The sequence below is a fragment of the Haloferax gibbonsii genome (genome assembly GCF_001190965.1).
Taxonomy (GTDB): Archaea; Halobacteriota; Halobacteria; order Halobacteriales; family Haloferacaceae; genus Haloferax; species Haloferax gibbonsii.
Map to the genome: position 1 here is coordinate 326686 of NZ_CP011947.1, position 218979 is coordinate 545664.

Sequence of the window (218979 nt, forward strand, 5' to 3'; positions counted from 1 at the left end):
TCGGTGCGCGCACGCGCCTCCGAGAGGACTTCCGGCGGGAACTTGTCTCGAATCTCGAACTCCTCGAACAGGTCCTCGCGCTTGTTCTGGAGGTGTCGCGCGAGTTCGGCGTCTATCTCCACCGGTCCTTGCCCTTCGGCGGTCCCGGCGTACGCCTGCGCGTCGTCTGACATAGCCCCGACTAGACGGGGCAGGGAGAAATGAGTGTCGGGCACGAGCCGCGACGAGAGGGAAACGACGTCACTCGTGAGCACGCTCGCGCGCGCCCCGGCGGCGGGCCAAGGAAAGCGACCTCAGCGGCCGCGCTCGCCGGGAGATTCGTACCGCTCTTTGACCGCGTCGAAGTAGCGAAGCAGGAACTCCTCGTTGGTGATGCCGTGTTCTTCGATGTCGATGAGGAGGCCTTCGAGCTCCTCGCGGGGCTGGTGACAGAGCCCCCGATAACAGGACTTACAGAGGTGTTCGAACCGCTTGCCGTGCCGTTCCCAGCGGTTCCCCTCTTTGTCGTACTCGCGCGCCGCCGACCGGAGGACCGCGTCACCGCATGCGATGCACACGACACGTTTCCGGTCCCGGTTCGTCCGGGAGCGCCACATATCGTTGGAGTGGACCCAATCGTACTTAGCAGTTTATCCTGTCACAGTCTGACGCGCGTCAGACGCCGACGCGGTTCGGTTCGGGTTGCTTCGGGTTGCTTCGGGTTGGTTTTGGATTGGCTCGGGTCGACTCGCGTTCGACCGGCCCCCGGGGTCGTCGCCGACACTCGATGCGGAGCGGTCGATTTATCGGCCGTGAGCGTCCACGACCCGGTATGAAGGTCAAGTCTCGCCACCACCTCCGAAGCGACGAAATCGACGCCCTGTGTGATTCCATCGAATCGTCCCTCGGCGTCGCCCTCGACGGCGACGCGTTCGAGGCGGTCGAGTTCGCCGACGCCGACTACGAGGTCGTCCTCGTCGACGGCGAGCCGGCGGTCATGTACGTCGACGACCAGCCGTTTCTCACGGTCAAGGGCGCGAACCAGTTCCCGCCGACGACGAACGTCGTCACGGTCGACGCGGGCGCGGTCTCGTTCGTCTCCAGCGGGGCCGACGTGATGCGCCCCGGCATCACCGAGGCGGACGACACCATCGAGGCGGGCGACCTCGTCGTCATCGCCGAGGAGACCCACGGCAAGGTGCTCGCCGTGGGTCGCGCGCTCGAAGACGGGGCGGACCTCGTCGGCGACTCCGGCAAGGTCGTCGAGTCCATCCACCACGTCGGCGACGACCTCTTCGAGTTCTCCGTCTGAGCCGACTGTTTCTTGCCCCGGCGCGCGCGGCTCTCGGCCGCGTCGGCTACTCTTCGGCGTACTTCTCCAGCGCCGCCTCGTACCCCTCTCGCGCCATCGAAAACGTCTCCCGCAGGTCCCGAAGCGGCGTCTCCGTCGCGTCGACCCGGAGGTCGTTGTAGTACGGCTCCATCTCGCGGTCCTCGGTCGTGGTCACGACGACGGCCGCGCTCTGGACGTCGAGGTCGTCGCGCTTGTCGCCGCCCGCGGCGTGTCCCGCGCCGAGCGCGTCGATGAGTCGCTTCGCGAGCGGCTCGTCGCTGTCGCCGTCGACGCTTCGCTCGTAGGCGTCGGCGGCGGCTTCGACGACTGCCGCGCCCGTGAGCAGGTTGCCAGCGACGGTGTAGTCGTCGCCCTCGCGGTGGCCCGCCCAGCCGAGGCAGTCGTCGCCGGTGAAGGCGAACGTCGTCTCGGAGCCGACGCCGTGGAGCTGTCGCTCCGACCGGCCGTCGTCGGCGTTCAACAGCGCCTGTAGGGCGTCGTCGACGGCGAGGCCGTCTTCGAGGTAGTCCATGCCCTTCTCCCCGAGTTCGACGTTGGTCAGCGCCTGTGTCGCGACCGCGCCGTGTTCACTTGCAAACGGACAGAGGGCCCCGACGCCCGGCAGGCGGGTCGTCACGGCGACGCCGAAGCGGTGCTGGTCGTCGCCGCCGTCGTCGACGTACGACTCGCGGACGCAGATGCTGAAGGTCATCGTGTTCGTCTGCTCCCGCGCGCCGCGAGGTAAAAACACCCGGCGAAACGACGCGGATGGCGCACACGTCGGGCGTCCGCCGGCGTCGTCGCCTCCCGCGGCACTACCCTCCTGTGGCCGTACTGCCGTCGATTCGTCCCGTCTCAGCGCCCAGACATGTCTGGTGTGAGACAATCGTCTGACGTAAGAACTAACCCCGTTGTGGCCTCTCTACGTCCTATGGGTATCATGAGTAAGATTCTCGGTGGTGGTGGTTCCCGAACGACCGAGGACTACGTCGAACTCGACCTCGACGACTTCGACACCGCTCGCGGCGACGCCGGCCTCTCGGTTCACATCGCCGAAATCGGCGGCCAGCAGGACGTTATCGCCATCAAAGACGCCGTCTACGACGGCAATCTGGTCATCGCGGACATCACCCGCCACACGACCTCCGACAACACGATGGAACACATCATCGACGACCTCCGGCAGGTCGCGCGCGAGGTGGACGGCGACATCGTCCAGAAGGGCGACGACCAGATCGTCATCACGCCGACGGGCATCTCCATCTCGCGGCAGAAGCTCAACGGCTGACGCCGGCGGACGACACCCCGCTTACGCTCCGATTTCTCCCCGAGTCGCCGACGCGAGCGATGCGGCTCGAACGGCCCGAACCGATGCCTATTCGGTCCTCTCGTTCCTAGAGTCGTCCGAATGAGCAAGGACTACATCGAGGTTCGCGGTGCCGAAGAGCACAACCTCAAGAACCTCGACGTTCGCATCCCCCGCGAGACGTTTACCGTCGTCACCGGCCTGTCGGGGTCAGGCAAGTCCTCCCTCGCGTTCGACACCGTCTACGCGGAGGGTCAGCGGCGGTACATCGAGTCGCTTTCGGCCTACGCGCGGAACTTCCTCGGCCAGATGGACAAGCCGAAAGTCGAGGCCGTCGAGGGCCTCTCGCCCGCCATCTCCATCGACCAGAAGAACGGGGCCAACAACCCCCGGTCGACCGTCGGGACCGTCACCGAACTCCACGACTACCTCCGCCTCTTGTACGCCCGCGTGGGAACCCAGTACGACCCCATCACGGGCGAGGAGGTCGGCGAGCAGTCCGCACAGGACATGGTCGACCAGATTCTCGAACTCCCCGAGGGCACCCGCGCGAAGGTCGTCGCGCCGGTCGTCCGCGACCAGAAAGGCGAGTTCAAGGACCTGTTTTCGGACCTCGTCTCCGAGGGCTACGCCCGCGTCGAAGTCGACGGCGAGGAGTTCGACCTCTCGTTCGAGACGCCCGAGCTCGACAAGAACTACGACCACACCATCGACGTGGTCGTCGACCGCGTGAAGGTCGCGCCCGAGGCGCGCTCGCGCATCGCCGACTCCGTCGAGACCGCCCTCGAAGAGGCCGGCGGCGTCCTCAAACTCATCGTCCCCGACCCGCCCGAGGACCTTCCGTTCGCGTCCAACACCCGTTCGACCGGGTCGCTCGCGGGCGAGGGCGACGACCGCCTCGTCGTCGAGTTCTCCGAGGAACTCGGCAACCCGAACTCGTCGTTCCGCTTTTCGGAAATCGAGACGCGGTCGTTCTCGTTCAACAGCCCCCACGGGGCCTGCCCGGAGTGCGAGGGCCTCGGCAAGGCGAAAGAGGTCGACCCCGACCTCGTCGTCACCGAGCCGTCGAAGCCGCTCAAGCACGTCTTCGAGCCGTGGAGCTACAACCGGACGTACTACCGCCGCCAGCTCGACAACGTCGCCGACCACTTCGGGGTCAGCGTGGACACGCCGTTCGAGGAGCTTTCCGACGAGGTGCAGGACGCCTTCCTGTTCGGCACCACCGAGGACGTGGTGTTCGAGTGGACGACGAAGAACGGCACGCGCCACAAGGAACACCCCTTCGAGGGCGTCGTCGGCAACCTCGAACGCCGCCACGTCGAGACCGACTCCGACCGGACGCGCGACCACATCGAGGAGTTCATGGCCGTCACGACCTGCCCCGACTGCAACGGCTCGCGGCTCAAAGAGCAGTCCCGCCACGTCCGCGTCGGCGGCACGACGCTCCCCGAGGTCAACCGCATGACCATCGCGGGCGCGCTCGAACACTTCGAGGGCCTCGAAGCCGACCTCTCGGAGCGCGACCGAACCATCGCACAGGAGATTCTCAAGGAGATTCGCGCCCGCCTCGGTTTCATGACCGAGGTCGGCCTCGAATACCTCACCCTGGACCGCGAGGCCGCCACGCTCTCGGGCGGCGAGTCCCAGCGCATCCGCCTCGCCACGCAGGTCGGCTCCGGCCTCGTGGGCGTCCTCTACGTCCTCGACGAGCCGTCTATCGGCCTCCACCAGCGCGACAACGACAAACTGCTCAACACGCTCGAAGGCCTCCGCGACCTCGGTAACACGCTCATCGTCGTCGAACACGACGAGGAGACGATGCGCCGGGCCGACGAGATTATCGACATGGGCCCCGGCCCGGGCAAGCGCGGCGGCGAGGTCGTCGCGCAGGGCGACTTCGACGATATCGTCGCGGCCGACGACTCCATCACGGCCGACTACCTCTCGGGCCGCAAGGACATCGACGTGCCCGACGCGCGGCGCGAGGGCGACGGCGAACTCGTCGTCCGCGGCGCGCGCCAGCACAACCTCGACGACCTCGACGTGCCGATTCCCCTCGGGACGTTCACGGCCATCACCGGCGTCTCGGGGTCGGGCAAGTCCACCCTGATGCACGAGATTCTCTACAAGGGACTTGCCCGGCGGATGAACGACAACACCTCCGTCGACCCCGGCGAGCACGACGCCATCGAGGGCTACGACGAAATCGAGACCGTCCGGCTCATCGACCAGTCGCCCATCGGCCGCACCCCGCGGTCGAACCCGGCGACGTACACCGGCGTCTTCGACTACGTCCGCGAACTGTTCGCCGAGACGAAGCTCTCGAAACAGCGCGGCTACGAGAAGGGCCGCTTTTCCTTCAACGTCAAGGGCGGCCGCTGTGAAGCCTGCAAGGGACAGGGCAACGTCAAAATCGAGATGAACTTCCTCTCGGACGTGTACGTGCCCTGCGAGGAGTGTAACGGCGCGCGCTACAACGCCGAGACGCTCGACGTGACGTACAAGGACAAGACCATCGCCGACGTGCTCGACATGGAGGTCGACGAGGCGCTCGACTTCTTCGAGGCGAACTCGCAGATTCGCCGACGCCTCCAACTGCTCCACGACGTGGGCCTCGGCTACATGCAGCTCGGCCAGCCGTCGACCACGCTCTCCGGCGGCGAGGCACAGCGCGTCAAGCTCGCCGAGGAACTCGGCAAGAAGCAGACCGGCGACACGCTCTACCTGCTCGACGAGCCGACGACCGGCCTCCACAAGGAAGACGAGCGGAAGCTCATCGAGGTGCTCCAGCGCCTCGTCGACAACGGCAACACCGTCCTCGTGGTCGAACACGAACTCGACCTCGTGAAGAACGCCGACCACATCGTCGACCTCGGTCCCGAGGGCGGCGCGGGCGGCGGCACGGTCGTCGCCAGCGGCACCCCCGAGGAAATCGCCGAGAACCCCGACTCTCACACGGGTCGGTACCTCCGCGACTACCTCCCCGACGTGGACGAAGAGGGCCCGCGCTCGGACCGTCGCAAGCCCGCGAAAGTGGCGAACGACGACTGAACGCGCGCCGATTTTTCTTCAGCGCCGACGGTGCCCTCAGCGACGCCGATACCACCAGTAGCCGACGCCAGCGAGCGCGAGAACCACGACGAGCGCCGGGAAGAGGGGAAACGTCGTCGCCGGTTCGACCACCTCGACGGCGACCCGCTGGGTGCCCGTCGAGAGCTGTCGGCCGGCGTCGTCCTCGTAGCTCACGTCGACGCCGACGACCTGCGTCTTCGGGACGGCGTCGCCGCTCACTTCGAGGTCGAAGACGACGAGGCGCGTCTCGCCGGCGTCGAGCCGCGGGACGAACGCGACGGCGTCCTCGCTCGAAAGCGGCTCCTCGGCGACGAGTCTGACCGTCACGTCGGTCTGCGGCGTCGCCTCGGTGTTCGTCACCGCGAGAACGAGCCGACCGTTCGAGTCGACTTCGAACGTCGCGTTCCGCGGTTCGACCGCGACGGCGGGGTCGCCGGTGCTCACGGCCGCGAGCACGTCGGTCCGGTCGGCCGCGCGCAGTTCGTCGCCCGGCGGTCGGTACTCGACGACGAACGGGAGTCGGCGCGTCCCCGGCGTCGAACCCGCGGCGAGGCCGATGGCGTACTCGAACTCGGCGGCCTCGCCGGGCGCGAGCGTGCCGACGGTCACGTCGAGGTCGGTCGGCGTCAGCGCCGCGTCCTCGGATTCGAGGCGGAGCACCACGTCTCGGGCCTCGCCCTCGCCGACGTTCTCGACGGTGCCGACGACGCGGCCGACGCCGCCGACTCTGAGCGTGCTCTCTTCGACCGTCACGGCGAACGCCGGGCCGGCTCCCGGGTCGAGACCGGCGACGAGCGACTGGACCTTCCGGTCGCCGCCGGGGTTGCGGAACGAGACGGCCACGTCGAGCGAGTAGGGCCGGTCGAGCGCGTCGTCGGCGACGCGGGCGCGGAAGCTCACGCGCCTCGTCTCGCCGGGTTCCCACGCGCCGACGTAGGCCTCCGCGGCGGGCGCGCCGGCCCCGAACGTCACCTCGGAGTCGGCGGACGCCACGCCGACGGTCGTCGCCGCGGCGGTCGCGTCGCCGACGTTCACGAGTTCGAGCGTCAGCGTACCGGTGTCGCCGACGGCGACCGCGGCGTCCACGTCCGCGAGTTCGAAGTCGGCCCCGCGGGTCGGGCGCACCCCGGCGACGAACGACCGCGAAGTCCGCGTTTGACCGTCCTCGTCTCGGTAGGTCACGGTCAGGTCGACCGAGTAGTTGCGGACGATGGCGTCGTCGGCGACGCGGGCGCGGAACTCGACGCGCTCTGTCGCACCTTCCTCCCACTCGCCGACGAACGTCTCGGCGGAGGCGACGCCGCTTCCGAACGTTATCTCCGGGTCGGTCGAGGTGACGGTCACCGTCGCGTCCGCGGCCCCGACGGGGCCGACGTTCTCGATGTCGACCGCGACGGTCCCGCTGTCGCCGACCGCGAGGGCGGCGTCGACCGTCCGGACCGCGAACGCGGGGCGGCGCTCCACGACGACGTCGAGCGTCCGCGTGATGGTCCGACTCCGGTGGGTCGTCCGGACCGTCTCGCCGTCCACGTACACCGAGGCGGTGTAGTCGTAGGTGAACTCGACGGGGACCTCGTAAGTGTCGGGACGCGCCCCCTCGGCGACCCGGAGGCGGAGCGACGCCGGCCCGGAGACGCCCTCTGGGACGGTCCCGACGGGAATCTCGCCGCTGACGACGGTGATGGGGCCCTTCGACTCGCCGCGGATGGTCAGCGCGCGGGCCGTCTGCACGAGCGCCTCGTACTCCTCGGGGCCGTCGTCGGTGACCGTCCCGCTGTTGACGACGAACACTTCGACCGCGGTCTCGGTGCCGGCGACGAGCCGGTTCTCCGGCGCGATAATCGAGAGGTCGGGACTTCCGGTCACTCGGCTGGCGGCCGCGGCGCTCCCGGTTGCGCCGGCGAGGGCGGACAGGACCAGTAGCGTGGCGAGGAGCGCCGCGCTCGCCCGCCGGGGACGACGAGTCATGGTGAAGGGACGACGTGATCGGCGGGCGAGCCCGCTTCAGTCGCGCTAGATACGCGGTATGTAAGCTTAACAACACGCTCGGCTCTCAGTCGGTGGTAACGTCACGCAAGGGATACGTCCGGAGCGCGCCTACGTGTCGGTATGTCCGTCCCCGCCATCGACATCGACGGCCTCACCAAGTTCTACGGGGACGTTCGCGGGGTCGAGGAGCTCTCGATTTCCGTCTCGGAGGGCGAACTGTTCGGCTTCCTCGGTCCCAACGGCGCGGGGAAGTCCACGACGATTCGCCTGCTTCTCGGCCTGCTCAAACCGACCGACGGCACGGCGAGCATCCTCGGCGTTCCGGTGGACGACCGCGCGGCCTTCCTCGACGTGCTCGGACGCGTCGGCCACATCCCCGGCGATCCGCGGTTCTACGACGACGTGACCGGCCGCAAGACCCTCGACTACTTCGCCGGGCTCTCCGGCGACGACCGCCGCGACGAACTCCTCGACCGCTTTCCGGTGCCGCTCGACCGGCCGGTCCGGGCCTACTCCCGCGGCAACCGGCAGAAACTCGCCATCGTGCAGGCGTTCATGCACGACCCGCGGGTGGTCGTGATGGACGAGCCGACCTCGGGGTTGGACCCCCTCGTCCAACAGGAGTTCTACGAGTTCCTCCGCGAGGAGCGCGACCGCGGGGTGACGGTGTTCTTCTCGACGCACATCCTCGGGGAGGTCCGCGAGGTCTGCGACCGCGTCGCCATCATCCGGAACGGGCGGCTCGTCGCCGTCGAGGACATCGACGACTTGCTCGCCCGGAGCGGGAAGGTCGTCACGGTCCAGTCGCCCGACTCCATCGACCTCGCCGACTTCGATTTTCCGGAGACCATCGACGCCCGCATCGAACCCGACGGCTCCCTCCGACTCGTCACCTCGGGCAACTACGACGCGCTCGTGGACGCGCTCGAGGGCTACCGAATCGACGACCTCGAAGTCCGCGAGACGGCCATCGAGGACGTGTTCATGCACTTCTACGACGAGGGCGACGGAGAAGACGGCGTTGACGCCGGCGACAGCGCCGCCACCGACGACGAGTCGGGCGAGACCGACGACGATGCGGAGCCGTCGCCCGCCGACGCCGAGGAGTCCGCGAATGCGTGAACTCGACATCGCGTCCTTCGAGTTCGCCCGGCGACGGCGCGGCCTCGTCATCGTCTGCGTGCTTCTCGTGGCGACCGCGGGGCTCACCATCGCCGTCTTCCCGTCGTTCGGCGAGTCCGACATCGACTTCGCCGAACTGCTGGAGTCGTACCCCGAGGAGTTCCAGGCGGCCTTCGTCGGGAGCGTCACCGACTTCTCGTCGCTCGAAGGCTACCTCGTCGTCGAACTCTACCAACTCGTCTGGCTCCTCATCGTCGGGAGTTACTTCGCCTACGCCGCGGGGTCGCTCGTCGCCGGCGAGGTCGACCGACAGTCGGTCGAACTCGTCCTCGTCCGGCCCGTCTCGCGCACCCGGTTCGTCGTTGGCAAGTTCCTCGCGATGCTTCCCGCGGTCGCCGTCGTCGACCTCGCGCTCCTCGCGGCCGTCGTCGTCGGCGCGGGCCTCATCGACGAGGAGATTCACCTCACTCGGCTCCTCGCGGTCCACGCCGTCGGCGGCCTCTACCTCGTCGCCTGCGTCGCCGTCGGCCTCCTCGCGTCGGCGTTCTTCGGGCGCGTCCGCCGGGCGCAGGGCGCGGCCATCGGCGTCGTCTTCGGGACGTTCCTCCTCGACTCCCTGACGGTCGACACCGACTACGAGTTCCTCGGGGCCCTGTCGCTCACGCGCTACCTCGACCCCGGCGAACTCCTCGTCGCCGGCGACGTTGACTGGGGCGGCATCGCCGTCCTCGTCGCCGTGACGTGCGTCCTCGTCGTCCTCGCGGCCGAGGTGTTCGAGCGCCGGGACCTGTCGTAGCCGCCGTCTCTCGTCGCCGTCCTCGCCGGTGCGGGCGGGCCACACGCTCACTCTGGTCCACCACCCGCGCGAGTCGCTTTTTCACCGCTGAGCGCCTACGTCTCCTATGCATCTCTACGCCGCCGCCAACGGTGCGATTCTCGCGGTCTCGGGGTCGCTCGACGACTCGACCGCACGACGGCGACTCGGCGAGCACCGAATCGAGTGCGTCGCGGCCGACCCGCGCGCGCCGGACCGGGCGTTCTGCGGGACCTCCGACGCCGGCGTCTTCCGAACGACCGACGGCGGGGCGTCGTGGCACGCGGTCGGCACCGACGCGCTCCCCGAGTCGGTGACGAGCCTCGCCGTCTCGCCGGCCGACCCGGGCGTGGTCTACGCCGGCACCGAGCCCTCGGCCGTCTTCCGCTCTCCCGACGGCGGCGACACGTGGGCCGAACTCGCGCCGCTTTCGGACCTCGATTCGGCGTCGTCGTGGGCGTTTCCACCCCGGCCGCACACCCACCACGTCCGCTGGATAGACGTTGACCCGACCGACCCCGACCGGCTGTTCGTCGCGGTCGAAGCCGGGGCGTTCGTCCGCTCGCTCGACGGCGGGGAGACGTGGCAAGACCGCGTGCCGTCGAGCAAGCGCGACACGCACTCGATGGCGACGCACCCCGACCGACCGGGCCGCGTCTGGGTCGCCGCGGGCGACGGCTACGCCGAGACCGACGACGCGGGCGAGACGTGGACGACGCCGACCGCGGGGCTGGGCCACGGCTACTGCTGGAGCGTCGTCGTCGACCTCGCGGACCCGGACTCGGTGCTCCTGTCGGCCGCCTCCGGGCCGATGCGCGCCCACCGGGTCGAATCGGCGGCGGCGTACCTCTACCGCCGCCGAGACTCGTCGGGGAACGGCGGCAAGTCGTGGGAGCGCCTCGACGAGACCGGACTTCCGACCGGTCCGGGCGCGACGCGGGCGGTTCTGGCGACCGGCTCGTCCGGCGGCGAGTGCTACGCCGTGAACGACCGCGGCCTCTACCGGACGACCGACTTCGGCGACTCGTGGGACCGAATCGAGGTCCCGTGGGACGGGACGCGGCGGACCGCGGCGGGGCTGGCGGTCGTCGCGTAGTCGGGCAGTTTCCGGTCGGTTTGCGCGGCCGCTCCAAGCGAGAAGATTCATGGGTCGGCGCGGCAACGGCCAAGCATGTACGATTTCGCCGTCGTCGGCGTCGGTCCCGCCGGCGCGCGGTTCGCCCGCCGCGCGGCCGACGCGGGCTACGACGTGCTCGCGCTGGAGAAAGGCGAGGTCGGAACGCCCCTCGCGTGCTCCGGACACGTCAGCACCGACATCTGGGAGTACGTCCCCGACGAGGCGCGCGACCGCCTGTTTCAGAACCGCATCTACGGGGCGAACTTCCGCGTCGGCGGCCCGAACTCCAGGGCCTACCCGTTCTACAAGCAAACCGAGGTCTCGAACGTCATCGACCGCGTCGAACTCGACCGTACCCTCGCCGACTGCGCCCGCGACGCCGGTGCGGACGTGCGCGAGGGCCACACCGTGACCGCCGTCGAGGAACTCGACGACCGGGTCCGACTGACCGCCAGCGTGGCCGGCGAGGCCGGCACCGTCCGGTTCGAGGCGAAGATGGTCGCCGGGTGCGACGGCCCGACCTCGCGGGTCCGCCGAGCGCTCGACCTCCCGGAGCCCTCGGAGACGCTTCACGGCGTCCTCGCGTTCGACCCCGACCCGGACGACGGCGACTTCGTGGACGTACACCTCACGGTCCCGCGCTTTTTCGCGTGGCGCATCCCCCGCGGCGACGCCGGCGTCGAGTACGGCCTCGCGGCCCCGCCGGGCGCTGAGGTCAACGAGATGTTCGACGCGCTCACCGACACCTACGACGTGGAGACCGAGCACTTCTGTTCGGGTGCCATCCCCATCGGCCCGCCGGACCGGACGACGACCCGTCGGGCGTTCCTCATCGGGGACGCAGCCGCCCAGACCAAGCCGTTCACCGGCGGTGGCATCCTCTACGGGATGACCGCGGCAGACATCGCCGCGTCGACCATCGACCCCGACGACCCCGAGACGCTGTCGGCCTACGAGGACGCGTGGCGCGACGAACTCTCCCGGGAGATTCGACTGGGCCACCTCGTGCGCCGGTGCTACTCGTTCCCCGAGTGGCTCCAGCGGGTCGGCCTCCGATCGCTGTCGGGCGAAATCGGCGTCCACATGGACAAGCCGAGTTCGTTCTTCTCGCGCGAGCACCTGAAGAAACTGTTCTGAGGACTGACCCCGGACGCCCCGCTCAGTTCTCGCCCGGATACGTCGGAATCCGCGCCGACACCGCGCTCCCCTCGACGAACGGGAGCGACTCGCGGGTCGCGCCGACGCGGTCGCCGTCGACGACGACTTCGAGGGCGTCGGCGTCGAGGCCGTAGTCCACGAGCGCGAAGCCGATGGGCGATTCGAGCATCGGGCTCTCGACGGCACGGGTAACGGTGCCGACCGAATCGCCGTCCGCCGAGACCTCGGCACCCGAGTCGGGGAGGTCGTCGGCGCGGAAGCCGACGAGTCGGCGCGAGGGCCGCCCGCGGTTTTCGATCTTCGAGACGAGTTCCTGACCGACGAAACAGCCCTTGTCGAAGTCGAGCGCGTTGCGGACGCCGACGACGTTCGGGACGTTGCCGCGGAGTTCCGACTCGAAGAGCGGCGTGCCGGCCTCGGCGGTGAGGCTGTCCCACGTCTGATAGCCGACCGGGACCGAGGGGTTGCCGTAGAACAGCAGCGCGTCGAGCACGTCTTCGGCGTCCTTCGCGCGGCAGATGACGTCGTAGCCCTCCTCGCCGGTCGGGTTGTCGGAGGCGACGACCGTGACGCCGAGTTCGCCGCCGATGGAGCCGCGGACGAAGGAGAGCTCCGGTTCGGGCGCGCCCGCCCCCGAGAGGATGCTCGCGACCTTCTCCGTGGACTGCGGGCCGTGGACGCCGAAGACGCCGAACTCGTCGGAGGCGTCGCGCATCTTGACTCGCTGGAGGAACGTCTTCGAGCGCCACTCCTCGACGAGCGGTTCGGCGCGGTCCCGCGGGGTGAAAATCAGCAGTCGCTCGCCCGCGTTGTAGACGTACATCTCCGTCTCGATGCGGCCGTCGGGGTCTAAAAGCAGGGCGTAGGCGCCCTCGCCGTCCTCGTCCGGGACGGTGTTAGTCACCGCGTTGTCGACGTAGTCGACCCGGTCTTCGCCCTCGACGACGACGACGCCGTAGCCGTGTTCGATGACGCCGACGCCGTTTCTGACGGCGCGGTGGGTCCGCTCGGGGCGGCCGTAGTGGCTCACGACCTCGATTCCGCCGCGCGTCTCGAACGTCGCACCGTGTGCCTCGTGGATGTCGGCGACGAGTGTCATTACCCCCCGTTTCGCCTTCGGCGCGTAAAACCCTCCCACTCCCGGACGACTCGCCCGGCTTTCGGTCGGCGGTCCGCCGGCGGCGGCCGCGGGCGGACCGGACAGTCAAAACGAGTCTGTGCTCCGCGTCGCCGCGCTCAGAGTCCGAACCGCTCGCGAAGTTTCTCGAACAACGACGCGTCCTCTTCGACGGCTTCGCTCGGGTCCGGAACGACGCGCTCGTCGGCGTGGATGAGCACCCGCGTGTCGGCTTCCTCGACCACGATGAGGCCCTCGTCTTTCAGCGCCGACAGCGCCTCTTCGATGGTGTCGATGTCGGCGTCCACGGCGGCACGGAGTTCGAACACCGTCATCCCCTCGTCGTGGCGGTCGACGAGCGCGTCGAGCACCGCGACCTCGATGTCGCGGCGGTTCCGGAACTCCCGCCTCGCTCTCATAGCGGGTACATCGTTCGCCTCCTGTTTACTTGTACCGCCCGTCTGACGGACGTCCGACAGGCAGGGGGTACCTTTTTGTTTCCGAACCCCGGAATCCTCGCGTAATGGGACTTACTTGCCGTCTTCTCGGGCACTCCTACGGAGACCCCGAGACGGAACGGGAGCGAGAGGAACGCGGCGACGAGGTGGTCGTCTCGATTCGGGAGATACAGGTCTGTTCGCGGTGCGGACACGAACAGGTAATGAGCGAGAACAAGGAGGTCACGGCCATCCGAACGCCCGAGGAGGTCGGGATGACGGAGGGAGAAGTTGAGACCGCGGCCGCGGGCTTCGAACCGGCGAACCCACAGCCCGGCGTCTCCGACAGCGAGGACGCCGCCATCGAGACGGCTCCGGACGCGGAGACGCGGGCCGAGGTCGACGCTGCGGCCACCGACGCTGCTGCGGACGTCGACGCGGGCGCGAACCCGGACCCGGACCCGGACCCCGCGGCGCAACAGCCGGCCGAGACCGCGAACGCCGCCGACGACCAACCCGCGGACGGGCCGGACACGGCTGACGACGCCGGGAGCGTCGACGCCCCGCCGGTGACCGACGACGGCATCATCCTCGACGACGACGAGGAGCAGTCGGCCACCCGCGACCGGACGCAGTGGCCCGACGAGGTCGACGAGGTCGAGACCGACGACCCGACGCCGCCGGCCGACGGCGACGACGCGGAGTTCATCGACGCGGACGCCGAGGCGGGCGTCGAGGCCGACGCCGAAGCGGAGCCCGAACAGACACAGACCCGCGAACGCGGCGCGTGGCCCGACGCGCCGGGCGACGACGAGGGGTGGAACGCTCAGCCCGACGACGGCGAGCCCGTCTCCGTCTCGTTCGGCGGCGGACTGGCCCCGGAGGGCAACAGTTCGCCGAGCCAGCAGTCGAACGGTCAGTACGTCGAGGCGGAGGAAGACGACTTCGTCCGCGCCGACGAGTCGAACGTCGGAAACGAGGCCCCCGACGACGCCGTCGAGTACTACTGTCCGAACTGCGGTCACGCCCGCGGCGCGTCCTCGTCGTCGATGCGGGCCGGCGACATCTGCCCCGAGTGTAAAAAGGGCTACATCGCCGAGCGGGAATCCTGACCGCGGCACGCCCTCGCAGGCGTCGCAGAGTCGCGAAACAGGTAAACCATCCCCTGTCGAAAAGGCGTCCATGAAGGAGTACAAGATGCGTCGTGGGGAGACGCTCGAAGAGCGAATTCCGGACATGAAAGCGACGGTCGAAGACTACTTCGGCCCCATCACGGACACCGAGGAGTTCAAAGGAAGCGACCTCTACGTCGTCGGCGAGCCCAAGAACCCCGTGTTCACCCGCATCGTCGCTGGCGCGGTCAAATACAGCGGCAAGAAGGACAAGCTCGCGGTCAACTTCGAGGAGGCCGACCCGGCCGACCTCGCTCCCGAGGACCTCGAAGCCGCGGGCGAGGCCGTCAGCGCGAAGAACGACTTCCTCCTCGAGGCGACGGGCCGCGACGCGAAGTCCCGCCGCGACTCGATGAAGCGTGCGGTCGAAGACGACGCGCCCGACGTCTGAGCCGTCCGACGCGGTTCGATTTTCTCGCCAGCCACCCGTCGAGCGGCTGCGACGCCGGCGAAACGTACATAGTGTTAGCACGTGACGCTCCGGCTGACAGCGACTTCGCCAGCCATGGACACGAATTTTTATTTCGATTGTGAGTAAAAATCCCCGGCACGGTTAAGTGATACCGGGACGAACCGGTTGGTATGGCTATCGAAACTATCCTGCTCGCGGTCGGCGCGGGCGACGCCGAGCGCATCGACAGACTCGCCGAGGAGACTATCGACGTGGCCGGGCCGACCGGCGCGACGGTCGTCATCGGACACGTCTTCACGAGAGACGAGTACGACGAGGCGCTCGACAACCTCGACTTCGACATCACGGCCGAGGAGGTTTCGGCGGACGACGTGGCCCGACGACACGCCATCGTCCGCGAACTCACGCGACGCTTCGACGAGGCTGACGTCGAGTACGTCGTCCACGGCCGGGTCGGCCACCACGGTGAGAAACTCGTCACTCTCGCGGAGGAGGTCGACGCCGACCGCCTCGTCGTCGGCGGCCGGAAGCGCTCGCCGGCCGGGAAGGCCGTCTTCGGGAGCGTCGCACAGGAGGTCATGCTCGAATCGCCGTGCCCCGTGACGTTCGTCCGCGCGGACACCAAGTGACGGGCCGCGGGCGGCGCGCCCGCCGGAGCGACGGCCGGGCGACCGGCTTCGCAGGCAACTACATATCTTAGCGTGCCGTCATCTCCCGCATGGACCACTCCATCGATTACCGCCCGTCGTTCGCCCTCCTCACCGTCTCGCTCGACGAGGGCGAGTCGCTCCGGTCGGAGGCCGGCGCGATGGTCAGCTACTCCGACGGCATCGACATCGAGACGAACGCGAAAGGCGGCCTCTTCGGGTCGCTCAAGCGGAGCGTCCTCGGCGGCGAGTCGTTCTTCCAGAACACGTTCAGCGCGCGGCAGGCGGGCGAGGTCTCCTTCGCGCCCCCGCTCCCGGGCGATATCGTCCACCACGGCCTCGAAGACGAGACCCTCTACGTGCAGTCGGGGTCGTACATCGCCTCGGACCCCGCGCTCGACCTCGACACCTCCTTCGGCGGGGCGAAGACCTTCTTCGGGAGCGAGGGGCTGTTCCTGCTCAAACTGACCGGCACCGGCGACAGTTTCCTGTCGAGCTACGGGGCCATCCACGAGGTCGAACTCGGTGAGGGCGAGCGCTACACGGTCGACACCGGCCACATCGTCGCCTTCGACGAGACGACGAGTTTCTCGGTCGAGCGCGTCGGCGGCCTGAAGTCCACCCTGTTCAGCGGCGAGGGGCTCGTCTGTACGTTCACCGGGCCGGGAACCGTCTGGATACAGTCGCGCAGCATGGACTCGTTCCTCTCGTGGCTCATCCCCAAACTCCCGACCAACAACTCCGCGTGACCCCGACCCGGGACTTACATCGCCGCGAGTAAATCTACCGAAAATCCCGCTTAGTTAAGTGGTGGGCGCATCCCTATGGGAACGATGGCGTACTACGTGGGCGTCGACCTGGGGGCGACGAACGTCCGTTCCGTGGTGGGCGACGACGATGGAACGATCCTCGGAGAGGCCCGTGACAGCACTCCGCGCGGCCCGACCGGAATCGCGATCACCGAGGCGGTCCTCGGCGTCGTCCGCGAGGCGTGTGCCGAGGCGGGTATCGACCCGAGCGACGCGGTCGCGGCCGGCATCGGTGCTATCGGCCCGCTCGACTTGGCCGAGGGCGCGGTCGAGAACCCGGCGAACCTGCCGGACACCATCGACCGCATCCCGCTGACCGGCCCCCTCTCGGTGCTCTTGGAGACGGACGAGGTGTACCTGCACAACGACACGAACGCCGGCGTCATCGGCGAGCGGTTCCACTCCGACCGCAACCCCGACGACATGGTGTATCTCACCATCTCCTCGGGTATCGGTGCGGGCGTCTGCGTCGACGGGCACGTCCTCGCCGGGTGGGACGGGAACGCCGGCGAGGTCGGCCACCTGACGCTCGACCCGAACGGCTTCATGACGTGTGGATGCGGCCACAACGGTCACTGGGAGGGCTACTGTTCGGGGAACAACATCCCGAAGTACGCCCGCGAACTCCACGAGGAGGACCCGGTCGACACCGCACTCCCCGTCTCCGACCCCGATTTCTCCGCGGTCGACGTGTTCGAACACGCCGGCGAGGACGAGTTCGCCGACCACATCATCAACCAACTGGGCCACTGGAACGCGATGGGCGTCGCCAACATCGTCCACGCGTACGCGCCGCTTATCATCTACGTCGGCGGCGCGGTCGCGCTCAACAATCCGGACCTCGTGTTAGAGCCCATCCGCGAGCAGATGAGCGAGATGGTCATGTCGAACATCCCCGAGATTCAACTGACGACGCTCGGCGACGAAGTCGTGGTCGAGGGGGCGTTGGCGAGCGCGATGACCGGCGGGACTGGCGACCGCTCGCGGCTGTGATGCCGCGAGGATTCGCCAGTTCCGGCGCAGGTGGCACCGGCGACCGGTCTCGACTGTAACGCGGTGCTTCGCTTCTCCGCCCCGAGTTATCTCGATTGATACTCAGTGGCGCACTCTTATAACCCCGGTCGAGAAACGCGATGACGTGCACCCGACGACGCCGAGTCGCTCGGCGCGCCGGTCGGCGCGTTCCCGTTCTCGTCGAACCGAACGGTGCACGGGCGTTCCACCGGAAGCCTAGAACGGGACTGGTCGACAACCCCCACCACCATCGTCGACCGACCGACGCCGACGGGGTACCCACACCCACCCACCCACCCACCCATCCCCGCCGGCGTCGCTTCAGTTCTCACGCAACCCAGTGCAGACTGAGCGGTCCCCGCTTTCCCCCGGTTCCCGGGCCCTCCCGCTACCCAAGGACCTCCGTCCGATTTTTCTCCTCGGCACTCTCAGACTCACCGTGGACCGCCGCCAGTTCCTCCGCTCCATCGGCGCGAGCGCGGTCGCCGCCACGACCGTCTCCGTCGCCGGTTCCCGCCCCGTCACCGCCCACCCCGGTCCCTTCGAGCCGCTGGGTCGAATCGACATCGACGGCGCGAAAGAGGCCGTGGTCTCCGCCGACGGCCAGACCGTCTTCGTCGCCGCGACCAGCGGCTACGCCGTCGTCGACATCTCCGCGCCCGACCGCCCCGAACTCCTCGCCGAGCGCCGCGACCCGCTTTCCGACCGCGAGGACGGTCCCTTCCGCGGCATCTACGACGTGAAGCTCGACGGGGACACGCTCCTCGTCGTCGGCCCGGCCAACCCGATACCGGGCGCGCCGGCGGGCGTCCTCGTCGTCGACGTGTCCGACCCCGCGACCCCCGAGGAAATCGCCTTCCACGAGACGGAGTTCCCCATTCACAACTGCTTCGCCGCCGACGGGCGGGCGTACCTCACCGCCAACGACGGCGACCGGAACCCGCTGGTCGTTCTCGACACCGACACCGGCGACGAACTCGGCCGCTGGTCGGTCGTCTCCGCGGACGACCGCTGGGCCGACGTACCCGCCTCGGTCCGGTCCGTCCACGACGTGTGGGTCCGCGAGGGAGTCGCGCACGTCGCCCTCTGGGACGCCGGGACGTGGCTCGTCGACCTCTCGGACCCCGCGTCGCCGTCGGTCCTCGGGTCGGTCTCGCCCGGCGACCCCGAGGAGCTGTCGGGGTTGGGTGCCCGCGACCGCCGCCGCGAGGGGCGGACGCCGCCCGGCAACCACCACTACGTCGCCACCGACGACTCGGGCGACCTCCTCGGAGTCGGCATCGAGTCGTGGGCCGTCGAAGTCGAGCGCGACGACGGGACGACCGACCTCGTCGGCGGGCCGAGCGGCGTCGAACTCTGGGACGTGTCGGACCCCGCGAATCCGACGATACTCTCGACCATCGAGCCGCCGACCAGTCCGGACCCGACGGTCGGCGGCGTCTGGACCACGGCGCACAACTTCGACTTCCGCGACGACAGGCTCTACACCTCGTGGTACCGCGGCGGCGTCAAGCGCCACGACGTGTCGGACCCGACCGACCCCGTCGAACTCGCGTGGTGGCGCGACCCCGAGCGCGCGAGTTTCTGGACCGCGCAGTACGCCTATCCCTTCGCCGACGAGGGCGTGTTCGTCGCGTCGAGTTGGGGCGTCGGCGACGCGTCGCCCGCGCTCTACACGTTCCCCGACCACGCCGGCGACCAGCGCGACCCGCCGACGCTCGGTCCCGAGACGACCACCGAATCGCTCGTCAACACGCCGACACCGACCGCGAACGAGGCGACCGCGCCCGAACCCGGAGACGAGTCGTCGGAATCGACATCGACGACCGACGCGCCGGGGTTCGGACTCGGTGTCGGCGCGGCGGCCCTCGGTGTCGCCGGCTGGCTGGCCCGTCGTCACCGGCGGCGCGACTGAGGGCGGCGCGACTGCGGGCGACCGGCTCCGACGCCCGACGCGCCGGTTTCCCGGCTTCCGTGGTTCCCCCGCCGAATCTATCACGAACGACCGAGACAGCCTTTCTCTCGCCGGCCGGCGCGTTGGGAGAACCGTTTCATTCTAATCCGTGGGGTTCGAAGCGTCGGGGTATGAGCGACGAGTCGGAGAGCCTCAAAGAGCGCGTCGAGACGTGGATGGTCGGCCAGATGCCCATCATCCAGATGCACGGCGGCAACAGCGTCGTGCGCAAGGCCGATGCGGAATCGGGGGAAGTCGTCGTCGAACTCGGGGGCGCGTGCGCCGGGTGCGGCATCTCGAACATCACCGCCCAGAACATCCAGTCGGACCTCATCATGACGTTCGACGAGATTACCGACGTGCAGGTCAAGGTCCCCAGTTCCGGCGACCACGGCAGCAGCACCGTCGAGGGCGGCCGCGGCGGCGAACTGCAGTACGGCGACGAGGGACCGGGTCACTTCTAACCCCCACCTTTTTTGACGGGGTCCTCGGCAACTTCGTTGCCTCGAACCCCCGCCAAAAAATCTGGACCAAAAAAGGCGGCTACTCTCTTCGGTCGTAGCCGTGGTTTCCTCCAACACTAGCACCCTGTCCCGCGATTCTCGATACGTATCCAGCCGTGTCGGCCGTGTGAATAGATTGGTCGTCCTCGCGCTCGCTCACCTCGTTGCCCTCGCGGGGTGTTCGTCTGCCAGTCCAGTTATCGACCTATCGACGACTCCCGCCACCACGACGACTGAGTCCTCCCCGGCAACGACGACTGACCGTCTTCCGAAGTTGCTACGCCTCCCCCGACAGCGCCGACTCCAGACTCGACGCCACCGACCGCGCTTTTTCGGCCAACTCCTCGGAGATGTGGCCGGCCTCGACGGCTTCGTCGAGTTCGTCGTCGTCGACCCGTTCGACCGTCCCGTCGGCGTGTTTCACCACGTCAACGTGGAGGTCGATATATCGAATCTGGTCGGGGAAGCACTCGACGGGCGTGCAGATGTTGACGTAGGTGCCCTTGACACCGCCGTCGGAGTCGCGGTACACCGTCGGGTACCACCAGCGCCCCTCGCGGAACTTCGTGACCGCCACGTCGCCGGACTCGCGGTCGACGCCGAGGGCGTCGTAGGTGCCGCCGCCGGTCATGCCGCGCCGGAGTTCCACCGTTCCCTCGGGGTCGCGGTCCGTCACCTCGCCGGAGCCGAGCGTGATGAGCCGACCGTCCGGCTTCCCGTGACCGATTTCCACGTCGTCGCCTTCCAGCGGGCCGAACTGCGCGGTCACCACGTCGAAGGGGAACTCGCCGTCGCCGACCGACTCGCAGAGCGACTCCGCGAGGTCGACGCCGGCGGAGGCCTTCGGCGAGGCGGCCTTCGTCCGGTGGTGGCCGGGCATCGTCGTCTCGACGGCCCGGCGCTGGGCGTCGAGTTCGAACCGGGTCTCGCGGCCGAACCAGACCCACGTCGTCGCGGTGGGAGCCGCGACCGCCCGCGGGGCGTCGACGGGTTCGGAGAGCGCGTCGTCGAGTTCCGCGGCCACCTCGGCCGCCCGGTCGAGCGCGTCGTTCAGGGCGCTCATGTCGGCGTCGACGGCGTCGCGGTGCCAGCGGATTCCCCAGCCCTCGGGCGGGTCGCCGCCGAGGAGGTCCGTCATTCCCGCCAGTTCGCGGGCTGCGGCCTCGTCGCGGGTGTCGACGCGGACGCCCTCCGAATCGGGGTCGAGCGTCGCCAGCCCCGCGACGGCGCGGACGTCGCCGGTCAGTTCGGCGCGGCGGGAGTCCCACGGCGGGGCCGACTCGGCGACCTGCACGCGGACCTCGTCGCCGACTTCCACGTGCCCGTCGAAGTCGCCGTACGAGAGGTAGCCCTCGGCCTCGCCGAGGTCGCAGACCGCGCCGCCGCCGAGGGTGTCGGTCACGCGGGCGTCGAACACCGCGCCGGTCGGTGCGGGGTCGTCCCACGCGAAGGTGTCGATGCCGAGCTCGGTGAGTCGCTCTGTGGCCGTCGCGACCGCCTCGGGCGCGCCGGTCGCGCCGACGCCCTGTCGGTTCCGCGTCGTCTCGACCGACACGTCGTGGTCCGACGAGTCGAACTCGGCGTCGAAGCGCTCCCGAATCGGGCCGGACGCCTGCACCACGTCGTGGCCGTCGTCGAGGAAGACGCCCGTGAGCGCGGTGGCGTAGATGCCGCGGACGCGGACCCTCATAGCTCGTCGGGGTCGCGGGCGAAGGTGACGCGAGCGTCGACCGTCGGGCCGAGCGTCAGTTCGACTTTCTCCTCGCTGAGCACGCGGCCGCCCTCGATGGGGACGCCCCACGAGTCGAACTTGAGGTAGCCGCGGAGGTCCGCGCCGTGGGTGTAGAGGTCGACGTGGTCGACGGCGTGTTCCTGCACGTCACTCGCGCTGTGGGCCATCTCCATGTCCGAGTAGACCGCCCCGCCGTCGCCGAAGAACGCGGCGATGGCGTCTGCGTCCGATTCGACTGCGTCGCTCACGAGGTCCGACGCGGCCCGGAGGTCGTCGGTGTCGAGGCCGACCTCGCGGAGCGCCGCCTGTTCGCGGGGGTCGAAGTGCATACCCGCCCTTCGGAGCGGAGGCATTAACGTCGTACGGTCGGCAGTCGGTCGCTGGGCCGGACGAACGGTCGCCGGCCACCCGACTATTGACCGTTCAGCCGGTCGGCCGCGGGGTGCCGTGGCCGAAGCTATTACCAGATGCGATACCCTTTATGCCACGTGATGGACCAGCAGGACCCAGTCGAGCAGGCGTCCGACGGCTCGGACGACCTCTACGACATCGCCACGTGGGAGGAACGAACCTCGGTTGACGGGCTCGCGGTCGCGCTCTACCGGGTGCTGGTCGCGTCGACCCGCGCGGTGGTCGTCCTCGCCGCGTTGCTCATCCTCGTCGGTATCGGCGGCCTCTCGGCGCTCACCGACCCGCAGGTCGGCGCGCTCACCCTGCTTTCGGCGCTTCCGGCGCTCGCGCTCGCGGGCTACGTCTACTACTCCGACGTGACCCAAAACGAGCCGCTGTCGATGCTCGTGGTGACGTTCCTCCTCGGCGTCCTCACGGCCACGTTCGCCGCGATTCTCAACTCGCTTCTGAGCAACGTCGGTCAGACTATCGCGGCCGAGTTCCAGCTGTCTATCGGCTTCCTCGGCAGTATCGTGTTCTACTTCCTCGTGGTCGGTCCGGTCGAAGAGACCGTCAAGCTCCTCGCGGTCAGGCTGTACGCCTACTCCCACGACAGTTTCAACGCCGTCATCGACGGCGCGGTCTACGGCGCGATGGCCGGTCTCGGCTTCGCCACCATCGAAAACGCCCTGTACATCACTCGGAACCTCACCTCGTCGGGACTCGACGTCGGGTCCGGCGGCGTCGGCATCATCGCCGCCGGCGGGACGATTACCGCGGTCCGAGCGCTCGCCGGTCCGGGCCACGTCATCTACTCGGCCATCGCCGGCTACTACCTCGGCCTCGCCAAGTTCAACAAGGAGAACGCCGGGCCCATCGTCATCAAGGGCCTCATCCTCGCGGCGCTCGTCCACGCGACGTACAACTCGACGGTCGGCCTCGGCTCGTCCGTCATCGCGGGGATAACCGGCATCGGCGGTCTCGCGGCCTTCCTCGTCTACGTCATCATCTACGACGGCATCTTCGGGCTCTACCTCATCGGGAAGCTCCGCAGCTACAGTCAGGCCTACCACAGCGCTCACGCGCCCGGGCCGAGCGCGGCGTCGTTCGCGTCGGAGCAGACGGAGTTCGAGGACTGAGCCGGCGACGGCGCGGGAACGTACGAAACGAAAGAACCGGTCGCCCTACTCGGCGACCAACCGCTCGGCGTAACCGTCGAGCATCGACTCGACGTACTTCGCCACCACGTCGACCTCGACGTGAATCGGGTCGCCGACCTCCTTTTCCGAGAGCGTCGTCAGGTCGTAGGTCGTCGGGATGATGGCCACGGCGAAGGAGCCCTCGCGGCGGTCGGCCACGGTGAGGCTGATGCCGTCGAGACACACCGAGCCCTTCTGGACGACGTACTTCGCCAGCGACTCTGGGAGGTCGAACTCGAAGAACCAGTCGTCGCCGACGCGCTCGACGTTCGCGACCGTCGTCGTGCCGTCGACGTGGCCCTGGACGATGTGGCCGTCGAAGCGGTCGTCGGCCGCGAGGGCGCGTTCGAGGTTGACGCGGTCGCCCTCGACCGCGTCGCCGAGGTAGGTCTTCTCGACGGTCTCCGCCGCGAGGAACACCTCGAACCAGTCGTCGCCGAACGCCTCGACGGTCAGACAGACGCCCGAGACCGCGATTGACTGGCCGTGGTGGAGGTCGTCGAACGCGAGGTCGGTGCGGATGCGGAGGCGGCGACCGCCGTCGGTGTCGGCCACGTCGACGATTTCGCCCGGCCCCTCCACGATTCCCGTGAACATACCCGCGGCTTCGGACGGGTGAAGTTAATGCCTATCGTTTCCGTTCTCTATCACGTTTCTGTGACACTCTCGCCCATACAATTTTACGCCCGTCGTCCGGAGAGTCGGTATGGACGTTCTGGCCCGACTGCGGAGCAGTTTCGTCACCGGTCTCATTCTCGTCACCCCGCTGGCCGTGACCGTGTTCGTCCTCCAGTTCGCGTTCAATCGAATCACTGCCGCGCTCCGTCCGGTCGTCCGTCAGGTGTCGCCATTCCTCGCCGAGGTGCTCAACTACTCCGGCGACATCGTCTTCATCTCGCAGGTGCTGTCGGCGCTCATCATCGCGGTGGCCGTCTCGCTTCTCGGCTACCTCGCGTCGATGAGCCTCGGCCAGCGGCTCTTCGGGAGCTTCGAGCGCGGCGTTCGGCTCCTCCCGCTCGTCCGCACCATCTACTTCGGCGTCCGGCAGGTCTCCGAATCGCTCACGGAACCGACCGCCGGCTACGACCGCGTGGTGTTGGTCGAGTACCCGCGCGAGGGGCTGTTCTCCATCGGCTTCGTCACCAACGAGGCTCCCCCGTCGGTCTCGGCGGTGTCCGACGACGAACTCTTCACCGTGTTCGTCCCGCACAGCCCGAACCCGACCGCCGGGGCGCTCATCATGGTCTCGCCCGACGAGATTCGCGAACTCGACATGCCGGTCCGCCGGGGTCTCAGACTGCTCGTCACCACGGGCCTGAGCGTCGACGACCCCGAGACGCTCCCCTCGGGACCGGCGGCCTACGACCCGTCGAACGGCGACGGCGTCCGCGACGGTGTCCGGCCGGAGTCTGAGCAGCGACGGAACGCGGGCGAGACCCAAAAGCGAGCCGAGTGAGTCGCCGCGGCGGCCTCACAGTCCCCAGATGAGGACGATTCCGGCAGTCGTGACGACCGTGAGTAACAGTTGGAGCGGCGCGCCGACGCGGAGGTAGTCGGTAAAGCGGTAGCCGCCGGGACCGTACACCATCAGGTTCGTCTGGTAGCCGATAGGCGTCATGAACGCCGTGCTCCCGCCGAAGGTGACCGCGATGGCGAAGCCGAAGGGGTCGGCACCGAGGCCGAACGCGGTGTCGATGGCGACCGGCAACAGGAGGACGACGCTGGCGACCGGCGTGATGACGTTCGCCAACAGCCCCGTGAGCAGGTAGAACGCGGCGACCACGACGACGACGGGCAGGTAGGTCGCGGCGACGCCGACGAACTCCGAGAGCAGCGCGACGCCGCCGGTCAGTTGGAGCGCCCGACCGAGCGGGATGACGCCCGCGAGCAGGAAGATGACGTTCCAGCTCACCGCGTCGTAGGCGTCGCTCGCCGACAGACAGCCGAGCGAGACCATCGCGGCGACCCCGCCGAGCGCGGCGATGGCGATGGGGACGACGCCGAGGGCGGCCAGTCCGATGACCGCCGCGATGACGGCGAACGCGCGGAGCGCCGTGGGCGACAGCTCGCCGTTGTCCTCGATGAACTCGTCGGCGACCTCGCTCGTCACGACGAAATCGCCGCTGTCGCGGAGGTACCGCGCCGTCTCGTTCGTCGTCTGGAGGAGCAGCGAGTCGCCGACCTGGAGGTCCACGTCTCGGAAGTGCTCGCGGATGAGGTCGCCGCCGCGCCGCCGGACCGCGAGCACGGTCGCGTCGTACCGCTCGCGGAGTCGCGCCCCGCCGATGGTCTCGCCGACGAGTCCTGACTCGCGGGGGACGACGAGTTCGACGAGCGCCACGCGGTCGGGAAGGTCGAGTTCGGCGTCGGTGACCGACGCGCGCGGGAGGAACCGCAGGTCCGCGAGGTCGCAGAAGCGCCGAATCGTCGCCGGGTCGCCCCGGATGGTCAGGATGTCCCGCGACTCGACCTCGCGGTCGGAGTCGGCGGCGATGAAGTGCTCGCCGCCGCGGAGCACGTCGAGGATGTCGACGTTGAGGTCGCGGTAGGTGTCGTCGGAAACCTCGCCCGCCGGGATGCCGACGAGCGGCGACCGCGCGGGGACGAGCACGCGGGCGAGAAACGGCTCGACGCCGTAGTTGCCGGTTCGGTTCCCGGGCTCGATTCGCTCGGGCAGGAGCCGCGGCGCGACCGTCAGCAGGTAGCCCGCGCCGACGACGAACACCACCGCGCCGAGGGGGGTGAACGTGAACATCGAAAACGGCGGCAACCCGGTCGCCTCGGCGTAGGCCTCGCTGGCGACGAGGTTCGTCGCCGTCCCGACGAGCGTGAGCGTGCCGCCGAGCATCGAGGCGTAGGAAAGCGGGATGAGGAGCTTCGACGGCGAGACGTTCGCCTGGTCGGCGAGGTCCGAAACCATCGGGATGAACACCGCCACGACCGGCGTGTTGTTCACGACGCCCGCGATGGGGCCGGTGAGGCCGACGACCGCGCCGAGCAGTCGGTTCTCGCTTCCGTTCGTAAAGGACGCGACCGCGTCGCCGAGGACGCGAATCGCGCCGGTCTGTCGAATCCCCTCGCTGAGGGCGTACATCGAGAGGATGGTGATGGTCGCGGCGCTCGAAAACCCCGACAGCCCCGTCTGGAGGTCGACCCCGGTCCACGGTTCGAGCACGACGAGCGCGACGATGACGCCGATTGCCGTCACGTCCGGCGGGGCCGCCTCCGTCACGAAAAGCGCCATCGTGACGACGACGAGACCGAAGACGACGAGCATCCCGGACGTGATGGCGACCATGCGGGCAGTCGATTCGGAGGCGGCTTAATCCTACCCCGCGAGACTGTCGGCCGCGGCGACGGGTCGTTCGGTTCTCCACGAGCGAGAACGCCCCCGTTCATCGCCGGTCGCGACGCTTTTAGTCGCCCGCGGAGTACCCTCGGGCGATGCGACTCGGAATCTTGGAGATGGTCGGTCTCGCGGCGACTCTCATCTTCGCCATCCCCGTCGGCGGCTTCGGACTCACGCTCCTCGCCGACGGCCAGACCGTCTTCGGCGGCGCGATGCTCCTTCTCGCGGTGCTGATGGTCGCGCTCCCGAAGTTCCTCACCATGCCGCAGGACATCCCCTCGCTCGCGGCCGAGAAAGTCATCGGCGGCGTGGCGAAAGAGCCGGACGAAGAGGAGTAACTACCAGCGACTCGGGTCGAGACCGGTCGGCGCGTCGCCGAGCAGTCGCGGCCCGTCTTCGCCGACGACCAGCACGTCGGTCAGCTCGACTCGCCCGTGGTCCGGGTGCGTGACCGCGGACCGGACCCGAAGGACGTTGCCGGCGACGAGTTCTCTATCGCCGTCGAGCGGCGGGTCCTCGCGGGCCGCGAGGCCGATGCCGCCGCCCACGTCTCTCGTCACCTCGTCGGCCATCGAGAAGCCGAACGCGGCGGTCTCCGCGCGGAGTTCGCTCCCGAGGAAGCCGGCGTCGTCGCCGGGGTCGGCCTCGACCAGACTGACCTTTCTGGCGGCGTCGCAGGCGACGTGCGCCCGGCGCTCCCACCCGCCGTCGGGGTCGACGACGAACGTGCGGGCCAGCGCGCCGCGGTAGCCCGTCGGCCCGCGCGGGCCGACCGAGACGACTACCGGTTCGCCCGGCCGGAGTTCGACCGGTTCGTTCCCGTCGCCTCGGGTTCCCGCGCGGACCGTCGTCGCGCCCGCGGAACCGACGCCCTCGGCCGCGAGCGTCGCGTTCACCTGTCGGCGGAGTCGCTCGGTCGACAGCGGCGCGCCGTCCCAAGAGAGGACGGCTTCGCCGTCGTCGTCGCGGTCGTCACCCACGCGGCCGCCGTCGCGGTCGTCGGCCGCTTCGACCGTCGCCGCCGACAGTATCGCGGCCGCGCGACCGACGCCGCGGGTCGCCGCGCGCTGGGCGGCCTCGATGGCGTCGCGCTCGTCGTCGTCTTTCACCGCGCGGGCGTCTTCGACCGCCGCGGTCGACGCGAGGTCGTAGCCCGCCGATTCGAGGTGGAGCGCGGCGTCGTGCGGAATCGTCTGCGGCGCGAGGACGGTCCCTTCGGAAGCGGCGTGTTCCGCGAGGACGGCCGCGGCGGCCTTCCCCGGCGGTCTGTCGTCGACGCGGACCGAGGCGACCGGGAGGGACGGCGGTTCGACGGTCGAGGGCACTCGAAGATGCGTCTCGCCGGCGACGCGGACGAACACGAGGTCGGCGTCGAAGTCACGACCCGTGAGGTAGCGACTCGTCGGGTCGGGGCCGCGGGGGACGGCGACGAAGCCGACGGCGTCTCGCTCGTCGACGGCGGCGTCGATGGCGTCGCCGCCGCGAGGTCTCCCTCGCACGGGACGTTACGCCTCGGGCTCGGGCGCGGGCGGTTCCTGCGCGTCGTCGACGAGCTCCTGTGCGGGGTCCTCGCGAATCTCGTTGTGGAGGAGGACGCTGATGGGGAGCGTCGGCGCGCCGGTGACGAGGTTTTCGAGGACGATGAGGCGCTCTCTGGCGCGGGACATCCCGACGTAGAAGACGCGGCGCTCGTTGTCGGTGATGAGCGGGACGGGGCTCGTCGTCGCGGTGAACTCCTCGATGCCGCGGGCTTCGAGCTCCTCGTCGGAGACGGAGGCGGCCATCTGCTCGACGACCTTCTCGGTCAGGTCGGTCGCCATGAACACGTGGTCGGCCTCGCGACCCTTCGCGGAGTGGATGGTGCCGACGCGGACGCGGCTGGGGTCCATCCCCTCGTAGTCGCCGCCGAAGTACGCGTTGACGGACTTGCGCTGGAAGCTCGTCACCTTGCGCACCATGTCGCTTGCGGACGCGCTGTCGGGGGCGAAGGGCGCGAAGTTCTTGATCTCCTTCGGCGTGAACTCGATGTTCGTGATGTCGTCGACGCCGGCTTCCTCCTGTCTGTCGTCGATGGCGTCGAAGAGGTCGTCGCGGTCGTTCGTGCCGAACGCGGAGTCCTGAAGCATGTCGGCGAGCCGGCGGGCCTCCAGCCCGTCGACGGGCGCTTCGGCCTCCAGCGCCTCGACCGCGCGGACGTACTGCGTGAGCCGGTCGGTCCACATGCGCTGGTCGGTCAGCGTCGAGAAGGGGATGCCCGACGGCAGGAACTCATCGATGAACTGGAACATCTGGTAGCGCGCGCGGAACAGCACCATCACGGTGCCCTCGTCTTTCTCGACGGTGTAGCGGACGTTCCGGGCGAGTTCGAGCATCGACGGGCTCTCGACGGCCTCGACCGCGCCGCCTTCCTTGCGGGGCTTGAGGTCCTTCTCCTGTCGCTTGTCGATGTGGCGAATCTCCCGGTTGACGACGTTGAGGACGTTCGACGGGAGTCGGTAGGAGTTCGGGAGAATCTCGTCGTTGTCGCGTTCGGCGTCGAGGAGGAGGTTCGGGTCCGCGCCCTGCCACGCGTAGACGACCTGGTCGTCGTCGCCGGCGATGAGGACGCCTCGCATGTGGGGCTTCCACTCCTCGTACACGTCGTACTGGAGGGTCGTGATGTCCTGGAACTCGTCGATGACGAGGTAGTCGACGTTGGGGACGAGCGCGCGCTGCTTGACGCGTTCGAGCATATCAGCGAATCCGACCAACCCGTGTTCGCCCTTGTAGGCGCGCCACGCGCGGATGGCCTCGGGGATGTCGATGCGGTCGTCGTCGGAGGGCCACGTCGGCGTGTACTTGTTTCCTTCTTGCGCGTTCGGGTCGACCTCAGGCGGGAGGCGGACCTCCTCGACGTTCCACTGGAACGGCACGTCGTACCAGTCGGAGACGTCGCGGCGGGTGCGCTGGAGCCACTGGCTCGTGGCGATGACCTTGTTCCCGATGGTGGTCGAGCGGGCGGTCCGACGGCCCGCGCCGCCGTACTCGTCTTCGAACTCGATGCCGTAGTCCTCGCAGAACTCCTGTTTGTCGTTCTCGCCGACCACGTCGTTCCGCGAGAGGCTCAGCAGTTCGTACGCCTTCGCGTGCATCGTCGAGACGTTCCCCTTCAGCGACCGCGGGTTGATGTCGAGACGCTCCGCGAGCCGGTCGCGGACCTCGGCCGCCGCGGCTCGAGTGTAAGAGACAACGAGAATGTCGCGGATGGTGACGCCGTCTTGTTCGAGAATCTCCTCGACCTTGTCGAGCAAGGCCGTGGTCTTCCCGCTTCCCGGGCCGCCGAACAGCCGGGTGACGGTCACGTCGGATTCGCTCATTGTGCACGTTCACGGCCTTATCGGTGATAAGCGACGTGCTTCGGACGAGGGCGAACGCGCCCGGAGTAGTGTAACTCGCCGGGCGTTCGCGGACGGCTCACCGAACGGGTGAGAAACCGTCGAGAACAGGTGCTTGTGGCTTGGTCAGTTCGGACGCGTCAGGCCTCCGGCACCCACCCGCAGACGGAGCAGGTCGCCGCGCCCATGTCGTGCAGGGCCCCGCAGTCGGGACACTGCAGCTTGTTATAGGATCGGTCCCAGCGTACCGGTTCTGTCTCGTGACCGCGGTCGGTCAAGAACTGGTCGAACAAGTCGTCACTGGGTGCTGAGGCCATACGTGGTATGATATGGCATACCCCTATTTAGTTCCTGCGACGACTCCGAAGCGTCGAAAATCGGGGGACTGCGGCGGACTGTCAGTCTCGCCTACAGGTCGTACAGCGACCCGTACTTCGACTCGACGTAGCCGAGGAAGTCGTCGGCGGCGAAGTCCTCGCCGGTGGCCCGCTTCACGAGGTCGTTGGTCTCGTAGCGCCGGCCGTGCTGGTGGACGTTCTCGCGGAGCCACTCGCGGAGGTCGCCGAACTCGCCGTCGGCCAGTTTCCCGTCGAGGTCGTCGATGTCCTCCTCGGCGGCCGAAAACAGTTGGGCGGCCATGATGGAGCCGAGCGAGTACGTCGGGAAGTAGCCGAAGTTCCCGTACGCCCAGTGGATGTCCTGTAGGCAGCCCTCGGAGTCGGTGTCCGGGCGGATGCCGAGGTACTCCTCGTACTTGTCGTTCCACGCCTCCGGCACGTCCTCGACGGCGAGGTCGCCGGCGATGAGTTCGCGTTCGAGTTCGAACCGGATGACGATGTGCAGGTGGTAGGTCAGCTCGTCCGCCTCGACGCGGATGAGGTTGTCGTCGTACACCTGATTGGCGGCCTCGTAGGCCTCCTCGACCGTCGCGTCGACCTCGGGGAACCGGTCTTCGAGCGTGGGCAGGAAGTGCCGCCAGAAGGCCCGCGAGCGCCCGACGTGGTTCTCCCAGAGCCGCGACTGCGACTCGTGGACCGAGAGGTTGCGGTTCTCGCCGAGCGGCGTCGCGTAGTGCTCGTCGGGCAGGCCGAGCGTGTACAGCGCGTGGCCGAACTCGTGGACGGTCGAGAACAGCGACCCGAGCACGTCGGACTCGTCGTAGCGGGTCGTCACGCGGGCGTCGAACTGCGTCCCCGACGAGAACGGGTGCGGGGCGGTGTCGAGGCGGCCGCGTTCCCACGGGTAGCCGAGCGTCGAGAGCGCGTCGCGGACGAGCGCCTCCTGGTCGTCCTCGGGGAACTCGCCCTCGAAGGCGTCCACCGCGAGGTCGACGTCGGACTCGCGGATGTCATCTATCATCGGGACGAGCACCTCGCGCACCTCGGCGAGAATCTCCTCGGCCTGTTCGAGGGGGAGACACGGCTCGTAGTCCTCGAACAGCACCTCGTAGGGGTCGCGGTCGGGGTCGATGTGCTCGGCGTACTGCCGCTTCAGTTCGACGTGCTTCTCCAGATGCGGCGCGAACGTCTCGAAGTCGTCTTCGGCCTTCGCCTGCTTCCACGCCGGGATGGCCTCCGACGACGCCGCGGAAATCTTCTCGACGAGGTCGTTCGGCACGCGGGCCGCCCGCTCGTAGTCGCGGCGGAGTTCGCGCAGCACGTCGGCCTGCTCGTCGGTCGGGTCGTCGGCCTCGGCCGCGTCGAGCAGGTCGCCGAACTCGTCGTCGGTCAGGAGTTCGTGGCTCAGCGCCGACAGCGCCGACATCTGCTGGGAGCGCGCAGGCGTCCCCTCGTCGGGCATCATGACCTGCTGGTCCCACGAGAGGATGCCGCCGGCGTTCTCGACGTTGGCGATTCGCTTGTACTTCTGGAGAAGTTGTTCGTACGCCGACTCCGAGTCGGACTCTGCGGAGGATTGCGCCATGGTACGAATGGTGGTCTCGGAGGCGTATTAAATCGCAGGAGCCGGTTATCCGTGGTGGGCTTTTGATACGCGGTTGTCGCTTGTCGCTCCGTCCTCGGGGATACCGCAATCGCCCCCGCCGTAACGGCCGCGGTCGATACCACCGCGAAAGCCCCCGCGAGCGACGACTCCCGCGGCGACGCGCGCTCCTCGGCCTCCGGCCTGCAGTGCTCACGCCGCCGGGGTTCGCCCTCGCTCGCGGCCCCTTTCAGTCCCGCCCGGTGGTTTGTCGGGAGTCGTCGCGAGTGGTGTGTTTAGGTATCGTCGCGGGTGGGGTGTTCAGGCGTCGTCGCCGGCGGATTTGACCGCTCTCACCAGTCTTCAACGAGGTCACGGTATGTCTCGTAACACCGCGCCAGCACGTCGAGCGACACGCTCTCGTCTTTCGTGTGCGCCTCGCCGGGTTCCGAGGGGCCGTAGACGACGCAGGTCGTCCCGGCCTGCGCCAGCCACCCGGCGTCGGTCGCGTGGGGCTTCGTCGTCTGCTCCGGCTCTGCGTCGCCGCGGGCCTCGTGGACCGACCGGGCGGCGTCGAGGACGCGCTCGGCGAAGTCGGCGTCGTCGCACGCCATCGGCGGGAGGTCCTGTTCGACGACCCACTCGACGCCCTCGATTGCCTCCGTCCGCGCGAGGTCGGCGAAGCCGCCGGGGACGGTCCGCTCGTCGATGGTCACCTCGCAGCGGTCCGGGATGACGTTCCACGCGCTCCCGCCGTCGATTTCGGTAACGGCGATGCTCCCCGAGACGGGGTGGCCGAGGACCTCGGCGTCCGGCACCGAGAGGTCGCGGACCACGTCCACGGCGTCGGTCGCGCGGTAGACGGCGTTCTCGCCGCGCTCGGGTTCGCTGGCGTGGCAGGCGGTCCCCGACGCGACGAGGGTGCTCGCCCGGCGGCCGCGGTGGGCGACGACCACGTCGGTCCGGTCGGGGCCGGTGTAGTTCGTCGACCCCTCGGCGACGACGGCGTAGTCGAGTTCGAAGCCGTCGTCGAGGGCGGCGCGGACGCCTTCCCCGCCGATTTCCTCGCCGACGAACGAGGCGAAGACGACCTCTGAATCGGCCTCGGCGGCGGCGTCGCGGAAGGCGAGCATCGAGGCCGCGACGGCCCCTTTCATGTCCGCCGAGCCGCGGCCGTAGAGTCGGCCGTCGCGGGTCTCGACCACGTAGTCGCCGTCGTCTGCCGTCTGTCGGTCGGCCGGCGGGACCACGTCGTGGTGGCCGACGAGCGCGAGCGACTCGCCGACGCCGGGGTTGACGCGGGCGACGACGTTCCCCGCGTCGTCTCTGGTCACGTCGGCGTCGGTCTCCTCGCGGAGCCACGATTCGATGCGGTCGCCGACGGCGGTCTCGTCCTCGTGACTCGGCACCGACACGAGGGCCGCCGTGAGGTCGCGGAGTTCGTCCATGCCGGCCCCTCGGGGGGTCGCTTCAAAAGCGTGTGGCGTCCGGCAGTTCGCGCGCGGCCCGCCGCGCCGGAGGACGACTGCTGTCGCGCCGCTCGGCACCCCCGCGTTATCAAAATACGAGAATGCACGGGCCGGCTTATTGTGCGTTCCCCGCACGTCCGAGTATGCGACTCGTCTCGACGTACGAACGGTTGCTCTGGGGAAGCATGGACGCGCTCGGAATCTCGGATTCGGTCGAGAGAAAGGTCGTCGCAGCCGTCGCCATCCAGTTCGCGGTCTCGCTCGCACAGGCCGCGCTCCCGTGGGTCGCGACCGGCGCGCTCCGACTCGAACTCTCGGCGCTCTTCCTGTTCGGTGCCGGCCTCGCGTTCGTCAACACGATTATCATCACGCGAAAAGACATCGTCTCGCCCATCGAGTCCATCTCGTCGGCGGCCGCGGGCGTCGCGGCGGGCGACCTCTCGGCCCGGCCCCCGAGCGTGCCCGGGAACGACGAGGTGGCCCGCCTTGCCGACGACTTCGGCGCGATGCACGACCACCTCTGTATCGTCGCCTCGCAGGCGGGCGCGCTCGCCGACCAGCGGTTCGACGACCCGGCGCTCGACGAGGACCTGCCGGGCGAGTTCGGCGACGCGCTCGACCGGATGCAGCGCGACCTCGCCGACTACACGCGCAACCTCCAGCACCTCGTGGAAGCGTTCGCCGAGGCGACCTCGCGGGCGCAGGCGGGCGACCTCACCGCCACCATCGACACCGACGACTGGGGTGTCGACGACGAGCGATACGAGGAGGTCGCGGCGACCTACAACGACCTCGTCCGCACCCTCTCGTCGACCATCGGCGAGGTGCAGTCGTTCGCGCAGGCGGTGTCGGAGATGAGTTCGACCGCCCGCGAGCACGTCCGCCGGGCCGACGCCGCCAGCGAGGAAGTCGCCGCCTCGGTCACCGAAATCTCCGACGGCGCGGGGGCGCAGACCGAGCACCTCCAGACCGTCTCCGACGAACTCAACACGCTCTCGGCGACCGTCGAGGAGATAGCCGCCTCCGCGGACGAGGTCGCCACCACCGCCGAGACCGCCTCCGAGCGCGGCGAGGTCGGCCGGGACGCGGCGACCGAGGCGATGCGGGAGTTGGACACCGTGGAGGCCCGAATCGACCGCACCGCCGACGCGGTCGCCGAACTCACCGAGAGCATCGAGGAGATAGACGAAATCGCGGCGTTCATCGACCACGTCGGCTCTCAGACCGACCTGCTCGCCATCAACGCGGCCATCGAGGCCGCCCACGCGGGCGAGGCCGGCGACGGCTTCGGCGTCGTCGCCCAGGAGGTCAAGTCGCTCGCCGAGGAGACCCGCGACTCGGCCGACGAGGTGTCCGGCCTCATCGCCGACATCACCGACCACTCCGAGGAGACGCTCGCCGACGTGCGGGAGATGAACCGGCAGGTCGCCGACAGTTTGGAGACCGTCACCGAGGCCATCGGCGAGTTCGAGAGCATCGTGGACATGGTGACGGACATCGACGCCAGCGTGGCCGAGGTGAGCGCCGCGACCGACCAGCAGGCAACGTCGGCGGCGGACATCGCCGCCCGCGTCGACGACGTGGCCAACATCTCCGAGGAGACCGCCGGCCAGTCGCGGACCGTCGTCGAGACGGCACGGGAGCAGTCCGCGTCCATCGGCGACCTCGCGGACCAGACCGAGGTGCTGTCGTCGCGGGCGGCCGACCTCGACGGCCTCGTCGGGTCGTTCGAAGTCATCGGCGGGAGGCGAGCGGTCGCGCCCGGCGACGACTGAATCGAAGTCGAGAGCCGCGGTACCACCCGCCGCCCCGTCGGCGGTGTCACCGCTTTTATCTACAACCTTATCCGTCACCCGCCCAAACCCACGCGCATGAAGATAGTGCCGGACACGAGCGCGGTCATCGACGGTCGCGTGTCCGAGCGAGTCGACGACGGCACCTACGAGGGTGCCGACGTACTCGTCCCCGAGGCGGTCGTCAGCGAACTCGAATCGCAGGCCAACGACGGCCGTGACACGGGCTGGGAGGGCCTTTCGGAGCTCCAGCGTCTCGCGGAATTCGCCGACGACGGCGTCATCGACCTCAAGTACGTCGGTCGCCGCCCGAGCTCCGGCGAGACGAAGGGTGCCGGCGAGGGCGACATCGACGCGCTCATCCGCGACATCGCCACCGAGCGGTCGGCGACGCTCCTGACGAGCGACGTGGTGCAGGCCGAAGTGGCGAAGGCGAAGGGCGTCTCGGTCGAGTACGTCGAGGCCGCGGTCCGCGGCTCCGGCGGGCTCATCATCGAGCGCTTCTTCGACGACCAGACCATGTCGGTCCACCTCAAGACCGACACCCGCCCGAAGGCCAAACGCGGCGCGGTCGGCGAGATGCACTACCAGCCAATCGCCGACGAGCCGACCGACGAGGCGACGATGAAGGAGTGGGCCGACGACATCATCAACTCCGCCCGCGCCGCCACCGACGGCTTCGTCGAACTCTCCGAGCCGGGCATGGACATCGTCCAGTTCCGCGACTACCGCATCGCGGTCGCCCGCCCGCCGTTCGCCGACGGCATCGAAATCACCGCCGTCCGGCCCATCGTCAAGACCGAGCTCGACGACTACGAGTTCGCCGACGAACTCCGCGACCGACTCGCCGAGCGCCAGCGCGGCGTCCTCATCGCCGGGTCGCCCGGTGCCGGGAAGTCCACGTTCGCGCAGGCGGTCGCCGAGTTCCTCAACGACAGCGACTACGCGGTCAAGACGATGGAAAAGCCCCGCGACCTGCAGGTCGGCCCCGACATCACCCAGTACACCGCCCTCGGCGGCGACATGGCGAAGACGGCCGACTCCCTGCTCCTCGTGCGCCCGGACTACACCATCTACGACGAGGTCAGAAAGACCGAGGACTTCTCGGTGTTCTCCGACATGCGCCTCGCGGGCGTCGGCATGGTCGGCGTCGTCCACGCCACCCGCGCCATCGACGCGCTCCAGCGCCTCGTCGGCCGGGTCGAACTCGGCATGATTCCGCAGGTCGTCGACACCGTCGTCTACATCGAGGACGGCGAGGTCCACACGGTGTACGACGTGAGCACCGAGGTCAAGGTGCCCGAGGGCCTCTTCGCGGAGGACCTCGCCCGCCCGGTCATCCAGATTCGGGACTTCGAGACCGGCACGCCGGAGTACGAGATTTACACGTTCAACCGGCAGGTCGTCACCGTCCCGCTCGGCGAGGGCGGAGAAGAGAAAGAAAGCGGCGTCTCCCGGCTGGCGAAACAGGAGATCGAACGCGAGATTCGCTCCATCGCCCGCGGCCACGTCGACGTCGACCTGAAGGGACAGAACCGCGCGGTCGTCTACGTCGAGGAAGACGACATCTCCTACGTCATCGGGAAGGGAGGCGGCCGCATCTCGGACGTCGAAGACCGCCTCGGCATCGACATCGACGTGCGGACCCACGACGAAAAGCCCTCGTCGTCGGGCCAGCACGCGGGCGCGAACGCCGGGGGTCAGTCCGGCGCGTCCGGTTCCGGCGGCGGGGCCGGCGGGGCCGGCGAGGGCGTCGTCGTGACGCCCGAGGTCACCTCGCGGCACGTCATCGTCCGGATGGACGGCCACGTCGGCGAGACCGTCGAGGTCCGCGCGGACGACGAATACCTGTTCACGGCGACGGTCGGCCGCGGCGGGGACATTCAGGTCTCGCGCGGCAGCGCCATCGCCGAAGAACTGGAGAACGCTATCGATAGAAAACAGCAGATTACGGTCGTTCCGGCCTAGGAGAACGGCCGAATCGTCGTTTTCGTCGTCTGTCGGTCGTTTTCGACCGGGGCGACGCGTCGCAACTGGTCTCTTCCGACACCGACTGCGAAGCGTGCGGTGGTTCCGCGGCGGTTCTAGTTACTCGGCGCAGCAGGCCTTTTCCTTGCCGCCGTCGGCTTTGGCCTGCGCCTGCTGCGGCGCGAGATCGGTCAACTGATAGAGGTTCTGTCGGGCGTCGGCGAAGTAGACGTCCTCGTCGACGATACCGATTCCCTCGAGTCGTTCGAGCGCGTAGCGAACGGTTCGCGCCGAGAGCATCGACTCTTCGACGATGCCTTTCTGGGTGAGCGGACCGTTGTATTCGAGCACTTTGAAAACGAGCTTCGCACTCGGTGGGAGGTCGTCGAGACTCTCCTCTTCTGTTCCAGCCATCGTTACGAATCGAAACGCGCTACCAGCATAAACCTTGTTGGCCCGCGACCGGCCGACAACGCTTTATCCGCGCGGCGGCGGCAGGAACGAACGCCTTTTGACGCCGGATATCGCAGAGGAACACATGGCCACGGAAACGCAGACCGGTCTCTCCAGTCATATTCGAGGAGTGACGGTCACGACACTCTCCTGCCTCGCCGGCATCGCCGCCGCGGTGCTCTCCGGGGCTGTGGTGGGGACGAGTCCCGAGGCCGCGACCAATCAGTTGGCCGTGGGTATCCTCGGGGCGTTCGTCCTCGTCCAGTTCCCGGTGCTTCGCGTCGTCGGCGTCGACGTCAACGGGTTCGGCGCGAAGGACTACCTCTACGTGGTGTTCATGACCTTCGCGCTCTGGTTCATCACGTTCGCCATCCTCCTGACTTCGGGTGTTCAGATCTAACGATGGCCGACGATAGTATCGCCGTCGTCGACTTAGACCGGTGTTCCCCCGACCGCTGTAGCTACGAGTGCTCGAACTTCTGTCCGCCGAACCGGACGGGCAAAGAGTGCATCACGCTCCGCGGCGAGGACGCCGAGCAGGGCGGTCCCGACCAGGTGCGCATCTCCGAGGAAATCTGCCTCGGCGAGACCTGCGGCATCTGCGTCGAGAAGTGCCCCTTCGATGCAATCGAAATCATCAACCTCCCCTCGGAGCTCGACGAGGAGCCGACCCACCGCTACGGCGAGAACGCTTTCTCGCTGTACGGCCTTCCGGTCCCCGAGTCCGGCTCGGTCACGGGTATCCTCGGACCGAACGGCATCGGGAAGACCACGGCCGTCCGCGCCCTCGCAGGCGAGATGGTCCCCAACCTCGGCAACTACGACGACGAGCCGACGTGGGAGGCCGTCCTCGACCGCTTCCGCGGGACCGAACTCCAGAACTACGTCGAGCAGGTCCGCGACGGCGAGGTCTCCATCGCGCGCAAGCCGCAGTACGTCGACCAGATTCCCAAGCAGTTCGACGGCTCGGCCCGCGACCTCTTGGAGGCGACCGACGAGCGCGGCGCGCTCGACTCCTACATCGACCGCCTCGACATCGGCCCCGTCGTCGACAACGACATCGAGACGCTCTCCGGCGGCGAGCTTCAGCGGGTCGCCCTCGCGGCGACGCTCGCCCGCGACCGCGACTTCTACTTCCTCGACGAGATTTCGCCGTACCTCGACATCGGCCAGCGCGTCACCGCCGCGCGGCTCATCCGCGAACTCGCGGAGGAAGAAGACCGCGCGGTGCTCGTGGTCGAACACGACCTCGCCATCCTCGACCTGCTCGCCGACACGCTCCACGTCGCCTACGGTGAGCCCGGCGCGTACGGTGTCATCACCGACCCCAAGTCGGTCAGAAACGGCATCAACGAGTACCTGAAGGGGTATCTCTCGAACGAGAACATGCGCATCCGCCCGGAGGCAATCACCTTCGAGGAGCACGCGCCGCGCGAGACGACGAAGGCCGAACCCCTCGTCGAGTACCCCGAACTCGCCAAGTCCTACGGCGACGGCGAGTTCTCCCTCGACGTCGAGGCCGGCACCATCTACAACGGCGAAGTGCTCGGCATCGTCGGCCCCAACGGCATCGGGAAGTCCACGCTCGCACAGCTCTTTACGGGCGACCTGACGCCCGATATGGGCGAACTCGACTTCGCGCTCGACATCTCGTACAAGCCGCAGTACATCGAAATCGACCAGCCGATGCGGGTCGACGCGTTCCTCTCGTCTATCACCGACCAGTTCGGTTCGTCGTACTGGAACACCGAAATCGCGAACCCGCTCCAGCTCAACCGCATCATGGAGCGCAACCTCACCGACCTCTCCGGCGGCGAGCGCCAGCGCGTCGCCATCGCGGCGTGCCTCTCGCAGGACGCCGACCTCTACCTGCTCGACGAGCCGTCGGCCCACCTCGACGTGGAACAGCGCGTGCAGGCCACCTCGGCCATCCGCCGCTACGCCGAGAACCACGACGCGACGGTCATGGTCATCGACCACGACATCTACATGATGGACCTGCTCGCGGACCGCCTGATGGTGTTCGACGGCGAGCCGTCCATCGAGGGCCACGCCTCGAAGCCCCAGGAGATGCGCGACGGCATGAACGACTTCCTGTCGGACCTCGACATCACGTTCCGCCGCGACGAGCGCACCCAGCGCCCGCGCATCAACAAGCCCGACTCGCAACTCGACCGCGAGCAGAAGCGCGCCGGCGAGTACTACTACGCCGAATAGCGACTCGGTACCCGTTCGCTCGCGTTTCCACCCCTCCGTTCTTCGCTCCCTCACCCTCGGTTACGCCTCGCGCCGCGAGTGACTCCGATGTTACTACGGGCGTTTTCACGGTCACGCTCGAAGACGTGGGTATGACGAACGCTTCCCCCTCGGATGGCTCGCTCACGGACGACACCCACCTCGGCCGGGTCGCGCTTCGCGTCGGCTCGCTCGACCGCGTCGTCCCGTTCTACCGCGACGTGGTCGGTCTCGAAGCCGAGCGCGAGCGCGACGGTTCGCGGGCGGTCCTCTCGGCTGGCGAGACTCCCGTCGTCGTCCTCGACGAGGACCCCGACGCCCCGGAGCGCGGTCGCCGGGAGGCCGGGCTGTTCCACCTCGCGGTTCGCGTGCCCGACCGGGGCGCGCTCGGCGACGTGCTCTCCCGCGCCAGAACCCGCGCAACCGACGCCGGCGCGACCCTCTCCGGCGCGTCCGACCACCTCGTCAGCGAGGCGCTGTACTTCCGCGACCCGGAGGGAAACGGCGTCGAGGTCTACTACGACCGGCCCCGCGAGGAGTGGCCGTGGACCGACGACCGCCGGGTGTCGATGGACACGCTCGCGCTCGACCTCGGGTCGCTCGCCGACGACGCCGCCGGCGGGGACCGCGCGCCCGACGGCACCGACCTCGGCCACGTCCACCTCGAAGTCACGAACGTCCCCCGTTCGCGGGACTTCTACGTCGACGCGCTCGGCATGCGCGTCCGCGACGAGGGTTACCCCAGCGCGTCGTTCGTCGCCGCCGGCGAGTACCACCACCACGTCGGCCTGAACAGTTGGAACACCCGAAGCGCCCCCGCCGGCGAGGGCCGCGGCATCGAGTGGTTCGAAGTCGTCGTCCCCGACGCCGCGACGCTCGACGCGGTCCGGGAGTCGCTGGTCGACGGCGGCCACGAGTTCGACGAGGGCGGGTTCGGCGGGGACGAACCCGGCGACGGCGACGCGGCCGGCGCGGCCGGCGCGACCGACTCGCTCGTCATCTCCGACCCTGATGGAATCGAAATCCGCGTCGTTCACGGCCGCTGACGGGTCGATTCGGCCGAACGAATCGTTTTGTCGTTGGTCGCCCAACGGGCGGGTAATGATATCGAGTGATTCGAGCGAGCGCCGCCGCGGGCTCACCCTCCGAAGCCCGGCGTTCGACGACGGAAGCCCGATACCCCGCACCCACGGCTACGCGACCGAAAACGAGAGCCCGCCGCTCCGAATCGGCGGCGTTCCCCCCGGGACCGCCTCGCTCGCGCTCGTGATGGACGACCCCGACGCGGTGAAACCCGCGGGCAAGGTGTGGGACCACTGGCTGGTCTGGAACATCGACCCCGGCACCGACGCCATCGAGGCGGGCGAGACGCCGCCGGACGCGGTCGAGGGAACTAACAGCTACGGCGAGACGGGCTACGGCGGCCCGAACCCGCCGGACGGCGAGCACACCTATCGGTTCCTGTTGTACGCGCTCGACACCTCCCTCGACCTCGACGCCGGCGCGACGAAAGCCGACCTGAAACGCGCCATCGCGGGACACGTCACCGCCGAGACGCAACTGACCGGAAAATACGCGCCCTGAGGCTGCCGAAGCCGGAGTTTCGGGTCAGCGGCCGCCGTCTGACTCGACGACCGCGCCGGTCCTCGCCTCCGTCTCCGCCCCCGGACCTGCGCCAGCGCCCGCCCCCGCGCCGCGGTCCCCGTCTTCGCCCGCCCGGAGCGTCACGTCGTAGCCGAAGGCACGAATCACGTCGAGGTTCGTCCGCACGTGGTCCGTGACGGCGGGAATCCGCACGCAACCCCCGGCGAGCGCGACCCAGACGAGCAGTTGGTCGGCCATGTGGCGGTCAACCGGCGCGTCGCCGCCGAGCCAGTCGAGAAGCGAGTCGGCCGCCCGCGACCCGACCGTCTCGGCCGGCGTGCCGCGCTCGCCGTAGGCGTCGAAGCCGGCGACGAGCGACGCGGAACCGTCGCCTGCTCTCTCGTCTTCTCCGCCCCGAGCGACGACGACCACGGCCGAACCGGGCGAGTCGCTCTCGGCCGACGAGACCGACGACCGAATCGGGAGGTCGACGCCCGCCTCGGCGAGCGCGTCGCGGACGCCCTCGACCTGTCGCTCGGCCACCGCGGCGTCCGCGAGCGACTCGCTCGCGACCGAGTAGACCCGGAGTTCGTCGGGCTCCGCGCGGCGGGTCAGTTCGGTCGGTGTCGGCTCGGCCGGCGCGATGCGGAGCGAAAGCGTGCCGCCGCCGGCCGGGTAGAAGCCGCGACGAGGCACCGAGATGCCGAACTCGACGCCGAACGTCGAACACAGCGGGCGCTTCGCGTACCGGAGGTAGTCCGTCGGCGGCGACCACCGAACGTCGGTGCCGCCGGTGACGGTGAGGGAAAGCGGGTCGTCGAGAGCGACGGCCGCGGGGAGCAGCGTCTCGCAAACGAGCGTCGCGCTCCCGGCGGTGCCGACGGCCGCCTCAACCGGGTCGGCTCGGACCTCGCGGGGCGAAAAGCGGAGCGTCGACGACCCGACCTCGTCGCCGGCGACGTCGGCGTTCGAGACGGCGGCCGCGACCGAGACGCAGGCGACGTGCTGGGCCTTCAGCCCGGGCGTCGAGCGATTTCCGCGGACGTTCGCCATCTCGAACGGCTCGCCGGTCACGACCGAGAGCGCGAGGGCGGTCCTGAGGGGCTGTCCGCCGCCGTCGCGCCCGTCGAGTCGGCGCATTCAGCGGACGACGGTGACGGGGCAGGACGCCCGCTCGACCAGTTCCTTGGCGACGCTGCCGACCAGCCCCTCGTAGCGCTTCGAGAGGCCGCGGTGGCCGACGAAGATGCCGTCCGCGTCCGCCTCGTCGGCGTAGGTCGGAATCGCCTCCACGGGGTCGCCGTAGAGGAGTTCCGTGGTCGCTTCGACGCCCGCGTCGGCGGCGCGCTCGGCGGCCGCTTGCAGGACGCGTTCGGCGCGCGATTCCGCGTCTTCGAGGCTCTCGGCGACGATTCGGTCGCCGGTTCTGGCGACGCCCGCGACGGGTTCCTCGCCGCCTTCGACGAGGACCTGCGGTTCGACCGCGTGGACGATGGTGACCGTCGCACCCAGCGGTTCGAGCATCGTGAGCGCGTGGTCGAGCGCTCTGTCGGCGGCCGCAGAGCCGTCTACTGCAACGACGAAGTTCATGGTTGTACACACGTGCCGCGACGAGAAAAAGGGTGAGACGAGACGGGGCGAGCCGAGCCGAGACAAACCGAGCCCAGACGAACCGAGACCGGTTCCCGAGCGCTAGTGGACGAGCCGACTGCAGGTGCCGCAGAGGTTCTCTTCTTTCACGTCCACCTCGCGGACCGTCGGCGAGAAGGACATGACGCACTTGTTGTTGTCGCAGTGTTCGAGGCCGAGGGTGTGGCCGATCTCGTGGACGACCTCCTTTCGCACGCGGTCGGACAGCACCTCGTCGGCGGGTTTGTTCGTGATGCCGCCGTCGGTGGAGGTCTGGAGGCGGTACGTGGAGATGACGGAGCCGTTGCCGTTGAGGTACGCGAGGCCGAAGACGTAGTTTCGGCGGCGGTAGTAGAGGTCCTTTTCGGTGATGCCGATGTTCTTCTCGCCGCGACCGATGCGGCTCGCCAGCTCGATGAACTGCTCGGCCCGGTACTGGTTTCGGCTCCGGTCGAACGCGCCCTCGGGTATCGCCTGATTCGAGTGCACGGTCACGTCGCAGTCGTAGACGGAGCGGAGTCCGGCGGATGCCTCCCGCTTGACGGCCGCAGAAATATCCCCGATAGGCACGATATCGACGAGCATGCGAGGGATTAAGCGGGGACGCTTCATAAATATCCCGACGTGAAAAAATCGCTGCGCGACGCGCTCGTCGGACGGTTGTCGGGGTACGACCGCGCGGTCGAACTCGGGGTCGGTCGGGAGCCGTCGGTGGCGGCCGCCCTCGCCGACCGCGGGGTCGACGTGGTCGCCGTCGACGTGCACGAGTTCCCCGTCCCCGAGGACGTCTCGCTCGTCCGCGACGACGTGTTCGCCCGCGCTGACGCCTCCGACCTCGGCCCCTACGCCGACGCCGATGTCGTCTACGCCCTGAACGTCCCCGTCGAACTCCACGGACCCGCGGTCGAGGTCGCCCGCCGCGCCGACGCCGACTTCCTGTTCACCACGCTCGGCTACGACGAACCCTCGATTCCGGTCGCCCGCGAGACGCTTCCGGGCGACACGCTGTACGTCGCCGAGCACGGGCAGCGGGGCCAGCGCGCCCGGCGGGACTAGCCCGCTCGGGCCCAAGAGTAAGGCACTTGCCCGCTCGCCGCGCGCTTCCGGTATGCACGCGGACGCTGTCGTCCTCGATATCGACGGAGTGCTCGTCGACGTCGCCGACTCCTACCGGCGCGCCATCGTCGAATCCGTGGACCGACACTACGGCACGACCATCTCCCGCGACGAGGTCCAACTGTTCAAGGACGCCGGCGGCTTCAACAACGACTGGGAACTGACGTACGCGGCGGCGCTGTACGTCCTCGCCGCCCGCGAGACCGACCTGTCGGTCGCCGAGTTCACCGACGAAATCGAGGCCCGCGGCGGCGGCCTCGACGCCGCCGAGGCGACCGTCGAAGCCCTGTTTTCCGACCCGAGCGTCGTCTTCGACGAGTGGGACCCCGAGGCGCTCCGGGAGACGTTTCAGGCGCTCTATCTCGGAAGCGACCTTTACGGCGACCTCGAAGGCGGCGAGCCGCCGTTCGAGGCCGCCGGCTACATCCACGACGAACCCGTGCTCCTCCGCCCGGAGACGCTCGACGCGCTCGGCGACCGCGAACTCGGCGTCGTCACCGGCCGGCCCAGCGCCGAGGCCGACATCGCGCTCGTCCGCGTCGCCCTCGACGTGGCCGACGACCACCGGTTCACGATGGACGACTGGGAGGAGGGAAAGCCCCACCCGGCCGCGCTCGTGACGGTCGCGGAGCGCCTCGGAGCCGAGTCGGTCGTCTTCGTCGGCGACACCCTCGACGACGTGAAGACGGCGCTGAACGCCGACGCCGCGGACCCCGACCGCGTCTACTACGGCGTCGGCGTCCTCTCGGGCGGCCTGACCGGCGACGACGGCCGACGGAAGTTCTCCGAAATCGGCGCGGCCGCCGTCGTCGAGGACGTGAACGAGGTTCCGGACCTCCTCGACTGATGGCACCGACTCCGACTCTCGTTTCGCCGCCGGAGGGCCGCTGATGGGACACCTCCGCGCCTTCGTCGTCACGCTGCTCGCGCTCGACGCGCTCGTGGTCGTCGTCGGGACGTACCTCCTCCCGCCGGACCCGTTCACGCAGTTGTTCCTCGTCGGGCCGCTGTTGCTGTTGGCCCCGGTGGTCGCGTGGTGGCTCGTCTACCGCGACGGCTTCGAGCGGGTGCAGGCGCTCGTCGAATCCGACGACGACAGTCGATAGTTCCCCCCGGTCGCGGACACAGGCAGAACCGACCGGTCGCACAACCCTTTAGGTCGGCTCGGTCCGGAGGTGTGAGTATGCGAATCGCACTCCTCGGTGGGACCGGCGACATCGGCGAGGGCCTCGCCCTCCGCTGGGCCTACCACACCGACCACGAGGTCATCATCGGGTCGCGCGACCCCGACAAGGCCCGCGAGAAGGCCGACGAGTACGAGACCGAACTCTCCAGCCGCGGCCGCGACGTGAAGGTAAACGGCTTCACGAACGAGATGGCCGCCGACCGCGCCTCCGTGGTCGTCCTCGCCGTGCCGCCGTACCACGTCTCCGACACCGTCGAGGCCGTCGCCGACTCCCTGTCCGAGGGCGACGTGCTCGTCACGCCCGCCGCGGGCATCAAGCGCGACGACGACGGCTTCCACTACCACCCGCCGAAAGCGGGGAGCGTGACGGCGCTCGTCGCCGACGCGGCCCCCGACGACGTGCCGGTGGTCGGCGCGTTCCACAACCTCGCGGCCGGTCGACTGGCCGACCTCGACGCCGACCTCGGCATCGACACGCTCCTCGTCGCCGACGACGAGGACGCAAAGGAGACCGTGCGCCTGCTCGCCGAGGGCATCGACGGCCTCCGCGCCCTCGACGGCGGCGGCCTCGCCAACGCCGCCGAAATCGAGGCGGTGACGCCGCTTCTCATCAACGTCGCACAGAACAACGACGGGATGCACGACCTCGGCATCGAGTTCAAGTAACGGCGTTCGACCCGCGCCTGACGCGATTTCTCACGACGGTTCCGACCGCGGCACCGTCGCCGCCTCCCCGTAGAGCGTCCGCGCCACGAGCAGTCCGACGACGGCGACGAGCGCGACGCAGGCGAGGTACTCGACGCGGAAGCCGACCACCTCGGCCATCGGAACGGCCACGAGCGGGCCGAGGGTCGACCCCGAGTCGCCGAAGACGTTGTAGACGCCGCCGAGTTTGCCCACGTCGTCGGCCGGGCTGAGGTCGCCGAGATAGGCTAACAGCGGCGGGTTCGACCCGCCGACGCCGACGCCGATGAGCGCCACGCCCGCGAGCGTCGACGGGAGCGTCGGCACGAGCGCCAGCAGGGTGAATCCGGACGCGAGGACGCCGAGCGCGGGCAGCGTCAGCGCCGCGCGGTTCGACAGGCGGTCGGAGTACCGCCCGACGACGAGCGTCGTGACGCTCGACGCGACGACGCCGACGGCCATCACGACGCCGCTGACGCCCGCCCCCGAGAGGCCGCCGAGCGAGATGTCGTTCGCCGTCGCGTACAGCACGGCCGTCGAGAGGAGGACGCCCGCAAACAGAAAGCGGACGGCGAAGTTCACGGTGCCGACGGTGAAGATGCGGATGTCCGACCGCACCAGCCGCGGCACGTCGCGGAGCGAACTCGCCGCCGTCACGTCGGTCTGCACGTCCGGGAGGACGGAGATGGCGACGAGGGCGGCGAACAGGCCCGCACAGCCCGCGACGGCGAACGCGGTGGCGTAGCCGAACGCGTCGGTGACGAGACCGCCGACGACGAGGCCCGCGGGGAACCCGAGGCTCTGGCCGCCGCGCATGTAGCCGACCCACTTCCCGCGGTTTTCGCCCGAGGTGACGTGCGTGATGGTGCTGAACGCGCCGACGAAGACGAACGCCGAGCCGACGCCCCAGCAGGCCCGCGACAGGAGGAAGATAGTCGCGCTGTCGAGCGGAATCGGGCCGGGGTTCAGCCCGAGGACGTAGCCGAACGGCGACAGCCCCTGCACGACGAACCCGGCTATCATCGGTCGGCGCGTCCCCATCCGGTCGAGTATCTGCCCGGCGGGCGTGTTCACGACCAGCCGAGTGAACCGGTTCGCCGAGAGGATGAGGCCGACCACGAACGGCGTGATGCCGATGATGGGACCGAGCGTCGGCAGCGTCGGGAAGGCGACGCCCGCGCCGACGCCGCCGAAGAAGACGCCCGCGATGAGGCTCCCGGCGACGAACTCGACTGACGGCTCGTCGCCGCCGAACAGCCGACTCACGCGGCCGACCCTCGGGTGACGGGCGCGGCGCGGTGGGTCGTGGAGGGCGCGGGAGCGAACTGGCGGACGCGGCTTCGGGAGGCGTGCATCGAGAGAGTGCGCTATCGTGGGTGCACGCCCTTGGTGCTTTGCAATCGGGCCGTCTCGTCCGGGAACTGCGGGCGGCGAGCGGCGGCGGTCGAACGTTGCGGTCGCGGGAGCCGCCGCGGCCGTCTCAGAAGCGGGCTTTCAGCTCTTCGCGCAGGTCGTCGAGCGAGGCGTCCTTCATCGACAGCAGGACGAGCAGGTGGTAGACGAGGTCGGCGCTCTCGTAGAGCAGTTCCTCGCGGTCGTCGTCCTTGGCCGCGAGGATGGCCTCGGTCGTCTCCTCGCCGAGCTTTTCGAGGACGTAGTTCTCGCCTTTCTCGTGGGTGAAAAGCGTCGTCGTGTAGGAGTCCTCGGGGAGTTCCGCCTTGCGCGACTCGATGGTCGCAAAGAGCTCGTCTAGGACCTCGTCGGTCGGGGTGTCGGCGTCCATGGTCGCACGACGGGCGGGCGCGGAAAAAGACCCTCTGGTTCCGGTGACCGGCGGCACCCCCGTCGGGGAGTCCGCGCCGCCGGTCGAGCGCTCCGCTCAGGCGTCGACTTCGACCGCCAGTTCGTCGAAGAACGCGAGGTCGTGGATGCGGCTGTCGGGCGTCAGTTCGGGGTGGAAGGAGGTGCCGACGACGGGGCCGTCGCGGACGGCGACCGGGTTGCCGTCCCACTCGGCGAGCACCTCCACGCCGTCGCCGACCTCGTCGATGAGGGGCGCGCGGATGAACACCGCGGGGAACGGCGAGTCGAGGCCGGCCACGTCCAGCGGGGCCTCGAAGCTGTCGACCTGCCGGCCGAAGGCGTTGCGGTCGACCGTCACGTCGAGGAGGTCGAGCGTGGTCACGCGGTCGTCCTTGGCGTCGCGGGAGGCGACGATGAGGCCGGCGCAGGTGGCGAGGACGGGTTTCCCGGCGTCGACGTGGGCGCGAATCTCGTCGTCGATGCCCTCGCGTTCGAGGAGTCGGGAGATGGTCGTGGACTCGCCGCCCGGCATGAGTAACACGTCGCAGTCGGGGACGAGGCCGTCGCTTCGAATCTCGACGATTTCGGCGTCGACGCCGTGGGCCGCGGCGGCCCGCTCGACGGCGTCGGCGTGCTCGGACACGTCGCCCTGCACGGCGACGACGCCGGCGCGTAGCGTGGTCATGGAGGGGTCTCGGGAAGCCGCGGACAAAAAGCGTCCGTTCGGCGGTCGGCGCGGTTCAGAGCGCGAGCGCGTTCAGCACCAGAATGCCGATGCCGAACAGCGCTCCCGTGGCGACGACGGTCTTGGGGTCGACTCGAATCGCGTTGCGGTCCTCCGCGTCGAAGTAGCGGACGAGGCCCGCGCTCGACATCAGACCGCCGCTGTTCTGGCCCTTGCTCATGTTCCACCGTCCGTGCGTCCGCCGCGTAAACGTTTCGGCTCGCGCTCGGAACGCGCCCCGCCGCGGCCGGAAAACCTCGCTCATCGGACGGGCCCGCTCGCGGCCGTCTCGGGGGTCGACGGGTCGGAACCCGTTTTGAATGGCCGGAAGCACAACCGGAGAGGTGCGGGCCCATGAGTAATCCTTATGCGCGGGGGCAGGCAAGTTGCGTCGGGATACGATGACTGTTCGACTCTTGGACTTCTACGCGGACTGGTGCGGCCCTTGTAAGACGCAGGACCCGATTCTCGACGACCTCGAGGGCGACTACGAGAACGTCGAGTTCGTCAAGGTCGACGTCGACGAGGAACAGGACGTTGCCAACCAGTATCAGGTTCGCTCGCTCCCGACGCTCATCGTCGAGAACGACGACGGCATCGTCGACCGCTTCGTGGGCGTCACCCAGCGCGACGACATCGAATCGGCGCTGAGCCAGGCCGGCGCGTAGGCGCGCCGCGGACCGCCGCGTTTTCCGACCCATCCAGATGGCCGCCGAGAGCGCCGCGAGCGCCGGCGGTGTGTCTCGCAAGCGTTATACGACCGGCGGGGGGACTCGTATGCATGGCTAGTGACGCTGCGACGAAGCGGACGCTCGAGAAGCAGATCTGCATGCGGTGCAACGCGCGCAACCCCCAGAAGGCAAAGCAGTGCCGCAAGTGCGGCTACAAGCACCTTCGACCCAAGTCGAAGGAACGCCGCGCCGCGTAAGCCCGCACGCTTCTCTCTCAGGCGTCTCGCCGATACAGTTCGACCAGCACCGCGAGCAGCGCGAGCTGGACGAGTTTGTCCACGATGCCGCCGATTCCGAAGATATTCGGCCAGTTCAGCGCGACGTAGAGGACCACCTGTCCGACGGTGAAGGGGATGCCGAGCAACACCACCCGCGAGCGGAGGCGCTCGTCGCCGCGCAGGACGCCGACGATGCCGGCGGCGAAGCCCGCCGCGGCCCCGATGAACGCGATGCCGAGCGGGTCGGCGAGGTTCGCGGCCAGCGCGCCCGCCCCGAGGACGAGGTGAATCACGCCGGTCACGGCCGCGAGGCCGACGCCGACGTAGTGCAGTCGCGTCAGGTCGCCGCCCGCGCCCCCGGTCGTGTCGGTCGCCATCTCAGGCCTCCGGGTACTTCGGTTCGCGGCGCTCCGCGCGTTCGAGCGCGCGTTCGAGCGCGTCGCGGACGGTGTCGCCCCCGACCTCGTTCTCGAAGGGGTCGCCGTGGCCGGCGTACAGCGCCTCGACGGTCGACGGGAGGCGGTCGAGGAGCGTGTGCAGGCTGCTGATGAGGCGTTCGCGGGACTGTCCCGGCATGTCGGTACGACCGAAACTGCCGTCGTCGAACGCGCCGTCGTTGTAGACGAACACGTCGCCGGAAAACAGCGACCGCCCGCTCACGAGCGAGACGTGGTCGTCGGCGTGACCCGGCGTGTAGATGACCTCGAACGATTCGTCGCCCATCTCGACGCGGTCGCCGTCTTCGAGTTCGTGCGTTCGAAGCGGGTGGTCGGCGTAGGCGTACACATCCGGGGCGAACCGCTCGACCACCGCGTCGAGTTCGCCCACGTGGTCCGAGTGCTGATGGGTGACGACCACCGCGTCGAGGTCGTCGGTGTGCTCGGCGACGACCTCCTCGACGCCGGGCATCGTTCCGGCGTCGACGAGGACGGTTCGCGCGCCGAGGACGAGGTAGGCGTTGCAGGTGAAGCTCTCGGCGTCGGCGGTGACTGGGATGACTTCCATACCTCCGCGTACGCGCCCGAACGGAAAAAGTCGGACGGGCGAGACGTTCCCCGCGACACCGCAACTCGCCCCCAAACGTCGAACTCGCGCGACAAATCCTTTTTGGGGCTCGGTCGTGTACGTATGACTGTATGGGATTTGGGAGCTACGACGAGTCCGAACAAGGAGACCAGAACGTCGACTTCGACGAGGAAGACGGCGTCACGACGAGCGAGGAGAAACACGAGGGCGAGGTCGATTTCGAAATCGGCGCGTCCAACGACGAACTCCTCGACCGGCTCCAGGAGATTAAAGACGAGTGAAGCCGGGGTCTCGCGCCCTCGGGGTCGCGGAATCTTCCCCCGGGGCGGCGCGCGCACCCACAGACGACGCTGACGACGCTCATTTTTCGACAGACCCGTCTCCGGAGAGCGTCCTCTGCGGCGCGGTCGTCCGCGCCGACCGGGTCGTCGACGGCCTCGCCTTCGAGACGTGCACCGTCGGCGGCGACGACGCGACCGACGCCATCGCCTCGCTGTACGCCTCGCTCGACCGCGAGGACGTGCGCTACCTGCTCGTCTCCGGCATCGCCCCGGCGTGGTTCAACCTCGTCGACGTCGAGCACCTCGCCGCGGACCTCGACCGCCCGGTGCTCTCGGTCTCCTTCGAGGAGAGCGATGGGCTCGAACCCGCGCTCTCGGCTCACTTCTCGGGCGCGGCGCTCGACCGGCGACTCGCCACGTACCGCGCGGCCCCGCCCCGTCGACGGCTCGATGTGAACGGCGAGACGGTGTTCGTCCGGGCCGCCGGCTGCGACGACGACGAGGCCGCGCGGGTCGTCCGCGGGTTCACCCCGGTCGGCGGTCGTCCCGAACCGATTCGCGTGGCCCGGATGGCCGCCCGCGCCGCGCGACGCTTCGCCGGGGATTAAGCCGTCCCCGCCCTCGAACCGAGTATGGAACACATGGAGGGCCTCTGCGTGACGGGCTGCGAGCAGTGCCCCGAACTCGTCGACTCGCGGAGTCGCATCGTCAACGGGGTCGGCCCCGACGACGCCGACCTGCTCTTCCTCGGCGAAGCGCCGGGCGCGAAGGAAGACGAGGGCGGCGAGCCGTTCGTGGGTCGCTCCGGCTCCGTGCTTGACGACGCGCTCCGCGAGGCCGGCCTCGCCCGCGCCGACGTTCGCATCACCAACTGCGTGCGCTGCCGCCCGCCGGACAACCGCGACCCGACGAGCGAGGAACTGTCGAACTGCCGGGGCTACCTCGCCCGCGAACTCGAACTCGTCGACCCCGAGCTAATCGTCACCCTCGGGAAAGTGCCCTCGCAGCACCTGCTCGACCGCGGCGTCGCCATCACGAACGAGTCAGGGTCGGTCGTGGACGCCCGCGTCGGCGACGCCTCCTACCGCGTCCTCCTCTCGGTTCACCCCGCGGCGACGCTCTACGACCGGAGCCAGCGCGAGGGCTTCTTCGAGACCATCGCGCGCGCCGCCGACCTCTCGGGACTCGCCGACTCCTCGGACGGACAGGCCAGCCTCGGCGACTTCTGAAGGCGGCGAGCGGGAGCGAGTTCAGGCCGATGCGTCGCTGACTTCGATTCGCTCGCCGACCGGTTCTTCGGGTCGGTTCGCCCGCTTTTTCGCCCGGGCGTGCTCTCTGAGGTGCGCGCCCGCGTCGAGCGCGGTCTTGACGACGACCATGACGACGAGCGCCGCGGCGGGCGCGCCCGAGGCGGCGACGAGGAACGCGCCGAGGATGATGGTCAGGTGGAGGACGATGACCCGCCGGTAGGGTTCGGACATCTGTTTGCCGGGCGAGACGCTCCGGTACTCCTCGCGGCCGACGAAGTTGGCGGCGAACGACCCGCCGTGGCTGAGGACCGTCGCGCCCGCCGCGAGGAGGACCGCGCCGAGCGGGACGCCGCCGACCGCGCCGGCCGCCCCGCCCGCGAAGGCGTCGAACGACCAGACGAACACGCCGTGGACGACCCAGAAAATCCCGTAGTGCATGGCGAAAAAGCCCGCGATGGGGACGTTCGAGGGGTAGAAGTGAAAGCCGTCGCGGGGCGATTCGGGCGGCGAGAGGTCCACCCGCCGACCGTTGATGGTGGCGTTGATGCTCGACCCGCCGTCGCCGCGGCCGCTGGCGGCGAGAATCTTCGGGACGTTCAGCAGGCCGACGACGCCGCTTTCGAGCCAGTAGGCGACGAGCAGCGCCTTCAAGCTCCAGTCGAACCAGACGACGCCGACGAGGGGGACGAGGTTCGCGACCACGAGCGCGGGGAGGGCGACGGGCGAGGCGGCGAGACCAGACCCCGAGGAGGCGGCGTGCGACGGCGAAGGAGTGGAACGCGGCGACGACGGCATGGCTACGCTGTGAGACGCGACGGACCGATAAAAACCGTACCGCGAGGGAACCGCCGAGTCGGGTCGCCGGAGTTACTCCCAGATGGAGCGGGCCATCCGCTGGGGGAACTCGATGACGAGTTTGAGGACGCTCATGCCCTCTTCTTCCTCGCCGCGGATGTACGAGCGAACGCGCTGGCTCACGAACTCGACGGAGACGACGAGCACGAAGATGACGAGAATCGTCGCCATCATGTTCGTGTACTTGAACAGGCTCCGCTGGGTCTGCAGGACGTAGCCGATGCCACCGCCGCCGATGAGCCCCATCGTGACGGCGATGCGCGTGTTGATTTCGAGGATGTACATTGTCCACGCGATGAAGGGCGTAAAGACCTGCGAGAGCATCCCGAAGACGACCGTCTGCCGGCGGTTCGCGCCGGTCGACTCGATGGCCTCTATCGGTCCGTCTTCGACCTCTTCGAGCGCGTCGGTAAACAGGCGGCCGAGGTTGCCCATCGTGTCGGTCCCGATGGCGAGCGTCGCCGTGAACGGCGAGACGCCGCCGAGCGGGATGTAGATGAGCGCCCAGACGAGCGCCGGGATGGCGCGGATGACGCTCATCGTGCCGCGGAAGATGAAGTTGAAGGGGTAGGGAGTCACCCGCTCGGAGCCGAGGACGCCGAGGAGGAGCGCGCCGGGGATGCCGAGGACGGTTCCGGCGAAGCCCATCGCCAGCGTGACGATGGCCGCGCCGAACAGGTCCCGCTCCTGGATGAACTGCCAGTAGGAGCCGAAATCGACGAACGGGAGGCCGAACAGCGTCGTCCGCGGGAAGAAGTCCCCGAGCGCCTCCTGGAACTCGGGCCAGTAGTAGAGGATTTCGGCGACCGAGAAGCCGACCTCCGAGAGCGCCTCGAAGAAGAAGAAACCGAAGACGACCGAGATGGCGAACGCCATCCCCCACTTGATTCGCTTCGTGAGGGTGATGTCTCGGAGCGCGCGGTCGAGCGTCCCCGTCTGGGACTCGGTGCCGCCGTCGGCTCGCGCGTCGCGGGGTCGGTCCTCGCCGTTTCGCGGGCCGCCGCCGGAGGTTGGGTCGCCGCCGCTCATGCGCTCACCTCTGTCCCCTCGCGGATGTCCGCGGTCTGCACGTCGCCGTAGATGCGGTCGATGACGTCGACGGTCAGGTCCTCGCGGTAGCCGTCGAAGACGAGTTCTCCGTCGCGGAGCGCGAGGAACCGCTCGCCGAACTCGCGGGCGAGGTTCACCTGGTGGAGGCTCGCGAGCGTCGAGAGGTCGCGCTCCGCGGCCGCGCTCCGGATGTACCCCATCACCGTCTCGGCGCTGGCGGGGTCGAGGCTGGCGACGGGTTCGTCGGCCAAAAGCAGGCTCGGCCCCTGAACGAGCGCGCGGGCGATACCGACGCGCTGTTGCTGGCCGCCGCTCATGCTCCGGGTCCGCTGGTTCGCCTGGTCGAGCAGTCCGACCGTCTCCAGCGCGCGGAGCGCCTCGAACTTGTCTTCTTCCGCGTGCCAGCCGACGAGACTACGGAAGAACGAGGTGCGGTTGAGCGCGCCGGTCAGCGCGTTGCCGTAGGCGCTGAGCTGACCCAGCACGTAGTGTTGCTGGAAAATCATGGCCACGTCGTCGCGCGGGCCTTTAACCGGCTCGCCGTCGATTCGAATCTCGCCGGACGTCGGGTTTGTCAGGCCGTTCAGACAGCGGAGGAGCGTGGATTTCCCCGCCCCCGACTGCCCGAGGAGCACGGCGAACTCGCCGTCCTCGATGGTGAAAGAGACGTCGTCCAACGCCCGGACGTCGCCGAACGCTTTCGTGAGGTTACGTACTTCGATGGTACTCATAGTGTGTGGGCGGACTTCCCGCGTCTACGGTTCGTGGGCGCGGCACCGCCAAAATGATACTGCAATGGAATTGTTTGTGAGTTGATTACTGTCCGAGAGAGATTCCGAGCGTGTCGATGACGTTCTGAATCGGCTGGTAGTCCTCGACGGTACCCGGCTCGACGCCGGTGAACCAGAGCTGTTGGTCGTCGGAGAGGTCCTCGTTGATGAGGTCGTCCTGCGTGACGCTCGTGAGTGCGTCCGTCATCGACGACTTCATCTCCGATTCCAGTTCGGAACGGACGATTATCGGCGCGCGGGGGATGGGGTCAGAGACCGCGAGCAGTTGGAGTTCGGGGTCCGCGGTTCCGAGGTCGCCGTCGTTCTCGGCGGAGGTGTCGAGGAACTGCTGGGGGAACTGGTCTTTCGGGACGTGCGGTGCGGTCGAGAACGCGCCCGTGCCGGCGGCGACGACCTCGTCGCGGTTGACGAGCGTCTCGCGGGCGGTCGCGTGGTCGGACCACTGGCCGGTGAAGTCGACGGGCTCGCCGTCGGGGGCGTTGCCCGTGTCGAGGCCGGCCTGATTCAGCATGAAAAGCGGGAACAGCGACCCGCTCGTCGAGAGGCGGTCGGCGAACGCGACGGTCTCGCCTTCGAGGTCGGCGAGTTCCTCGATACCGCTGTCGGGCGTCGTCGTCATGATGGAGAAGTACTTCGCCGCGCCGTAGGCCACGCGGATACCCATGACCTCGGTCACGCCCTCGTTGCCGCCCTGAATGGCGATGGTCGGCGAGGAGTCGGCGAGGTCGGCCTGCCCGGATTTGAACGCCTGGTACACCGCGGCGTAGTCCGCGGCGACCGACGACTCGACGGTCACGCCCGTCTCGGATTCGAGGTACTCGAACAGCGGTTGATACTGCTGTTGGATATCGACGTCCGATTCGGACGGCGTGAGGAGGAAGTTGACCGAATCCGACCCACCCGTGACGCTGCCGATACACCCGCTCAACCCCGAAACGCCGAGCGCGCCGAGCGCGCCGGTCTTCTTGAGGAAACTCCGTCGGGAAGACATGTGATTCGTCAGAACACTCAGACACACTGAGGTTAAATCTTCCTATTCTTTCTCCGTATAGATACATAGATATAAAGTCATATTGCGTACTCTGTGAGTAAACATAGAACAGTCGGGCGATTTTGTGATACCGCGTCGGTCCCGCGGTCATCGGGCGACCGTCGCCGCGACGGAAACTCACTTGCCTCCCGGTCTCGCACGTGTACGCATGAGCACGACACAGTCGCCCGAAGAGACCCTCGCCGACGTGGTGATGGTCGACTACGGGCTCGGAAACCTCCGGAGCGCCATGCGAGGGCTCGAACGCGCGGGGGCGAACGTCGTCGTCTCCGACGACCCGGCCGACTTCGACGACGCCGACGGCATCGTTCTCCCCGGCGTCGGCGCGTTCTCCGAGGGGATGGAGAACGCCGGCCCCTTCCGCGAACCGCTCGCCGAGGCCGCCGCCGACGGGACGCCCATCTTCGGTATCTGTCTCGGGATGCAGATGCTGCTGACCTCCTCCGAGGAGGCCGACCACGCGGGCGAGGGCGAGGTCGAGGGGCTCGACTTCATCCCCGGCCGCAACGTCCGCTTCGACGAGGGACAGAAGGTCCCGCACATGGGCTGGAACGAACTCAACGTCCGGCGCGACCACCCGCTCGTCGAGGGCGTCGACGGCGAGTACGCCTACTTCGTCCACTCGTACTACGCCGACCCCGACGACGAGGACGCGGTCGTCGCGTCGACCGACTACGGCGTGGAGTTCCCCGCGGTCGTCGCCAACGAGGAGGGAACCGTCTTCGGCACGCAGTTCCACCCCGAGAAGTCCGGCGAGACCGGGCTGACCATCCTCCGCAACTTCGTCGAGTTCTGCGCGGAGCGATAGGCCGAATCTGCCTGCCCCGACGGTCTTTTGTCGCCGCTTCGTGAAGGGGTGTCCATGCAGGCAGTCACGCTCGGCCCGGCGGGCACGTACTCCCATCGCGCCGCCCGCGCGGTCGCCGACGACGTCGCCTTCCGAGAATCGGTCACCTCCATCGTCCAAGCGGTCGCCGACGGGTCGTTCGAGCGCGGCGTCGTTCCCATCGAAAACAGCATCGAAGGGAGCGTCACCGAGAGCCTCGACGCCGTGGCGAACTCGGACGTGAGCGTCGTCCAGGAAATCGTCACGCCCATCCGCCACGCGCTGTTGGCCCAGAGCGCGAACTTCGACGTCGTCGCCAGCCACTCGCAGGCGCTCGCGCAGTGTCGGTCCTACCTCGAAGAGAACTACCCCGACGCGAAGCTCGAAGCCGTCGCCAGCACGGCCCGCGGCGTCGAACGCGCCCGCGCGGACCCGTCGGTCGCGGGCATCGGTCACCCCGACAACGTTGGCGACGACCTCGAAATCATCGCCGAGGACATCCAGGACCAGTCGTCGAACGCGACGCGGTTCCTCGTCATCGCGCCCGAGTCCGCCCGCTCGGACGCCGGCGGCAAGAGTTCGCTCGTCGTCTACCCCAACGCCAACTACCCCGGACTCCTCTTGGAACTGCTCGAAGCGTTCGCCGAACGCGACATCAACCTCTCGCGCATCGAGTCGCGCCCGAGCGGCAACCGCCTCGGCGACTACCTGTTCCACATCGACGCCGACGCCGGCCTCTACGAAGAGCGGATGCAGGAGGCGCTCGAAGAGGTCGAGGGCATCGCCCGCAACGGCTGGGTTCGCGTCCTCGGGTCGTACGACACGCGGCACGTCCTGTACTGAGCATCCGCGGCCCCCGTTCCGCGGTCCGGCCGGGCGCTCTCGATATGTGGGTCTGAGCACATCTTTCTTTGCCGTCGGCGACGTACTCGGACGCGTATGCAGCGAAACCCGTTCGACGAGATAGAAGACCTGTTCGACCGGATGGGCCGGTCGTTCGAGGAGTCCGGTATCGGTCGGTTCCAAGACATCTCCCTCGACGTCGTCGACGACGACGAGGTCATCGAGGTCGTCGCCGACCTCCCCGGCTTCGAGAAGGACGACCTCGACGTGAGCGTCAGCGGGCGGCGACTCACCATCGCGGCCGACCACGAGGAGTCGTCGGAGGTCGACGACGACCGGTACGTCCGCCGCGAGCGGAGCCAGCGGTCCGTCTCCCGGACGATTACGCTCCCCGCCGAGGTCGTCCGCGACGAGGTGACGGCGTCGTACAAAAACGGCGTCCTGACCGTGACGCTCCCGAAGGCCGAACCCGCGGGCGACGACTCCACGCAAATCGACATCGAGTGACGCGGCTCATCTTTTGAATACCGGTGCCTCCAGTCCTGTAGCGTGCGAATTGCTATCTACGTTCCGGAAACGATTATCTCCTCAGACGGCGTCCATATGCCTCGGTGAAAAAACACATGATGCGACGTACCAACCCCTTCGACGACTTCGAGGAACTGTTCGAGCGAATGTCCCGCCAGTTCGACGAGATGGGACGGCAGTTCGACCGTTCGGGCGTGATGGCGCAGGTCCGCCACGAGATGGCAATCGACGTCACCGACCACGACGGCGAAATCGTCGTCACCATCGACCTCCCGGGCTACGAGAAGGAGGACATCTCCCTGTCGGTCGCCAACCGCACGCTGACGGTCGACGCGACGCGCGAACTCGACGAGGAACGCGCCGACGGCGAATACCTCCGCCGCGAGCGCCGCCACGAGTCCGCCCGCCGCACGATTCGCCTCCCCGAGTCGGTCGACGAGGACGGCGCGTCCGCCGGCTACCACAACGGCGTCCTGACGGTCACCCTCCCCAAGCGCGACGTCGAACCCGACGACTCCCGCCGCATCGACATCGACTGAGCCGGCGTCGCCGCCCCGATACCCGCTGGCGCGTCGCCCGCGACAGGCTCTCTCTTGGTGGGTCGCTCGCTGCTTTCGTTCCCGTTTTCGTTTCCATTTTCGTTTCTTTGCCCGCACGGCGGCGCGTCACGGTCGCGATTTGCGCCGTCAGTTCTGTACCGGTCTCGATTCTGGCGAAACGAGGATTCGACGCCGTTTCGCGGCCAGTCTCTCCCGTTTGTCTCGTGCCACCGTGTGGCAATATCTGCCGCAATCAGACAGCCACACAAGTCGAGTATAGGAGTTATTTTAGGCCGGGGTACCACTACCACGGATATGGACTACGACCCGCAGGAACTCGAAGCGCGTTGGCGGGAGCGCTGGTCCGAGACCGGCCGATACGAGGCCGACCCGGACGCAGACGCCGACGACGCGACGTTCGTGACGGTGCCCTATCCGTACCCCAGCGGCGGGATGCACATCGGGCACGCGCGGACGTACACCGTTCCCGACGTGTACGCTCGCTACCGACGACAGCAGGGCGACAACGTCCTGTTTCCCATCGCGTGGCACGTCACCGGAACGCCCATCATCGGCGCGGTCGAGCGCCTGAAAAACCGCGAGGAGAAACAGCTCTCGGTTCTGACCGACACCTACAACGTCCCCGAGGACACGCTTTCGGACCTCGAATCGCCCATGGGCTGGGCGCGGTACTTCATCGAGGAACACTACAAGAAGGGGATGCAGTCGCTCGGTCTGTCGGTGGACTGGCGGCGCGAGTTCACCACGAACAACGAGCGCTACTCGAAGTTCGTCGAGTGGCAGTACCGGACGCTCCGCGAGCGCGGGCGACTGGAGAAGGGCCTCCACCCCGTCAAGTTCTGTACGAACGAGGAACAGCCGGTCACGACCCACGACCTGCTCGAAGGCGAGAACGCCGAGTTCCAAGAGTACACGCTGGTCCGCTTCGGCTGGGAGCGAGACGGCGGCGACGTGGTCGTCCCGATGGCGACCCTGCGCCCCGAGACGGTCCGCGGCGTGACCAACGCCTACATCGACCCCGAGGCGACCTACGTGGTCGCCGAGGTCGACGGTGAGACGTGGTTCGTCTCCGAGTACGCGGCCGACAAACTCGAATATCAGGCCCGCGACGTGGAGGTTCTCGAAACCGTCGAGGGTGCCGAACTCGTCGGCCAGACGGTCGAGAACCCCGTCACCGGCGACGACGTGCTCGTCCTGCCGGCCGACTTCGTCGACGCCGACAACGCGACGGGCGTCGTCATGTCCGTCCCGGCCCACAGCCCCGACGACTACGTGGCGCTGCAGGAGGCCAAGGCCGACGCCGACTACCTCGAATCGTTCGGCATCGACCCCGCCGACGTGGCGGCCATCGAACCGATTCCGATTCTCGACATCGACTCCGAGGACGACGCGTACGGCGAGATTCCCGCGAAGTCGGCCGTCGAGAACCGCGGAATCGAGTCCTCCGACGACCCCGCCCTCGAAAAGGCCACGAAGGACCTCTACAACAAGGAGTTCCACGCGGGCCGCCTCAAAGAGTTCTACGGCGACTACGCCGGCGGCCTCGTCGAGGAGGTCCGCGACGACTACAAGGCCGACGGCATCGAGGCCGGCCAGTTCGACGTGATGCAGGAGTTCTCCGAGGAGGTCGTCTGCCGCTGCGGCGGCGACGTCGTCGTCGCCGAACAGGACACGTGGTTCCTCTCGTACGACGACGAGGACTGGAAGCGACTCGCCCACGACGTGGCCGACGGGCTGGACGCCATCCCCGAGAACACCCGCGACGAGTACCACCACACCATCGACTGGCTCAACGGGTGGCCGTGTATCCGCAACTACGGCCTCGGAACCCGCCTGCCGTGGGACGACCAGTTCGTCATTGAGCCCCTCTCGGACTCGACCATCTACATGGCGTACTACACCATCGCCCACCGCCTGCAGGAGATTCCGACCGAGGAACTCACCCAGGAGTTCTTCGACGCGCTGTTCTACGGGGCCGACGCGGTCGACGACGCCCCCGAGAAAGCGCTCGAACTGCGCGAGGAGTGGGACTACTGGTACCCCGTCGACTACCGGTTCTCCGGGAACGACCTCATCACGAACCACCTGACGTTCTACCAGTTCCACCACGGCGAACTGTTCGACGAGCCGCAGTGGCCCCAGGGCATCGTCATCATGGGCATGGGCCTGCTCGAAGGCCAGAAGATGTCGTCCTCGAAGGGTCACGTCGTCCTCCCCGGCGAGGCCATCGGCGAGTACGGCGCGGACACCGTCCGCTTCTTCCTGCTCAACTCCGCGGAGCCGTGGCAGGACTACGACTGGCGCGACGACCTCGTCGGCTCGGTCCACGACCAGCTCGAACGGTTCTGGAACCGCGCGCAGGAGATTATCGCCGACCCCGGACCGGACGAGCGGCCCGAACTGGAGACGGTCGACCGCTGGCTCCTGTCGAAGCTGCAGGACACCGTCCGCGACGTGACGACCGCGATGGACGAGTCCGAGACGCGCTCGGCCAGTCAGGCGGCGTTCTACAACTTCGAGGAGTCGCTGCGGTGGTACCGCCGCCGGACCGACCTCGACCGCCCGGCCGCGAAGTGGACGCTCCGGACGGTCCTCGAAACCCGTCTGCGCCTGCTCGCGCCGTTCATCCCGTTCATGACGAACGAGCTGCACGAGCAGTTGACCGGCACGCCCGCCGAGGACGCGCCGTGGCCCGAACCGGACGCCGAGTTCGAAGACGAGTCGGTCGAACTCGAAGAGCGACAGGTCGAGCGCCTGACCGAGGACGTGCGCGACATCATCGACGTGACCGACTCCGACCCCGACACCATCCGGGTCTACGTCGCCGCCGACTGGAAGCGCGACGTGTTCGAGACGGTCGTCGACAACGGCGACAACGTCGGCGCAATCATGGGTCAGGTCATGCAGGACCCCGACCTCCGCGAGAAGGGCAACGACGTGAACGACCTCGTGCAGGACCTCGTCGACCAGACCCGCGGGCGCGACGAATCGACGCTCCGCGCGCAGCTCGAACTGGACGAGGCCGGCACCTACGAGCGCGCAGCCGACTTCCTCGCCCGCGAGTTCGACGCCGAGGTCGAGGTGTTCGCCGAGGACGACCCCGACATCGTCGACCCCGCCGACCGCGCCTCGAAGGCGATTCCGTTCCGCCCCGCGGTCCACCTCGAATAGCCGGGCGCGCCGCGACACGACCGGGTTCTATTTTTCAGCGCTGATACGCAGCCGCGAGCACTGCTAAAAACGCCAACTGAGCCGACTATCCGGGCGCTCCCCTAGATTTACGGTATCACATACGATAATTAATACATGCTGTGCGAGGCATGCGAAGTCGAGATGTATCGCGTGGACGACGAAAAGCGGACCGACCTCGAAGACAGGCGGACCTACGAGTGCCCCGACTGCGGCGCGACCGAAGAGCGGGCGAAGTACCGACATTGGTGAGGTCGGCCCCGCGGTCCGGCGTTCGGTTTATCGTCTCGCCGAACTAACACTATTTCATGAGCGAAGACGACTCGCTGAGCCTCGCACAGAAGGCTTACCACACCGTTACGCCGGGGACCCGACCGCGGACGAACAGCGAGATGGACTCCATCGGGTGGACGATGTTTCTCATCCTCGTCGTCCTGATGGTTCCGTTCTTGCCCTTCATCGCCATCGTCTACGTGCTCTCGAAGGTGTTCGGCTACCTCAACGCACAGCGGGGGCCGAGCCCGTAGCTCGGGGGTCGGACCACAAAAGAGAACGGTGAATGCCAGCAGCGTCGGGTCGGTCGACCTTACTCGGCGAGACCGAGGAGGTCGAACGCGTAGCCGTTGTCGTTCTCGAACGCGTGCTCGTAGGCGACGTGGGCCGCCGCGACGTCCTGAATCGCGAGTCCCGTGGAGTCGAAGACGCTGATGCCGTCGGCGTCGGTGCGGCCGTCGAGGTTCCCGAGGACGATGTCGCCGATTGCGCCGTAGATGTCGTCGTCGGTGAGGACGCCCTGATTGTACGGGACGTTGATTTCGCCGGAGTGGGTGGTCTGGGCGTGGTCGTCGATGACGAGCTTGGCGTCCAAGAGCACCTCGTCTGCGAGTTCGTGTTTGCCCTCGGCGTCGGCACCCATCGCGTTGATGTGGGTGTGGTCGCCGACCGCGTCGCGCGGGACGATGGGCGACTCGACGGGCGTCACCGTCGACAGCACGTCACAGCTTGCGGCCTCCTCGATGGAGCCGGCGCGGATGTCGAACTCGTCTTCGAAGGCGTCGATGAAGTCGGCGACGCGCTCCTCGTCGAGGTCGGAGATGACGACTTCCTCGATGTCGCGGACCTCGCTGATGGCGCGAAGCTGCGTGTACGACTGGACGCCCGCGCCGACGATACCCATCGAGGAGGCGTCCTCGACGGCGAGGTAGTCGGTGGCGACGGCCGCGGCCGCGCCGGTGCGGAGCATCGTGAGCTCCGTCCCGTCGAGGAGCGCCAGCGGGAAGGCGTTCTCGGGGTCGGAGTAAATCATCGTGCCCATGACGGTGGGCAGGTCGTACTTGTCGCCGTTGTCGGGGTGGACGTTGACCCACTTGATGCCCGCGGCGTCCCAGTCGCCCGCGTCTAAGTAGGCGGGCATCGACCGGAAGTCGCCGTTGTACTGCGGCAGGTCGATGTAGGACTTCGGCGGCATCTGGGCGTCGCCGGACTCGTAGGCGGCGAAGGCGTCCTCGATGGCCGAGATGAGCTCCGGCATCTGGACGTTCTCGTGAACGTCGTCCTTGTTCAACAGCAGCGTCTTGCGCATAGAGACACGTTGCCGTACCTGCTACTTAGTTCGTTCCATTTCTGAACACAACTGCAAGTGTATCTGAGAAAGTGAGATAATTATCCAACTTCTCTGACATCGGTGAATCAGCGTGGGGCTCTCGTCCGATCGTCGCGAGAGTCGGAATCGACGCCCATCGGTTGCTTCTCCCCCGCGTACCGTCGTTCGGAGGCGCAGCCGCGGCTCTTCGGATGCTCGGCAGCCGTTTTGCGCCAAAAAGTGAGTGATTCGTCGCGCGGTGCAGGCGTCGGGGGATGGGTGAAAGGCGTTAGCCGATTTTCACATCGCGCCGCCCATACCGCCCATGCCGCCCATGCCACCCATGCCGCCGGGTGCGCCGCCCTCGTCGTCGTCGTCGCCGCCGGTGGAGAGGTCACCGGCCGCGATGATGTCGTCTATCTTGAGGACGAGGTTCGCGGCTTCGGAGGCGGAGGCGACGGCCTGCTCCTTCGCGTGAGCCGTCTCGACGACGCCCGCTTCGAACGCGTCTTCGACCTCGCCGGTGAAGACGTTCAGCCCGGCGCGGACCTGACCCTCTTCGTGGGCCGCGCGGAGGTCGACGAGCGTGTCGATGGAGTCGAGACCGGCGTTCTCCGCGAGGACGCGCGGGACGAGTTCGAGCGCGTCGGCGAACGCCTCGACCGCGAGCTGCTCGCGGCCGGAGACGGAGTCGGCGTAGTTGCGGAGGCGCGAGGCGAGTTCGACCTCGATAGCGCCGCCGCCGGCGAGCACTCGACCGTCGGCGACCGTCGACGCGACGACGTCGAGGGCGTCCTGGACGCCGCGTTCGAGTTCGTCGACGACGTGGTCGGTGGAGCCGCGGAGCAGGAGCGTGACGCCGTGGACGTCGTCGCCGATGCCCTCGACGTAGAACAGCTCGTCGGCCTCGTCGCGGCGGATGGAGGCGCGACCGAGGTCGCCGGCCTCGATGGAGTCGAGGTCGGAGACGACCGCCGCACCGGTGATGTTCTTGAGGAAGCGGATGTCGGACTTCTTCGTCCGGCGGACCGCGAGGATACCCTGCTTCGCGAGGTAGTGCTGGGCGAGGTCGTCGATGCCCTTCTGGCAGAAGACCACGTCAGCGCCGGAGTCGACGATCTGGTCGACCTTCGCCTTCAGCTGGGCCTCCTCCTGGTCGAGGAACTTCTGGAGCTGGTCGGGGCTCTCGATGGAGACGTTCGTGTCGATGTCGGTCTCCTCGACCTCGACGGGCTCGTTGAGCAGCAGCACGTCGGCCTCGTCGAACTGGACCGGCATGTCGTCGTGGACGGGGTCCTTGTCGATGACGGCACCGGTGAGGAGCTCGGACTCGGACGCCGAGCGACCGGTCTGCGTCTCGATGGAGATGTTCTCGAGGTCGACGACGTGGGAGCCATCGTTGGCTTCGACGGTGACCTGTCGGACGGCGCGGACGATGAGGTCCGCGAGCAGCTCCTTGTTGAGCTCGGAGCTCTTGCCCGTCATGGAGGTCTCGGCGACCTTCTTCAGGAGTTCCTCGTCGTCGGGGTCGACGCGCTCCGCGATGTTGTCGATTTCCTCGCGCGCCTTCTCGGAGGCGAGGTTGAAGCCGCGGATGATGGCCGTCGGGTGGATGTCCTGTTCGAGGAGGTCCTCGGCGTTCTTGAGGAGTTCACCCGCGATGGCGACCGCCGTCGTCGTTCCGTCGCCGGCTTCGTCCTCCTGCGTCTCGGCGACCTCGACGATCATCTCGGCCGTCGGGTTGTCGATGTCCATCTCCTTGAGGATGGTGACGCCGTCGTTCGTGATGGTGACGTCGCCCATCGAGTCGACGAGCATCTTGTCCATCCCCTTCGGGCCGAGTGTGGAACGTACCGCCTCGGCGACTGCTCGTGCGGCGCGGATGTTGTACGCCTGCGCGTCGCGGTCCTTGACGCGCTGTGCATCCTCGCCCATGATGATCATCGGCTGACCCTGCTGCATTCGCTGGCTCATAGACAGGCCTTGATTGTTTGTGATTCTATAAAAAAGCTTCGCCGGCGAATCGAGCACTGAACTCCGCGCGTTCGCCGCGTTATCCCGGTAACCGCGCGACAGATGCCTTCTCTCGGGCGTTCGGGGAGTTACTGTGGTACGTCATTTCACACCACAATTCTGTCCCGGCCGGGGCGCTTTATACGCTACTCTTCGACCGGCTCTTTCCAGTGGACCGTCACCGTTCCGACGGCGAACGCGTCGTCGCCGTCGTCGTCGCGGACGACTCGGATGGTGTTCGAGCCCTCGACGAGGCTCGCGCCGGTCACGGTGTCGACCCAGTACTGCCAGCCGTCGCCCGGCGGGATGTCGAACCCCGAAAGCGAGTCGCCGTTGATTCGAATCTCGTGGCCGTACTCGCCCACGTCGAACGCCTGGATACCGAGGTACGGCTCTCGCGGGTCGTCGGTCGGGACGTCGAACTCGAACGTCGCCGTCTCGTTTCCGGCGTCGTCCGCCCAGTCGAGGTCCAGCGTCTCTCCTTCGGGGTGGAGGTGCGACCCGATAAACACGGTCGCGTAGTTCGCGCGGTGGTGCACGCTCACACGTTCTGTTGCGCCCGATAAAAATTCGCGTGGTCGGCGGTCGCGCCGTCAGTCGTCGTCGGGGAGTTCGTCCGCGAGGAACTCGCCGTCGGTCTCGTCTCTCGCGGCGTCGAGCGGGGGCTCGTCGTCGTCTTCGTCTAACACCGATAACTCTCGTTCGTACAGCCGCTCGGTGAGCTGGGTCCGCTTGTTGAGGCCCTTCTTCTCGCGGCCGGTCTTGGTGTCAGGCATTGTCAATCGTGGTATCGTATCCCATGGGGATGAATGTTTTGTCCGAACAGTTGATACGGTCGCTTCTGTGGCGGTACCGTAGGTTGGGTCTGTGGTAGTGCCTCGGGTCGCGTCGAACTGGGGGTGCCCTGCCAGTTTCGACGTAAGTGGTCCTTGGCGTGCGGGGCGATAGACTCCGGCGACGGTTCTCGCCGGCCGGCGATTGCGGGAGAAGCTATGTGCACCGGATGCGAAGGTGAGGGATTTGAGCCTCAGTCGCTCACGACTCGCGGCTCCGCCGTTCGTCTCACTGCGACACTTCGTGTCGCACATTGCTCACTCTGTTCGCTTCGCTCCTTGGTTCAAATCCTCCGGCGGCGTTCTCCCGAACTCGCCGCCCGCAGCGCGACGAGACGCGCTGCTACGTGGGTTGCGTTCGGAAGAAGCGCCAGGAGAGGGATTTGAACCCCCGATCCCAGAGGGAACACGCTTTCCAGGCGTGCGCCTTACCGCTCGGCCATCCTGGCTTACAACGCAACGTTCCCGCCTGGATAATTTAAGCCCTTCCTTTCCGTTCGAGTCGGGGTTCGATGACGTATGTCACGGACCCGACGGCGACGCCGGACGCGACCGCCACCGCGGCGACCGCCCCGAACGACACGTCGATGCCGAGTCCGAGGAGGACCGCGCCCTGCGCGAGAACGCCCACGAGGAGGAGGCTCGCTGCGCCCCACGCGAGCGCAGACCGGACGCGGCGGGCCACGTTACTCCTCGTCGACGACGGCGACGGCCTCGATTTCGACGCCGACGCCCTTCGGCAGGTTGCCGACCTCGACCGCCGAGCGGGCCGGCGGCTCCTCGTCGAAGTAGGTCGCGTACGTCTCGTTCATCTCCTCGAAGTCGTCGATGTCGGCGAGGAACACGGTCGTCTTCAGCACGTCGCTCGCGTCCGCGCCGGCCTCCGCGAGGATGGCCATCACGTTGTCGAGCGACTGCGTCGTCTGCGTCGTGATGTCCTCGTCGTCGAGGAGCTCGCCGTCCGGCGTCAGCGGAATCTGCCCCGCCGTGTAGAGCAGCGAGCCGTTGGTCGTCGCCTGACTGTACGCACCGACCGCGGCCGGCGCTTCGTCGGTCTCGATGACGCGCTTCATACGCGGTGGATTTCGCCACGACGTGATAAAATAGGGTGGAACGACCGGGTCCGCGGCGGAGCGAGCCGGTCGCAGCCCGTCAGTTAGATCGACTTCCCGGAGAGGCTGATGCCGGTCGTGAGGACGCCCGAGGCGAACAACAGCCCCATCCCGAGGGCGGTGACGACGTCGCCGTCTCGGAGCGCGAACCCCGCGACGGCGACGCTGACGGCGACCAGTCCGAGGCCGAGGAGGGTCAGCGGTTTCGTGAGCGATTCGGCGGTGGGGGTTGTGTTGGGGAGCGTAGCCATGGGTGGATTGGTTGTGGGGGAAGGGTCGATTGCAGTCGGTCAGGAGTACGATTCGCCGGTCTCGATTGGCCCGCTGAACGTCGAGTAGAGGATGCCGAAGTAGGCGAACACGAGCGGCAGGAGGAGCGCCGACGCGACGCTCATGATGTTCAGCGGGAGCACCGAGACGATGGCGTCCGCGACGGTCAGTCCGGTCGCGGGGTCGGCCAAGGGGAACATGAGCGTCGCCACGAGCGCGACGAACGCGAACACGAGAATCGGCACGGTCGCGAACGCGAGCGTGTAGCGCCCGTCGCGGAGCGCGAGCAGGTAGCCCGCGGCGGCGGCGAGACTGACGACGACGAGCGCCAGCGGAATCGGCGCGAGGACGCCGAGGTCGGGCCGGACGGCGACGAGATAACCCAGCGTGACGACGACGAGCGCGAGGTAGGCCGCCATCGCACGGGGGCCGTAGTCGGCCACGTCGCGCTGGAGGCTCCCGCGGGTCTTCATGGCGAGGAAGCCGACGCCGGCGACGACGGTGAGCGCGACGACGGCGAGGCCGACGACGACGCCGGGCAGCGACAGAAGTGACTCGACGCCGAGGAGCCAGTGGGCGGCGAACACGCCGAGCAAAAAGGGCGTGCTCACGCTGCCGACGACGAACGCCCGGCCCCACCACGTCTGCCACGCCTCGTCGTGGCGCTGTTCGTACATCTCGGGGGCGAGCCCGCGGAGGATGAGCGCCCCGAGGATGGCGAACATGAGCAGGTAGTGGCGGCTGAAGAGGTTCGCGTACACCGCCGGGAACGCGGCGAACAGCGCGCCGCCGAACACGACGAGCCACACCTCGTTGCCGTCCCAGAAGGGGCCGATGGCGGCGAGCAGCGTCTCGCGCTCCTCGTCGTCGTCGCGGGTCGCGAAGATGGCCCCGACGCCGAAGTCGAAGCCGTCGAGGAACAGGAACATCCCGAGGATGAAGAAGACGAGCCCGAACCACAGCTCCTGCAGCGGCAGGCCGAAGAGCGGGCCGGTGGCGAACGCGCCGTAGTCAGTCATCGCCGCTCACCCCCGCGGGGGAAGCGGTCTCCGCGCCCGCCGCCGTCTCGTCGACGCTCGGCGGCCCCTCGCGGATGATGCGGCGAATCACGTAGGTGTAGAGCGCGAGCAGGCCGGAGTACACGACCGCGAATCCGACGAGCGTGAGCGTCGCCTCGAAGCCGGTGAGCCCGGGTGAGACGCCGTCACTCGTCTTGAGGACGCCCTGGATGACCCACGGCTGTCGGCCCACCTCGGTGACTATCCAGCCGACCTCGACGGCGAAGATGCCGAGGAGCGACGACCCGACGAACGCCTTGTGCAACAGGTCGTCGTCGTACAGGTCGTCGGTCCACCAGCGGTAGGCCGCCCAGAAGGCCAACAGGATGAACCAGAAGCCGGCGGCGACCATGAGCCGGAACGACCAGAAGACGATTGCGACCGGCGGGGCCTCCGTGTCGAACTCGTTCAGGCCGGTGATTTCGGCTTGGGGGTCACCCCCGCTCGCCAGCCACGACGCCCCGCCGGGAATCCCGATGCCGAGCAGTTCCTTGGCGCGCGGGTCGGTGATGTGTTCGAGGCTCGTCGGGATGGCGAAGATGTACTCCGGGACGTAGCTGTCGGTCTCCCAGACTGCCTCCATGGCGGCGAACTTCTGCGGCTGGGTCTCGTAGACGTGGCGGCCGTAGGCGTCGCCGTGAATCGCCTGAAACGGCGCGGTCACGAGCAGGACGACGAGCGCGATTTTGAGCGTCTTCCGCCAGAAGCGCGCGGCCTCGCGGTCGTCGTCGGCGTCGATGCCGCGCTGCCAGACGTGGTACGCCGCGACGCCGGCCATGAACAGCGCGACCGACAGCACCGCGGCGTTCTGCATGTGGACGAACATCCACGGGAACCGCGGGTTGGCGTACGCCGCGATGGGGTCGACGAGCGAGACGACGAGTTGGCCGCTCTCGCTGGCGAGTTCGTACCCTCGCGGCGTCTGCATCCACGAGTTGGCGACGAGAATCCACACCGCCGAGAGCCACGTACCGAGGCCGACGGCGACGGCCGAAACCATGTACAGGGCGTCCGAGACCTTCTCGCGGCCGAAGACGAACACCCCGAGGAACGTCGCTTCGAGCATGAACGCCATCATCCCCTCGGTGGCGAGCGGGCCGCCGAACAGCTCGCCGGCCGCCGTCGAGAACGCCGCGAAGTTCGTCCCGAACTCGAACTCGAGGACGATGCCGGTCACGGTGCCGACGACGAACGAGACGGCGAAAATCTTCGTCCAGAACCGCCTGAGCTGTTCGTACACGGGGTCGTCGGTTCGGATATCCTTCCACGTGAAGTAGATGAGGAAGGGCGCGAGGCCCATGCTCATCACCGGGAAGATGATGTGGACGATGGTCGTGAGCGCGAACTGCAGCCGACTGGCGATGACTGGGTCGAGCATGGTTGGGTGCGGGGTCGCTGGCGCCGAGGCGAACCGGGAAGCGGGGACTTCCTTCTTAAAGGCCTTCGTATTGGGGGAGAGTCAATCCCCGCATGCTTCCCACGAACTGAAAATCATCGTAGGCGGGGTCTTCCGCCCGAATTCGACATAATCGTCCGGGTAAAAAAGGCGGCGTTCGTCGGATACCGCGAACCGACGAAGATATGTCCGAACAGTTCGGATTTAGAACATGAACTTCCTGTGGCAGGCCGGGTACGCCGGAGCCGTGGTTCTCGGCGTCGCGTACCTCGTTTTCCCCGCGCGAATCCACGCGTTCGGGTTCGAGTTCCTCCGCCGCTCGCCCGCGGAGGAGTCCCGCGAGTCCGACGCCCCCGTCTGGCTCTACCGCGGCATCGGCGCGCTCCTCGTGTTTATCGGCGTCACTGGACTCGTCTGAGCGGCCGACCTCGAACCCGGTTCCCGACCGCCCCCGGCGACGCGGTCAGTCGAGGACTTCCACGTCGTAGCCCGCGTCGCGGAGCTCTCCGAGGAGCGAGTCGACGTGGTCGGGCCCGCGCATTTCGAGGTCGATTTCGACTTCCGTCGCGTTCAGCGCGATTTTCCGGGAGGTGCGGTCGTGCCTGACGGCGTAGATGTTCGCCTTCTCCGCGGCGATTATCTCGATGAGCTGTTCGAGCGAGCCGGGGCGGTCCTTCAGCTCGGTCCGAATCTTGAGGTACCGGCCGGTCTCGACGAGCCCGCGCATCACCACGGTCGTCAGCGTGTTCATGTCGATGTTGCCGCCGCACAGCGCGGGGACGACGACCTCGCCCTCCTCGTAGTCGAACTTCTGGAAGACCAGCGCCGCGAGCGCGACGGCCCCCGCGCCCTCGACCAGCGTCTTCGAGCGTTCGAGCAGGTAGGTCAGCGCCACGGCGATTTCCTCGTCGGAGACGGTGACGACCTCGTCGACGCGCTCGCGGATGACCTCGAAGGGTTTGTCGCCGATTCTGCGGACGGCGATGCCGTCGGCGATGGTGTCCACCTCGTCGATGGTCTGAATCGACCCCTTGTTCAACGAGTCCGCGGCGCTGGAGGCCTGTTCCGCCTGCACGCCGATGACGCGGGCGTCGGGGAACTGCGCTTTGATCGCCGTCGAGATGCCGGAGATGAGGCCGCCGCCGCCGATGGGGACGACCACGGTGTCGAGGTCGGGGCAGTCCTCCGCGATTTCGAGACCGATAGTTCCCTGTCCGGCCATGACGTACTCGTCGTCGAAGGCGTGGACGTAGGTCCGGCCCTCGTCCGCCTCGATTTCGTGGGCCTTGGCCTGCGCCTCGTCGTAGTCGTTGCCGTAGAGGACCACGTCGCCCCCGTAGCGCTCGGTGGCTTTCACCTTCGAAATCGGCGCGTACTCCGGCATGACGATTTTCGAGTTCACGCCCGCTCGCGACGCCGCGAGCGCGACGCCCTGCGCGTGGTTGCCGGCGCTCGCGGTCACGACGCCGGCGTCTTTCTCCTCGTCGGAGAGCGTGGTGATGCGGTTCGTCGCCCCGCGAATCTTGAACGACCCCGTGCGCTGGGAGTTCTCCAGTTTCAGGTACACCTCTGCACCCGTCATCTCCGAGAAGGTGTGCGAGTACTCCAGTGGTGTCCATCGGGCGACCGCTTCGACGCGCTCGCGGGCGGCGCGTACGTCGTCAAGCGTGAGCATGGTCAGAAATCGCCCGTGTCTGTGTTTAATCGTTCGGGAACTCGTCCGTATCAGGGCCGTGATGTCAACCCTCATGGTCGTCGGTTGAGGACTCGGATTCGGCTCCGTCGACGCGCGCCGTCGCCGTCGCTCGCCGGTCGGGAAAGGGGAAAGGGGGAATGCACGCGTGTGACGTGCAACTGTCTTTCTGGTCCCCGTGCATATAAACGTCCCCCACCCGGAGTGAAAGTGAAACCGCACGACAGCGGAGACCCATCGCTCGCGTATGACACCCGTCATTCGCGCGTCGCATCGAGAGTGCCAGACGGGACCGCCGCTTCCGATACCGTCAACTGCGCGAGGTCCGTGGCCTCGGCATGAACCTCGGCCGCCTCCGGCGGGTCTGGAAGCGTATCTTCTCGCTCGCCTGGCCGGTGATGGCCGAGCAGACCGCCCAGACGGCGATGCGGACCGTGGACGTGGCCGTCACCGCCGCGCTCTCTCCCGCCGCGGTCGTCGCTATCGGCCTCGCCGACCTCTACGCCCGGTTTCCCCTCCGAATCGGTCTCGGACTCGGCGGCGGCGCAATCGCCCTCTCCAGTCAGGACACGGGGAGCGGCGCGGACGCCAACCGGAGCGAGGCAATCTCGACGGCGCTCCTCCTCGCGTTCCTCGCGGGCGTCCCGTTCCTGATTTTCGGGTTCACGCTGGGCGAGGCGGCCATCGGCGCGTTTCCCGCGAGCGACAGGGCGGTCGCCTTGGGCACGACGTATCTCGCGGTCATCTTCGCCACCTCGCCCGCCCGGTTGGTCTCGCTCGTCGGCTCGCGGTCGCTTCAGGGCGTCGGCGACACCCGGACGCCGATGCTGGTCAACGTCTTCGCCAACGTCGTCAACATCGGGCTGTCGGTCGGTCTCGGCTTCGGCCTCGTCGGCCTGCCCGCGCTCGGCGTGCTGGGTGTCGGACTCGCGACCTCGACCGCCAACGTCCTCTCGGCGGGACTGCTCCTCGCCGCGCTCGCCCGACCCGCGTCGCCGACCTCGCTGGTTCGGCCCCGCGACCGGACGGTCGCCAGCCAACTCGTGCGTATCGCCACCCCGCGGGTCGGCGAGGGCCTCGCCGCCGAACTCGCCGAGTTCCCGTTCAACGCCCTGCTCCTCGGCTTCGGCGACGCCGTCAACGCCGGCTTCCAAATCGGCCGCCGGGTCTACCAGCAGGTCGCCAGCCCGCTGGCACGCGGCTACAACGTCGCCGCCAGCGTCCTCGTCGGGCAGGCGCTCGGAGCGGGCGACAGCGAGACCGCGCGGTATCAAGGCGGGGCGGTGGCGCTCCTGTCGGTCGCCACGGTCGGCGGTATCGGGCTCTTCCTCGCGGCGTTCACCGAGCCCATCGTCGGCCTCGTCGGCTCCGGCGGCGGCGCGGACCTCGAATGGGCCGTGAAGTTCGCCGTCGCCTACGGCCTCGCCGCGCCGGGTCTGGCGCTCTTCGTCGGTCTCTCCGGGTCGCTGCAGGGCGCGGGCGCGACACGAATCCCCTTCGTCGCCCGGCTGACCGGGGTGTTCGGCTTCTTCGTCGGCGCGTCCTACCTGCTCGTCGAGGTGTTCGGCTACGGCCCGCTCGGCGCGCGAATCGGCATCGTCCTGTCGTTCACGTGGATGGGGCTGTTCGCGCTCGTGGCGTTCTACCACGCCGACTGGGCGGGCCACGCCGACTCGCTCATGGTCGAACGCGGGAGCGTCGGCGTCGACGACGCGGGCGAAGACGACTGACCGCGAGACGGAACCGGCGACGCGGAACGGCGCGGAGAACGCGGAAGCGGGAACGGGAGCGACCGCGGGGGACGACGCGTCGCTCCGGGAGACGGGGAACGGGAAAAAGTCGCGTGCGATTCGTCGACTCGCTGCCTATCGCTCGTCGACCGACGGGAAGTCGAGACCCTTCTCGCCGGTGTAGCGGGCGCGGGGGCGGATGAGGCGGTTGTCCTCGTACTGCTCGAGGACGTGCGCTATCCAGCCGCCGACGCGCGAGACGGCGAAGATGGGGGTGTAGAGGTCGATGGGGATGCCCATCTGGTAGTACGTCGACGCGGAGTAGAAGTCCACGTTCGGCGCGAGGCCCTTCTCCTCGCCGATGTACTCCTCGATGGCGACCGACATCTCGTACCACTTCATGTCGCCGGCGGCCTCGCCGAGCGCCTCGGACTTCGCGCCGAGAATCTTCGCGCGGGGGTCCTTGACGTTGTAGACGCGGTGGCCGAACCCGGCGACGCGCTCGCCGCGGTCGAGGGCGTCTTTGACCCACTCGGTCGGGTCCATGTCGCTGTCGTCGACGTCCTTCAGCATCCGCATGACGTTCGCGTTCGCGCCGCCGTGGAGCGACCCCGAGAGCGTGCCGATGGCGGACGTGACCGCGCTGTAGAGGTCAGAGAGCGTCGAGGACGTGACCATCGCGGAGAACGTCGAGGCGTTCAGGCCGTGGTCGGCGTGGAGCACGAGCGCCATGTCGAACGTCTCGGCGAGCACCTCGTTCGGCTCCTCGCCGTTGAGCATGTAGAGGAAGTTCGCCGCGTGATTCAGGCTCTCGTCGGGTTCGACGTAGTCGTCGCCGCGACGGAAGCGGGCGTAGGCCGCGAGCACCGACGGCATCTTCGCCGTGATGCGCTTTGCCTTCTCGAGGTTGACCTCGCGGTCGGTCACGTCCTCGAAGTCGGCGTTTTCGTCGTACGCCGACATCGAAGAGACGAGCGTTCGGAGCGCCGCCATCGGCGACTCGTCCTGCTCTGCGAGCTCGCGCGTCACGTCGAGAATCCCGTCGTCGAGGCCCCGGTGGGCCGCCAGCTCGTCGGAGAACGCGTCCAGTTCCTCGCGCGTCGGCAGCTCTCCGTGCCACAGGAGGTAGAGTACCTCCTCGTAACTTGCGTCCCGTGCGAGGTCTTCGATGTCGTAACCGCAGTAAACGAGTTGTCCCGCGTCGCCGTCGATGAAGCTGAGTTTCGATTCGGTGACCAGCACACCTTCCAGCCCCCGCTTCAGTTCGCCTGACATACCCAGAACGTTGCCTACCATATCAAAAAAGCGTTATCGTTTTCACTCATATGTTATCGACCGCCATACACATACAACGGCAGCCCCGTCTGCCGATTTCGTGGGCAGTCGGTGTCTAAAATAGTGTTCGACGATTGTCGTTGTTTTCGGTGCCCTTATACGGGGTTCACCGAGGGAGCCGCGCGCGGTTCGGGCGACCCGCGGAGTCATATGCGCCCGCGACGTAGTTCTCTCGAACCACGGTGGCACCACTATTCCTGGCAAGTCTTTTGCCGTCCCGTCGTGAAGGCGGGCGCATGAATCCGGAGGACATCGAGTACGAGCCTGTCAGCGTCAAGGCCGTCCTCGCCGAGATGAAAGACACCGCGGAGTTACTCATCGACCTCTCGTACTCCGCCGTCCTCCACGCGAACGACGACCTCGCGGCCGAGGTCCTCGACCTCGAAGAGCGGATGGACATCCTCCAACTGCAGGCGCGAATGAGCCTGATGATGGCGGCCCGGAGCCCCGAGGACGCGGAGGAACTCGCGCCCGTCCTCGGCGTCGTCGGCGCGGCCGAGAAGATTTCGGACGCAGCGGGCGACATCGCCAAGGTCGTCATCGAGGACATCGGCCTCCCGGACGCCATCCGCGCGGCGCTTCCGGAGGCGGTCGAGACGACGATTCGGTGCGAACTCACCGACGAGTCGCCGTACGCGGGTCGCACGCTCGGCGACATCAACATGGAGACCGAGACGGGCGTCCGCGTCGTCGCCATCCACCGCGCCGGCGAGTGGGTGACGAACCCCGACCACGAGACGGCGCTCCGCGCCGGCGACGTGCTCCTCCTCCGCGGCCGCGACGACGGCCTCCAGACCGTCCACGAGGCCGCCACGGGCCTCCGATACGACCCGCCGGACGTGCCGGAGCCGACCATCGAGGACCTCGAACGCGCCGTCGACTCCATCGTCCTGATGAAGGACATGAGCGAACTCGCGGTCGACCTCGCCTACGGCGCGGTGCTGTTCGACAGCGAGGGCGTCGCCGAGGAGGTCGAGGAGCTCGAAGCCGAGGTGGACGCGCTCAAGTCCCGGTTCGAGGCGTGGACGCTCCGCGCGGCGAGTCGGGTCGAAGACCCCGTCTCGCTCCGCGGACTGGTCCAACTCGCGAGCGCGACCGAGATGATTTCCGACGCCGCGCTCGAAATCGCCGAGGGCGTCCTCCGCGGCATCGACGCCCACCCGGTCGTCGCCGCCGCGGTCAAGGAGTCCGACGAGGTCATCATCCGCCTGCGGGTCGCCCCGAAAAGCGACCTCGCGGAGGCGACCCTCGGCGACCGGCGCGTCAAGTCCGAGACGGGGATGCGCGTCATCGCCGTCCGCCGGGCCGGCGGCCGCGAGTGGGTCGTCTCGCCGGGGTCGGAAACGCGGCTCCACGGCGGCGACCTCATCATCGCGAAGGGGACCAGAGCCGGCGCGGAGCGACTGGGCGAACTCGTCGGCGACGAGCGCGAGTTCGACGAGTAGGCCGGGGACCGAGCCGGTCCAAGCCGACCCGACTCAGCCAGACTCGACCGACCCGACCGATTCGACGGCTCAGAGCGTTTTACTCAGTCGATACGCCGAGACGAGCGTGAGCACTGTCGCGACGAGCAGCGCCGTCGCTGAGGCGAGGACGAACGCGAGGATGAGGAACCAGCCCTCGGGGCCGAGTATCGGGTACTCGCGGGTGCCGGCGAACGGGCCGAACAGTTCGAGGACCCGAAAGAGGTAGGCGACGACGGCCAACGCGAGGCCGACGGCCGCCCCGATAGCGGCGTTTCGTGGCACGTCAAGCGCCTGTACCAGTCCCCCCGTCGGCGGCCGTTCGGGAACGTCGTCTGTCACGGTCGCCGGTAGCGGCCGCGAGACCATAGCGGCAACGCTTTCCTCGGGGGCTCAGCGGACCGAACCCCTAAAGGGAGGCCGGTCCGAGGTTGGCGATATGATTACCTTGGGAACGGCGAGTGCGGCCCCCGGGGAGATGGACGTGGGCCGTCTCGAAGTCGGCGAGTCCCGCGACGGCGGGAGCGTCGGCCTACCCGTCGCCGTCATCAACGGCGCGTCGTCGGGCAAGACGCTCTACATGCAGGCGGCCTCGGACGGAGACGAACTCAACGGCGTCGGCGTCATCCAGCGGGTCGTCCCGCAGCTCGACCCCGCGGAGATTTCCGGCGCGATTCTCGTCGTCGGCATCGTCAACTACCACGCCTTTCAGGTCGCACAGCACCGCAACCCGATAGACGACACGAAGATGAACCGGGCGTACCCCGGCGACGAGCGCGGCACCTCCTCGGAGCGCATCGCGGCCGCGACGTTCGCCGCCGCCCGCGACGCCGACCTCATCGTCGACCTCCATCAGGGCTCGACGAGCCAGATGATAGACGAGGTCCGCGTCCGCTGCGGCCGCCACCACCGGATGCACGCGAAATGCCTCCGGCTCGCCAAGACGTTCGGCTGCGGCTACGTCCTCGACCAGAAGGGCCCGGACGGCCAGCTCGCCCGCGCCGGCCCGGACGCCGGCATCCCGACTATCGACCCCGAACTCGGCGGGTGCGTCGGCTGGGACGAAGAGAGCATCGAGAAGGGCGTCCGCGGCGTCTACAACGTCCTCCGCGGCTACGACTTCCTCGACGGCGACGTGGAGCTCGAAGCCCAGACCCGCGCCCGCGGCTTCGACCAGTACGGTTCGCCGGTCGGCGGCCTCGTCCGGTTCAAGCGTGACCTCGGCGAGCGCGTCTCCGCCGGCGACGTGGTCTTCGAGGTGACGGACGTGTTCGGGAAGCTCAAAGCCCGCGTCACCGCCGACCACGACGGCATCTTCTGGCGGGCGCGCCGCCTCCCGCAGGTCGCCTCCGGCGAGTACGTCTGCTCGGTCGGCATCGACCTCGACACGTACTGACTGCTGGCTCACTTCACCCGTACCACCTCACCCCACACCCACCTCACTTCCCATGACGACATCACACGACCTCCCCGCTCGGCTCCGACTCGCGTGCGACGCCTGCGGCGAGACGTACGACGCGTGGCGCTGGCGCTGCACCTGCGGCGAGCCGCTGGACTTCGCGGCCGACCCGACGCCGTCGGCGGCCGCCCCCGGCGACGCCGACCTCGACTACCGCGACGGGCTCTGGGCGTTCGACGAGTTCCTTCCGACCGAGCCGCGCGCGACCCTCGGCGAGGGGATGACGCCCCTCGTCGACGCCGCCGAGTGGGAGGCCTCGTTCAAACTGGAGTACGTCTTCCCCTCCGGCTCGTTCAAGGACCGCGGCGCGACGACGATGCTCTCTCTCGCCGCCGAACTCGGCGTCGAGCGCGTCGTCGAGGACTCGTCGGGCAACGCGGGGGCCGCCGTCGCGACCTACGCCGCGCGCGCCGGCATCGACGCCGAAATCTACGTGCCCGCGTCGGTCAAGCCCTCGAAACTCCGCGCCATCGAGCGCGCCGGGGCCAAACCGGTCCGCATCGAAGGCACCCGGCAGGACGTGACCGACGCCTGCGTCGAGGCCGTCGAGGCCGACGACGCGTGGTACGCGAGCCACGCGTGGAACCCCGCCTTCTTCGCGGGGACGGCCACCGTCGCCTACGAAATCGCCGCCCAGCGCGACTGGTCTGTCCCCGACGCGGTCGTCACGCCGCTCGGCCACGGGACGCTCTTCCTCGGCGCGTACCGCGGCTTCCGCGCGCTCTACGAGGCGGGCTGGACCGACCGGATGCCCGATCTGTACGGCGCGCAGGCCGCCGGCTACTCGCCCATCGCCGACGCCCGCCACCACACGCCCGACGAGACCAACGACGTGGCCGACGGCATCCAGATTCTCGAACCCGTCCGCGAGGCACAGATTCACGAGGCGCTCGACGACACCGGCGGCGACGCCATCGCGCTCTCGTCCGACGCGGTCGAAGACGAACTCGACAGGCTCCACCGTCACGGCTTCTACACGGAGCCGACCTGCGCCGTCGCGCCCGCGGCGCTCCGCGAACTGCGGCTCTCGGGCGTCCTCGACCGCGACGCCGACGTGGTCGTGCCGCTCACCGGAAGCGGACTCAAGTCGTGAATCAGCTCAGAACACGGCTAACGTAGCGTCGCTCGCGACCGAAGCCAGTCGAACAGCGACCACCTGCGCCCCGCTTTTTCGTCTCTCTCTCCGGCCCCGCCGCCGCGTCCCCGGGCTTCGAGGTCGCGTCGTCGCTCGCGCTCCGCGTCGAGTTCGTCGCGGAGTCGCTGGTTCTCGTCGACAGCCTCGTCGAGCCGCGCCCGGAGCTCGCTGAAGCGGTCGAACGCGTCGCGCTCGCCGACCGGCGACGCGGTGGTCGGCGGCGGTCCTCGTGGCTCACTCCCCGGGTCGTCGGACCGCCCGTCGAGCGCGCTGTCGGACCGGCCGTCCCCCCGTCGGTCCTCGTCCGTGGGCGTCGCCGCGGGCCGAACCGCGCTCGACCAGCCGGACGGGTCGTAGAACTCGCTCGTCTCTCGAATCGCGCGGTGGACCGTCTTCGCGCCGTAGGTCGACCCGTCCGCGTGCGCCACCTCGTCCCACTTCGGCCGAAAGAGCCCGCAGTCCCGAAACAGGCGGCACATCTGGCGCGCGTCGCCGGCCGTCCAGAACGCGAGAATCGAACACAGCGCCGCGTCAGCCTCGTCGCGGTCGTCGTAGCCGCTCGTGTCCCCCCGCCACAGATGGGTGAACTTCACGCCGTTCACGGCGGTCGACGCGCGGTCGATAACCTCGTCGTCCGCGAGGTCGTTGCCCGGGCCGCTCACCTCGTCGAGACGTGCGTCGACGGGCGCTCGGTCCGAATCCGGCGCGACCGACTCGACCGCCGGGGTCGGCGACGGCTCCGGGTCGGATTCGAAGTACGCGCCGTGAATCGCTGCGAGCACGTCGCTCCGCTCGGCAATCGCCGCGGACGTGCCCTCGAGTCGGTCGCCGGTCACGGGGAAAAAGCCCGCGTCGTCCGAGAGTTCGAGGCTTCCGGCTCGGTCACTCCCCGACGGGAGCGTCCCGCGGACGAGGACGTGATACCCCGTCCCCGAGGGATTTACCTCCGTGCGGGAGTCGAGGCGGTCGACGAGTTCCCACGCCCAGCGCTCGGTCGCGCCGGTCTCGCTGTCCCGGCACTCGCCGATGTCGACGACGACGAACGGGTCGTCGTCGGTGAAGACGTACCCCACCCCGTCGGCGGGGCCGTCCCGCGCGGACGCGAGCGCCTCGTCGAACGTCGTCCACGTCGACGGGTCGGTCACCGACGCGGGCCCGCCGGTCGCGTCCTTCAGAACCGTCGTTTCCGCACCACCGCGCGTCTGTGTCCGCCACCCGACCCAGTTGGCCCGTTCGAGGAGGTCGTCCGGGAGCTGTTCCCGCGTCGGGAGTGGTGGCGTCATCGCTACTCCTGGTCTCGGGAGGGGCGAGAAAGGTGTTTCCCGCGAGCTATCTGTTTTGATAATTCGGGCTGGCTGCGAGGCGTCCGCTTGCGCGGCTCACACATCGGAACACGGGCCGATGCCCGCATCTCACTCGAAAATGATTATTGCGCGCGGGGCTTGCCCGCGGATTCGGTCTCGGTCGTCTTCGCGCCCTCGTAGGTGTTGAAGCCCAGCAGGGCGTTCAGCGGGCACTTCTGGGTGACCGCCGTGGCCGCGAGGACCGCTCCGACGAGGAGCGCCGCAACCGCGATGACGAGTCCGAGGGTTCCGGCCGCGATGGTCAGGAAGCCCGCGAGGCTCGCCGCCCCGACGACGATGAGCACCGGTCCGAGGACGGCGCGCGCGATGCGGTCGTAGCCGCCGACGTTCTTCTCCATGGTTGATTCACCGGCTCTAACTACGCGCTCCGCGGCTAAATCGTACATTGGTGGTTCCCGCGCCCGGAGAAGCGTGACTGTCGGGCCGGCCGACACGTCGGCAAACACTAACTCCCTCGGCCGCGTCTCCCCGCGTATGTCCCGGCTCGCGTTCCTCCTCCCCGGCGAAGACGACACAATCGGTCGGTTTCTGACGCTCACGCTCGTGATTTACGCCCTCATCAGCGGCTTCGAAATTCTCGGCGTCCTCTGGGCGATGTGTCTCGCGATGGCCGTCTGGACGCTCGCCACCGCGATTCAGGGGCTCCGGTACGGCTACCTCGAAGGCGCGACGTAGCCGTCGGCCTGCCGCGCCCGTCCCGACCCGCCAGCGTCGTTCCGTCTCCTATCCGCGACCGCCCCAGTCTATCCAGTCTTGTTCCCAGCCGTGGCCGGCGTGCCAGCCCCGGCCCTCGTACTCGGGGTCCTCGCGTCGCGTCCGGTTTCTGACGATGCTCCCCGTCTGCTCGCCGTCAACGAGCAGCGGTTTGAACGACAGCGGGCCGAACGATTCGGCCACCTCGCCGTCCTCGACGGCGACGAGCGTCTGCTCGCCGACGCCTTTCGGCATGACGAGTCGGCCGTCGTCGGCGAGTTGCGCGAGGAGTCGCGCGGGCGGGCGGACCGCCGAGGCCTCGACGAGGATGCGGTCGAAAGGCGCGTAGTCGGCCAGCCCCTCCGCGCCGTCGCGGCAGTCCACGAGGACGCCGCCGTAGCCGGCGCGCTGGAGGTTCTCGCGCGCCTCGTACACCAGAGAGCGCGTGATGTCGACCGCGTGGACGTGAGCGTCGCCGACGATTTCGGCGAGGACCGCGGCGGTGTAGCCGACGCCCGCGCCGACGACGAGCACCTCGTCGTCCGGCTGGGGGTCGAGCGCGGAGAGGAGGCGCGCGACCGTCGTCGGCGCGAGGATGGTCGTGTTCGTGTCGCGGTGCTCGGTCGGGCGGTTCTGATACGGCGAGTCGGTGACGAACTCGTGTCGCGGGACGCTGCGCATGGCGATGGAGACGGCCTCCGGGAGCGACTCCAGCGAGTGCTCCAGGCCGTCGACCATGTCGTCGCGCAGCACCGAGTTGTCCATAGCCGAACTCGGAGGTCGGTCCTAATCAACCGCACGCTCGCCGACGACCGCCTGCAGGTCGGTTCCCGGCACGTCTCGGACCGTACAGCCGCCGAATCCGGCCGATTCGACCCACGAGCGAACCGTCGGCTCGTCGTGGAGGTCGCCGCGGCCCGTGGCGAGCGCGTCCACCGCCCGCCCCGCGGTCGCCTCGGTCGAGCAGCGCCCGTGGAGACTATCGACGAACACCGCCGCACCGCCGGGTTCGAGGGCGTCGTGCGCGCCCGAGACGAGCGCCCGCGCGCCCTCGGGGTCGCGCCCGGCGAAGGCGTCGCCGGCGAAGACGAGGCCGAATCCCGTCGCCGGCGGGTCGGTCGGGTCGCCCGCGACGAGGTCAACGCCGGCGCGCGAGAGGAGCGGCCGGACGACTTCGACGGTGTCCGCGTCGTCGACGAGCGTCACGTCGCGGCCGCGGGCGACGAACTCGCGGGCGAAGACGCCCGACGCGCCGCCGAGGTCGAGGACGCGCGTCGCGTCGGGGGCCTCGCGGACCGCGGCGGTCACGCAGGCGCGGACGACCGACTCCCCGGCGGCGTCGTGCGCGCCGAGTCGGTTCCGAAGCCAGTCGTCCGGAAACGCAGGCGACTCGCCGGTCGCCATCGTCTCCGGGAGGTCGGCGTAGAGCGAAAAGCGGTCGAGCGCGTGCGGGAGGCGACCGATGGAGCGCACGTCGCGCTTGGCGAGGAAGCCGAGCGCGCGGTTGGTTATCTCGTACTCGTCGCCGACGCGCTTGATGAAGCCCATCGCGGCCAGCGCCTCGACGGTGATGCGGGCGGCTCGGGGGTCGATACCGGCGGTCTCGGCCACGGCCTCGGCGGTGCCGGCGCTCGTCGTGAGCGCGTCGATGACGCCGCTCTCGCGGGCGGCCCACAGGAGCGCGAGCGATTCGACCGACGACTGCGACCGGTCGCGGGTAGGCATGGTCGCACCGACGGGTCGGGAAACAAAAGGTCGTGCGTTGGGCGAGCGGAACAGCTCGTCGGCGGGTCGGCGGGTCGGAGTGGCTCGGTTCCGTCTTACCAGGCCGACCACGCCGCCGAGCTCTGGTCGCGGGCGTAGACGCGTTTCGCGTCCTTCGCGTACACCATGTCGCCGGGGTGGTCGAGCTTGCCGTGGCGGTACTCCGGGGCGTCCGAGCGGACGACGAGGCCTTCGATTTCGACCTCCTCGTCGCCGAACGACTCGGTCTCGCCGACGACGAACTCGTAGTCGCCGGGGACGTTGACGGTGACGCTGCGGGTGTCCTCGCGCTTGCCGTCCTTCGGGTGGATGGTGACGTTGACCGCGACGTTGTCGACGACGCGGGTCCAGACGGTCTTCACGTCTCCGACCGCGGCCTCGTCGGCGCGCTGTTCGGGGCCGACTTCGATGCCCGTGATGCGCACGAGCTGAATCGCCTCGGGCGTGTCGACGATGAACTCGTCGCCGACCTCGACGGTCGCGCCGACCGGCGCGGGCACCCCGGTCGAGACGGAGTCGCCGTCCTGCGAGACGACGACGTTCATCTCGATTTCGTCGGGAATCTCGACGTTCTCCTTGTGGACGTGGCCGCATTCGGTACACCGGACGGTCGAGTGACCGCCGGGCTTCAGCACCTCGTGGACGGTGGGTTCGTCGGGCGAACACGTCGGGCAGGAGAGGGGGACGCGCTCGCCGGCGTCGGGTAGGCTCATACGGGTCGCTAGCCCATCAGGCCGTAAAAAGCCGCCTTTCTCCGTTTCGGCGTGGGAGTCGGTGGCAGGTGTCCCGTCGGACGCACGGACGAACCGGCCGCGGTCGCGGCGCGAACCCGCTCAGGGCTGCGGCAGGTCGACTTCCTCGCCGTCGGCGTACACCGTCGGCTCGCGGATGATGCCGTCGAGGTGAAGCGGCGCGTCGGTGTCGCCGCCGATGCCGGCGTCGTCGCCGATGGCGATGTGGACCGTGCCCGCGGCCTTCTCGTCGAGCAGGACGGAGCCGACGAGGTCGGTCACGCCGACGTTGGTGCCGATGCCGATCTCGGCGAGGTTGTAGGCGTCGTCGCCGACCTCCTCGGCCGCGGCCTCGACCTGCTCGCGGATGTCGTCGTCGGAAATCTCCGTGACGTAGCCGTCTTCGACCTCGAAGCGGAGTTCCCGTCCCTCGTCGAGGAGGCCGTGGGGCATCATCGTCCCGTCGACGACGTAGGTGCCCGTCGCGGACGCGGGGCTGAGGAAGATTTCGCCCGCGGGGAGGTTCGAGAACGAACCGGCCGCTGCGATTGCGCCGGTGTCGGCGAGCCACTCGCGGTCGCCGCGGACGAACGTGATGTCCGTGCCCTTCTCGGTCGTGACGCGGAGTTCGTCGGCGTCGCCGACGGCGTCGAGCATCGCCGCGCTGTGGTCGTAGATGGCGTCGTAGTCGGCGTCGAGGCCGGTGACGAACACCTCCTCGGTGATCCCCGGAAGCGTCGCGCCGCGAGCGCCGGCGTCGCAGGCGTCGCCGCGGGCGCGGGTGTGGCTCAGGCTCTTCGTCGTCGGCGCGAGGAAGGCGTCGCAGGACTTCATCGCGGCGGCGACCGGCGCGGGCGGCTCCTCGCCGTGTTGGTTGCCCGGCGGGTAGCGGACGATTGTGGCGTCGTCGGTCACCTCGCCGGCGACCTCGTAGAGCGCCTCGCCGATGCGCTCGCGCTTGTCGTCGGTGACGACGACGAGCGACTCGTCGGGCTGGAGTTCGAGACACTGGCGGACCGCCGTCTCGCTGGCGGCGCGGAGGTCTGCGTCGGATTCGGGCATGGGAGAACCTGCGCCGCCGGCGCTGTTAGGCGTTCCCATCTGCCCCCTCGCGCTCGGTTTCCGCCCCGTCGCCCCGAACCGTCGGTTTCACTCGCCTCGGAGGTAATCGAGGGACTCACTCGCCCGAGAGTTAATTTCTAAGTATTAACCATCGAAATAACTATGGTCGGGCCCGGTCGTTTGTCACCCATGATACGAGTGGGTGTCAACGGCTACGGCACAATCGGAAAGCGCGTCGCCGACGCGATCAACGCGCAGCCCGACATGGAACTCATCGGCGTGGCCAAGACCCAGCCCAACTTCGAAGCGCACACCGCGGGCGAACGCGGCTACCCGATGTACGCCGCGATTCCCGAACGTTCACCGCTGTTCTCCGAGGCCGGCGTCGACCTCGCCGGCGAGGTGGACGAACTGGTCGCCAAGGCGGACGTCATCGTCGACTGCACGCCGTCGGGCATCGGCGCGGAGAACCGCGAACTGTACGAGACGCACCACACGCCCGCCATCTTCCAGGGCGGCGAGGACGCCGACGTGGCCGACGTGAGCTTCAACGCGCGGGCCAACTTCGACGCCGCCCGCGACGCCGACTACGTCCGCGTCGTCTCGTGTAACACGACCGGTCTCTCGCGCATCATCGCGCCGCTCGAAGCCGAGTACGGCGTCGAGAAGGTCCGGGCGACGCTCGTCCGCCGCGGCGGCGACCCCGGTCAGAACTCCCGCGGGCCGATAAACGACATTCTCCCGAACCCCATCAAGATTCCCTCGCACCACGGCCCCGACGTGAAGACCATCTTCCCGGACCTCGAAATCGACACGCTCGGACTGAAGGTCCCGGCGACGCTGATGCACGTCCACGCGCTCAACGTCACGCTCGAAGACGACGTGACCGGCGCGCACGTCCGGCAACTGCTCGAAGGCGAGAACCGCGTCTACGTCATCCCGGAGGGGATGGGCATCGATGGCGCGGGCAAGCTCATGGACTTCGCGCTCGACGCGGGCCGCCCGCGCGGCGACATGTGGGAGAACTGCGTGTGGGGCGAGTCCATCGGCGTCAACGGCCGGGACCTCTACCTGTTCCAGGCCATCCACCAGCAGTCCGACGTGATTCCCGAGAACGTCGACGCCATCCGCGCGATGTTCGACGTCGAAGACCAGCAGACGAGCATGGAACTCACGGACCAGACGCTCGGTATCGGTATCTCCGGTAGTCCGTCCGGATTCGCTGAGCAGGCGCGCGCGGAGTTCGCCGACGACTAATCGGCGAATCGCCCGCTCAGTTCGGTGCAGTCGCGGCTTTTTCACCCATTCGGCTGTTCGAATCCGCAGCAGACGGTGTCGTCTGACGCTGTGCGGTTAGTACAGAGAAACCACATCTCAATTAGTCCAGCGCGTGGGGTGTCGGATTCATCGGTATCAGGTTAGAATAAATATATGACGGCAGTAGCGTCTGTTACTGATATGAGCCCTCCTCTTCCCCGCCGCCGATTTCTCGCACTCGCCGGTGCAATCGGAACGGCGGCCCTGTCTGGGTGCCTCAATACTATTACGCGACGTGACCAGAACGTCTGTTCTTCGGGTTATCGAGACGTTGGGGACGTGTTTACCAATCGACCGATAGTGGACTACCTTCGATATGCGTCTCTGACAGTGCCACAATCTATCTCGCCAGGTGAGCAATTCGTCGCGACGCTCACAAACGAGTCTACTGACTCCCTCACCACACTCGGGAAACCACGATACATGATTCAGCGCTTGGTCGATAAGGGGACGTGGCGAAACACAATCGGTGTGCGAGACGAGTACGAGTGGTCATCCTCTGAACAAATACTGGCCCCTGGCGACGAGCTCCGATGGGAGATGGAACTCAGTGCGAACGACTTCTGGGGGCCATTTCAACGGTGTACGATACATACGGCAGGAACGTACCGATTCATCTACTGGGGATTCTCCGATAACGATACGGGAATCGCACTCGCCGCACCATTCGAGATCGTCGAATAAGAGTCGGAACGTTCGTACGCACTACCGAGCAGCTGTTTCACACGACAAACAGCTGACTGGGAAAACCAAACGGGCCTCCCACTCGCTTCGCTCCCTCAGAGCGACCGCGACGCCACGTTCCCGGTATCGAGGTCCACGACCGCGACGTGGAACGCGTCGTCAGCGCCGGGAATCGGCAGGCCGCCGGGGTTGATGTGCGTCGTCTTCCCGCGGTGTTCGACCACCCGCTCGTGGGTGTGGCCGCGCAGGACGAAGTCGTACGTCCCGGACTCGACGAGCGCGTCGACCAGGCCGGCCTCGGTGCCGTGGTAGACCGCTATCTCTTGGCCGTCGAGCGTCAGGTGCGCGAAGTCGTCGTGGTAGGTGCCGAACGAGTCCACCGTCTCGCGGAGCGCCCACTCGCCGTCGTTGTTGCCGCGGACGGCGTGGAAGTCGAAGTCCGCGTCGAACGGCGCGGCCGAGAAGGGCGCGACGATATCGCCGCAGTGGACGACCGCGTCCACGCCCTCGGATTCGAAGTGCGAGACCGCGGCTTCGACGTAGTCGAGGTTGTCATGCGTGTCGGAGACGACGCCGAGTTTCATGCGCGTCGGTTCGGCGGCGTCGGCTATCAACGTTGGGTGACACTTATGTCCCGCGCGGTCCCCGTTCGGGGCGTGTCAGAACGAGACGGCACCGACGGCGACGCGAGCGAGACGGACGGCTCCGACGAGACCGCCGCCGACGACGCCGGGGAAGTCGGGTCGCCGGCGCTCAGCGTGACGCTCGGCGGCGGCACGAACGTCGTCATCGGCGCGGCGATGGCGGGCTACGCGGCGTTCAGCGCCGGGTGGACGCTGGCGGTTCGCGCCTCGGGAAATTTCCCCGACGACAACGCCGTCGGCGGACTCCTCACGTTGTTGGTCTTCGCGGGCGGCGTCGCGATTCTCGTCGATGGCGCGGCCGGCGTGTTCGCCGAGAAGAGAGACGGGTGACGCTGCGCGGATTCAGTCCTGCTGCAGCGCCTCGACGCCGGCGAGCGGCGCGCCGGTCAGCGCGCGGATGTACGCGCCGCCGGCGATGGAGACGTGGCCGAAGTCGCCTTCGTCCATGCCGTACATCTCGATGGCGCGGGAGGTGTCGCCGCCGCCGACGACGGAGAAGCAGTCGGTCTCGGCGATGGCGCGGAGGACGCCGGTCGTGCCGACCGCGAAGCGCTCGTCTTCGAACAGACCGAGCGCGCCCTTCACGAACACGGCCTCGGAGTCGCGGATGATGGGGTCGTACTCGTCGACCGTCATCGAGCCGACGTCGAGGTACGCGCGGTCCTTCTCCGTGATGTTGGCGACCGCGATTTCGCCGCGGTCGTCGGTCTCGTCCTCGTAGGCGAGGTCGACGGCGAGCTTAATCTGGTCGCCGCGCTCGTCGAGGAGCGACTCGATAGTCTCGCGGTTCGCCTCCCACTGGTCGTCGAAGAAGTCCATGCCCTCGAGGTCGAAGCCCACGTCGTTGCCGGCGGCGCGGAGGAACAGTTCGCCGGCGATGCCGCCCAAGAGGAACTGGTCGACCTTGTCGCCGAGGTTGTTCATCACGTCGATGACGTCGGTGGCCTTCGTCCCGCCGACGACCATCGTCACCTGCCCGTCGAACTCGCGGGTGGCGATAGATGAGTTGGCCTCGTACTCCGTCTGCATCACGCGCCCCGCGTAGGCGGGGAGCACGAGCGGGAAGCCGACCAGCGAGGCGTGCGAGCGGTGGGCCGCCGAGTAGGCGTCGTTGACGTAGGCGTCGACGTGCTCGGCGAGGGTCCGGACGAACTCGGTGTCGGCCTTGACCTCGGGGTCCTCCTCGGGAAGCTCCTCGTCGCACATCCGCGTGTTTTCGAGGAGGAGCACCTCGCCGGCTTCGAGCGCGTCGATGGCGGCGATGGCCTCGTCGCCGTAGGTGTCGGCGACGAATCCCACGTCGCGGCCGATGTGGCTCGCGAGGATGTCGGCGTGCTGTTCGAGCGAGACGAAGTCGTCGTCGCCGGGACGGCCCTGATGGGCCATGAGGACGACGCGGTGGCCGGCCTCGGCGAGTTCGCGGACGGTCTCCGCGTGGCGGTCGAACCGTCGGTTGTCTTGGACCTCGCCGTCTTCGACCGGCGAATTGAGGTCGAGTCGGACGAGTACGCGCTGCTCCGGGTCGAGGTCATCGAGGGTCTTGAACATCGGGTGGAAGGACGTAGAGGAATTACTTAGTGGTGGGTAGGTCGCGCTGAAAGGGCGGGCGGTTCGTGGGGGCGTCTACTGGTGGGTGACGAAGTGGGCGACGTCGAGCATCCGGTTGGAGAAGCCGTACTCGTTGTCGTACCACGTCAGAATCTTGTAGAGGCCGCCGTCGTTGACCTGGTTCGTCGTGTTGAGGTCGACGGTGCTGGAGAACGGCAGGCCGAGGATGTCACGCGAGGTGACTTCGTCGTCCGTGTAGCCGAGGACGCCCGCGAGCGGGCCGGAGTCGGCCGCGGCGCGGAAGGCGTCGTTGATCTCCTCGACGGAGGGCTTGTCTTCGAGGCGGACGACGAGCTCGGTGAGCGAGCCGTTCGGCACGGGGACGCGAATCGCCATGCCGTCGAGCTTGCCGTCGAGCTGGGGCAGAATCTCGGTGGCCGCCTGCGCCGCGCCGGTCGTCGTCGGGACGATGTTCTCGGCGGCGGCGCGCCCGCGGCGCTGCTTCGCGTGGGGGCTGTCGATGAGGTTCTGGCTGCCCGTGTAGGCGTGGACGGTCGTCAGGAGACCGTTCTCGATGCCGAACTCCTCGTCGAGCACCTTCGCGACCGGCGTGACGGAGTTGGTCGTACAGGAGGCGTTCGAGACGATGTCCTCGCCGTCGTACTCGTCGTGGTTGACGCCGTAGACGATCTGCTTGACCGGCTCGTCGCCCTTCGGCGGCGCGGAGATGACGACCTTGTCCGCGCCCGCTTCGAGGTGTGCGGAGGCGTCTTCCTTCGTGCGGAAGATGCCCGTACATTCGAGCGCCACGTCCACGTCGAGTTCGCCCCACGGAAGCTCCGCGGGGGACTGGACGTTGTAGAGGCTCACCGAGGTGCCGCCGATGGACAGCGAATCGCCGTCGCGCTCGACGCCGTCGAGTCGGCCCATGACGGAGTCGTACTTCGCGAGGTACGCCATGTCGTCGAAGTCCATGACGTCGTTGATGGCGACCAGTTCGACCTTCGGGTTGTCGAGGACGGCACGGAAGATGTTTCGGCCGATGCGGCCGAAGCCGTTGAGTGCCACCCGCACCACGTCCGATTCATCCACGTTCTCGCCCGCGCTGAGGTAGGATTTTTCACTCATGTTCGAGTAGTATCCGTATTGATATGCCGGGCGCAAGAGTATATCTGTTTCGGTAAATCCGACTGAATCGAACGTTACCTTTCATCAGCAATCAATATTGACACAGAAACAAACACAACCAATCAGACACGGACGAGAATTGACACGCCCGCACGGGGACGCGCCGTCCGTCCGTAGACGGTCGCTCGCGGTCGAATACTGGCGGTTCGCTGCCAGGTGACTGTCACAGGCAGAAACGTTTTATCCTCCGATTTCATAGCGGCCCCCATGGTCAGAGACGACCGCGACGACCCGTTCGACAACATCTTCGACGAAATCGAACGGATGATGAACGACATGACCGGAGGCGACGCCGGATTCGCCTCCGAGACCCACATCGACGTGTACGATGAGGGCTCTACACTCCGACTCGTCGCGGACCTCCCGGGCGTCGACAAAGACGCCATCGACCTCAAGTGCGACGGTGAGACGCTGACTATCAGCGCCGCCGGTGACCGCCGCGAGTACGACGAACGCATCCGCCTCCCGGCCCGCGTCGACGAGCACTCCGCATCGGCCACCTTCAACAACGGCGTCCTGCAGGTCACGTTCGACCGCGCCGAGGACTCCGCCGCAATCGACGTCGAGTAGCGACTCGACTTCGCGCGGCCCGCTCAGGACTTCTTTGCGACCCGCTCGACGAGCGCCGCCAGTCGGTCGAAAAAGCCGTCGTCGTACTTCGCGTCGTCGTCGATGGTCGGCCGGGCGTTCGTCTCCGAGACGACGACCCGCCCGTCGGATTCCAGCAGGTCAACCCCGAGATAGCGGATGCCCAACTCGTCGGCGACCGCTTCGGCGAGGTCGCGGTGTCGCTTCGGGAGGTCCGTCCCGACCGCCTCCGCGCCCCGGTGGACGTTGTGCTTCCAGCGCCCGCCGTCGCGCGCGCGCTCCGTCAGTCGGCGCTCCACCGCGCCGACGACCTCGCCGTCGAGCACCATCGCGCGGTAGTCGCGGGCGTCCGGCAGCCACTCCTGAATCAGGAACGACTTGTCGCCGGTCGCGCGGAAGTCGTGGACGAGGCTCAGCACGTCCGCGTGCCCCGAAAGCGAGTCCGGGTCGTGGGCCTTGGCGATGCCGACGCCCCGCGTCGTGGAGTTCGGCTTGACGACGACCGGATAGTCGAGACCCGCCGACTCGACGGCGTCGAGCAGGTCGGACTCGTCGGCCGGGTTGGAGACGTAGACGCTCCGCGGAACCGGCAGCCCGGCGCGTTCGAGCGTCGCGATGACGCCCGCCTTGTTCCGCGAGGTGAGCACGTCTTCGCGCGTGTTCACCCACGGGATGTCGTGTCTGGCGGTGACGACGCCGCCTTCCATCGGACGCGAGGGGTAGACGAAGCCGGCGTCGAACGACTCGGCCGGCGGCGTCGAGAGGTCGAGCGCGAACCCCTCGGCGGGGAGGTGTCCCACGTCGATGCCGCGGTCGCCGAGCGGGCCGCGCATTCGCTCGAACGTCTCGCTGGAGGTGGTGACCGCCAACCGAAGCATACGCTACGAGGTGAGGTCCCGGGGGAAAAATGATGGGTTCGAGGCGAGGCGCGTTCCGACCACGCGCCGGCGCGAGGTCGCGAACTTACGCGACGAGCAACTCTTCGCCGCGCTCGACGACGATGCGGCACGGCGGCGACATCTTGTTGTACGCGCGGCGGAAGGCGTCCTTCGCCGTCTCCGCGTCCTCGACGTCGCAGTAGATGGTGAACACGGTCTCGCCCTTGGGGATGCGAGCGGCGGTCCCGACGACCTTCCCGAACGACTGGCGCATCCCGTCGGAGACACGGTCCGCACCCGCGCCGGTCGCCTGCTTGTTCTCGCGGATGACGTGGTGCGGGAACTTGCGCAGAATCATCTTGTACTGCTTTTCGCCCGCGTGCTTGAGCATGAGACGGTTGGCAGACAGACGCGCGGATTCGAGCGAACCGTGGCGAATCTGCACTTCCTCTTCGACCTTCAGGCTGATCTGGACGGGGTAGTCCTCGGGGTCAGCTTTCAGGTCGCCCATGTTGTGCTGTGCGATCTTCGAACCGGGGATACCCGTGATGTACTCGCGTCGGGTGTACGCCGGGTTCGTAATCTCCCGGTACATAGAGGCGGGTTTGTCTGACATGGTTACTTGTGAAACCGAAGGGTCAGGCGGGCTAAAAACGCTTCGAAGCTTCATTCGCCCGCCGCGGTCGTGTCAGGGGCTCGCACGTCGGTTCGCCGCGATGGGCCACCGAACCGTATCGAGTCCCGCCGGTCCCCGGCGGCGGACGAGTCGACCCCGCGACCGGGAGACACGCTTATGCGCCGCCGTCGCTACGGTTCGGACCATGTTGCTCGTCTGCGACTGCATGCCTGCGGACGGCCCCGCGTACTTCACCGACGCGCTCGCCGACCTCGCCCTCGACGGCCGCGAGGGGACCGTTCACTCGCTCCCCGACGACGGCCTCCCGACGCTCTCGAACGTCGACGCCGTCGTGCTCACCGGGAGCACCGCGGGCGTCTACGAGGCCGACGAGCGCCCGTGGCTCGCCGACGCGCGCCTGCTCGCTCGCGACCTCGTCGCCCGCGAACTGCCCACGCTCGGCGTCTGTTTCGGCCACCAGCTCGTCAACGACGCGCTCGGTGGCACCGTCGAAGCCGGCGACCAGCGCCGCGGCATCGCCGACGTCGACCTCGGCGACGACCCCCTGTTCGATGGCGTCTCCGGACGCATCCCGATGGTCCACGGCGACTACGTCGTCGCCCCCGGCGACCGCATGGAGACCGTCGCCGCCGCGGACTACTACGACCACCTCGCGACGCGCCACGAGGACGCGCCCGTCTGGACGGTCCAGTACCACCCCGAGTTCACGGCCGACCTCCTCGACCGCATCGCCGACGACTTCGGCTGGCCCGACGGCGACGCCGACCGCGACTTCGACGACGTGACGGCCGCTCGGACCGTCGAGAACTTCGTCGCCGCCGCCGGTCTGGACTGATTAGTCGCCGTCGTCGCCGCCGTCGCCGTCTTCTTCCGCTCCGTCCCTCTCCCCGTTCCCGTCCGACCCGTCGGTTTCGCCGTCGTCCTCCTCGACCGGCGGTGCGCCCGTCTCGGGGTCGAGCGCGACGAACTCCAGTCCCTCGCGGTCGAGCATGTCCGCCGCTCGCTCGGTCACCGAGGGAGCGACGAGGACGCCGCGAACCGGCTCGTCGTCGCCGAACTCGCGGTGGAGCGCGTCCACGTACCGTCGGAGCTGACTCGCCGCCGAGGGGCCGACGCGCCGGCGCTTCAACTCCACGACGACCGGGACGCCGTCGGCGTCCTCGCCGAAGATGTCGATTGCGCCCGCGTCGCTCTGCCGCTCGGTCTCGAGCGGCTCGAAGCCCGGTTCGAGGATGTCGGGGTCCGAGAGGATGTGCTGCCGCAGGTCCTCCTCGCTGCCGACCAGTTCGAGGTCGCTGCGGTCGTTCACGGCGTAGGCCGAACACTGCTCGACGCGCTCGAAGTGCACGTCGAGTCGCTCGTCGGGGCTCGTGCGTGTGCTCCGGACTCGAAGCCGGCCGTCGCGGACGCTCGCGGAGTGGGTACACCCCGGCGGCTGCCAGTTGACGGGCGTCCGCTTCTCGTCGGTGTGGACCAGAATCGAGCCGTCCGGCTTCAGGACGACGAGCCGGTCGCCGGGGCCGAGTTCGCTCGTCGCGCGGCCGTCGTAGTCGACCGTGCACCGGCCGAACACGGTCACCATGTCGCCGCGTTCGAAGGCGGCTTCGAGGTGGACGAGGGCGTCGCGGTGCGTCGGCCGGTGGAGTGTGTTCACCGTCATCCGGGTGTCGTCCCGCGGTTCGTCGCCGCCGGGGATAAGCCCCGCGTCGCGCGTCGGGGCCGAGCGAGCGAGCGCGCCGAGGCCGCCCGTCGGTCGCTGGTCGCCGGTCTCCGGGTCGCTGGCAGGCTTATGCCATCTCCGTGCGTATATTTCCCATGGCCCCTGACTTCGCCGAACACAACCGAATCGAGATGCCGTCGGAGGAGATAGACCGCCTGCTCCGCGAGGAGGGCGTCGGCGTTCTCTCGCTCGCCGACGACGGCGTCGCCTACGGGATTCCCCTCTCGTTCGGCTACGACGCCGACCGGGGACGACTCTACTTCGTCTTCCTCCGTCCCGGCGAGTCCTCGAAGAAGACCGAGTTCGCCGAGCGGACCGCCCGCGCGAGCTTCGCCGTCTGGAACGCTCCCTCGCGGGACGAGTGGGAGAGCGTCGTCGTCGACGGCGAACTCCGCCGGGTCGACGACGGCGATTGGGACCGCGTCCACGACGTGCTCGAAGACAACGCTTGGTATCCGACCCTCTTTTCGGAGACGGAGCCGATGCAGGACATCCTCGGGTGGGAGCTTCGCATCGACTCCCGGTCCGGTCTCCAGCGCCGGGCGTGAGCGTCCCACCCGCGGATTCTCGGTCGCGAGCGCGTGCGCGCCGGTATCGTTATCGAAGGCGGGACCGTCTGGACGGCCAACCCATGCGACGGACGACGTTCGAGGAGGGACGAAAGCTCGCGGCCGCGGTGCGGACGCCGAACCCGTCGCTCGCCGGCGTCGCCCGCGACGCGACCGAGGAGGTTCTCGAACTCGTCGACGCGCCGTTCCGGGACGTGGCCGACGCCCACGAGCGGCTGTCGGCGCTCGAATCGCTCCTGTACGAGCGCGGCGACCGCCGCGCCGCCTTCCTGACCATCTACGTCCGCGTGACCGCCGAGGTCGACCGCGGACTCGGCGGCGGCGAGTTCACCGACCCCGAGTGGGTCGCCGACTACCTCGTCACCTTCGCGGACCACTACCGCCGGGCGTTCCGCGCCTTCGAGCGCGGCGACCACGACGACGTGCCCGACCCGTGGCAACTCTCCTTCGAGACGGCACTCGCCGGGGAGTCGCTCGTGGTGCAGGACGTGTTGCTCGGCGTCAACGCGCACGTGAACTACGACCTCGCGCTGGCGCTCCACGAGGTCGGCATCGACCCCGACCGACCCGCGAAGTACGACGACCACCGCCGGATAAATCGGGTCCTCCGCCGCCTCGTCGACGAGGAACAGGACCTCATCGCCGAGCGGTACGCCGACGGCGTCGCCGACATCGACGAGTCGCTGGGTCGGTTCGACGAGGCGCTGTCGTTTTTCACGCTCCGCGAGGGACGGCGGAACGCGTGGCGCGGCGCGGTCGCGCTGACCGACGGCCGGTTCCGCCCGGTCGAGCGCGCGGTCTACTGGTACCTGCGGAGTCTCACGATGGGTGCGGGCCACTTCATCCTCGCGCCGAGTTCGAACCCCGCGGTGCGCCGCAGACTGGCCCAACTCGAAGCCGGAGACGGGTCGAGTACTTAAACCACCCCGGATAGCGCGGGCGGAGATACCTCCCGTTGTCCGTCGTCTATCGAAGTATGAACTCCTCTTCCGCTTTCGCCGCACGTGGTGCATCGACGCTCGACCTGACCCGACCCCAGCAGGTCGCCGCGGAGCCGTCGGCCGTCCTCTCTGCGCTCAGCGACGGCGACAGCCGGCGAATCCTCGCCGCCTGCGACGGGGCCCCGCGGACCGCGCAGGAGTGCGCCGAACTCTGCGACGTGCCGCTGTCGACGGTCTACCGGAAGCTCGACCTGCTCACCGAGGCGTCGCTCCTCGACGAGCGACTGCGGATTCAGACCGCGACGCACCACCCGCGGGAGTTCGCGACCACCTTCGACACGCTCTCGTTTTCGTTCGACGACGCCGGCGTGTCGCTCGCGTTCCGGCAGGTCGCCACGGACGGCGGCGAAGACGGCGAAGAGGGGCGGTCGCGATGACGGCGACGCTCGCACCGCCGGAGGTGGACTGATGAGCGCCACGTCGCCGACGGACGACTACGAGTTCACGTGCCCGCAGTGCGGCGAGGGGTTCGCCGTCAACGACGGGATGCGCGCGGCGGTCCTCGAACGCGGCTGTCCCATCTGCGGGAGTCCGACCTCGACCGAGGCGTTCGCTCCGTGTTCCGCGTGAGGTTCCATTCTTCTCCGTGCCCGGTTGGGGCGTTCGCTCCACCGCGCCCTCGGCGTTCGAAAAACAGTAGGCTACATATACGTGTGCCACGCGTACTACGAACCACATGAGCGACAGCGCGGACTACACATTCGTCTGCCCGGAGTGTGCGGAGTCCATGCTGGTCAACGACTCCATGCGCGACGCCCTCCTCGAAAACGGCTGTGTCATCTGTAGCGCCGCGCTCACGACCGACGCCTTCTCGACCACCTGATTTTCGACCGCCTGAGCGAGTCGCGCCTGTGACCGACCCCGCCGATATCGCCCGATTGGGGTCTCTCGGACACCGCCGAGAAGTAACAGTAATTACGTCGGCCGCGAGTCTGGTGGTACGAACCGATGTCTCTGGACCAACAGACCGAACTCTCGCCCGACGAGATACGCGAGGTCCTGTCCCGTCACGAGACGGGCGTCCTCTCGCTCGCGAAGGCGGACGAACCATACGCGATTCCAATCTCCTACGGCTACGACGGCGAGAGCGGTCGCTTCTATCTCCGTCTCGTCTCCACGCCCGAAAGCGAAAAGCGGCAGTTCCTCACGTCGTCCCCGCGGGCCCGACTCGTCGTCCACGAGTCGAACGACGGGAGCTACCGGAGCATCATCGCCGAGGGGACGCTCGAACGCGTCGACCCCGACGAGCTGACCGTCGAACGCATCGTTCAGTACGGCAAGGCCAAGCGCCCGCTGTTCGAAATCTGGGGCGAGACGAAGCGCGACCTCGACATCCAGCTGTTCGAACTCGACCCCGAGACGCTCGGCGGCCGGGCCGTCGAACTGGACGCCGCGGAGTCCGACAAGTAATGTCCGCGGTCGTCGCGTCCCGCGGCGAGCACCGGCGCGCCCGCGCGTAACACATGCCCGCCGGTATCCGCGCCACGGTCGAATTCGACTCGCTGTCGGTCTGCCCCGTCGCCTCGGTCGCTCACTCGACGGACTCCGTCGTCGACTCCGTCTCGACCAGCGTCGTCTCCACACCGGGCGACGTCAGCGTCTCCGAGTTCGTCCTCGAGGCCGACGACCCGCCGGAGGCGTCCGCGCTCGACCCCATCTTCTCCTACGGCTCGAAGCACCTCTACCGCTACACCCACGACGGGAGCGCCGGCTGTCCGTGCGAGTGCCTCGGCGAGTTCGGCTGTCCGGTCGACCGCTACTTCGCCCAGCGCGGCAGTCTGACGCTCGTCTTCCACGCCGCCGACTACGAACAGCTGCAGGCCGTCATCGGCGAGCTTCGCGACCGCTTTCCCGGACTCGACATCAAACGCCTCGTGCGCTCGCCCACCGGCGACGCCCCCGGCGACAGCGTCTTCGTCGACCGCGGGAAGCTCACCGCCCGTCAGCTCGAAGTCCTCCAGACGGCCTACGACATGGGCTACTTCGAGCGCCCGCGCGGAGCCAACGCGACCGAGGTCGCGGCCGAACTCGAAATCAACCAGTCGACCTTTTCGGAACACCTCGCGGCCGCCCTGACGAAGCTGCTCGGCGACGTCCTCGAAGAGGGGTAGCGGTCGAGACGGCCGCGCCCGCGTCCGCCCGAGTATATAAACGTCCCACGCTATCGTGGTTATCCGTTGGTCCCCGTCCGTCGAGTCTACAGAAGTATGAGTCAGGCCTCGTTTCCCTTCGCCATCCGCTCCCCGACCGCCTCGTCCGAACCCCGCGTCGTCGACGACCACGCCGCGGTCGACGCGCTCTTTTCGCTTCTCGAAGACGACGACTGCCGATGCATTCTCGACGCGACAGACGGCGTCGCCCGGTCCGCGAGCGAACTCTCGGAGGCGTGCGACCTCCCGCTCTCGACGACGTACCGAAAACTCGACCCGCTCGTGGACGCCGGCCTCCTCTCGAAGCGCCTGCGCGTTTCCCGGTCCGGCAGCCACACCGCCGAGTACGAACGCACCGTCGACGACGTGACCGTCTCCGTCACCCCGTCGGGCGTCGAGGTCCGCGTCTCGCACCGCGACGTGACGAGGTCGGCGTCGGTGACGGTCTGAACGTTCCGCTCACCTCTTCACTCGTGAGTTTCCCCGCCGGCCGCGCCGAACCGACGCGATTTGCGGTGCCTACTTAAGATTCTACTCGTCGTATGGTTGTCGTGTATTCCAACCGTATCCCCGTCCTGATTGTCGCGGTTCTCGTGCTCCTCGCCGGCTGTACCGGCGGCGCGGACGTCGCGCCGGCCGCCCCAACCGACGACATCGACGACCCCGATGGAGGCGGCGACAGCGCGGATTCCGACGCGAGCGGAACCGACGACTTCGAACTGAGCGACCCCGAGCGTCTCCTCCGCGACGCCGGGAGCTTCTCCGTCAGTTGGTCGTACACCGGCGTCGACGCGAACGGCGTCGAGACCGAAGTCACCCGCGAGTTCTACGCCGACCTCGAAGCCGAGCGGTCGTACAGTCGAACGACCTCGGCGACCGACGGCCAACCCGACGCGGGAGGCGTCGAGCAGTACGTCGCCGACGGCGTGACGTACGTCTGGATTGGCGACGGCGACGAGGCCACGTACACCTCTTACGAGGGGTCGATGGAGGTTCTCGCCACCGCCATCGCGCTCTCGCAGGCCCGCGCGTACGGCGCTGACGACGACCTGACGTTCGCCGGCACCGAGACGTTCGACGGCGTGTCCGTCGAGCGCTACGAACTTTCGTCCGCGAGCGAGGCGCTGATTCTCGCCGGGTCGGCCGCGGCGCAGGGCGAGCCCGGGAACCTGGAGGTTACGAACTTCGAGTACGCCGTCCTCGTCGACGAAGACGGCCTCTCGCGTCACGAATCGTGGGCGTTCTCGGGGCGGATGGACGACGGCACCGAGGTCCGCGGGTCGTGGGAGTACTCGCTTACGGGCGTCGGTTCGACGACCGTCGACGAACCCGCGTGGCTCGACGAGGCGCGGGCCTAAGCGGGGTGTCGGTTTCGTTTTTCTCCCGGATTTGAACTCAGTCTGAGAAGGGTCGCCTCCCGGATTTGGACCTCACTCGCAAATCTTCGATTTGCTCGCTGGTTCAAATCAGTCCGGCGTCGTTTCTTCGATTCTTCGCTCCGCTCAGAATCTCAGAATATGCCGCCTCCCGGATTTGAACCGGGGACAGCTCGATCTTCAGTCGAGTGCTCTCCCAGTCTGAGCTAAGGCGGCGCGGTTCGACAGACGCGCAGGAGCGAAAAAACCATTTCGAATTGCGACGCTACGAGTCGCCGTACTCCGACTGCTCCCATCCCGTGACGTCGCTCGGGATGAGTTCGCCGTTGACGTGCCACTCGCGCGGGCGGAACGAGATGCCGAGCAGGGTCGCGTAGAACCCGGCGACGAGGGCGACGACGATGTTTCCGGGGACGCCGCCGACGCCGGCGCTCCCGACGAGCGTCGTCCCGTCCGTGTACGCCGTGAGCTGGATGACCCACGCGACGAGCATCACGATGAACAGCGGCAGGTACACCCGGCGGAGCCGGTGGGCAAGCGCCTCCTCGAAGGGTATCTTCATGTTCGGCGTGCGGTAGTCCTCCCCGAGTTTCTCCCGCCAGTCCTCGTCGAGGACGCCGCCGTCAGGGTCGAGCGCGTACGCCCAGACGTTCTGCTGAATCATCCGGACCCGAGAGCGCCAGATGTCGTACGCGCGGAAGCGCCGCGCCTCGATACAGAGGAAGATGCTCAGCGTCACTACCCCGAGGAGGATGATGTAGTGCGGGTGCGTTTGTGCGGAAAACGACCACGTCAGAATCCCGGCCATCAGCGTAATCGCCCAGTTGCTGGTCCGGTCGAGTCGCTCGCGCCACGACTTCATCCGGTGTATCTCACCCCGGTATAGGTGCGCAAACGACGAGCCAGGACCCATCGTCTCGTCGAAGACGCCCGCGCCGATGTGGGAGTCGTCTATTCCCGCGGGAGGTTCCAGCTCCCCGTCGTCGGACATTGTTGTTCGTTTGATGCACAACTACGAGAGGATAAGAGCCTTCTGGGTTCGACAGGTTCGTGACGCTCGGTCGGGTCTGCGTCTACTCGCGGCGGGGGTCCTACAGCACAGCCTCACGGCTCAGGGGTGCGTAAAAAAACTCTCAGAAATCGATTCGTCTGTTACTGAATTCGGAAACCGAATTACAGGCGCGTGACGTTCGTCGCGCGCGGGCCCTTGGGGGCCTGTTCGATGTCGAACTCCACTTCCTGACCCTCTTCGAGGTCCGGACCGCCAACATCTTCCATGTGGAAGAACACGTCGTCGTCCGCGTCGTCAGTAGAGATGAAACCGTAGCCGCCAGTGTCGTTGAAGAAGTCGACCTTACCTTTCGCCATTGCGACTGTACAACGACCCTGCGGACGGATAACCCTTCCGCATGTCTGTGACTCACTCACCCGGTCGCCGAAACGCCGTCGCTCGCGGTCGTGAAAAACGGAGGAAAGTTCGTCAGTTTGTGAATGTACTGCGGTGAACGGAAGCCTGCTTAGAGGCGGGTGACGTTCGTCGCGCGCGGGCCCTTGGGGGCCTGCTCGATGTCGAATTCGATTTCCTGACCCTCTTCGAGGTCCGGACCGCCAACATCTTCCATGTGGAAGAACACGTCGTCGTCCGCGTCGTCAGTAGAGATGAAACCGTAGCCGCCAGTGTCGTTGAAGAAGTCGACCTTACCTTTCGCCATTGCCTTTGAATCCAGCGACCTCACGCGGATAAGTCTTCTGAAGAACGCCGCAGGTCCCTGTGCTGCTGTGTGTTCGAGTCTACGGGTCTGAGCCGCCGGACTCGGGCGTTGTTCCGATTGGTCGTCGAGGACTCGACTGCCGCCTCCCGGATTTGAACCTCGCTCGCAAATCTTCGATTTGCTCGCTGATTCAGAATCCGGTCGGGTCGCATTTTCACTGCTCACGACTCAGTCGCGACGCTCCCTCGGTAGTTCGCAGGAAAATGCCGCCTCCCGGATTTGAACCGGGGACAGCTCGATCTTCAGTCGAGTGCTCTCCCAGTCTGAGCTAAGGCGGCTCGCACTCTTCCGAAGCCGGACCGCATCAAAAAGACTTTCGAATCGCCCGTCGGCGCTGGGTCAGCGGTGCCGACCGCCCGTCGCGCTCGCCCGCGCCCGCTCCGCCCGCGACCGAATCCCCTTGAGCATCTTTCGTTCCATGGCGAACTGGACCGGCTCGACGACCAAGCGGTTCATCGCGCGCCCGCGGAGCGTCTCCGACCGGCCGCGGTATCTGATGATCAACCGCGTCGCGCCGGGTGCCACCTCGTGCAACGCGAACGTCCACACCGCCGGGCTCTCGCCGGTCTCCCAGCCCGGCGCACTCAACACGAGCGTCCGCTCGGGGTCGACCAAGGCGACGCGGAACGACGGCGCGCCCGAGCCCGGCGGGCCGAGTCGTATCTCGTCGCCCACGTCGAGCCGCTGGTGTTGCGGGAGGATTTGGTCCGCGTCGTGAATCTGCAGGCCGAACAGGTTCTCCAATCGCTCGTAGCTGTAGAAGCCGCCGCGGTCCTGCCCTAACTGGACGAGCCACGGCCAGACAGCCCGCGCGGGGGCCGCAATCGTAATCGCCCGCGTCGAGGTGACGTCCGCGTCGCCGACGAAATCATCGCCGGGGAGCCAGCCCGTCGCCTCGTCGTCGGTGGTCCCCCAGCGCCTGTGCCACGGTCGAACCGCGAGGAGGTACGTCCCGACGACGCCGATTCCCGCGAGACCGAATGCCCGGATGAGTCGTCTCGTGCCCATTGCCTTCACCGTTCGTTCGCCCTTCGTGAGGGGGTGAGATAACCCTACCTCCGGGGTTCCGCGACCCACGCGACCGCGACCCAGAGCGCCCCGCCCACGACCGCACCGAGGAGGTTCGCCCCCGCATCGGCGACGCCGAACGACCGGTACGGCAGCACCGCCTGCACGAGTTCGATACCCGCCCCGAACGCGGCGGCGACGACGACGGCTCCAACGACCTCTTTGCGTCCCCTGGCGCGCACCGCGGACGCGAAGGCGAACCCGAGACCCGCGTACCCGGCCGCGTGGACCCACTTATCGAGGCCGACGAGTCCGAGCGGACCCATCGGTGTGAGGCTCCCCGGCGGCGTCGGAACGATCGACGCCACGAGGACGACGAGCGCGTAGCCGAGCGCGACGGCCGCCCGCCGAGGGGTCTCACGGAGTCGTGCGACTGTGTTCACTACTCGGTGGTGGGTTCGTGTCGGGCTAAAAGGGTTCGCGTCCTCGTGGCTCTGAGCGCGACCACACAGAACTAAATGGTCTGTGGGGCAACACTTCCGAGACGACTGTGTCACAGATGCTCCCCCGCTGGTTCACCTCCAAACCGTTCGCAGTACAGCTCATCATCCTCGCGTTGGTCTTCGACCCGCTCGGGTTCGTCGGCGGCTACCTCCTCGCCCCGTCGCTGGGTGTCGAACCGCTCCTCGGCGGCGCGTACGGTCTCGTCGCCGCCAACGTCCCGATGTCGCTTTTGGTGATGCAACGGAGTGTGTGAGTCGGCTCAGACGACACAGACTCCTCGCTATGCTCACGGCTCTGCCGTTCGCTACGCTCGTCGTGGCGTGTCGTCAGAAGTGGGCTCGGGCGGATTCGAACCACTCCGTCAACCTCGCTACGCTCGGTTGCCGCAAGGTTCTCCCGCCCTCACGGAACAGATTTGTGACTCACCGTTCGGTTCGTCACAAAATTTGATGGGCTCGGGCGGATTCGAACCACCGACCTCAGCCTTGTAAAGGCCGCGTCATAACCAACTAGACCACGAGCCCTGCATCTCAATCGAACCGGTTCGCGCTCATAACGGTTTTCGTTTCGACCGGTCCCCCGGAACCCTTAGACCCGCGGCGACCGTCACGTCCGGCAATGACCTCTCGCGCGCGAACCGCGCTGCTCGTCGTCGCCGTCGTCGTCGCGGTCGCGAGCGTCGCGTACCTCTCCAACCCCGCGGTCGTCCCCGGCTCGACCGACGACTACGAACGGACCACGCTCACCGTCGTTGACGACGAGACCGGCGAGACGCTGGCGACCGTGGACGCCCGCGTCGCCGACACCCGCGCCAAGCGCTTTACCGGCCTGAGCGACACCGAGTCGCTCGCCGAAAACGAAGGGATGTGGTTCGTCCACGACTCGTCTGGCACCTACGCCTACGTGATGCGCGACATGGACTTCCCGCTGGACATCGTCTTCGTCGCCGAAAACGGCACCATCACGCGCATCCACCACGCCGAACTCGACCCCGAGGGAACGAGCGAGTCCGACCTCACCCGCTACCGCGGAACCGGGAAGTACGTTCTCGAACTCCCGTACGGGTACACGAACGAGACCGGCATCGACGCGGGAGACCGTGTCGAAGTCGAGTAGATGCGAAACACCCGAAGGGCCGGCGACCGTTGACCCCACTATGACAGCACACGTCGCGGCGCTCTCGGAACTCGAAGGGTGGCGCGCCGAGGGGTTCGCCGCGCGGGTCCACTACCGCGGGGCGGACGACGCCTACAGCATCGAGTACTACGAACCGTCGGACTGCGTCCTCTACTGGAAGGTGAAAGGCGACGGCGAGGTCGCGGTCCCCGTCAGTCGCGACACGGTCCCAGACCCGTTGCGCGAGCGCGTCCGACAGGACCTCGTCGAGGCGGGTATCGACCCAGAAGTGGAAAAACGAGTCGTCTGAGCGCCGGGTCCGAACCCCACTCGACCCCGCCGGTCGGAATGACAGTACGTCACGAATTCTGATACGTAATTGGTATGCATCTCACAATATCTGTATTTGTGCCGACGTGTTGTAGTTGAGAAAGTGTCATGTCGACTCGACTCACGAGGAGAAGAGCGCTTCGGGGGCTGGGCCTCGCCGCAGTTCCGGCGCTCATGCCGGGCGTACTGCAATCGGGGTCCGACGGAACGGTACTCTCGGGATGCGCGAGCATCACCGAACCGGGGCGGTACGTCCTCGACGGCAACCTCGACTGTCTGGAGGTTCTCGCCGACAACGTTCGCATCGACGGCCGGGGGTACGCCGTCGTCGGCGAGACGACGGTTTCGGGCAGTCGCGTCTCGATAACCGACATCGTGCTGACGAAGGGCGGCCGAATCACCGATTCGAGCCGGGTGTCGATAGCGGACTCGCGCGTCGTCGGCCATCCGGGTGACCAGTATGACCCGCTCTCGCAGTTCGTCCTCGCGGACTCGACGCGGTGTGAGGTGAGGAATACGAGCTTTTTCACCTGGGAGCAAGGTGTCGCTCTCAGACGCACCACTCGGACTCGGTTCGAGTCGTGTACGCTCATCAGTCCCGTCGTGCTCACGCTCGCAGACTCACACCGAAACGAGTTCGTCGACTGCGAGTTCCTCACCGAGGACTTCCCGGTGAGACTCGTCCGAAGCAATCGAAACCTGTTCCGACAGAACCTCGCCGACGGCGGTGGTCCCGGCTTCCAACTCCGCGACAGCCACCGGAACCGCTTCGTCGAGAACGAGGTCGATATTCTCATCGCCGGCTTCGAACTCGCGGGAAGCGACCGAAACGCGATTCACAAGAACGTCGTCACGACGGGACTCTTGGCTCACGGCGTCACGCTGGACGACTCCCACGACAACCGACTCATCCAGAACGACCTCTGTGGCGTCAGCCAACAGCAGGTCGTCGAATCCGGTGGCTCTAGCGGTAATACGGTTCGGAACGCCCGGTGCTAATCTACCGGCGGACCCCTCCCGCACCCGAGTACTTTACTTCGAGCGCCCCCTGAACCGTTGTCGTGCCCCCTGATATCGACGACGACGACCCGTTCGAGGACCAACGAGCGCGGGTCGACAACCCGATGCGGCGGCTGTTCGCCGAGTACGGCCGCGAGAACACCTTCGAGTTCGTCGTGGGCGTCCTCGCGAGCGTCGCCGCCCGCGTGCTCGACCTCATGCCGCCGGTCATCCTCGGCCTCGCCATCGACGCCATCATCCGGCAGGACAAGTCCTTCGCGGCCGGGTTTCCCGTCCTCCCCGAGGCGTGGATAGCGCCGTACGTCCCCGCGACCAGAGACGGTCAGTTCTTCTTTGCCGTCGGCATCATCGTGTTCAGTTTCACCGCCGGCGCGCTGTTCCACTGGCTCCGAAACTGGGGCTGGAACGCCTACGCCCAGCAGATTCAACACGACGTCCGGACCGACACCTACGACCGGATGCAACTGCTCAACATGGACTTCTTCGCCGACAAGCAGACCGGCGAGATGATGTCCATCCTCTCGAACGACGTGAACCGGCTCGAACGGTTCCTCAACGACGGGATGAACTCGTTTTTCCGCCTCTCCGTGATGGTCGTCGCCATCGCGGTGGTCCTCATGTCGTACAACTGGCAACTCGCGCTCGTCGCCCTGTTGCCGGTCCCGCTCATCGCGCTGTTCACGTGGAAGTTCGTCGACATCATCCAGCCGAAGTACGCCGACGTGCGCTCGTCGGTCGGCAAACTCAACTCCCGGTTGGAGAACAACCTCGGTGGCATCCAGGTCATCAAGACGTTCAACGCCGAACCCCACGAGTCCGACCGCGTCGACGGCGTCTCGATGGACTACTTCGACGCCAACTGGGACGCCATCAACACCCGAATCAAGTTCTTCCCCGCGCTCCGAATCCTCGCGGGCATCGGCTTCACCCTCACCTTCGTCGTCGGCGGCCTGTGGGTCATCAACGGGGAGGGCCCCGGTCCCTTCACCGGCGACCTCGCGGTCGGCGAGTTCGTCACCTTCATCCTGCTCACCCAGCAGTTCGTCTGGCCGCTCGCCCAGTTCGGGCAGATTATCAACATGTACCAGCGCGCCCACGCCTCCAGCGCCCGCATCTTCGGCCTGATGGACGAGCCCGCGCGGCTGGCCGAACAGCCCGACGCGCCCGACCTCGCCGTCTCCGAGGGCCGCGTCGAGTACGACGACGTGACCTTCGGCTACGGCGACGGCGAGACCATCGTCGAGGACATCTCCTTCGAGGTCGACGGCGGCGAGACGCTCGCGCTCGTCGGCCCCACGGGCGCGGGGAAATCGACGATTCTCAAGCTCCTGATGCGCATGTACGACCCCGACGAGGGGCACGTCAACATCGACGGCCAAGACGTGCGCGACGTGACCATCTCCAGCCTCCGGGAGTCCATCGCCTACGTCAGCCAGGAGACGTTCCTGTTCTACGGGACCGTCCGCGACAACATCACCTACGGGACGTTCGACGCCGACGACGAGGCGGTCGTCGCGGCCGCGAAAGCCGCCGAGGCTCACGAGTTCATCTCGAACCTCCCCGAGGGCTACGACACCAAGGTCGGCGAGCGCGGCGTGAAGCTCTCGGGCGGCCAGCGCCAGCGCGTCTCCATCGCCCGCGCCATCCTGAAGGACCCGGACATCCTCGTCCTCGACGAGGCGACCTCGGACGTGGACACCGAGACGGAGATGCTCATCCAGCGCTCGCTGGACGAACTCACGGCCGACCGGACGACGTTCAGCATCGCCCACCGCCTGTCGACTATCAAGGACGCGGAGCAAATCGTCGTCCTCGAAGACGGGCGCATCGTCGAGCGCGGGGCGCACGACGACCTCCTGTCCGAGGACGGTCTCTACGCCCATCTGTGGGGGGTTCAAGCCGGCGAAATCGACCAACTCCCCGACGAGTTCGTCGAGCGCGCGGCCCGCCGGCAGGCCGAGGTCGACGCCGGCGACGACTGAGGCTTCGCGTACCACTAAGAGGGGGCAAACACTTCTTTGCGCATGCGACTCTCCGAAGCCACTTGGACCGAGGTCGCTGCCCTCGACGGCGACCTCGCGCTCCTCCCGGTCGGAAGCACGGAACAGCACGGCCCGCACGCGCCGCTCGGAACCGACGCGCTCAACGCCGAATCGGTCGCCGAGGCGGGTGCCGACGCGTTCGACGGCGAGGTCGTCGTCGGCCCGACCATCCCGGTCGGCGTCGCCGAGGAACACCGCGCGTTCGACGGCACGCTCTGGGTCTCGCCGGACACCTTTCGCGCGTACGTCCGCGAGACTATCGAATCGCTCGCCCACCACGGCTTCGACCGCGTCGTCGTCGTCAACGGCCACGGCGGCAACATCGACGCGCTCGCGGAGCTCTGCCGGCGCGTCTCGCGGACGGGCGACGTCTACGCGGTCGCCTTCACGTGGTTCGACGCCGTCGGCGACCACTCCTCGGACATGGGCCACGGCGGTCCGCTAGAAACCGCCTTACTCCGTCACACGCACCCCGAACTGGTCCGCGAGGACCGAATCGACGAGGCCCGCGATGGGGGTGCCGACCGCTGGGGCGAGTGGGTCTCGGGCGTCAACCTCGCCCACGACTCCGACGAGTTCACCGACAACGGCGTCGTCGGCGACCCCGCCGAGGGGGACGCCGACCGCGGCGCGGAGCTGGAATCGCTCGCGGCCGAGGCGCTCGCGTCGCTCCTCGACGCGGTCGAGCGCCGGCAACTCGACTGAACGGCTCGCAAGTCGGCGCGCCGGCTCACCGGCGGGCCGGTCGGCGGGTTACTCCTCTTCCTCTTCTTCTTCGTCGCCGGCCGCTTCCGCCGCCTCCGCGGCGTCGGTGAGCGCGCCGCGGAGCTGGGGCATCGTGTTGGTGAGTTCCCCGACGAGTTCGTGGGCCTCCTCGACCATCTCGATGAGCTCCTGGAGCTCTTCGATGGCTTCTTCGAGGTCCTCGGGGTCGTCGAACGCCTCGGCGCGCTGGCCGATGACGTACCACTTCTTGGCCTGTCGGACGTGTTCGGCCGCGCCCTCGACGTCGAGCGAGGAGCGGAGACCGTTGAGGACGCCGAGGACGTTGTCGGCCTCCGCGTCCCACACGTCGTCCGGGTCGGGCAGCGCCGACCGGGCCTCGTCGAGGTGCTCCTCGACGTCGGCGCGCATCTCCGCCGCCGCCTCTCCGAACAGGTCGTCGTCGCCGAGCGTGCTTTGACTCATGCTCACACGTTCGGCACGCGGGGGTTTAAAAACGACCCCGAAAGTGAAAGTGAAATCGAACGACTCCGCGCTCGTCGCGGGTGGATTCTCAGTCCACGTCGCCGAGGTAGACCGCGTCGCGTCCGTCGCCCATCTCGTCGGGGTCGCCGTCCCGAAGTCGGTCGCCGAGCGGGCCGGGGAAGAATCGGACCTCGCCGAGTTCGTCGAGGGGGAGCCACCGCACGCCCACCTGAACCGAATCGCGCTCTGTCGGGTCGTCCGGATCCTCGCTCACTCGCTCGCACCAGAAGAAGTGGTCCACTTGGTGGCCGTCGTCGCCTCTGTCGTCGTAGTGCGTCGAGGGGACGAAGTCCCTGACGAACGCGAGCGACCCGACGGCGACCTCGTAGCCGGTCTCCTCGTACACTTCCCGGCGGACCGTCTCCGCGAGCGACTCGCCGCGCTGTTGGCCGCCGCCGGGCGCGACGTACCAGTCCTCGCCGTCGGTGCGGTACCGAATCGTGAGGAGTTCGCCGTCGCGGACGACGAGCCCGCGGGCGGCGCTTCGCGGCCGGGTCATTCGACCGACACGAGTTTCATCAGCGGGTAGCCGTCTTCCATCTCCATGCGCGTCCGGACGCGCACGCCCTCGTAGTCGATTTCCATCTCGACTTCCATGAACCGGCCCGTGAGTTCCGTGTAGTCGGCGGTCGACTCGGCGAGTTCGGCTGCCAGCGCGTCGTCGAGGATGTGCACGGAGACGGACTCGCAGTACGGTTGGTTCTCGATGGCCTCGGCCATGGCCCGTTCGAGGCTCCGGGCGCTGTCGGGCGAGACCGGCGTCCCGGCGAACTGGTGGTAGAGCGTTCCGAACTTGATGCCCGCCTCGAAGCAGGCCGTCTGCGGGTCTGTGACCATGCCCGGAACTCCGTCGCCCTCGGGTAAAGTTCGGCGGTTTGAGGGGTCGCGCGAGCGCGAACCGGTCCTTACTTAGCCTCTCTTGTTAGAACTTACACCGAATGGACCAGCCGGTTTTGCTGACGGGGGCTGGCGGGCGCGTCGGCCAGGCGATACTAGGGCACATCGGCGACGCCTACGACTGGCGGCTGCTGGACCGCGAGCCACTCTCCGACGAGAAGATACCCGACTCGGTCGACCCCACGGAGGTGTACGTCGCCGACGTCACCGACGAGACCGCCGTGCGAAACGCCATGGACGGCGTCGAGGCCGTCATCCACCTCGCGGGTGACCCGCGTCCCGAAGCGCCGTGGGACAGCGTCCTGCGGAACAACATCGACGGCACCCAGCAGATGTTCGACGTCGCCGTCGATGCGGGCGTCGAGAAGTTCGCGTTCGCCTCCTCGAACCACGCCGTCGGCGCGTACGAGACGATGGACCGGACCCCGGACATGTACCGTCCGCACCACGAGTTCCGACTCGACGGGACGGAACTCCCGCGCCCGAGTAACCTCTACGGCGTGAGCAAGGCCGCCGGCGAGACGCTCGGCCGGTACTACCACGACCACCACGACATCTCGGTCGTGAACGTCCGCATCGGGAACCTCACCCAGCACCACCCGCCGAAGGAGTACGAGCGCGGCCAGGCGATGTGGCTGTCGTACCGCGACTGCGCGCACCTCTTCGAGTGCTGTATCGAGGCCGACTACGACTACGAAATCGTCTACGGCATCTCCGACAACGACCGCAAGTACTACTCCATCGACCGCGCCCGCGCGGTGCTCGGCTACGACCCCCAGGACAACTCCGCCGAGTTCACCTTCGAAGGCGAACCGCTGGACGAAGCCTGATTGCGGCGTCGGAACCTCGGTTTTTGGGCCTCTTGAACGCCCGTTCTCCAGCTAGGTCGTCGTGTGAAACAGCCGGTCTGGAGGCGTACGAACGGAACGGGAGAGATTTTATAGAAATTCGACACGAACGAGAGCGTAATGTCGTTACTTGGTTCCAATGCGGAGGACTCGGGAGTCTCGCTCCGCACCGCGGTTTTGCTCGCCTGCTCCCTGTTCGTCTTTCACCTCGGGAGAGGATGGGCGCGGGGACTCGTCGAAGGGGACTATCTGATCGGCATCGTCGGCTTGCTCATCGCCCTCGCCCCGGTCGTCTGGCTACTGCTCGTAATTAGGAAGGCGTATCTCTGAAACGATATCGTCACCAACGACGTTCGACAGACCTCTCTTTTTCTCACTCGAACAGGCCGCTCACGTCGTCTTCGCGCCGCCGCCGACGGCGGATGTGCTCACTCAATCGCTGAAACACCAGCCCGCGCTGGGCCTCGTTGCGCACGAAGTCGAACACCATCGCCGTGAACTGCGTCTGCGTCCCGTCGGCGACCTCCTTGCGGGCGTACCCGACCGCGTCGGCGACGATAGCCTCGTCGTAGCCGTCGAGTTCCTCCGCGAGCGTCTCGGCCGCGACGGCGACCGCGTCGAAATCGAGGTCGTCGTAGGTGACGACTCGCCCGGCGAGTCGGAGCGCGAGCGGGTCGTCGGCGACGGCGGGGTCGGCTTCGAGTCGTGCGAGAAACGCCCGAACGCCGGCGAGGTCGACGCCGCGGTAGTCGTCGCCGAGGCCATCGAGGTACTCCCGCGCACTCCGGGCGAGGCCGACCGCGCCCGAGTCGTTGCCGTCGCGGGCGTGGTGGACCGCCGCGGTGAACTGGATGAGGCCGTGGAGGAACCGCTCGTCGTCGCTCCCGCGGTCGAGCGAGAGCCACGTCGCCTCCCACGCGCCGTGGGCCGCCCGGTACGCGCCCGCGTTGTAGATGGCGACGCCTGCGCGAAGCGAATCGTCCATGCGAACCGTTCGCCGTCTACGAGTAAAGATTCCGCGAAAAACGGGGGCACCCGCTGTAGGCCTTGCATACTTATGCCTCTCGGGAACATATGTGGTATGATAGCATATGAATGCCCTCGAAACCCTCGTCCGAGGTGTCGTACGATGACCCAGTCCCCGGTTTGTATCCGCTGCGGTGAGCAGTACCTGTTCACGCGGGCGTACAAAGGCAACTACTGTCGGGACTGCCACGGGTCGTGGGCCGCGAAGCCCCGGTCCGAGGAGGCGCCTCGTCCCCGCCCACAGCGGTCTCGCACGACCGCGTCGGTCCGTCGCCGCGACGACGACGGGTCGCGCGACCTCGAACCGCCCTACGACGAGGCGTAAGCTCGTTTTTTCCGGCCAGACTGCCGAGTGCGCTCGGGAGTCCGCGTTCGGTTTCGTCAACCGCCACGTTCGTACCCGCGACGGGTAGGCACCCGTTAGCGACGGTTAGGGGACGCGTTCGCCCCGCGGATTGACCCGACCGGTGACTCTATACGCCGCCCGGACGAGCGCTATCGAAATGTCGTCCGAGTCGATTACCGTCCATCTCGTCGGGGACTCCACCATGGCCGATAAGGATGCCAACGAGCGTCCCGAAACCGGCTGGGGAATGCCCTTCGCCGACCGCTTCGACGACGCCGTCGCGGTGGCGAATCACGCCCGAAACGGCCGGAGCACCCGCACGTTTCTGGAGGAGGGCCGCTGGCGTCCCGTCGTCCGGCAGTTGACCGAGACCGACTACGTGTTCGTCCAGTTCGGCCACAACGACGAGGTGCCCTCGAAGGAACAGCACACGACCGAGGAGGCGTTCGTCGACAACCTCCGGACGTTCGTCGGCGAGACGCGCGAGCAGGGGGCGACGCCCGTGTTGCTCACCTCCATCGCGCGTCGTCACTTCGACGACGACGGCGTCCCGAAGGACACCCACCGCGAGTACGCCGACCTGACGAGAGCCGTCGCGCGCGACCGCGACGTGCCGTTTATCGACATGGACGAGCGAACGCGTTCGCTCTTGGAAGAACTCGGTCCCGCGGACTCGACGGCGCTCTACAACCATCTGGAGCCGGGCGAACATCCGAACTACCCCGATGGAATCGCCGACGACACGCACTTCAGCGAGCACGGAGCGCGCCGCATGGCCGACCTAGTGCTCGACGGGGTCGAAGAACTGGACCTCGGACTGGCCGCCCACGCCGAGTCCTGACGCGCGCTGAACTCGCTCGCGGCGATATCGCTCGCCGTTCAGATTCCGTACGGAGACTGTAGACCGACCCGGGAGAACAGAAGGCTCTCGGAGAATAGTGTTCTAAAGGAAAGCGTCCTGACGGAGATTTGAACTCCGGTCCCTGGCTCCGCAAGCCAGGAGGATAGTCCACTACCCTATCAGGACTGTCTTGCTGCATTCTTCGGTACTCGACGGTTACTTAAGACGGTTACGATGTGAACTCCCAGTGAACCGCGGGACCACGGCACGAGGCGGGCGTCGAACTCCGGGCACGGAACCCGGTCTCCGGCGTGAACGACGACCGCTTCTCACGCCGTCTCCGGCGCGTTTCCGTCCGCCGCGGCGACCGTGCGTACCGCACGCAAAGGACTTTTTCGCCGGCGAGCCTAGTCTCGTGTGTGAATCGACGCGCGCTCCTCCTCGGAACCCTCGGGCTGTGCACCTCGCTCGCGGGGTGCGCGAGCGGCGGCGACGACGCCGCCGAGCGGTCGACGGCGAGCACCGAGACCGAGGCTGCGTCGACGACGGAGACGCCCCGCCGTCCGCGACTCGTCGGGCGCTCGTTCACGCCCGTCCGCGCCGACGCCTGTCCGGCCGACGGGGCGCTCGCGACCGAGACCGAGACCGGGTTCTCGGTCGTCGGCTGTGTCTCGGGGGCGACCGAGTGCACCATCGCCCGACTCGCGCGGGCCGACTACGACGCCGACGCGGACACGGCCACGCTCGTCGTCGAGGCCGTCGAGCGGACCGACGTGAAGAACTGCGCCGAATCGCCGGTCGCCCGCGGCTACGAGGCGACGCTCCGGTTCGAAAGCGGCCTCCCCGGCCGGGCGGTCGTCGTCCACGACGACGCCGACGGTCGCCGTGAGGTCGCCCGCGTCGACGCGGACGCCTGACGGTCCGAAGGTTCAAATCCGAGGCCGCGGCCACCCCCGCTATGTCGCTCGATTCGCGCGGCCGGTTCGGCGGTCCAATCCGGAGGAAAACAACGCTTAAGCGCGGCCCTTCCCTGTTCGTCCATAGTATGAGTACGACGTTTGGTCTGCCGCGACGCGCGCGCTTCGTTCCGGGAGGTGACGCCTGATGGGCGTCATTCGGGAGGTCTACGACGACCTCGACACCGATGTCGAGTTCGAGAAGTTCGAGGCGGCGGTCAACGATAAGGTCGAACAGATGGGCGGCCTCGCCGACGAGGAGACGGCGGCGATGCTCATCGCCCACGAACTACGCGACGAGGAGGTCAACGGCATCGCCGACATCGAACCGGGCATGGAGGACGTGAAGTTCCTCGCCAAGGTCGTCAGCATCGGCGAGGTCCGGACGTTCGAACGCGACGGCGAGGACGAAGACGGGCGGGTCGTCAACATTGAGGTCGCCGACGAGACCGGTCGCATCCGCGTCTCGCTGTGGGACGAGATGGCCGCCGGCGCGAAGGAGAACCTCGAAGTCGGTACCGTCCTCCGCATCGGCGGTCGCCCGAAAGACGGCTACAACGGCGTCGAGGTCAGCGCGAGCAAGGTCGAAGAGGACCTCGACGCCGAGGTCGACGTGCAGGTGCTCGACACCTACCGCGTCGAAGACCTCGCGCTCGGCCTCTCGGACGTGAACCTCGAAGGCAAGATTCTCGACACCGGAACCGTCCGAACGTTCGACCGCGACGACGGCACCGAGGGTCGCGTCTCGAACCTCTCCGTCGGCGACCCGACCGGTCGCGTCCGCGTCACGCTCTGGGACGAGCGAGCGGACCTCGCCGAGGAGCTCGAAACCGGCCAGTCGGTCGAGGTCGTCGACGGCTACGTCCGCGAGCGCGACGGCTCGCTCGAACTCCACGTCGGCTCCCGCGGCGCGGTCGAAGTCATCGACGAGGACATCGAGTACGTCCCCGAGACGACCGACATCGGCACGCTCGAACTCGGCCAGACGGTCGACATCGCCGGCGGCGTCATCGAGGCGGACGGCAAGCGCACCTTCGACCGCGACGACGGTTCCGAGGGACAGGTCCGCAACATCCGCGTCAAGGACGGCACCGGCGACATCCGGGTCGCCCTCTGGGGCGAGAAGGCCGACGCCGACGTCGACCTCGCGGACTACGTCGTCATCACCGACGTGGAGATAAAAGACGGCTGGCAGGAGGACCTCGAAGCCTCCGCCGGCTGGCGGTCGTCCGTCACCGTGATGGACGAGGCCCCCGAGGGCGCGGCCGGGACCGATGCCGGCGATTCGGGACCGACGCCGCCGAGCGACCAGGGCCTCGGCGCGTTCTCAGGCGGCGGTTCGTCCGAGTCGTCTGGTGACGCGTCCGCCGCGAACGGCGGGTCCTCGTCGGACGCGACCGCGACGGAGTCCGCCGGCGAGTCGGTCGAGTTCACCGGGACGGTCGTGCAGGCCGGGACGCCGGTCATCCTCGACGACGGCACGCAGACCAAGACCGTCGACACCGAAGCCGACCTCGGCCTCGGCGACGAGGTGACGGTCTCCGGCACGGAGACCGACGGCCGCATCAGCGCCGAGACGGTCGAGGTCCACACCGGCGCACAGCGGTAACGACGAGGGCGCGACGAAACGACGGCGCTGCGAAGCGCCGAGGCGACGGCCGGTCGCCCATCGTCCCGCCGTCGGCGGGCCATCGAATCCCACTCATCGTTCGTCCGGTTTTGCGGGTTCTCACAGCGAAATCCCATCGCTCGGGAGCGCTGCGTGCGATAAAATACAGAAGGGGCCGCGACGGAAAGGATTATACGCCGCACGGACCCGATATGTGGGTATGAGTGTCGAGCTACCGTTCGCCCCGGTAGACGCGATTATCCGGCAGAACGCAGGTGAGTTGCGAGTGAGCGCCGGCGCCGCCGAGGCGCTCGCCCGCCGGATTCAGGACCGCGGCGCGGAACTCGCGATAGACGCCGCCGACCGGGCGACGGCGGACGGTCGCAAGACGTTGATGGCCGAGGACTTCGGCGTCCAGCAGGTCGTCGACCGCGACGAACTCCTCCTCCCTATCGCCCCCATCGACCGTATCGCCCGCCTCCGAATCGACGACCGCTACCGCGTCGCGATGGACGCTCGAATCGCCCTGGCCGATATCCTCGAAGACTACGCCGTCAACGTGGCGGGCGCCGCCGTCAAACTCGCCCACCACGCCGACCGGCGGACGGTCCAATCCGAGGACATCGAGACCTACTTCTCCCTCTTCGAATAATGCAATTCGGCTACAGCGAAACGTGTCTCGACCACGACACCGGGCCGCGACACCCCGAGACGGCCGACCGACTCCGAGCGATACGACGCGGGCTGGCGAAGCGCCACGGCGTCGAGTACGTCGACGCGCCCCCCGCCGAGAAATCGACCGTCGCGGCCGTCCACGAAGACGGCTACGTCGACGAGTTCCACGACTTCTGTCGCGACGGCGGCGGTAACTGGGACCCCGACACCGTCGCCGTCGAGGCGTCGTGGGACGCCGCGCTCACCTCCGCCGGCCTCGCCGAGTGGGCCGCCCGGGCCGCCCTCGACGGCGACGACGGCCGCGACACGCCGTTCTCGCTCGGCCGCCCCCCGGGCCACCACGCCGTCGAGGACGACGCCATGGGCTTTTGTTTCTTCAACAACGCCGCCGTCGCCGCGCAGGCGGTCATCGACGACGGCCTCGCCGAGCGCGTCGCCATCTTCGACTGGGACGTCCACCACGGCAACGGCACGCAGGACATCTTCTACGACCGCGGCGACGTGTTCTACACGTCCATCCACGAGGACGGCCTCTACCCCGGCACGGGCGAGGTCGAAGAGACCGGCGAGGGCGACGGCGAGGGGACGACTCTCAACGTGCCGCTCCACGCCGGCGCGGGCGACGCCGACTACGTCTACTCGTTCGACGAGGCGGTCGCCCCCGCCGTCGAGCAGTTCGACCCCGACCTGTTCATCGTGAGCGCCGGCTTCGACGCCCACCGCCACGACCCCATCTCGCGGATGCGCGTCTCGACCGAGGGGTACGCGATGCTCACCGAGTGCGTCCAGGACCTCTGTGAGGCGACCAACGCCGCCATCGCTTTCGTCCTCGAAGGCGGCTACGGCCTCGACACCCTCTCCGAGGGCGTCGCGACCGTCCACGAGACGTTCGACGGCCGCATCGCCATGGACCCCGACGAAGACCCCGACGAGAAGAACGTCGAACTAGTTGACGACGTACGCGCTGCTCACGGTCTCGGCACGAAGTAACGACCCAAGTCGGCGCCGAACGACTCGGCGAGCGCGGCCACGTCGTCGCCGACGAGCACGTCGTAGCCGTCCTCCCTGAGCGTCGATTTCACGTGTTTTCCGAGCGCCACGTCGAACAGCGCGTCGCTTTCGAGGAAGTCGGTCGCCGAGGTGAACTCCCGCTCCCGCTCGACCACGTAGCGGTCGCCGTCGAGGAACGGTCCGTAGTGGTCGTTGCCGTCCTCGTACGCGCCGTAAAACCCCTCGGCGTGGCGTCGGACGTGGACCGGCGGCCCCTCGTGGCGCTCGACCGCGGGACGCTCGGCAACCGAGAGTTCCGCGAAGAGGACGGCCTCTGCTTCGTCGCCGGCGTCGTCGGCGGCGAACGTCGCGCGCCGGAACACGTCGAAGCCGCGCCTGTCGAGGCCGTCGGTGACGCCGGTCAGCGACTTTCTCAGCTGCGGGTAGAGCTGGTCGTCCACGAGGTCCGGGCAGTCGAAGACGACGGCGACGGCCGTGGTCCCGCGGCGGTCGAGGTGGCTCCGAACGCCGTCGGCGTCGAGCGCCGGCGGGCCGGGCCGGAAAAACAGCGATTCGCGCGGCTCAGCGAGCAGGTCGCGGGCGTAGTGCTGGAGTCGGGCGACGTTCTCAGCCGAGCAGACCGCGGCGACGTTCCGCTCGGGGTCGGTCGGGTCGATGACGACGAGCGGGTCCGAGAAACGCCGCGTTCCGTGGTCCTCCGGGTCGAAATCGACCTGCGGGCTCCAGTCGGCGGCCGCCCGAAGCAGCGGCTCGAAGCCGCCGTGTTCGACCACGAGGAGTTCGGCGAGATAGCCGGAGAAGCCCTCGGTGCGGAGGTCGCTCCCGTAGGCTCCGATACCCTTCAGGAACCGCTTGAAGACGCGCACGTCGGCCGCGAGGTCGTCGTCGAGGCGCTCGGTCAGGTAGGCGTTGTGAAAGGGCGTCCGGTCGACCGCCGAGCGGATGTCGGAGGCGGTTGGCACGTCGTAACAGGGGACGAGGTCCACGTCGAAGCCGTCGTAGTCGCCTTTCACGTAGGGATGTTCGGCGTACTCCTCGTGGCCGTCGGGGAGGACCGCGTGGCCGACTTCGAGGCCGTACGTTTCGAGCTCCTCGCGGTCGAGGTCGGCCGGGAAGCGCACGAACAGGTCGATGTCGCGGTCGCCCGAGAGCCACGTGCCGCGGGCGGTGCTGCCGACTTGGAGCGCGTCGGCGTCCACCGGCAGGTCCGCGAGGGCGTCGCGGACGCGGGATTCGAGGGCCGACGCGGCCTCCGCGAGCGCCCGACGCTCCGCCTCGTCGGGGTCGATGCGCTCGCGGACCGCGGCGACGACCGCGTCGAGGTCCGAGTTCGTCATGCCCGCTGGTTTCCCGCGGGCGGGCGAAAGCGTGACGGTGCTCCCCCGACCGCGTCAGGCGGTGGCATCCGCCAGCCGTCGGGTAAAAACGAAAGCCCTATCAAGAAACATCGAATACGAGAGAGTGCAGACGAAAGCCGCCGTAGCTCAGTTGGTAGAGCACCTCGCTGTTAACGAGGTTGTCCCAGGTTCGAGTCCTGGCGGTGGCGCTTCTCCGTTTCTCACGCCGATGAGCGGTACGTCTCCGATTCGCCGGCGGCGGCTTCTGATAAGACATAAGAGGGACGACGGGAAAGAATCGACCGAGGGCCCTTAGCTCAGTCTGGTCAGAGCGCTCGGCTCATAACCGGGTGGTCATGGGTTCGAACCCCATAGGGCCCATACGTTCTCCACACGGAATCGAGCCCACAGCGCATCGGCCGATTCTGTACGATACCGCCCCTGCTCCGGCCGTTCGAAACACGAGCGGTCCGCTCGGCGGACGTGATTCGAACGGATTTCTTGACGGACCCCGTCGCCGTCCCGCGGTCTATAGAGCCGACGGCGACAGCCCGGCGACTGCTTGCGAGCCACTCTGGCGTCGTTCCCTCGCCGTCCGTCTTCGAGCGGCGCGACGACCCGGTTGAAACGCGCGAATCGGCCCCACGAGACGCCGCGCCACCCACTCGAAAATTCATAATGAATGTGATATATTGTGCGTGCCTATCACGGACAGGTGTATTCACCGGCCCAGGCCGTGTGCCCATCTCACACACGTCATTCGTCGTTTTAGAAGCAATCAGACGGTTCCGGCAAACGATGTTTTAGGCCACACGAAAAATTGTTTGTTCTCGGATAAGTATTAAGTGGCCTCGGTCCCAACTACTGATTGTAATGAGCACGCAGAAGTCAGTCCTCAAGGAAGCAGGCAGCGTCGGCGACAACCCCGTTCGGCTCGACACCGAGAAGGCCGAACAGATAATCGAAGCGCTGAACACCGACCTCGCGGACGCCTACGTCCTCTACCACCAGCTCCACAAGCACCACTGGAACGTCGAGGGTGCCGAGCACCTCCGCATCCACGAGTTCCTCCAAGAGGCCTACGAGGAAGTCGAGGAGGCCGCGGACGAAATCGCAGAGCGCCTCCAGTCCATCGGCGGCGTCCCCCACGCCAGCATGCCGGCGCTGAGCGAGGCGGCGACCGTCGAGCCCGAGGACGAGGACGTCTACGACATCCGCACGTCGCTCTCGAACGACCTCGAGATGTACGGCGACATCATCGAGAGCTACCGCGAGCACATCGAACTCGCCGCGGGTCTCGGCGACCACGCGACGGCGCACATGCTCCGCGAGCAGCTCATCGAAATCGAAGAACACGCCCACGTCATCGACCACTACCTCGAAGACGACACGCTCGTCCAGTAAGCACCGCCGCCGACGCGTCGGAGGACGACGCCCCCGTTCCGACGTTTCCGACGTTCGACGCTTTTTGTCGCGATAGCTGCCAGCGCTGTTCAGCCACTGCGCTCGTCAGGTCCGCACTCCGCGCAACCCGGTTCGAACGGAGTTACCGCGTCACGTCGACGGTCACGTCGCTCGAAATCCAGCCGTCGCTGTTGCCCGACTCCATGAACACCGACTTCCCCGGCCCGCCCTTGCAGACGGATATCTCGGGGGAGTCGGGTCGGTCCGGTTCCGACGCGGATTCAGCGTTCGACTGCGTACCAGCGGCCATTACGAGGGTTTAGGGAAACCTAAAACAAAAAGGGTGCGGTTCTGCGGCGGTATTTGCGTGCTATTTGTTGACAACCATCAGTACCGGAGGCGACTTTACCGCGACGTGTTCAGCTCGCGGGGCTGTCGGGGGAGGGTTGCGACGCCGATTCGGCCGATTCGGCCGCCCCGTTCGCCTCGGTCGCTTCGCCGCGGTTGTCGCCCCCGCGGAGCAGCGTCGCCGCGAGCCGTTCGGCAACCGTCGGACTGACGTTCCCGACCAGTTGCATCGCCTCCTCTTCGTGGTCGTCGACGCCGAGCACGTCCCGACAGAACCGCGAGAGGATTCGGTAGGTGTCGTAGAGCTCTCCGGCGGCGTCGCGGCCCTCGTCGGTGAGCGTCGCGCCCTCGTAGGGCTCGTAGCGAACGAGCCCCTTCGCGTCGAGGTTCTGGAGGCGCTCGGTCGCCGCGGGCGGCGAGCGGTCGAGCGCGTCGGCGACGTAGCCCGGCGAAATCGGCGTCTCCTCGTCGTCCTCCCGCTCGGCGATGTACAGCGTGAGGAGGTACTGCGGCGCGCCGATCATACGCGGCGGACGAGGTGGTCGCGAACGGCCCGCTGGCAATCCGCGCAGACGCCCGCCGCGCGGGTCGCGGCCGTCAAGACCGGGTAGTCGGTCGCGCGGTCCTCGTAGAGATACTCGGCGAGAAACCGGTGGTCGATTTCGACCGCCGCGGCGTGGCGGGTCGCCCCGTCGAGATGCCGCTGTCGCTCGCGGACGAGTCGGTCGCACGCTTCTCGGTGGTCGGCCAGCGTCTCGTGGCGCTGCCGGAGCCCCTCGAACCCCAGTTCCGAAAGCGGCGTCGCGTCCGCCCGGCCCAGCCAGTTCTCGCACTCGTCCAGCACGGCGAGCGCCGCTCGAAGCGACCGTTCCTCGGCGTCGAGCGCCCGGCGCATCCCGTCGAGGCCCCGTTGCCGGTCCGTCGCCGCCGACACGACCGCCTCCTTGACCGCCGGTGTGAACCGCCCCCCAGCGTCGGGGGAGAGCGCCGTCGCGACCTCCGGACCGAACTCCTCGCGAATCGTCACCGCGAGCGGTTCGGACCCGTTCACGTCGGAGACGCTGTGCGGGCGTATCGTCTCCGCGAATAGCTCGCGGACCCGCCGTCGCCCCGGGCCGGCGTCTCGTCGCGTCGCCGCGGGTATCGATGTGGTCCCGCAGGCGGTCGCTCGGACGGTCCCGCTCGGTGGGCGCTCCGGCCGTGCGGCGAGCTTTCGAACGCGCCGCTCGAACCGCCTGACGGCCCGCCGCTTCGCCAGCACCTGTTCGCGCTCGCGTTCGACGCGGTCCAGCGCGTCCCTGACGCCCGCGGTGCGCTCAGCGTTCATCTCAATCTCCCTGCGAGGACGCCGTCGACGCGGTTGCCTCGGAATCCGCTCTGGTCATACCATTTAGGGCAACCTAAAACAACATAGTGTCTTCGGTTTTTAGGCCGTCCTAAATACGAGTGGCACGGAAGCGCCCGCGCGTCGAGCGTCAGGCGGTCACTCGTCGGTCGGGTCCGGTCGTTTACCCTCCGGGACGCCCCAGCCGAGTTCGGTGAGCGACGCCACGCAGACCGCCGCGACCACGACGTGCATCAGCATCAACACGAGAACGCCCGGGACCGTCGCTCCGGGGTCGACGTACAGGAGTCCGAGGTCGGGTGCGAAGGACACTACGAGCACCGCCACGGCGACCCTGAGGAACGTCCGGTCCGCGTCCGCGACGCGGCCCGCGAGCAGTCCGTAGACGAGCGTCGCCGCGACCGCGCCGGCGGCCGAGAGAAACACGACCGGTGGGTACGAAAGCGGTCCGAAGACCTCGACGAGGCCCGTTTCGAGGACGAGCGTCAACAGGAGCGCGTTCGCGACGGTCGCGACCGCCGCGGTCGCCGCTCCGCGACGCATGAGGTCCGTCCACGTCGGACGGACCGCGGGTGTCACGGTTGCCATGGCACAACATAGCACGTCACGGCTGATGAATCTACGCGTCTTCGGCGGTTCGTGATTCTCGGTGAGTCCGACGCGTGGGTCGGAGGCGGCCGGTCGCCGCTCCGACTCAGTTCCCCAACTCAGTTCCCCGGCGCAGCGTCCTGATTCAGTTCTCGGTCAGGAGCCGACGGAGCACGTAGTGGAGGATACCGCCGTTTTCGACGTACGTCACCGCGGCGGGCGTGCCGATCTGCGCGGTCACGTCGAACTCGATTTTGCTTCCGTCGTCCTTCGTGGCGACCACGGTCAGTTCGTCGTTGACTTCGAGGCCGTCGTCGAGGCCGCGGATGTCGAACTGCTCGGAGCCGTCGAGGCCGAGCGACTCCCACGAGTCGCCGTCTTCGAACTGGAGCGGGAGGACGCCCATGCCGACGAGGTTGTCGCGGTAGATGCGCTCGTAGCTCTCGGCGATGGTCGCGCGGACGCCGAGGAGGTCAGTCCCCTTGGCCGCCCAGTCGCGGCTGGAACCGGTCCCGAACTCGACGCCCGAGAGGACGACGAGCGGGGTTCCCTCCTCGCGGTAGCGCTGGCTGGCCTCGAAGACGGTCGTCTCCTCACCCGTCGGGTGGTGAACCGTGTAGCCGCCCTCGACGTCGTCGAGCATCTGGTTCTCGATGCGGACGTTGGCGAACGTCCCGCGCATCATCACCTCGTGGTTCCCGCGGCGGGAGCCGTAGGTGTTGAAGTCCACGGGGTCGACGCCGTGGTCCATGAGCCACTGGCCGGCCGGGAGCTTCGACCCGAACGGCCCGGCGGGGCTGATGTGGTCGGTCGTCACCGTGTCGCCGAGCGTCAGGAGACAGCGGGCGTCCTCGATGTCGGAGACGCCGGGTTTCTCCAGCGGGAAGTCCGTGAAGAACGGCGGCTCGCGGATGTAGGTCGACTCGTCGTCCCAGTCGTACACGTCGCCGGTCGGCGCTTCGAGCGCCTCCCAGCGCTCGTCGCCCTCGAACACCTCGGCGTACTTCTCGCGGAACATCGACGGGTCGACGCTGTCGTGGATGGTCGCTCGAATCTCGTCGGCGTCCGGCCAGATGTCGGCGAGGTAGACGGCGTTGCCCTCGTCGTCGGTGCCGAGCGGGTCGGTCTCGAGGTCGATGTCCATCCGGCCGGCGAGGCCGTAGGCGACGACGAGCGGCGGGCTGGCGAGGTAGTTCGCGCGAATCTTCGGGTGGATGCGCGCCTCGAAGTTGCGGTTGCCGCTGAGGACGCTCGTCGTCCACAGCCCGTGTTCGTCGATGGCGTTCTCGATGGGTTCCGGAAGCGGGCCGGCGTTGCCGATGCAGGTCGTACAGCCGTAGCCGACCACGTCGTAGCCGAGCGCTTCGAGGTGCGGGAGCAGGTCGGCCTTCTTCAGGTACTCCGTGACGACGCGGCTCCCCGGCGCGAGGCTCGTCTTGACGTACTCGGGCACGTCGAGACCCCGCTCCAGCGCGTTGCGCGCGAGGAGGCCCGCGGCGACCATGACCGACGGGTTCGACGTGTTCGTACAGGACGTAATGGCGCTGACGACGACGCTCCCGTGGCCGATTTCGACCGTCTCGCCGCCGAGGTCGACTTCGACGCGTTTGGTCAGTTCGCCGAGGTCGGGTTCTTCGGGGGCCGTCTCGGGCGTCTCGGTCAGCGTCCCGCCGTCGCCCGCGAGTTCGCCGTCGCCGCCGTCGCCTCCCTCGCCGAGCCAGCGGGCGATGGCCTCCTCGTCGACGTCGTCGACGACCTCCTCGAACTCGCCGTGGAGCAGTTTTCGGAAGTGCGTCTTCATGTCGCCCATGGCGACGCGGTCCTGCGGGCGCTTCGGCCCGGCGAGACTCGGCTCGACGGCGGAGAGGTCGACTTCGACCGTCTCCGTGTACTCGGGGTGTTGCTCGCCGAAGAGCCCCTGCGCGTCGAGGTACTCGCGGACGAGTTCGATGTGTTCGGGCTCGCGGCCCGTGAGTTCGAGGTAGTCCAGCGTCGCCTCGTCGACCGGGAAGACGCTGATGGTCGACCCCTGTTCGGGGGCCATGTTGGAGATGGTCGCCCGGTCGGGGACCGAGAGGTTCCCCACGCCGGGGCCGAAGAACTCGACGAACCGGTCGACGACGCCGACCTCGCGGAGCTGTTCGGTGACGTGCAACACGAGGTCGGTCGCGGTCGCCCCCTCCGGCAGTTCGCCGTCGAGTCTGACGCCGACGACCTCGGGGAGCTTCATCGTGATGGGCTGGCCGAGCATTGCCGCCTCGGCCTCGATGCCGCCGACGCCCCAGCCGACGACGCCGATGCCGCCTATCATCGGCGTGTGGCTGTCGGTGCCGACGAGCGTGTCGGGGAGGAGCCAGCGGTCGCCGCGCCACTCGCGGTCGTGGACGACGCGCCCGAGGTGTTCGAGGTTCACCTGGTGGACGATGCCCGTCCCCGGCGGGACGACGCTGAAGTTGTCGAAGGCGTTCTGCGCCCACTTGAGCGCCTTGTAGCGCTCGGCGTTGCGCTCGTACTCCAGTTCGACGTTCTTCTCGTAGGCGTCGGGCGAGCCGAAGAAGTCCACCTGCACGCTGTGGTCGATGACGAGGTCACAGGGGACCTCGGGTTCGACGAGTTTCGGGTCCTTCCCGGCGCGGTCGGCGGCCGACCGGAGCGCCGCGAGGTCGACCACCGCGGGCACGCCCGTCAGGTCCTGTAGCACCACGCGAGACGGCGTGAACGGGACTTCGACGTTCGGCACGTCCGGCTCCCACGAGGCGGCGTTCCGCACGTCCTCCTCGGTGACGATGTCGCCGTCGACGTTTCGCAGCACGGATTCAAGCAGGATGCGGATGCTCACCGGCAGTCGGTCGAGTTCGCAGAGCCCCTGTTCTTCCAGAACGGTCAGGTCCGCCATCTTGTACGTGGTTCCGTCGTGTTCGAACTCACGGACGGCGTCCAGCGTATCTGCGTCGCTCATAGTCGACTGTTAGGGTCTCCGCGGGCTTGAATGCGGGACTCGTTCTCACGGCGTCGGAATCGAGGCGAACGGAGCTCCAGAGCGGCGATATGGGATCTCTGGCGGCCTGCCGCCGGCTCACGGGGGTCTGGGGCGGGACTTCCCCAGTTCGCCGGCGACGATGACGCCGCCGTGTTCGAGAAGCGAGTACGAACAGTCCCAACAGCAGTACCGAAGGTCGTGGCCGCGGGCGACGACCACGTCGGCGCGCTCGCCGCAGCGATAACAGGGCCGGTGGTCCGCCGGGTGGATGACGCGCATCGGCCTCGGATTACTCCTCGGGGACGCCGGCGACCCCGACGAACTCGTTGACCTCGTCTTGGACGTACCGGCGGACGCGCTCGCAGTAGTCCCACAGGAGGTCGTTGAACTGCTCGCGCTCCGGTTCGGTCAGGCTCTCCCCGCCCCGCGACCACGACGAGGGAATCTCCGAGTGACGGGTGCAGACGACCGAAATCGGGTGATTCTTCGGGTGTCCCATGACGACCGCGTACTCGTCCGTCCCCCAGAGTCCGTCGCCGCCGTCGCCGGCGAGCTCCGCGTCCACCTCGTCGAGAAGCTGCCGCTCCTCGGCGGTGACGGCGGCGTCGTCGCCGGCGAACAGCTCGCGGTAGGCCCGGTCGCGGGCCGTGTAGGTCCACCCGTCGAGTCGCTCGCGCGCCTGTCGGAGGAGTCGTCTGTCAGCTTCCATGAGTATCCAAAGGGGCGCCGAGGCCATAGTCGTACGCCCGCCCCGTCCGAGCGACCGGAGCGCGAACCGTACGGCTCGCCCACGTCGCTGAACCCGTGGCCGTCGGTCGCTGCTGCTGACGAAACACCTATTGAACTCACGGCTCTCGAACGAGTATGTCCACCCCCGACGACACCACCGGGAACGGCGGTGACGACCCCATCTCCGTCCTCTACGTCGGCCGGGACCCGGAGTTCGTCGCCCTCGTCGCGACGGCGCTCGAACGCGAGTCCGACCGGCTCGACGTCCGGGGCGAGACCGCCGTCATCGACGGTATCTCCGTCGTCGAGGACGACGGCGTCGACTGCGTCGTCTCGGAGTACCACCTCCGGGACGGCGACGGCCTCGACCTCCTCACCGCCGTTCGCGCCCGCTCGTCCGACCTGCCGTTCATCCTCTACACCGCCCACGGCGACGAGGCGGTGGCGAGCCGCGCGATTTCGCTCGGCGTCAGCGACTACGTCCGGCGGACCGCCGGCGACGAGGACTTCCACCTCCTCGCGAGCCGCGTGTTCAACGCGGTGTCGCAGTACCGCGTCCAGGAGCGACTCACCGAGTCCGACGCGCACCTCGCGACCGTCTACGGCCGCGTCACCGACGGCATCTTCGCGTTAGACGACGACTGGGCCGTCAGCTACTGGAACGACGCGATGGCCGAGCGAACCGGCGTTCCGGCCGCGGAGGCACTCAACCGCGACTTCCGCGAGCTGTTCCCCGAGGTCGGCTCCGAGATTCACGGGGCGCTCGAAGCCGCGATGGCGTCGGGAGCCACGACGCGACTCGACACCCGAATCGACGCCTTCGACGTTCGCGTCTCGGCGCGAATCTACCCCGACGACAGCGGGGTAAGCGTCTTCATCCGAGAGGTCGCCTCCGATGCCACAGCCGCGGCGGACAGAGCCGGTACCGACGATACGAGCCTCGACGCCGGGGAAATCGCGGACCAGTGCGACTCCGGAGCCGGAGTGAACGCGGGGACGCGTCTCCCGGGGAGAGACGCCGCCGAGCGCGAGCGCCTCGAACGGGCGCTTCGCGACCTGCAGTCGGTCGCCCGCGAACTCCTCCGCGTCGAGACGAGCGAGGCGGTCGCGGCCGTCGCCGTCGAGGCCGTCCGCGACGTGGTCGGCTGGCCCATCTCGGGCGTGTGGTTCTACGACCCCGACGACGACGCGCTCGTCCCGGTCGCGCAGTCCGACGCCGCCCGGCAGGTGTTCGGCGAGTCGCCCACCCTCCACCGGGACGGCGAGGAGACGCTCATCTGGGAGGCGTTCGACGCCAACGAGGTGCGGGTGTACGAACGAACCGTCGGCGGGTCGGAGGTGCAGCACCCCGACTCGTCCATCGAGTCTGAGGTCCACGTCCCGCTCGGCGAGTACGGCGTCCTCCTCACCGGCGACACCCGTCAGGGGGCGTTCACCGACGTCGACGTCGAACTCCTCCAACTGCTCGCGTCCACCGTCTCGTCGGCCGTCGAGCGGGCGAAGCGCGAACAGACGCTCCGCGACCGCGAGGCCGAACTCGCGGCGGCGAACGAGCGCCTCGACGAGTTCGTCTCCGTGGTCGCACACGACCTCCGAAACCCGCTTTCGGTCGCCAAGGGCTACCTCGAAATCGCGGCCGACACCGGCGACCCGGAGCACTTCGAAAAGATAGAGACGGCGCTCGAACGGATGAACGCCCTCATCAGCGACCTGCTCACGCTCGCCCGACAGGGCTCGCCGGTCACGGAGTTCGAGGCGGTCGACCTCCGGTCGAAGGTCACCCACGCGTGGAGCTTCGTCGCCACCGAGGACGCCCGTCTCGAACCGCTCGACCTCGGCGTGGTCCGCGCCGACACGGGCAGGCTCCTCCAACTGTTCGAGAACCTGTTTCGCAACGCTGTAGAACATGGTTCTACAGGCAGTCGGACTCCATCCGACGACGCTGTGGAACACGGTTCCACAGGCAACCAGACTACGTCTGGTGACGCTGTCGAGCACGGCGGCGCGGCCGCGACCGTGACCGTCGGTCGACTCGACGACGACGCGGGCTTCTACGTCGAAGACGACGGCGACGGCATCCCCGAGTCGCTCCGCGAGCGGGTGTTCGAACACGGGTACACGACCGACCGAACCGGGACGGGCTTCGGGTTGGCTATCGTCGAAAACATCGCCGAGGCCCACGGCTGGTCGGTCACGCTCACCGACGGCACCGACGGCGGCGCGCGCTTCGAGTTCCGCGGCGTCGAGTGGGTCGACATCGACGACGCCGAGTGACGGCGCTCACTCCCGCGCCGCGGTCAGTTTCTCCCTGAGCCGGTCGTCGTCGACGCGGAACTTGAACGCCGGTCGGCCGTCCACGTAGACGTACGGCACTCGCTCCCCGTACTTCTCGCTGAGTTCGTCGTCGGTATCGACGTTCACGAGCTCGATATCGACCGGGACGTCCGTCTCGCCTGCGACCTCGCGGACGGTCGCCTCCGCCTCGTCGCAGAGGTGACACTCCGTGCGCGTGTAGATGATGACGGGGACGGGGTCGCTCATCGCCCGATGTCGTCGCCGCGGCCTGTTGAGTCTTCTCGTCGGGCTCGTCGGGCTCGTTCCGCCGGACGCCCCTTCGCTGGCGAACGGGCCGAGCGGTTCCTGACAGTCCGCAGGCGCGGGGCCGTTGGCGACGACCGCATCGTAACCCCCGGTGATGCGTGCGAGGAATTCGTGTCACCGGGCCACTACGTTTCGGGTCGCGTCGGGCGCAGAACGTGTCATTAATGTATCTTTTGGCCGATTGGCAGTCGAAATAGAGCCGCAATTCGGGCGTTAGAGTGAAATAAGGGCCTTGGTTTCTGCCGATACTCGTTATTCCGGACGGCGATTCCGGAGGCGAACTGTTAATATAGAAGAAGCGACCAGTCACAAATCGATCGAATCCTCGTATGGCGACAACATCCGAACCCGGACTCTCCGAGACGCGAATTCACGAGGTACTGAGTAACGACCGCCGTCGGATGGCCATCGAGTTCCTCCAAGACGGCGACCTGACCCTCCGCGAACTCTCGGAGCGCATCGCGGAAGCGGAGACCGGGGAGTCGCCGCCGCCGCGGAACATCCGCCAGAGCGCCTACGTCTCGCTGCAACAGACCCACATCCCCAAACTCGCCGAACTGGACATCGTGAACTACGACGACGAGTCGAAGGTCGTCTCGCTGGCCGAGGCGGGCGACGTGACGGTCTACATGGAGGTCGTCCCCGAGGGCGAACTCTCGTGGAGCGAGTACTACGCCGCGCTCGCCGCGCTCGGCATCGTCCTCATGATCGCCGCTGCTGTCGGCGTCCCGGTCATCTCCGGCGTCGGCGCGCCCGGTCTCGGTTCGCTCGTCTTCGCCGTTCTCGGCGGCTCCGCGGTCTACCAGCGCTGGACCCAAGAGAACTAACGCTTCGTCGCCCCGCTTTTCTGTCGAGTCTGTCAGTTCAGTCGAACTCGTCGCCGGCCGCACCCCGCCCGCTCGCCGGCCGCTCGCCGCCCGGACACGACGGCGTCGGCGACGACTGGCGACGGTGGCATTTAGTCCTCTCCGCCACGACTCGGCGTATGCGCGACCCGTCCGACCCGAACGGACCGCCGACGGTCTGCGACGAGTGCGGCGCGAGACACTCGTTTCGGCGGCGGTTCGTCACCGGCGGCGGCTGGCGGGCCGTCTATCGGTGTTCTGAGTGCGGTTCCCGTGCGCCGAGCGACGCCGAGTGACCGAGTGCGCCTCGGGAGTGACCGGCGACGACCCGCGGCGCGTCAGCAGTAGGTGTCGCGCATCGTCCGCGCGAACAGTCCGTCTCGGTCGAGCGCGATGGCGACGAGGACGAACTCCTCGTCGAGGGGGCGCAAGACGAACACCTCGCGGGGCGCGTCGGGGACGTCGGCCTCGTCGTCGAGGCGGTCTAAAAGCGGGTCCACGGGGACGACGCCGTCGCCGAACTCGTCGAACAGGTCGCGCGCGCCGGGCTGTTTCGCGAAGACGTAGAGCACGGCGTTCGGGTCGCCGTCGGTGCCGTAGGTGACGCGCGAGCCGATGGCCTCGCCGTCGCCGGTCGCCTGCCACGTCTCGCGGGCGGCCTCGAACAGCCCCGTCGCGGCACCGACGAACCGAAAGCGGGTCCGGTCGCGGACCGACACGTCCGCAAACTGCGGGTCGCCGTCGTCCCACGTCAACGTCGCCTCGATTTCGTTTCCGGGTTCGAGCGCCGAGACGCGCTCTGCGAGGTCGCCGTCGTAGCCGGTCTGTGGCACGTAGGTCGGTGAGTAGGCGTCGTCGGCGTCGGTCTCGACGGCCGGGTCGGTCCAGTCGACGCGCTCCTCGGGGAGTTCGAGCAAGAGGAGTTCGTCTCCGTCGCGCGGACTGCGATAGACCCGGAACCGGCCGGTCGTCGTGACCTCCATGTCGGCGGCTACTGGACGGACGGAAATACGCCTGCCGGTCGCCGCCGGTCGCCGGGCGACCCTACCGCGAGATGCCGTCGCCCTCGTCGGCGACGACGCGCTCGACGTCCTCGGGGTTGACGACCGCGATGTCGCCGTCGACGGTCCGCTTGAGCGACGCCGTCGCCGACGCCCACTGCAGCGACTCGGCCACGCTCCCGCCGTCGAGGTGCTTGGCGAGGTAGCCGCCGACGAAGGCGTCGCCGGTCCCGATGGCGTCGCGGGTCTCCGCCTCGTAGACGCCCTGTTCGGACACCGCTACGCCGGAGACGGCGAGCGACCCCTCCTCGCCGCGGGTGACGACGACGGTCTCGATACCGTAGTCCTCGGCGAGCCCGCGGGCGACCGACTCGGCGTCGCCGTCGCGCCCGAGGACGGTCGCCGCGTCGCGTTCGGCGGCGAACAGCAGGTCGACGGAGCCGAGCAGGGCTCGGTAGCCCTCGGCCGCCTCCTCGGGCGACCAGAGCTTCGTCCGGTAGTTCAGGTCGAAGGCGGTCGTCGTCCCGGCGTCCTGCGCCGCATCGAGCACGTCGGCCGTGGTCTCGCGGAGCGTCTCGGAGAGCGCGGGGGTGATGCCGCTCGTGTAGCACACCTCGGCGTCGCGGACGGCGTCGAGGTCGGTTTCGCCCGTCTCCAGCGTCGTCACGGCCGCGTCGGCGCGGTCGTAGACGACGTTCGTCGGGCGCGGCGACGCCCCGTGTTCGAGGTAGTAGACGCCCTGTCGGGCGTCGTCGGTCCAGACGACGCCGTCGGTGTCGACGCCGTGGCTCCGGAGTTCGCCGACGATTCGCCGGCCGAGCGGCGAGTCCGGGAGCTTCGAGAACCACGCTGCGTCCCCTCCGAGTCGGGTGGCGGCGACGGCGACGTTCGACTCCGCGCCGCCCGCCTGCACTTCGAGTTCGCGGGCGGTCTCGAGTCGCTCGCCACGCGGCGGCGACAGCCGAAGCATCGTCTCGCCGAAGGTCACGAGTGCTGTCATGGAAGGCCGTTCGCGGGCGCGATATAAACCTCCGGCGTTGCCGTCGAATGACACGCCTGCGGTCGATTCGCTCGCCCCCCGCGCCGGCTCACGCGGCTGTCAATCGCCGGACCAGGTAGATGAACGCGATTGGGATGCTCAGAAACGGAATCGCCACGAGGTAGTACACGGGCGAGGGAACCCAGTCGCTCTCGCGGGCGAGGTCCAGCCGGTCGGCGTGGAGCGCCAGCGGGCCGACGACCACGGCGGCCGCCGTCCCGTAGAGCCGAATCGCCTGCCCGGCCGCGTCGGCCCACGGCGGCACGCTCGGTCCGGTCGCCGCCGTGAAGAGATACGAGACGACGAGCGCCAGCGGCCCGAAGCAGATGCCCAGAAAGACCAGCGGGTTCATCGCCTCCACCGTCTCGGTGCCTCGACTTGAATCCTCGCCGATGCTATCGGTTCCGAGAATCGGAGGCCGGGTCGTGGATAGCGGCGGCAACGCGACCGACCCGCGCCGGCTACTCCTCGCGTCGCCGCCCGCCGTGGCCGGGGTAGTCGCGCTCGAAGCGCGAGGCGATTTCGTCGCGGTCGAACTCGATGATGACCGGGCGACCGTGGGGGCAGGCGTAGGGGTTCTCGCAGTCGTCGAGCGCGGCGAGCAGGTCGAGCACGGAGCCCTCCCGGAGCGACGTGTTGCCCGTAATCGAGGGGTAACACGCGAGGTCCGACAGCAGTTCGTCGGCGACGGCGTCGACGGTCTTCCGGCCGCCGTCGGCCTCCTCGCGGACGAACGCCGTCAGCGCGTCGCGGAGCAGTCCGGGGTCGAGCGCGGCGTCGAACACCGCCGGGACGGTCCGCACGGAGACGGTCCGCTCGCCGGTCCGCCCGGCGTGGAAGCCCACCTGCGCCAGCGCCTCGCGGTACTCCTCGAACAGCGCCGCCTCGCGCGCCGTGAGTTCGAGTTCGACCGGTTCGGCCAGCGCCTGCGTCGGCGTGTCGCCTTCGACCTCGCCCTTCAGGCGCTCGTAGTTCACGCGCTCGTCGGCGGCGTGCTGGTCGACGAGGACCAACCCCTCGCCGGTCTCGGCGACGATGTAGGTGTCCGCGAGTTGGCCGATGATTCGCATCGACGGGAGCGAATCGAACTCGGGCGAGAGGTCCGCCTCCTCCCCGGAGAGGTCGCGCTGGGTCGTCGGCGCGGTAATGCGCGAGGGACGACGTGGCGGGGTTTCGCTGTCCGACTCGGTCTCCGATTCGGGGTCGTCGGACGGCCTCGGTGCCTGCGCCGCCTCCGGTTCAGTCTCGTCGTCGGTCGAAAGCGACGACTGCTCGGTCGTCTCCGGTCCCGGCGCGAGGTCGTACTCGCGGGGCGGCGTCGGCGGCGCGGACGCCGGCGTCGAGGGCGAAGTCGAACCGGACGAACCCCCCGAACCCTCGGGCGTCTCGGCGGACGCATCGGCGTCGCCGTCAGCCGGATTGTCGGTGCCGACTCCCGCCCCACGTTCAGTTGCAGTCGTGGTGTCTGGTCCGGCGTCGTCGGCCGCGACCGCGTCCGGGTCCGGATTCGACCGCGCGTCCGACTCGCGGGCCTCCCGCGCCGACTGCACGTCCCGCGCGGACAGGGAGTCCGCGTCGTCTGTTTCGCCGGCCGATTCCGCTTCCCGGACCTCGTGGGGGTCCATCGACGCCGCGTCGTCGTCGTCCGGCGAACCGGGTTCGATGGCCGCCTCGTCGGCTTTCGACCGGCCCCGCGGGGCCGACGACCGGACGAGGCCGTGATTCAGCAGGGCGTCTTCGACCGCGTCGGTCACGTCGCGCTTGACGCCGGCCTCGTCGTCCCAGCGGACCTCCATCTTCCGCGGGTGGACGTTCACGTCCACGGCGTCGGCCGCGACCTCGACGAACAGCACCGCGAAGGGGTAGCGGTCGGCGTCGAGTTGGCCGCCGTAGGCGTCGAGGACGGCCTCGCGGAGCACGCGGTCGGTGACGTAGCGGTCGTTGACGAACGTCGAGAGATAGTCGCGGGTGCTTCGGGTCGTCTCGGGGTGGCTCACGAGCCCCGAGACGGAGACGCCGGGGGCGTCGCGGTCGACCGGAACCATCGACTCCGCGACCTCGCGGCCGTACACCGAGAGCACGGTCGACTGGAGGTCGCCGCGACCCTCGGTGGCGAACACCTCGCGGTCGTCGTGTTCGAGCGAGACGGCCACGTCGGGGTTGGCGAGGGCGTAGTGGGTGACGACCGCGTTGACGTGGTCGAACTCGGTCGCCGTCGTCTTGAGGAACTTCCGGCGCGCGGGCGTGTTGTAAAACAGGTCGTCGACCTCGACGACCGTCCCCTCGGGACAGCCGGCGGGCCGAATCGACTCGACCTCGCCGCCCTCGTAGTTCAGCTCCGTCCCCACGTCGCCGCCGCGGGGCTTCGACCGGATGGTCAGCCGCGAGACCGCGCCGATGGTGTGCAGCGCCTCGCCGCGGAAGCCGAGGGTGCCGACGCCGGCTTCGAGGTCCTCGATGTCGCCGATTTTGCTCGTCGTGTGCTCGCGGACGGCGAGTTCGAGGTCCTCCTCGCTCATGCCGACGCCGTCGTCGCGGATGCGGACGCCCTCCACGCCGCCGGCGTCGACGGCCACGGAGATGCGCGTCGCGTCCGCGTCGAGGCTGTTTTCGAACAGCTCCTTGACGACCGAGGCGGGTCGTTCGACCACCTCGCCGGCGGCGATGCGCTGGATGGTCTTCTCGTCGAGCTGTTTGATGTCGCTCATGCGCCGTCACCGCCGTCCAGTTTCGACTGCCAGGCCTGCACCTTCGCCATCAGGTCCAGCGGCGACGTGTCGTTCACGTCGGTCGCCCGGAGTTCGTCGAGGACGGCTTCGGCCTCCGGGTCCACCGCGGCCCCGGACTCGGTCTCTGTCTCGGCGTCGGCCGCCTCGGTGCTCGCCCCGGCGAGCGCCCCGGCCGACCCGTTGCCCGTCGCGCCGTTCGCGGGCGCGCCGGAGCCCGCCGAATCGCCGGCGGCGTCGCCGCCCTCCGCGACGTTCATCTGTCCGCTCCCCACGTCGAAGACGGCCTGTACGGGCTCCGAGGTTCCGGACCCCTTCGCCTCGATGGCCTTCTCCTCGCGGAGCCGGTCGAGCACGTCGGCGGCGCGGTCGACGACCGGGCGCGGAACCCCCGCCAAATCGGCGACGTGAATCCCGTAACTCCGGTCGGTCGGGCCGTCGACGACGGTCCTGAGGAAGGTCACGTCCCCGTCGCGCTCGTCGGCGGCGACGTGGACGTTGGCGACGCGGTCGAGGTGGTCCGCGAGGGTCGTCAGCTCGTGGTAGTGCGTGGCGAAGAGCGTCTTGGCCCGTATCTCGTTATGCAGGTATTCGGTGGCCGCCCACGCGATGGAGATGCCGTCGTAGGTGGCGGTTCCGCGGCCCACCTCGTCGAGGATGACGAGCGAGTCCTCGGTGGCCGAGTGGAGGATGTTCGAGAGTTCCTGCATCTCGACCATGAACGTCGAGCGACCCTGCGCGAGTTCGTCCAGCGCGCCGACGCGGGTGTAGATGCCGTCGACGACGCCGACGGTCGCCGAGCGCGCGGGGACGAAACTGCCGACCTGCGCGAGGAGCGTGATGAGCGCCGCCTGCCGCATGTACGTCGATTTGCCGGACATGTTCGGCCCGGTGACGATGAGGAAGCCGCGCTCGTCGTCCATGCGGAGGTCGTTCGGGACGAAGTCGGTCGTCGTCTCCACGACCGGGTGGCGACCGGCCTCGATGTCGAGCGCCCCGGCGTCCGTGAGTTCGGGGCGCGTCCAGCCGTTGCCGGCGGCGTGGGTCGCGAGCGACGCCAGCGCGTCCACCTCGGCGATGGTCCGGCCCACGTCCTGTAAGAGTTCGGCGCGCCGGGCCACGCGCTCGCGGAGGTCCTCGAACAGTTCGTATTCGAGGTCGCCGCGGGCCTCTTCGAGCCGGAGCACCTCGCGTTCCTTCTCCTCTAACTCCTCGGTGACGAAGCGCTTTGAGTTCTTGAGCGTCTTTATCTGCCGGTAGTGTTCGGGCACCTGGTCGGCGACCGACTTGCCGACCTGGATGTAGTAGCCGTCGGTCTTGTTGCGGTCGACGGTGACGTGCGAGAGGCCGTGGTCCCGCTTTTCGCGGTCGGCGAGCGTGTCGAGCCACGACTTCGCCGACTCGTGGCGCTCGATGAGGGCGTCGAGTTCGTCGTCGTAGCCCTTCTGGAACAGCCCGCCCTGCGTGACCGTCTTCGGCGGGTCCTCGGCGAGCGCGTCGGCGAGGTCGGCGCGGAGGTCGGCCGCGGCGTCCCGGTCCGGCCGCGAGACGACTTCCGCGAGCGGAGAGTCCGCGAGTTCGGTCCCCTCGATGGCGTCGGCGAGCGCGGGAAGCACGGAGAGGGTGTCCCGGACCGACAGCAGGTCGGACGCGCCGGCGCTCTCGGACGCCGACCGGGAGGCGAGCCGTTCGAGGTCGTACGCCCCGTCGAGCACCTCGCGAACGCGCTCGCGGGCGAGGGCGGCCGCGGCGAGCGACTGCACGGCGTCGAGTCGGCGGGCGAGTTCGTCGCGGTCGCGCCGCGGTCGGGTCAACCACTCCCGGAGGAGGCGGCCGCCGGGAGAGGTGACGGTGTGGTCTATCGTGTCGAACAGCGACCCCGAGCGGTCGCCGTGCATCGTCTCGATGAGTTCGAGGTTGCGCTGGGTGGTCGCGTCGAGTTCGAGCAGGTCCGAGGGGTGGTAGACCTGCAGGCGGGTCATCGACCGGAGGACGCCCGCGCCCGTCTCCTCGACGTAGGCGAGGACGCCGCCGGCGGCGCGGGTCGCGAGGTCGGAGTCAAGACCGACGCTGTCGACCGTGGACGCGCCGAACTGCTCGCGGACGGCGTGGCGGGCGCGACCCGGCGCGAACGCCTCGGTGGAGAAAAGCGAGAAGGAGGCGTCCGTGGCCTCGCGCAGCCGAGAGAGGGTCTCGTCGTCGCCGCGCAGTTCCGGGCCGGGGAGGACTTCGACGGGGGCGAAGCGGTAGAGTTCGGCCGCGGCGTCGTCGACGGTCGCGGCCTCGGTGACGAGGAACTGGCCGGTGGTGATGTCGGCGAACGCGAGGCCGACCCCGTCGCCGTCGGTCACGACGGCCGCGAGGAACTGCGCGTCGGCGCGCGACGTTTCGAGGAGCGTCCCCGGCGTGACGACGCGCTTGATTTCGCGGCGAAGGTCGCCGGACTCGGTCTCGTACTGGTCGGCGACGGCGACCCGGTAGCCGCGCTCGACGAGCGCCTTGAGGTAGGGCGTCAGGTCGTTCAGCGGCACGCCCGCCATCGGATACGACGACCCGTGCGAGGACTTCTGGGAGACCTTGAGGTCGAGTTCGCGGCCGACGGTCTCGGCGTCGTCGGCGAAGAACTCGTAGAAGTCGCCGCACTGCATGGCGAGCAGGTCGGCGTCGGTCTCCTCTTTCAGCGAGAGGAACTGTCCGACGATTCCCTGAGTAGTCATGTCCGCACGTGGGCGGGCCGGCGGATAAAACGCTACGATGCCCCAGTCGTGAGGGAGTGCGAGCGCCCCGAAACTGACCCCTCGGCGCGACGACTCGCTCGGCTGTTGCGTGGTAGCACATCCATATCTCGTGTTCGATGTTGGACAATCGTCCCAAAAATACAGCGTATGATAATCGGCGGCCCAAAATTATATACGGGAGTTGTCTCGGGAAATCTGTGACAGCAAGGTACGACAGACGAACGTTTCTCCGCACCGCCGCCGGCGCGGTGGGGCTCGGCTCGCTGTCCGGGTGCGTGGGGACGTTCGGAACGGAGTCCGGGGAGCCCGTTCGATTCGGGGCGATGTTGCCCGTCAGCGGGTCGCTGGAGCAGGTGGGAGTGCACGGCAAACGCGCCGCCGAGCAGGCGGTCGAAGACATCAACCGCGCGGGCGGCGTGCTCGGGCGGCCGGTCGAACTGACCACCGTGGACACGGAGGGGTCCGCGTCGGTCGCGACGGACGGCTACGCCTCGCTGGCCGACGCGGGCGTCGTCGGCTTCGTCGGCGGCCTCGTCAGCGACGTGTCGCTCGCGCTCGCCCCCGAGGCGGCCGACGACGCCGTCATGGAGATGAGTCCGGCGAGCACGAACCCGCGGCTCTCGGAGGCCGGGCGCGCCGACGGTCGGAAGTTCTTCGGCCGCACCGTCCCGAGCGACAGCCTGCAGGCGACCGCGATGGCGAAGATTCTCGACGCGCCGCAGTACGCCGACGCCGACCGGGTCGCCGTGCTCACCGTCGACGGGGCCTTCGGCTCCGACCTCGGCACCGCACTCGGCGACCAACTCGACGCGGAGGTCGTCACCGAGGTCAGCTACGACCCGGCCGCGGACGACTTCGGCGGCGTCGTCGACGAGGTGTTCGCCGACTCGCCCGACGCGGTCGGCTTCGTCAGCGTCCCCGGACAGGAGGGGGGCGTCCTCGACGCCTACGGCGCGTCCGACTACGAGGCCCCGTGGGTCTTCTCGGCCGGCCTGTTCGACGGCGAGATTCCGCCCTACTACGAGGGCTTCTACAGCGCCTCGCTGTCGTCGGTTCGGACTGACGGCTACTTCCACCTCTCCCAGCGGCTCTCCGACATCGCGCCGCTGCAACCCTACGCGGCGAACGCCTACGACGCCCTGTTCCTCATGGCGACCGCGGCGGAGTACGCGGGCGAGGCGTCGGGTCCGGCCATCGCAGACGCCCTGCAGACCGTCTCGGGCGGAACCGGACACACCGTCTCTGTCGGCGAGTTCGACCGGGTTCGAACGCTCGTCGACGCCGGCCGCGAACTGAACTACCAGGGCGCGTCGAGCGGGGTCGACCTCACCGAGGCGCTCGAACCGCTGAGTTCGTACCTCGTCGAGCGGGTCCACAACGGCTCGGTCGAGCAGGTCGAACTCCTCCAGCGCCAGTTCTTCGAGTCCGGAGGTGACCAATGAACCCGTTTTCGCGGCTGACGAGCCTCCTCGAACGGGCGCTTCCGAACGTGATTCGCCGCCGCTACGCGGCGAAATTCGGGGTCGTGCTCCTCCTCATCGCGCTCGTCATGGGCGGCGCGGGCGCGTACATCCACTTCGACACCAAGTCGGTCGTCGAGTCGCAGACCGAGTCGCAGATTCGCGGCGCGGCGGCGACGGAGGCCAAGTCGGTCGCCGACTGGGTGACCTCGAAGGAGTCCACCGTCTCGTTCCTCGCCGAGTCGCTCGCGGACCAACCGGCCGGGACTCCGCCCGCCGACCACCAGCGGTGGCTCGAAGGGAAGCTCATCCAACTCTCCGGCGACGTCCGCTCGCTCCACTACGTCGACGCCGACACCGGCGCGGTCGTCGCGAGCACGACCGACAGCGCGACCGGGCAGTCGCTCGACTCGCTGTCCGCGCCGTGGGCCGACGACGCCGCGTCGCTGGCGTCGGGCCAGTCCGTGACCGTCACCGAGCCGTACGAGTCCGGCGGCGAGCCGGTCGTCGCGTTCGCCGCGCCCGTCTCCGGGGCCAACGGCGCAATCGTCCTGACGGCGTCGCTCGCAGCGGGCTCCCACCAGTTCGAATCGCCCTACGCGACCGGCGACACCAAGGTCGTCTCCGAGTCGGGAACCATCCTCTTCGACAACCGGAAGGCGTCCATCCTCGACCAGTACGCGGCCGCCGACGGCTCGTCCATCGAGGCCATCGACGCGGCGCTGTCCGGACAGACCGGCTACGAGGTCGTCTCCGCCCGCACGGGCATGGCGTCCGGCGAGTACGCGATGGCGTACGCGCCCATCACCGGCACCGACTGGGTGCTCACCTACCACGTCCCGGCCGACCGGGCGTTCGCGCTCCAGTCGCAGGTGACGACGAACGTGATGCTCCTCGTCGCGTTCGGCGTCGGCGCGCTGTTCCTCGTCGGCGCGACCATGGGCCGCGGCACCGCGCGGTCCCTCTCGGTCGTCGCCCGCAACGCCGACGACATCGCCAACGGCGAGGTCGACGGCGACCTCCCGAACACCGCCCGCATCGACGAGATGGGCCGGCTGTACGACTCCTTCGAGTCGATGCAGTCGTACCTGACGACCGTCGCCGGGCAGGCCGAGGCGCTCGCGGACAAGCGCTTCGACGACCCCGTCCTCGACGAGGACATCCCGGGGTCGTTCGGCGAGTCGATGGGCCAGACGCACACGGAACTCGAAGCGCTCATCACCGAACTCGAAGCGACGGCCGCCGAGTTCAGTGAGACGATGGCGGACGCCGCCGACGGCGACCTCACGCGCCGGATGTCGGAGGACGCCGACAACGACGCGATGAACGAGATGGCGCGGTCGTTCAACGACATGGCCGACGAGCTCGAAGCGACCGTCGCGGAGGTCGTCGAGTTCGCCGAGACCGTCGCCGCGGCCAGCCAAGAGGTCACCGCGAGCTCCCAGGAGATAGAGCGCGCGAGCCGACAGGTCAGCGAGTCCACGCAGGTCATGGCCGAGGGCGCGCACGAACAGCGCGAGAACCTCCGGCAGACGACGAGCGAGACGAGCAACCTCTCTGCGACCATCGAGGAGGTCGCCTCCTCGGCGAGCGAGCTCGAACGGACCGCCCAGCACACTCTCGAAGCGAGCGAGGACGGCCACGAGGCGGCCGCCAACGCCATCGACACCATCGAGACCGTCGAGACGCAGACCCGCCGGACGGTCGACCGCATCGAGGACCTCGAAGGCGACATGGCCGAAATCGGCGACATCGTCGAACTCATCACCGACATCGCGGAGCAGACGAACATCCTCGCGCTCAACGCGAACATCGAGGCCGCCCGCGCCGGCGAGGCCGGCGAGGGCTTCTCGGTCGTCGCGAACGAGGTCAAGGAACTCGCCGGCGAGACCAAGGCCTCCGCCGAGGAAATCGAGGCGACCATCGAGGAGGTCCAAGCGAAGTCCGCGGCGTCCGTCTCCGAGATGCGCGAGACGCGCGACGCCGTCGACTCCGGCGTCGACGCGGTCCAGACCGCCCGCGACTCGCTCGACACCATCGTCGAGAACGTCCGCGAGACGACCGACGGCGTCGACGAAATCAGCCGGACCACGGACGAACAGGCCGCCTCGACCGAGGAGGTCGCGTCGATGATGGACCGCGTCTCCGATATCAGCGACGAGACCGCCGAGCGCGCCGAGTCGGTCGCGGCCGCGGCCGAAGAACAGACCGCCTCGCTCAGCGAGGTCTCCGACGGCGCGGACCGTCTCGCTACCCAGTCCGAGCGGCTGATGTCGCTCGTCTCCGAGTTCACCGTCGACCACGACGCCGCCGACCGCGACGCCGCGTTCGCCGACGCAGACGCCGCGTCGACCGCCGAACTCGACGCTCCGGCGACCGACGGCGGTCTCGACGCGGACGGCCGTTCCGACCGCACCGACGACGGCCGTTCCGACAGACTCGACTGACGCCGCACCCGTCGCAGGGCACCCTGCGACCCTCCGAACGACTCGTCCCCCATTCGGCCCTCCGGTCCTTCACCCGGCCCTCTCCGGTCCCTCACTCGGCCTTCCCCGGTCCCCATTCGGCTCTCCCGCCCGACGACCGCGTTTCTCGACCGTTCGTTCTCCGTCCCCGTTCGCCAGAAAATATCACTTTCATATCACCCAATATCAAATATGATATCTCGGAGCGTAGCGTTATACCGGCAATCCGCGTGAGGTGGACGTATGGACCTGCTTTCGCGACTCGCGGCGCTGGTCCCGGGGGTCGGGGCTCGGACGCGGACCGACGGTGGCGCACAGGCTGACGAACGAGGGACGGTCGCGCTGGCGGCGGAGCGACTGGACACCGGTAGCCTGCTCGACGGCGTGGGAATGCCGGTGTTCGTCCTCGACGCCGACGGCCGGGTCATCACGTGGAACGGCCCGATTACGAAACTCACGGGCGTTCCCGCGGCGGAGGCGCTCGGGTCGGAACACGTGAGCGAACTGTTCTACCCGGACGGCCGGCGGGCGAAGACGCTCGCCGACAAGGTGCTCGACGACCCGCGGACCGCCGACGAGGTCCACGGGCTCGACGTGGTCGACGAGGGGAGCCGGCTCTACCGCGACACCAGTACCATGACCGACCGACACGGCGCGGACCGCCACATCGCTTTCACCGCCCAACCGCTGTTCGAGGGCGACGAACTGGTCGGCGTCGTCGAGGCGGTCCACGACCGGACCGACGCCGTGGAGAAACAGCGGGCGTCGGAGGCGCTCGTCGACGAGGTCTCGACCACCATCGGGAGCCTCACGGCCGGCGACCTCTCGGCCCGCGCGTCGTTCACGGACGACCGCGGCGTCCTCAACGACGAGACGCTGGCGGTCGTCTCGGACCTCAACGAGATGGCGACCCGGTTCGACCGCCTCGCCAGCGAGGTCGACGCCACGACGGCCGACCTCGGCGGCGCGATTCAGCGGGCCGCGACCGCCGCGACCGACATCGAGTCGCAGGTCACGGAGCAGGCGGACCTCCTCTCGACGGGCGCAGAGGAGATGCAGGACCTCTCGGCCAGCATGGAGGAGATAGCGGCCACCTCCGACGAGGTCGCCTCGGCGGCGAATCAGGCCCGCGCGGCCGCCGAAAACGGGCAGGAGGCCGGCCAGAGCATCCGGTCCGCGACCGACCAGGTCATCGACATCTCCGACGAACTGCTCGACAGCGTGACCGAACTCCAACAGCGCATGGTCGTCATCGAGGAGGTCGTCGAGGTCATCGCGGAGGTCGCAGACCGGACGAACCTGCTCGCGCTCAACGCGAACATCGAGGCCGCCCGCGCCGGCGAGGCCGGCGAGGGCTTCTCGGTCGTCGCCGACGAGGTCAAACAGCTCGCGAACCAGACCCACGAGCACACGGAGGAAATCGCCGACAGCATCGCCGAGATTCAAGAGCAGGCCGACGAGACGGTGCTGGCCTCCGAGCAGTCCCACGAGCAGATTCAGGTCGCCTCCGGCGAAATCGAGGACGTGCTCGCCTCGCTCTCCGAAATCGCGGACGCCGCGGACTCCGCGGCCAACGGCGTCACCGAGGTCGCCCGCGCGACCGACTCGCAGGCGACCAACATCGAGGAGGTCACGACCACGATTCAGGTGGCCCAGGAACACGCGACCGCGGCCGAGGCGTCGACGACCGACATCACCGACGCGACGGCCGACCAGACGGTCGCGCTCGACGCGCTCGCCGACCGGGTGGACGCCCTCGTCGGCGGCGACGCGGCGGCGGTCGAGGAACTGGACGCGATGGACTTCGACGAGGTGGTCGACGGCGCGGACGCCGACTCGGTCCGCGCGGCGACCGACGGCGGCTCTGCGGACGAGTTCGGCGGGTTCCAGTTCGACCGGTAGCGCGACCGACTCGGGGCGTTCGACGACGCCGCGTTGGAGTTCTCTTCTCAGTCGAGACTGATTGCGCAGCTCTCGACGTAGTCGATGTCCTCGATGGAGTCGACGCCGCCCTCGCCGCAGACGGGGCAGTCCGGGTTCTTCCGGTACGGGACCGTCTCGAACGTCATGTCCATGGCGTCGTAAAACAGGAGCCGGCCGTCGAGCACCTCGCCCTCGTCGAGGAGGAGCTTCATCGCTTCCGTCGCCTGAATACAGCCGACCGTTCCGGGGAGGACGCCGAGGACGCCGGTCGTCGCGCAGTCGGGGACGGTCCCCGGTTCGGGCGCTTCGGCGAACAGACACCGGTAGCACGGCCCCTCGGGGACGAGCGTCGTCGCCTGCCCCTCGAACTTGTATATCGCGCCGTGGACCAGCGGGATTCCCTCGAAGCGACAGACGTCGTTGAGGAGGTAGCGCGTCGGGAAGTTGTCCGAGGCGTCGACCACCACGTCCGCGCCCGCGAGAATCTCGTGGACGTTCGACTTGTCCACGCGGGCTTCGACCGGCTCGACCGACACGTCGGGGTTGAGCCCGCGGACGAACGCGGCGGCGCTCTCGGCTTTGGCCACGCCCACGTCGTCGTCGCGGTGGATGACCTGCCGCTGGAGGTTGCTCCGCTCGACCACGTCGTCGTCGACGACGACGAGTTCGCCGACGCCGACCGCCGCGAGGTACTCGATGGCCGGCGCGCCCAACCCGCCCGCGCCGACGACGACGACCCGCGCCGAGAGCAGTCGCTCTTGGCCCTCCGGGCCGACCTCGTCCATGATGATGTGCCGCGAGTAGCGGTCCAACTGGGTGGCGTCGAGTGAGAGCGTCATATCCCGAGGTTGGCGTCGCCCCCGAATAAAGCCGCGGCACGGGCGGACCGGTTCCCGTGGCCCGGGTCGCGGACCGCCGTCGCCGCCGACGACATCGCCGGAAGCGACGCGCCTTTGACGCTCCGCCCGTCACGTCGGGTATGGTCGCCGAGACGACGCCCGACGAACTACGCGAGAGACTGGCCGACGACGAAGACATCGCCGTCGTCGACATTCGAGACCCCTCGTCGTACGCGTCCGGACACATCCCCGATTCGGAGAACCTCCCGGCGGCGACGCTCGGCCCCGAGGTGTTCGACCGCGAGTGGCCCGCCGAGGTCGTCGTCTCGTGTTACGTCGGCAAGAGTTCGAAGCAGGTCGCCTCGGTGCTGGACAGCAACGTCGACGCCGACGTGTCCAGCCTCCGCGGCGGCTTCGACGCGTGGGACGGCGCGGTCGAAGACGGGTCCGAGGGCGAGGCGGACCTCGGACCCACGTCGCCGTTCTGAGTCGCCGACGGGGTTTCACGACTGCTCTTCTCGACTCGCAGAGCGACGCCCGAACCTACGCCCCGGGAACCGCGACGGGCGACCCCCGCCGCCGGTTCCGGTTTCGGAGGTAGAAGACGAAGACGGCGAGGCCGCCGAGCACCGGCAGGAGGACGAACGCGACGAAGAACCCGACCGCCCACATGTCCGCCGTGTCCATCGCGCGGCGCTTCGCGTCCCGGTATATCCACGCCGCCCCGAGGACCGCGGCGGCGAGGAGCAGCGGTCCGCTGATTTCGATACTGACCATGCAGTCGTGTCAGTAGTCCGGAGCGGCCGGAATAAGCGTACGGGCCGTCGATTCCGACGGCGACGAAGCCGCGGCTCGGCGGTCGATAAAGAGAGGAGATTGGCGCGGTGCGCGGGGCGTTACTTGCCGCGGCCGTTGCCGGCGCGGATGGACGGACGGATGTGCTCCGTGCCCTTGCCGCGGTTCTGGAGACCGCGGTTCTTCTTGCCCGCGTTGGTGAGACCGCGGAAGGCGCGGCCCTCGTGGGTGTCGTCGCAGATCCAGTTGAGGTCGTCGTCGTTCTGGATGGCCGGGTGCTCGGGGTCGACGAGGATGACTTCCTGCCACTTCTGGGAGCCGTCCTGTCCGACGCCGTAGGAGTTCAGCACGCGCAGGTTGGGGTGCTTGCGAGAGGCGCGCTCCTCCGCGATGCGCGGGATGGACTTGCGGCGGCCGATGCGGTTGACGCCCTGGCGCTTCGTGCGGCGACCGGCCTTGTGGCGCTGTTTGCGCGCGCCGCCCTTGCGGACGGAGACGCGGACCACGACGATGCCCTGCTTGGCCTTGTAGCCGAGCTCACGGGCCTTGTCGAGGCGGGTGGGGCGCTCGATGCGCTCGATAGCGCCCTGGTTGCGCCACTCCTGTTTTCGCTGCCACTGGAGTTCGGCCAGCTTGCCTTCCTTCGGGGTCTTCCACGCTTCCTTGATGTGGGAATAGAAGCTTCGTGCCATTGTATATCACCGCGGGCGCTTGCGATTCAGTCCGTCGGGGAACTCCCCTGAGACCACATTTCGTCCCGTTCGTGACGGGTGCCCTCTGGCGTGCCCGCATTGCCAGCGAGTTGGCGGAACTACCAACAGGGGAGGGTTAAGGACTTCGGATTGGAAACAGCATGCGGTAGTGACACACGCGGTTCTCGTGGCTGTTGAAGGGGAATCAGCTGTTGCCTTTCCATACCGTCGAGGTGTCGTGGTGACCCTCACAGGAACACATATGCTACCACACATCAATATTCACGGTGGAGAGGGGTCATGGCCGACGCAGATACGCGGAAGATGGAGACGATAGACGCGGGACCGATGCTCCCCGGCGGGAGTGCCACCGAGTTCGCGGACGCATACGTCGAACTGTGGAACACCCGGAACTACGCCGCAATTCCGCGGCTGGTCTCGGAGTCGTTCGTGATGTACGACCCGGCCGCCCCGGCGGAGAGAATTCCCGGACCGAAGCGCGAGGTCCACGGGCGCGACGGTCTCCGACAGTTCGTCGAGGGAGTGACGACCGGCTATCCAGATTTCGAGATTACGGTCCTCGAACTGCTCGCCGGCGACGGTGTCGTGATGTACGAAGCCCGGTTGACGGGAACGCACGACGGCCCCCTCGACGGTCTCCCGCCGACCGGCCGGACGATTGATATTCGGGTCGTCTCGGTGCTCCGTCTCGACGGGGACTACATCGGCGAACACCGCGCGTACTTCGACATGCGAGAAGTGGCGGAACAACTCGGACTGACGTTCCCCACGGTGATTCGACAGGCACCGAGGCTCGTCGCCGGAAAGCTCCGCGGCGGGCTGTGAGACCGGTCGCTCTCACGGCGCGTTGGTACCAGCCGAATCGACGACCGGTGAAAAAGAATCCGAGCGAGTCGCCGCGTTTAGCCTTCCATCCCGCCGAACGACAGGCCACCTTCGATGTAGCGCTGTGCGAACAGGTAGATGAGCATGATGGGCGCGGCGAACGTCAGCGCGAACGCCGAGAACCGGGCCCACGGGATGGAGTACCGGCCGACGAGCGAGTACAGCCCGACGGGGAGGGTGTAGTTGTCCGTCGAAAGCAGCGTCTGGGCGACGACGAACTCGGTCCACCCGGTGAGGAAGGTGAAGATGAACACCGTCGCCAGCCCCGCCTTCGACAGGGGGAGGATGATTTCGGTGACGATCTTCCACGACGGCGCGCCGTCCATCATCGCGGCCTCCTCGTAGGAGACGGGAATCCCGTCCATGTACGTCTTCAGGAGCCACGTGTTGAACGGGACCGCGGTGGCGGCGTAGTACGCCGACAGCGCGAGCTTGCTGTCGTTGAAGCCGAACTGGACGAACAGGGCGTACAGCGCGATGAGGAGCGCGACGCCGAGGCCGCCGCCGATTTGCGTGAACAGCACGTAGCCGTACAGCACCTTCGAGCGCCCGATGAACTGCCGGCGCGACAGCGCGTAGGCGCTGGGGACGATGAGACACATCGCCAGTATCACCGTCGGAATCGCCACGGTGAGGCTGTTCGCGAAGAACCGCTTGAACTCGGAGGTCTCCGTGACCCCGTACTGCGACACGTCGAGGAACGTCAGTTCGGGCGTCTGCAGGAACACCTCGTAGCCGCCGAGGCCGAGGCTGATGCGGTAGCTCGGGACGATGAGGTCGCCGATGACCCACAGGAACGGCTCGATGGTCGGGTCGGCCGGCCACAGGCGAATCCCGCTCGACGAGTACAGCGACGCGCCGGTGCCCGAGAAGGCCCCGACGGCGACCCAGTACAGCGGGAACAACAGGAGCGCGACGACGACCGCGGCACCGAGGGTGATGCCGGCGGTCTTCAGCACCGTCGCGGGGCTGACGCGCCCCTCGCGGATGCCTTCGAGGGTGTACTTGGCGTCCTTGACCGACTCGACGGGGGCCATCGCGGCGGTCCGCGCGTCGTCGGCGAGCTCGGCCGCGATGTCGGAGATGGCGCTCATGCGTCGTCCACCCCCTCGGCGAGCTGTCCCTTCTTGACGTTCAGCATCATGAAGACGCCGATGACGGCCACGGCGACCAGCATGATGGCCGCGCCCTCACCGTACTTCTGGAAGCGGAACGCCTCGCGGTAGCCGTAGACGATGAGCAGTTCGTTCGTCCGCGACGGCCCGCCCTGATTGAACACGTACGGGATGAGGAACTGCTGGAACGACGCCGCGGCCGTGAGAATCGAGGCGAACAGCACGGGGCGCTTGATAGAGGGAAGCGTCACGTGCAGGAAGCGGGCGAAGAACCCCGCGCCGTCTATCATCGCCGCCTCGTGGAGCTCCTCGGAGACGTCCTGCAGGGCGCTCACGGTGATGATGACCATGAACGGGTACGCCAGCCACGCCTCGGTGACGTTGTAGGCGAGAAAGGCCATCCAGCGCTCGGAGAGCCAGGCGATGGAGTCGAGGCCGGCCATCCGGAGGAACTGGTTGGCGAGGCCGAACTCGGCGGAGCTGAAGATGCCGCGCCAGATGGTGATGGTGAAGATTCCCGGCAGGCCCAGCGGGATGATGATGAGCGCCCGCATGAACCGCTTGCCGCGGACGCGGTTGCCCGTCACCACGAGCCCGATGCCGAGGCCGACGAGCACCTTGAGCGCGACCGACGTGGCGACGAACAGCCACGTCACGCCCATCGAGTTCCAGAACTGGCCGTCCGAGAGGACCGTCGCGTAGTTGGCGAGGCCGACCCATTGCTCTTTGCCCTGGAACAGCGTGGCCGGCTCCGCGTTGGTGAACGAGAGATACACCAGGTACAGGACGGGAAAGAGCATGAACGCGAGGAAGACGAACAGCCCCGGCAGTACCAACAGCAAGGGCAGGTCGTCCTTGCTCACGACCGGGCTGTCCGCGACGCGCTCGACGGCGCTGTCGACGACGCTCATCGTCCTTACTCCCAGTTAGACCGGATGTTTTCTTCGGCCTTCGTGAACGCGGGTTCGAGCTCCGCGTCGCCGTTTTTCACGCTGTTGAAGGCGTCTTCGAGCGGCCCCCACACGTCGCCCATGTTCGGGTGCGTCGGGATGGGCGTGCCGAGCGAGACGGACTCCGAGAAGCCCTTGACGGCCTCGGGGAGGTCGCTGCTCGAAGCGAGTTCCTTGTGGACCGGGATGTAGCCGAACTCCTCGGCGTTCGCCGAGAGCACGTCGGTGTTCGTGGTGTACCACTCGGCGAACGCGCGGGACGCGGCCGCCGTCGCCTCGTCGCCCTCCAGCGTCGACGTGAAGTAGAGCTGCTTGACCGTCGTGTACGGCTTGGGCTCGGCGTCGCCCTCGGGCGAGGGGAGCCGGGCGATGCCGGCGTCGATGTCGTTGGAGCGAACGTCGCCGAGGAACCACGGCCCGTTGATGGCGAAGGGCGCGTTGCCTTCGAGGAAGACGGCCGCCTGCGGGTCGTAGCCCGTGTCCTTGGGCTGGTACGGGACGAAGTTGTCGAGGATGAACTGGAACCCGTCGAGGGTCGCCTCGTTCGACAGGCCGAGTTCGACGTTCGACTCGTCGAAGTAGTAGCCGCCGAAGGCGTGTGCCCACGCGCTCATGAAGTAGGCGTTCAGCGGGTAGCTGAGGCCGTACATCCCGTTTTCGGGATCGTGGTACTCCTCCATGATGGCCGTCATGTCGGCGATGGTCTCGGGCGCTTCGTCCACCATCTCCTTGTTGTAGATGAGGCCGACGGTCTCGGCCGCGTAGGGGAGCGCAACGGTCGCGCCGTCGAACTGGACCGCCTCCTGCGCGGGGCGGGTGTAGACCGAGAGGTCCACGTCCAGCTGGTCGCTCTGGTCCGAGAGGAAGCCGTTCTGGTAGTACTCGCCGGTCCAGTCGTGGGCCCAGTCGAACATGCCCGCGCCCTGTCCGGCCGGGATGGCGGAGGTCGTCTTCTTCCGGAGGTCGGCGATTTCGGCGGGGTTGGCCGTGTGGTCCGTCTCCGAGGTGAACGTCTCGGCGTTGGCTTCGAGCGCCTTCTTCTCGGCTTCCGCGCGCTGATGCCAGAGCGTGAACGTCCCGCTCGGGCCCGCGGACTCGGTCTCCGCTCCCGCGGTGGTCTCTTCGCCACCGTCGTCGCCCTCCGCACCGCTCTGTTCGGGCGTCTGCGTCGAATCGGTCTCCGACACGCCCACGCACCCTGCGAGTGCGCCGACGGCCGTCGTGCCTGCCAGTTGCTTCAGGATTGTGCGGCGGTTCATTGGCATAACGAATCTATGATGAACTATGTGTTCATATATTTAATAGTTCGGAATGACGGCCGCATTCGCGGAGAAAATTGCCACTCCGATGGTCGGGTTCGATTCGCGATATGTGGTGTAGAGGCTTTCAGTAAGCCGAAAACAAGCGATAAAATATAATACGAACTATTGCATCACAAATTCAGAAAATAGGAAAACGATTATGGACGATGGGGCTAGACAGGGAGTAATGGCACGTCTCACGCTCGAAGCGCTTCGCAAGGAGTACGACCGGGGTCGCGTCGTCGCCGTCGAGGACCTCTCGCTCGACGTCGAGGACGGCGAGTTCATCACCGTCGTCGGCCCCTCGGGTTGCGGGAAGTCGACGACGCTCCGCATGGTCGCGGGGCTGGAATCGCCCTCCGGCGGCACGATTCGAATCGGCGACGAGGACGTCACGGACCAGCACGCCCGCAAGCGCGACGTGGCGATGGTGTTCCAGAACTACGCGCTGTACCCGCACAAGACCGTCATGCAGAACATGGCGTTCGGCCTGCGGATGAGCACCGACCTCTCGAAGGACGAGCGCCGCGAGCGCGTCCGCGAGACGGCGTCGATGATGGGCATCGAGGACCTCCTCGACGACAAGCCCGACGAGCTTTCCGGCGGGCAGAAACAGCGCGTCGCGCTCGGCCGCGCCATCGTCCGCGAACCCGACGTGTTCCTGTTCGACGAGCCGCTTTCGAACCTCGACGCGAAGCTCCGCACCACGATGCGGACCGAGATTCAGCGCCTCCAGAACGAGCTCGGCATCACCTCGCTGTACGTCACCCACGACCAGGAGGAGGCGATGACGATGGGCGACAAAATCGTCATCCTCAACGACGGGAAACTCCAGCAGGTCGGCCGCCCGAAGGACGTGTACGAGAACCCCGCCAACGAGTTCGTCGGCGGCTTCGTCGGCTCGCCCTCGATGAACTTCCTCGACGTGTCGGTCGAACGCGAGGGCGACCGTCTCGTCCTCGTCGGCGACGGGGCGTTCTCCTACCGCCTGTCCGAATCGTTCTCGGCGACGCTCCGCGAGGCCACCGACGCGACCGACCTCCGAGTCGGCGTCCGCCCGGAGGACGTGGTGACGGCCTCGTCCGGCGAGAACGTCGTCGACTCGACGGTCGGCGTCGTCGAGCCCATCGGCTCGGACAACTACCTCCACCTCGACATCGGCCCCGACTTCATCGCCCGCGTCGACTCGGACGTCGAACCCGAGACGGGCGAGACGGTCGGCGTCACCTTCGACGAGTCGGACCTCCACGTCTTCCACCCGCGGACCGGCGAGTCGCTCCTCTACCGCGAGTCCAAGCGGCGCGCGGCCCCGACGCAGCAGGCGTGAAGAAGTAGTTCGCTGTTTTCTCGCGGCGGTCCCTCGCTGTTCGACAGCCGCGTCGCCGCCGACTCACTCCCCGTCGAAGGCGTCGTCGGCGTCGAGCGTCGCCAGCGTCGCCAGCCGGAGCGCGTGCGGCCAGCCGAGCGGCGTCGCGCTGTCGGGCGTGCCGTCGTCGAAGAACTGCTCCGCGAGGTAGCCCTCGTCGGTGCACAGCGGGCCGTCGGGGAGGACGAGGTCAAGGAGCGCCCGGCCCTCGTCGGCGAACTCCCCGGCCCGGTCGTCGCCGTGTTCGGCCAGCAGGGCGGCGAGCTCGACGCCGGCGTTCGCGCCCCACGCGGTCGAGACGGTCCAAATCTTCTCGGAGGACTGCTCGCGCATCCGCCAGTCGTCGCCCTCGAAGCGGACGAGTCCCTTCACGTCGCTGTCGTCGGGGTCGTGCCAGAGGCCGTCGAAGACGGACTCGACGTGGCGGACGAGCCGGTCCAGCCGGTCGTCGTCGACGCCGTCGAGTCGGTCGTAGGTCCGGTGGGCCGACGCGAGCGCGAGCGCGGCGGAGTCGTAGCGGTCGTCGAGTTCGCCGTCGGCGACGCGGAGGGCGTAACAGCCGCGGCCCTCGCTCCAGAGGTGGTCGATGCCCTCGTACACCTCGCGGGCGCGCTCTGCGGCCCGGTCGGTCAGCGCCGAGTCGAGGTCAGACAGCGCGAGTTCGGCGTAGGCCTCGAGGAACGTCGCCGCGGTGTGGCTGAACCGGCCGGTCATGTTCTCCCACGCGTTCTGGCAGTCGACGGGGAGGCCGTCGTCGCCGAGGGTGTCGTCGAGGCTGTCGAGCGCGCTCGCCAGCGTCTCTTCGATGTCGGCGCGGAGGTCGTCGTCGGCACAGCGGTCGTGGTAGGCCGCGAGGAAGGCGATGACGCTCCCGGTCTGGTCGGCCTGATAGTCCGCGTCGTCGCCGGATTCGAGGCGGGCGTTCGCCCAGCCGGGCGCGAGCGAGCCGTCGAAGGGCCAGACGCGGTGGGGCCACGAGCCGTCCTCGCGCTGGGTTCGGCAGTAGGCGCGGGCGCTCCGCTCGTGCCACGCGTCGAGGCCGAGATCGAGCCGCTCGTCGGACTCGAAGAGGAACGTCGAGATTTCGGCGTCGTCACGGAACCACGTGTAGCCGTAGCCGCCGGAGTAGGCGTAGTAGGGGTCGAAGTCGGGGCCGGCGATGCGGAGGCCGAGCGCCCCGGACAGAAGCGAGAGCACGCGGATGTCAGCGCGCATCGCGGCCGATTCGCGGTGGTCGGGAACCGCGCCTTCGACCTGTCCCGCGGTGCGCTCGCGGAGGTCGTCGAGGTCGCGGGCGACGAGGTCGCGAACGCGGTCCAGCGCGTCCTCCCGGCTCGTCTCGGTGTCGTCGGTGAGCAGGTGGCCGACGGCGGCCGCGCCCGCCTCGAACGGGACGGTCCCGACGACCGCGCCGCTCAGTTGGCCCTCCTCGTAGCAGTCGTCGGTGCGGGGGCGCGGCAGTTCGACCTCGCCCTCCGAGAGCAGTTCGTCGAAGCCCTCGGGCACGCGCCCCTCGACGTGTTCGAACGCCGGCGACGACGCGAGGAAGTCGTGTTCCTCGGCGTGGTAGGCCTCGACGGCGTCGCCGTGGGTCAGTTGCCCGACGAGCGTGTCGCGGCCGTCCGGCTGGAAGTGGACGAAGGCGACGAGTTCCACGTCGGCGTCGGTCTCGAACCGGCTGACGTGGCCGTCGCCGACCGCGAGGTCGTACTGCGTCACGCCGCCGTGGGGCGTCTCGTGTTCGGTGACGACGAGCGCGCCGTCGCCCGCGTACGACTGGCTCGCGCCCTCGTCGAACCAGTGGACGCCGGATTCGTCGCCGACGGGGCGGACGCCGAACCGGGAGCGCTCGACCCCCCAGAGCCCGGACAACGGGTAGCCGAAGTCGCGGAGCGAGCCGTCGGTCTCGACGTGGACTAACCGGCTTCCGAGGCCCGAAAACAGGCCGCTCGTCGTCCGTCGCTCGCCCGGGAACCGAGTCGGGTGGTCTGCGTGCCGCTTGTAGTCGGCCAGCGCGTCGCGTAGTTGCATTGCTGAGTCGTGGGACCCCCGCAGATAATAATCTTGGTGTAATGTTCCTTCAAACTTTCATGCCGTTTCGAAACGGTAAGGGCCCCCCTCCCCGGAGAGGTGGTATGCATCACCCCGGTCCGCCGCGAGTCACGACGGTCGGCCGCCCCGTCGAACTCGCCCCGAGAGCCCCGGAACGAGACGCAACGTACCGCTGGCGCGTGCTCGACGCGCCCGAAGAGAGCGCCGTCGCGGTCGGCTCCGGGCCGGTCGCCCACCTCGCCCCCGACGTTCCCGGCACGTACCGTCTCGAACTCGACGCGCCCGACGGCCGCCACGAACAGACCGTTCGCGCCTTCCCCGACGACCGCCGCCCGGCGACGATGGCGGTCCCCGCGGCCGACCTCGAACCCGCGTCGCCCGACGAGGTGTCCGTCATCGGGCCGTTCAACGACCGCCTCGTCGGCCGCGACCGCCCGCGCCGCGTCGGCGACGACTACGCCCTCGACGTGGATCTCCCGCCGGGCACGCACCCGTTCGGGTTCGCCCCGCACGACGACCTCGCGGAGCAGGTCCGCGGCGAAGTCGAGGTTCCCGGACCGGGCCGCCCGCGGGTTCGACTCGACGCGCGGGCCGAACAGGGAGACTGCGACGAACTGGTCGTCGTCGCGGACGCGGAATCCGCGCCCGACGCCGAGGAGGCGACTCTCTCGGTCGAGTTCCTGTTCGACGGCCGCGACGCGCTCGAACCGGGCGACTGCGAGGTCGATGGCGACAGCCTGCGCGTCCCGGTCGAAACGCTCCGCGAGTTCGACTCGTCGGAGCCGGTCCGCGTCCACGCCGTCGCGGTCCAGACGACGACCGAGTCGGGCGAGTCGTCCGTCCGGCACTCGGTTCTCGACACGCTGGTCGTGGAGTCCGGAGGTGCGGGTGACGAAACCGGTTCCGGCCTCGCCGGCCTCGCCGTCTCGCGTCCCGGCGACGCGCCCGAGTGGGCGCATCACGCGACCGTCTACGAGGTGTTCGTCCGGTCGTTCGTCGGCGAGACGCCCGACCCGACGTTCGACGAACTCGCCCGGCGGGTTCCCTACCTCGAATCGCTCGGCGTCGACTGCCTGTGGCTCACGCCGATACTGGAGAGCCACACGACCCACGGCTACCACGTCACCGACTACTTCGAGACCGCCTCGGACCTCGGCACGCGCGGCGACTTCGAGGCGCTCGTCGACCGCTGTCACGACGCCGGCATCCGCGTCGTCTTCGACCTCGTCATCAACCACACGTCGCGGGACCACCCGGCCTTCCAGTTCCACTCGACCGGCGTCCCCGGCTACGAGGACCACTACGCCCGCGTCCCCGAGCGCGAGGACCCCTCCGAGGTCGACTGGGGCGGCCCCGGCGCGGCGGAACACTACTTCAACTGGACGCGCATCCCGAACCTCAACTACGACTCGCCCGCGGTCCGGTCGTGGATGCTCGACGTGGTCTCCGAGTGGGCGGCGGTCGTCGACGGCTTCCGCTGCGACGTCGCGTGGGGCGTCCCCCACGGCTTCTGGAAGGAGGTCCGCGAGCGGGTGAAGGCCGACGACCCCGACTTCCTGCTCCTCGACGAGACCATCCCGCGGGACCCCGCGTACCACGAGACCGAGTTCGACGCCCACTACGACACGACGCTGTACGGGTCGCTCCGCGACGTCGGCGCGGGCGAGAAACCGGCGACGGCCGTCCTCGACGCGGTCGCAGACGCCCGCTGGCACGGCTTCCCCGACGACGCCGTGCAACTCCGGTACATCGAGAACCACGACGAGGAGCGCTACCGGAGCGAAGTCGGTGAGGACGCGCTCCGGGCGGCCGCGGCCGCGACGTTCACGCTCCCCGGCGCGCCGATGATTTACTACGGCCAAGAGACCGGCGTCGAAGCCCAGCGCGGGACGATGCGCTGGTACGACGCCGACACCGACCTCGTGGAGTTCCACCGGCGGCTCTCCCGTCTCCGCGACGCCCACGAAGTCCTCCGCGTCGGCGACGTCGAACCCGTCCCCGCCAGCGTCGCTCCCGCCGGAAACGGCGGCGTCGAGTCCGACCGCGTGGTCGCGTTCGCCCGCGACGACGGCACCGACCGGCTCGTCGTCGTCCTGAACTTCGACGGGGAGCCGACGACCGTCGAACTCGGCGCGGAAGTCGAGGGGACCGACCTCCTGACGGGCGAGCGAGTCGACGCTGGCGGCGCGGCCGGGGGCGACGGGCGCGCTCGCGTCACCGTCGCCGACGCGGCCGTGCTCCGAGCCGCCGGCGATTCGAGCCATTAAGTATCATGGTCGATGACAGTCCGACCATGGACGACCGGGAACTCGCCGACCTCCTCGAGCAGTTCGGGCTCTCAGAGAAGGTCGTCGACACGTACCTGACGCTGCTCGAACTCGGGGAGGCGAAGGCGAGCCAGATTGCCGACGCGGCGGGCGTCTCCAAGCGCTACGTCTACAGCGTGAGCAAGGAACTGGAATCGCGCGGGTTCGTGGAGGTCAACGACCACGTCGTGCCGACGACGATTCGGCCCCTCCCGCCGATGGAGGTCATCGAGTCGCTCTCCGAGAGCGTCGAGTCCATGCGCCCCGCGCTGGAGGAACGCTACACGGCCACCGCCCGCGACCAAGAGCGCTTCGAGGTCATCAAGTCCCGCGTGACGGTGCTCAAGCGCATCGCCGAACTCGTCGGCCGCGCCGAGTCCGAAATCACGCTGTCGCTTCCCTACGACGTGCTCGACGAGGTCGAAGACGAGCTTCGGGCGGCCCGCGAGCGCGGCGTGCTCGTCTCGCTCGTCGTCAGCGGCGTCGAACCGCACGACGACCTCGCGCTCGACGGCGTGGCCTCGCTGGTGCGCGTCTGGCACGAACTCATGCCCACGATGCTCACCGTCGACTCGCGAACGGGGCTCATCTCCCCCGGCGAGATGGTCGCCCGGTCGAACTCCGAGTCGCAGGCCATCGTCTTCGCCCAACCGCACCTCGGCCCGGTCATCGTCGGCTCCTTCTTCGGGAACTACTGGCCGATGGCCGCCGAGGCGTACACGACAGACCCCGACCCGCTCCCGGCGACGTACCACAACTTCCGCCACGCCGTCCTGCAGGCGGCGCTCTGCGAGCGCGCGGGCATCGACCTCGACGTGACCGTCACCGGGCGGATGGTCCACACCGACGGCCCGACCGAACTCCACGGCCGCGTGGTCGACATCCGGCAGGGGCTCCTCGAACCCGCGAACAACTCCTTCCCGGTCGAGAACGCCTTCGTCGTCGAGACGGACGAGGGGACCTACAGCATCGGCGGACAGGGCGCGTTCGTCGAGGACTTCGAGGCCGACGCGGTCGAGTTCACCGCGACCGAGTAGCCTGCCTGACCCCGTTCCTGTTCCTTCGAGACCGCCCGCATCGCCGCCCGCGTGGTACGTTCGCGGACCCGCCACCGAATTATTACGTGGGCCTCGCGTTGGACGCTCATGGACCGCGACGGAGCCCGCCGCCTCGCCGCGCGGACGCTCGCCGTCATCCGCGAGAAGAACGTCACGGTGACGGCCGCGAGTCTCGCGTACTACGCGTTCAACTCGCTCGTCCCGCTGACGCTCCTGCTTTTCGTCCTCGTCACGACGTACGGCCGCGTCGAAGCCTTGCTCCCCACGTTCGAACTGCTCGTCGGCGTCGACCTCTCGCAGTTCGAACCGACGCTCAGAGCGGTGAGCGGGAACTCGGCCGGGCGAGTACGCGCCGCGGCGCTCGCCCTCGGTATCTTTCTCTGGAGTTCGCTCCGGCTGTTTCGCGGGATGGACAGCGTCTTCAGCGAGGTGTACGGCACGCGGAAAGAGGTCTCGGCGCTCAGGCGATTCCTCAACAGCGTCCTCGTCATGGCGACGGTCGCGGTCGGCGTCGGCGTCATCGCCGCCGCCGGTCTCGTCGTCTCCTTCCGCGTGACACAACTGCTGTGGTCGGTCGTCGCGCCGGTTCTCCTGTGGGCGCTGCTCACCGTGCTTTTCGTTCCGATGTACGCGCTGTTTCCGGGCGTCGACGTCTCTCCACTGGAACCGGTCCCGGGGGCGGCGCTCGCGGCGCTCGGGTGGACGGCGTCGCTCCAGGCGCTCCGCCTCTACTTCGGCGTCTCTCAGAGCATCGAACTCTACGGTGCCGCGGGCGGGGTCTTGCTCATCCTGACGTGGCTGTACGTCGGCTCGCTGGCCCTGCTCGTCGGCGTCGTCGTCAACGCGGTGCTGGCGAACCGGGTCGATGCCGACGCCGACTGGTACCCCGGCGACGAGGCGGCGGGTGACGAGACGACGGGTGACGAGCGAGGCTGACGGTGGCGCGTCGCCGCGAAAAAGCGTTCAGCGTCCCCTACCTGAATCGAGGAGAGAGTCCCGCCGTTCACGGCGGGCGTGAATCCGACAACAGGGACACAACCGCCGACAATGCTCAGTCCGGGGTATCCAAATCCTTCGCCGCGTGGAGCAACTTGTCCGTGACCTCATCGAAAGGTTGCACGGCGAAGGCGTTTCGACGGTGTACGTCGGGGCGTTGACGGACGTACTCGATACGCACTGGTCGGTGGAGACGAACGCCAAGACGCACAACGTCTGGGCGTTCCGCGCGTTCATCAACCGCCTCGCCTGTACCGCCGAGGAGTATGGTATCTCGGTGGAGGTTCGTTCGGAAGCATGGACCTCTCAAGAGTGTCCGAACTGCGTTCAACAGATCGGACGACACGCCACCGCGACACGCTGACGTGCCCGTGCGGTTTCGAGGGCCACGCAGACCTCACAGCGTCCGAAACGTTCCTGAGACGTCATCAGAACTCAGAACGTTCTGATTGGCGAACGAGACACGGTGTGTCTCGTCAACGGCAGACCGACGTAGCACGGCCGATGGCACGGCCCGTGTGCCTCAAGTGGAACGACCACGACTGGTCAGAGTCACCACGCTCTTGTTCCAACGAGGAGCGCACGAACCCGCAAGTTGCCTCCGTGGGTTGGTAAGCGATACCCCCAGCGAGAGGAAACCCCGGCGTTCGCGCCGGGGAGGATGTCATAGGAGGAACGTGACGACGGCCAGCACGAGGAAGATGACGACGAGGATGCGCGCGACTTTCATCGAGAGCCCCGCGATTCCACGGAAGCCGGCGAGCCCGGCGACGAGGGCCAAGACGAGGAACACGACGGCGTAGTAGAGGAACCCGCCGCCGCCCTGCAGCGGCGTGAGCGCGGCGACTCCGAGCGCCGAGAGCGTCATCGTCCGGCGGTGGGCCGCGTGCCCCCGCGTTTCACCTCCCGCACGTGTGCGACGGGTTTCGGCGGCTTCGGAGCGCGAGCGTCCCCGGTCTCATCGGCGTGAACTGTGTGTCTCATCGCGTTCGTGATTGCCACCCGCACACAATGAGGTCGGCCCCTGCATTGGCAAGGTTCGGTCCGTCGCGGGGGCCTGATTCGCCGACGCCGACCCCCGAGTTAGCGACGGTTCAACGCTTCGGCGGCGAGTTGCGCCGCGAATCCGGCGCTACTCCACCGGAGCGAGAGCGCTCCGGCAGCCAGAAACAGCACTCCCTGTTTGGTTCGGCCCTTCGCCAGCGCCCTGAACCCCGCGACGGCCGAGGTCAACACGCTCAGCGTTCTCGTCCACTTCGAATCCAGCAGTTGGCGTCCAATCACGTTCTGAACGAGCATCCGAAGCAGTGTAACCGGCGGGCCTGCGTGTGCCCCGGGCCGCCCGCAGACAAATGTACCACGCTCGCCTATCCACCGCCATGGCAACTATCGTACGGGGCGCGATTCCGTCCGAAGAATTCGCGTTAGGTCACACGCTCTCCGCGCTTCCGGGCGTCGAAATCGAGTGCGAGCGTATCATCGAGAGCGGCGAACAAACCGTGATGCCTTTGGTGTGGATTCGTCACGCCGACCGCTCGGACATCGACGACGCCCTGCGAGAAGACCCGTCGGTCGACGAAGTCACCTGTCTCTCGGAGTTCGACGACGAATATCTCTACCGGATGGCGTGGGTCGACCACGTTCACCTGCTCCTGCAGATGATAACGAACTCTCACGCGACGATTCTCGACGCGTACGGTTGGGGCGACGAGTGGCAGTTCCGCGTACTCTACCCGGCTCGCGACGACTTCGCGCGGACGCACGACTTCGCGGAGGAACACGGACTGCGATTCGAAATCGAGTCGATTCGAGAGATGGACGCCGAACCGGCCGGACGGTACGGTCTCACCGAAAGCCAGTTCGAGGCGCTCGTGACGGCGGCCCGAGAGGGCTACTTCGAAGTGCCCCGGCGAATCTCGCTCTCCGAACTGGCCGACAAGATGGGCGTCTCTCACCAGTCGCTCTCCGAGCGAATCAGGCGGGGAACGGATGCGCTCGTCGAAGACTCCTTGCTCATCGGGTCGGTCCCGGACGACTTCCGGGACTGAGACGCCGGATTCGGGATTTCATATCGCGGTATGTGATTTATCCTCTCGTCGAGCGGCCCCTCGGCGAGCGAGAGCGGTAGCTGACGCTCGCAACGGGTGACACGCGGAGTCGCCGAGCGAAAGGCCGTCAGGCGTGGGTGGTGACGCTCTCGAACTCGTTTTCGGCGATGGCGGCCGACAGCGCGTCGATATCCACGTCGTCGGGCATCTCGGCGGGGTACTTGCGGCGGAAGTAGCCGACGATGTTCTTCGCGTCGCGCGCGAGGAGTTCGCGGGCGTTGTCGTGGTCGGTCGGGACGGCCTGCGGCCAGTCGAAGACCGTGATGCCGCGCTCGCCGACCGCGACGTTGTACTCGGACATGTCGGCGTGGACGTAGCCGGCCTCGTAGGCCTCGGCCATCTCGGAGAGAATCAGGTCGAGGACGCCCGTCACCTGCTCGGATTCGAGCTTCGCCTTGGCGAGTTCGACGCCGTCGAGTTTCGCCATGATGATCGCGTGGCGGTTGTGGTCGACGGGGCGCGGGACCGACACCTGCGGAAAGAGGGTTTCGAGCGCCTCGTACTCGCGTTCGGCCGCCTTGCGGGCGGTGTAGAGCCACGAGACGTGGTGGTTCTCGGAGGTGTAGTCGCGCTCGCGGCGCACCTCGCGGAAGTTGGTGTACCCCTCGCGGTGGAACTTGAGCGCGAGCGGCTTGAACGACTGCACCTCGAACACGTCGCTTTCCTTGCCGACGCCGAGGGGCGCGCCGAACCCCTGAATGGTGTCTCGTTGGGCGAACGTCCGGAGGGCGAGCGCGTCGTACCCCTCGACCGTGAGCTTGTACCCCTCGTACTGGATGGTCTTGCGCTCGATGAGCTCGCGGGTCATACAGCGGTCGATGCGGTAGTCGACCTCTTCGGCGGTCAGCCCCGAGTTCTTCGGGAGCTTCTCCCGGTTGACCCACTCGCTGAAGCGCATGCCCTGCTCGACGCCCGAGAGGAGGTAGAAGTCCTCGGGCTCGAGTTCGGCCATGACGCCGGCGACGTTCCGTACCATGCACGTCCGTCCGTCGGCGAGGCGTAAAAGGCCCGCGAGTCGGCGAATGTCGCCCGTGATAAATTGCATGTGACGATACGAAATCGGGCGTGCCGACTCACGCAGTTTCGGAGGATGGTGTGGGGGTCGGCGTCCCCGTCAGAGCTGACCGAAAGAGTTGCTACGCACAGTGCCTACCTACCGTTCGTACCGGAGTCGCCCCGTGGAACTGCCGTTACAGAGATACCTGCTCACCGTCTTCGGGGACGAGGACGTTCTCGGTCTCCGCTCGCAGTTCCTCACGGGAGAGCAGACAGTGGTTGATGGCTTCCATATGGACAACTGCCACGGTCGCATCCGTGGCCTCCCGGACGGCCGCGATGTCTTCGACGCCCATCGTGATTGGTTCACCCTGGTCGAACTGTGCTTCCCCACCGTTGAGGACGACCATCTCAGGTTCGAACCGGTCGAGCGTTTCCGCTACTGGGTCGTACCAGATGGTGTCCCCGGCGATGTACAGCGACTTCTCGCCCTCAAAGACGAACCCGGAGACAGGGCCCATCCCCTCGGCGAGTTCGCCGTGGCCGTGCTGTCCCGGCGTCCGGTAGATCGTCACCCCGTCGAACGACGTCTCGTCCTCGACGGGTCGCACGTCGGTGAAGCCCTCGTCGCTGAACGCGTCTGCGTCCTCGAGTTGGCAGAACAGCGGCACGTCCGCATCGAGTTTCTCTCTGGCTGCCTCGTCCCAGTGGTCGGGGTGGCGATGCGTGACGACCACGGCGTCGTAGTCGAGTTCGACGTCCGGGAGCGGCACCAACGGATTTCGCTTCTGGTTCGCCGTCGTGAGGAACTCGGGCACCGCCGGATTGTCCGTCACCGTCGGCATCTCGCCCTGCGGCGTGAACATGGGGTCAACGAGGAACGTGGTGTCATCGACCGTCGCAATCACCGTCGCGTTTCGCACGAGTCGTACGCGAATCTCGGAGTCGTTTGTCATACGTACCTCGCTTGGGGAGTTGACCGGTTACGATTTGTTCTGAAATATTCCAACTCCCTCGACTCGGGCGTGGTGGCAACTACTCGATGAACTCAACGTCCCCGAGGTCGAGGGACGTGTCGATATCGACGGTCATCGAGTCGGCGGCGAACTGTTCGGCAAGCCACGCCTCGGCTCGGTTGAGTCGGTACTGGAGCGTGGAGCTCGGCACGTCGATCTCCTCGGCGATCTCGCTAACCGAGGCCTTCCGAGGTTCTTCGTAGTAGCCGCGAGTGAGCGCGGCTTCCAGTGCTGTCTTTTGCGCTGTCGTAAGGTCGTGCTGTGTCCGTCCATCTTCGAGCAGACAGGGGGGTTCGCCGAGTCGTTCGACCGTCAGCGAAAGTCCGTCGCGGAGATTCGCTCGAACGTCGTCGTGTAAGGTTCCGAGCGAGCCGTCGACGAGGAGGTGCCAGCGGAACTGGTCGCCGTGGCGTTCCGACCGCATTATCACTCCCTCACCGAGGTGGTTCGCGGCGGCGATCGGCAGTGACCGCGGGCCGTCACCTTCCCGCTGGAGCGAGTAGATTTTCCGCGATTCCGGGTTCGACGAGAGCATCTCGCACCTGTACTCGGTGACCGGTGCGCCGCACATCCCGACCAAACTCGACTCTTGGGCGACCCGTTCGAGGCGCTCGTCGTACTCGTCGAGGACGGACGGTGTGCCGATGAGCTTCTCGATGCCCCATACCGCCTCGCTGGTCGCTTGCACCTGCATCGACCGCGCGTACAAATCGGGAGACTCGATGAAGACGTCCATCAGTGGGTCGACCCCTCGCTCGTACTCGATGGTAAACACGACCTCGCGCATTATTGGATAATTCCGCTCGGTGGGTATAACCGCTCGGCTCCTATCCCAGAAACGCGCTCCTGATTGGGTGTCCGTCTCCGAGCGCCCGGTTCAATCGGCGAAACCGCGCGAAAATCACTATCTCCCCGCCTCTGAGGCTGTGGACTCAGGCCGCGTCGAGGTGGAACTCGACGACCGCACCCTCGCCCTCTTCGGTCGGCGGGAGTCGGAGTTCGCCGCCGTAGGCCTCCACGATCCACTTCGAGAGCCAGAGGCCCAGCCCGTTGCCGTGGGCGAGGTCGCTCTCTTCGACGTTCTGCTCGATGAGTTCGCGCTGGTGGTCGGGGATGCCCGGTCCGTCGTCGGTCACGCGCACGACGACCTCGCTTCCGACGCGCTCGTACGCGAGTTCGACCGTCGGAGTCGGGCCGGCGTGTTCGAGCGCGTTCTCGACGACCTCGCGGAAGGCGATTTTCAGCTTCTTCCCGCCGACGACTGTCGCGGGGCCGTCGCCGCTGACGGTGATGGTCGCCTCCGGGGTGGCCGCCGAGCGGTCGTCGACGAGCGATTCGAGGAGCGCGCTGAGGTCGACCGTCTCGCCTTCGGGTTCGCTGTCGACGAGTTGGGTGACGGTCTTGACCTGGTCGCTCATCGTGCCGAGGTCGTCGCCGGTCGCTTTCAGGCGCTCGCCGATGCGGACGGTCTCGTCGTCGCCGCCGTCGGTGGCGAGTTGGTCGCCCCAGCCGAGGAGCAACTGCGCGGTGTGCCGGAGGTTGTGGCGGACGAGTCGGTTGATGACCGCCGACCGCCTGTACTGTTCGGACAGCTCGCGGGTTCGAATCCGGCGCACGTCGTTGAGGCCGATGAGGACGTGCGCGACGGCGCTCACGCCGACGACCACGGCGGCGCTGAAAAGCGGTTCGCTGACCGTCCCGCCCGCGGCCCGCTGGTAGCTCCCGATGAGCGCGAGGACGAACACGGTGACGACGACGCCGAGGAGATTCCAGCCGGCGACGCGGGCGACATGGACGGTTTTGAGGTCGCTTCGGTAGACGACGGGGCCGACGGCGACGAAGAGCACCGCGATGAGGAGGCCGAAGCCCGCGGCGACGAGCCCCGCGAGGTCGGATGCGACCGAGGCGACGCTGTTCGAGACGATGGCGAACAGGGCCAGCCCGGTGAGGCTGAGCGACCCCGCGCCGACGAGACGAGAGACGTTCACGGTTCGTTGACTCTCGTGAGTGTAATAACGCTTCTCTGAAACGAGTTGTCACTCGACGTTGACGCGGTACGGAAGTCCCTCGGGGTCGAAGACGCCGTCGGCGTCGCACTGCGCAGAGACCGGGCCAACCGTCGCCTCGCTGTCGGTCGGGTACCACGCGCGGCCGACCGGCGAGACGACGAAGCGGGCGTCTCGGTCGCCGACGAACACGAGGTCGCCGCCCTCGAACGACTCCAGCGGCTCGATGCCGAGGGCCTCGGTCATCGACGCCACGAACTCCTCGACGTTCGGGACCGCCATCCCGACCTCGGTCGCGCCGCGGAGGTCGGTCGCCGGGTCGAACTCGCCCGTGGCGTCGCCGTCGTAGCAGACGTACTCGATGACGTTGCCCTCGGGGTCCTCGAAGTAGACGGAGTCGCAGCCGAGGAAGTCGAACCGGACGCTCGGCCCCCCGTCGGTGTCGAGCACGTCAACGCCCGCGCGCTCGTCTAACCACGCGACAACGGAGTCGACCGCGGCCGAGACGGTGAAGGCGAGGTGGCCGGGGTCGGCGTCGCCGAGTTCGAACCACAGGGTCGTCTCTCCGGCGGTCGCAGAGCGTTGTGACCCGGTGACCGGCGCGAACCCGAGCGTCTCGACGTAGAACTCACACAGCGAGATGGGGTCGGTCGCGGCGAGGGCGACGCGGTTGAACTTCATGGTTCCACGTCACCGCGGTGCGGTTTAATCGAATCGCTCGCGTCGGCCGCGCCGGCCGCGTCGACTGCGCCGCCGGTCGGCCGCCCGACCGGTGACCGTCGCGACGAGGCCGGACGGCTCGCGGCCGAGCGTCGAAATCGCTTTCTCCTGGATGGACGAAGCCGACGTATGAACGACTCGCAGGGGTCGATTGCCGACCGCGAGTGGCGCGTGATTCGCGAGGAGGTCCGACCGGGGCCGATGCAGATGGCGCTCGACGAGGTCGCGGGCGAGACGGCCGCCGCGGGCGGCCCCCGGACCGTCCGCGTCTACTCGTGGGAGCCGAGTTGCCTCTCGCTCGGCTACGGACAGGACCCCGAGACCGTCGATTGGGACTACTGCGAACGCGAGGGAATCGACGTGACCCGCCGACAGACGGGAGGCGGCGGCATCTACCACGACCGCCACGGCGACGTGGCCTACTCCATCGCCGCGCCGAAATCGGAGCTGCCGGGCGACCTCATGGACTGCTATCACCTCCTGTGCGAGCCGATTCTCGACGCGATTCGCGCGGTCGGCGTGGACGTGGACTTCGTCGACGACGACGTGCCCGTCATCTGGCATCCCGCCTGCTACCTGCGGGCGCTCCACCCCGCCCACGACATGGTCGCCGCGGGCCGGAAGGTCGCGGGCAACGCCCAGTACCGCCGCCGCGACGCCGTCGTCCAGCACGGCTCGCTCACCTACTCGGTGGACGCCGAGACCCACCTCGACGTGTTCGACGGCCACGACGTGACGCCCGAGGCGTTCCGCGAGCGCGTCGTCGGCATCGACGAACTCGTCGACGCCTCCCGCGAGGAGTTCGTCGCGGCGCTCACCGAGTCGCTCTCGGGGTTCGTCGACGCCGACGAGGGGTCGTGGACCGACGACGAACTCGACCGGGCGCGCGCGAAGGTCGACGAGAAGTACCGCGCTGACGACTGGGTACGCCGGCGTCCGGGGTCGCGGTCCGACTGACCGGCCGCCACCGCTCCCGTCGCCGTCGCCGCCGACTCCGAAGTCCCTTTGTTCGGGTACGCCGTCGGACTCTGCATGCACGTCGGCGCACACGTCTCGATGTCCAGTTCGAAGGTCTCCTCCGACGACGAGACCCCACCGCACGGTAACGTCGCCAACGCCGTCTTCCGGCAGGTCGCCTTCGGCGGCAACTGCGGGCAGATTTTCACCACCTCGCCGCAGGTGTGGCGCGACCCCGACATCTCCGACGAGGAGGCCGAACTGTTCCGCGAGGAGACCGCCGACGAACTGTCGGGGCCGTGGGTCATCCACTCGTCGTACCTCGTCAATCTCTGTACGCCCAAAGACGGCCTCCGACAGAAGTCGCTGGACTCGATGCAGACGGAGGTCGATATGGCCGACAAACTCGGCATCGAGTACGTGAACGTCCACCTCGGTGCCCACACCGGCGCGGGCGAACAGCAGGGCCTCGACAACGCCGTCTCCGTCCTCGACGACCTCGACATCCCCGACGGCGTCACCGTTCTCATCGAGTCCGACGCGGGGTCGGGGACGAAGATGGGCGACGACTTCGCCCACCTCGGCTACGTCCTCGAGGAGTCCGAACAGGACCTCGACGTCTGTCTCGACACGGCCCACGCGTTCGCCGCGGGCTACGACCTCTCGACGGCGGCGGGCGTCGACGAGACGTTCGAGGAACTCGACGCCGAGGTCGGTCTGGAGCACCTCAAGTGCGTCCACCTCAACGACTCGAAACACGAGTGCGGGACGAACAAGGACGAACACGCCCTCATCGGCGAGGGGCTCATCGGCGAGGCGGGCATGCGCGCGTTCATCAACCACGACGCCATCGTCGACAACGACGTGCCGCTCGTCCTGGAGACGCCCACCGAGGACGGCAAGGGCTTCGCGTGGAACATCGAGCGCGTCCGCGAACTCCGCGCCGACGCGGAGTAAGACACCGGACGGGGAGTCACTGACCCGTCGCATCGACTGTTTTTTGGGTCGCCGCGCCCGACACCGCGTGTGCGACGTTTCTCGGAATCGTACCTCCGGCGGACGCGAGCGGGCATGTGGGACGACTCCCGCGCGGCCCTCGCCGACCTCGACCTCGACGGCCGGGCTCGCATCCTCGACGTGGGCTGCGGGACCGGCGAGTTCACGCGCGTCCTCGCGGAGGCCTCGGACGCCCGCGTCGTCGGCGTCGACGCCGACACCGACCTGCTTTCTGTCGCCAGCGACCGCGCCGGAATCGAGGCGGTCGCCGGCGACGCGACCCGACTTCCCTTCGCCGCCGACAGCTTCGATTTGGTCGTCTGTCAGGCGCTCCTCGTGAACCTCCCCGACCCGACCGCCGCGCTCTCCGAGTTCGCCCGCGTCTCGTCGGACCTCGTGGCGACGGTCGAACCCGACAACGCCGCCGTCGGCGTCGACTCGACCGTCGAGGCCGAGGCCGCGCTCGACCGCCGCGTCAGAGACGCGTTCCGCGACGGCGTGGCGACCGACGTGGCGCTCGGCGACCGCGTCCGCGGGCTGTTCGCCGACGCCGGCCTCTCGGTCGTCGGAACCCGCCGGTACCACCACCGGAAGCTGACCGAGCCGCCGTACGACGACCACGACGTGCGGAGCGCGGCCAAGAAGGCGACCGGCGAGGGGCTCGACCGCCACGAGGCCGACCTCCGCCGCGGCCTCGACGACGACTCCTACGAGTCCGTCCGCCGCGAGTGGCGGGAGATGGGGCGCGAAGTCGTCCAGCAGATTCGTGACGGGGAGTACCGCCGGGCCGAGGTCGTCCCGTTCGACGTGACGACGGGGCGAGTGTAGTCGGGTCACCGCCGGACCGATTCAACGCGACCCGACTCGACGGCCGAAAAAAGCTATCTGTTCAGTAGCCGACCGCGAGCTGTTCGTGGACTGCGTCGCCGCTCTCCAGTTCGTCCGCGAACGCGATTGCGAAGTCCTCCATGGAGATGCGGCTCTCGCCGTCCTCGTCGGCGACGAGTTCGCCGAGCGCGGTCCGGAACTCGCCGGTCCGCTCGCCGGGTTCGATGAACGCCGCGGGCGCGACGTAGGTCCACCGCAGGTCGTCGGCGTCTTCGAGCAGGCCGTACGCCTCGATGGCGGCGCTGGCGACCGGCTTCCACTCGTCGGGGAACTCCGGCGAGTCGATGAGCCGCGTGTCGGGGGCGACGTTCAGGATGCCCGCGCCGCCGGTCCAGACGAGGCGGTCGACCGAGGCGCGGCGCATCCCGTCGACGACGGCGTCGAGCATCTCGACGAGGACCTCCGGCGACTCGTCGTCGCCCGGGCCGAGCGCGGAGGCGACCGCGTCGTGCCCCGCGGCGAGTCGCGCGATTTGGTCGGCGTCGGTCGCGTCGCCGGCGACCGCCGAGAAGTCGGGGTCGTCGACGCCGTCGACGTCGCCGCTTCGGGAGACGCCGGTCACCGCGTGGCCGCGGTTCAGGAGTTCGTTCGCGATTCGCGTGCCGATTCGGCCGCTCGCACCGAGGAGGAGTACGTTCATGGTGGGTGTGTTGTGTGTCGTGAGTGTGTTCGCCGCTCGGTTCGCCGCGACGATGCGGTCACATCGTCATACTTGGTCAACGAGGGTGAGTTTATTATATCTAAGCGAACCTCGGTATGAGTAGGTCACGCCGATGTCACCGCACCAGAACCTCGAAACGAAGTACGAACAGTGTCCGGTCATCAAGACGCTCGAAGAAATCGGCTCGCGGTGGCGGATGACGGTCATCCACGTGCTGCGTGAGGGCGACCTCCGGTTCAACGAACTCAAGCGCGCGAGCGGCGCGAACTCCCAGACGCTCTCGCGCGTGCTGGACGACCTCCAAGAACTGGGGTACGTCGAGCGGGAGGTCGAAGACGGCAGTCCAATCGCGGTGTACTACTCGCTCACGCAGAAGGGCGAAGAGCTGCTACCGGCGTTCGACGACATCTCGGAGTGGGGCGAAAAATGGATGTCCGAGGACGGCGGCGCGGAATCGTAACCGGCGCAGCGTGGTCGCTCAGCCGAGGAACAGGTCGACGAAGTTCCCGCTCGACTGCCCGCGGTAGAGTTCCGAGTAGCCGCAGTTCGCACACGAGACGACGGTGAACTGGCGGTTCTGAATGTCGAACATCTTGGAGAGACCGGTCCCCGAGGTCGCGATGGAGTCGATTTCGGTCTCGGAGTGGCCGCACTTCGGACAGCCGTCGCGGTCGGCACTTGGTGGAGGGCTCATGTTGGGTAGTTGAACTACTCCAGTGAAAAAACCACCTCCAAAACGATTTCTTGCCTCCCGCCCGCGAGTACGCACATGCCCGCCGGTGGTCTCGTGTTCTTCCTCTTCGTCCTCCTCAGCATCGGTGCCGCAATCGCCCTTTACGCCGCGATTCAAGCCGAGACGAGCGACTTACCGACGATGAGTCGCGAGGAGGCGGAACGCCGCGCCCGAGACGAGGGGATGCGGTACAACGAAAAACACGGTCGCGGAACCGACCGCCGCCCGGACGAGAACGACCGAGGTGACGGCTCTGGCTGGGGCTCCGAGCGCATCGACGACCGCGACCGCGGCCGCGACGACGCCCGCGACTGGTAGCCGGTCGGCCCGGCTCGGTTCCGCCCTCAGACCACGTCGCCGCGGACCGACGTGCCGGTCTGCTCGGCCCGGTAGGCTCGCATCGCCTCGACGGCCGTCTCGGCCTCGTCGCCTTCCAGCCCGAGCATCTCCAGCGCGCCCGAGAGCGTCGGGAAGGCGAACTCGCTGTTCCGGAGTTTCGACATCGCGTCGGGCGAGCGCTGGCCGTCGGCGTAGAGGCAGACGCCGCGGGGGTCGAGAATCTGTTCGTAGGCCTCGCGGGCGACCGCGCCCTTCAGCCGCTGGGTGACGTTGTCCTCGAACGAGGCGTTGCACACTTCGAGGTGGACCGGTTCGTCGTCGTCGGGGAGCAGGTGAGCGGCGAGGCATTTCTCGGGGGCCGCGTAGCCGTTCGCGTTGGCTCGCAGCAGGTCGGGATGCTCGCGCGCCCACTCGGCGCGGACGCTCTTGCCGACGCCCTTCACGCCGTGGGACCGCTCGAACGCCTCGGCCGCGTCGGGGTCGCCGCGGAGGAGGATGTCTTTCGTCACGTACACGTCGAGTCGGTCGAGGGGGTCGAGGCCGAGCGCCACGTCGCCGTAGACCCACACCTCGCGGACCGGAACGGGGAGCGTCTCGGACTCGACGGCGTCGACGACGGCGTCGACTCGGTCGAGGGCGGCGTCTCTGTCCATCGACTGTCCGTGGGGTTCGGAGGGTCAAACCGGTTGCGACCGAGCGTGATGGGTGTGACCGAGCGCGGTGGGTTCGTCGGTCGAGCGAGCGACGCCCGCCCCGAGGCGAAACCCGTATCCCTCCCGCCGGGCAAGCGACCGGCAATGGAGTGCGACAAGTGCGGCCGCGACGCGGTGATGCACGCGGCCTACTCCGGGGCCCACCTCTGCGAAGACCACTTTTGCGCCTCGGTCGAGAAACGCGTGCGCCGCCGCATCCGCGAGGACAACATGCTGCCCCGCGACGCCAGCCCGGAGAACCCTCAGACGTGGGTTATCGGACTCTCCGGCGGCAAGGACAGCGTCGTCCTCACACACATCCTCGACGACACGTTCGGTCGAGACCCCCGAATCGAACTCGTCGCCCTCACCATCCACGAGGGCATCGAGGGCTACCGCGACAAGTCCGTCGACGCCTGCGTCGAACTCGCGGAAGACCTCGACATCCACCACGAACTGGTCACCTACGAAGACGAGTTCGGCGTCCAGATGGACGACGTGGTCGAAAAGGACCCCGAGGACATGGCCGCCTGCGCCTACTGCGGCGTGTTCCGCCGCGACCTGCTCGAACGCTTCGCCGACGAGCTCGGGGCGGACAAACTGCTCACGGGCCACAACCTCGACGACGAGGCGCAGACGGCGCTCATGAACTTCTTCGAGGGCGACCTCAAGCAGGTCGCAAAGCACTTCGACGCCAGCATCGGCGACTTCGAAAAGCGCCGCGACGCCGGGGAGTTCATCCCGCGGGCCAAGCCGCTGCGCGACGTGCCCGAAAAGGAAGTCGCGCTCTACGCCCACCTGAAGGACCTCCCGGCGCACATCACCGAGTGCCCCCACTCCTCGGAGGCCTACCGCGGCGAGATTCAGCAGTTGCTGTTGAAACTCGAAGAGAACCACCCCGGCACCCGCCACTCCATCATGGCCGGCTACGAGGAGTTAGCCGAACTGACCGCCCGCGAGTACCGCGGCGAGGGCCGCGTCGACCTCAACGACTGCGAGCGCTGCGGGTCGAAGACCGCCGGCGACGTCTGTCGGAAGTGCCGGCTCATCGAGTCGATAGAAGCGGTCTGAGCGGTACGGAACGCCGATTTCTCGCCGTGTCTTACGAGTCGGACAGTCAGACAGCGACGGGTGAGGTCACACCGACCGAGCTGTCGTCGACGCTCACGGTCGGAGAACCGCGTCAGCGAAAAAGAACCCACGAGTGTACCCGACGGGCTCGGCGGCGTCCGCGCGGGTCAGACAGGGCGTTACCGGATGACGTCGAGACCGTTGTTCTTCTCGACCTCGTCGCGGCCGCCGTCGGACCACGTGCCGCTCTGCGCCGTCTGGGCTCGTTCCGAGCTATCGAACTCCGAGCTTGAACCCGAGTGCTGTTGTTGCTGCGACTCGCGCGACTGGATGCTCTGACGCGACTTGTCGGCCTGCTTCTGCGTCGTCGGGCCGAGGACCTGCGCGGACTGGACGCCCGTCATGATGGCCATGACGCGGACTTTCCCCTTGTACTCGTCCTGAATGCGAGCGCCCCAGATGACGTTCGCGGCGGCTTCCAGCCGTTCGGTGATGTTGCTCGCGATTCCCTCGGCCTCCTTCAGCGTGAGGTCGGGGCCGCCCGTGATGTGGACGAGACCGCCGGACGCACCGCGGTAGTCCACGTCCAAAAGCGGGTGGTTCATCGCGTCGTTGACCACCTCTTGGGTCTTGTTCTTGTCTTGCGTCTCGCCAACGAGCATCACCGCGACGCCGCCCTGATTCATGATTGTCGACATGTCGGCGTAGTCGAGGTTGATGAGCGACGGTTGGGTAATCGTCTCCGAGATGCCCTTGACGGTCTCGGCGATAATCTGGTCCATGACCGAGAACGCCTTGCCGATGGGCAGGTTCGGGACGTAATCGAGGAGGCGGTTGTTGTCCAGCACGATGATGGAGTCGGCCTCGTTGCGGAGGTTTTCGAGTCCCTCCTCGGCCTTGACCGTGCGGGCGCGCTCGACGTTGAACGGGGTCGAGACCATGCCCACGACGATTGCGCCCTGCTCCTTTGCGATCTTCGCGACGACGGGGGCCGCACCGGTACCGGTGCCACCACCCATCCCCGCGGTGACGAACACGAGGTCGGCGTCGCCGAGCACGTCTTTGATCGTGCCCTGTGCCATCTCGGTCGCACGCTCACCCATCGACGGGTCACCACCGGCGCCGAGACCCTGCGTCAGGGACTTCCCGACGAGGATTTTCGTGTCCGCTTCGATCATCTTCAGGTGCTGCTTGTCGGTGTTGATGGCGACCGTGTCGGCCCCCTCGACACCGATGTTGTACAGGCGGTTGATGGTGTTGTTGCCAGCACCACCGGCGCCGACGATGACGATTCGCGGGTCACCGAACTGGTCGTCGCTGTCGTCGAGCGACGACTGCGTCTTGCGCTCGGCCTCGTCCCGTTCCATCGCCTCGCGAACGATATCCTGCATAGTTACACCTTTGCCCAGCCGCGCTTGCTGGTAGATTCGCGCTGTCGCTTGTCAGTAGTCTGTTCGTTGAGCATATCGCGAACGGCTGAACGGATGGCTTCGGATCGGTTCGGGAACTCTCCCGTCTCGACCATCCGCTCGACCTCCTCGATTTGCTGCTTCGGAATTCGTAGTGTCACACGCTCCATGTTTACATTCCCCCGGTAAGACGGCGCGCCGCACTCGTGTGCGAGTGTCTTACACCCGAAAACCGACGGACGACGCCGGGATGCGGGCCGCCGTCGGGTGGCTGTAAGACAACCGTCTTACGCGATAATCACCACAGAGGGATAGAATATAAATGTAACGGCGATTGTAAGACGGGGCTGAATATCCCGTATAGGACGCTTTAATCGCCGGTTATGCTCATTCCAGAACGTCGGCTGCGGGCGTCCGGCGACCGCAGTCGGGGCAGAACGCCCAGTCGGAGCGGAGTTCGTCGCCGCACTCGCAGAACACGCGATGGGAGGTTTTCTCGCCGCAGTTCGGGCAGTACACGTGGTCCTTCCCCACGGATTCGCCACATTGGCCACAGCTCATCTCGCGGTCGTCAGCCTTTGACGACTGCAGTTCGTCCCGTGTCTTACGAACCGTATTCGGGTTTTCTTCCCGGGCTACACCCGCGTTTACGCGTGATTCGCCGTTCGAACCATCGACGTTGATGTTGACGTTCAGGTCCGAGGGCGTCGGACGCTCGGACTCGCGGGCCGCCGCCGCTTCCTCGACGAGCGTCGGGAGTCGTTCGTCGAGTCGCTCGTCGACGAGTTCCTCGACCCGCGCCGAGAGCGCGCCGTCGAGGCCGTCGGTGTCGGACGCGTCGTCGTCCGCGGCGTCGTCACGTTCCAGGTCGTCGAGGTACCGGCGGAGCGCCTCGCGCATCACCTCGCTTTTCGAGGTGTCGAGGCGGTCCAAGCGCTCGACGAGGGCGTCGTCGGCGCGGAACGTGATTTTACTCATTACTCCGGGATTATCTCGGCGGCATATCAATGTTCGCACCTGTCTGACACACGGCACACATGCACGGTGCACGCGGCGGCGAGAATGATAATGGTTAAACGCATCGACCGGATAGCAATCGGTGACCGCTCTTAGCTCAGCCTGGCAGAGCAGCCGACTGTAGATCGGCTTGTCCCCCGTTCAAATCGGGGAGAGCGGATTTTGCTTGCAAAACCCGGTCGAGCCGGTTTGAGCAGGTCAGTCGCAGCGCGTGAACGAAGTGAACGCGTCGTCTGACTGGGTTCAAATCGGGGAGAGCGGACTGAACTTCAACACCCGCGAGCGCAGCGAGCGATGTTGCATGTGACGGACTTCTCGACCCGATTTGAGCAGCGAGCGACGCGAAGCGTTGCGAGTGAGTTCAAATCGGGGAGAGCGGTCAGATTCTACCCCGCTAGAATCCTCACGAACAATCGGCGTATATCTCGCCGCGACCCCGTCATTTACCCCCGTCTGTTCGAAATCGGACGCCATGGATTCTCGACCGCTCGGTACGACTGGATTCGACGTCTCTGAGGTCGCGCTGGGAACGTGGCAACTCGGCGGTAGCTGGGGCCCGGTGACCGACGAGGAAGCGTACGACGCCATCGAAGCCGCACTCGACGCGGGCATCAACTTCCTCGACACCGCGGACGTGTACGGCGACGGCGACAGCGAACGCCGAATCGGCGACGTGCTCGACGACCGCGACGACGACGTCACCGTCGCCACCAAGGCGGGGCGACGACTCGACCCGCACGAGGCGGACGGCTACAACCGCGAGAACCTCGAACGGTTCGTGGACCGAAGCCGGGACAACCTCGGTGTCGACTCGCTCGACCTCGTCCAACTCCACTGCCCGCCGCGGGACGTGTACTACCAGCCGGAGGTGTTCGACGCGCTCTCTGACCTCCGCGACGGCGGGAAGATAGACCACTACGGCGTGAGCGTCGAGAAGGCCGAAGACGGCCTCAAAGCCATCGAGTACGACGGTGTCGAGACGGTGCAGATAATCTTCAACCCGCTCCGACAGCGGCCGGCCGAACTGTTCTTCCGGGAGGCACAGCGCCGGAACGTCGGCGTCATCGTCCGCGTCCCGCTGGCGTCGGGGCTGCTCACCGGTGCGCTCTCCGAAGACGCCGAGTTCGGCGAGGACGACCACCGGAACTACAACCGAAACGGCGAGGCGTTCGACGTGGGCGAGACGTTCGCCGGAATCCCGTTCGAAGACGGTCTCGCCGCCGCGGACTCGATAGCAGAGGTCGTCCCCGAGGGAGTGTCGCTCGCGCAGTTCACGCTCCGCTGGATTCTCTCGTTCGACGCCGTGAGCACCATCATCCCCGGGTCGACGTCGCCGGAACACATCCGCGACAACGTCGCCGCGGCGTCGCTCCCGCCGCTGTCGGCGGAGCAGTTCCAGCACGTCGAAGAAGCGTATGACGCGTACGCGCGCGAGCACGTTCACCATCGCTGGTGAGGTGTCCCAGTAGCGGCTACCGAGGTGCGACAGCCGGTTAGCTCTCGAAGACGTCCTCGTATTCGTTGCGGATGAAGTACCGGACCCAATTTCCGTAGGTCCGGTCGGCCGGGTGGTCGGCGACCTGTTCGTACTGGACGACACCGCCCTCGTCGACGACGTAGGTGCCGGCGATGCCGGTCACGCCGTGGCTGGTCTCTTCAGTCCCGCTGTACCGCGCAGCGACCTCGCCTTCCGGGTCGGCGGCCAGTTGGAAGTCGAAGTCGAACCGGTCGCGCATCTCGACCGCGTCGCCGAGGTCGCTCGTGACAACCGGGACCACGTCGACGCCGTCGTTGAACCAGAGGTCGTAGGCGACCTGGTCGAACGTCTGCAGTTGTTCGGCGCAGAACGAACACCACGTCCCGCGGTTGATGAGGACGACGGTCGGCCCGGTCTCCAGCGTCTCCGAGAGGGTGACGTCGTCGCCGGCGGTGCGTTCGAGCGTGAAGTCGGGTGCTTCGGTTCCCTGTAGACTCACGGCTCGAAGCGACGAACTGGTCGTAGCTATATGTGCGGTGGTTGGACGACTAGGGCACACCACCACCCGGAAGTGAAACCGGGGGTCTTGTCGGACTCCGCAAGCGGTGATAGCCCGGCTGAATCTGCAGCTCGGTAATGCCCGAGTCTCTGCCACCCATCCACAGAAGATACTTATCCGCCAACACGTTCGAACCCAGTAGTGCCCTCCCGCAAGACGCTCCTCCTCGCAGTCGCTGTTGGGGTCGCGCTCATCGGCGGGTCCGTTGCGCTCGACGCGACGACCCCCGACAGGACGTACACCTACGAGGTGAGAGAGCTGTCTGCCTCCTCCGAGGGCGCCGCAGCGGTGGTCGTAGACGACACCACGGTCGACCTGGCGGGGCCGTCGGCGGCGTTCATCGCCAGCGACGGTCCCGGTGACCGACCGGAACGGACGGCGCTCCGCGAGGCGGCAAACGGGTCTCGGACGAAAGCGGCGCTCCCCGGGTCGCTCGTCGACCACCGGTATGCCGTCGTCGGGACTAGCGGCACCACCTCAGACGTGAGTGAGGTCTACCGCCTCCACGAATACGAGGAAGACGGGACGGTACGAGTCACCACCGAGCGAGTCACACTCCGCGCGTTCTACGACGACCTCGCGGTTTCCGCCGCCACCCCTCGACTACGCGAACTCGTTCGAACGGGGGAACTCACCACACACGAACGCCTGACCGCCGTTCTCGTCGCACACGACGGGCGGTACTACCACGTGACTCAACCACCGCTGTCAACCCGATACGCGGGGGTGAGCACTGACCTCCACGACGTGGGGTACCTGCTCGGGAGTGGGATCGCGCTCCTCGCGGGGGGATGGTACGTCCTCGAACGGTGGGGGCGACGCGCTCGAGGGGACGGTCCCGAGGTTCGTCGCTGACGACCAGCGAGACACTCGATGGGGCCGCCACAGCCGAACCCCCCGCTTCGCTATATTCAAGTACAGTTTCGCCAATGAAATTCTAGTGGCAGTCACGTTCGACCTCTTCGGTACGCTCGTCGACGCCGAGTACCCCTCAGACCCCGGCGCGGCGGTCGCAGACGCGCTCCGCGAGTACGGCGTCGCCGTCCCCGACGACTGGGACGACGCCTACCGCGAGGTCCACATCGACGCGCCCGAGGGCGCGGAAGTCCCGCTTCCGGCCCACGTCGCCGCGGCGCTCCGCTCTCGGGGCGTCGCCTCGCCGGACAACGCCGCTCGGCGGGCGGTCATCACGGCGTTCGACCCCGAGGTGACCACCCGTCCCGGCGCGGTCGAAGCGGTCGCGGCTGCCCGCGAGGCCGGCCCGGTCGGCCTCCTCTCGAACTGCTCGGTCCCCGAACTCGTCGCGCGGACGCTCATCCGGTCGGACCTCGACAGACGCGGTTTCGACGCCATCACGACGAGCGTCGCCTGCGGCTGGCGGAAACCCCACCCGCAAGCGTTCGAGGCGGCCGCTCGCGGCCTCGGCGTCGAGGCGACCGAGTTAGTCCACGTCGGCGACGACCCGGACTCCGACGGCGGCGTCGAGGGCGTCGGCGGCCGGTTCGTGAACCTCCGGGAGACGACGCTCGAATCGGTCGCGGCGAGGCTACGCGCCGGGGAGGACCCGTGCCCGTGACCGCCGCGGCCGCCGTCGTCGCCGCCGCGGCGCTGGACCGAGGGTTCGCCGAACCGCCGGCGCGAATCCACCCGGTCGCGCTGTTCGGACGACTCGTCTCCCCCGTCGACCGCGAGTGGGCCCGTCCGACGCTCGTCGGCGGGGTCGCGGCCGTCGCGCTCCCGGCGCTCGCCGCGGGCGTCGCCGCGGGCGCGACGTGGGGTGCGACGCTCGTCTCGCCGTGGCTCGGCGCGGCCGTCGCCGCGCTCGCGCTGTTTTCGACCACGAGCCTTCGCATGTTGCTCGACGCGGCGGAGACGGTCGTCTCGGCCACGGCGGACGAGTCCGACCTCGACGCCGCCCGGGACGAACTCCGGGCGCTGGCCGGGCGCGACCCGTCGTCGCTCTCGGCGGCCGACATCCGGAGCGCCGCCGTCGAGAGCGCCGCGGAGAACCTCGCCGACGGCCTCGTCGCCCCGCTGCTCGCGTTTACGCTCCTCGCGCCCGTTTCGCTCCCGCTCGCGGTCGGCGCGGCCGCGTGGGTGAAAGGCGTCAACACGCTCGATTCGATGCTCGGCTACCGACACAAGCCGGTCGGTCGCGTTCCGGCCCGCCTCGACGACGCGGTGATGTGGCTCCCGGCGCGCGTCTCGGCCGTCTTGTTGGCCGTCGTCGCCGGCGCGCCGGCCACGGTGACGCGGGTCGGCGAGCTGGCGCGTCGCCCGTCGTCGCCCAACTCGGGGTGGCCGATGGCGACCCTCGCGGTCCTGCTGGAAACGCGACTCGAAAAGCCCGGTCACTACCTGCTCGACGGGGGACCCGAGGCCCCCGACGCGGCGACCGCCGCGCGGGGCGTCCGACTCGTCTCGCGGGCGGGGCTCGCCGCGTTCGCCGTCGCGGGGGTGGTCGCGTGGTTCTGACCGCGCTCCGCGGCGCGCTCGGCTTCCTCACCCGTCTCCCCGTCGGCGGCGACGAGTCGAACTGGGACGCCTTCAGACGCACGCCCGTGGCGTTTCCGCTCGTCGGCTACGTCGTCGGCGCGCTCGCCGCGCTCCCGCTGGTGCTCCCGCTCCCGATTCCGACCGCGGCCGCGCTGTACCTCGTGACGCTGTACCTCGTGACCGGCGTCACCCACGCCGACGGCCTCGCAGACCTCGGCGACGCCGCGGTCGTCCACGGCGACGCCGACCGGCGGCTGTCGGTCCTGAAGGACTCCCAGACGGGGGTCGGCGGCCTGCTCGCGTTCGGCCTGACGCTCGTCGTCCTCGCGCTCGGCGCGTTCGGCCTCGCGGGCGCGGGTGGCCGTATCGGCCTCACGGCCGCCGTCGCAATCGCGCTCGCCGCCGAGGTCGGCGCGAAAGCCGGCATGGCGACGCTGGTCTGTCTCGGCGCGCCCGCCCACGAAGGGCTCGGCTCGGCGCTCGTCGGCGAGAACAGCCCCTCGGGGCTGCTCGCTGTCGCCGTGGCCTGTCTCCCGGTCGTCGCGCTCGCGCCGGTCACGGGCGGTCCCGCCGTCGTCGCGGCGCTCTGCTGCGGGCCGGTCGTCGCGCTCCTCGTCCGCTCGTGGGGTCGCGCCCGGCTCGGCGGCGTCTCGGGCGACCTGCTCGGCGCGACGAACGAGCTAGCCCGCGCCGCGGCCGTCCACGTGGGGGTGGTGGTATGGACGCTCTCGTGATGTGCGGCGGCCGCGGCACCCGCCTCGACGCGCCGGTCGAAAAGCCGCTCGTGGACATCTGCGGGCGACCCATGCTCGACCGAGTCGCCGCGGCGCTCCGCGATTCGAGCGTCGAGAGCGTCCGCGCGGTCACCTCGCCGCACACGCCGAACACCCGCGACCGCGCCGCCGACCTCGGCCTCGACCCCATCGAGGCCCCCGGCGACGGCTACGTCTCCGACCTCGGATTCGCGCTGGCCCGCGTCTCCCGACCGGCCGTCACCGTCGTCTCCGACCTGCCGCTCGTGGCACCCGAACACGTCGACGCCGTCGTCGCGGCCGCCGATGGCGGGGCCGCCACCGCGTGCGTCCCCGTCGAACTGAAGCGAGAACTCGGCGCCAGCGTCGACGACGCGCTCGTCTTCGACCACGAGAGGACCGCCGTCTGCCCGACCGGACTGGGCGTCGTCGGTCCCGCGGACGCAGATGGCGAGACCGACGCCGAGACGAACACGGACACCAACACTGACGCCGACACCAACACCGATTCGACCATGTACCTCTCCACAGACACCAGACTCGCACTCAACGTGAACCGCCCGACAGACATCGCGCTCGCGGAGGACCGATGCGAGTAGTCCTCGTCGCCGGCACGACCGAGACGGCGAAGATTCCCGGTATCAGCGCCGCCGGCGCGGACCCCTCGCTCGTCGGCCACACGCCGAGCGCCGACGCCGAAATCATCGAGTACGGCGAGCCCGTCCGCTCGCCGGTGACGCCGGTCAGCCCGACGGGCTGTCCGACGCCCGCGGCCGTCACCCGCGCCGTCAAGCAACTCACCGGATTCGACGTGCTCACCGTCGACGCCGGCCTCGCCAAGCCGAGCGCCGCGCCGACCATCGACGTGGGCGCGCGACCCGGCCGCGACATCCGCGAGAGCGAACCGGTCCCGACCGCGCCCGGCGCGTTCGAGGCGGCCCGGCGGATGGGCCTCGCGCTCCCCGAAGACGAACTCGTCATCGGCGAGACCGTCCCCGGCGGGACGACCACCGCGCTCGCGGTGTTCCGCGCGCTCGGCGAGGAGTTCCCCGTCTCGTCGTCGCTCCCGGACAACCCGACGAGCCTGAAAGAGGAGGTCGTCGCCGAGGCGTTCGAAGCCAGCGACGTCGAACCCGGCTTCGCGGCCCACAAGCCCCGGCGCGCCGCCCGCTACCTCGGCGACCCGGTGCTTCCGGTCGTGGCCGGACTCACCGTCGGCGCGCTCGAAAACGGTATCGACGTGACGCTCGGCGGCGGGACGCAACTGCTCGCGGCCGCCGCGCTCGCCCGCCACGCCGGCGCGAACGGCGACCTGACCCTCGCCACCACTTCGTACCTCGCCGACGACGTGCCCGAGTTGGCCGACGCCGCCGAGGCGCTCGACCTCGAGTTGACCGTCACCGACCCCGGCTTCGAGACGCACCCGCTGGACCGCTACGCCGCGGGCGAGGCCAAGGAGGGCGCGGGCATGGGCGGCGCGCTCATGCTCGCCGACCGGATGGGCGTCCTTGACGACGTGGAGGCGGCCACGCTCGACGTGCTCTCGACGCTGGACCCCGAGGCCGTCGAGACCGCGGCGGTCGACACCGACGGGGCCGACGCCGACATCGACGATGGACCCTGAATCCGTCCGGGCGGGGAGCCGCGTCCCCCACGGCGGGACCACCGACCCGACCGTCGTCGACTTCAGCGCGAACACCAATCCCGAGCGGCCCGCGGGCGTCGAGGCGGTGTACCGCGAGGCGTTCGACGCCTCGACCCGCTACCCCGACGACGACTACGCCGACTTCCGGGCGGCCGCCGGGGACTACGTCGGCTGTGTACCCGAAGCGGTCGTGCCGACCGCCGGCGGCCTCGAAGCCCTGCGGCTCGCGTTCGAGGTGACGCTGTCGCCCGGCGACACCGCGCTCGTCCCCGAGCCGAGCTTCGGGGAGTACGACCGCGAGATTCGCCTGCAGGGCGCGGAGCCGGTTCCCGTCGCCCACGACGAACTCCTCGACGCCGACCCCGTGGGCCACGCGGTCGCGGTCGTCTGCACGCCGAACAACCCGACGGGCGAACTCGCGCCCGCCGGCGACCTCCGGGCGTTCGCGGCGCGCTGCCGCGAGGCCGACACGGTCCTCGTCGTCGACGAGGCGTTCCTCGATTTCACCGACGAGCCGAGCCTCGCGGGCGAACCCGGCGTCGTCGTCGCCCGGTCGCTGACGAAGATGTTCGGCCTGCCGGGCGTCCGCGCCGGGTTCGCCGTCGCCACCGACGACCTCGGCGACCGACTCGCCGTGGCCCGACGAGCGTGGTCGCTCTCGACGCCCGCGGCCGCCGTCGGCACGTACTGCATGGACGACGCCGAGTTCGTCTCGCGCACGCGAGAGCGCGTCGCGGACGAGCGCGAACGGCTCCGCGAGACGCTCTCCGAGGCCTTCGACGTGTACCCGTCGGACGCGCCGTTTCTCCTCCTCGACGTCGGCGACCGCGACGTCGACACGGTGGTCGAGACCGCCCGCGACCGCGGCGTCGCCGTCCGGGACGCGACGACGTTTCCGACGCTCGACTCGCACGTCCGCGTCGCGGTGAAACGCCCCGACGAGAACGACGAACTGCTCCGGGCGCTCGCTGCCGTCGCCGACGATGTTTGAGGCGACGCGCCGCGCCGGCGTCTGTCGGCTGAGCCGTCCGGACACGCGCTGGCTCTCGACGGGCTACGCCGGCGGCGAGTCGCGAGCCGACGCCGCGTTCAACGTCACCGTCCCAGAGGGCTGGCCCGAGACGGACCTCGACGCGTACGTCGAACGTCGGCTCTCGTCGGCCGGCTTCGACGAGCGCGGGCCGACGCTCCTGACGGGCGTGGGGCAGGAACACGCCCGGCGCGCCCGGTTCGGCCCGGTCGAGGTCGTCGCCACCGCGGGCGTGTCGAACCCGGCGGAACTCCCGATAGACGGCGACCCGAGCGAGCGGGCCGACGAGTCGGGCGAATGGGACGACGAGTCCGACACCGCTGACCCGACAGGCACGGTCAACGTCTTCGTCGGGACGACGCGGTCGCTGGAGCCGGGTGCGCTCGCGAACCTCGTCGCCGTGGCCGCCGAGGCGAAGGCGGCGACGCTCCTCGCTCGCTGCGGCGCGCCGGGGACGACGACCGACGCCGTGGTCGCCGCGTGCGACCCCGCGGGCGACCCGGTGACGTTCTCGGGAAGCGCGACCGAGGTCGGCAACGCCGCGCGGGTCTGCGTCCGCGACGTGGTGCTCGCGAGCCTCGATTCGCGGTACGCCGACGACCCGATTCCGCGGGGCGTCGACGAGGCGAGTTACGGCGTCGTCGCCGACGACCGCGCGACCGTCTCTTCGATTTGAGAACTACCGAGAAAACGGCCCGTAGGGTGTGGAATCAACGGTGGTACCTAAATGGTTCCCGTAGAAGCCTTGATTATAGTCGGTGGCTAGCACGTTGGTATGGATCCCGGTTCCGTTCCCGATGTCGACCACGTTACCCACGGCGGGACCGCCGACCACTCCCTCGTCGATTTCAGCACCGGGTCGAACCCGGAGCGGCCGGCGGGCATCGCCGGCGTCTACGAGTCGGCGCTCTCCACCTCGCGGCGATACTCGCTGGACGACTACTCTCGGTTTCGCGTCGCGGCCGCGGAGTTCGTGGGCTGTCACCCCGAGGAGGTCGTCCCCGCGGCGGGCGTCATCGAGGCGATGCGGCTCGCCGTCGGCGTGACCGTCTCGCCGGGCGACAGCGTGGCGCTCCCGGCACCCTGTTGCGGCGAGTACGCCCGCGAAATCCGGCTCCAGGGCGGCGAGCCGGTCCACGTTCCCCACGACCGACTGCTCGAAACCGTCGACCCCGGCGAGCACGCGGCGGTGATTCTCAGCTACCCCGCGAACCCCGTCGGGACGGCGTACCCGAGAGACGAGCTTCGGGCGTTCATCGACGCCTGCCGCCGGGTCGGCACGCCCGTCATCGTCGACGAGTCGTACCTCGGCTTCACCCGCCTCCCGAGCACGGCCGGCCTCGACGGCGTCATCGCGCTCCACTCGGTGACGAATATCTTCGGCGTCCCCTCGCTTCGAGCGGGGTTCGCGGCCGCGACGGGCGACCTCGGCGACCGGCTCTCGCGGGCGCGGTGTACGTGGGTGTTGTCGGCCCCCGCGGTCGAGGTCGCGACGTTCTGTCTCAAACAGGACGCCTTCCTCGAAGCCACGCGGGACCGGGTCGAACGGGAGCGCCCGCGGGTGGTCGCGGGCTTGGACCGACTCGGCTACGAACCGCACCCGGCCGACAGCACGCTCGTCTTGTTCCGCGCCGACGACGTCGACCGCGTCCTTCACGAGACCCGGCGTCGCGGCTTCGCCGTCCGCGACGCCCGCGACTACCAGCGGCTCGACTCGCACGTCAGAATCAACGTCCGCCGCCCGGACGAGAACGACCGCCTGCTCGACGCGCTCGCCGAGGCGGCCTGAGTCGCCGCGGTCGCGTCTCGCTGACGCCGAGTCACCGATTCAGATAGACGATGAACGCGATGGTGAGGAGGGTCGCGTACACCGCGAACGTCGAGTCGTCGACGACGAAAGCGAACGATTGGATTACAATTCGGAACATCAGTGGCCGTTTCGCACCATGATGTGCTCAATATTAATGGTTGTTACCGTTTGACACAGTATTCGTCGGCGCGCGTCCACAGCCGTTCCGAACACTTATGCGAAATCACCGGGCACGTGGGGGCATGGTCGAGGCGTTCGCCGTCGCCAGCGGGAAGGGCGGCACGGGGAAGACGACGAGTACGCTCGCGCTGGGGATGGCGCTCGCCGAGGACTACGACGTGACCGTCATCGACGCGGACACGGGCATGGCGAACCTGCTGTTCCACGCCGGGTTGGACGACGCCGACGTGACGCTCCACGACTTACTCGTCGACGAGCGCGACGCCGCGGTGTCCGACGCGGTCTACGAGCGGTTCGGCATGTCGGTCGTCCCCTGCGGGACGAGTCTCGCGGCGTTCGAGGCCGCGGACCCCGGTCGCCTCCGGGACGTGGTCGCCGAGCTCGCCGCCGACACGGACGTGCTGCTTCTCGATTCGCCCGCCGCGCTCGGTTCGAAGAGTGCGGTGCTTCCGGTCGTCCTCGCGGACCGCATCGTCGTCGTCCTCCAGCCCACCGTGCCGTCGTTGTCCGACGGGCTGAAAGTCCAGGAGTACGCTCACTCCTACGGCACCGACACGGCGGGCGTGGTGTTCAACCGCGTGCGACCCGACGAGAACGTCGACAAAATCGCCGAGCAGGCCGGCCGCTACTTCGGAGGGCAGACGCTCGCCTCGGTTCCCGAGAGCGACGCGGTCCGGGCGGCCCGCCGCGAGGGGAAACCCCTCCTCGCGCACGCCCCCGAGGACCCGGCCGCGGACGCCTTCCGCGAGGCGGCCGCCCGACTCGACGTGCGCGACGGCGACGGCCGCGACGTGGCAGAGCGGTTCAAGAGCGCCGTCGTCCCCGAGCGGATATGAGAATCCCGCGGGGCGAACTCCGCCGGTCGCGCGTCGTCGACGACGCCGCGGCGGTCCTGCGGGCGGTGCTCGACGAGGAACTGACCGGCTACGTCGTCTTCGAGCCGCAGGACGCGCTCCTCCTCGGCGAGACCACCAGCGGCGTCGTCACGTTCGAAGACGGGATTCCCGTCCTCGCCTACGACACGGAGCGCGAGGTCGGCGGCCGCGACGGCCTGGAGGGGTTCGCCGTCACCGGCCCGACCCGCGCCGCGGTCCACGCCGTCGACGCCGCGGCCCTCGCGGACGCCCACGAGGTCGAGGCGTTCCGCATCCCGCCGGGCGAGCCGGCCCGCGTCCTCGCCGGCGACGAGCGGTTGGCCGAACGGACCGTCGACGCCGCCCCCGCCGCCCGCCGCGAAGAGGGCCGCGACCAGAGCGCGGTCGAGGCGTTCCTCGCCGACGCCGACGCGATCGAGGAGATCCGGTCCGAGGCCCGCGAGGAGGCTCGCGCGAGGGCGTCGGAGTGGGGACTGGACGACGTGCTGGCGGACGACGCGCGCGACTCGGCCGCGATAGAACCCGGGACAGACAGCCGCTAACACGCTTCCCGAGGGCTGAGAACCGCCGACTGGTGTTATCGGCCGCGTGCGCGTCTGTACGGCTATGTCCGCAGAGAAACCCCAACAACTCACCTTCGACGTCAGCGCCCGCGCGGAATCCCCGACCGAGACCCGCGTCTCCACCCGCGGCTTCGAGTTCGTCGTCGACGAGCCCGAATCGCTCGGTGGAGCGAACGCCGGGCCGAACCCCGTCGAGTACGTCCTCGGGGCGCTCGCCGGCTGTCTGAACGTCACGGGGCACGTGGTCGCCCGCGAGATGGACCTCGACGTACGAGACCTCGAAATCTCCATCGAGGGCGACCTGAACCCCGCGAAGTTCATGGGCAAGCGCGACGACGGCCGCGCCGGCTACGAGGAGATTCGCGTCGCGGTCACCGCCGACGTGGACGCCGACGAGGCGACCATCGACGCGTGGCTCGCCGCCGTGGAATCGCGCTGCCCGGTCAGCGACAACCTGACCAACGCGACGCCGCTCGCGCTCTCGTTCGACCGACGGTAGGTGTCGTCCTCGCCTCGCCCACGCGGGGATAGAGCCAAACCGCCGTCGTCCGTAGTTCTCCTGTGACCGTTCTGCGCCTCCTTCGACTCCGCCGGCCCGCCGACTTCGCGGACTGGTACCGAATCGGTGCCGAGTACGTCCACGACGTGGCCGCGGGCATGGGACTCCGCGTCGGCGATTTCGAGTCGCGGGTGGTCCGCGCGACGGACGCCATGCGGGCGGGGCGGACCGACCTCCCACCGGACCTCGCCCGCTCCGTCGCCGCCGACCTGCTGGCCGACGCGGTGTTCTGCGACCCGTTCTGTCAGTGGATGCCGCTGTGGTACGAACTCGGCCTCGCGGCCCCCTGTGCCTACGCCGACTTCCGGCTTCGGCGGGTCGCCGAGCGCTACGCCGACGACCTCCCGCACCTGTCGGTGCCGCGGTTTTCCCGCCCGGACGACGTGTACGTCGACGGTCGCCCCGCGACGGCGTACGTCGACGGCTTCGCCGAGCGGTTCGTCCTCGCCGACGCGGTTCTCCATCTGGAGTGGTTCACCTACGTCGCCCGCGAGTCGGGCATCTTCGTCCCGCCGCTGTTGGTCGAGCGGACCCGCGAGCAGACCGTCGCCTACTACGCCGGCCGCCGGACCGAACTCGACCCCGACGTGCGGACCTTCCAACGACTACTGTTTTCGGACGACGAGTGGGTCCGTCGCATCGCCGACGTGTACGACCTCGACAGCGTCCTGTTCGACTACTGGGAGCGAATCCTCGCACAGGAACGCCGCCGGCTCTCGACGTTCGGTGACTGACTCGCCGCCCGCCGACATATGGTGGCTGTCCACACATCGCATATGACACTTGAAAAATGTTTTAACCCAGGACGTGTAAGCGTCTACTGCAGGTAGATACCTGCACTTGGGTTGCGTATACAGGGGAGGTTTTCCCCAGTGTCCGTGGAGCGCGGGCGGGTGCCCGGTCGCCCGTGCTTCCTTCTCAGTTGCCGAGCGGCGCGTCCGTCGCACAAAAAGTATCGGTCTCTGTTCAGGTCACGCCTCAGGTAGTTCGACAGCGCCGAGTTGCGTGAGCATGCCGAGCATGTCCGGTTGGACCCACCGCTCGACTATCATGTCGTCTTCGATACGGCTGAACACCATGTTGCCGACCTCGACCGTCTTCCCGGTGGGTTCGATGCCCATGAACGCGCCGTCGTGCGTCCCGCGGAGCGTGACGCGCATGGCGACCATGTCGCCCTCCGTAATCGCGTCTTCGACCGTGGCCGAGAAATCCGAAAAGGACTCTCGGAGTCCCGAAATCTGCGCTTTGAGTTCGTCGCGCCCGTGAACCTCCCCGAGCGGGCTGTGGTCGAGGATGTCCTCGGCGCAAATCTCGTCGATGAGGCCGATGTTCCCCTCGCTCGCGACTTCCTCCGGGAAGCGTCGGGCGATTCGCTCGTTCCCCGTCGGCGTCGGTGTCGGTGTGCTTGCTGATGCCATTCTGAGTTTCCCCTCTCTCGTACCCGTCCGCGAGCGGCCGCGTTCTCGCTCGCCGCCGCGGTGGATACAGTTGTCTCTACGCTGTGTGGGATGTTAACAATTGTTTGTTTAGAATCGTGTAGTTCGGGTGGATAGTTATGTGGAGTTAATGCACGAAAGATGACGTGGCGAATCTGAGAACTAATCCAGACGAATATACTCAGAAACTATATTCTGAAATTTTCCGGAAGATATTGGCAATTCAATAAATGTATGCTACTATGTGTTGTTTAACAAATATCGATTCAGAAGTCGCTCGTAGCCAGTGATCTCTCGTCAAAGAGTATTGTGTAAAATTAGTTTTTCTTCTCGCTCCAAATCGCCGCCTCGGCGCGGTAATCTTTGTAGCGAACCTGAGTACATTTCGGGCCGACGCGCGTACGGCGAACCCTCAGTGATGACTCTCTCACAGCAGGCGGGACGACGGCCGCGTCCGCGGTCGGCGTCCGAGCCGTTCGAACGCAATACGTATATGGGTGTGCTCGCTCGACTCCCGACAATGAACGACACGTTGGTACGGTGTTGTATGGATGAGTGAGGTGCACAACGACGTCCAAGCGTACACGCTCCGGCTCGAACTCGTCGACGAACCCGGTGAACTCCTGCGCTCGCTGCAGCCCATCGCCGAGCACGGGGGGAACCTCCTCTCGATTTTCCACGAGCGCGGCAACGTCACCCCGCGCGGCTACATCCCGGTGGAAGTCGATATTGAGGCGACTCCCGACCGCTTCGACAACATCGTCGAGGGCCTGAGCGACGCCGGCATCAACGTCATTCAGGCCGGAACCGAGCGCTACAGCGAGCGCCTGACCATCATCCTCTCGGGACACCTCATCGAGACGGACCTCTCCGACACGCTGACGCAGATCGAGGCGACGCGGAACGCGACGGTCACCGACATCTCGCTGTCCGCGCCCGCCGGCTCCATCGACGTCTCCAGCGCCCGCTTCCAGTTGGCCGCCGCGTCGGGGGCGACTGAAGAAGTCCTCGCCGCGATGCGAGAAATCGCCGACGAGAAGGACCTGCAACTCGTCGAGCCGCTGACCGTGGGAGGTCGCGCGTGAGGCTCTGTGTCCTCGGCGCCGGTGCGGTCGGGAGTGCCGTCGTCGAACTGGCCGCGGAGCACGGCCACGCCGTGACCGCGTTCGCGGACTCCGAGAGCGCCGCCGTCGACGCCGACGGCCTCGACGCCGACGCGGTGCTCTCGAAGAAACGAGACGACGGCGTGGTCGGCGAGGCGGCCCCCGAGGCGGTGTTCGACGCCGACTACGACGTGTTGGTGGAGGCGACGCCGACGACGCTCGGCGACGCCGAACCCGGCTTTTCGCACGTCGAGCGCGCGCTGGCGGACGACCGCCACGTCGTGCTCGCGAACAAGGGTCCGGTCGCGGAACGCTACGCCGACCTGCGCGCGCTCGAAGCCGAAAGCGAGGGGACCGTCCGATTCGGCGCGACCGTCGGCGGCGCGCTTCCCATCCTCTCGACTATCGAGGACGTGGGTCCGTCGCGGGTGTCGGCGGTTTACGGCGTCCTGAACGGGACGGCGAACTTCGTCCTCTCGCGGATGGCCGCCGAGGGCCTCGACTACGAGCACGTGCTCGCGGAGGCCCAGGACCTCGGCGTCGCCGAGGCGGACCCGACGTTCGACGTCGACGGCACGGACACGGCCCTCAAGGGTGTCATCGTCGCCAACGTCCTCTCCGACGGCGAGACGGAGTTCACGCTCGACGACGCCGACGTCGAGGGGATTCAGGAGCTCTCGGGGAGCATGCTCGACCTGGCACAGGAAGACGGCCAGACGATTCGTCTCATCGTCGAGGTCGCGGACGGCGGGGTCCGCGTCGGCCCGCGACTGGTACCTGAAAACGGGGCTGTCGCCCCGTCAGGGACGGAAAACGCCGTTCAAATCGAAGCCGACTACTGCGGTCGACTGGGTATCACCGGCCGAGGGGCCGGCGGTCCCGAGACGGCGAGCGCGGTGCTGACGGACGTCGAGCGACTCGCCGACTGACGTCGAGCGACGAGTTCGCGGCGAAAAGAGATGAAACGAGTCTGTTGACGGCGGACGGCCGTCGGGTTTTCCGGCGTCAGTCCGAGAGCGTCAGTTCCTTCGGCACCGACACTTCGCTCCGGAGCGTGTCGATGACCTGTCCGTCGACGCGCTCGTTTTTCGTGAGTTCGATGAGCGAAGCGAGCTTTTCGAGCGGAATCTGCCCCGGCGCGTAGTCGTTGTCGTCCGCGAGCAGGGGCGCGTATCCGAGCTTCGACCCGTAGAGGTGGCCGATGACCCGCGTGTGGCTCCCGATTTCGCCCATGGAGATGCCGGCCACGTCGATGCCGCGGTTGGTCGCGTCGTTGACGGCCTCGAGGAGGGTGAGCGTGTCACCTTGGTTCCGCGGGAAGACCGCCACCTTCGCGATGTCGCCGAACTCCGCGCACTGTTCGATGATGGCGTCGAGGACCTCGCGGTCGGGCGTCTCGTCGAAGTCGTGGTGCGAGATGATGAGCTGGACGTCGTTCTCGCGGAACTCGTGGGCCAACCACTCCTTGGCGCGAACGGTCTCGAGTTCGATGTCGACGAACTCCACGGCGTCGAATCGAGATGCGGAAAAGAGGTCGTCCAGCCGCCCGGCGTCGCTGGCCTTTCCTCCGAACCAGCGAGCGCGGTTGGTCGCGATTATCGGGAGTTCGCCGTCGTACGCGGCGAGTTGTTCGAGCGGGTCGTCCGCCTTGTCCATTCGGAATTCGATGAGGTCTGCCACCCCTCGTGCGTCGACCTCTCGTGTGAGGTCGTTTGTTGTTGCCGCCAGCGCAGACTCGTCGAGTTTCATGTGAACGCCTATCACTCCGCTGCGTATAAATGTTAGCTGTCGGTGCAAGAGTTCTCACCTCCTCGTAGGCGGTGAGAGACGCCGTCTTCGGCGGATTCTCCGGAATGTTCATCTAGAATAATCGGCGTGAGCCGACGCTCTGTCGGCGCGGTTTTGAATGCTTCCGAGACATCGTCGGTGTACGTCGCTCATCGTCGGCCATTCGCTGTTAACCCGAGTTGGGACCGGCGGAGGTGGTCGTCGGTGCTGGGTACATCGAGAGCGTGCGTGCGCTCGGGACTGCCCGCTCAGTTGCGCGGAGCCAGACGATAGCTGGACGACGCGCGGTCGAGAGAGCGAGTTATTCCAAACCTATCGGAAAATATTGAATACTGTAATTATGATACAAATCTCTCTTCTTCCGGCCCGTCGTCTTCGAAGCGCTCGTCCTGCGGTCCCGGATGTCGCGGACTGTCTCCCGGGCAGGCCGGTCGCTTCGGTGGGTACCCGTGTCCACGTGTTCGACACCGGCAGTACGGCCTCAGCGCGCGGAAGCGACCCAATCGAGCAGGTTCGACAGTTTTCTGAGGTCGATGTCGTTCGGGCCGCGCTCGTCGCTGACGACGGGCGCGTAGGCGATGGACGCACCGTAAAAGACGCCGATAACGCGAGTGTGCCGGCCGATATCCCCCAACGCGTATCCGGTGACTCGCACTCCCCTCTCGGAGGCGGCGTTGAACGACTGCAACAGCGAGAGCGAGTCCGTCTTCTCCTCGGCGAACACGACGAGCTTCGCCACGTCCCCGTACGTATTACACTCTGATATGATTCTATTTAGCTCTGATTTCTGAGGTGTCTCGCGGCGGTCGTAGTGAGAGACGATCAGTTCGACGTCGTGTCCGCGCAGTTCGTCCCGAAGCCACTCGCACTCGCGAATCGTCCGCAGTTCCACGTCGACCATCTCGACGGCGTCGAACGCGGCGGCGGCCGCGAGCGTCTCCAGTCGCTCGGACTCACCGGCGGTGCCGCCGGCCCACTCCGGCCGGTTGGAGACGACGAGCGGGAGCGCTCCCTCGTACTCGCCGAGCGCGTCGAGCGGGCGGTCCGCCCCGTCCATCCGGAACTCGACGAAGTCCGCGATGCCCTCCGCGGCCGTCGCTTCGGTCAGCGTGTCGGTCACTCCGGCTAACGCGTATGCGTCCGCACCCATGAGATTTGATACCAAGCACTCGTATAAAAGTAGTTCCCTCGAGAGCGCTCCGCGGCGATTCCTGTCGTCCCCGTGAAACTCCAGTCGCAGTCGCTGACACCGTCGTTTCTACAATGTTGTAACGACGCGAGAGCCGCGAAATCTCGGGAGACGACGCCGTTTCCCCGCGATGGATTACAATCCTAAATCTGTAATTATCATGGTCTTACAGACCGAATTTGTTTCAACGATGTCGAAATCCGGACGGTCAGCGCGTCGCTCGTTCGACCGGGCTGAACTTACCGACGCCACCAAGATTTAAATCGGGGAGTTCCGTATCCCTCAGTAACGATGGTTACGCAGCAAGTCCTAGTCACGGGTCCGTTCGGTGAGGCGGGCGAAGCGATTCTCAACCACCTCGCGGAACGAGACGAGTACGAGTTCACGTATCTCGACCGGACCGAACATCCGGAGTACGAGACGTTCGTCGCCGACATCGCGGACTACGAGGCGATTCGCCCGGCGTTCGACGGGCAGGACGCCGTCATCCACCTCGCCGCGCAGTCCGACGCGGGCGCGTCCTTCGAGGACATCATCGAGCCGAACATCACGGGCACGTACAACGTCCTCAAGGCGATGGAGGACGCCGGCGTCGAGAAGCTCATCTACGCCTCCTCCCAGCGCGTGATGGGCCTGTACGAAGAGGACCTCGCGCCCGACCTCTACGAGGAAGACTACCCCAGCAGGTACGACCCCTTCCGGCTCACCCACGAGACGCTCCCGAAGCCGGACGGCTACTACGGGGCCTCGAAGGTGTTCGGCGAGCACATCTGCCGGACGCACGCCCGCCGCGACGGCGCGCCGAGCCAGGTCTACTCGATTCGCATCTCGAGCGTCCGGACCGAGCGGTACGACCATCCCTACGGCGACGCGGAGCGCGGCGTCGACCGCGGCGACGAGCACAAAGTCGAGGAGGGCGAGGTGTGGGACCAGTCCCAGACCGGTTCGTGGGAGCGCGGCAGCCCCGAGTACGAGGAGATGGTCAAGCGGCTCAAAGCGACGTGGACCTCCCAGCGGGACTTCGCGCACCTGCTCGAATGCTGTCTCGAAGACGAGTCGGTCACCTACGACACGTTCTACGCGGTGAGCGGCAACAAGGCCCGCTGGTTCGATATCGACCACGCGAAGGCGGTCCTCGACTACGAACCGGCCGACGACGGCTCCGAGTGGGACAGCCCGCCCGAGTGAGCCGACGAGAGACCGACGCCGAGAGCGACGGCCACGACCGACGGCGGTGAGGCCGCCGGCTCAGTACTGCTTTATTTTCAGCTCGATGATGTTCTTCTTGTTCAGAAGCGACGGGGCGAGTTCCTCCTCGATGCGCTCGGGCTCCATGCGGCTCATCGGACCGCTGATGCTTATCGCGCCGACGGCGTCGTCCGGCTCGGAGACGATGGCGGTCCCGACGGCGCAGACCCCGGGGTAGTGCTCGCCGCGGTTGATGGAGTACCCCCGGTCGCGAATCGCCGCGAGTTCCTCGTGGAGCGCCCCGCGGTCGGTGATGGTGTCGTCGGTCAAGGCGGGGAGACCGCGGCGGTCGACGATTCGGTCGACCTCGTCCCGCGAGCGCTCCGCGAGCATCGCCTTCCCCGTCGCCGTCGAGTGGAGGTAGAGGTGGTCGCCGAGCGGCGCGTCGTCGTCGATGGACTCCGGGCTCTGAGCCTTGTAGAGCTGAACGGCGAACCCGTTTTGCTCGACCGTCACGTTGGTGTGCTCGCCGGTCTGTTCTTTCAGTTCGTCGAGTTCCGGCTTGGCGACCCGGTACAGCGCCATCCCGTCGCGCATCGCCCCGCCCATCTCGAGAAAGCGGAGGCTACAGCGGTACTCGCTTCCGACCTTGACGACGTAGTCGGTGTCCACGAGTGTCGCCAGGTGGATGTGCGCCGTGCTGACCGGCATCTCCATGTCCTCGGCGGTCTCCGACAGCGTCGCGCCGTCGACCTCGCGGAGGTACCGGATGATGTCGAACGCCTGTTCGACGCTCTGTATCCGCCGCGAGCCCGACCCGGTGGAGTTCGTCATGATTCGACAATTGACCACCGCGTCCCTAATAGCACCGATTCGTTTCAACGATGTTGGATTTCGAGGGGCGAACGCTTCGGCCACCGGCGTCACGGGTCGAGGCGTCGCTCGCTACGGGTCGGGTGCTCGCAAAAAAACGCGGGTCGCCGGGTGGCATGCCAGTCGAGATGCGGACTTCGCGGGTCAGTCGCGGTCGCTGTCCGCCGCGGCTTCGGTGACGTTACTGAATCGAGTCTTCGGGACCGACGATGGTCAGGTTCTCGAACAGTTCGTCGTAGCCGTTGAGTTCGTAGAGGTACTCGCCGTCCAGTACTTCCTCGCGGACGGAGTCCTCGGCGCTGAGCTTCTCGTGGGCGCGTTCGAGGACTTCTTCGGCCCCCTCGCGGGGGATGACCGCCAGTCCGTCGTCGTCGCCGATGACGATGTCGCCGGGGTCGACGCTCACGCCGCCGACGGAGACGGTGACGTTGATGGACCCGGGGTCCTGCTTGAGCGGTCCCTGCGGGTTGACGCCGCGGCCGTACACCGGGAACTCCATCTCGGCGATTTCCCGGCTGTCGCGGTACGCGCCGTCGATGACCAGCCCGGCGAGGCCGTTCGCCTGACAGGAGGTGCACATCAGTTCGCCGACGTGGCCGGTGTCGGTGTAGCCGTCGCAGTCGATGATGAGCACGTCGCCGGGCTCGGTCAGCGTGATTGCCTTGTGGATGATGAGGTTGTCGCCCGGGGCGGCCTTCACCGTGACCGCGGTGCCCGCCATCTCGACGCCCTCGTAGGCGGGCCGGAGGCCGGCGTCCATGGTCAGTCCGATGTTACCGGTCACGTCGGAGACGATGGTGCTCGGAATCTCTTCGAACGCCTCGACGAGTTCGCGGTCCGGTCGCTCTACGTCGGGCTCTATCGTGTGCATACCCGACCTGATGCGGACGATTCACGTTAAACTATCGGTCGGTCGAACGCGTGCGGTTCGCGGCGCGCGTCGCGGGTCCGGTCCGGTCGGTACGGCCGTCGCTCGCGGTGACGCGGGTCCGAAAGGGAGAAGGGCGCAGGTACGTGTCGCGTGGGGAGTCAGTCGGTCGCGGGGCTCGGAATTCGACTGCGGCGTTACTGCTTTTCGATGCCGAGTTCGTCGACGAGGTTGCCGTAGAACTCGTACTGCTGGTCGAGGAAGTCAGCGAGCTCGTCGGGGCCGCGTTCGACGCGAATGAAGTCGTTGTTCTCCATGAACTCCACGAACGAGTCGTCCTCGTAGACGGCGCTGTACACGTCGGCGAGCTCCTGCTTCAGCTCGTCGTCGATGCCGGCGGGCGCGAAGTGCGCGAGCCACGAGCCGATGGAGATGTCGAGGCCCTGGTTGGCGAGCGTCGGCGTGTTCGGGAGCGCGTCGACCTGCTGGTCGAACGCCACGCCGAGGGCGGTCAGTCCGCCGTCTTGGACCTGCGGGGCGACTTCCGCCGCGCCGACCGCGGTACAGTCCACCTCGCCGTTCACGACGGCCGTCATGGCCGGCGCGGCACCCTCGTAGGAGATGTGTTCGACGTTGACGCCGGCCTCGCTGGCGATACCCGCCGCGGCCATGTGCCACGACGAGCCGAAGCCGGAGTTCGCCATCTGCAGGGTGTTGTCCTTCCCGTAGTTGATCCACTCGTCGAGCGTGGAGAACTCGGCGTCCTCGCTGACGACGAGCGCCGCGGGGAACTCGGTGTACTGCATGATGGGCGTGATGTCGTCGGGGCTGAGGTCGGCGATACCGAGGTGCTCGAACAGCGCGATTTCGGGGGCCGTACAGCCGATGGTGTGCCCGTCGGGCTCGGCGTTGGCCGCCGCGTTCATCCCGACCGAGCCGGAGCCGCCGGTCTGGTTGCTGACGTTCCACGAGACCTCGGTGTGGTTCTCGGCCGCGTCGGCGACCGCGCGGCTGGTCCGGTCGGCCCCGCCTCCGGCCGACCAGGGGGAGATGACTTCGACCGGCCGAGAGGGCCACTCCTGCTGTCCGGAGAGACTGCCGAGACAACCGGCAGACAGCGCCACGCCGCCGACGCCGGCTGCCTTGATGAAGTTCCGTCTGTTCAGCGTGCTGCGTCCACTCCGATTGCTAATGGTATCGTCTCCCATTGTACCCGAATGTTTGAACAATCCATACAATAAGCATTGCGGTCCCTCTGAATATGACGCGAGGCCAGCGGAGTCGGCGCAGTGCTTCGCTTCTGTGCGCCCGCGAGGTCCGCGAGCGCCGAGGCGAGCGGGCGCGTGGCGGGACGCTCGCGCACGTCTGGCCGGCTTCCGCCCGCAAGCTTCTCCCCCAAGAGCGTAGATTTATACCCCGGCGGTATTCAAGGAGATGTATGCGCGGGTTAGCCAAAACGAGCCGAGAGCCCGGAGCTATGGAACTCGTCGACGTCGAGACACCCGAGCCGGCGTCGGACGAGGTCCTCATCGAAATCGACTACGCCGGGCTCTGCGGGAGCGACGCGGGAATCTACAAGTTCAAGTCCGCCTTCGAGCGGATGACCATGCCGACCATCATCGGTCACGAGTACACCGGTCGCGTGGTCGAGCGCGGCGACGACGCAACCCGGTTTTCCGTCGGTGAGCGCGTGGTCGAGCGACCGATTCGCGGCTGCGGCGAGTGTTTCCAGTGCCAAATCGGTGAGGAGAGCATCTGTCAGGACGCGGAACTGACCGGTATCGACCACGACGGCGCGTACGCCGAGTACATCGCCGTTCCCGAGTCGGCGCTCCAGTCCGTACCCTCGAACGTCGACCCGAAGCACGCGGCGCTCGTCGAGCCGACGGCGATTTGCACGCGCGCGGTCCTCCGGAACTCCCGCGTCGAGGCGGGCGACCGAGTGCTCGTCGCCGGCCCCGGCCCCATCGGGTTGCTCTGCGCGCAGGTGGCCGCCTCGCAGGGCGCGGAGGTCGTCGTCGCGGGCGTCGGTCGAGACACGAACTACCGACTGCCGCTCGCGGAGGAACTCGGCTACCCCGCGGTCAACATCGAGGAAGACGACCTGACCGCCACCCAGCGCGACCTGACCGGCGGCGTCGGCTTCGACGTGGTGTTCGACACGACGGGCCACCCGTCGGGACTGCCGATGGCCGTCGAGCAGGTCCGCAAGGGCGGCCAAATCGTCCTCGTCGGCCAGACCGGCGAGACCACGATGGAGTTCACGCCGCTCGTCCGCGCCGAGGTCGACCTCCAGTGTACCTACGGTGCGACCTTCGAGGACTTCGAGCGGGCGTTCCGACTCATCGGCTCGGGCGACGTTGACCACGCCACGTTCCTCGACGACCGCTTCCGGCTCACCGAGTCCGAAGACGCCTTCGAGGCGTTCCTCGCCGGCGAGACCTGCAAGCCGGTGTTCGACGTTTCGGTCCTTCGAGACTGACGCGACCAGTTCCGTCTCGTTCGCAGCCGACTCTCCTCAGCGATTCATCTCTCGACCGCGGTTTTTCTCAGACGCAGGTCACTCACCACCTCGCTCGTCTGTCACGTCACTCGTTCGTGTCTCGGTCGGACGCCGTTTACGGCGCGGCCGCTCGGGGTCGACGGTCGGAAAAGCATGCCGCGGAGTCGGCTATCGAGGATGTGACGCCGTCAACGCCGCTCGGTTCGGCGGGTCGGGGTCACTCCGGACGGGGGTCCCACTCGCGCTCGACGAGGAAGTCGTCGAGTTTGCCCTTCGGGTCCTCGAAGACGTGCGACCCGTGGAAGACGAGCAGCGTCTCGAAGTCGTACTGGAGCAGGTCGTAGAGGTTGATTTCGGCGGCCTCGTGGTCGTCGTTGAACAGCGCCGGCGGCGGGAGGAGGTAGCCCGCCGGGAGGCCCGCGCGGTCGGCCCCGTCGAGGGCGTCCCCGGAGATGAGGATGCCGCGGTCTTCGAGCAGGAGCGCCGAGGTCGCCTTCGTGTGCCCCGGCACCTCGATGACGCGGATGTTTCCGTCGAGCACGTCGCCGTCGGTGAACGTCACGTCCGGCTCGTAGTCGATGGCCTCGTGGAGCTTCGACTCGTTGGCCGACGCGAGGAGTTCGGGGTCGAACGCCTCCATCACCGACGGGAGGCCGCCGTGGTGGCCGTGGTCGCCGTGGGTGATGATGACGCGGTCGACGCCGCCGTACTCCCGTTCCAGAAGCTCGACGAGTTCGTCGCCGTCCTCGTCGAAGCCGGTGTCCACGAGCGTCGTCTTCCCCGTCGGCGTGTCCTTCAACACGAGCACCCGGACGTGTTCGAACTGAATCTGGTCGATACCCTCGGTGACGTTGCTAACACTCATTCCGGTGGAACGGTAGTTCGCAGCGCTGGTTAATTCTATCGATGGCCGCGAAACGCGGCGTTGTCGCCCGTAGACATGTCGAACGCGTGAATGTACCGGCCGGCCGTTGCAACCGCTCTCGTTGTGCAGTCGTCCACTCTCGACGGCCAACCCGAGGCGCGACTGGACAATCGACTCGGCCGCCTGCGGCTTTCGTGTCGAAATCGTGACTTTCAGCCCCGAACGGGCTCGTAAAGACCAATATGTTTATTACGAACGATTGCTTGGTATCATACCACGAGGCAGAAAAAATAATGGTGATTCAGAAAGTCGGGGCCGTCCTTGATAGAATCGGCTTGGAGAGTGTTCGTTCAAGTCCGCTGTCAGTCCTCTTTATCCTGTTTTCGGTCGTCGTCATCTTCTTTGCGAGCCAGTTCCCGTCGGGTGACGGCGTCGGGCCGTCGTTCTTCCCGATTGCGGTGTCGGTCGGCATCATCTTCTTCGCCGCTATCGACGTGCTGACGGGCTCCGACACGGAACTCGAAATGTCGGAGTTCGACTTCGGACCCGCCGCCGTCGTCGCGGCCTTCCTCGTCGGGTACGTCCTGTTGATGCCGCTTTTAGGGTTCCTCGTGTCGACCATGCTGTTCATGCCGGTCGTCCTCTACTACTCGGACATCCGCTCGAAGCTCCTCGTCGTGGCGCTGTCGATCGGGTTCCCGGTCGCGCTATTCTACATCTTCGGCCGGATTTTCCTCGTGCGCCTGCCTGAGGGCGTCATCCCGGTGTCGCGGCTGCTGCCGCAGCTCCCGCTGGTGGTGACCTTCTGATGGTGGTTGAGTACATCTCGCAGGCGCTCGTCAACCTCGCCGACCCGTTCGTCCTCCTGCTGATGATCGGGGGTATCTTCCTCGGCATCCTCATGGGGTCGATTCCGGGGATGACCGCGACGATGACCATCGCGGTCCTGCTGTCGTTCACCTTCACGATGGAGCCGAGTCAGGGGATGATTCTCCTGTTGGGCATCTACGGCGGCGCGGTCTACGCGGGGTCGATTCCGGCGATTCTCATCCGCACGCCGGGCACCCCGTCGGCGGCGGCGACCATCTTCGACGGTTATCCGCTCTCCCAGAAGGGCGAGGCGGGCCGCGCGATTCGCGTGAGCACCATCGCGTCGTTCGTCGGCGGCGTCATCAGCGTCTTCGCGCTGATGTTCTTCTCGCCGGTCATCGCCGACGCCGCCCTCCGGTTCCGGTCGCCGGAGTTCTTCGCGCTCGCCTTCTTCGGGTTGACAATCATCGCCAGCGTGAGCGGCGACTCGCTCACGAAGGGGATGGTCTCGGGCCTGCTCGGGATGCTCGTCGCGACGGTCGGTATCGACCCCGTGACCGGCTTCCACCGCTTCACGTTCGACATCCCCGAACTGCTCACGGGCGTCGAGTTCATCGCCGTCATGATTGGCCTCTTCGGCATCGCCGAGGGACTCCGCAAGTACTCGCAGGGCATCAACAGCGGGAACGACCGCGTCGACCAGGAGATATCCGGCGTGTTCCCCTCGCTTTCTGACCTGCGGTCCATCGCACCGGTCAGCGTCGGTTCGGGCGTTCTCGGGTCGTTCATCGGCGCGATTCCCGGCGCTGGCGGCGACATCGCCGCGTTCATCACGTACAACGAGGCCACCCGCTGGCTCAAAGACAGCATCCCGTCGTTCGGCGAGGGGAACGTCCGCGGCGTCGCGGCCGCCGAGTCCGGGAACAACGCGAGCACCGGCGGCGCGCTGATTCCGACGCTGACGCTCGGGATTCCGGGCGACTCCGTCTCCGCCATCCTCATCGGCGCGCTGTTGGTCCACGACGTGAACCCCGGGCCGGGCCTGTACCAAGAAGAGCCGGTGTTGCTGTACACCATCTTCGTCGGGTTCCTCCTCATCTACGTGTTCATCCTCATCTTCGGCCTGCTCGGCGCGAACTACTGGGCGCGCCTCATCAACATCCCGAAGTCCCACATCTGGCCCGTCATCCTCGTGCTGTGTGTCATCGGAGCCATCGCCCTCCGTGGCAACGTCTTCGACGCGTGGATTATGCTCGGCGCGGGCGTGTTGGGGTACGCGATGCGGCTCCGGGGGTACCCGTTGGCACCCATGGTGCTCGGGCTCATCCTCGCCCCCATCGCGGAGGAGAACCTCCGCCGGTCGCTCGTCCTCTCGGGCGGCTCGCCGAGCATCTTCCTCACGAGCCCCATCGCCCTCGTCATCATCCTGCTCGGCCTGGGCGCGATTGCGCTGCCCGCCGTCCGCTCGATTCGCGCGTAGCACCGCGTTCAGACCTCGTCCGATTTTCTTTTCTCGCGGCACGCGCGTTCCGTCGAGCGCCGTCTCGCGTCGCCGACTGTCCACGAACCGCGCTGCGCTCCCGTCGCCTCGCTGAGCCCCTGCCGCGGCTGGCAGGGTTTCGGCCCGCTCGCTTCCGCATCTCTCTGTCGTACCTTCGTCGAGAGCGGAGCGTACCGCTCGACTCGCCCTCAGTTTTGAGGATGTTGAAATACAGGGGTATTTTTCTCCCGTCTGGCATCGGAATTACAACAGTACAACTGTAACGAAACTCGCCGATTCCGACCCGTATTACGACATCGTTGAACTCAGATACTGCTCGCCGGGCGAACCCGTGGGCGGAGGACGACCGTCGGGACCGCGAGCCGCGTCGACGCGGTTGCTCCGAACGAGATTCGGCGAAACGATATTATATCTCTCCGTGGTACACGCTGGTATGGTCGTTGTTGCAGCAGTCGACCGGTCAGGTCGCTCATCACACGTTGTCGCGGAAGCCGCATCGCTAGCGGCGGCGTTCGACGAACCGGTCCACGTCGTCCACGCGTTGACTCGCTCGGAGTTCGTCGACCTCGGGCTGACGAGCGCGCAGGCCGAGAAGCCGAAGGACATGGCGGAGATTCGGTCCGCCGCCGCCGAGATGGCCGAAGACGCCGTGTCGGGACTGTCCGTCCCGTACGAGACGGTGGGACTCGTCGGCGACCCGGCCGACGAGGTCACCGAGTACGCCGACGAACAGGACGCGAGCTACATCGTGGTGAGCCCGCGACGCCGCTCGCGCACGGGGAAGATGCTGTTCGGAAGCGTCGCTCAGTCGATTCTCCTGAACGCGTCGTGTCCGGTCGTCTCGACGCTCGTCGCGCAGGAATAGCCGTTTTCCGGGACGTTCGCTCCGCGGGCCGTCGACGCTCGGGGCCGTTTCCCGTCCACCCGTTACACGCCCCTGAGAACGCGCGTCCCCCTTTTTACCGCAACTCCCCGTAGCCTCGACCGTACATGACGGTAACAGCAGTCGCAGATGGAGTGTACACGGTACAGTTCGACCACGTCCGCGTGTTCGTCCTCGAAGACCGACCGTCCGGAACGACCACGCTGGTCGACGCGGCGTTTCCGGACGACGGCGACGAGTTGGTGTCCGTGCTGGACTCGGCGTTCGGCGGCGTCGACCGGCTCGTCATCACCCACGGCGACGAGGGACACTTCGGCGGGACGCCCGCCGTGGTAGACGCGTTCGACCCCGAACTCCTCGTCCCCGGCGGCGCGAAGGGCTTTTACGACGCGCTCGACGTCGAGGCCGACCGGCACTTCCGCCACGACGACGTGCTCGACGGCGGGATTCGAATCGTACAGGTCCCGGGGCACACGGTCGCGAACAGCGGGCTGCTCTTGGAAGACGAGGGCGTCTTCATCGCCGGTGACGTCTTGGAGGGGTCGGACCGTCGCGGGCTCCCGCCGGGGTTCCTCGTCCCGCCCGCGGCGCAGTTCAACGACCTGAGCCACGAGGAAGCCGAGCGAAACCTCGTCAAACTGTTCGACTACGACATCGAACGGGTCCTCGTGAGTCACGGCACGCACGTCGACGAGGACCCGCTCGGAAAGCTCGACGCCTGGCTCATCGACCGCGAGTGGACGCTGTCGTACTGAGTCGGTTGAATCGACCAGTGGCGTCGTTCGGCGCACGTTCGAACACACAGTGCCACATGCGTTCGCACCCATTCTAACAGAATACTTTTATGTACTGAAAATAGATAGATCTGAGTCACCAAGACAGCGTTTTCTGAATTTTCACCTGATAGGTGCACGCCTCCTATTGGGGTCAGGATGTTCAATACCGCGCTCTACGCCAATTTTCTCTTTCTCTGACATTGGATTCGAATACATCGACCACTATAGATAGTATCTAGTCGTATTCTCCAGCTATGGGCGTTCTTGCCGTGTTTTCTCGTGGCCGCGCCGATATTCGACTTCAGTGCTGAGAAATACTCAAAATAATATATTTAACTAAAAGTATCAAAATGTATATTATTCGGCGCCTACTGCGCGACTACTGACCCATGTTCTGATGGAGCCGAATCCGCTTCGGCTCGTTTCGCCCCGAGAAGGCGCGGATTCGCACGAGGTGGTCGTTGGACTGGCGGCGGACCTCGCGGCCGTCGTCCGTGATGGTCCACTCGTCCGGCCCCTCGCCTTCGGTCACGCCGACGATGAACGAGGTGTTTCGGGTGTTCCGCCAGACCTTCCGGACGAACCGCTTGTCCGCGCCGCTCTGGAGCGGTCGCCCGCTCACCGGGTGGGAGTGCGCGCCGCCGGCCAGGCGGTGGTCGATGTCCCTGTGGAGGCTGGCCAGTCGCCGGAGGTGCGAGAAGAACTCCGAGGTGAACGAGATGGAGTCCGTGCGACTCCGGAGGAAGTCCGGGTGGTCGATGGCGTGGTGGTGGCGAATCAGACCGTGCTCGTCGGCGTACACCGTCGAGTAGACTTCACGGCCCGGCGTCGCGGTGGCCTGAAACGTCAGTTCGTTCAGCACGTGCTCCGTCACGTCGACGACCGAGGGGTCGCTCGACGCGGGCGCGTCGCCGAACGGAACGATTCCCGCGCCGGCGTCGATATCGTCCGCGGGCGTCTCCGGCGTCGACGACGGCGACGCTGACGACCCCTCGGGCCGGGTCGGCGTCGCTTCCGACGACGGCGACTCCGAGCCGTCACCGCTCGGCGGACTGCCCGCGCCGTCGTCCGGGGTCGTCCCCGCCGGGACCGGAAACTCTGCCGGGAGCGTCGTCTCGGGCTCCGGTGTCGTCTGCGACTCCCCGCCACCGGACGGCCCCCGACCGCTCGGCGCTCCGTCCGACGAGGAGCGATTCGGTCCGCTCTCAGGGGCGGCCGGCCGGCTCTCGGGCGTCGCTTCCGCGGAGCCCGACGCAGGGGGCGATTCGTCCGACGCCGCGCTTTCGCTCGATGACGCGTCGTCTCCCGCGTCGGGAGCGCCGCCAGCGCCGCCAGCACCGTCGCCGCCGCCGGCTTCGCCTCCACGAGTGTCTCCCTCGCCCTCCGCGTCGGACTGGTCGTCGTCGGAATCAGTCCCCGAACTCCCAGCGCCCGGACTCGAATCGTCTTTTGCCGGGGTCGAATCGGACCCGCGATTCGTCCGGTTCGATCCGTCTTGGTCGGGCTCCGGCCCGGTCGTCGAGTCATCTGGTTCCGAACCAGTCTCCGGTGCCTCCTCCTCGGGCGCATCCCCTCCAGTTTGCGGCGGCGACTGCGACGAACGGGGCAGGGTGGACCCGCCCGACGCGCGGCCGCCGTCCGGTGTGGTCTGCGGGGTCGTCCCGTCGCGGGGCACCGCCTTCTCGTCCGTCTCGGGCGACTGCGGAGGGCCCTCACCCGACGACTCGGGCGAAGCGTCGGTACTCGGCGGCCCGTCGGAATCGGGCGGCGAGGTGGGCGTCGACTCGCCAGCGGGGACCGAACGTCTCGTCGGTGTCGACCCGCCGCTCCCGGTCGGCGGCCCGTCGGCGTCGGACGACGACGAGTCACCGGACGGCGCGTGCCCCGGAGAGTCGTCGCCCGACGCGGTCACGTGGTCGGGGAGGTCGACCGCCGACGCGAACACGAACCCCGCGACGTGAATCGCGGGGCGGTCCCACTCGACGACCTCGATGACCGGCGCGTAGTCGGACAGCACCGACCGGACGGGGCCGGTCCACTCGGACGGTGCCGACGCGGTGATGAAGTCCGGTTCGGTCCGGGCCATCGGGTGCCGAGGCTCCCCTTTGTGTCCGCGGAGTGCCTTCAGCGTCCCCTGACTCTCGCGTTCGGTTCCGGGTCGCTCCGCCGCCGGGAGCGTCACGGTGCGGACGGAACCGACGCCGGAAATCCCGTCAGTCCGAATCAGCGCCGGGAGGTACCGGAGCACGTCCGAGAGGACGGCCTCGTGGTCCGGGGTGACCACGAGCAGTAGCTCGTACGTCCGGCCGAGTCGCTCGACGGTCGTCTCGTTGTTCGCGGTCCCGACGAGAACGGGACTCACGTCCCGACAGTGAACGCCGAGTTCGCGGGGGATGCCTTCGAGCGTCGACGCCAGCGGGCGCTTGATGGGCGAGACGACGCCGAACGCGTCCGGGAGCGGCCGCGAGTCCGACGCGCGCATGAGGTGGTCGACGATGACGGACACGTCCCGCTCGTCGGAGAGGCGGCTCACCGAAATCGACGGCGGGTCGCTCGCGCCACGAGCGTCGTCCGCGTCCGAGAGGTCCGAGCCGTCCGGGCTCGTCTCGCCGTCTGGGTCGTTCGCATCGTCCGCGTCGTCCGCGTCGTCCACCCCACCGAGCGAAGGCGCACCCTCGGGCTGGCGGTCCGGTGGTTCGCCTCGGGTCGTCCTGAACGGGACCACCCTCAGAACGGTCCGTCGGAGCGCCCACAAGCGCGGGCGGAGTGCGGGCATCAGCCCCAAGAGACCGAGGTTCGTCGTGATGACCGCCTCGACCGATTCCGGAGCGACGACCGCGACCACGCCCAGTCCGAGGAGCACGGCGGCCGTCACGCCGAGCGCGACCCAAAGGAGGCGGCGGCGTCGGCTGGAGCTGGAGTCGTTGTCGCTCGGTTCGTCGGCTCGCTCGTGGTCGTCGTCGGTCGGCTCGATGACTGCGCTCAGTTCTACGAGTTGGATATCGTCTGTCATGGTCGGTGAAAACGCGCGTTCGTGGGTCGTCTGCGGGCGGTGCGGCTTACTGCTCCGGGAGCGCCGGCTCGATGTGGTCGGCGAAGAAGCGCTCCCACCGGTCGACGGGGTCGCTCACGCCGAACTTCGCCGTGTGCGCCTCCCACACCTGCCGGAGCGGCGACGACTCGTCGTGGACCTCCGCGTCGACGTACGCCGCGCCGGCCCGGCGGACGTGAGTGTGTATCCACGCCGCGTCGAGCGGCCAGAAGCCGACGACGTGGGCGTTGGCCACGTCCGCGTGAATCGTCCGGAGGTTGTGGTGCTGGCCGAGGGTGACGCCGTGGGGGAGGACGACCATCAGGTCCGGTTCGGCCAGCGTCGGGACCGTCGCGTCGGGTTCGATGTCTCCGTTTTCGATGGCCCACGGGGCCCACTGCTCGGCCGACAGCCACGGCGTGAGGCTGTTTGCCGCCCGCTGAACCGCGGGGTTGAGGTCCATCTCGGCGCGGCCGCCGATGGGGACCGTCGTCATCGCGGCGCTCCAGTAGCCGTACGACCGGTTCGCCACGTCGGTGTGGGTCGTCGCCGCGAGGAACTTCGCCAGTTCCGGTGGCACGTCGTCCATCCCGACCGCCTGCGCCCGGTGGTCGATGAGTATCGCCGGCGCGTCCATGACCGCGACGCCGAGGCCGGCCAACAGCGCGTTCTGCGGGTTCTTGTACAGCCCGTCAGCGGTCTTGTGGGAGGGAACGACCACGTCGACCGTCTCCTCGAAGACGAGGCCGACGTCGACGAACTTGTAGGCCGGAAAGCCGGTTCCGAGCGACGACGGGACCAGCGCGTGATCGGCGTCGTACGACAGCCTGAGCAGTTCGCGCTCGACTTCCGGGGCGAGCATCGGCGTGACGTCCTCGATGCGAAGCGGGTTGCGACCGAGCTGCACGTCCTGGACGAACCGCGTCGGAATCGACGTTCCGAGCATCTCCTCGGCCCGGGAAATCCACTCGCGCCGCACCACGTCCGCGAGCGTGTTCGGCGGGAAGAACACGCCCACGCTGTTCTCGTCGTGGTCGTCACCGTCGGCGCTCGGTCGGTCCGCCGCCGCGTTCGCCTCGACCGCCCCGCCGCCCGCACCGTCGGTGATGACCGCGTCGTCGTTCGACTCGTCGGTGCCGCTCCACGGAACCGCGTTGCGTACGTATTTGGATATGTTCATGGATGTCTCCGTGAGTGGTTATCTGAGGCCGGACCCCTCGACCTCGGGTTCGGTACCGGTGTCTTCGGTCTCCGGTTCGGACTGTCCGCGACGGCCAAGGGCGAATCCGACGACGCTCGTCACCGCACCGAGGGCGACGACAACCCCGCCAGCGACCCACATCGGCGACAGCCAGTTCGCCAGTCGGACCGCGTTCATCGAGGGAAGCGACGACTCGACGTCGCTGTTCAGCTGCCGCGCCGCTCGGTAGCGCTTCCGGTGGTCCGAGAGCGTCTCCGGGGTCTGGGCGCGCAGCCCGGCGGCGCGCTCCGTGAACTCGGCGGTGTCAGCCGTCGCGTAGCCCTTCTCTTCGCGCTTTTCGATGAAGCCGACCGTCGCGTTGAGGTTCCGCGCGGTCCCCTCGGCGTAGGCGCGGGCGAGGGCCGCGGTCGCCTGCTTCTCCGCGACCGACCAGTGTTCGGCCGCGGTGTCGTAGTTCGCCCGCGTGTAGCTCAGGTTCCCCGTCTCGATGCGGTTCTGGACCGTCTGGAGCGTGCTCGCCTCGACCGAGACCATCGGTCGGTCGTCGAGGCGGCGGAGTTCCGCGAGTCTGTCTTTCGCCGCCTCGCGGGCGTCGAGCGCCTCGTCCGCGCTCACCGAAGCGGTCGGGGGTCCGGACAGCGCCGCCGACCCCGCGTCGGCCGTGACGACCGGAACGGCGACCGCGAACAGCGAAAGCACGACGAGCGCCGCGAGGGTGGCGCGGACGACCACCGTCGTCACGGACGGCCGCCGCTCCGTCTCTTCGGACGCCGGGCGGGTACACCCGTGTCCGAACCGCGAGTTCATGTCTATATTCGGAGTGTTCGAATCCGATTCCGTCGATTTGCTGGGATGGGTTGAATCGTTGGTCATCGTAATCTGTTGTGTATCGGGTTTGTGGGGGTTCTCGTGACGTTCTCGTTTTCGTCTTCGCGTCACACAAACAGATTGTATGACTGTAAACAAATATCTTGCGTGTGACATAATCGGCTGTATTTTGTACCCTCGTATACAGTTTATATGCGTATACAGTAGTGCAGAATCGTATGACATACGCGATGACAAGAACTATCTCACCGTTTGACATACCGGCGGTCATGACGAAAGACGAGATACTCCAGGCCCGCGTCTCGAAGCGGGTCAAGAGACAGGTGGACGAGATCGCCCAGCAGAAGAACAAGAAAACGTCCGAATACGTCCGGTCGGTCATCAAGGCGAATCTCACGGACGACAGCGCGTCGGTCAACATCCCGAAGCTGTTCGAAGACGACCTCCGTTCGATTGCGCGCGACACGGGCGAGCGGACGGGCGTGTACGAGGCCATCGAAGCGCAGGTCTGGGAGACGATTGCCGACGACGCCTTCCGACAGGAGGTTCGGCGGCCGGTGTTCGACGCCGACGGCACCGTCACAATCGCCGGGCAGGGGTCCTCAACGTCGGTCGGCTACTGGCTCGCCGACCGCCTCCGCGACCGCGGCATCCGGTCGCAGGTCCGCAGCGGCGTCGAAGCCACCGGGATGCACTCGTCGGCCGACGACACGATTCTCGCCATCTCGCGGAGCGGGAAGACTGATTCTATACTCGACCTCTGTTCGAATCAACAGGCGACCGTCGTCGCCGTAACGGACCCGGACAGCCCGCTCGCGGAGCGCGCCGACCACGTCGTCCCGCTTCCGGGCGTCGAAGAGCGAATCGAAATCTACGCGACGAAAAGTGTCGTCGCCCAACTCGCCGTCCTGCAGGTCGTCTTCCTCGACGACTACGTCGACCTCCAGCGGTTTCAGGCGCGGTTCAGGGCCCTCGACGAGTTCGTCGAAGGCCAGTTCAAACAGGGCGACGACGCCGCCGGCCTCTCCGGCCAAAGCGATATTCTCGCGGCCATCGAAGAGCTCCAGCGACACAACGACCTCCAGAGCGACCCCATCTTCGGGGCCCTCGCGTCGCAGCGCGGGCTCGGAAACGAGGCGCAACTCAAGCTCACGGAGTTCCTCCACGTCCACGGCGAGGCGACGAACCTCCAGAACATCGTCCACCGCCTAGTCAACGTCCTCCACGGCGGTTCGAGCTACCTCGTGACGGCGATTCCGCAACAGGGCTCCGCGACGTACCGCGAGTGGAACGACGTGCTGTTCGGCGACGAAACCTCCGTCTGGAACGTCCTCCAGTCCGCGGACTTCGACCAGAAGGTCCCGCTCATCGCGTTCACGCTGAACGGTGGACCCGCAGAGCAGGCCGTCCGCGAGCGCTCGCTGTACGGTCGGGACGGGCTCGTCCGACTCGACGCCTACGCCGTCGAACCCGAGGCCCGAGACCTCATCCTCTTCGTGGCGATTCAACTGTTCGCCTACGGGGCTCTCTGCAAGCTCTGGCTCCAAGACCCGGCGCTCCAATCTCGGGTCATCCAGAGCATTTACAATCCGGCCGAGACCAGCGACACGGAGGTGAACTAACGTGCCGAACGACGGCTGGAACGCCGACTACTTCGACGACGAGTTCGACGAACCGGACCCGTGGGACTTCGATTCTTCGACCTACGAGCAGCGCAAGTACCGCCGCCAGAACCGCGTCGTCGAGAGCCACGTCGGCTCGCCGGAGTCGATTCTGGAGATCGGCTGCGCCGAGGGCGTCCACTCGGAACTCCTCTTAGAACGCTTCCCCGACGCGGAACTCCACGGCATCGACATCTCCGAGGCTGCCGTCGAGCGCGCTCGCGAGCGGACCGATAGCGACCGGGCGACGTTCTCCGCCGGCGAGGCGAGCGCGTATCTCGACTCCCTCGACGAGCAGTTCGACGTCATCGTCTGGAGCGAGACCATCTACTATCTCGGGGACACGATGAGCGTCCCGGAGTTCCACCGGTTTCTCGACGTGGTGGCGGGCCTGCTTTCCCCCGACGGCGTGCTCTGTATGGCGAACATCGTCGGCCAAGACGAGGGGCCGGAAGCGCCGCTCACCGAAGCGCCGATTCTGGACGCCTACAAGACGCTCCTCGCCGCCCGACTGGACCGAGTCCACGAGGCGCGCTACACCGAGCCCAAATCCGAAGACGACGCCGAACACACCTACGAAGTCCTCGGCTACGTGCCGAGCGCCTAACCGCTTTTTCGACCGCTTTCAGTTCGGGCGCACGGCGACCGTCAGGGCCGTCCGCGAGCGCGGCGTCGCGATTCGAACGTCGACGAGAACGGCGACGACGGCCGTCTCTCCCGCGCGCTCTTGGACGACGACGCCGTCGTCGACGACGCAGGGACCGAACTCCCGGTACGGACCGTCGGGACAGTTCCTGAGCGCCCAGCCGGCGGCCGCGGAGTCGTTCGTCCTCAGCGCGACGCCGCCCTCGCCGGCGTGCGCGCGCTCGACGTTCGCCAGCGCGGGGTCGAGCCGCGAGCGAAAATCCTCGACTGCGGCGTCTCTCGCCGCCCAGTCGTACCGACCCGCGACGCCGGCGGCCGCCATTTCGACCCCGCCGTCGGTCGTCTCAACGACGTCGTCCAGCGGCGGTGGCTCGGTGGTTTCGACCACGCCGGCGAAGCCGAGTTGCGCGTGAACGACGAGGAGCGCGAGCAGGGCCACGGCGACGACCGCACCGGAGACGAGCACCAACTGCCCGCGGTCGTCGTTCGATGAGGCGACCCAGCCGTCCGGGTCGGCGGCGGACCGGCTCACGGATACCACACCTCTACCGTCGCGGTACAGCGCGGGACCGTGGCAGTCGCACTCCCGACTCGTGCGGTCTCCGGCGGGGGCCTACCGACTGACCCGACGTCGGTTCGGAGCGAGACGAACGCCCCGCTCGGGAGCCCCGCCGAAGCGACCTCGTGAATCCGCGCTGCCCGGGCGTCGAAGTCGCCCGACGAAGCGCAGGCCGAGCCGAGGAGCGTTCCCGTCGCGCCCGCCGGCACGGTCGCCACCAGCGACGCGGCATCCGTCGCCTGTCGCTCCAGCGAGTCCGCCTCGGAAGCCGGCGCGGGCGGCGCGAGTGCGAACCCCGCCGCGACGGCGAGGACGAGCAGGGTCGCGACGGCCGCCTCGACGACCGTCAGCGAGAGTTGTCCTCGGTCTCCCGTCCGGTCGGAGGCGTCGTCCGTACGGCGACGGCTCAACCGCCGCGGACGCTCGCCGTGACGCTCACGCATCGACGGTCACCTCGATTCGCACGACCGTCGAATCGAACGCGGTCGCCGACGCGTCGACGCTCCCGGACGGGTCGGACTCGGCGGTTTCGACTCGAATCACCGGGTTCGAGCGCGACGACACCTCGACGACGCGTTCTCCCTCGATTCCGGTCGGTCGGTGGAGGACGACCCTGTCGTCGACTCGAATCGTTCGAATCGTCGTGTTTGCCCCCGGGTTCACGTCCAGTCGAACGCTGTTCGTCCGTCCGTCGAGCGTCGTCGTGGTCTCCTCCGAGAGGTCGACGGTCCCGCCGACGCTCCGTCGACTGACGGCGAGCGCACCGCGGCTGACCGTGTGCCCGCCCGACGGGTCGCCCCGCTCGGCTATCGTCCGGTCATCGACCCGGACGCGGAACGCGACGCCGCGGAGAGACGGAACGGCGGCGGCGAGTTCGGCGGCGTTCGTGTCGTTCGCGAGCGCCAGGTCGATCGCCTCGGCCGCGGTCCCATTGTCGGACGAGACCAGCGGGGATTCCGTGACCAGCGCGTCGGCGGCGCGCTCGGCGCGGTGTTGTTCGAGCGACTCGCCGGCCGCGTCCGCGAGGGCCCGGTCGGCGGCGACGACGCCCCCGACCGTGACCGCGGTCACGAGCACGAGCGCCACCGCGAGTCCGGCGAGCGTCGTCTGTGCGCGCGCCGCGGGCCGGTTACGGTCACTCATCGGTCCCTCCCGACACAGGTTCGTTCGCGAGCTCCAGCGTCGTCCCGTCGTCGCCGACGACGACGCGAACGGCGCAGTCGTTTCCGCTGTCCCACGCGCCCGAGACGGTCACCGATTCGGGGAGCGTGACCGGAACCTGCCGGTCGAACGCGTCGTTCGGATGGTCGAGGACCAGCGCCGGGGCGGTCGCGTTCGAGTCGCCCCCGAACGTGGCGTTCGGGACGTACGCGACGCGATAGGAGCTCCCGCGAATCGTTCGCGGGAGGTCGACGTCGGCTCGCCTGGACCCGATGACCGCCGATTCGGGAACGACGGCGGTGGTTTCGACCCGGTCGGTGGCCGTTGCGAGCGTCCGGTCGGCGAGCTCGTGACCGACCGCGGCGCGGTGGTCGGGGACGACGCCGCCGAAGAGGACGGTGGTCAAGAGTCCGATAAACAGCACGGCGATGGCGGCTTCGAGCGCTTTCCCGACGACGGGGACCACGGCACGGTCGGCGGTACGGCGGGCGGGGCCGGTCGGTGACGGGGTCGACCGGCGAGGGGCGTCAGCCACGGTCGACCACCACGGCGAGGTCGTATCGAGCGACGGTGAGCGTCCGGTCGCCGGAGACGACGGCGACGACGCTCTCGGTGCCGTCGCCGTCGAAGTCGGCTCGGCTCGTCTCGAACCCGCGGTCCTCGAACGCGCGTTCCCACGCGTCCGGGGTCGCCGTCTCGACGGCGACGGCGTACCCGTCGGTCGGCAGGTCGGTCACGGTTCGCGTCGTTCGCGTTCGAAGCGCCGCACCGCCGCCGAGGCCGCCGCCGTCGGTGGCGTCGGCGGTCAGGACGGGTACCGTGAGAAACGCCGCGTCGCCGGCGAACGACAGCGGGACGGGCGTGACGAGCACGGCGCGGTCGCCGGTTCCGCGAACGACCGCGCCGCCGACGAACGCCACGCGCTGACCGCCGAGGTCGGCGACGTAGCCGTCGGCGTCGTAGGTCCTGTTAGCTCCCGCCTCCGGGATGATTCGGACCGACCTGTTCACTCGCGAGAGGTCGCCGTCGGTGACGCGAATCGGGTAGCTGTCGTTCGCGCCGGCGGCGACGCCGTCCCGGAGCGACGAGAAGCCGTCCGCGGCGGCGTCGGCGTCCGCGGTCGCGATTTGGGCGTCCACGAGGCCGCCGACGCTGGCGGTCAAGAGGCCGATGGCGACCACGCCGATGCCGAGCAGGAGCGCGACGCCGACCACGTTCGCCTGCCCGCGGGTCGCGGTCATATCAGTCCCACCCCGGCGTAGACGAGATAGCACGCGACGACGAGGGCGGCGGAGTGTAACAGCGCCTCGTAGCGACCGCGGCTGGCCGTCCCGGAGAACCACCCCGACGCGAGCATCGTCGCCTGCGTGACGACGTACATCCGGTAGCGGTCGCGTTCGAGGTCCACCGCGCCGGCGTTGATGGCGAACGACCCGCCGGTCGAGAGCGTCGAGAGCTGGGCGAAGCCGTCGAAGACGTGGACGTTGACGGCGACGGTGATGCCGACGACGAGGAGCGCGGTCGTCCAGCCGACCGCGACGTAGACGAGCAGTCCCGACCGGAGCGCGCGCTTTTCGTGGTAGAGGCGGCCGATTTCGGTCTGGAGCGTGTCGAAGACGGTTCCCGTGTCGCTGCCGCCGTCGAGCGCGCCGACGACGAGGCCGATGGTCTGTTCGGCCATGGGCGTCCCGACGCGGTCGACGAACCGAGCCAACGCGGCCGTTCGGAGGTTCACGTCGGTCCCGGAACTCGGCGCGGTGAACCGGAGGTTGAGCGCCAGGTCGGCCACGTCCGAATCGAGCGGGCCGAGGTCCACGTCGCGGCCGACGCGCTCGACCGCGTCACCGAAGGGGCGCCCGAGACTGACGTGGCCCGAGACGGCGTGGACGAAGTCCTTCAACTCGCGGTCCTTCGCGTCGTCGAGGCGGGCGCGGCGGACGCCGACGAGTCCGACCGGGGCCGCGTAGGCGACGTAGCCGACGAGCGCGACGCCGACGGCGTCAGCGCCGGCGAGAGCCGCGACGCCGGCCACGACGAGCCCCGGAAAGACGAAGACGACGGCCGCGCTGGCTGGGTTCCAAAGCGCCGAGTCGAGGACGCGGAACGCGTTGGCTGGCCGGTCGTACTCGACCGATTGGTCCGGGGGTCGGAGCCCGGCGACGAGCACGCTCGCGCCGAGACCGACGCCGAGGATGAACGCGGCGCTCGCGTAGACGACGATGCCGCGGGTGGTCGTCTGGCCGAGCGGCGTGACCACCGGCGCGGAGAGGCCGGGCGCGATGACGCTCATCACCGTGAGGACGATGACGAGCAGCGACGGGAGCACGAGGAGGACGATGAACAGTTCGGCGAGCAGTTCGAGGAAGCCCTCGGCGCGCTCGCGGGCGCGGTCCTGCCGGTGGCCGAGCATCCGGCTCTCCATCCGCAGGTAGTTCCGGAGCGCGTCGTCGCCCTGTCCGGCGTGCTCGCGGAACTTCAGGAGGAAGGGCGCGAGCATCCCCTCGGAGGGCGTGTCGCGGGCGACGCGGCGCAGGCCCTCGTTCACGTTGCCGGTCAGCGAGGCGGTGTTGAGGACGCCCCGGAAGGCGACGGCCGTCTCGCCGTAGGCGTCGGTCTCGGCGACGCGCCGGAGCATCTCGCGGGGGCCGTCGCTCCCCGACGAGAGGACGTGCAGGTAGCGGACCGCGCCGGGCAGGGTCCGTTCGATGTTCTCCCGCCGGGCGGTCGCTCGCCAGCCGAGGTACCGCCCGGCGACGGCGAGAACGACGCGTCGCGTCGCTACTGCCGCCCCGAGGGCGAACAGCCCGGCCACGGGGAGCCGGGGAACGACGGGTATCGGGACGTATTCGAGGGGCGGCAGCGCCGCGCGGAGGACGGAGAGTGCGGCATCTATCGCCGAGTCGGGAACCGCGAGGAAGACGAGCACCGTCGGGAACGCGACGAACAGTCCGACCGCCCACGCGAGGCCGTAGGCGCGAGCGAGGTAGAGGTCGAAGCTCATCCGCATGTCGGTACCGCGGTAGCGGCGGCGGTCCCGGTCGTGCCGGGCGGCGTCGACGTGACGGGCGAACAGCGCGTACAGCGCCCTGTCGAGGACCGAAAGCGAGCGGACGCGGCCGACCCGGCGCTCTTCGAGTCCGGCGTCGAATCCGGTCACGGGTCGGCCTCGCCGTCAGCGTCGGAGTCGACGCCCCGCGTGTCGTCGGCGCTGTCTCCGCCGTCGGCGGTCCGCTCGGCCATCCGCCGGCGGACGCGCTCGACCGTCGCGGCTTCGTCGGTTCGGAGGTCCGAGAGGAAGCCGAACAACCGGTCCACGTCGGTCACCTGCTCGCGGACGAGGTACTCGACGTAGCGGTGCTTCCGGTGGAACTCGCGCTCGACGGCCTCCACGTCGCGGTCTGTGGCCTCGGCGATGCGGTGGAACAATCGGATGCCGGCGCGTCGGCGGTCGTCGCCCAACTGCGGGTGCTCGTACGAGAGGTCGAACGAACCGTCCGGCGTTCGCCGACCGACCGTGTTCCAGTGGAGCGTCCGCCCGTCTTTCTCGACGACGCCGCGGCGACCCCACGTCTCGTCGTACTCCGACTCGGGGACGAGTTCGACCACCTCGGAGACGTACCGCTCGCCGTCGACCTTGTGCGGGAAGACGACGAGGTCGAGCTCGCGGAGGAGGTACGGCGGGAGGCCCTGTTCGATGACGCGATTGACGAGCGTCTCGACGTCGGCGGCGTGAGTCGTGCCGATGACGCCGTGGCCGGTGTTGAGCGTCTCGGCGAACGTGGCGAACGACTCGGGCGTGTTGATTTCGGCGATGACCTCCACGTCGGGGTTGAGGTAGTTCGCCTCGGTCATCAGGTCGGCCATCGAGACGCGCTTGAACTCGGACTCGTGGTCGCGGGTCGTCAGGGAGACGCCCGTCTCGTGGGGGAGATGCACCTCGCGAGAGCCCTCGTCGATGCTGATAGGCCGGTGGTCGTAGGGCACGAACGGCATGCACGCGTTCATCAACGTAGTTTTTCCAACCCCCGTCGAGCCAGAAAAAAGAACGACGCGATGGTGCTCGTAACAGAGCCACAGCAGGGTGACGAGTTCGGTCGAGACCGAGCCGCTTTCGACGAGGTCGACCGGCGTGAGCACGTCGCCGGTCTGTTTCCGAATCGAGACGTGCGGGCCGCCCTCGGAGATGACGGGGAGGGCGACGGCGCAGCGAATCGTCTCGTCGGTGTCGGCCGACGCGGGGTCGCCGCCGACCGCGCCGGGTCGGAGGTTCACCTTCGCGCTCGGGTTCGAGGCGTTCAACTCAACGCCGTCGGCGGCGGCGAGTTGGGTGACGACGTTCGTGAACTCGGTCTCGTCTTCGAAGACGAGGTTCGTCGGCACCCGCAGGCCGCCGCGGCCGGTCACGTCCGCCCGCGGAATGACTTTGACCCGTTCGCCGACGCGGTTGGCCTCCACGTCTTCGAGGTGCGGGTCGCGGATGGGAACGGTGAGGACGCCCTCGCCGACGTAGTCGCGGAGGACGTAGTAGACGAGGTCGTCGAGGCGGTCCTCGGCGAACCGGCGGTCGACCGGCGGGAGCGCGAGACCGTACTCCGAGAGCGCCGCACGGACGCGGAATCGCGTCGCGTCGACCCACGCGCGGGTGTTGCGGGCGGTGAGTCGCCGCGAGAGGAACTCGCGGGCGCGGTCCCGAACGAAGTCGATGCGGTCGGCGACCACGTCGTCGACGTTCGCCTCCCAGATTCGCTCCTTGCACTCCTCGATGAGTTCGGCGTCGCCGGGGACGAGGTCCGGTTCGAGGACGGCGTACTTCGTGGCGAAGTGGTCGTCGCCGAGGAGCCGGTCCCGGTAGACGACCACGTCCACGTCGTAGCCTGCGAAGGGGACGGTGTAGTGAGCGACCCGCTCGGCGGCGATGCGGTCCGCGAACCTCACGTCGGAGTCGAAGTCGGTCGCCGCCGGCGCGAAGGCCTCGGTGTGGACGACCAGCCGCTCGGAGCCGTCGCCGCGGCCGGCGTCGACGACCTCGATTCGCTCGTCGAGCGCCAGCGGCGTGACTTCGCCGAGGAGCCGAAGCTCGGACAGCGCGTGGTGTTCGACGCGTCTGCGGGCGCTCGGCGTCAGGTCGAGCAGGCGGTCGAAGATGCGGCGGTACTTCGGCGAGAGGCCGGTCTCCGCGCGAGCGGCCGCGCCCTCGCGGGTGAGCGGCCGCCGGCGGACGACGGTCGAGAAGTGGTCGCGGACGGTCGCCAACGCATCGGCTTCACGCGCGCCGAGCGTCGGCTCTCGGACCGCGTAGTCGAAGCCGTGGTCCGCGTCGCTGATGGTGACGACGGTGTCCGGGGCCACTTCGTACTGCGACCGGACGGTCGGCGCGTACCACGCGTTCGGGTCGTCCGGGGGGACGGGCGCTGGGACCGCGCCCGCCGCCGCGGGAGCCGAGGCGGCACCGAATTCGAGGGTCGGAGTGGGCCGCTCCGACCCGTTGTTATCGCCTTGGGTAGGCATACACCGTGGCTTGCCGAGTATTCATATTTAAGAATTTACTGCGTCGGGCAACCAATATTTGATGCGCAGAGATCACCGAATTCGAGCCTCTGAGGACTTGTCTGCCGGTTTGAGTATCTCGGGCCTTCCATCAATAATTGAAAATTTGACTAATAATTGCCTCGGAAATTATCAAACTTGGAATCGAGCGCGGCCGGGTCACGGTTTGTCCGGACGCACACTACTCACCCCGCAACGCGGGAATCCGAAGCACCACTTCGGTCCCGCCCTCCTCGCGGGGGTGGAACGCGACGGTGCCGCCGAGTTGGTCGACGCCCCACTTCACCAGCCAGAGCCCGAGGCCGCTGGCGTGTCTGAGTTGCGTCTCGCCGTGGGCGTCGATGGCGGCGAGTTCGCTCGCGTTGATGCCGGGTCCGTCGTCTTCGACGCGAATCACGAGTTCGCGTTCGTCCGCGGTCGCCGTCACGGAGACGACCGGCGTCGACGACGGGTTGTGCTGGACGCCGTTCTCGACGAGTTCGCGAACGATGGGTTCGAGCGTGGGCGCGCAGACGATTTCGGGGTCGGGAAGCGACGAGAGCCGGATGTTCGCACCGGGGGAGTCGGCTCGGACGGCGTCGGCGGCGGCCCGTATCTGGACGGCCGCGGGGAGCAGGCGGATGTCGCCGCTCCCGTCGTTATCGCGGGCCACGCCGAGTTTCCGCGCTTTCTGGCTGATGTTGACGAGCGTCGACGCGTGGTCGTGGAGGGTTTGGGCGTGGTCCCGCGCGTCGTCGAGTTCCCCGCCGTCGATGTCGTCCAAGACGAGGTTCGCGTAGCCTTCGAGGAGGTTCGCCTCGGTCCGGAGGTTGTGTCGGAGGACGCGGTTCATCACCTCGAGTTGCTGGAGGTTCAGCCGGCGGTCGGTCACGTCGCGGAAGACGAGCGCGTGGCCGATGTCGCGGCCGTGGTGGTCGGTGAAGGCACTCGTCCGGAGTTCGAAGTACCGCTGGCCCGACCCGAGTCTGACGGTGACTTGGTCTGTGTCCCGCTGGTCGGGCGAGAACTCCTCGATAACGTCGCCGATGGGTCGCCCCTTGAGTTCGGCGTCGTCGTCGCCGAGAATCCGCGCGGCCGACTGGTTCACGTCGGTGACGCGCCACTTCGTGTCGGTGATGAGCACCGCGTCGGCCATCGTCTCGACCACGCGTTCGCGGGCGACCCACCGCGGGACCGGTCGGGCTTCGAGGAGTTCGTAGCGGCTGATGGCGACGGTACAGGCGAGTCCCGCGAACGCGAAGGCCGCGGGAGTCATGTCGATGGCCGGGCCGTAGAGTTCGAGGAGCGTCGTGGCGGCGTTGCCGAGGACGGGCATCAGCGCCCCGACGATGAGGGTGGCGGCCTGCAGTCGGTAGATCGTCGGCATGTCGAGCGCCGTCCGCAAGATGACGGCCGAGCCGGCGACCCACAGCAGGTAGCTGTATCCCAACACGACCCAGTACAGCGGCCCCCAGTCGGTCTGGAGGACGGTAATCGTCCGCCCGACGGCGGGGACGACCGTCACGGAGCCCCACATCAGGTGATGCAGGGGATTGGTCCACACGGCGACGAGGCTGGCGAGCGGGAGCGCAGAGAGCGCGAGGAGCGACGCCGGTGCGGTGTAGCGGTCTCGCCCGGCGTAGGAAAACGAAAACAGAAACCACGCGAGCGGGGCCGCGAGGACGCCGACCCACTGGAGGTTCGCGAGCGCGAGTTTGAGCGCCATGTCGTCGACGATGAGTTCGAAGAGGTAGCCCGCCGACCACCACCCGCTGGCGAGGCCGAACGCGACCAGCCCGGTCGAACCGGGCGTCGGCCGTCGCCGCCACGCGAACAGGACGACGTAGCCACTTATCACTGCGGTGAGTATCATCAGCCCCACGATGACGACGACGAGCGGCACCGGTTGCGTGAGGAAATGCGCACCGGCGGTTCCCCCGAACACCACCTGTTCGAAAGTAGGCCACCCGATGTTCGGAATCACTATCCAGATAGTTATTCATCGAGTGACAAAAGGGTATTCGAGAATTCGGGGTGGCCGCCTCGGGTCGACAGCTACGTCGGCGTCACTCCGAACGGGCTCTCGGCTCGGTGTGTATCACACGAACGCACCGGCGGGACCGGCAACCGAAGCGACGACCGCGACGCCGACGGCCATCAGTACGCCCTCGCCGTCGCGGAGCGTACAGAGCCGCTCGACCGACCGGGACGACCCGGTGAGTGCGTGGGTGATCCACGTCGAATAGGCGACCGACGGAAGGAGCGCGACCGGAGCCCACGCGGGGACGACGCCGACCCACGACGCCGCCCAGACGAGTCCGAGCGAGACGAGTTCCAGTCCGTAGAGGCCCAGTTGCGTGCGGCGGACGCCGACGACCGTCGGCAGGGTCTCGACGCCGTTCCGGGCGTCGCCCGTCACGTCACGGACGTTGTGGACTTCGACCGAGATGGCCGAGCGGAAGAAGAACCACAGCGCCGCGACGGCCGCGCCGGCCGCGCCGGCGGCGTACTCGGGTGCCGTCGCGGCGACCGCGAGCGGGATGAACGCGACGGGGACCGCCCACGCGAGCGACACCGTCGCGGTGTTGACGAGAAAGACGTCCTTGAGTCGGTCGACAGACGACAGCGGGACGAGCGGGACGCTGTAGAACGCCGCGACGACGCCCGGAAACAGCGTCAGCCCGAGGGCGTAGACGCCGCCGTGCCGGACGGCGAGCCAGATCGCGACGGCGACGGCGACCACCGAGCACGCGGCGTACACCCGCGGGTGGGACGCCACGAAGGCGGTCCGCTCCGCGTAGTTCTCGGCGTCGGCGTCGAGGTCGGCGAGTTTGTCGAAGTTGTACACGCCGACGGTGATGAGAAAGCCGACGACGAGGGCGGCGTTCGGCGCGATTCCGGCGAGCGCGGACGCGACGAACACCTCGGCGATGGTCGACGCGCCGAGGAATACTGAGCTATGGACGACTGCACCGTACAGGTGGGGTGGGACGATTCGCATTGCGCCTTCGTGTCGTGGCGCGAGCGGATTAGTTGTGAGCCAGACAACAGTTCGGCGCAGTAGTCTAGTCTGGTCTGATCTGGTCTGGTCTGCGGCGCGTCCGAACGTGTTCGGGGCCTCGCTCATCCGGATTCGGTGCGTATCGGAGCGCATGGAGACACGGACTGCCGAGCGGGCGGAACGGAGAGAGATGGGAGCGACAGATGCGGCGTCGGAGACGGCCGAGACGGTGACGACGACGGTCGAGGTCAACCTGACCGGACACGTCAGGTCGGCCGCGGGCACGCATCAGATCGAGTTCACCTTCGCGGGCGAGACGCTCCGGGCGTTCCTCGACGCGTTCTTCGCGGCGTACGACGTGCGTGACCTCGTCATCGCGGAGCGCGAGGCGGACGCGACGACGCGGGGGTGGGCGCGGGTGGAGCGACCCCCGGGCACGTGGCGAAAGAATCCCGAAGGGGAGCAGACGCGCCCCTACGCTCGCGTCCTCGTCAACGGCGTGTTCAACGAGAACCTCGACGGCTTCGACACGCTGCTCGAAGACGGCGACCGCGTCGCGCTCATGAAGCCGTTTCTGTACTGTGTGTGAGGGTGGCGTCTGCGTCGGTGAGTCCCTCGGAGATGGCGGTGGGTCGCTCCCACGCCCGACCGCCACAGGACTAACGTCCCCCGCCGACAGATGGCAGGTATGTCATCGACCTCCGCGGACGACTCGACTCGCGACCGCGGCCCCGACGAGGCGTTCTGCCGCGACTGCGGCGCGGTCATCGACGCGCGCGCCGAAATCTGCCCCGAATGCGGGGTTCGCCAGCGCGACCCGCCGAAGTCGTCGGTCGACTCGGCGCTCGACGACCTCCTCGAAGGCGGGAACCCCTTCGTCGCGGCGGTGCTGTCGGCGATTTTCCCCGGCCTCGGACAGCTGTACAACCGCGAGCTCGAACGCGGCCTCGTCTTCGCGGTGGGCTTCATCGTCGCCTCCGTTTCGGTGATGGTCTTCATCGGCTTCCTCCTCGCGCCCGCCGTGTGGCTCTACGCGGTGTACGACGCCTACACCCGTGCCGAACTGCGGGCCGAGGAGTTACAGCGGGAGGCGGACCGGGAACACGAGACGGAGATTTCGGTTAGTGAGGCGGATGGCGAGGAGTACGAGGAATAGACGCGGAGCTTGGGGATAGGTTCGGTTTTCAGGCGTTTTTCATCCCAGAGTGTTGCGTGCACGCTCTCCCACACCAACTGCGAAGTTCCTGAAATAATTCTGTTCGCAGTAGATATATCACCGCGAAGGGCGTTACTACGTGTATGGACACGACTGATACGCCCGATGAGATGTCGGACACGGGCGAAGAACCGCCTGCGTTCGATTCGTGGGAATCCCCAGGGGAACTGCTGAAGGGTGGGCCGACGAGAGAGCGTCTGCTGGATGTCGTCCTGCAGGTGCGCGAACCGACGAAGGTGTCGGTGATCGCTGAGCGTGCAGACTGTGATACGGAGACCGCACGGGACTACTTAGCGTGGTTTACCGAGATGGGAATCGTTCGTGAACTGTCTGGGCGACCGGTTCGGTACGAGCGGAACGATTCGTATCTGCGGTGGCGCAGAGTCGAGCGAATCCGCCAGCAGTACTCGGAGATCGAGATTGTCGAGCGGCTCAAAGAGACGGTCGATGCGGCCGAGGCGTACCGGGAACGGTTTGGCGTCGCATCGCCTGATGAGGTCTCCTTGGCAGACGAGCGCCACGAGGAGTCTGTCGAAGAGCGTTGGGAGGCCGTGTCTACGTGGAAGACGCTGGAGGAGCGTGCAGCCTTGTTAGATGCGGCGCGGCGCGATGAGTTGTCGGGCGGGCGTGCTGGGAGCATCAATGCGTGAGGACGAGCCGAACGGTACCGGCGGTATCGACAGCGATGTGTTGGAGCGGATTGGTCGGCGGTTGCGTGGAAGCGCTCGATTCTCAACCGTCGAATATCGACCATCATACGCACCGAACGCCCTCGTGGCTGATTTTGACACCAGATATTTTCCGGCGGCCGTCGCGCGTGCATCTCTTCGTGTTCGGTGGTTTGTGACGGACGATTTTAGTGCACACTATCTCGAGCAGTATCGTGACGGAGGGTCGTGGGAA

Annotated in this window: 234 protein-coding genes, 8 tRNA genes and 2 pseudogenes (2 of these 244 cut by a window edge); 123 read left to right on the forward strand and 121 right to left on the reverse strand. The window is 67.8% G+C overall.

Annotated elements, in window-relative coordinates:
* Positions 1 to 173: the start of an RNB domain-containing ribonuclease gene (locus ABY42_RS01755; protein WP_004973558.1), read on the reverse strand. Its footprint begins 1147 nt before the window's first position; 173 of the gene's 1320 nt are visible here — the first part of the coding sequence; the start codon lies at positions 171 to 173; its stop codon lies beyond the left edge, outside the window.
* Between the two features lie 120 nt (positions 174 to 293).
* Positions 294 to 596: a DUF7562 family protein gene (locus ABY42_RS01760; RefSeq protein ID WP_004973556.1), complete on the reverse strand. Its 303-nt coding sequence runs from the start codon at positions 594 to 596 to the stop codon at positions 294 to 296.
* A gap of 215 nt (positions 597 to 811) precedes the next feature.
* Between ABY42_RS01760 and ABY42_RS01765 the strand changes: the two genes are divergently transcribed.
* Positions 812 to 1291, forward strand: coding sequence for an RNA-binding protein (locus tag ABY42_RS01765; protein ID WP_004969073.1), 480 nt, complete (start codon positions 812 to 814; stop codon positions 1289 to 1291).
* A 46-nt stretch (positions 1292 to 1337) separates the two neighbouring features.
* On the opposite strand, the gene ABY42_RS01770 is transcribed toward ABY42_RS01765, so the two are convergent.
* Complete coding sequence (locus ABY42_RS01770; RefSeq protein WP_050458551.1) at positions 1338 to 2024, reverse strand: DUF1028 domain-containing protein; 687 nt, start codon at positions 2022 to 2024, stop codon at positions 1338 to 1340.
* A gap of 219 nt (positions 2025 to 2243) precedes the next feature.
* Between ABY42_RS01770 and ABY42_RS01775 the strand changes: the two genes are divergently transcribed.
* Both ABY42_RS01775 and uvrA read left to right on the forward strand, forming a co-directional pair.
* Positions 2244 to 2600 carry a cell division protein SepF gene (locus ABY42_RS01775; protein WP_004969075.1) on the forward strand — a complete coding sequence of 119 codons (357 nt, stop codon included), beginning with the start codon at positions 2244 to 2246 and terminating at the stop codon, positions 2598 to 2600.
* Between the two features lie 120 nt (positions 2601 to 2720).
* Positions 2721 to 5669 carry an excinuclease ABC subunit UvrA gene (gene uvrA, locus ABY42_RS01780; protein WP_050458552.1) on the forward strand — a complete coding sequence of 983 codons (2949 nt, stop codon included), beginning with the start codon at positions 2721 to 2723 and terminating at the stop codon, positions 5667 to 5669.
* Positions 5670 to 5705: 36 nt separating this feature from the next.
* Here the strand turns inward: uvrA and ABY42_RS01785 are convergent, their stop codons facing one another.
* Positions 5706 to 7658: a COG1361 S-layer family protein gene (locus tag ABY42_RS01785; protein WP_050458553.1), complete on the reverse strand. Its 1953-nt coding sequence runs from the start codon at positions 7656 to 7658 to the stop codon at positions 5706 to 5708.
* A gap of 141 nt (positions 7659 to 7799) precedes the next feature.
* Between ABY42_RS01785 and ABY42_RS01790 the strand changes: the two genes are divergently transcribed.
* The 4 genes from ABY42_RS01790 (at position 7800) to ABY42_RS01805 (ending at position 11869) form a co-directional block, all read left to right on the forward strand.
* Positions 7800 to 8801: an ABC transporter ATP-binding protein gene (locus tag ABY42_RS01790; RefSeq protein ID WP_004973548.1), complete on the forward strand. Its 1002-nt coding sequence runs from the start codon at positions 7800 to 7802 to the stop codon at positions 8799 to 8801.
* Entirely contained in the window at positions 8794 to 9597 is an 804-nt protein-coding gene (locus ABY42_RS01795; protein ID WP_008091536.1) for an ABC transporter permease subunit, read from the forward strand. Before ABY42_RS01790 ends, ABY42_RS01795 begins: the two co-directional genes overlap by 8 nt.
* 106 nt (positions 9598 to 9703) lie before the next feature.
* On the forward strand, positions 9704 to 10711 hold the full coding sequence (locus tag ABY42_RS01800; protein ID WP_050458554.1) for a WD40/YVTN/BNR-like repeat-containing protein: 1008 nt from the start codon (positions 9704 to 9706) through the stop codon (positions 10709 to 10711).
* Positions 10712 to 10786: 75 nt separating this feature from the next.
* Positions 10787 to 11869, forward strand: a complete 1083-nt coding sequence (locus tag ABY42_RS01805) for a geranylgeranyl reductase family protein (protein ID WP_050458555.1) — start codon at positions 10787 to 10789, stop codon at positions 11867 to 11869.
* Positions 11870 to 11891: 22 nt separating this feature from the next.
* Here the strand turns inward: ABY42_RS01805 and ygfZ are convergent, their stop codons facing one another.
* Both ygfZ and ABY42_RS01815 read right to left on the reverse strand, forming a co-directional pair.
* Positions 11892 to 12989, reverse strand: coding sequence for a CAF17-like 4Fe-4S cluster assembly/insertion protein YgfZ (gene ygfZ / locus ABY42_RS01810; protein ID WP_050458556.1), 1098 nt, complete (start codon positions 12987 to 12989; stop codon positions 11892 to 11894).
* A 137-nt stretch (positions 12990 to 13126) separates the two neighbouring features.
* Positions 13127 to 13510, reverse strand: a pseudogene (locus tag ABY42_RS01815) (DUF6432 family protein); the annotation flags it as partial.
* 20 nt (positions 13511 to 13530) lie between these two features.
* Here ABY42_RS01815 and ABY42_RS01820 point away from each other — a divergent pair.
* The 7 genes from ABY42_RS01820 (at position 13531) to ABY42_RS01850 (ending at position 19916) form a co-directional block, all read left to right on the forward strand.
* On the forward strand, positions 13531 to 14556 hold the full coding sequence (locus ABY42_RS01820) for a DUF7093 family protein (RefSeq protein WP_050458557.1): 1026 nt from the start codon (positions 13531 to 13533) through the stop codon (positions 14554 to 14556).
* A 70-nt stretch (positions 14557 to 14626) separates the two neighbouring features.
* Positions 14627 to 15007 carry a DUF5611 family protein gene (locus ABY42_RS01825; RefSeq protein WP_004973531.1) on the forward strand — a complete coding sequence of 127 codons (381 nt, stop codon included), beginning with the start codon at positions 14627 to 14629 and terminating at the stop codon, positions 15005 to 15007.
* Between the two features lie 191 nt (positions 15008 to 15198).
* The gene (locus tag ABY42_RS01830) at positions 15199 to 15657 is read left to right on the forward strand and encodes a universal stress protein (RefSeq protein WP_050458558.1); all 459 of its coding nucleotides are present in this window, start codon (positions 15199 to 15201) and stop codon (positions 15655 to 15657) included.
* 89 nt (positions 15658 to 15746) lie between these two features.
* Positions 15747 to 16424 carry a TIGR00266 family protein gene (locus tag ABY42_RS01835; protein ID WP_050458559.1) on the forward strand — a complete coding sequence of 226 codons (678 nt, stop codon included), beginning with the start codon at positions 15747 to 15749 and terminating at the stop codon, positions 16422 to 16424.
* Between the two features lie 84 nt (positions 16425 to 16508).
* Positions 16509 to 17477: an ROK family protein gene (locus tag ABY42_RS01840; RefSeq protein ID WP_050458560.1), complete on the forward strand. Its 969-nt coding sequence runs from the start codon at positions 16509 to 16511 to the stop codon at positions 17475 to 17477.
* Positions 17478 to 17937: 460 nt separating this feature from the next.
* Positions 17938 to 19413, forward strand: coding sequence for an LVIVD repeat-containing protein (locus tag ABY42_RS01845; RefSeq protein ID WP_050458561.1), 1476 nt, complete (start codon positions 17938 to 17940; stop codon positions 19411 to 19413).
* 170 nt (positions 19414 to 19583) lie between these two features.
* The gene (locus ABY42_RS01850; protein WP_004058105.1) at positions 19584 to 19916 is read left to right on the forward strand and encodes a NifU family protein; all 333 of its coding nucleotides are present in this window, start codon (positions 19584 to 19586) and stop codon (positions 19914 to 19916) included.
* 316 nt (positions 19917 to 20232) lie between these two features.
* Here the strand turns inward: ABY42_RS01850 and ABY42_RS01855 are convergent, their stop codons facing one another.
* Together ABY42_RS01855 and ABY42_RS01860 are read right to left on the reverse strand one after the other, a co-directional pair.
* On the reverse strand, positions 20233 to 21645 hold the full coding sequence (locus ABY42_RS01855) for a DUF402 domain-containing protein (protein WP_050458562.1): 1413 nt from the start codon (positions 21643 to 21645) through the stop codon (positions 20233 to 20235).
* Positions 21642 to 22016, reverse strand: a complete 375-nt coding sequence (locus ABY42_RS01860; RefSeq protein WP_050458563.1) for a DUF7532 family protein — start codon at positions 22014 to 22016, stop codon at positions 21642 to 21644. The genes ABY42_RS01855 and ABY42_RS01860 overlap by 4 nt, the downstream gene beginning before the upstream one ends.
* Before the next feature lie 162 nt (positions 22017 to 22178).
* Between ABY42_RS01860 and ABY42_RS01865 the strand changes: the two genes are divergently transcribed.
* Complete coding sequence (locus tag ABY42_RS01865; RefSeq protein WP_004973514.1) at positions 22179 to 23216, forward strand: PrsW family intramembrane metalloprotease; 1038 nt, start codon at positions 22179 to 22181, stop codon at positions 23214 to 23216.
* Positions 23217 to 23261: 45 nt separating this feature from the next.
* Here the strand turns inward: ABY42_RS01865 and ABY42_RS01870 are convergent, their stop codons facing one another.
* Positions 23262 to 23873 (reverse strand): riboflavin synthase, encoded by a 612-nt coding sequence (locus tag ABY42_RS01870; RefSeq protein ID WP_004973513.1) that lies wholly within the window; start codon positions 23871 to 23873, stop codon positions 23262 to 23264.
* A 109-nt stretch (positions 23874 to 23982) separates the two neighbouring features.
* Between ABY42_RS01870 and ABY42_RS01875 the strand changes: the two genes are divergently transcribed.
* The gene (locus tag ABY42_RS01875) at positions 23983 to 24732 is read left to right on the forward strand and encodes a DUF502 domain-containing protein (protein ID WP_050458564.1); all 750 of its coding nucleotides are present in this window, start codon (positions 23983 to 23985) and stop codon (positions 24730 to 24732) included.
* 15 nt (positions 24733 to 24747) lie between these two features.
* Here the strand turns inward: ABY42_RS01875 and ABY42_RS01880 are convergent, their stop codons facing one another.
* On the reverse strand, positions 24748 to 26574 hold the full coding sequence (locus tag ABY42_RS01880; protein ID WP_004973510.1) for an SLC13 family permease: 1827 nt from the start codon (positions 26572 to 26574) through the stop codon (positions 24748 to 24750).
* 146 nt (positions 26575 to 26720) lie between these two features.
* On the opposite strand from ABY42_RS01880, the gene ABY42_RS01885 reads away from it, so the two are divergent.
* Complete coding sequence (locus ABY42_RS01885) at positions 26721 to 26963, forward strand: DUF7533 family protein (RefSeq protein WP_004973507.1); 243 nt, start codon at positions 26721 to 26723, stop codon at positions 26961 to 26963.
* Here ABY42_RS01885 and ABY42_RS01890 read toward each other — a convergent pair whose 3' ends face one another.
* From ABY42_RS01890 to ABY42_RS01905, 5 genes are all read right to left on the reverse strand, one after another.
* Positions 26964 to 28124 carry a M24 family metallopeptidase gene (locus ABY42_RS01890; protein WP_050458566.1) on the reverse strand — a complete coding sequence of 387 codons (1161 nt, stop codon included), beginning with the start codon at positions 28122 to 28124 and terminating at the stop codon, positions 26964 to 26966.
* A 6-nt stretch (positions 28125 to 28130) separates the two neighbouring features.
* Positions 28131 to 29981: a UvrD-helicase domain-containing protein gene (locus tag ABY42_RS01895; RefSeq protein ID WP_050458567.1), complete on the reverse strand. Its 1851-nt coding sequence runs from the start codon at positions 29979 to 29981 to the stop codon at positions 28131 to 28133.
* 158 nt (positions 29982 to 30139) lie between these two features.
* A complete protein-coding gene (locus ABY42_RS20105; protein WP_004973500.1) occupies positions 30140 to 30316 on the reverse strand; it encodes an HVO_0416 family zinc finger protein in 177 nt (58 codons plus the stop codon).
* 91 nt (positions 30317 to 30407) lie between these two features.
* A complete protein-coding gene (locus ABY42_RS01900; RefSeq protein ID WP_050458568.1) occupies positions 30408 to 31922 on the reverse strand; it encodes a carboxypeptidase M32 in 1515 nt (504 codons plus the stop codon).
* A gap of 350 nt (positions 31923 to 32272) precedes the next feature.
* On the reverse strand, positions 32273 to 33367 hold the full coding sequence (locus tag ABY42_RS01905) for a M20 family metallopeptidase (protein ID WP_050458569.1): 1095 nt from the start codon (positions 33365 to 33367) through the stop codon (positions 32273 to 32275).
* Positions 33368 to 33531: 164 nt separating this feature from the next.
* Here ABY42_RS01905 and ABY42_RS01910 point away from each other — a divergent pair, with 164 nt between their 5' ends.
* Positions 33532 to 35163: a methyl-accepting chemotaxis protein gene (locus ABY42_RS01910; protein ID WP_050458570.1), complete on the forward strand. Its 1632-nt coding sequence runs from the start codon at positions 33532 to 33534 to the stop codon at positions 35161 to 35163.
* Positions 35164 to 35259: 96 nt separating this feature from the next.
* Positions 35260 to 37149: a PINc/VapC family ATPase gene (locus tag ABY42_RS01915; protein WP_004973489.1), complete on the forward strand. Its 1890-nt coding sequence runs from the start codon at positions 35260 to 35262 to the stop codon at positions 37147 to 37149.
* Between the two features lie 120 nt (positions 37150 to 37269).
* On the opposite strand, the gene ABY42_RS01920 is transcribed toward ABY42_RS01915, so the two are convergent.
* Entirely contained in the window at positions 37270 to 37563 is a 294-nt protein-coding gene (locus ABY42_RS01920) for a MarR family transcriptional regulator (protein WP_004044502.1), read from the reverse strand.
* Positions 37564 to 37687: 124 nt separating this feature from the next.
* On the opposite strand from ABY42_RS01920, the gene ABY42_RS01925 reads away from it, so the two are divergent.
* The 4 genes from ABY42_RS01925 to ABY42_RS01940 all read left to right on the forward strand — a co-directional run bounded on the left by ABY42_RS01925 (position 37688) and on the right by ABY42_RS01940 (position 41421).
* Positions 37688 to 38002 carry an EMC6-like membrane protein gene (locus ABY42_RS01925; protein ID WP_004973486.1) on the forward strand — a complete coding sequence of 105 codons (315 nt, stop codon included), beginning with the start codon at positions 37688 to 37690 and terminating at the stop codon, positions 38000 to 38002.
* 2 nt (positions 38003 to 38004) lie between these two features.
* Positions 38005 to 39819, forward strand: coding sequence for a ribosome biogenesis/translation initiation ATPase RLI (locus ABY42_RS01930; RefSeq protein ID WP_050458571.1), 1815 nt, complete (start codon positions 38005 to 38007; stop codon positions 39817 to 39819).
* Between the two features lie 131 nt (positions 39820 to 39950).
* A complete protein-coding gene (locus ABY42_RS01935) occupies positions 39951 to 40883 on the forward strand; it encodes a VOC family protein (protein WP_050458572.1) in 933 nt (310 codons plus the stop codon).
* 55 nt (positions 40884 to 40938) lie between these two features.
* Positions 40939 to 41421 (forward strand): YbhB/YbcL family Raf kinase inhibitor-like protein, encoded by a 483-nt coding sequence (locus tag ABY42_RS01940; protein ID WP_050458573.1) that lies wholly within the window; start codon positions 40939 to 40941, stop codon positions 41419 to 41421.
* Positions 41422 to 41445: 24 nt separating this feature from the next.
* Here ABY42_RS01940 and rtcA read toward each other — a convergent pair whose 3' ends face one another.
* From rtcA to ABY42_RS01955, 3 genes are all read right to left on the reverse strand, one after another.
* Positions 41446 to 42561, reverse strand: a complete 1116-nt coding sequence (rtcA, locus tag ABY42_RS01945; protein ID WP_050458574.1) for an RNA 3'-terminal phosphate cyclase — start codon at positions 42559 to 42561, stop codon at positions 41446 to 41448.
* Complete coding sequence (locus ABY42_RS01950; protein WP_004973474.1) at positions 42562 to 43011, reverse strand: universal stress protein; 450 nt, start codon at positions 43009 to 43011, stop codon at positions 42562 to 42564.
* A gap of 102 nt (positions 43012 to 43113) precedes the next feature.
* Entirely contained in the window at positions 43114 to 43635 is a 522-nt protein-coding gene (locus ABY42_RS01955; protein ID WP_004969113.1) for an archaemetzincin family Zn-dependent metalloprotease, read from the reverse strand.
* A gap of 39 nt (positions 43636 to 43674) precedes the next feature.
* On the opposite strand from ABY42_RS01955, the gene ABY42_RS01960 reads away from it, so the two are divergent.
* From ABY42_RS01960 to npdG, 4 genes are all read left to right on the forward strand, one after another.
* Positions 43675 to 44106: a UPF0146 family protein gene (locus ABY42_RS01960; RefSeq protein WP_050458575.1), complete on the forward strand. Its 432-nt coding sequence runs from the start codon at positions 43675 to 43677 to the stop codon at positions 44104 to 44106.
* A gap of 52 nt (positions 44107 to 44158) precedes the next feature.
* Complete coding sequence (locus tag ABY42_RS01965; RefSeq protein WP_050458576.1) at positions 44159 to 45013, forward strand: TIGR01548 family HAD-type hydrolase; 855 nt, start codon at positions 44159 to 44161, stop codon at positions 45011 to 45013.
* Positions 45014 to 45056: 43 nt separating this feature from the next.
* Positions 45057 to 45272, forward strand: a complete 216-nt coding sequence (locus ABY42_RS01970) for a DUF7534 family protein (RefSeq protein WP_004973468.1) — start codon at positions 45057 to 45059, stop codon at positions 45270 to 45272.
* Positions 45273 to 45349: 77 nt separating this feature from the next.
* A complete protein-coding gene (gene npdG / locus ABY42_RS01975; RefSeq protein ID WP_004973466.1) occupies positions 45350 to 46018 on the forward strand; it encodes an NADPH-dependent F420 reductase in 669 nt (222 codons plus the stop codon).
* A gap of 30 nt (positions 46019 to 46048) precedes the next feature.
* On the opposite strand, the gene ABY42_RS01980 is transcribed toward npdG, so the two are convergent.
* The 4 genes from ABY42_RS01980 to ABY42_RS01995 all read right to left on the reverse strand — a co-directional run bounded on the left by ABY42_RS01980 (position 46049) and on the right by ABY42_RS01995 (position 48744).
* On the reverse strand, positions 46049 to 47302 hold the full coding sequence (locus ABY42_RS01980; protein ID WP_004973464.1) for an MFS transporter: 1254 nt from the start codon (positions 47300 to 47302) through the stop codon (positions 46049 to 46051).
* A 214-nt stretch (positions 47303 to 47516) separates the two neighbouring features.
* A complete protein-coding gene (gene hisE, locus ABY42_RS01985; RefSeq protein WP_050458577.1) occupies positions 47517 to 47819 on the reverse strand; it encodes a phosphoribosyl-ATP diphosphatase in 303 nt (100 codons plus the stop codon).
* A gap of 96 nt (positions 47820 to 47915) precedes the next feature.
* Complete coding sequence (pdxT, locus tag ABY42_RS01990) at positions 47916 to 48524, reverse strand: pyridoxal 5'-phosphate synthase glutaminase subunit PdxT (RefSeq protein WP_004973460.1); 609 nt, start codon at positions 48522 to 48524, stop codon at positions 47916 to 47918.
* 55 nt (positions 48525 to 48579) lie between these two features.
* Positions 48580 to 48744, reverse strand: a complete 165-nt coding sequence (locus ABY42_RS01995; RefSeq protein ID WP_049904986.1) for a preprotein translocase subunit Sec61beta — start codon at positions 48742 to 48744, stop codon at positions 48580 to 48582.
* A gap of 205 nt (positions 48745 to 48949) precedes the next feature.
* Between ABY42_RS01995 and trxA the strand changes: the two genes are divergently transcribed.
* Together trxA and ABY42_RS02005 are read left to right on the forward strand one after the other, a co-directional pair.
* Positions 48950 to 49231 carry a thioredoxin gene (gene trxA / locus ABY42_RS02000; protein ID WP_394295171.1) on the forward strand — a complete coding sequence of 94 codons (282 nt, stop codon included), beginning with the start codon at positions 48950 to 48952 and terminating at the stop codon, positions 49229 to 49231.
* A gap of 113 nt (positions 49232 to 49344) precedes the next feature.
* Positions 49345 to 49491 carry a 50S ribosomal protein L40e gene (locus tag ABY42_RS02005; RefSeq protein WP_004044485.1) on the forward strand — a complete coding sequence of 49 codons (147 nt, stop codon included), beginning with the start codon at positions 49345 to 49347 and terminating at the stop codon, positions 49489 to 49491.
* A 17-nt stretch (positions 49492 to 49508) separates the two neighbouring features.
* Here ABY42_RS02005 and ABY42_RS02010 read toward each other — a convergent pair whose 3' ends face one another.
* Positions 49509 to 49889 (reverse strand): hypothetical protein, encoded by a 381-nt coding sequence (locus tag ABY42_RS02010; protein WP_004973454.1) that lies wholly within the window; start codon positions 49887 to 49889, stop codon positions 49509 to 49511.
* 1 nt (position 49890) lies between these two features.
* Positions 49891 to 50517: an MBL fold metallo-hydrolase gene (locus ABY42_RS02015; RefSeq protein ID WP_050458578.1), complete on the reverse strand. Its 627-nt coding sequence runs from the start codon at positions 50515 to 50517 to the stop codon at positions 49891 to 49893.
* Between the two features lie 131 nt (positions 50518 to 50648).
* Here ABY42_RS02015 and ABY42_RS02020 point away from each other — a divergent pair, with 131 nt between their 5' ends.
* Genes ABY42_RS02020 through ABY42_RS02030 form a run of 3 tightly spaced genes read left to right on the forward strand, consistent with a single transcriptional unit; the run spans position 50649 to position 52048 of the window.
* The gene (locus tag ABY42_RS02020) at positions 50649 to 50819 is read left to right on the forward strand and encodes a DUF5786 family protein (protein ID WP_004044482.1); all 171 of its coding nucleotides are present in this window, start codon (positions 50649 to 50651) and stop codon (positions 50817 to 50819) included.
* The gene (locus ABY42_RS02025) at positions 50816 to 51427 is read left to right on the forward strand and encodes an endonuclease dU (protein WP_050458579.1); all 612 of its coding nucleotides are present in this window, start codon (positions 50816 to 50818) and stop codon (positions 51425 to 51427) included. The genes ABY42_RS02020 and ABY42_RS02025 overlap by 4 nt, the downstream gene beginning before the upstream one ends.
* Before the next feature lie 24 nt (positions 51428 to 51451).
* On the forward strand, positions 51452 to 52048 hold the full coding sequence (locus ABY42_RS02030) for a uracil-DNA glycosylase (protein ID WP_050458580.1): 597 nt from the start codon (positions 51452 to 51454) through the stop codon (positions 52046 to 52048).
* 21 nt (positions 52049 to 52069) lie between these two features.
* On the opposite strand, the gene ABY42_RS02035 is transcribed toward ABY42_RS02030, so the two are convergent.
* The 4 genes from ABY42_RS02035 to ABY42_RS02050 all read right to left on the reverse strand — a co-directional run bounded on the left by ABY42_RS02035 (position 52070) and on the right by ABY42_RS02050 (position 55756).
* The gene (locus tag ABY42_RS02035; RefSeq protein ID WP_050458582.1) at positions 52070 to 52864 is read right to left on the reverse strand and encodes a DUF6498-containing protein; all 795 of its coding nucleotides are present in this window, start codon (positions 52862 to 52864) and stop codon (positions 52070 to 52072) included.
* A 72-nt stretch (positions 52865 to 52936) separates the two neighbouring features.
* Positions 52937 to 53953, reverse strand: a complete 1017-nt coding sequence (phnE, locus tag ABY42_RS02040; RefSeq protein WP_231608291.1) for a phosphonate ABC transporter, permease protein PhnE — start codon at positions 53951 to 53953, stop codon at positions 52937 to 52939.
* On the reverse strand, positions 53950 to 54705 hold the full coding sequence (locus ABY42_RS02045; protein ID WP_050458583.1) for a phosphonate ABC transporter ATP-binding protein: 756 nt from the start codon (positions 54703 to 54705) through the stop codon (positions 53950 to 53952). Before ABY42_RS02045 ends, phnE begins: the two co-directional genes overlap by 4 nt.
* Before the next feature lie 85 nt (positions 54706 to 54790).
* Entirely contained in the window at positions 54791 to 55756 is a 966-nt protein-coding gene (locus tag ABY42_RS02050) for a phosphate/phosphite/phosphonate ABC transporter substrate-binding protein (protein WP_050458584.1), read from the reverse strand.
* A 208-nt stretch (positions 55757 to 55964) separates the two neighbouring features.
* Between ABY42_RS02050 and hisH the strand changes: the two genes are divergently transcribed.
* From hisH to ABY42_RS02080, 6 genes are all read left to right on the forward strand, one after another.
* A complete protein-coding gene (gene hisH / locus ABY42_RS02055) occupies positions 55965 to 56624 on the forward strand; it encodes an imidazole glycerol phosphate synthase subunit HisH (RefSeq protein WP_004973446.1) in 660 nt (219 codons plus the stop codon).
* A 54-nt stretch (positions 56625 to 56678) separates the two neighbouring features.
* Positions 56679 to 57485: a prephenate dehydratase gene (gene pheA, locus ABY42_RS02060; protein WP_004973442.1), complete on the forward strand. Its 807-nt coding sequence runs from the start codon at positions 56679 to 56681 to the stop codon at positions 57483 to 57485.
* Positions 57486 to 57581: 96 nt separating this feature from the next.
* Positions 57582 to 57992: an archaeal heat shock protein Hsp14 gene (gene hsp14 / locus ABY42_RS02065; protein ID WP_050458585.1), complete on the forward strand. Its 411-nt coding sequence runs from the start codon at positions 57582 to 57584 to the stop codon at positions 57990 to 57992.
* 116 nt (positions 57993 to 58108) lie between these two features.
* Positions 58109 to 58552 carry an archaeal heat shock protein Hsp14 gene (gene hsp14 / locus ABY42_RS02070; protein WP_004973439.1) on the forward strand — a complete coding sequence of 148 codons (444 nt, stop codon included), beginning with the start codon at positions 58109 to 58111 and terminating at the stop codon, positions 58550 to 58552.
* A gap of 315 nt (positions 58553 to 58867) precedes the next feature.
* Positions 58868 to 61744, forward strand: a complete 2877-nt coding sequence (gene leuS, locus ABY42_RS02075; protein ID WP_050458586.1) for a leucine--tRNA ligase — start codon at positions 58868 to 58870, stop codon at positions 61742 to 61744.
* A 326-nt stretch (positions 61745 to 62070) separates the two neighbouring features.
* On the forward strand, positions 62071 to 62289 hold the full coding sequence (locus ABY42_RS02080; protein ID WP_004973435.1) for a DUF7535 family protein: 219 nt from the start codon (positions 62071 to 62073) through the stop codon (positions 62287 to 62289).
* A 59-nt stretch (positions 62290 to 62348) separates the two neighbouring features.
* On the opposite strand, the gene ABY42_RS02085 is transcribed toward ABY42_RS02080, so the two are convergent.
* The 10 genes from ABY42_RS02085 to ABY42_RS02130 all read right to left on the reverse strand — a co-directional run bounded on the left by ABY42_RS02085 (position 62349) and on the right by ABY42_RS02130 (position 70008).
* Positions 62349 to 63344, reverse strand: coding sequence for an alanine dehydrogenase (locus ABY42_RS02085; protein WP_004973433.1), 996 nt, complete (start codon positions 63342 to 63344; stop codon positions 62349 to 62351).
* A gap of 300 nt (positions 63345 to 63644) precedes the next feature.
* Entirely contained in the window at positions 63645 to 65288 is a 1644-nt protein-coding gene (gene thsB, locus ABY42_RS02090) for a thermosome subunit beta (RefSeq protein WP_004973432.1), read from the reverse strand.
* Between the two features lie 215 nt (positions 65289 to 65503).
* On the reverse strand, positions 65504 to 65896 hold the full coding sequence (locus ABY42_RS02095) for a DUF7383 domain-containing protein (RefSeq protein ID WP_049904984.1): 393 nt from the start codon (positions 65894 to 65896) through the stop codon (positions 65504 to 65506).
* 54 nt (positions 65897 to 65950) lie between these two features.
* Complete coding sequence (locus ABY42_RS02100) at positions 65951 to 66133, reverse strand: hypothetical protein (RefSeq protein ID WP_004973428.1); 183 nt, start codon at positions 66131 to 66133, stop codon at positions 65951 to 65953.
* A gap of 425 nt (positions 66134 to 66558) precedes the next feature.
* Positions 66559 to 66639 (reverse strand) — tRNA-Ser (locus ABY42_RS02105).
* A gap of 29 nt (positions 66640 to 66668) precedes the next feature.
* Entirely contained in the window at positions 66669 to 66875 is a 207-nt protein-coding gene (locus ABY42_RS02110; RefSeq protein ID WP_004973426.1) for a hypothetical protein, read from the reverse strand.
* Between the two features lies 1 nt (position 66876).
* A complete protein-coding gene (locus ABY42_RS02115; RefSeq protein WP_004973424.1) occupies positions 66877 to 67263 on the reverse strand; it encodes a Rid family detoxifying hydrolase in 387 nt (128 codons plus the stop codon).
* Between the two features lie 83 nt (positions 67264 to 67346).
* The gene (locus tag ABY42_RS02120) at positions 67347 to 67553 is read right to left on the reverse strand and encodes a hypothetical protein (protein WP_004973422.1); all 207 of its coding nucleotides are present in this window, start codon (positions 67551 to 67553) and stop codon (positions 67347 to 67349) included.
* Between the two features lie 39 nt (positions 67554 to 67592).
* Positions 67593 to 68591, reverse strand: coding sequence for a cytochrome d ubiquinol oxidase subunit II (locus tag ABY42_RS02125; protein WP_050458588.1), 999 nt, complete (start codon positions 68589 to 68591; stop codon positions 67593 to 67595).
* Positions 68584 to 70008, reverse strand: a complete 1425-nt coding sequence (locus ABY42_RS02130) for a cytochrome ubiquinol oxidase subunit I (protein WP_004973418.1) — start codon at positions 70006 to 70008, stop codon at positions 68584 to 68586. The genes ABY42_RS02125 and ABY42_RS02130 overlap by 8 nt, the downstream gene beginning before the upstream one ends.
* 229 nt (positions 70009 to 70237) lie before the next feature.
* On the opposite strand from ABY42_RS02130, the gene ABY42_RS02135 reads away from it, so the two are divergent.
* Positions 70238 to 70444: a hypothetical protein gene (locus ABY42_RS02135; protein ID WP_004973416.1), complete on the forward strand. Its 207-nt coding sequence runs from the start codon at positions 70238 to 70240 to the stop codon at positions 70442 to 70444.
* 45 nt (positions 70445 to 70489) lie between these two features.
* Here ABY42_RS02135 and ilvA read toward each other — a convergent pair whose 3' ends face one another.
* Complete coding sequence (ilvA, locus tag ABY42_RS02140) at positions 70490 to 71701, reverse strand: threonine ammonia-lyase (protein WP_004973413.1); 1212 nt, start codon at positions 71699 to 71701, stop codon at positions 70490 to 70492.
* 356 nt (positions 71702 to 72057) lie between these two features.
* Between ilvA and ABY42_RS02145 the strand changes: the two genes are divergently transcribed.
* Positions 72058 to 73449 carry an MATE family efflux transporter gene (locus tag ABY42_RS02145; protein WP_050458589.1) on the forward strand — a complete coding sequence of 464 codons (1392 nt, stop codon included), beginning with the start codon at positions 72058 to 72060 and terminating at the stop codon, positions 73447 to 73449.
* Positions 73450 to 73584: 135 nt separating this feature from the next.
* Here ABY42_RS02145 and citZ read toward each other — a convergent pair whose 3' ends face one another.
* On the reverse strand, positions 73585 to 74724 hold the full coding sequence (gene citZ, locus ABY42_RS02150) for a citrate synthase (protein ID WP_004973409.1): 1140 nt from the start codon (positions 74722 to 74724) through the stop codon (positions 73585 to 73587).
* 296 nt (positions 74725 to 75020) lie between these two features.
* Here citZ and ABY42_RS02155 point away from each other — a divergent pair, with 296 nt between their 5' ends.
* On the forward strand, positions 75021 to 76229 hold the full coding sequence (locus ABY42_RS02155; RefSeq protein ID WP_050458590.1) for a potassium channel family protein: 1209 nt from the start codon (positions 75021 to 75023) through the stop codon (positions 76227 to 76229).
* Between the two features lie 69 nt (positions 76230 to 76298).
* Here the strand turns inward: ABY42_RS02155 and ABY42_RS02160 are convergent, their stop codons facing one another.
* Entirely contained in the window at positions 76299 to 76616 is a 318-nt protein-coding gene (locus tag ABY42_RS02160) for a DUF7536 family protein (protein ID WP_004973404.1), read from the reverse strand.
* 70 nt (positions 76617 to 76686) lie between these two features.
* Between ABY42_RS02160 and ABY42_RS02165 the strand changes: the two genes are divergently transcribed.
* Positions 76687 to 77643, forward strand: coding sequence for a succinylglutamate desuccinylase/aspartoacylase family protein (locus tag ABY42_RS02165; RefSeq protein WP_004973402.1), 957 nt, complete (start codon positions 76687 to 76689; stop codon positions 77641 to 77643).
* Positions 77644 to 77695: 52 nt separating this feature from the next.
* A complete protein-coding gene (locus ABY42_RS02170; protein WP_050458591.1) occupies positions 77696 to 78799 on the forward strand; it encodes a pyridoxal-phosphate dependent enzyme in 1104 nt (367 codons plus the stop codon).
* A 17-nt stretch (positions 78800 to 78816) separates the two neighbouring features.
* Here ABY42_RS02170 and ABY42_RS02175 read toward each other — a convergent pair whose 3' ends face one another.
* Positions 78817 to 80124, reverse strand: a complete 1308-nt coding sequence (locus ABY42_RS02175; protein ID WP_050458593.1) for a phage NrS-1 polymerase family protein — start codon at positions 80122 to 80124, stop codon at positions 78817 to 78819.
* Between the two features lie 143 nt (positions 80125 to 80267).
* Entirely contained in the window at positions 80268 to 80543 is a 276-nt protein-coding gene (locus tag ABY42_RS02180; RefSeq protein ID WP_050458595.1) for a YgaP family membrane protein, read from the reverse strand.
* A 136-nt stretch (positions 80544 to 80679) separates the two neighbouring features.
* Between ABY42_RS02180 and ABY42_RS02185 the strand changes: the two genes are divergently transcribed.
* The gene (locus ABY42_RS02185) at positions 80680 to 80880 is read left to right on the forward strand and encodes a hypothetical protein (protein ID WP_050458596.1); all 201 of its coding nucleotides are present in this window, start codon (positions 80680 to 80682) and stop codon (positions 80878 to 80880) included.
* A 48-nt stretch (positions 80881 to 80928) separates the two neighbouring features.
* Here ABY42_RS02185 and ABY42_RS02190 read toward each other — a convergent pair whose 3' ends face one another.
* The 4 genes from ABY42_RS02190 to ABY42_RS02205 all read right to left on the reverse strand — a co-directional run bounded on the left by ABY42_RS02190 (position 80929) and on the right by ABY42_RS02205 (position 84455).
* Positions 80929 to 81663 (reverse strand): protein-L-isoaspartate O-methyltransferase family protein, encoded by a 735-nt coding sequence (locus ABY42_RS02190; RefSeq protein WP_004973396.1) that lies wholly within the window; start codon positions 81661 to 81663, stop codon positions 80929 to 80931.
* A 21-nt stretch (positions 81664 to 81684) separates the two neighbouring features.
* Positions 81685 to 82623, reverse strand: a complete 939-nt coding sequence (locus ABY42_RS02195) for a class I SAM-dependent methyltransferase (RefSeq protein WP_050458597.1) — start codon at positions 82621 to 82623, stop codon at positions 81685 to 81687.
* A gap of 95 nt (positions 82624 to 82718) precedes the next feature.
* Positions 82719 to 83375, reverse strand: a complete 657-nt coding sequence (locus ABY42_RS02200; protein WP_004973393.1) for an HVO_0476 family zinc finger protein — start codon at positions 83373 to 83375, stop codon at positions 82719 to 82721.
* A 120-nt stretch (positions 83376 to 83495) separates the two neighbouring features.
* Entirely contained in the window at positions 83496 to 84455 is a 960-nt protein-coding gene (locus ABY42_RS02205) for an aminopeptidase (RefSeq protein ID WP_050458598.1), read from the reverse strand.
* 189 nt (positions 84456 to 84644) lie between these two features.
* On the opposite strand from ABY42_RS02205, the gene ABY42_RS02210 reads away from it, so the two are divergent.
* Positions 84645 to 85712, forward strand: coding sequence for a type II glyceraldehyde-3-phosphate dehydrogenase (locus tag ABY42_RS02210; RefSeq protein WP_049904983.1), 1068 nt, complete (start codon positions 84645 to 84647; stop codon positions 85710 to 85712).
* Positions 85713 to 86551: 839 nt separating this feature from the next.
* Here the strand turns inward: ABY42_RS02210 and ABY42_RS02220 are convergent.
* Positions 86552 to 87040, reverse strand: a complete 489-nt coding sequence (locus tag ABY42_RS02220; RefSeq protein ID WP_050458599.1) for a metallophosphoesterase — start codon at positions 87038 to 87040, stop codon at positions 86552 to 86554.
* 72 nt (positions 87041 to 87112) lie between these two features.
* On the opposite strand from ABY42_RS02220, the gene ABY42_RS02225 reads away from it, so the two are divergent.
* Complete coding sequence (locus ABY42_RS02225) at positions 87113 to 87430, forward strand: hypothetical protein (RefSeq protein WP_231608292.1); 318 nt, start codon at positions 87113 to 87115, stop codon at positions 87428 to 87430.
* A 12-nt stretch (positions 87431 to 87442) separates the two neighbouring features.
* On the opposite strand, the gene ABY42_RS02230 is transcribed toward ABY42_RS02225, so the two are convergent.
* Together ABY42_RS02230 and gap are read right to left on the reverse strand one after the other, a co-directional pair.
* On the reverse strand, positions 87443 to 88648 hold the full coding sequence (locus tag ABY42_RS02230; protein ID WP_004973381.1) for a phosphoglycerate kinase: 1206 nt from the start codon (positions 88646 to 88648) through the stop codon (positions 87443 to 87445).
* A gap of 75 nt (positions 88649 to 88723) precedes the next feature.
* The gene (gap, locus tag ABY42_RS02235) at positions 88724 to 89776 is read right to left on the reverse strand and encodes a type I glyceraldehyde-3-phosphate dehydrogenase (RefSeq protein WP_004044440.1); all 1053 of its coding nucleotides are present in this window, start codon (positions 89774 to 89776) and stop codon (positions 88724 to 88726) included.
* A 267-nt stretch (positions 89777 to 90043) separates the two neighbouring features.
* Between gap and ABY42_RS02240 the strand changes: the two genes are divergently transcribed.
* Positions 90044 to 90406, forward strand: a complete 363-nt coding sequence (locus ABY42_RS02240; protein ID WP_004970480.1) for an Hsp20/alpha crystallin family protein — start codon at positions 90044 to 90046, stop codon at positions 90404 to 90406.
* Between the two features lie 23 nt (positions 90407 to 90429).
* Here ABY42_RS02240 and ABY42_RS02245 read toward each other — a convergent pair whose 3' ends face one another.
* Together ABY42_RS02245 and ABY42_RS02250 are read right to left on the reverse strand one after the other, a co-directional pair.
* Complete coding sequence (locus ABY42_RS02245) at positions 90430 to 91302, reverse strand: ATP-grasp domain-containing protein (protein WP_050458602.1); 873 nt, start codon at positions 91300 to 91302, stop codon at positions 90430 to 90432.
* An 85-nt stretch (positions 91303 to 91387) separates the two neighbouring features.
* Positions 91388 to 91918, reverse strand: coding sequence for a 50S ribosomal protein L16 (locus tag ABY42_RS02250; RefSeq protein WP_050458603.1), 531 nt, complete (start codon positions 91916 to 91918; stop codon positions 91388 to 91390).
* A gap of 205 nt (positions 91919 to 92123) precedes the next feature.
* On the opposite strand from ABY42_RS02250, the gene ABY42_RS02255 reads away from it, so the two are divergent.
* Positions 92124 to 92774, forward strand: coding sequence for a type 1 glutamine amidotransferase (locus ABY42_RS02255; RefSeq protein WP_004973377.1), 651 nt, complete (start codon positions 92124 to 92126; stop codon positions 92772 to 92774).
* Here ABY42_RS02255 and nucS read toward each other — a convergent pair whose 3' ends face one another.
* Entirely contained in the window at positions 92775 to 93599 is an 825-nt protein-coding gene (nucS, locus tag ABY42_RS02260) for an endonuclease NucS (protein WP_050458604.1), read from the reverse strand.
* Between the two features lie 155 nt (positions 93600 to 93754).
* Here nucS and ABY42_RS02265 point away from each other — a divergent pair, with 155 nt between their 5' ends.
* From ABY42_RS02265 to ABY42_RS02300, 9 genes are all read left to right on the forward strand, one after another.
* Positions 93755 to 94207, forward strand: coding sequence for a pyridoxamine 5'-phosphate oxidase family protein (locus ABY42_RS02265; protein WP_004973371.1), 453 nt, complete (start codon positions 93755 to 93757; stop codon positions 94205 to 94207).
* An 83-nt stretch (positions 94208 to 94290) separates the two neighbouring features.
* Positions 94291 to 95148: a DUF5995 family protein gene (locus ABY42_RS02270; RefSeq protein WP_004973367.1), complete on the forward strand. Its 858-nt coding sequence runs from the start codon at positions 94291 to 94293 to the stop codon at positions 95146 to 95148.
* A 56-nt stretch (positions 95149 to 95204) separates the two neighbouring features.
* The gene (locus ABY42_RS02275; protein ID WP_004973364.1) at positions 95205 to 95606 is read left to right on the forward strand and encodes a winged helix-turn-helix domain-containing protein; all 402 of its coding nucleotides are present in this window, start codon (positions 95205 to 95207) and stop codon (positions 95604 to 95606) included.
* A gap of 31 nt (positions 95607 to 95637) precedes the next feature.
* Positions 95638 to 95799 carry a DUF7560 family zinc ribbon protein gene (locus tag ABY42_RS02280; protein ID WP_004973363.1) on the forward strand — a complete coding sequence of 54 codons (162 nt, stop codon included), beginning with the start codon at positions 95638 to 95640 and terminating at the stop codon, positions 95797 to 95799.
* A 106-nt stretch (positions 95800 to 95905) separates the two neighbouring features.
* Complete coding sequence (locus ABY42_RS19680; protein WP_004973360.1) at positions 95906 to 96052, forward strand: DUF7560 family zinc ribbon protein; 147 nt, start codon at positions 95906 to 95908, stop codon at positions 96050 to 96052.
* 125 nt (positions 96053 to 96177) lie between these two features.
* Positions 96178 to 96639: a pyridoxamine 5'-phosphate oxidase family protein gene (locus ABY42_RS02285; protein WP_004973359.1), complete on the forward strand. Its 462-nt coding sequence runs from the start codon at positions 96178 to 96180 to the stop codon at positions 96637 to 96639.
* Positions 96640 to 96692: 53 nt separating this feature from the next.
* Entirely contained in the window at positions 96693 to 97340 is a 648-nt protein-coding gene (locus tag ABY42_RS02290) for a helix-turn-helix domain-containing protein (RefSeq protein WP_050458606.1), read from the forward strand.
* Positions 97341 to 97436: 96 nt separating this feature from the next.
* Entirely contained in the window at positions 97437 to 97829 is a 393-nt protein-coding gene (locus ABY42_RS02295) for a winged helix-turn-helix domain-containing protein (RefSeq protein ID WP_050458607.1), read from the forward strand.
* Positions 97830 to 97930: 101 nt separating this feature from the next.
* On the forward strand, positions 97931 to 98737 hold the full coding sequence (locus ABY42_RS02300; RefSeq protein ID WP_050458609.1) for a DUF7537 family lipoprotein: 807 nt from the start codon (positions 97931 to 97933) through the stop codon (positions 98735 to 98737).
* A 160-nt stretch (positions 98738 to 98897) separates the two neighbouring features.
* Here ABY42_RS02300 and ABY42_RS02305 read toward each other — a convergent pair.
* The 7 genes from ABY42_RS02305 to ABY42_RS02335 all read right to left on the reverse strand — a co-directional run bounded on the left by ABY42_RS02305 (position 98898) and on the right by ABY42_RS02335 (position 101978).
* Positions 98898 to 98971, reverse strand: a tRNA-Phe gene (locus ABY42_RS02305).
* A 49-nt stretch (positions 98972 to 99020) separates the two neighbouring features.
* The gene (locus tag ABY42_RS02310; protein ID WP_004973353.1) at positions 99021 to 99746 is read right to left on the reverse strand and encodes a DUF2270 domain-containing protein; all 726 of its coding nucleotides are present in this window, start codon (positions 99744 to 99746) and stop codon (positions 99021 to 99023) included.
* Positions 99747 to 99928: 182 nt separating this feature from the next.
* A complete protein-coding gene (locus ABY42_RS02315; RefSeq protein ID WP_004057909.1) occupies positions 99929 to 100123 on the reverse strand; it encodes a cold-shock protein in 195 nt (64 codons plus the stop codon).
* A 149-nt stretch (positions 100124 to 100272) separates the two neighbouring features.
* Entirely contained in the window at positions 100273 to 100467 is a 195-nt protein-coding gene (locus ABY42_RS02320; protein ID WP_004057907.1) for a cold-shock protein, read from the reverse strand.
* Positions 100468 to 100731: 264 nt separating this feature from the next.
* Positions 100732 to 100805 (reverse strand) — tRNA-Phe (locus ABY42_RS02325).
* 61 nt (positions 100806 to 100866) lie between these two features.
* The gene (locus tag ABY42_RS02330; protein WP_050459878.1) at positions 100867 to 101535 is read right to left on the reverse strand and encodes a hypothetical protein; all 669 of its coding nucleotides are present in this window, start codon (positions 101533 to 101535) and stop codon (positions 100867 to 100869) included.
* Positions 101536 to 101579: 44 nt separating this feature from the next.
* Entirely contained in the window at positions 101580 to 101978 is a 399-nt protein-coding gene (locus ABY42_RS02335) for a VanZ family protein (protein ID WP_004973346.1), read from the reverse strand.
* 116 nt (positions 101979 to 102094) lie between these two features.
* Here ABY42_RS02335 and ABY42_RS02340 point away from each other — a divergent pair, with 116 nt between their 5' ends.
* Positions 102095 to 102292 (forward strand): hypothetical protein, encoded by a 198-nt coding sequence (locus tag ABY42_RS02340; RefSeq protein ID WP_004973344.1) that lies wholly within the window; start codon positions 102095 to 102097, stop codon positions 102290 to 102292.
* Positions 102293 to 102489: 197 nt separating this feature from the next.
* Here ABY42_RS02340 and ABY42_RS02345 read toward each other — a convergent pair.
* Positions 102490 to 102563, reverse strand: a tRNA-Val gene (locus ABY42_RS02345).
* A gap of 94 nt (positions 102564 to 102657) precedes the next feature.
* On the opposite strand from ABY42_RS02345, the gene ABY42_RS02350 reads away from it, so the two are divergent.
* The 5 genes from ABY42_RS02350 (at position 102658) to ABY42_RS02370 (ending at position 107252) form a co-directional block, all read left to right on the forward strand.
* Positions 102658 to 103155, forward strand: a complete 498-nt coding sequence (locus tag ABY42_RS02350; protein WP_004973342.1) for a DUF192 domain-containing protein — start codon at positions 102658 to 102660, stop codon at positions 103153 to 103155.
* Positions 103156 to 103195: 40 nt separating this feature from the next.
* Positions 103196 to 103465: a DUF7538 family protein gene (locus ABY42_RS02355; protein WP_004973340.1), complete on the forward strand. Its 270-nt coding sequence runs from the start codon at positions 103196 to 103198 to the stop codon at positions 103463 to 103465.
* A gap of 128 nt (positions 103466 to 103593) precedes the next feature.
* Positions 103594 to 104484, forward strand: coding sequence for a NosD domain-containing protein (locus ABY42_RS02360; RefSeq protein ID WP_050458612.1), 891 nt, complete (start codon positions 103594 to 103596; stop codon positions 104482 to 104484).
* A 125-nt stretch (positions 104485 to 104609) separates the two neighbouring features.
* Positions 104610 to 106487, forward strand: coding sequence for an ABC transporter ATP-binding protein (locus ABY42_RS02365; RefSeq protein ID WP_394324754.1), 1878 nt, complete (start codon positions 104610 to 104612; stop codon positions 106485 to 106487).
* 42 nt (positions 106488 to 106529) lie between these two features.
* Positions 106530 to 107252, forward strand: coding sequence for a creatininase family protein (locus ABY42_RS02370; RefSeq protein ID WP_004973334.1), 723 nt, complete (start codon positions 106530 to 106532; stop codon positions 107250 to 107252).
* 48 nt (positions 107253 to 107300) lie between these two features.
* On the opposite strand, the gene ABY42_RS02375 is transcribed toward ABY42_RS02370, so the two are convergent.
* The 3 genes from ABY42_RS02375 to ABY42_RS02385 all read right to left on the reverse strand — a co-directional run bounded on the left by ABY42_RS02375 (position 107301) and on the right by ABY42_RS02385 (position 108632).
* On the reverse strand, positions 107301 to 107735 hold the full coding sequence (locus ABY42_RS02375) for a DUF5790 family protein (RefSeq protein WP_050458614.1): 435 nt from the start codon (positions 107733 to 107735) through the stop codon (positions 107301 to 107303).
* Between the two features lie 88 nt (positions 107736 to 107823).
* A complete protein-coding gene (locus ABY42_RS02380; RefSeq protein ID WP_050458615.1) occupies positions 107824 to 108294 on the reverse strand; it encodes an NUDIX domain-containing protein in 471 nt (156 codons plus the stop codon).
* Positions 108291 to 108632, reverse strand: a complete 342-nt coding sequence (locus tag ABY42_RS02385; protein ID WP_050458617.1) for a dihydroneopterin aldolase family protein — start codon at positions 108630 to 108632, stop codon at positions 108291 to 108293. The genes ABY42_RS02380 and ABY42_RS02385 overlap by 4 nt, the downstream gene beginning before the upstream one ends.
* 101 nt (positions 108633 to 108733) lie before the next feature.
* Here ABY42_RS02385 and azf point away from each other — a divergent pair, with 101 nt between their 5' ends.
* Both azf and ABY42_RS02395 read left to right on the forward strand, forming a co-directional pair.
* Positions 108734 to 109522 carry an NAD-dependent glucose-6-phosphate dehydrogenase gene (azf, locus tag ABY42_RS02390; RefSeq protein ID WP_050458618.1) on the forward strand — a complete coding sequence of 263 codons (789 nt, stop codon included), beginning with the start codon at positions 108734 to 108736 and terminating at the stop codon, positions 109520 to 109522.
* A gap of 138 nt (positions 109523 to 109660) precedes the next feature.
* The gene (locus tag ABY42_RS02395; RefSeq protein ID WP_050458619.1) at positions 109661 to 109870 is read left to right on the forward strand and encodes a hypothetical protein; all 210 of its coding nucleotides are present in this window, start codon (positions 109661 to 109663) and stop codon (positions 109868 to 109870) included.
* 43 nt (positions 109871 to 109913) lie between these two features.
* Here ABY42_RS02395 and ABY42_RS02400 read toward each other — a convergent pair whose 3' ends face one another.
* Positions 109914 to 110525, reverse strand: a complete 612-nt coding sequence (locus ABY42_RS02400) for a DUF309 domain-containing protein (protein ID WP_050458620.1) — start codon at positions 110523 to 110525, stop codon at positions 109914 to 109916.
* Positions 110526 to 110669: 144 nt separating this feature from the next.
* Between ABY42_RS02400 and ABY42_RS02405 the strand changes: the two genes are divergently transcribed.
* The gene (locus tag ABY42_RS02405; RefSeq protein WP_050458621.1) at positions 110670 to 110891 is read left to right on the forward strand and encodes a DUF7564 family protein; all 222 of its coding nucleotides are present in this window, start codon (positions 110670 to 110672) and stop codon (positions 110889 to 110891) included.
* Between the two features lie 178 nt (positions 110892 to 111069).
* Entirely contained in the window at positions 111070 to 111753 is a 684-nt protein-coding gene (locus ABY42_RS02410; RefSeq protein ID WP_004973314.1) for a rhamnogalacturonan acetylesterase, read from the forward strand.
* A 113-nt stretch (positions 111754 to 111866) separates the two neighbouring features.
* Here ABY42_RS02410 and ABY42_RS02415 read toward each other — a convergent pair.
* Positions 111867 to 111939: transfer RNA gene (locus ABY42_RS02415), tRNA-Arg, on the reverse strand.
* A 233-nt stretch (positions 111940 to 112172) separates the two neighbouring features.
* Here ABY42_RS02415 and ABY42_RS02420 point away from each other — a divergent pair.
* From ABY42_RS02420 to ABY42_RS02435, 4 genes are all read left to right on the forward strand, one after another.
* A complete protein-coding gene (locus ABY42_RS02420) occupies positions 112173 to 112670 on the forward strand; it encodes a hypothetical protein (RefSeq protein ID WP_050458622.1) in 498 nt (165 codons plus the stop codon).
* A gap of 187 nt (positions 112671 to 112857) precedes the next feature.
* Positions 112858 to 114318 (forward strand): single-stranded DNA binding protein, encoded by a 1461-nt coding sequence (locus ABY42_RS02425; protein ID WP_050458624.1) that lies wholly within the window; start codon positions 112858 to 112860, stop codon positions 114316 to 114318.
* Positions 114319 to 114538: 220 nt separating this feature from the next.
* A complete protein-coding gene (locus tag ABY42_RS02430) occupies positions 114539 to 114970 on the forward strand; it encodes a histone (protein WP_004973309.1) in 432 nt (143 codons plus the stop codon).
* Positions 114970 to 115983 (forward strand): histone deacetylase family protein, encoded by a 1014-nt coding sequence (locus tag ABY42_RS02435; RefSeq protein WP_050458625.1) that lies wholly within the window; start codon positions 114970 to 114972, stop codon positions 115981 to 115983. Before ABY42_RS02430 ends, ABY42_RS02435 begins: the two co-directional genes overlap by 1 nt.
* On the opposite strand, the gene cca is transcribed toward ABY42_RS02435, so the two are convergent.
* On the reverse strand, positions 115962 to 117341 hold the full coding sequence (gene cca, locus ABY42_RS02440; RefSeq protein ID WP_050458626.1) for a CCA tRNA nucleotidyltransferase: 1380 nt from the start codon (positions 117339 to 117341) through the stop codon (positions 115962 to 115964). The genes ABY42_RS02435 and cca overlap by 22 nt on opposite strands.
* Before the next feature lie 136 nt (positions 117342 to 117477).
* Here cca and ABY42_RS02445 point away from each other — a divergent pair.
* From ABY42_RS02445 to dpsA, 3 genes are all read left to right on the forward strand, one after another.
* Positions 117478 to 117550, forward strand: a tRNA-Asn gene (locus ABY42_RS02445).
* Positions 117551 to 117647: 97 nt separating this feature from the next.
* Positions 117648 to 117722, forward strand: a tRNA-Ile gene (locus tag ABY42_RS02450).
* Positions 117723 to 118214: 492 nt separating this feature from the next.
* Entirely contained in the window at positions 118215 to 118745 is a 531-nt protein-coding gene (gene dpsA / locus ABY42_RS02455) for a DNA starvation/stationary phase protection protein DpsA (protein WP_004065235.1), read from the forward strand.
* 142 nt (positions 118746 to 118887) lie between these two features.
* On the opposite strand, the gene ABY42_RS19685 is transcribed toward dpsA, so the two are convergent.
* The 7 genes from ABY42_RS19685 to ABY42_RS02485 form a co-directional block, all read right to left on the reverse strand.
* Positions 118888 to 119055: a hypothetical protein gene (locus tag ABY42_RS19685; RefSeq protein WP_004973301.1), complete on the reverse strand. Its 168-nt coding sequence runs from the start codon at positions 119053 to 119055 to the stop codon at positions 118888 to 118890.
* Between the two features lie 109 nt (positions 119056 to 119164).
* Positions 119165 to 119617: a metal-dependent transcriptional regulator gene (locus ABY42_RS02460; protein ID WP_004973299.1), complete on the reverse strand. Its 453-nt coding sequence runs from the start codon at positions 119615 to 119617 to the stop codon at positions 119165 to 119167.
* On the reverse strand, positions 119614 to 120420 hold the full coding sequence (locus ABY42_RS02465) for a DUF7260 family protein (RefSeq protein ID WP_050458627.1): 807 nt from the start codon (positions 120418 to 120420) through the stop codon (positions 119614 to 119616). The genes ABY42_RS02460 and ABY42_RS02465 overlap by 4 nt, the downstream gene beginning before the upstream one ends.
* Positions 120421 to 120576: 156 nt before the next feature.
* Positions 120577 to 121026, reverse strand: coding sequence for a DUF6069 family protein (locus ABY42_RS02470; protein ID WP_049904976.1), 450 nt, complete (start codon positions 121024 to 121026; stop codon positions 120577 to 120579).
* 145 nt (positions 121027 to 121171) lie between these two features.
* Positions 121172 to 123985: an aconitate hydratase gene (locus ABY42_RS02475; protein ID WP_050458629.1), complete on the reverse strand. Its 2814-nt coding sequence runs from the start codon at positions 123983 to 123985 to the stop codon at positions 121172 to 121174.
* A gap of 117 nt (positions 123986 to 124102) precedes the next feature.
* Positions 124103 to 124285, reverse strand: a complete 183-nt coding sequence (locus ABY42_RS02480; RefSeq protein ID WP_004973290.1) for a hypothetical protein — start codon at positions 124283 to 124285, stop codon at positions 124103 to 124105.
* 10 nt (positions 124286 to 124295) lie between these two features.
* The gene (locus ABY42_RS02485; protein ID WP_050458631.1) at positions 124296 to 124715 is read right to left on the reverse strand and encodes a DUF7539 family protein; all 420 of its coding nucleotides are present in this window, start codon (positions 124713 to 124715) and stop codon (positions 124296 to 124298) included.
* A gap of 155 nt (positions 124716 to 124870) precedes the next feature.
* Between ABY42_RS02485 and ABY42_RS02490 the strand changes: the two genes are divergently transcribed.
* A complete protein-coding gene (locus ABY42_RS02490; RefSeq protein ID WP_050458632.1) occupies positions 124871 to 127009 on the forward strand; it encodes a receiver/sensor box histidine kinase in 2139 nt (712 codons plus the stop codon).
* Positions 127010 to 127015: 6 nt separating this feature from the next.
* Here the strand turns inward: ABY42_RS02490 and ABY42_RS02495 are convergent, their stop codons facing one another.
* Positions 127016 to 127276, reverse strand: coding sequence for a glutaredoxin family protein (locus tag ABY42_RS02495; protein ID WP_050458633.1), 261 nt, complete (start codon positions 127274 to 127276; stop codon positions 127016 to 127018).
* A 389-nt stretch (positions 127277 to 127665) separates the two neighbouring features.
* Between ABY42_RS02495 and ABY42_RS02500 the strand changes: the two genes are divergently transcribed.
* Entirely contained in the window at positions 127666 to 128163 is a 498-nt protein-coding gene (locus ABY42_RS02500; protein WP_004973284.1) for a DUF7344 domain-containing protein, read from the forward strand.
* A gap of 158 nt (positions 128164 to 128321) precedes the next feature.
* Positions 128322 to 128477 carry a hypothetical protein gene (locus tag ABY42_RS19690; RefSeq protein WP_004973279.1) on the forward strand — a complete coding sequence of 52 codons (156 nt, stop codon included), beginning with the start codon at positions 128322 to 128324 and terminating at the stop codon, positions 128475 to 128477.
* Between the two features lie 42 nt (positions 128478 to 128519).
* On the opposite strand, the gene ABY42_RS02505 is transcribed toward ABY42_RS19690, so the two are convergent.
* The 5 genes from ABY42_RS02505 to mutS all read right to left on the reverse strand — a co-directional run bounded on the left by ABY42_RS02505 (position 128520) and on the right by mutS (position 135664).
* A complete protein-coding gene (locus ABY42_RS02505) occupies positions 128520 to 129164 on the reverse strand; it encodes a DUF6663 family protein (RefSeq protein WP_050458634.1) in 645 nt (214 codons plus the stop codon).
* Positions 129165 to 129225: 61 nt separating this feature from the next.
* Positions 129226 to 130182 (reverse strand): bifunctional 2-dehydro-3-deoxygluconokinase/2-dehydro-3-deoxygalactonokinase, encoded by a 957-nt coding sequence (gene kdgK1, locus ABY42_RS02510; protein ID WP_050458635.1) that lies wholly within the window; start codon positions 130180 to 130182, stop codon positions 129226 to 129228.
* 88 nt (positions 130183 to 130270) lie between these two features.
* On the reverse strand, positions 130271 to 130573 hold the full coding sequence (locus ABY42_RS02515) for a hypothetical protein (protein ID WP_004973272.1): 303 nt from the start codon (positions 130571 to 130573) through the stop codon (positions 130271 to 130273).
* Between the two features lie 109 nt (positions 130574 to 130682).
* Entirely contained in the window at positions 130683 to 132929 is a 2247-nt protein-coding gene (mutL, locus tag ABY42_RS02520) for a DNA mismatch repair endonuclease MutL (protein WP_050458637.1), read from the reverse strand.
* The gene (gene mutS, locus ABY42_RS02525) at positions 132926 to 135664 is read right to left on the reverse strand and encodes a DNA mismatch repair protein MutS (protein ID WP_050458638.1); all 2739 of its coding nucleotides are present in this window, start codon (positions 135662 to 135664) and stop codon (positions 132926 to 132928) included. Before mutS ends, mutL begins: the two co-directional genes overlap by 4 nt.
* Positions 135665 to 135948: 284 nt before the next feature.
* Here mutS and ABY42_RS02530 point away from each other — a divergent pair, with 284 nt between their 5' ends.
* From ABY42_RS02530 to ABY42_RS02540, 3 genes are all read left to right on the forward strand, one after another.
* A complete protein-coding gene (locus ABY42_RS02530) occupies positions 135949 to 137127 on the forward strand; it encodes an ABC transporter substrate-binding protein (RefSeq protein WP_394325149.1) in 1179 nt (392 codons plus the stop codon).
* Complete coding sequence (locus ABY42_RS02535) at positions 137124 to 139592, forward strand: methyl-accepting chemotaxis protein (protein ID WP_050458640.1); 2469 nt, start codon at positions 137124 to 137126, stop codon at positions 139590 to 139592. The genes ABY42_RS02530 and ABY42_RS02535 overlap by 4 nt, the downstream gene beginning before the upstream one ends.
* A 261-nt stretch (positions 139593 to 139853) precedes the next feature.
* On the forward strand, positions 139854 to 141512 hold the full coding sequence (locus tag ABY42_RS02540; RefSeq protein ID WP_050458641.1) for a methyl-accepting chemotaxis protein: 1659 nt from the start codon (positions 139854 to 139856) through the stop codon (positions 141510 to 141512).
* 47 nt (positions 141513 to 141559) lie between these two features.
* Here ABY42_RS02540 and ubaA read toward each other — a convergent pair whose 3' ends face one another.
* A complete protein-coding gene (gene ubaA / locus ABY42_RS02545) occupies positions 141560 to 142372 on the reverse strand; it encodes an SAMP-activating enzyme E1 (RefSeq protein WP_004973264.1) in 813 nt (270 codons plus the stop codon).
* A 140-nt stretch (positions 142373 to 142512) separates the two neighbouring features.
* On the opposite strand from ubaA, the gene ABY42_RS02550 reads away from it, so the two are divergent.
* Entirely contained in the window at positions 142513 to 142860 is a 348-nt protein-coding gene (locus ABY42_RS02550; protein ID WP_004973262.1) for a rhodanese-like domain-containing protein, read from the forward strand.
* A gap of 55 nt (positions 142861 to 142915) precedes the next feature.
* Here the strand turns inward: ABY42_RS02550 and ABY42_RS02555 are convergent, their stop codons facing one another.
* Both ABY42_RS02555 and ABY42_RS02560 read right to left on the reverse strand, forming a co-directional pair.
* On the reverse strand, positions 142916 to 143149 hold the full coding sequence (locus ABY42_RS02555; protein WP_050458642.1) for a hypothetical protein: 234 nt from the start codon (positions 143147 to 143149) through the stop codon (positions 142916 to 142918).
* A gap of 119 nt (positions 143150 to 143268) precedes the next feature.
* A complete protein-coding gene (locus ABY42_RS02560) occupies positions 143269 to 143859 on the reverse strand; it encodes a 50S ribosomal protein L15e (RefSeq protein WP_050458643.1) in 591 nt (196 codons plus the stop codon).
* 300 nt (positions 143860 to 144159) lie between these two features.
* Between ABY42_RS02560 and ABY42_RS02565 the strand changes: the two genes are divergently transcribed.
* Positions 144160 to 144705, forward strand: a complete 546-nt coding sequence (locus ABY42_RS02565) for an ester cyclase (protein ID WP_231608295.1) — start codon at positions 144160 to 144162, stop codon at positions 144703 to 144705.
* Positions 144706 to 144782: 77 nt separating this feature from the next.
* On the opposite strand, the gene ABY42_RS02570 is transcribed toward ABY42_RS02565, so the two are convergent.
* Genes ABY42_RS02570 through ABY42_RS02580 form a run of 3 tightly spaced genes read right to left on the reverse strand, consistent with a single transcriptional unit; the run spans position 144783 to position 148089 of the window.
* Positions 144783 to 145859, reverse strand: coding sequence for a sugar ABC transporter permease (locus ABY42_RS02570; RefSeq protein ID WP_050458644.1), 1077 nt, complete (start codon positions 145857 to 145859; stop codon positions 144783 to 144785).
* Positions 145856 to 146791, reverse strand: coding sequence for a carbohydrate ABC transporter permease (locus ABY42_RS02575; protein WP_004973245.1), 936 nt, complete (start codon positions 146789 to 146791; stop codon positions 145856 to 145858). Before ABY42_RS02575 ends, ABY42_RS02570 begins: the two co-directional genes overlap by 4 nt.
* A 5-nt stretch (positions 146792 to 146796) precedes the next feature.
* Positions 146797 to 148089, reverse strand: coding sequence for a substrate-binding domain-containing protein (locus ABY42_RS02580; RefSeq protein ID WP_082220634.1), 1293 nt, complete (start codon positions 148087 to 148089; stop codon positions 146797 to 146799).
* Positions 148090 to 148318: 229 nt separating this feature from the next.
* On the opposite strand from ABY42_RS02580, the gene ABY42_RS02585 reads away from it, so the two are divergent.
* Positions 148319 to 149458, forward strand: a complete 1140-nt coding sequence (locus ABY42_RS02585) for an ABC transporter ATP-binding protein (protein ID WP_050458646.1) — start codon at positions 148319 to 148321, stop codon at positions 149456 to 149458.
* 63 nt (positions 149459 to 149521) lie between these two features.
* Here ABY42_RS02585 and ABY42_RS02590 read toward each other — a convergent pair whose 3' ends face one another.
* On the reverse strand, positions 149522 to 151528 hold the full coding sequence (locus tag ABY42_RS02590; RefSeq protein WP_004973240.1) for a glycoside hydrolase family 15 protein: 2007 nt from the start codon (positions 151526 to 151528) through the stop codon (positions 149522 to 149524).
* A 104-nt stretch (positions 151529 to 151632) separates the two neighbouring features.
* On the opposite strand from ABY42_RS02590, the gene ABY42_RS02595 reads away from it, so the two are divergent.
* The 4 genes and pseudogenes from ABY42_RS02595 to ABY42_RS02610 all read left to right on the forward strand — a co-directional run.
* Entirely contained in the window at positions 151633 to 153816 is a 2184-nt protein-coding gene (locus ABY42_RS02595) for an alpha-amylase family glycosyl hydrolase (protein ID WP_050458647.1), read from the forward strand.
* 5 nt (positions 153817 to 153821) lie between these two features.
* The gene (locus ABY42_RS02600) at positions 153822 to 154892 is read left to right on the forward strand and encodes a TrmB family transcriptional regulator (RefSeq protein WP_193492945.1); all 1071 of its coding nucleotides are present in this window, start codon (positions 153822 to 153824) and stop codon (positions 154890 to 154892) included.
* Between the two features lie 108 nt (positions 154893 to 155000).
* Positions 155001 to 155849, forward strand: coding sequence for a YihY/virulence factor BrkB family protein (locus ABY42_RS02605; protein WP_050458649.1), 849 nt, complete (start codon positions 155001 to 155003; stop codon positions 155847 to 155849).
* A 148-nt stretch (positions 155850 to 155997) separates the two neighbouring features.
* Positions 155998 to 156524 (forward strand): annotated as a pseudogene (locus ABY42_RS02610) (zinc ribbon domain-containing protein); the annotation flags it as partial.
* A gap of 49 nt (positions 156525 to 156573) precedes the next feature.
* Here the strand turns inward: ABY42_RS02610 and ABY42_RS02615 are convergent.
* Both ABY42_RS02615 and ABY42_RS02620 read right to left on the reverse strand, forming a co-directional pair.
* Positions 156574 to 156777 (reverse strand): DUF1328 domain-containing protein, encoded by a 204-nt coding sequence (locus ABY42_RS02615; protein ID WP_004973225.1) that lies wholly within the window; start codon positions 156775 to 156777, stop codon positions 156574 to 156576.
* Positions 156778 to 156992: 215 nt separating this feature from the next.
* Positions 156993 to 157193: a hypothetical protein gene (locus ABY42_RS02620; protein WP_147299476.1), complete on the reverse strand. Its 201-nt coding sequence runs from the start codon at positions 157191 to 157193 to the stop codon at positions 156993 to 156995.
* Between the two features lie 95 nt (positions 157194 to 157288).
* Between ABY42_RS02620 and ABY42_RS02625 the strand changes: the two genes are divergently transcribed.
* Positions 157289 to 157957 carry a helix-turn-helix domain-containing protein gene (locus tag ABY42_RS02625; RefSeq protein WP_050458650.1) on the forward strand — a complete coding sequence of 223 codons (669 nt, stop codon included), beginning with the start codon at positions 157289 to 157291 and terminating at the stop codon, positions 157955 to 157957.
* Between the two features lie 127 nt (positions 157958 to 158084).
* Here ABY42_RS02625 and ABY42_RS02630 read toward each other — a convergent pair whose 3' ends face one another.
* The 5 genes from ABY42_RS02630 to ABY42_RS02650 all read right to left on the reverse strand — a co-directional run bounded on the left by ABY42_RS02630 (position 158085) and on the right by ABY42_RS02650 (position 162716).
* Positions 158085 to 158993 (reverse strand): serine/threonine-protein kinase RIO2, encoded by a 909-nt coding sequence (locus ABY42_RS02630; RefSeq protein ID WP_004973221.1) that lies wholly within the window; start codon positions 158991 to 158993, stop codon positions 158085 to 158087.
* 214 nt (positions 158994 to 159207) lie between these two features.
* Entirely contained in the window at positions 159208 to 159969 is a 762-nt protein-coding gene (locus ABY42_RS02635) for an MBL fold metallo-hydrolase (RefSeq protein WP_050458651.1), read from the reverse strand.
* Positions 159970 to 160048: 79 nt separating this feature from the next.
* Positions 160049 to 160816: a helix-turn-helix domain-containing protein gene (locus ABY42_RS02640; protein ID WP_050458652.1), complete on the reverse strand. Its 768-nt coding sequence runs from the start codon at positions 160814 to 160816 to the stop codon at positions 160049 to 160051.
* A gap of 145 nt (positions 160817 to 160961) precedes the next feature.
* The gene (locus tag ABY42_RS02645) at positions 160962 to 162017 is read right to left on the reverse strand and encodes a sensor histidine kinase (protein ID WP_050458653.1); all 1056 of its coding nucleotides are present in this window, start codon (positions 162015 to 162017) and stop codon (positions 160962 to 160964) included.
* A 48-nt stretch (positions 162018 to 162065) separates the two neighbouring features.
* Entirely contained in the window at positions 162066 to 162716 is a 651-nt protein-coding gene (locus ABY42_RS02650) for a VOC family protein (protein WP_050458654.1), read from the reverse strand.
* Positions 162717 to 162884: 168 nt separating this feature from the next.
* On the opposite strand from ABY42_RS02650, the gene ABY42_RS02655 reads away from it, so the two are divergent.
* From ABY42_RS02655 to ABY42_RS02665, 3 genes are all read left to right on the forward strand, one after another.
* Positions 162885 to 163712, forward strand: a complete 828-nt coding sequence (locus ABY42_RS02655; protein WP_050458655.1) for a lipoate--protein ligase family protein — start codon at positions 162885 to 162887, stop codon at positions 163710 to 163712.
* Positions 163713 to 163787: 75 nt separating this feature from the next.
* Positions 163788 to 164669 carry a deoxyribonuclease IV gene (locus ABY42_RS02660; protein WP_050458656.1) on the forward strand — a complete coding sequence of 294 codons (882 nt, stop codon included), beginning with the start codon at positions 163788 to 163790 and terminating at the stop codon, positions 164667 to 164669.
* A gap of 114 nt (positions 164670 to 164783) precedes the next feature.
* Positions 164784 to 165536 carry a class I SAM-dependent methyltransferase gene (locus ABY42_RS02665; RefSeq protein WP_049905018.1) on the forward strand — a complete coding sequence of 251 codons (753 nt, stop codon included), beginning with the start codon at positions 164784 to 164786 and terminating at the stop codon, positions 165534 to 165536.
* A gap of 61 nt (positions 165537 to 165597) precedes the next feature.
* On the opposite strand, the gene ABY42_RS02670 is transcribed toward ABY42_RS02665, so the two are convergent.
* A complete protein-coding gene (locus ABY42_RS02670; protein WP_050458657.1) occupies positions 165598 to 166236 on the reverse strand; it encodes an NAD(P)-dependent oxidoreductase in 639 nt (212 codons plus the stop codon).
* A gap of 133 nt (positions 166237 to 166369) precedes the next feature.
* Here ABY42_RS02670 and ABY42_RS02675 point away from each other — a divergent pair, with 133 nt between their 5' ends.
* Complete coding sequence (locus tag ABY42_RS02675; RefSeq protein ID WP_004973197.1) at positions 166370 to 166717, forward strand: winged helix-turn-helix transcriptional regulator; 348 nt, start codon at positions 166370 to 166372, stop codon at positions 166715 to 166717.
* Between the two features lie 18 nt (positions 166718 to 166735).
* Here ABY42_RS02675 and ABY42_RS02680 read toward each other — a convergent pair whose 3' ends face one another.
* Positions 166736 to 166951: a zinc ribbon domain-containing protein gene (locus ABY42_RS02680; RefSeq protein WP_004973188.1), complete on the reverse strand. Its 216-nt coding sequence runs from the start codon at positions 166949 to 166951 to the stop codon at positions 166736 to 166738.
* Positions 166952 to 167026: 75 nt separating this feature from the next.
* Between ABY42_RS02680 and ABY42_RS02685 the strand changes: the two genes are divergently transcribed.
* Positions 167027 to 167308: a hypothetical protein gene (locus ABY42_RS02685; protein WP_050458658.1), complete on the forward strand. Its 282-nt coding sequence runs from the start codon at positions 167027 to 167029 to the stop codon at positions 167306 to 167308.
* 26 nt (positions 167309 to 167334) lie between these two features.
* Here the strand turns inward: ABY42_RS02685 and ABY42_RS02690 are convergent, their stop codons facing one another.
* A complete protein-coding gene (locus tag ABY42_RS02690) occupies positions 167335 to 167982 on the reverse strand; it encodes a DUF7095 family protein (RefSeq protein ID WP_004973183.1) in 648 nt (215 codons plus the stop codon).
* A gap of 144 nt (positions 167983 to 168126) precedes the next feature.
* Here ABY42_RS02690 and ncsA point away from each other — a divergent pair, with 144 nt between their 5' ends.
* Positions 168127 to 169092 (forward strand): tRNA 2-thiolation protein NcsA, encoded by a 966-nt coding sequence (gene ncsA, locus ABY42_RS02695; RefSeq protein ID WP_050459880.1) that lies wholly within the window; start codon positions 168127 to 168129, stop codon positions 169090 to 169092.
* Between the two features lie 179 nt (positions 169093 to 169271).
* Here ncsA and ftsZ read toward each other — a convergent pair whose 3' ends face one another.
* The 3 genes from ftsZ to ABY42_RS02710 all read right to left on the reverse strand — a co-directional run bounded on the left by ftsZ (position 169272) and on the right by ABY42_RS02710 (position 171479).
* Positions 169272 to 170483: a cell division protein FtsZ gene (gene ftsZ / locus ABY42_RS02700; RefSeq protein ID WP_004973177.1), complete on the reverse strand. Its 1212-nt coding sequence runs from the start codon at positions 170481 to 170483 to the stop codon at positions 169272 to 169274.
* Between the two features lie 2 nt (positions 170484 to 170485).
* Positions 170486 to 170671, reverse strand: a complete 186-nt coding sequence (locus ABY42_RS02705; protein ID WP_004973176.1) for a ribbon-helix-helix domain-containing protein — start codon at positions 170669 to 170671, stop codon at positions 170486 to 170488.
* 217 nt (positions 170672 to 170888) lie between these two features.
* Complete coding sequence (locus tag ABY42_RS02710) at positions 170889 to 171479, reverse strand: double zinc ribbon domain-containing protein (RefSeq protein WP_004973173.1); 591 nt, start codon at positions 171477 to 171479, stop codon at positions 170889 to 170891.
* A gap of 125 nt (positions 171480 to 171604) precedes the next feature.
* On the opposite strand from ABY42_RS02710, the gene ABY42_RS02715 reads away from it, so the two are divergent.
* Both ABY42_RS02715 and ABY42_RS02720 read left to right on the forward strand, forming a co-directional pair.
* Positions 171605 to 171678: transfer RNA gene (locus tag ABY42_RS02715), tRNA-Tyr, on the forward strand.
* Between the two features lie 312 nt (positions 171679 to 171990).
* Positions 171991 to 172974, forward strand: a complete 984-nt coding sequence (locus ABY42_RS02720; protein ID WP_004973170.1) for an aldo/keto reductase — start codon at positions 171991 to 171993, stop codon at positions 172972 to 172974.
* Positions 172975 to 173011: 37 nt separating this feature from the next.
* Here ABY42_RS02720 and ABY42_RS02725 read toward each other — a convergent pair whose 3' ends face one another.
* A complete protein-coding gene (locus tag ABY42_RS02725) occupies positions 173012 to 173494 on the reverse strand; it encodes a peroxiredoxin family protein (protein ID WP_050458659.1) in 483 nt (160 codons plus the stop codon).
* A 201-nt stretch (positions 173495 to 173695) separates the two neighbouring features.
* Between ABY42_RS02725 and ABY42_RS02730 the strand changes: the two genes are divergently transcribed.
* The 13 genes from ABY42_RS02730 (at position 173696) to ABY42_RS02790 (ending at position 184198) form a co-directional block, all read left to right on the forward strand.
* Complete coding sequence (locus tag ABY42_RS02730; protein WP_004973167.1) at positions 173696 to 174409, forward strand: hypothetical protein; 714 nt, start codon at positions 173696 to 173698, stop codon at positions 174407 to 174409.
* A gap of 85 nt (positions 174410 to 174494) precedes the next feature.
* Positions 174495 to 175130 carry an HAD family hydrolase gene (locus tag ABY42_RS02735; RefSeq protein WP_004973166.1) on the forward strand — a complete coding sequence of 212 codons (636 nt, stop codon included), beginning with the start codon at positions 174495 to 174497 and terminating at the stop codon, positions 175128 to 175130.
* Positions 175121 to 176029: a CobD/CbiB family cobalamin biosynthesis protein gene (locus ABY42_RS02740; RefSeq protein ID WP_050458660.1), complete on the forward strand. Its 909-nt coding sequence runs from the start codon at positions 175121 to 175123 to the stop codon at positions 176027 to 176029. Before ABY42_RS02735 ends, ABY42_RS02740 begins: the two co-directional genes overlap by 10 nt.
* A complete protein-coding gene (cobS, locus tag ABY42_RS02745; RefSeq protein WP_050458661.1) occupies positions 176020 to 176784 on the forward strand; it encodes an adenosylcobinamide-GDP ribazoletransferase in 765 nt (254 codons plus the stop codon). Before ABY42_RS02740 ends, cobS begins: the two co-directional genes overlap by 10 nt.
* On the forward strand, positions 176769 to 177401 hold the full coding sequence (locus tag ABY42_RS02750; RefSeq protein ID WP_231608296.1) for an NTP transferase domain-containing protein: 633 nt from the start codon (positions 176769 to 176771) through the stop codon (positions 177399 to 177401). The genes cobS and ABY42_RS02750 overlap by 16 nt, the downstream gene beginning before the upstream one ends.
* Entirely contained in the window at positions 177392 to 178426 is a 1035-nt protein-coding gene (locus tag ABY42_RS02755) for a nicotinate-nucleotide--dimethylbenzimidazole phosphoribosyltransferase (RefSeq protein WP_050458663.1), read from the forward strand. Before ABY42_RS02750 ends, ABY42_RS02755 begins: the two co-directional genes overlap by 10 nt.
* Positions 178416 to 179438, forward strand: a complete 1023-nt coding sequence (gene cobD / locus ABY42_RS02760; protein WP_050458664.1) for a threonine-phosphate decarboxylase CobD — start codon at positions 178416 to 178418, stop codon at positions 179436 to 179438. The genes ABY42_RS02755 and cobD overlap by 11 nt, the downstream gene beginning before the upstream one ends.
* Positions 179431 to 180153: an adenosylcobinamide amidohydrolase gene (locus ABY42_RS02765; protein ID WP_050458665.1), complete on the forward strand. Its 723-nt coding sequence runs from the start codon at positions 179431 to 179433 to the stop codon at positions 180151 to 180153. The genes cobD and ABY42_RS02765 overlap by 8 nt, the downstream gene beginning before the upstream one ends.
* Before the next feature lie 99 nt (positions 180154 to 180252).
* On the forward strand, positions 180253 to 181266 hold the full coding sequence (locus ABY42_RS02770; RefSeq protein WP_050458666.1) for a pyridoxal phosphate-dependent aminotransferase: 1014 nt from the start codon (positions 180253 to 180255) through the stop codon (positions 181264 to 181266).
* 263 nt (positions 181267 to 181529) lie between these two features.
* Positions 181530 to 182303: a nucleotide-binding protein gene (locus tag ABY42_RS02775; RefSeq protein ID WP_004973148.1), complete on the forward strand. Its 774-nt coding sequence runs from the start codon at positions 181530 to 181532 to the stop codon at positions 182301 to 182303.
* On the forward strand, positions 182300 to 182884 hold the full coding sequence (locus ABY42_RS02780) for a hypothetical protein (RefSeq protein ID WP_004973146.1): 585 nt from the start codon (positions 182300 to 182302) through the stop codon (positions 182882 to 182884). Before ABY42_RS02775 ends, ABY42_RS02780 begins: the two co-directional genes overlap by 4 nt.
* Before the next feature lie 64 nt (positions 182885 to 182948).
* Entirely contained in the window at positions 182949 to 183404 is a 456-nt protein-coding gene (locus ABY42_RS02785) for an OsmC family protein (protein WP_004973143.1), read from the forward strand.
* A gap of 62 nt (positions 183405 to 183466) precedes the next feature.
* Positions 183467 to 184198 carry a hypothetical protein gene (locus ABY42_RS02790; protein ID WP_050458667.1) on the forward strand — a complete coding sequence of 244 codons (732 nt, stop codon included), beginning with the start codon at positions 183467 to 183469 and terminating at the stop codon, positions 184196 to 184198.
* 237 nt (positions 184199 to 184435) lie between these two features.
* On the opposite strand, the gene ABY42_RS02795 is transcribed toward ABY42_RS02790, so the two are convergent.
* Complete coding sequence (locus ABY42_RS02795; RefSeq protein ID WP_004973132.1) at positions 184436 to 184882, reverse strand: ester cyclase; 447 nt, start codon at positions 184880 to 184882, stop codon at positions 184436 to 184438.
* Positions 184883 to 185451: 569 nt separating this feature from the next.
* Here ABY42_RS02795 and ABY42_RS02800 point away from each other — a divergent pair.
* Both ABY42_RS02800 and ABY42_RS02805 read left to right on the forward strand, forming a co-directional pair.
* Positions 185452 to 185985, forward strand: a complete 534-nt coding sequence (locus tag ABY42_RS02800) for an amino acid-binding protein (RefSeq protein WP_004973130.1) — start codon at positions 185452 to 185454, stop codon at positions 185983 to 185985.
* Positions 185982 to 186932 carry a homoserine dehydrogenase gene (locus ABY42_RS02805; protein WP_050458668.1) on the forward strand — a complete coding sequence of 317 codons (951 nt, stop codon included), beginning with the start codon at positions 185982 to 185984 and terminating at the stop codon, positions 186930 to 186932. Before ABY42_RS02800 ends, ABY42_RS02805 begins: the two co-directional genes overlap by 4 nt.
* Before the next feature lie 76 nt (positions 186933 to 187008).
* Here the strand turns inward: ABY42_RS02805 and ABY42_RS02810 are convergent, their stop codons facing one another.
* Both ABY42_RS02810 and ABY42_RS02815 read right to left on the reverse strand, forming a co-directional pair.
* Positions 187009 to 187683 carry a type I 3-dehydroquinate dehydratase gene (locus ABY42_RS02810; protein WP_004973126.1) on the reverse strand — a complete coding sequence of 225 codons (675 nt, stop codon included), beginning with the start codon at positions 187681 to 187683 and terminating at the stop codon, positions 187009 to 187011.
* Between the two features lie 589 nt (positions 187684 to 188272).
* Positions 188273 to 188941 carry a type I 3-dehydroquinate dehydratase gene (locus tag ABY42_RS02815; protein ID WP_049904969.1) on the reverse strand — a complete coding sequence of 223 codons (669 nt, stop codon included), beginning with the start codon at positions 188939 to 188941 and terminating at the stop codon, positions 188273 to 188275.
* Positions 188942 to 189271: 330 nt separating this feature from the next.
* Here ABY42_RS02815 and ABY42_RS02820 point away from each other — a divergent pair, with 330 nt between their 5' ends.
* Positions 189272 to 190168, forward strand: a complete 897-nt coding sequence (locus ABY42_RS02820) for an NAD-dependent epimerase/dehydratase family protein (protein WP_004973113.1) — start codon at positions 189272 to 189274, stop codon at positions 190166 to 190168.
* A gap of 60 nt (positions 190169 to 190228) precedes the next feature.
* On the opposite strand, the gene ABY42_RS02825 is transcribed toward ABY42_RS02820, so the two are convergent.
* The 3 genes from ABY42_RS02825 to ABY42_RS02835 form a co-directional block, all read right to left on the reverse strand.
* Positions 190229 to 191002: an IclR family transcriptional regulator gene (locus tag ABY42_RS02825; protein WP_004973112.1), complete on the reverse strand. Its 774-nt coding sequence runs from the start codon at positions 191000 to 191002 to the stop codon at positions 190229 to 190231.
* A gap of 220 nt (positions 191003 to 191222) precedes the next feature.
* Positions 191223 to 191912: a 4-carboxy-4-hydroxy-2-oxoadipate aldolase/oxaloacetate decarboxylase gene (locus ABY42_RS02830; RefSeq protein WP_004973111.1), complete on the reverse strand. Its 690-nt coding sequence runs from the start codon at positions 191910 to 191912 to the stop codon at positions 191223 to 191225.
* 194 nt (positions 191913 to 192106) lie between these two features.
* Positions 192107 to 193117: a Bug family tripartite tricarboxylate transporter substrate binding protein gene (locus ABY42_RS02835; RefSeq protein WP_004973104.1), complete on the reverse strand. Its 1011-nt coding sequence runs from the start codon at positions 193115 to 193117 to the stop codon at positions 192107 to 192109.
* Between the two features lie 230 nt (positions 193118 to 193347).
* Here ABY42_RS02835 and ABY42_RS02840 point away from each other — a divergent pair, with 230 nt between their 5' ends.
* Positions 193348 to 194391: a zinc-dependent alcohol dehydrogenase gene (locus tag ABY42_RS02840; RefSeq protein ID WP_050458669.1), complete on the forward strand. Its 1044-nt coding sequence runs from the start codon at positions 193348 to 193350 to the stop codon at positions 194389 to 194391.
* 238 nt (positions 194392 to 194629) lie between these two features.
* Here ABY42_RS02840 and ABY42_RS02845 read toward each other — a convergent pair whose 3' ends face one another.
* Complete coding sequence (locus ABY42_RS02845) at positions 194630 to 195277, reverse strand: MBL fold metallo-hydrolase (RefSeq protein WP_004973102.1); 648 nt, start codon at positions 195275 to 195277, stop codon at positions 194630 to 194632.
* A 293-nt stretch (positions 195278 to 195570) separates the two neighbouring features.
* On the opposite strand from ABY42_RS02845, the gene ABY42_RS02850 reads away from it, so the two are divergent.
* From ABY42_RS02850 to ABY42_RS02865, 4 genes are all read left to right on the forward strand, one after another.
* On the forward strand, positions 195571 to 196086 hold the full coding sequence (locus tag ABY42_RS02850; RefSeq protein WP_050458670.1) for a tripartite tricarboxylate transporter TctB family protein: 516 nt from the start codon (positions 195571 to 195573) through the stop codon (positions 196084 to 196086).
* Entirely contained in the window at positions 196086 to 197567 is a 1482-nt protein-coding gene (locus ABY42_RS02855; RefSeq protein WP_004973100.1) for a tripartite tricarboxylate transporter permease, read from the forward strand. The genes ABY42_RS02850 and ABY42_RS02855 overlap by 1 nt, the downstream gene beginning before the upstream one ends.
* A 454-nt stretch (positions 197568 to 198021) precedes the next feature.
* On the forward strand, positions 198022 to 198453 hold the full coding sequence (locus ABY42_RS02860) for a universal stress protein (protein ID WP_050458671.1): 432 nt from the start codon (positions 198022 to 198024) through the stop codon (positions 198451 to 198453).
* 125 nt (positions 198454 to 198578) lie between these two features.
* On the forward strand, positions 198579 to 199226 hold the full coding sequence (locus ABY42_RS02865; protein ID WP_049904967.1) for an MBL fold metallo-hydrolase: 648 nt from the start codon (positions 198579 to 198581) through the stop codon (positions 199224 to 199226).
* 400 nt (positions 199227 to 199626) lie between these two features.
* Here the strand turns inward: ABY42_RS02865 and ABY42_RS02870 are convergent, their stop codons facing one another.
* From ABY42_RS02870 to ABY42_RS02880, 3 genes are read right to left on the reverse strand one after another with little or no spacing between them, the layout of a single operon-like run.
* Positions 199627 to 202260, reverse strand: a complete 2634-nt coding sequence (locus ABY42_RS02870) for a hypothetical protein (RefSeq protein WP_050458672.1) — start codon at positions 202258 to 202260, stop codon at positions 199627 to 199629.
* 46 nt (positions 202261 to 202306) lie between these two features.
* On the reverse strand, positions 202307 to 203458 hold the full coding sequence (locus tag ABY42_RS02875) for a hypothetical protein (protein WP_050458673.1): 1152 nt from the start codon (positions 203456 to 203458) through the stop codon (positions 202307 to 202309).
* 18 nt (positions 203459 to 203476) lie between these two features.
* A complete protein-coding gene (locus ABY42_RS02880; RefSeq protein ID WP_050458674.1) occupies positions 203477 to 204286 on the reverse strand; it encodes a hypothetical protein in 810 nt (269 codons plus the stop codon).
* 290 nt (positions 204287 to 204576) lie between these two features.
* On the opposite strand from ABY42_RS02880, the gene ABY42_RS02885 reads away from it, so the two are divergent.
* Both ABY42_RS02885 and ABY42_RS02890 read left to right on the forward strand, forming a co-directional pair.
* Complete coding sequence (locus ABY42_RS02885) at positions 204577 to 205929, forward strand: SIS domain-containing protein (protein ID WP_050458675.1); 1353 nt, start codon at positions 204577 to 204579, stop codon at positions 205927 to 205929.
* A gap of 1 nt (position 205930) precedes the next feature.
* Complete coding sequence (locus ABY42_RS02890) at positions 205931 to 206575, forward strand: class I SAM-dependent methyltransferase (RefSeq protein ID WP_050458676.1); 645 nt, start codon at positions 205931 to 205933, stop codon at positions 206573 to 206575.
* A gap of 18 nt (positions 206576 to 206593) precedes the next feature.
* Here the strand turns inward: ABY42_RS02890 and ABY42_RS02895 are convergent, their stop codons facing one another.
* The 9 genes from ABY42_RS02895 to ABY42_RS02935 all read right to left on the reverse strand — a co-directional run bounded on the left by ABY42_RS02895 (position 206594) and on the right by ABY42_RS02935 (position 216860).
* Entirely contained in the window at positions 206594 to 207145 is a 552-nt protein-coding gene (locus tag ABY42_RS02895) for a DUF7261 family protein (RefSeq protein WP_050458677.1), read from the reverse strand.
* Positions 207142 to 207615 carry a DUF7262 family protein gene (locus tag ABY42_RS02900; protein ID WP_082220635.1) on the reverse strand — a complete coding sequence of 158 codons (474 nt, stop codon included), beginning with the start codon at positions 207613 to 207615 and terminating at the stop codon, positions 207142 to 207144. Before ABY42_RS02900 ends, ABY42_RS02895 begins: the two co-directional genes overlap by 4 nt.
* The gene (locus ABY42_RS02905) at positions 207608 to 208315 is read right to left on the reverse strand and encodes a DUF7263 family protein (RefSeq protein WP_050458678.1); all 708 of its coding nucleotides are present in this window, start codon (positions 208313 to 208315) and stop codon (positions 207608 to 207610) included. The genes ABY42_RS02900 and ABY42_RS02905 overlap by 8 nt, the downstream gene beginning before the upstream one ends.
* Positions 208308 to 208868, reverse strand: a complete 561-nt coding sequence (locus ABY42_RS02910) for a DUF7266 family protein (protein WP_050458679.1) — start codon at positions 208866 to 208868, stop codon at positions 208308 to 208310. Before ABY42_RS02910 ends, ABY42_RS02905 begins: the two co-directional genes overlap by 8 nt.
* Positions 208861 to 209574 carry a DUF7289 family protein gene (locus ABY42_RS02915; protein WP_050458680.1) on the reverse strand — a complete coding sequence of 238 codons (714 nt, stop codon included), beginning with the start codon at positions 209572 to 209574 and terminating at the stop codon, positions 208861 to 208863. Before ABY42_RS02915 ends, ABY42_RS02910 begins: the two co-directional genes overlap by 8 nt.
* Positions 209571 to 211490, reverse strand: coding sequence for a type II secretion system F family protein (locus ABY42_RS02920; RefSeq protein ID WP_050458681.1), 1920 nt, complete (start codon positions 211488 to 211490; stop codon positions 209571 to 209573). The genes ABY42_RS02915 and ABY42_RS02920 overlap by 4 nt, the downstream gene beginning before the upstream one ends.
* Entirely contained in the window at positions 211487 to 213841 is a 2355-nt protein-coding gene (locus ABY42_RS02925; protein WP_050458682.1) for a type II/IV secretion system ATPase subunit, read from the reverse strand. Before ABY42_RS02925 ends, ABY42_RS02920 begins: the two co-directional genes overlap by 4 nt.
* A gap of 220 nt (positions 213842 to 214061) precedes the next feature.
* Positions 214062 to 215843 carry a histidine kinase N-terminal 7TM domain-containing protein gene (locus ABY42_RS02930; RefSeq protein WP_050458683.1) on the reverse strand — a complete coding sequence of 594 codons (1782 nt, stop codon included), beginning with the start codon at positions 215841 to 215843 and terminating at the stop codon, positions 214062 to 214064.
* Positions 215844 to 215957: 114 nt separating this feature from the next.
* Entirely contained in the window at positions 215958 to 216860 is a 903-nt protein-coding gene (locus ABY42_RS02935) for a UbiA family prenyltransferase (protein WP_050458684.1), read from the reverse strand.
* A gap of 190 nt (positions 216861 to 217050) precedes the next feature.
* Between ABY42_RS02935 and ABY42_RS02940 the strand changes: the two genes are divergently transcribed.
* From ABY42_RS02940 to ABY42_RS18935, 4 genes are all read left to right on the forward strand, one after another.
* Positions 217051 to 217449, forward strand: coding sequence for a ubiquitin family protein (locus ABY42_RS02940; protein WP_156224350.1), 399 nt, complete (start codon positions 217051 to 217053; stop codon positions 217447 to 217449).
* Positions 217450 to 217548: 99 nt separating this feature from the next.
* Positions 217549 to 218016 carry a zinc ribbon domain-containing protein gene (locus ABY42_RS02945; RefSeq protein ID WP_050458686.1) on the forward strand — a complete coding sequence of 156 codons (468 nt, stop codon included), beginning with the start codon at positions 217549 to 217551 and terminating at the stop codon, positions 218014 to 218016.
* A gap of 143 nt (positions 218017 to 218159) precedes the next feature.
* On the forward strand, positions 218160 to 218726 hold the full coding sequence (locus ABY42_RS02950; protein ID WP_004973018.1) for a DUF7342 family protein: 567 nt from the start codon (positions 218160 to 218162) through the stop codon (positions 218724 to 218726).
* Positions 218719 to 218979, forward strand: partial view of a hypothetical protein gene (locus ABY42_RS18935; RefSeq protein WP_049904956.1) — the 5' portion only. Its footprint extends 168 nt past the window's final position; the window shows 261 of its 429 coding nt (coding positions 1-261); it begins with the start codon at positions 218719 to 218721; the stop codon falls past the right edge of the window. The genes ABY42_RS02950 and ABY42_RS18935 overlap by 8 nt, the downstream gene beginning before the upstream one ends.

Excerpts from the sequence above, each read along its gene's own strand:
- ABY42_RS01880 (WP_004973510.1), bottom strand. The coding sequence starts at position 26,574 with ATGGTCGCCATCACGTCCGGGATGCTCGTCGTCTTCGGTCTCGTCGTC.
- ABY42_RS02865 (WP_049904967.1), top strand. The coding sequence starts at position 198,579 with ATGACGGTAACAGCAGTCGCAGATGGAGTGTACACGGTACAGTTCGAC.
- ABY42_RS01920 (WP_004044502.1), bottom strand. The coding sequence starts at position 37,563 with ATGGCTGGAACAGAAGAGGAGAGTCTCGACGACCTCCCACCGAGTGCG.
- ABY42_RS02400 (WP_050458620.1), bottom strand. The coding sequence starts at position 110,525 with ATGGACGATTCGCTTCGCGCAGGCGTCGCCATCTACAACGCGGGCGCG.
- ABY42_RS02185 (WP_050458596.1), top strand. The coding sequence starts at position 80,680 with ATGTCCCGGCTCGCGTTCCTCCTCCCCGGCGAAGACGACACAATCGGT.
- ABY42_RS02710 (WP_004973173.1), bottom strand. The coding sequence starts at position 171,479 with ATGAGTAAAATCACGTTCCGCGCCGACGACGCCCTCGTCGAGCGCTTG.
- mutL (WP_050458637.1), bottom strand. The coding sequence starts at position 132,929 with ATGAGCGACATCAAACAGCTCGACGAGAAGACCATCCAGCGCATCGCC.
- ABY42_RS02365 (WP_394324754.1), top strand. The coding sequence starts at position 104,610 with ATGCGGCGGCTGTTCGCCGAGTACGGCCGCGAGAACACCTTCGAGTTC.
- ABY42_RS01820 (WP_050458557.1), top strand. The coding sequence starts at position 13,531 with ATGGGACTTACTTGCCGTCTTCTCGGGCACTCCTACGGAGACCCCGAG.
- gap (WP_004044440.1), bottom strand. The coding sequence starts at position 89,776 with ATGAGTGAAAAATCCTACCTCAGCGCGGGCGAGAACGTGGATGAATCG.
- ABY42_RS02350 (WP_004973342.1), top strand. The coding sequence starts at position 102,658 with ATGACCTCTCGCGCGCGAACCGCGCTGCTCGTCGTCGCCGTCGTCGTC.
- ABY42_RS19685 (WP_004973301.1), bottom strand. The coding sequence starts at position 119,055 with ATGGCCGCTGGTACGCAGTCGAACGCTGAATCCGCGTCGGAACCGGAC.
- azf (WP_050458618.1), top strand. The coding sequence starts at position 108,734 with ATGGACCAGCCGGTTTTGCTGACGGGGGCTGGCGGGCGCGTCGGCCAG.
- ABY42_RS02770 (WP_050458666.1), top strand. The coding sequence starts at position 180,253 with ATGGATCCCGGTTCCGTTCCCGATGTCGACCACGTTACCCACGGCGGG.
- ABY42_RS02905 (WP_050458678.1), bottom strand. The coding sequence starts at position 208,315 with ATGAGTGACCGTAACCGGCCCGCGGCGCGCGCACAGACGACGCTCGCC.
- ABY42_RS01885 (WP_004973507.1), top strand. The coding sequence starts at position 26,721 with ATGCGACTCGGAATCTTGGAGATGGTCGGTCTCGCGGCGACTCTCATC.
- ABY42_RS02925 (WP_050458682.1), bottom strand. The coding sequence starts at position 213,841 with ATGCCTACCCAAGGCGATAACAACGGGTCGGAGCGGCCCACTCCGACC.
- ABY42_RS02670 (WP_050458657.1), bottom strand. The coding sequence starts at position 166,236 with ATGAACGTACTCCTCCTCGGTGCGAGCGGCCGAATCGGCACGCGAATC.
- ABY42_RS02100 (WP_004973428.1), bottom strand. The coding sequence starts at position 66,133 with ATGCCTGACACCAAGACCGGCCGCGAGAAGAAGGGCCTCAACAAGCGG.
- ABY42_RS02460 (WP_004973299.1), bottom strand. The coding sequence starts at position 119,617 with ATGATCGGCGCGCCGCAGTACCTCCTCACGCTGTACATCGCCGAGCGG.
- ABY42_RS02270 (WP_004973367.1), top strand. The coding sequence starts at position 94,291 with ATGCGACGGACGACGTTCGAGGAGGGACGAAAGCTCGCGGCCGCGGTG.
- ABY42_RS02830 (WP_004973111.1), bottom strand. The coding sequence starts at position 191,912 with ATGCACACGATAGAGCCCGACGTAGAGCGACCGGACCGCGAACTCGTC.
- ABY42_RS02410 (WP_004973314.1), top strand. The coding sequence starts at position 111,070 with ATGTCGTCCGAGTCGATTACCGTCCATCTCGTCGGGGACTCCACCATG.
- ABY42_RS02280 (WP_004973363.1), top strand. The coding sequence starts at position 95,638 with ATGAGCGCCACGTCGCCGACGGACGACTACGAGTTCACGTGCCCGCAG.
- ABY42_RS02605 (WP_050458649.1), top strand. The coding sequence starts at position 155,001 with ATGGACCGCGACGGAGCCCGCCGCCTCGCCGCGCGGACGCTCGCCGTC.
- ABY42_RS02935 (WP_050458684.1), bottom strand. The coding sequence starts at position 216,860 with ATGCGAATCGTCCCACCCCACCTGTACGGTGCAGTCGTCCATAGCTCA.
- ABY42_RS02615 (WP_004973225.1), bottom strand. The coding sequence starts at position 156,777 with ATGACGCTCTCGGCGCTCGGAGTCGCCGCGCTCACGCCGCTGCAGGGC.
- ABY42_RS01830 (WP_050458558.1), top strand. The coding sequence starts at position 15,199 with ATGGCTATCGAAACTATCCTGCTCGCGGTCGGCGCGGGCGACGCCGAG.
- ABY42_RS02860 (WP_050458671.1), top strand. The coding sequence starts at position 198,022 with ATGGTCGTTGTTGCAGCAGTCGACCGGTCAGGTCGCTCATCACACGTT.
- ABY42_RS02595 (WP_050458647.1), top strand. The coding sequence starts at position 151,633 with ATGCATCACCCCGGTCCGCCGCGAGTCACGACGGTCGGCCGCCCCGTC.
- ABY42_RS02175 (WP_050458593.1), bottom strand. The coding sequence starts at position 80,124 with ATGACGCCACCACTCCCGACGCGGGAACAGCTCCCGGACGACCTCCTC.
- ABY42_RS02035 (WP_050458582.1), bottom strand. The coding sequence starts at position 52,864 with ATGCCGTCGTCGCCGCGTTCCACTCCTTCGCCGTCGCACGCCGCCTCC.
- hisH (WP_004973446.1), top strand. The coding sequence starts at position 55,965 with ATGAGCACGACACAGTCGCCCGAAGAGACCCTCGCCGACGTGGTGATG.
- ABY42_RS02500 (WP_004973284.1), top strand. The coding sequence starts at position 127,666 with ATGGCGACAACATCCGAACCCGGACTCTCCGAGACGCGAATTCACGAG.
- ABY42_RS01955 (WP_004969113.1), bottom strand. The coding sequence starts at position 43,635 with ATGCTCGTCGATATCGTGCCTATCGGGGATATTTCTGCGGCCGTCAAG.
- ABY42_RS02875 (WP_050458673.1), bottom strand. The coding sequence starts at position 203,458 with ATGAACATATCCAAATACGTACGCAACGCGGTTCCGTGGAGCGGCACC.
- ABY42_RS02820 (WP_004973113.1), top strand. The coding sequence starts at position 189,272 with ATGGTTACGCAGCAAGTCCTAGTCACGGGTCCGTTCGGTGAGGCGGGC.
- ABY42_RS02660 (WP_050458656.1), top strand. The coding sequence starts at position 163,788 with ATGCACGTCGGCGCACACGTCTCGATGTCCAGTTCGAAGGTCTCCTCC.
- ABY42_RS02160 (WP_004973404.1), bottom strand. The coding sequence starts at position 76,616 with ATGGTCTCGCGGCCGCTACCGGCGACCGTGACAGACGACGTTCCCGAA.
- ABY42_RS02430 (WP_004973309.1), top strand. The coding sequence starts at position 114,539 with ATGAGTGTCGAGCTACCGTTCGCCCCGGTAGACGCGATTATCCGGCAG.
- ABY42_RS02470 (WP_049904976.1), bottom strand. The coding sequence starts at position 121,026 with ATGGCAACCGTGACACCCGCGGTCCGTCCGACGTGGACGGACCTCATG.
- ilvA (WP_004973413.1), bottom strand. The coding sequence starts at position 71,701 with ATGCTCACGCTTGACGACGTACGCGCCGCCCGCGAGCGCGTCGAAGCG.
- ABY42_RS02600 (WP_193492945.1), top strand. The coding sequence starts at position 153,822 with ATGGTCGATGACAGTCCGACCATGGACGACCGGGAACTCGCCGACCTC.
- ABY42_RS02115 (WP_004973424.1), bottom strand. The coding sequence starts at position 67,263 with ATGAAGCGCGTCATCGAGACCGACGAAGCGCCGGCCGCGGTCGGTGCG.
- ABY42_RS02435 (WP_050458625.1), top strand. The coding sequence starts at position 114,970 with ATGCAATTCGGCTACAGCGAAACGTGTCTCGACCACGACACCGGGCCG.
- ABY42_RS01950 (WP_004973474.1), bottom strand. The coding sequence starts at position 43,011 with ATGAACTTCGTCGTTGCAGTAGACGGCTCTGCGGCCGCCGACAGAGCG.
- kdgK1 (WP_050458635.1), bottom strand. The coding sequence starts at position 130,182 with ATGACAGCACTCGTGACCTTCGGCGAGACGATGCTTCGGCTGTCGCCG.
- ABY42_RS02945 (WP_050458686.1), top strand. The coding sequence starts at position 217,549 with ATGTCATCGACCTCCGCGGACGACTCGACTCGCGACCGCGGCCCCGAC.
- ABY42_RS02180 (WP_050458595.1), bottom strand. The coding sequence starts at position 80,543 with ATGGAGAAGAACGTCGGCGGCTACGACCGCATCGCGCGCGCCGTCCTC.
- citZ (WP_004973409.1), bottom strand. The coding sequence starts at position 74,724 with ATGTCAGGCGAACTGAAGCGGGGGCTGGAAGGTGTGCTGGTCACCGAA.
- ABY42_RS02575 (WP_004973245.1), bottom strand. The coding sequence starts at position 146,791 with ATGAGCGTCGTCGACAGCGCCGTCGAGCGCGTCGCGGACAGCCCGGTC.
- ABY42_RS02005 (WP_004044485.1), top strand. The coding sequence starts at position 49,345 with ATGGCTAGTGACGCTGCGACGAAGCGGACGCTCGAGAAGCAGATCTGC.
- ABY42_RS02535 (WP_050458640.1), top strand. The coding sequence starts at position 137,124 with ATGAACCCGTTTTCGCGGCTGACGAGCCTCCTCGAACGGGCGCTTCCG.
- ABY42_RS02690 (WP_004973183.1), bottom strand. The coding sequence starts at position 167,982 with ATGGACAGAGACGCCGCCCTCGACCGAGTCGACGCCGTCGTCGACGCC.
- ABY42_RS02675 (WP_004973197.1), top strand. The coding sequence starts at position 166,370 with ATGTCACCGCACCAGAACCTCGAAACGAAGTACGAACAGTGTCCGGTC.
- nucS (WP_050458604.1), bottom strand. The coding sequence starts at position 93,599 with ATGACGGTGAACACACTCCACCGGCCGACGCACCGCGACGCCCTCGTC.
- ABY42_RS02310 (WP_004973353.1), bottom strand. The coding sequence starts at position 99,746 with ATGTCCGACGACGGGGAGCTGGAACCTCCCGCGGGAATAGACGACTCC.
- ABY42_RS02190 (WP_004973396.1), bottom strand. The coding sequence starts at position 81,663 with ATGGACAACTCGGTGCTGCGCGACGACATGGTCGACGGCCTGGAGCAC.
- ABY42_RS02275 (WP_004973364.1), top strand. The coding sequence starts at position 95,205 with ATGAACTCCTCTTCCGCTTTCGCCGCACGTGGTGCATCGACGCTCGAC.
- ABY42_RS02640 (WP_050458652.1), bottom strand. The coding sequence starts at position 160,816 with ATGCGCGAGGTCGTGTTTACCATCGAGTACGAGCGAGGGGTCGACCCA.
- ABY42_RS01835 (WP_050458559.1), top strand. The coding sequence starts at position 15,747 with ATGGACCACTCCATCGATTACCGCCCGTCGTTCGCCCTCCTCACCGTC.
- ABY42_RS01865 (WP_004973514.1), top strand. The coding sequence starts at position 22,179 with ATGGACCAGCAGGACCCAGTCGAGCAGGCGTCCGACGGCTCGGACGAC.
- ABY42_RS02245 (WP_050458602.1), bottom strand. The coding sequence starts at position 91,302 with ATGCTTCGGTTGGCGGTCACCACCTCCAGCGAGACGTTCGAGCGAATG.
- ABY42_RS02135 (WP_004973416.1), top strand. The coding sequence starts at position 70,238 with ATGAACTTCCTGTGGCAGGCCGGGTACGCCGGAGCCGTGGTTCTCGGC.
- ABY42_RS02650 (WP_050458654.1), bottom strand. The coding sequence starts at position 162,716 with ATGAAGTTCAACCGCGTCGCCCTCGCCGCGACCGACCCCATCTCGCTG.
- ABY42_RS02940 (WP_156224350.1), top strand. The coding sequence starts at position 217,051 with ATGGGAGCGACAGATGCGGCGTCGGAGACGGCCGAGACGGTGACGACG.
- ygfZ (WP_050458556.1), bottom strand. The coding sequence starts at position 12,989 with ATGACACTCGTCGCCGACATCCACGAGGCACACGGTGCGACGTTCGAG.
- ABY42_RS02825 (WP_004973112.1), bottom strand. The coding sequence starts at position 191,002 with ATGACGAACTCCACCGGGTCGGGCTCGCGGCGGATACAGAGCGTCGAA.
- ABY42_RS02585 (WP_050458646.1), top strand. The coding sequence starts at position 148,319 with ATGGCACGTCTCACGCTCGAAGCGCTTCGCAAGGAGTACGACCGGGGT.
- ABY42_RS02515 (WP_004973272.1), bottom strand. The coding sequence starts at position 130,573 with ATGAACCCGCTGGTCTTTCTGGGCATCTGCTTCGGGCCGCTGGCGCTC.
- ABY42_RS02840 (WP_050458669.1), top strand. The coding sequence starts at position 193,348 with ATGCGCGGGTTAGCCAAAACGAGCCGAGAGCCCGGAGCTATGGAACTC.
- ABY42_RS02125 (WP_050458588.1), bottom strand. The coding sequence starts at position 68,591 with ATGACTGACTACGGCGCGTTCGCCACCGGCCCGCTCTTCGGCCTGCCG.
- cobD (WP_050458664.1), top strand. The coding sequence starts at position 178,416 with ATGGACCCTGAATCCGTCCGGGCGGGGAGCCGCGTCCCCCACGGCGGG.
- ABY42_RS02560 (WP_050458643.1), bottom strand. The coding sequence starts at position 143,859 with ATGGCACGAAGCTTCTATTCCCACATCAAGGAAGCGTGGAAGACCCCG.
- ABY42_RS02685 (WP_050458658.1), top strand. The coding sequence starts at position 167,027 with ATGCCCGCCGGTGGTCTCGTGTTCTTCCTCTTCGTCCTCCTCAGCATC.
- ABY42_RS02370 (WP_004973334.1), top strand. The coding sequence starts at position 106,530 with ATGCGACTCTCCGAAGCCACTTGGACCGAGGTCGCTGCCCTCGACGGC.
- ABY42_RS02630 (WP_004973221.1), bottom strand. The coding sequence starts at position 158,993 with ATGGTACGGAACGTCGCCGGCGTCATGGCCGAACTCGAGCCCGAGGAC.
- ABY42_RS02495 (WP_050458633.1), bottom strand. The coding sequence starts at position 127,276 with ATGAGCGACCCCGTCCCCGTCATCATCTACACGCGCACGGAGTGTCAC.
- ABY42_RS02555 (WP_050458642.1), bottom strand. The coding sequence starts at position 143,149 with ATGGTCAGTATCGAAATCAGCGGACCGCTGCTCCTCGCCGCCGCGGTC.
- hsp14 (WP_050458585.1), top strand. The coding sequence starts at position 57,582 with ATGCAGCGAAACCCGTTCGACGAGATAGAAGACCTGTTCGACCGGATG.
- ABY42_RS01790 (WP_004973548.1), top strand. The coding sequence starts at position 7,800 with ATGTCCGTCCCCGCCATCGACATCGACGGCCTCACCAAGTTCTACGGG.
- ABY42_RS02750 (WP_231608296.1), top strand. The coding sequence starts at position 176,769 with ATGGACGCTCTCGTGATGTGCGGCGGCCGCGGCACCCGCCTCGACGCG.
- ABY42_RS01850 (WP_004058105.1), top strand. The coding sequence starts at position 19,584 with ATGAGCGACGAGTCGGAGAGCCTCAAAGAGCGCGTCGAGACGTGGATG.
- ABY42_RS01995 (WP_049904986.1), bottom strand. The coding sequence starts at position 48,744 with ATGAGCAAGGGCCAGAACAGCGGCGGTCTGATGTCGAGCGCGGGCCTC.
- ABY42_RS02475 (WP_050458629.1), bottom strand. The coding sequence starts at position 123,985 with ATGAGCGACGCAGATACGCTGGACGCCGTCCGTGAGTTCGAACACGAC.
- thsB (WP_004973432.1), bottom strand. The coding sequence starts at position 65,288 with ATGATCATCATGGGCGAGGATGCACAGCGCGTCAAGGACCGCGACGCG.
- ABY42_RS02755 (WP_050458663.1), top strand. The coding sequence starts at position 177,392 with ATGCGAGTAGTCCTCGTCGCCGGCACGACCGAGACGGCGAAGATTCCC.
- ABY42_RS02900 (WP_082220635.1), bottom strand. The coding sequence starts at position 207,615 with ATGCGTGAGCGTCACGGCGAGCGTCCGCGGCGGTTGAGCCGTCGCCGT.
- ABY42_RS01970 (WP_004973468.1), top strand. The coding sequence starts at position 45,057 with ATGGGACACCTCCGCGCCTTCGTCGTCACGCTGCTCGCGCTCGACGCG.
- ABY42_RS02340 (WP_004973344.1), top strand. The coding sequence starts at position 102,095 with ATGCTCCCCCGCTGGTTCACCTCCAAACCGTTCGCAGTACAGCTCATC.
- ABY42_RS02355 (WP_004973340.1), top strand. The coding sequence starts at position 103,196 with ATGACAGCACACGTCGCGGCGCTCTCGGAACTCGAAGGGTGGCGCGCC.
- ABY42_RS02835 (WP_004973104.1), bottom strand. The coding sequence starts at position 193,117 with ATGGGAGACGATACCATTAGCAATCGGAGTGGACGCAGCACGCTGAAC.
- ABY42_RS02815 (WP_049904969.1), bottom strand. The coding sequence starts at position 188,941 with ATGGGTGCGGACGCATACGCGTTAGCCGGAGTGACCGACACGCTGACC.
- hsp14 (WP_004973439.1), top strand. The coding sequence starts at position 58,109 with ATGATGCGACGTACCAACCCCTTCGACGACTTCGAGGAACTGTTCGAG.
- ABY42_RS01905 (WP_050458569.1), bottom strand. The coding sequence starts at position 33,367 with ATGGACGAACTCCGCGACCTCACGGCGGCCCTCGTGTCGGTGCCGAGT.
- ABY42_RS02665 (WP_049905018.1), top strand. The coding sequence starts at position 164,784 with ATGTGGGACGACTCCCGCGCGGCCCTCGCCGACCTCGACCTCGACGGC.
- phnE (WP_231608291.1), bottom strand. The coding sequence starts at position 53,953 with ATGAGCGGCGGCGACCCAACCTCCGGCGGCGGCCCGCGAAACGGCGAG.
- ABY42_RS02950 (WP_004973018.1), top strand. The coding sequence starts at position 218,160 with ATGGACACGACTGATACGCCCGATGAGATGTCGGACACGGGCGAAGAA.
- ABY42_RS01875 (WP_050458564.1), top strand. The coding sequence starts at position 23,983 with ATGGACGTTCTGGCCCGACTGCGGAGCAGTTTCGTCACCGGTCTCATT.
- dpsA (WP_004065235.1), top strand. The coding sequence starts at position 118,215 with ATGAGCACGCAGAAGTCAGTCCTCAAGGAAGCAGGCAGCGTCGGCGAC.
- ABY42_RS02540 (WP_050458641.1), top strand. The coding sequence starts at position 139,854 with ATGGACCTGCTTTCGCGACTCGCGGCGCTGGTCCCGGGGGTCGGGGCT.
- ABY42_RS02145 (WP_050458589.1), top strand. The coding sequence starts at position 72,058 with ATGAACCTCGGCCGCCTCCGGCGGGTCTGGAAGCGTATCTTCTCGCTC.
- ABY42_RS01805 (WP_050458555.1), top strand. The coding sequence starts at position 10,787 with ATGTACGATTTCGCCGTCGTCGGCGTCGGTCCCGCCGGCGCGCGGTTC.
- ABY42_RS02295 (WP_050458607.1), top strand. The coding sequence starts at position 97,437 with ATGAGTCAGGCCTCGTTTCCCTTCGCCATCCGCTCCCCGACCGCCTCG.
- ABY42_RS02380 (WP_050458615.1), bottom strand. The coding sequence starts at position 108,294 with ATGACCCGGCCGCGAAGCGCCGCCCGCGGGCTCGTCGTCCGCGACGGC.
- ABY42_RS02240 (WP_004970480.1), top strand. The coding sequence starts at position 90,044 with ATGGTCAGAGACGACCGCGACGACCCGTTCGACAACATCTTCGACGAA.
- ABY42_RS02395 (WP_050458619.1), top strand. The coding sequence starts at position 109,661 with ATGTCGTTACTTGGTTCCAATGCGGAGGACTCGGGAGTCTCGCTCCGC.
- ABY42_RS02205 (WP_050458598.1), bottom strand. The coding sequence starts at position 84,455 with ATGCCCGAATCCGACGCAGACCTCCGCGCCGCCAGCGAGACGGCGGTC.
- ABY42_RS02130 (WP_004973418.1), bottom strand. The coding sequence starts at position 70,008 with ATGCTCGACCCAGTCATCGCCAGTCGGCTGCAGTTCGCGCTCACGACC.
- ftsZ (WP_004973177.1), bottom strand. The coding sequence starts at position 170,483 with ATGCAGGATATCGTTCGCGAGGCGATGGAACGGGACGAGGCCGAGCGC.
- ABY42_RS02315 (WP_004057909.1), bottom strand. The coding sequence starts at position 100,123 with ATGGCGAAAGGTAAGGTCGACTTCTTCAACGACACTGGCGGCTACGGT.
- ABY42_RS02010 (WP_004973454.1), bottom strand. The coding sequence starts at position 49,889 with ATGGCGACCGACACGACCGGGGGCGCGGGCGGCGACCTGACGCGACTG.
- ABY42_RS01855 (WP_050458562.1), bottom strand. The coding sequence starts at position 21,645 with ATGAGGGTCCGCGTCCGCGGCATCTACGCCACCGCGCTCACGGGCGTC.
- ABY42_RS01900 (WP_050458568.1), bottom strand. The coding sequence starts at position 31,922 with ATGGCGCAATCCTCCGCAGAGTCCGACTCGGAGTCGGCGTACGAACAA.
- ABY42_RS02385 (WP_050458617.1), bottom strand. The coding sequence starts at position 108,632 with ATGGTCACAGACCCGCAGACGGCCTGCTTCGAGGCGGGCATCAAGTTC.
- ABY42_RS02885 (WP_050458675.1), top strand. The coding sequence starts at position 204,577 with ATGACGAAAGACGAGATACTCCAGGCCCGCGTCTCGAAGCGGGTCAAG.
- ABY42_RS02120 (WP_004973422.1), bottom strand. The coding sequence starts at position 67,553 with ATGGCTACGCTCCCCAACACAACCCCCACCGCCGAATCGCTCACGAAA.
- leuS (WP_050458586.1), top strand. The coding sequence starts at position 58,868 with ATGGACTACGACCCGCAGGAACTCGAAGCGCGTTGGCGGGAGCGCTGG.
- ubaA (WP_004973264.1), bottom strand. The coding sequence starts at position 142,372 with ATGACGCTCTCACTCGACGCCACCCAGTTGGACCGCTACTCGCGGCAC.
- ABY42_RS01910 (WP_050458570.1), top strand. The coding sequence starts at position 33,532 with ATGCGACTCGTCTCGACGTACGAACGGTTGCTCTGGGGAAGCATGGAC.
- cca (WP_050458626.1), bottom strand. The coding sequence starts at position 117,341 with ATGACGAACTCGGACCTCGACGCGGTCGTCGCCGCGGTCCGCGAGCGC.
- ABY42_RS01940 (WP_050458573.1), top strand. The coding sequence starts at position 40,939 with ATGATATCGAGTGATTCGAGCGAGCGCCGCCGCGGGCTCACCCTCCGA.
- ABY42_RS02580 (WP_082220634.1), bottom strand. The coding sequence starts at position 148,089 with ATGAACCGCCGCACAATCCTGAAGCAACTGGCAGGCACGACGGCCGTC.
- ABY42_RS02915 (WP_050458680.1), bottom strand. The coding sequence starts at position 209,574 with ATGACCGCGACCCGCGGGCAGGCGAACGTGGTCGGCGTCGCGCTCCTG.
- ABY42_RS19680 (WP_004973360.1), top strand. The coding sequence starts at position 95,906 with ATGAGCGACAGCGCGGACTACACATTCGTCTGCCCGGAGTGTGCGGAG.
- ABY42_RS01870 (WP_004973513.1), bottom strand. The coding sequence starts at position 23,873 with ATGTTCACGGGAATCGTGGAGGGGCCGGGCGAAATCGTCGACGTGGCC.
- ABY42_RS01930 (WP_050458571.1), top strand. The coding sequence starts at position 38,005 with ATGGCCGACGATAGTATCGCCGTCGTCGACTTAGACCGGTGTTCCCCC.
- ABY42_RS02780 (WP_004973146.1), top strand. The coding sequence starts at position 182,300 with ATGAGAATCCCGCGGGGCGAACTCCGCCGGTCGCGCGTCGTCGACGAC.
- ABY42_RS02030 (WP_050458580.1), top strand. The coding sequence starts at position 51,452 with ATGGAACACATGGAGGGCCTCTGCGTGACGGGCTGCGAGCAGTGCCCC.
- ABY42_RS02265 (WP_004973371.1), top strand. The coding sequence starts at position 93,755 with ATGGCCCCTGACTTCGCCGAACACAACCGAATCGAGATGCCGTCGGAG.
- ABY42_RS02550 (WP_004973262.1), top strand. The coding sequence starts at position 142,513 with ATGGTCGCCGAGACGACGCCCGACGAACTACGCGAGAGACTGGCCGAC.
- ABY42_RS02210 (WP_049904983.1), top strand. The coding sequence starts at position 84,645 with ATGATACGAGTGGGTGTCAACGGCTACGGCACAATCGGAAAGCGCGTC.
- ABY42_RS01935 (WP_050458572.1), top strand. The coding sequence starts at position 39,951 with ATGACGAACGCTTCCCCCTCGGATGGCTCGCTCACGGACGACACCCAC.
- ABY42_RS02050 (WP_050458584.1), bottom strand. The coding sequence starts at position 55,756 with ATGTCTTCCCGACGGAGTTTCCTCAAGAAGACCGGCGCGCTCGGCGCG.
- ABY42_RS02505 (WP_050458634.1), bottom strand. The coding sequence starts at position 129,164 with ATGGAGGTCACGACGACCGGCCGGTTCCGGGTCTATCGCAGTCCGCGC.
- ABY42_RS02880 (WP_050458674.1), bottom strand. The coding sequence starts at position 204,286 with ATGAACTCGCGGTTCGGACACGGGTGTACCCGCCCGGCGTCCGAAGAG.
- ABY42_RS02590 (WP_004973240.1), bottom strand. The coding sequence starts at position 151,528 with ATGCAACTACGCGACGCGCTGGCCGACTACAAGCGGCACGCAGACCAC.
- ABY42_RS02165 (WP_004973402.1), top strand. The coding sequence starts at position 76,687 with ATGATTACCTTGGGAACGGCGAGTGCGGCCCCCGGGGAGATGGACGTG.
- ABY42_RS01915 (WP_004973489.1), top strand. The coding sequence starts at position 35,260 with ATGAAGATAGTGCCGGACACGAGCGCGGTCATCGACGGTCGCGTGTCC.
- ncsA (WP_050459880.1), top strand. The coding sequence starts at position 168,127 with ATGGAGTGCGACAAGTGCGGCCGCGACGCGGTGATGCACGCGGCCTAC.
- ABY42_RS02570 (WP_050458644.1), bottom strand. The coding sequence starts at position 145,859 with ATGAGCGCCATCTCCGACATCGCGGCCGAGCTCGCCGACGACGCGCGG.
- ABY42_RS02850 (WP_050458670.1), top strand. The coding sequence starts at position 195,571 with ATGGTGATTCAGAAAGTCGGGGCCGTCCTTGATAGAATCGGCTTGGAG.
- ABY42_RS01895 (WP_050458567.1), bottom strand. The coding sequence starts at position 29,981 with ATGAGCGAATCCGACGTGACCGTCACCCGGCTGTTCGGCGGCCCGGGA.
- ABY42_RS02705 (WP_004973176.1), bottom strand. The coding sequence starts at position 170,671 with ATGGAGCGTGTGACACTACGAATTCCGAAGCAGCAAATCGAGGAGGTC.
- ABY42_RS02680 (WP_004973188.1), bottom strand. The coding sequence starts at position 166,951 with ATGAGCCCTCCACCAAGTGCCGACCGCGACGGCTGTCCGAAGTGCGGC.
- ABY42_RS02085 (WP_004973433.1), bottom strand. The coding sequence starts at position 63,344 with ATGCGCAAGACGCTGCTGTTGAACAAGGACGACGTTCACGAGAACGTC.
- ABY42_RS02255 (WP_004973377.1), top strand. The coding sequence starts at position 92,124 with ATGTTGCTCGTCTGCGACTGCATGCCTGCGGACGGCCCCGCGTACTTC.
- ABY42_RS02775 (WP_004973148.1), top strand. The coding sequence starts at position 181,530 with ATGGTCGAGGCGTTCGCCGTCGCCAGCGGGAAGGGCGGCACGGGGAAG.
- mutS (WP_050458638.1), bottom strand. The coding sequence starts at position 135,664 with ATGACTACTCAGGGAATCGTCGGACAGTTCCTCTCGCTGAAAGAGGAG.
- ABY42_RS02720 (WP_004973170.1), top strand. The coding sequence starts at position 171,991 with ATGGATTCTCGACCGCTCGGTACGACTGGATTCGACGTCTCTGAGGTC.
- ABY42_RS02785 (WP_004973143.1), top strand. The coding sequence starts at position 182,949 with ATGTCCGCAGAGAAACCCCAACAACTCACCTTCGACGTCAGCGCCCGC.
- ABY42_RS02795 (WP_004973132.1), bottom strand. The coding sequence starts at position 184,882 with ATGGCATCAGCAAGCACACCGACACCGACGCCGACGGGGAACGAGCGA.
- ABY42_RS01925 (WP_004973486.1), top strand. The coding sequence starts at position 37,688 with ATGGCCACGGAAACGCAGACCGGTCTCTCCAGTCATATTCGAGGAGTG.
- ABY42_RS01795 (WP_008091536.1), top strand. The coding sequence starts at position 8,794 with ATGCGTGAACTCGACATCGCGTCCTTCGAGTTCGCCCGGCGACGGCGC.
- ABY42_RS02195 (WP_050458597.1), bottom strand. The coding sequence starts at position 82,623 with ATGCCTACCCGCGACCGGTCGCAGTCGTCGGTCGAATCGCTCGCGCTC.
- ABY42_RS01860 (WP_050458563.1), bottom strand. The coding sequence starts at position 22,016 with ATGCACTTCGACCCCCGCGAACAGGCGGCGCTCCGCGAGGTCGGCCTC.
- ABY42_RS02360 (WP_050458612.1), top strand. The coding sequence starts at position 103,594 with ATGTCGACTCGACTCACGAGGAGAAGAGCGCTTCGGGGGCTGGGCCTC.
- ABY42_RS02080 (WP_004973435.1), top strand. The coding sequence starts at position 62,071 with ATGAGCGAAGACGACTCGCTGAGCCTCGCACAGAAGGCTTACCACACC.
- ABY42_RS20105 (WP_004973500.1), bottom strand. The coding sequence starts at position 30,316 with ATGGCCTCAGCACCCAGTGACGACTTGTTCGACCAGTTCTTGACCGAC.
- rtcA (WP_050458574.1), bottom strand. The coding sequence starts at position 42,561 with ATGCGCCGACTCGACGGGCGCGACGGCGGCGGACAGCCCCTCAGGACC.
- pdxT (WP_004973460.1), bottom strand. The coding sequence starts at position 48,524 with ATGACCACGCTACGCGCCGGCGTCGTCGCCGTGCAGGGCGACGTGTCC.
- ABY42_RS02565 (WP_231608295.1), top strand. The coding sequence starts at position 144,160 with ATGGCCGACGCAGATACGCGGAAGATGGAGACGATAGACGCGGGACCG.
- ABY42_RS02015 (WP_050458578.1), bottom strand. The coding sequence starts at position 50,517 with ATGGAAGTCATCCCAGTCACCGCCGACGCCGAGAGCTTCACCTGCAAC.
- ABY42_RS02625 (WP_050458650.1), top strand. The coding sequence starts at position 157,289 with ATGGCAACTATCGTACGGGGCGCGATTCCGTCCGAAGAATTCGCGTTA.
- ABY42_RS01800 (WP_050458554.1), top strand. The coding sequence starts at position 9,704 with ATGCATCTCTACGCCGCCGCCAACGGTGCGATTCTCGCGGTCTCGGGG.
- ABY42_RS02170 (WP_050458591.1), top strand. The coding sequence starts at position 77,696 with ATGACGACATCACACGACCTCCCCGCTCGGCTCCGACTCGCGTGCGAC.
- hisE (WP_050458577.1), bottom strand. The coding sequence starts at position 47,819 with ATGGACGCCGACACCCCGACCGACGAGGTCCTAGACGAGCTCTTTGCG.
- uvrA (WP_050458552.1), top strand. The coding sequence starts at position 2,721 with ATGAGCAAGGACTACATCGAGGTTCGCGGTGCCGAAGAGCACAACCTC.
- ABY42_RS02330 (WP_050459878.1), bottom strand. The coding sequence starts at position 101,535 with ATGGGCACGAGACGACTCATCCGGGCATTCGGTCTCGCGGGAATCGGC.
- ABY42_RS02250 (WP_050458603.1), bottom strand. The coding sequence starts at position 91,918 with ATGTCAGACAAACCCGCCTCTATGTACCGGGAGATTACGAACCCGGCG.
- ABY42_RS02230 (WP_004973381.1), bottom strand. The coding sequence starts at position 88,648 with ATGTTCAAGACCCTCGATGACCTCGACCCGGAGCAGCGCGTACTCGTC.
- ABY42_RS19690 (WP_004973279.1), top strand. The coding sequence starts at position 128,322 with ATGCGCGACCCGTCCGACCCGAACGGACCGCCGACGGTCTGCGACGAG.
- ABY42_RS02425 (WP_050458624.1), top strand. The coding sequence starts at position 112,858 with ATGGGCGTCATTCGGGAGGTCTACGACGACCTCGACACCGATGTCGAG.
- ABY42_RS01775 (WP_004969075.1), top strand. The coding sequence starts at position 2,244 with ATGGGTATCATGAGTAAGATTCTCGGTGGTGGTGGTTCCCGAACGACC.
- ABY42_RS02375 (WP_050458614.1), bottom strand. The coding sequence starts at position 107,735 with ATGAGTCAAAGCACGCTCGGCGACGACGACCTGTTCGGAGAGGCGGCG.
- ABY42_RS02845 (WP_004973102.1), bottom strand. The coding sequence starts at position 195,277 with ATGAGTGTTAGCAACGTCACCGAGGGTATCGACCAGATTCAGTTCGAA.
- ABY42_RS02490 (WP_050458632.1), top strand. The coding sequence starts at position 124,871 with ATGTCCACCCCCGACGACACCACCGGGAACGGCGGTGACGACCCCATC.
- ABY42_RS01760 (WP_004973556.1), bottom strand. The coding sequence starts at position 596 with ATGTGGCGCTCCCGGACGAACCGGGACCGGAAACGTGTCGTGTGCATC.
- ABY42_RS02155 (WP_050458590.1), top strand. The coding sequence starts at position 75,021 with ATGAATCCGGAGGACATCGAGTACGAGCCTGTCAGCGTCAAGGCCGTC.
- ABY42_RS02320 (WP_004057907.1), bottom strand. The coding sequence starts at position 100,467 with ATGGCGAAAGGTAAGGTCGACTTCTTCAACGACACTGGCGGCTACGGT.
- ABY42_RS02800 (WP_004973130.1), top strand. The coding sequence starts at position 185,452 with ATGAGTGAGGTGCACAACGACGTCCAAGCGTACACGCTCCGGCTCGAA.
- ABY42_RS02405 (WP_050458621.1), top strand. The coding sequence starts at position 110,670 with ATGACCCAGTCCCCGGTTTGTATCCGCTGCGGTGAGCAGTACCTGTTC.
- ABY42_RS02870 (WP_050458672.1), bottom strand. The coding sequence starts at position 202,260 with ATGACAGACGATATCCAACTCGTAGAACTGAGCGCAGTCATCGAGCCG.
- ABY42_RS01965 (WP_050458576.1), top strand. The coding sequence starts at position 44,159 with ATGCACGCGGACGCTGTCGTCCTCGATATCGACGGAGTGCTCGTCGAC.
- npdG (WP_004973466.1), top strand. The coding sequence starts at position 45,350 with ATGCGAATCGCACTCCTCGGTGGGACCGGCGACATCGGCGAGGGCCTC.
- ABY42_RS02200 (WP_004973393.1), bottom strand. The coding sequence starts at position 83,375 with ATGAGCCTACCCGACGCCGGCGAGCGCGTCCCCCTCTCCTGCCCGACG.
- ABY42_RS02480 (WP_004973290.1), bottom strand. The coding sequence starts at position 124,285 with ATGCGCGTCATCCACCCGGCGGACCACCGGCCCTGTTATCGCTGCGGC.
- ABY42_RS02855 (WP_004973100.1), top strand. The coding sequence starts at position 196,086 with ATGGTGGTTGAGTACATCTCGCAGGCGCTCGTCAACCTCGCCGACCCG.
- ABY42_RS02290 (WP_050458606.1), top strand. The coding sequence starts at position 96,693 with ATGCCCGCCGGTATCCGCGCCACGGTCGAATTCGACTCGCTGTCGGTC.
- ABY42_RS02020 (WP_004044482.1), top strand. The coding sequence starts at position 50,649 with ATGGGATTTGGGAGCTACGACGAGTCCGAACAAGGAGACCAGAACGTC.
- pheA (WP_004973442.1), top strand. The coding sequence starts at position 56,679 with ATGCAGGCAGTCACGCTCGGCCCGGCGGGCACGTACTCCCATCGCGCC.
- ABY42_RS01770 (WP_050458551.1), bottom strand. The coding sequence starts at position 2,024 with ATGACCTTCAGCATCTGCGTCCGCGAGTCGTACGTCGACGACGGCGGC.
- ABY42_RS01785 (WP_050458553.1), bottom strand. The coding sequence starts at position 7,658 with ATGACTCGTCGTCCCCGGCGGGCGAGCGCGGCGCTCCTCGCCACGCTA.
- ABY42_RS02045 (WP_050458583.1), bottom strand. The coding sequence starts at position 54,705 with ATGAGTACCATCGAAGTACGTAACCTCACGAAAGCGTTCGGCGACGTC.
- ABY42_RS02285 (WP_004973359.1), top strand. The coding sequence starts at position 96,178 with ATGTCTCTGGACCAACAGACCGAACTCTCGCCCGACGAGATACGCGAG.
- ABY42_RS02465 (WP_050458627.1), bottom strand. The coding sequence starts at position 120,420 with ATGAACGCTGAGCGCACCGCGGGCGTCAGGGACGCGCTGGACCGCGTC.
- ABY42_RS02655 (WP_050458655.1), top strand. The coding sequence starts at position 162,885 with ATGAACGACTCGCAGGGGTCGATTGCCGACCGCGAGTGGCGCGTGATT.
- ABY42_RS01765 (WP_004969073.1), top strand. The coding sequence starts at position 812 with ATGAAGGTCAAGTCTCGCCACCACCTCCGAAGCGACGAAATCGACGCC.
- ABY42_RS01825 (WP_004973531.1), top strand. The coding sequence starts at position 14,627 with ATGAAGGAGTACAAGATGCGTCGTGGGGAGACGCTCGAAGAGCGAATT.
- ABY42_RS02485 (WP_050458631.1), bottom strand. The coding sequence starts at position 124,715 with ATGGAAGCTGACAGACGACTCCTCCGACAGGCGCGCGAGCGACTCGAC.
- ABY42_RS02635 (WP_050458651.1), bottom strand. The coding sequence starts at position 159,969 with ATGACAAACGACTCCGAGATTCGCGTACGACTCGTGCGAAACGCGACG.
- ABY42_RS02765 (WP_050458665.1), top strand. The coding sequence starts at position 179,431 with ATGTTTGAGGCGACGCGCCGCGCCGGCGTCTGTCGGCTGAGCCGTCCG.
- ABY42_RS01840 (WP_050458560.1), top strand. The coding sequence starts at position 16,509 with ATGGCGTACTACGTGGGCGTCGACCTGGGGGCGACGAACGTCCGTTCC.
- ABY42_RS02220 (WP_050458599.1), bottom strand. The coding sequence starts at position 87,040 with ATGAAACTCGGCGTCGTCTCCGACACGCATGACAACCTCGACTACGTC.